This is a genomic window from Micromonospora sp. NPDC047730 (genome assembly GCF_043204765.1).
Classification (GTDB): Bacteria; Actinomycetota; Actinomycetes; order Mycobacteriales; family Micromonosporaceae; genus Micromonospora.
In genome coordinates this window covers 1-183,511 of record NZ_JBIDCU010000014.1, presented here as the reverse complement: position 1 = coordinate 183,511, position 183,511 = coordinate 1, and the positions used below count along the sequence as shown (strand labels likewise).

159 protein-coding genes, 2 pseudogenes and 1 riboswitch are annotated in these 183,511 nt (G+C 73.8%); of the genes and pseudogenes, 80 read left to right on the top strand and 81 right to left on the bottom strand.

Going from position 1 to position 183,511, the window contains the following annotated elements:
- Nucleotides 1-1,244 (top strand): low temperature requirement protein A (locus tag ACGF5G_RS27220; RefSeq protein WP_393267747.1); only part of this gene is annotated, 1,244 nt, incomplete at its 5' end.
- 79 nt (nucleotides 1,245-1,323) lie between these two features.
- On the opposite strand, the gene ACGF5G_RS27215 is transcribed toward ACGF5G_RS27220, so the two are convergent.
- Together ACGF5G_RS27215 and ACGF5G_RS27210 are read right to left on the bottom strand one after the other, a co-directional pair.
- Complete coding sequence (locus ACGF5G_RS27215) at nucleotides 1,324-1,782, bottom strand: iron chaperone (protein WP_393267744.1); 459 nt, start codon at nucleotides 1,780-1,782, stop codon at nucleotides 1,324-1,326.
- A 124-nt stretch (nucleotides 1,783-1,906) separates the two neighbouring features.
- Complete coding sequence (locus ACGF5G_RS27210) at nucleotides 1,907-2,362, bottom strand: carboxymuconolactone decarboxylase family protein (protein ID WP_393267742.1); 456 nt, start codon at nucleotides 2,360-2,362, stop codon at nucleotides 1,907-1,909.
- A 163-nt stretch (nucleotides 2,363-2,525) separates the two neighbouring features.
- On the opposite strand from ACGF5G_RS27210, the gene ACGF5G_RS27205 reads away from it, so the two are divergent.
- Nucleotides 2,526-4,772 (top strand): ATP-binding protein, encoded by a 2,247-nt coding sequence (locus ACGF5G_RS27205; protein WP_393267739.1) that lies wholly within the window; start codon nucleotides 2,526-2,528, stop codon nucleotides 4,770-4,772.
- A 97-nt stretch (nucleotides 4,773-4,869) separates the two neighbouring features.
- Here the strand turns inward: ACGF5G_RS27205 and ACGF5G_RS27200 are convergent, their stop codons facing one another.
- Both ACGF5G_RS27200 and ACGF5G_RS27195 read right to left on the bottom strand, forming a co-directional pair.
- Nucleotides 4,870-5,529, bottom strand: a complete 660-nt coding sequence (locus tag ACGF5G_RS27200) for an HNH endonuclease family protein (protein ID WP_393267738.1) — start codon at nucleotides 5,527-5,529, stop codon at nucleotides 4,870-4,872.
- A 146-nt stretch (nucleotides 5,530-5,675) separates the two neighbouring features.
- Nucleotides 5,676-6,203, bottom strand: a complete 528-nt coding sequence (locus ACGF5G_RS27195) for a dihydrofolate reductase family protein (protein WP_393267735.1) — start codon at nucleotides 6,201-6,203, stop codon at nucleotides 5,676-5,678.
- 190 nt (nucleotides 6,204-6,393) lie between these two features.
- On the opposite strand from ACGF5G_RS27195, the gene ACGF5G_RS27190 reads away from it, so the two are divergent.
- The 6 genes from ACGF5G_RS27190 (at nucleotide 6,394) to ACGF5G_RS27165 (ending at nucleotide 11,544) form a co-directional block, all read left to right on the top strand.
- Nucleotides 6,394-7,074, top strand: a complete 681-nt coding sequence (locus tag ACGF5G_RS27190; RefSeq protein WP_393267732.1) for a M23 family metallopeptidase — start codon at nucleotides 6,394-6,396, stop codon at nucleotides 7,072-7,074.
- 62 nt (nucleotides 7,075-7,136) lie between these two features.
- Nucleotides 7,137-7,613 (top strand): macro domain-containing protein, encoded by a 477-nt coding sequence (locus tag ACGF5G_RS27185; protein WP_393267729.1) that lies wholly within the window; start codon nucleotides 7,137-7,139, stop codon nucleotides 7,611-7,613.
- Between the two features lie 216 nt (nucleotides 7,614-7,829).
- Nucleotides 7,830-8,303, top strand: coding sequence for a molybdenum cofactor biosysynthesis protein (locus ACGF5G_RS27180; protein WP_393267726.1), 474 nt, complete (start codon nucleotides 7,830-7,832; stop codon nucleotides 8,301-8,303).
- A 432-nt stretch (nucleotides 8,304-8,735) separates the two neighbouring features.
- Nucleotides 8,736-9,368: a hypothetical protein gene (locus tag ACGF5G_RS27175; RefSeq protein WP_393267723.1), complete on the top strand. Its 633-nt coding sequence runs from the start codon at nucleotides 8,736-8,738 to the stop codon at nucleotides 9,366-9,368.
- 65 nt (nucleotides 9,369-9,433) lie between these two features.
- Nucleotides 9,434-10,465, top strand: coding sequence for an MBL fold metallo-hydrolase (locus tag ACGF5G_RS27170; RefSeq protein ID WP_393267720.1), 1,032 nt, complete (start codon nucleotides 9,434-9,436; stop codon nucleotides 10,463-10,465).
- Between the two features lie 113 nt (nucleotides 10,466-10,578).
- Nucleotides 10,579-11,544 carry an ion transporter gene (locus ACGF5G_RS27165; RefSeq protein WP_393267717.1) on the top strand — a complete coding sequence of 322 codons (966 nt, stop codon included), beginning with the start codon at nucleotides 10,579-10,581 and terminating at the stop codon, nucleotides 11,542-11,544.
- A gap of 21 nt (nucleotides 11,545-11,565) precedes the next feature.
- Here ACGF5G_RS27165 and ACGF5G_RS27160 read toward each other — a convergent pair whose 3' ends face one another.
- Nucleotides 11,566-12,756 carry an endonuclease gene (locus ACGF5G_RS27160; protein ID WP_393267714.1) on the bottom strand — a complete coding sequence of 397 codons (1,191 nt, stop codon included), beginning with the start codon at nucleotides 12,754-12,756 and terminating at the stop codon, nucleotides 11,566-11,568.
- Nucleotides 12,757-12,884: 128 nt separating this feature from the next.
- On the opposite strand from ACGF5G_RS27160, the gene ACGF5G_RS27155 reads away from it, so the two are divergent.
- From ACGF5G_RS27155 to ACGF5G_RS27135, 5 genes are all read left to right on the top strand, one after another.
- Entirely contained in the window at nucleotides 12,885-13,226 is a 342-nt protein-coding gene (locus ACGF5G_RS27155; protein WP_393267712.1) for an MmcQ/YjbR family DNA-binding protein, read from the top strand.
- Between the two features lie 140 nt (nucleotides 13,227-13,366).
- Nucleotides 13,367-14,449, top strand: coding sequence for an NYN domain-containing protein (locus ACGF5G_RS27150; protein WP_393267710.1), 1,083 nt, complete (start codon nucleotides 13,367-13,369; stop codon nucleotides 14,447-14,449).
- 130 nt (nucleotides 14,450-14,579) lie between these two features.
- Complete coding sequence (locus ACGF5G_RS27145; protein WP_393267708.1) at nucleotides 14,580-15,932, top strand: extracellular solute-binding protein; 1,353 nt, start codon at nucleotides 14,580-14,582, stop codon at nucleotides 15,930-15,932.
- 8 nt (nucleotides 15,933-15,940) lie between these two features.
- On the top strand, nucleotides 15,941-16,891 hold the full coding sequence (locus tag ACGF5G_RS27140; RefSeq protein WP_393267705.1) for a carbohydrate ABC transporter permease: 951 nt from the start codon (nucleotides 15,941-15,943) through the stop codon (nucleotides 16,889-16,891).
- A 58-nt stretch (nucleotides 16,892-16,949) separates the two neighbouring features.
- Nucleotides 16,950-17,870 carry a carbohydrate ABC transporter permease gene (locus ACGF5G_RS27135; protein ID WP_393267702.1) on the top strand — a complete coding sequence of 307 codons (921 nt, stop codon included), beginning with the start codon at nucleotides 16,950-16,952 and terminating at the stop codon, nucleotides 17,868-17,870.
- A gap of 108 nt (nucleotides 17,871-17,978) precedes the next feature.
- On the opposite strand, the gene ACGF5G_RS27130 is transcribed toward ACGF5G_RS27135, so the two are convergent.
- Both ACGF5G_RS27130 and ACGF5G_RS27125 read right to left on the bottom strand, forming a co-directional pair.
- On the bottom strand, nucleotides 17,979-18,815 hold the full coding sequence (locus ACGF5G_RS27130) for a S1 family peptidase (RefSeq protein ID WP_393267700.1): 837 nt from the start codon (nucleotides 18,813-18,815) through the stop codon (nucleotides 17,979-17,981).
- Nucleotides 18,816-18,993: 178 nt separating this feature from the next.
- Nucleotides 18,994-19,890 carry a LysR substrate-binding domain-containing protein gene (locus ACGF5G_RS27125; protein WP_393267698.1) on the bottom strand — a complete coding sequence of 299 codons (897 nt, stop codon included), beginning with the start codon at nucleotides 19,888-19,890 and terminating at the stop codon, nucleotides 18,994-18,996.
- Between the two features lie 102 nt (nucleotides 19,891-19,992).
- On the opposite strand from ACGF5G_RS27125, the gene ACGF5G_RS27120 reads away from it, so the two are divergent.
- A complete protein-coding gene (locus ACGF5G_RS27120) occupies nucleotides 19,993-20,922 on the top strand; it encodes a DMT family transporter (protein ID WP_393267695.1) in 930 nt (309 codons plus the stop codon).
- Between the two features lie 101 nt (nucleotides 20,923-21,023).
- Here ACGF5G_RS27120 and ACGF5G_RS27115 read toward each other — a convergent pair whose 3' ends face one another.
- The 5 genes from ACGF5G_RS27115 to ACGF5G_RS27095 form a co-directional block, all read right to left on the bottom strand.
- On the bottom strand, nucleotides 21,024-21,539 hold the full coding sequence (locus ACGF5G_RS27115; RefSeq protein ID WP_393267692.1) for a 2'-5' RNA ligase family protein: 516 nt from the start codon (nucleotides 21,537-21,539) through the stop codon (nucleotides 21,024-21,026).
- Nucleotides 21,540-21,562: 23 nt separating this feature from the next.
- Entirely contained in the window at nucleotides 21,563-22,609 is a 1,047-nt protein-coding gene (locus ACGF5G_RS27110) for an NAD(P)-dependent alcohol dehydrogenase (RefSeq protein WP_393267690.1), read from the bottom strand.
- A gap of 297 nt (nucleotides 22,610-22,906) precedes the next feature.
- Complete coding sequence (locus tag ACGF5G_RS27105; protein ID WP_393267687.1) at nucleotides 22,907-23,665, bottom strand: Pr6Pr family membrane protein; 759 nt, start codon at nucleotides 23,663-23,665, stop codon at nucleotides 22,907-22,909.
- Between the two features lie 201 nt (nucleotides 23,666-23,866).
- Nucleotides 23,867-24,670, bottom strand: coding sequence for a hypothetical protein (locus tag ACGF5G_RS27100; RefSeq protein ID WP_393267685.1), 804 nt, complete (start codon nucleotides 24,668-24,670; stop codon nucleotides 23,867-23,869).
- 122 nt (nucleotides 24,671-24,792) lie between these two features.
- Nucleotides 24,793-25,296, bottom strand: a complete 504-nt coding sequence (locus tag ACGF5G_RS27095; protein ID WP_393267682.1) for a DinB family protein — start codon at nucleotides 25,294-25,296, stop codon at nucleotides 24,793-24,795.
- A 131-nt stretch (nucleotides 25,297-25,427) separates the two neighbouring features.
- On the opposite strand from ACGF5G_RS27095, the gene ACGF5G_RS27090 reads away from it, so the two are divergent.
- Nucleotides 25,428-26,348: a DUF72 domain-containing protein gene (locus ACGF5G_RS27090; RefSeq protein WP_393267681.1), complete on the top strand. Its 921-nt coding sequence runs from the start codon at nucleotides 25,428-25,430 to the stop codon at nucleotides 26,346-26,348.
- 109 nt (nucleotides 26,349-26,457) lie between these two features.
- Here ACGF5G_RS27090 and ACGF5G_RS27085 read toward each other — a convergent pair whose 3' ends face one another.
- Entirely contained in the window at nucleotides 26,458-26,823 is a 366-nt protein-coding gene (locus ACGF5G_RS27085; RefSeq protein ID WP_363704184.1) for a hypothetical protein, read from the bottom strand.
- A gap of 180 nt (nucleotides 26,824-27,003) precedes the next feature.
- Nucleotides 27,004-27,630, bottom strand: coding sequence for a hypothetical protein (locus ACGF5G_RS27080; protein WP_393267678.1), 627 nt, complete (start codon nucleotides 27,628-27,630; stop codon nucleotides 27,004-27,006).
- Between the two features lie 268 nt (nucleotides 27,631-27,898).
- Between ACGF5G_RS27080 and ACGF5G_RS27075 the strand changes: the two genes are divergently transcribed.
- Nucleotides 27,899-28,069, top strand: coding sequence for a hypothetical protein (locus ACGF5G_RS27075; RefSeq protein ID WP_350706584.1), 171 nt, complete (start codon nucleotides 27,899-27,901; stop codon nucleotides 28,067-28,069).
- 107 nt (nucleotides 28,070-28,176) lie between these two features.
- Here the strand turns inward: ACGF5G_RS27075 and ACGF5G_RS27070 are convergent, their stop codons facing one another.
- The 3 genes from ACGF5G_RS27070 to ACGF5G_RS27060 all read right to left on the bottom strand — a co-directional run bounded on the left by ACGF5G_RS27070 (nucleotide 28,177) and on the right by ACGF5G_RS27060 (nucleotide 31,820).
- A complete protein-coding gene (locus ACGF5G_RS27070; protein WP_393267674.1) occupies nucleotides 28,177-29,040 on the bottom strand; it encodes an alpha/beta fold hydrolase in 864 nt (287 codons plus the stop codon).
- Nucleotides 29,041-29,129: 89 nt separating this feature from the next.
- Nucleotides 29,130-30,341 (bottom strand): glycosyltransferase, encoded by a 1,212-nt coding sequence (locus ACGF5G_RS27065; RefSeq protein WP_393267671.1) that lies wholly within the window; start codon nucleotides 30,339-30,341, stop codon nucleotides 29,130-29,132.
- 222 nt (nucleotides 30,342-30,563) lie between these two features.
- Nucleotides 30,564-31,820, bottom strand: coding sequence for a globin domain-containing protein (locus tag ACGF5G_RS27060; protein WP_393267669.1), 1,257 nt, complete (start codon nucleotides 31,818-31,820; stop codon nucleotides 30,564-30,566).
- A gap of 125 nt (nucleotides 31,821-31,945) precedes the next feature.
- Between ACGF5G_RS27060 and ACGF5G_RS27055 the strand changes: the two genes are divergently transcribed.
- Nucleotides 31,946-32,389: an RrF2 family transcriptional regulator gene (locus ACGF5G_RS27055; protein WP_393267666.1), complete on the top strand. Its 444-nt coding sequence runs from the start codon at nucleotides 31,946-31,948 to the stop codon at nucleotides 32,387-32,389.
- A 67-nt stretch (nucleotides 32,390-32,456) separates the two neighbouring features.
- On the opposite strand, the gene ACGF5G_RS27050 is transcribed toward ACGF5G_RS27055, so the two are convergent.
- The gene (locus ACGF5G_RS27050) at nucleotides 32,457-33,716 is read right to left on the bottom strand and encodes a hypothetical protein (RefSeq protein WP_393267663.1); all 1,260 of its coding nucleotides are present in this window, start codon (nucleotides 33,714-33,716) and stop codon (nucleotides 32,457-32,459) included.
- A 322-nt stretch (nucleotides 33,717-34,038) separates the two neighbouring features.
- Between ACGF5G_RS27050 and ACGF5G_RS27045 the strand changes: the two genes are divergently transcribed.
- The 3 genes from ACGF5G_RS27045 (at nucleotide 34,039) to ACGF5G_RS27035 (ending at nucleotide 40,985) form a co-directional block, all read left to right on the top strand.
- Nucleotides 34,039-36,189: a hypothetical protein gene (locus ACGF5G_RS27045; RefSeq protein ID WP_393267660.1), complete on the top strand. Its 2,151-nt coding sequence runs from the start codon at nucleotides 34,039-34,041 to the stop codon at nucleotides 36,187-36,189.
- A 210-nt stretch (nucleotides 36,190-36,399) separates the two neighbouring features.
- Nucleotides 36,400-38,457 (top strand): type IIA DNA topoisomerase subunit B, encoded by a 2,058-nt coding sequence (locus ACGF5G_RS27040; protein WP_393267658.1) that lies wholly within the window; start codon nucleotides 36,400-36,402, stop codon nucleotides 38,455-38,457.
- 38 nt (nucleotides 38,458-38,495) lie between these two features.
- A complete protein-coding gene (locus ACGF5G_RS27035; protein ID WP_393267656.1) occupies nucleotides 38,496-40,985 on the top strand; it encodes a DNA topoisomerase (ATP-hydrolyzing) subunit A in 2,490 nt (829 codons plus the stop codon).
- Between the two features lie 149 nt (nucleotides 40,986-41,134).
- On the opposite strand, the gene ACGF5G_RS27030 is transcribed toward ACGF5G_RS27035, so the two are convergent.
- From ACGF5G_RS27030 to ACGF5G_RS27015, 4 genes are all read right to left on the bottom strand, one after another.
- A complete protein-coding gene (locus tag ACGF5G_RS27030) occupies nucleotides 41,135-42,481 on the bottom strand; it encodes a uracil-xanthine permease family protein (RefSeq protein WP_393267653.1) in 1,347 nt (448 codons plus the stop codon).
- Between the two features lie 203 nt (nucleotides 42,482-42,684).
- Nucleotides 42,685-43,908, bottom strand: coding sequence for a glycosyltransferase family 2 protein (locus tag ACGF5G_RS27025; RefSeq protein WP_393267650.1), 1,224 nt, complete (start codon nucleotides 43,906-43,908; stop codon nucleotides 42,685-42,687).
- Nucleotides 43,850-45,439, bottom strand: a complete 1,590-nt coding sequence (locus ACGF5G_RS27020) for a glycosyltransferase family 39 protein (protein ID WP_393267647.1) — start codon at nucleotides 45,437-45,439, stop codon at nucleotides 43,850-43,852. The genes ACGF5G_RS27025 and ACGF5G_RS27020 overlap by 59 nt, the downstream gene beginning before the upstream one ends.
- A gap of 94 nt (nucleotides 45,440-45,533) precedes the next feature.
- A complete protein-coding gene (locus ACGF5G_RS27015; RefSeq protein ID WP_393267644.1) occupies nucleotides 45,534-46,169 on the bottom strand; it encodes an alpha-ketoglutarate-dependent dioxygenase AlkB in 636 nt (211 codons plus the stop codon).
- Nucleotides 46,170-46,335: 166 nt separating this feature from the next.
- Here ACGF5G_RS27015 and ACGF5G_RS27010 point away from each other — a divergent pair, with 166 nt between their 5' ends.
- The 3 genes from ACGF5G_RS27010 (at nucleotide 46,336) to ACGF5G_RS27000 (ending at nucleotide 49,557) form a co-directional block, all read left to right on the top strand.
- The gene (locus tag ACGF5G_RS27010; protein WP_393267641.1) at nucleotides 46,336-48,297 is read left to right on the top strand and encodes a hypothetical protein; all 1,962 of its coding nucleotides are present in this window, start codon (nucleotides 46,336-46,338) and stop codon (nucleotides 48,295-48,297) included.
- A 63-nt stretch (nucleotides 48,298-48,360) separates the two neighbouring features.
- Nucleotides 48,361-48,876 (top strand): HAD domain-containing protein, encoded by a 516-nt coding sequence (locus ACGF5G_RS27005; RefSeq protein ID WP_393267639.1) that lies wholly within the window; start codon nucleotides 48,361-48,363, stop codon nucleotides 48,874-48,876.
- A gap of 114 nt (nucleotides 48,877-48,990) precedes the next feature.
- Nucleotides 48,991-49,557 (top strand): NUDIX hydrolase, encoded by a 567-nt coding sequence (locus ACGF5G_RS27000; protein ID WP_393267636.1) that lies wholly within the window; start codon nucleotides 48,991-48,993, stop codon nucleotides 49,555-49,557.
- Here ACGF5G_RS27000 and ACGF5G_RS26995 read toward each other — a convergent pair whose 3' ends face one another.
- A complete protein-coding gene (locus tag ACGF5G_RS26995; RefSeq protein ID WP_393267633.1) occupies nucleotides 49,558-50,979 on the bottom strand; it encodes a helix-turn-helix domain-containing protein in 1,422 nt (473 codons plus the stop codon). It lies immediately after the preceding gene.
- A 263-nt stretch (nucleotides 50,980-51,242) separates the two neighbouring features.
- On the opposite strand from ACGF5G_RS26995, the gene ACGF5G_RS26990 reads away from it, so the two are divergent.
- Both ACGF5G_RS26990 and ACGF5G_RS26985 read left to right on the top strand, forming a co-directional pair.
- Complete coding sequence (locus tag ACGF5G_RS26990; protein WP_393267631.1) at nucleotides 51,243-51,440, top strand: hypothetical protein; 198 nt, start codon at nucleotides 51,243-51,245, stop codon at nucleotides 51,438-51,440.
- A 211-nt stretch (nucleotides 51,441-51,651) separates the two neighbouring features.
- On the top strand, nucleotides 51,652-51,825 hold the full coding sequence (locus tag ACGF5G_RS26985; RefSeq protein WP_393267629.1) for a hypothetical protein: 174 nt from the start codon (nucleotides 51,652-51,654) through the stop codon (nucleotides 51,823-51,825).
- A 31-nt stretch (nucleotides 51,826-51,856) separates the two neighbouring features.
- Here the strand turns inward: ACGF5G_RS26985 and ACGF5G_RS26980 are convergent, their stop codons facing one another.
- Nucleotides 51,857-52,909, bottom strand: a complete 1,053-nt coding sequence (locus tag ACGF5G_RS26980; protein ID WP_393267769.1) for a PseG/SpsG family protein — start codon at nucleotides 52,907-52,909, stop codon at nucleotides 51,857-51,859.
- A complete protein-coding gene (locus ACGF5G_RS26975) occupies nucleotides 52,906-53,628 on the bottom strand; it encodes a cytidylyltransferase domain-containing protein (protein WP_393267766.1) in 723 nt (240 codons plus the stop codon). The genes ACGF5G_RS26980 and ACGF5G_RS26975 overlap by 4 nt, the downstream gene beginning before the upstream one ends.
- A 111-nt stretch (nucleotides 53,629-53,739) precedes the next feature.
- Here ACGF5G_RS26975 and ACGF5G_RS26970 point away from each other — a divergent pair, with 111 nt between their 5' ends.
- On the top strand, nucleotides 53,740-55,026 hold the full coding sequence (locus ACGF5G_RS26970; RefSeq protein ID WP_393267626.1) for an RNA-guided endonuclease InsQ/TnpB family protein: 1,287 nt from the start codon (nucleotides 53,740-53,742) through the stop codon (nucleotides 55,024-55,026).
- Between the two features lie 13 nt (nucleotides 55,027-55,039).
- Here ACGF5G_RS26970 and ACGF5G_RS26965 read toward each other — a convergent pair whose 3' ends face one another.
- Genes ACGF5G_RS26965 through pseB form a run of 4 tightly spaced genes read right to left on the bottom strand, consistent with a single transcriptional unit; the run spans nucleotide 55,040 to nucleotide 59,917 of the window.
- Nucleotides 55,040-56,938 (bottom strand): class I SAM-dependent methyltransferase, encoded by a 1,899-nt coding sequence (locus tag ACGF5G_RS26965; RefSeq protein ID WP_393267623.1) that lies wholly within the window; start codon nucleotides 56,936-56,938, stop codon nucleotides 55,040-55,042.
- Entirely contained in the window at nucleotides 56,928-57,770 is an 843-nt protein-coding gene (locus ACGF5G_RS26960; protein WP_393267620.1) for a hypothetical protein, read from the bottom strand. The genes ACGF5G_RS26965 and ACGF5G_RS26960 overlap by 11 nt, the downstream gene beginning before the upstream one ends.
- Before the next feature lie 9 nt (nucleotides 57,771-57,779).
- Nucleotides 57,780-58,937: a DegT/DnrJ/EryC1/StrS family aminotransferase gene (locus ACGF5G_RS26955; protein ID WP_393267617.1), complete on the bottom strand. Its 1,158-nt coding sequence runs from the start codon at nucleotides 58,935-58,937 to the stop codon at nucleotides 57,780-57,782.
- Nucleotides 58,934-59,917 carry a UDP-N-acetylglucosamine 4,6-dehydratase (inverting) gene (gene pseB, locus ACGF5G_RS26950; protein ID WP_350706545.1) on the bottom strand — a complete coding sequence of 328 codons (984 nt, stop codon included), beginning with the start codon at nucleotides 59,915-59,917 and terminating at the stop codon, nucleotides 58,934-58,936. Before pseB ends, ACGF5G_RS26955 begins: the two co-directional genes overlap by 4 nt.
- 246 nt (nucleotides 59,918-60,163) lie before the next feature.
- Here pseB and ACGF5G_RS26945 point away from each other — a divergent pair, with 246 nt between their 5' ends.
- Genes ACGF5G_RS26945 through ACGF5G_RS26925 form a run of 5 tightly spaced genes read left to right on the top strand, consistent with a single transcriptional unit; the run spans nucleotide 60,164 to nucleotide 64,907 of the window.
- Nucleotides 60,164-60,406 carry an acyl carrier protein gene (locus ACGF5G_RS26945; RefSeq protein WP_393267614.1) on the top strand — a complete coding sequence of 81 codons (243 nt, stop codon included), beginning with the start codon at nucleotides 60,164-60,166 and terminating at the stop codon, nucleotides 60,404-60,406.
- Nucleotides 60,387-61,178, top strand: a complete 792-nt coding sequence (locus ACGF5G_RS26940) for an SDR family NAD(P)-dependent oxidoreductase (RefSeq protein WP_393267611.1) — start codon at nucleotides 60,387-60,389, stop codon at nucleotides 61,176-61,178. Before ACGF5G_RS26945 ends, ACGF5G_RS26940 begins: the two co-directional genes overlap by 20 nt.
- A 53-nt stretch (nucleotides 61,179-61,231) precedes the next feature.
- A complete protein-coding gene (locus ACGF5G_RS26935) occupies nucleotides 61,232-62,641 on the top strand; it encodes an AMP-binding protein (RefSeq protein WP_393267763.1) in 1,410 nt (469 codons plus the stop codon).
- Complete coding sequence (locus tag ACGF5G_RS26930) at nucleotides 62,635-63,687, top strand: acyl-protein synthetase (RefSeq protein WP_393267609.1); 1,053 nt, start codon at nucleotides 62,635-62,637, stop codon at nucleotides 63,685-63,687. The genes ACGF5G_RS26935 and ACGF5G_RS26930 overlap by 7 nt, the downstream gene beginning before the upstream one ends.
- Nucleotides 63,684-64,907 carry an acyl-CoA reductase gene (locus ACGF5G_RS26925; protein WP_393267606.1) on the top strand — a complete coding sequence of 408 codons (1,224 nt, stop codon included), beginning with the start codon at nucleotides 63,684-63,686 and terminating at the stop codon, nucleotides 64,905-64,907. Before ACGF5G_RS26930 ends, ACGF5G_RS26925 begins: the two co-directional genes overlap by 4 nt.
- Nucleotides 64,908-65,047: 140 nt before the next feature.
- On the opposite strand, the gene pseI is transcribed toward ACGF5G_RS26925, so the two are convergent.
- The 4 genes from pseI to ACGF5G_RS26905 form a co-directional block, all read right to left on the bottom strand.
- Entirely contained in the window at nucleotides 65,048-66,100 is a 1,053-nt protein-coding gene (gene pseI / locus ACGF5G_RS26920) for a pseudaminic acid synthase (protein ID WP_393267603.1), read from the bottom strand.
- A complete protein-coding gene (locus ACGF5G_RS26915; protein WP_393267761.1) occupies nucleotides 66,097-66,600 on the bottom strand; it encodes a GNAT family N-acetyltransferase in 504 nt (167 codons plus the stop codon). Before ACGF5G_RS26915 ends, pseI begins: the two co-directional genes overlap by 4 nt.
- Before the next feature lie 26 nt (nucleotides 66,601-66,626).
- Entirely contained in the window at nucleotides 66,627-67,766 is a 1,140-nt protein-coding gene (locus ACGF5G_RS26910; RefSeq protein WP_393267600.1) for a glycosyltransferase family 2 protein, read from the bottom strand.
- Between the two features lie 89 nt (nucleotides 67,767-67,855).
- Entirely contained in the window at nucleotides 67,856-69,181 is a 1,326-nt protein-coding gene (locus ACGF5G_RS26905) for a polysaccharide pyruvyl transferase family protein (RefSeq protein WP_393267597.1), read from the bottom strand.
- A gap of 261 nt (nucleotides 69,182-69,442) precedes the next feature.
- Between ACGF5G_RS26905 and ACGF5G_RS26900 the strand changes: the two genes are divergently transcribed.
- From ACGF5G_RS26900 to ACGF5G_RS26880, 5 genes are all read left to right on the top strand, one after another.
- Nucleotides 69,443-70,723 carry an acyltransferase family protein gene (locus tag ACGF5G_RS26900; protein ID WP_393267594.1) on the top strand — a complete coding sequence of 427 codons (1,281 nt, stop codon included), beginning with the start codon at nucleotides 69,443-69,445 and terminating at the stop codon, nucleotides 70,721-70,723.
- Nucleotides 70,724-70,912: 189 nt separating this feature from the next.
- Nucleotides 70,913-71,350, top strand: coding sequence for a hypothetical protein (locus tag ACGF5G_RS26895; RefSeq protein WP_393267591.1), 438 nt, complete (start codon nucleotides 70,913-70,915; stop codon nucleotides 71,348-71,350).
- A 216-nt stretch (nucleotides 71,351-71,566) separates the two neighbouring features.
- Entirely contained in the window at nucleotides 71,567-72,325 is a 759-nt protein-coding gene (locus ACGF5G_RS26890) for a hypothetical protein (RefSeq protein ID WP_393267589.1), read from the top strand.
- A 404-nt stretch (nucleotides 72,326-72,729) separates the two neighbouring features.
- A riboswitch (cyclic di-AMP (ydaO/yuaA leader) is annotated at nucleotides 72,730-72,871 on the top strand.
- Between the two features lie 220 nt (nucleotides 72,872-73,091).
- Nucleotides 73,092-73,937 (top strand): C39 family peptidase, encoded by an 846-nt coding sequence (locus ACGF5G_RS26885; RefSeq protein WP_393267586.1) that lies wholly within the window; start codon nucleotides 73,092-73,094, stop codon nucleotides 73,935-73,937.
- A gap of 108 nt (nucleotides 73,938-74,045) precedes the next feature.
- The gene (locus tag ACGF5G_RS26880) at nucleotides 74,046-74,789 is read left to right on the top strand and encodes an alpha/beta fold hydrolase (protein WP_393267583.1); all 744 of its coding nucleotides are present in this window, start codon (nucleotides 74,046-74,048) and stop codon (nucleotides 74,787-74,789) included.
- A gap of 19 nt (nucleotides 74,790-74,808) precedes the next feature.
- Here the strand turns inward: ACGF5G_RS26880 and ACGF5G_RS26875 are convergent, their stop codons facing one another.
- From ACGF5G_RS26875 to ACGF5G_RS26860, 4 genes are all read right to left on the bottom strand, one after another.
- The gene (locus ACGF5G_RS26875; protein ID WP_393267580.1) at nucleotides 74,809-76,533 is read right to left on the bottom strand and encodes a CDP-glycerol glycerophosphotransferase family protein; all 1,725 of its coding nucleotides are present in this window, start codon (nucleotides 76,531-76,533) and stop codon (nucleotides 74,809-74,811) included.
- 36 nt (nucleotides 76,534-76,569) lie between these two features.
- A complete protein-coding gene (locus ACGF5G_RS26870; RefSeq protein WP_393267578.1) occupies nucleotides 76,570-78,072 on the bottom strand; it encodes a D-ribitol-5-phosphate cytidylyltransferase in 1,503 nt (500 codons plus the stop codon).
- 139 nt (nucleotides 78,073-78,211) lie between these two features.
- A complete protein-coding gene (locus tag ACGF5G_RS26865) occupies nucleotides 78,212-79,030 on the bottom strand; it encodes an ABC transporter ATP-binding protein (protein ID WP_350706519.1) in 819 nt (272 codons plus the stop codon).
- Complete coding sequence (locus tag ACGF5G_RS26860; protein WP_393267575.1) at nucleotides 79,023-79,919, bottom strand: ABC transporter permease; 897 nt, start codon at nucleotides 79,917-79,919, stop codon at nucleotides 79,023-79,025. Before ACGF5G_RS26860 ends, ACGF5G_RS26865 begins: the two co-directional genes overlap by 8 nt.
- Before the next feature lie 205 nt (nucleotides 79,920-80,124).
- On the opposite strand from ACGF5G_RS26860, the gene ACGF5G_RS26855 reads away from it, so the two are divergent.
- A complete protein-coding gene (locus ACGF5G_RS26855) occupies nucleotides 80,125-80,733 on the top strand; it encodes a TetR/AcrR family transcriptional regulator (RefSeq protein ID WP_393267758.1) in 609 nt (202 codons plus the stop codon).
- Nucleotides 80,734-80,875: 142 nt separating this feature from the next.
- Here ACGF5G_RS26855 and lhgO read toward each other — a convergent pair whose 3' ends face one another.
- A complete protein-coding gene (lhgO, locus tag ACGF5G_RS26850) occupies nucleotides 80,876-82,072 on the bottom strand; it encodes an L-2-hydroxyglutarate oxidase (protein ID WP_393267573.1) in 1,197 nt (398 codons plus the stop codon).
- A 117-nt stretch (nucleotides 82,073-82,189) separates the two neighbouring features.
- On the opposite strand from lhgO, the gene ACGF5G_RS26845 reads away from it, so the two are divergent.
- Genes ACGF5G_RS26845 through ACGF5G_RS26830 form a run of 4 tightly spaced genes read left to right on the top strand, consistent with a single transcriptional unit; the run spans nucleotide 82,190 to nucleotide 85,953 of the window.
- Nucleotides 82,190-83,329 (top strand): DegT/DnrJ/EryC1/StrS family aminotransferase, encoded by a 1,140-nt coding sequence (locus ACGF5G_RS26845; protein ID WP_393267570.1) that lies wholly within the window; start codon nucleotides 82,190-82,192, stop codon nucleotides 83,327-83,329.
- 26 nt (nucleotides 83,330-83,355) lie between these two features.
- The gene (locus ACGF5G_RS26840; RefSeq protein ID WP_350677830.1) at nucleotides 83,356-84,288 is read left to right on the top strand and encodes an NAD-dependent epimerase/dehydratase family protein; all 933 of its coding nucleotides are present in this window, start codon (nucleotides 83,356-83,358) and stop codon (nucleotides 84,286-84,288) included.
- On the top strand, nucleotides 84,285-84,752 hold the full coding sequence (locus ACGF5G_RS26835) for an acyltransferase (RefSeq protein WP_393267568.1): 468 nt from the start codon (nucleotides 84,285-84,287) through the stop codon (nucleotides 84,750-84,752). Before ACGF5G_RS26840 ends, ACGF5G_RS26835 begins: the two co-directional genes overlap by 4 nt.
- Nucleotides 84,753-84,765: 13 nt before the next feature.
- Nucleotides 84,766-85,953, top strand: coding sequence for a glycosyltransferase family 4 protein (locus ACGF5G_RS26830; protein ID WP_393267565.1), 1,188 nt, complete (start codon nucleotides 84,766-84,768; stop codon nucleotides 85,951-85,953).
- Nucleotides 85,954-86,041: 88 nt separating this feature from the next.
- On the opposite strand, the gene ACGF5G_RS26825 is transcribed toward ACGF5G_RS26830, so the two are convergent.
- On the bottom strand, nucleotides 86,042-87,160 hold the full coding sequence (locus ACGF5G_RS26825) for a YbhN family protein (RefSeq protein ID WP_393267563.1): 1,119 nt from the start codon (nucleotides 87,158-87,160) through the stop codon (nucleotides 86,042-86,044).
- Between the two features lie 216 nt (nucleotides 87,161-87,376).
- Between ACGF5G_RS26825 and ACGF5G_RS26820 the strand changes: the two genes are divergently transcribed.
- Both ACGF5G_RS26820 and ACGF5G_RS26815 read left to right on the top strand, forming a co-directional pair.
- Complete coding sequence (locus ACGF5G_RS26820) at nucleotides 87,377-88,477, top strand: DegT/DnrJ/EryC1/StrS family aminotransferase (RefSeq protein ID WP_393267560.1); 1,101 nt, start codon at nucleotides 87,377-87,379, stop codon at nucleotides 88,475-88,477.
- On the top strand, nucleotides 88,474-89,439 hold the full coding sequence (locus ACGF5G_RS26815) for a Gfo/Idh/MocA family protein (RefSeq protein WP_393267557.1): 966 nt from the start codon (nucleotides 88,474-88,476) through the stop codon (nucleotides 89,437-89,439). The genes ACGF5G_RS26820 and ACGF5G_RS26815 overlap by 4 nt, the downstream gene beginning before the upstream one ends.
- A 70-nt stretch (nucleotides 89,440-89,509) precedes the next feature.
- Here ACGF5G_RS26815 and ACGF5G_RS26810 read toward each other — a convergent pair whose 3' ends face one another.
- A complete protein-coding gene (locus tag ACGF5G_RS26810; RefSeq protein ID WP_393267555.1) occupies nucleotides 89,510-91,588 on the bottom strand; it encodes a DUF6541 family protein in 2,079 nt (692 codons plus the stop codon).
- A 510-nt stretch (nucleotides 91,589-92,098) separates the two neighbouring features.
- On the opposite strand from ACGF5G_RS26810, the gene ACGF5G_RS26805 reads away from it, so the two are divergent.
- Nucleotides 92,099-93,856 carry a CDP-glycerol glycerophosphotransferase family protein gene (locus ACGF5G_RS26805; protein WP_393267552.1) on the top strand — a complete coding sequence of 586 codons (1,758 nt, stop codon included), beginning with the start codon at nucleotides 92,099-92,101 and terminating at the stop codon, nucleotides 93,854-93,856.
- 67 nt (nucleotides 93,857-93,923) lie between these two features.
- On the opposite strand, the gene ACGF5G_RS26800 is transcribed toward ACGF5G_RS26805, so the two are convergent.
- Together ACGF5G_RS26800 and ACGF5G_RS26795 are read right to left on the bottom strand one after the other, a co-directional pair.
- Nucleotides 93,924-94,469 carry an acyltransferase gene (locus ACGF5G_RS26800; protein WP_357451829.1) on the bottom strand — a complete coding sequence of 182 codons (546 nt, stop codon included), beginning with the start codon at nucleotides 94,467-94,469 and terminating at the stop codon, nucleotides 93,924-93,926.
- 164 nt (nucleotides 94,470-94,633) lie between these two features.
- The gene (locus tag ACGF5G_RS26795; RefSeq protein ID WP_393267549.1) at nucleotides 94,634-94,972 is read right to left on the bottom strand and encodes a DUF952 domain-containing protein; all 339 of its coding nucleotides are present in this window, start codon (nucleotides 94,970-94,972) and stop codon (nucleotides 94,634-94,636) included.
- 229 nt (nucleotides 94,973-95,201) lie between these two features.
- Between ACGF5G_RS26795 and ACGF5G_RS26790 the strand changes: the two genes are divergently transcribed.
- Nucleotides 95,202-95,858: a response regulator transcription factor gene (locus ACGF5G_RS26790; RefSeq protein ID WP_393267546.1), complete on the top strand. Its 657-nt coding sequence runs from the start codon at nucleotides 95,202-95,204 to the stop codon at nucleotides 95,856-95,858.
- Between the two features lie 9 nt (nucleotides 95,859-95,867).
- Nucleotides 95,868-97,262, top strand: a pseudogene (locus ACGF5G_RS26785) (ATP-binding protein); the annotation flags it as partial.
- A gap of 208 nt (nucleotides 97,263-97,470) precedes the next feature.
- Here the strand turns inward: ACGF5G_RS26785 and ACGF5G_RS26780 are convergent.
- The 4 genes from ACGF5G_RS26780 to ACGF5G_RS26765 form a co-directional block, all read right to left on the bottom strand.
- Nucleotides 97,471-98,472: a TAXI family TRAP transporter solute-binding subunit gene (locus tag ACGF5G_RS26780; protein ID WP_393267543.1), complete on the bottom strand. Its 1,002-nt coding sequence runs from the start codon at nucleotides 98,470-98,472 to the stop codon at nucleotides 97,471-97,473.
- Nucleotides 98,473-98,663: 191 nt separating this feature from the next.
- The gene (locus tag ACGF5G_RS26775) at nucleotides 98,664-99,338 is read right to left on the bottom strand and encodes a hypothetical protein (protein ID WP_357451847.1); all 675 of its coding nucleotides are present in this window, start codon (nucleotides 99,336-99,338) and stop codon (nucleotides 98,664-98,666) included.
- 101 nt (nucleotides 99,339-99,439) lie between these two features.
- Nucleotides 99,440-100,237, bottom strand: a complete 798-nt coding sequence (yaaA, locus tag ACGF5G_RS26770; RefSeq protein ID WP_393267540.1) for a peroxide stress protein YaaA — start codon at nucleotides 100,235-100,237, stop codon at nucleotides 99,440-99,442.
- Nucleotides 100,238-100,298: 61 nt separating this feature from the next.
- Nucleotides 100,299-101,918, bottom strand: a complete 1,620-nt coding sequence (locus tag ACGF5G_RS26765) for a hypothetical protein (RefSeq protein ID WP_393267537.1) — start codon at nucleotides 101,916-101,918, stop codon at nucleotides 100,299-100,301.
- A 136-nt stretch (nucleotides 101,919-102,054) separates the two neighbouring features.
- Between ACGF5G_RS26765 and ACGF5G_RS26760 the strand changes: the two genes are divergently transcribed.
- A complete protein-coding gene (locus ACGF5G_RS26760) occupies nucleotides 102,055-103,095 on the top strand; it encodes an App1 family protein (protein WP_393267535.1) in 1,041 nt (346 codons plus the stop codon).
- Between the two features lie 33 nt (nucleotides 103,096-103,128).
- Here ACGF5G_RS26760 and glgB read toward each other — a convergent pair whose 3' ends face one another.
- The 3 genes from glgB to glgA are packed head-to-tail and all read right to left on the bottom strand — an operon-like array spanning nucleotide 103,129 to nucleotide 108,548.
- On the bottom strand, nucleotides 103,129-105,231 hold the full coding sequence (glgB, locus tag ACGF5G_RS26755) for a 1,4-alpha-glucan branching protein GlgB (RefSeq protein WP_393267532.1): 2,103 nt from the start codon (nucleotides 105,229-105,231) through the stop codon (nucleotides 103,129-103,131).
- Nucleotides 105,219-107,300 (bottom strand): maltotransferase domain-containing protein, encoded by a 2,082-nt coding sequence (locus ACGF5G_RS26750; RefSeq protein WP_393267529.1) that lies wholly within the window; start codon nucleotides 107,298-107,300, stop codon nucleotides 105,219-105,221. Before ACGF5G_RS26750 ends, glgB begins: the two co-directional genes overlap by 13 nt.
- Before the next feature lie 39 nt (nucleotides 107,301-107,339).
- Entirely contained in the window at nucleotides 107,340-108,548 is a 1,209-nt protein-coding gene (gene glgA, locus ACGF5G_RS26745) for a glycogen synthase (protein ID WP_393267525.1), read from the bottom strand.
- A 71-nt stretch (nucleotides 108,549-108,619) separates the two neighbouring features.
- Between glgA and glgC the strand changes: the two genes are divergently transcribed.
- The 3 genes from glgC (at nucleotide 108,620) to ACGF5G_RS26730 (ending at nucleotide 112,114) form a co-directional block, all read left to right on the top strand.
- Entirely contained in the window at nucleotides 108,620-109,852 is a 1,233-nt protein-coding gene (gene glgC, locus ACGF5G_RS26740; RefSeq protein ID WP_350706479.1) for a glucose-1-phosphate adenylyltransferase, read from the top strand.
- Nucleotides 109,849-111,495, top strand: coding sequence for a phosphoglucomutase (alpha-D-glucose-1,6-bisphosphate-dependent) (gene pgm / locus ACGF5G_RS26735; RefSeq protein WP_393267522.1), 1,647 nt, complete (start codon nucleotides 109,849-109,851; stop codon nucleotides 111,493-111,495). The genes glgC and pgm overlap by 4 nt, the downstream gene beginning before the upstream one ends.
- A gap of 79 nt (nucleotides 111,496-111,574) precedes the next feature.
- On the top strand, nucleotides 111,575-112,114 hold the full coding sequence (locus ACGF5G_RS26730) for a DapH/DapD/GlmU-related protein (RefSeq protein ID WP_357694754.1): 540 nt from the start codon (nucleotides 111,575-111,577) through the stop codon (nucleotides 112,112-112,114).
- Between the two features lie 17 nt (nucleotides 112,115-112,131).
- Here ACGF5G_RS26730 and ACGF5G_RS26725 read toward each other — a convergent pair whose 3' ends face one another.
- Complete coding sequence (locus tag ACGF5G_RS26725; protein ID WP_393267519.1) at nucleotides 112,132-113,061, bottom strand: NAD(+)/NADH kinase; 930 nt, start codon at nucleotides 113,059-113,061, stop codon at nucleotides 112,132-112,134.
- 182 nt (nucleotides 113,062-113,243) lie between these two features.
- Between ACGF5G_RS26725 and ACGF5G_RS26720 the strand changes: the two genes are divergently transcribed.
- Genes ACGF5G_RS26720 through ACGF5G_RS26705 form a run of 4 tightly spaced genes read left to right on the top strand, consistent with a single transcriptional unit; the run spans nucleotide 113,244 to nucleotide 118,155 of the window.
- Nucleotides 113,244-114,188, top strand: coding sequence for an NAD-dependent epimerase/dehydratase family protein (locus ACGF5G_RS26720; RefSeq protein WP_393267516.1), 945 nt, complete (start codon nucleotides 113,244-113,246; stop codon nucleotides 114,186-114,188).
- A gap of 8 nt (nucleotides 114,189-114,196) precedes the next feature.
- On the top strand, nucleotides 114,197-115,621 hold the full coding sequence (locus ACGF5G_RS26715; protein WP_393267513.1) for a lipopolysaccharide biosynthesis protein: 1,425 nt from the start codon (nucleotides 114,197-114,199) through the stop codon (nucleotides 115,619-115,621).
- Nucleotides 115,608-116,960 carry a glycosyltransferase gene (locus ACGF5G_RS26710; protein ID WP_393267510.1) on the top strand — a complete coding sequence of 451 codons (1,353 nt, stop codon included), beginning with the start codon at nucleotides 115,608-115,610 and terminating at the stop codon, nucleotides 116,958-116,960. The genes ACGF5G_RS26715 and ACGF5G_RS26710 overlap by 14 nt, the downstream gene beginning before the upstream one ends.
- Nucleotides 116,953-118,155 (top strand): glycosyltransferase, encoded by a 1,203-nt coding sequence (locus ACGF5G_RS26705; RefSeq protein WP_393267507.1) that lies wholly within the window; start codon nucleotides 116,953-116,955, stop codon nucleotides 118,153-118,155. The genes ACGF5G_RS26710 and ACGF5G_RS26705 overlap by 8 nt, the downstream gene beginning before the upstream one ends.
- A gap of 102 nt (nucleotides 118,156-118,257) precedes the next feature.
- Here ACGF5G_RS26705 and ACGF5G_RS26700 read toward each other — a convergent pair whose 3' ends face one another.
- Both ACGF5G_RS26700 and ACGF5G_RS26695 read right to left on the bottom strand, forming a co-directional pair.
- The gene (locus ACGF5G_RS26700; protein ID WP_393267504.1) at nucleotides 118,258-119,568 is read right to left on the bottom strand and encodes an O-antigen ligase family protein; all 1,311 of its coding nucleotides are present in this window, start codon (nucleotides 119,566-119,568) and stop codon (nucleotides 118,258-118,260) included.
- A 40-nt stretch (nucleotides 119,569-119,608) separates the two neighbouring features.
- Nucleotides 119,609-120,952 (bottom strand): glycosyltransferase family 4 protein, encoded by a 1,344-nt coding sequence (locus tag ACGF5G_RS26695; RefSeq protein ID WP_393267501.1) that lies wholly within the window; start codon nucleotides 120,950-120,952, stop codon nucleotides 119,609-119,611.
- A gap of 330 nt (nucleotides 120,953-121,282) precedes the next feature.
- Here ACGF5G_RS26695 and ACGF5G_RS26690 point away from each other — a divergent pair, with 330 nt between their 5' ends.
- The 4 genes from ACGF5G_RS26690 to wecB are packed head-to-tail and all read left to right on the top strand — an operon-like array spanning nucleotide 121,283 to nucleotide 125,800.
- Nucleotides 121,283-122,323, top strand: a complete 1,041-nt coding sequence (locus tag ACGF5G_RS26690; protein ID WP_393267499.1) for a polysaccharide biosynthesis protein — start codon at nucleotides 121,283-121,285, stop codon at nucleotides 122,321-122,323.
- Nucleotides 122,317-123,444 (top strand): capsular biosynthesis protein, encoded by a 1,128-nt coding sequence (locus ACGF5G_RS26685; protein ID WP_393267496.1) that lies wholly within the window; start codon nucleotides 122,317-122,319, stop codon nucleotides 123,442-123,444. Before ACGF5G_RS26690 ends, ACGF5G_RS26685 begins: the two co-directional genes overlap by 7 nt.
- Nucleotides 123,441-124,679 carry a glycosyltransferase family 4 protein gene (locus tag ACGF5G_RS26680; protein WP_393267493.1) on the top strand — a complete coding sequence of 413 codons (1,239 nt, stop codon included), beginning with the start codon at nucleotides 123,441-123,443 and terminating at the stop codon, nucleotides 124,677-124,679. The genes ACGF5G_RS26685 and ACGF5G_RS26680 overlap by 4 nt, the downstream gene beginning before the upstream one ends.
- Nucleotides 124,676-125,800, top strand: a complete 1,125-nt coding sequence (gene wecB, locus ACGF5G_RS26675; protein ID WP_393267490.1) for a non-hydrolyzing UDP-N-acetylglucosamine 2-epimerase — start codon at nucleotides 124,676-124,678, stop codon at nucleotides 125,798-125,800. Before ACGF5G_RS26680 ends, wecB begins: the two co-directional genes overlap by 4 nt.
- Nucleotides 125,801-125,942: 142 nt before the next feature.
- Here wecB and ACGF5G_RS26670 read toward each other — a convergent pair whose 3' ends face one another.
- From ACGF5G_RS26670 to ACGF5G_RS26655, 4 genes are all read right to left on the bottom strand, one after another.
- Nucleotides 125,943-127,814 carry a polysaccharide biosynthesis protein gene (locus tag ACGF5G_RS26670; protein WP_393267487.1) on the bottom strand — a complete coding sequence of 624 codons (1,872 nt, stop codon included), beginning with the start codon at nucleotides 127,812-127,814 and terminating at the stop codon, nucleotides 125,943-125,945.
- Between the two features lie 147 nt (nucleotides 127,815-127,961).
- Nucleotides 127,962-128,606, bottom strand: coding sequence for an acetyltransferase (locus ACGF5G_RS26665; RefSeq protein WP_393267484.1), 645 nt, complete (start codon nucleotides 128,604-128,606; stop codon nucleotides 127,962-127,964).
- Complete coding sequence (locus ACGF5G_RS26660) at nucleotides 128,603-129,751, bottom strand: DegT/DnrJ/EryC1/StrS family aminotransferase (RefSeq protein WP_393267481.1); 1,149 nt, start codon at nucleotides 129,749-129,751, stop codon at nucleotides 128,603-128,605. Before ACGF5G_RS26660 ends, ACGF5G_RS26665 begins: the two co-directional genes overlap by 4 nt.
- Entirely contained in the window at nucleotides 129,748-130,455 is a 708-nt protein-coding gene (locus ACGF5G_RS26655) for a sugar transferase (protein ID WP_393267478.1), read from the bottom strand. The genes ACGF5G_RS26660 and ACGF5G_RS26655 overlap by 4 nt, the downstream gene beginning before the upstream one ends.
- Nucleotides 130,456-130,672: 217 nt before the next feature.
- On the opposite strand from ACGF5G_RS26655, the gene ACGF5G_RS26650 reads away from it, so the two are divergent.
- The gene (locus tag ACGF5G_RS26650; RefSeq protein WP_393267475.1) at nucleotides 130,673-131,632 is read left to right on the top strand and encodes a DUF389 domain-containing protein; all 960 of its coding nucleotides are present in this window, start codon (nucleotides 130,673-130,675) and stop codon (nucleotides 131,630-131,632) included.
- A 7-nt stretch (nucleotides 131,633-131,639) separates the two neighbouring features.
- Here the strand turns inward: ACGF5G_RS26650 and ACGF5G_RS26645 are convergent, their stop codons facing one another.
- Together ACGF5G_RS26645 and ACGF5G_RS26640 are read right to left on the bottom strand one after the other, a co-directional pair.
- Nucleotides 131,640-132,074: a hypothetical protein gene (locus tag ACGF5G_RS26645; RefSeq protein ID WP_393267472.1), complete on the bottom strand. Its 435-nt coding sequence runs from the start codon at nucleotides 132,072-132,074 to the stop codon at nucleotides 131,640-131,642.
- A gap of 291 nt (nucleotides 132,075-132,365) precedes the next feature.
- On the bottom strand, nucleotides 132,366-134,819 hold the full coding sequence (locus ACGF5G_RS26640; protein ID WP_393267468.1) for a Tex family protein: 2,454 nt from the start codon (nucleotides 134,817-134,819) through the stop codon (nucleotides 132,366-132,368).
- Nucleotides 134,820-135,059: 240 nt separating this feature from the next.
- Here ACGF5G_RS26640 and ACGF5G_RS26635 point away from each other — a divergent pair, with 240 nt between their 5' ends.
- Complete coding sequence (locus tag ACGF5G_RS26635) at nucleotides 135,060-136,571, top strand: deoxyguanosinetriphosphate triphosphohydrolase family protein (protein WP_393267465.1); 1,512 nt, start codon at nucleotides 135,060-135,062, stop codon at nucleotides 136,569-136,571.
- A 6-nt stretch (nucleotides 136,572-136,577) separates the two neighbouring features.
- Here the strand turns inward: ACGF5G_RS26635 and ACGF5G_RS26630 are convergent, their stop codons facing one another.
- The 6 genes from ACGF5G_RS26630 to ACGF5G_RS26605 form a co-directional block, all read right to left on the bottom strand.
- Nucleotides 136,578-137,723: an MBL fold metallo-hydrolase gene (locus ACGF5G_RS26630; RefSeq protein ID WP_393267463.1), complete on the bottom strand. Its 1,146-nt coding sequence runs from the start codon at nucleotides 137,721-137,723 to the stop codon at nucleotides 136,578-136,580.
- A gap of 105 nt (nucleotides 137,724-137,828) precedes the next feature.
- Nucleotides 137,829-138,842, bottom strand: a complete 1,014-nt coding sequence (locus tag ACGF5G_RS26625; protein ID WP_393267460.1) for a serine hydrolase — start codon at nucleotides 138,840-138,842, stop codon at nucleotides 137,829-137,831.
- A 134-nt stretch (nucleotides 138,843-138,976) separates the two neighbouring features.
- The gene (locus ACGF5G_RS26620; protein WP_393267457.1) at nucleotides 138,977-140,158 is read right to left on the bottom strand and encodes a zinc-dependent alcohol dehydrogenase; all 1,182 of its coding nucleotides are present in this window, start codon (nucleotides 140,156-140,158) and stop codon (nucleotides 138,977-138,979) included.
- A 758-nt stretch (nucleotides 140,159-140,916) separates the two neighbouring features.
- The gene (locus ACGF5G_RS26615; protein ID WP_350706426.1) at nucleotides 140,917-141,681 is read right to left on the bottom strand and encodes a succinate dehydrogenase/fumarate reductase iron-sulfur subunit; all 765 of its coding nucleotides are present in this window, start codon (nucleotides 141,679-141,681) and stop codon (nucleotides 140,917-140,919) included.
- Nucleotides 141,678-143,615, bottom strand: coding sequence for a fumarate reductase/succinate dehydrogenase flavoprotein subunit (locus tag ACGF5G_RS26610; protein WP_357697572.1), 1,938 nt, complete (start codon nucleotides 143,613-143,615; stop codon nucleotides 141,678-141,680). Before ACGF5G_RS26610 ends, ACGF5G_RS26615 begins: the two co-directional genes overlap by 4 nt.
- A gap of 1 nt (nucleotide 143,616) precedes the next feature.
- Complete coding sequence (locus ACGF5G_RS26605; protein WP_393267453.1) at nucleotides 143,617-144,348, bottom strand: succinate dehydrogenase cytochrome b subunit; 732 nt, start codon at nucleotides 144,346-144,348, stop codon at nucleotides 143,617-143,619.
- 35 nt (nucleotides 144,349-144,383) lie between these two features.
- On the opposite strand from ACGF5G_RS26605, the gene ACGF5G_RS26600 reads away from it, so the two are divergent.
- Nucleotides 144,384-145,313, top strand: coding sequence for a LysR family transcriptional regulator (locus ACGF5G_RS26600; RefSeq protein WP_393267451.1), 930 nt, complete (start codon nucleotides 144,384-144,386; stop codon nucleotides 145,311-145,313).
- Between the two features lie 87 nt (nucleotides 145,314-145,400).
- The gene (locus ACGF5G_RS26595) at nucleotides 145,401-146,723 is read left to right on the top strand and encodes an FAD-dependent oxidoreductase (protein WP_393267448.1); all 1,323 of its coding nucleotides are present in this window, start codon (nucleotides 145,401-145,403) and stop codon (nucleotides 146,721-146,723) included.
- Nucleotides 146,724-146,837: 114 nt separating this feature from the next.
- Here ACGF5G_RS26595 and hrpA read toward each other — a convergent pair whose 3' ends face one another.
- The gene (gene hrpA / locus ACGF5G_RS26590) at nucleotides 146,838-150,872 is read right to left on the bottom strand and encodes an ATP-dependent RNA helicase HrpA (RefSeq protein ID WP_393267445.1); all 4,035 of its coding nucleotides are present in this window, start codon (nucleotides 150,870-150,872) and stop codon (nucleotides 146,838-146,840) included.
- Between the two features lie 133 nt (nucleotides 150,873-151,005).
- Here hrpA and ACGF5G_RS26585 point away from each other — a divergent pair, with 133 nt between their 5' ends.
- Nucleotides 151,006-151,446 (top strand): cytidine deaminase, encoded by a 441-nt coding sequence (locus ACGF5G_RS26585; protein WP_393267443.1) that lies wholly within the window; start codon nucleotides 151,006-151,008, stop codon nucleotides 151,444-151,446.
- A 4-nt stretch (nucleotides 151,447-151,450) separates the two neighbouring features.
- Here ACGF5G_RS26585 and ACGF5G_RS26580 read toward each other — a convergent pair whose 3' ends face one another.
- On the bottom strand, nucleotides 151,451-151,810 hold the full coding sequence (locus ACGF5G_RS26580; RefSeq protein ID WP_393267442.1) for a YciI family protein: 360 nt from the start codon (nucleotides 151,808-151,810) through the stop codon (nucleotides 151,451-151,453).
- A 125-nt stretch (nucleotides 151,811-151,935) separates the two neighbouring features.
- On the opposite strand from ACGF5G_RS26580, the gene ACGF5G_RS26575 reads away from it, so the two are divergent.
- The 4 genes from ACGF5G_RS26575 (at nucleotide 151,936) to ACGF5G_RS26560 (ending at nucleotide 156,105) form a co-directional block, all read left to right on the top strand.
- Nucleotides 151,936-152,982, top strand: a complete 1,047-nt coding sequence (locus tag ACGF5G_RS26575; protein ID WP_393267439.1) for a FecCD family ABC transporter permease — start codon at nucleotides 151,936-151,938, stop codon at nucleotides 152,980-152,982.
- 138 nt (nucleotides 152,983-153,120) lie between these two features.
- Nucleotides 153,121-154,224, top strand: coding sequence for a FecCD family ABC transporter permease (locus ACGF5G_RS26570; protein WP_393267437.1), 1,104 nt, complete (start codon nucleotides 153,121-153,123; stop codon nucleotides 154,222-154,224).
- A gap of 25 nt (nucleotides 154,225-154,249) precedes the next feature.
- The gene (locus tag ACGF5G_RS26565) at nucleotides 154,250-155,161 is read left to right on the top strand and encodes an ABC transporter ATP-binding protein (protein WP_393267435.1); all 912 of its coding nucleotides are present in this window, start codon (nucleotides 154,250-154,252) and stop codon (nucleotides 155,159-155,161) included.
- Nucleotides 155,161-156,105, top strand: a complete 945-nt coding sequence (locus tag ACGF5G_RS26560) for an ABC transporter substrate-binding protein (RefSeq protein WP_393267433.1) — start codon at nucleotides 155,161-155,163, stop codon at nucleotides 156,103-156,105. Before ACGF5G_RS26565 ends, ACGF5G_RS26560 begins: the two co-directional genes overlap by 1 nt.
- A gap of 80 nt (nucleotides 156,106-156,185) precedes the next feature.
- Here ACGF5G_RS26560 and ACGF5G_RS26555 read toward each other — a convergent pair whose 3' ends face one another.
- The 4 genes from ACGF5G_RS26555 to trmB form a co-directional block, all read right to left on the bottom strand.
- Nucleotides 156,186-156,632 carry a DoxX family protein gene (locus ACGF5G_RS26555; RefSeq protein WP_393267431.1) on the bottom strand — a complete coding sequence of 149 codons (447 nt, stop codon included), beginning with the start codon at nucleotides 156,630-156,632 and terminating at the stop codon, nucleotides 156,186-156,188.
- A gap of 398 nt (nucleotides 156,633-157,030) precedes the next feature.
- Complete coding sequence (locus ACGF5G_RS26550; RefSeq protein WP_393267430.1) at nucleotides 157,031-157,675, bottom strand: hypothetical protein; 645 nt, start codon at nucleotides 157,673-157,675, stop codon at nucleotides 157,031-157,033.
- Nucleotides 157,676-157,793: 118 nt separating this feature from the next.
- Nucleotides 157,794-160,298, bottom strand: coding sequence for a DEAD/DEAH box helicase (locus ACGF5G_RS26545; RefSeq protein WP_393267427.1), 2,505 nt, complete (start codon nucleotides 160,296-160,298; stop codon nucleotides 157,794-157,796).
- Nucleotides 160,299-160,411: 113 nt separating this feature from the next.
- On the bottom strand, nucleotides 160,412-161,041 hold the full coding sequence (gene trmB, locus ACGF5G_RS26540) for a tRNA (guanosine(46)-N7)-methyltransferase TrmB (RefSeq protein ID WP_393267755.1): 630 nt from the start codon (nucleotides 161,039-161,041) through the stop codon (nucleotides 160,412-160,414).
- A 225-nt stretch (nucleotides 161,042-161,266) separates the two neighbouring features.
- Here trmB and ACGF5G_RS26535 point away from each other — a divergent pair, with 225 nt between their 5' ends.
- Entirely contained in the window at nucleotides 161,267-161,887 is a 621-nt protein-coding gene (locus ACGF5G_RS26535) for a hypothetical protein (RefSeq protein ID WP_393267752.1), read from the top strand.
- An 8-nt stretch (nucleotides 161,888-161,895) separates the two neighbouring features.
- Complete coding sequence (locus ACGF5G_RS26530; protein ID WP_357697604.1) at nucleotides 161,896-162,573, top strand: class F sortase; 678 nt, start codon at nucleotides 161,896-161,898, stop codon at nucleotides 162,571-162,573.
- Nucleotides 162,574-162,589: 16 nt separating this feature from the next.
- On the opposite strand, the gene ACGF5G_RS26525 is transcribed toward ACGF5G_RS26530, so the two are convergent.
- The 3 genes from ACGF5G_RS26525 to ACGF5G_RS26515 form a co-directional block, all read right to left on the bottom strand.
- Nucleotides 162,590-162,904, bottom strand: coding sequence for an antibiotic biosynthesis monooxygenase (locus tag ACGF5G_RS26525; RefSeq protein WP_357452010.1), 315 nt, complete (start codon nucleotides 162,902-162,904; stop codon nucleotides 162,590-162,592).
- A 28-nt stretch (nucleotides 162,905-162,932) separates the two neighbouring features.
- Entirely contained in the window at nucleotides 162,933-163,730 is a 798-nt protein-coding gene (locus ACGF5G_RS26520) for an exodeoxyribonuclease III (RefSeq protein ID WP_363704723.1), read from the bottom strand.
- A gap of 67 nt (nucleotides 163,731-163,797) precedes the next feature.
- Nucleotides 163,798-164,718: a PAC2 family protein gene (locus ACGF5G_RS26515; RefSeq protein WP_357452016.1), complete on the bottom strand. Its 921-nt coding sequence runs from the start codon at nucleotides 164,716-164,718 to the stop codon at nucleotides 163,798-163,800.
- Nucleotides 164,719-165,139: 421 nt separating this feature from the next.
- On the opposite strand from ACGF5G_RS26515, the gene ACGF5G_RS26510 reads away from it, so the two are divergent.
- From ACGF5G_RS26510 to ACGF5G_RS26500, 3 genes are all read left to right on the top strand, one after another.
- Nucleotides 165,140-165,985: a peptidase M23 gene (locus ACGF5G_RS26510; RefSeq protein WP_393267424.1), complete on the top strand. Its 846-nt coding sequence runs from the start codon at nucleotides 165,140-165,142 to the stop codon at nucleotides 165,983-165,985.
- Between the two features lie 103 nt (nucleotides 165,986-166,088).
- Nucleotides 166,089-166,232, top strand: a complete 144-nt coding sequence (locus ACGF5G_RS26505) for a hypothetical protein (RefSeq protein ID WP_176737248.1) — start codon at nucleotides 166,089-166,091, stop codon at nucleotides 166,230-166,232.
- A gap of 35 nt (nucleotides 166,233-166,267) precedes the next feature.
- Nucleotides 166,268-167,035, top strand: a complete 768-nt coding sequence (locus ACGF5G_RS26500; RefSeq protein ID WP_393267421.1) for an EcsC family protein — start codon at nucleotides 166,268-166,270, stop codon at nucleotides 167,033-167,035.
- Nucleotides 167,036-167,128: 93 nt separating this feature from the next.
- On the opposite strand, the gene ACGF5G_RS26495 is transcribed toward ACGF5G_RS26500, so the two are convergent.
- Both ACGF5G_RS26495 and ACGF5G_RS26490 read right to left on the bottom strand, forming a co-directional pair.
- Nucleotides 167,129-167,980 (bottom strand): GDSL-type esterase/lipase family protein, encoded by an 852-nt coding sequence (locus ACGF5G_RS26495; protein ID WP_393267420.1) that lies wholly within the window; start codon nucleotides 167,978-167,980, stop codon nucleotides 167,129-167,131.
- A 156-nt stretch (nucleotides 167,981-168,136) separates the two neighbouring features.
- Nucleotides 168,137-168,748: an antibiotic biosynthesis monooxygenase gene (locus ACGF5G_RS26490; RefSeq protein ID WP_393267418.1), complete on the bottom strand. Its 612-nt coding sequence runs from the start codon at nucleotides 168,746-168,748 to the stop codon at nucleotides 168,137-168,139.
- Between the two features lie 158 nt (nucleotides 168,749-168,906).
- Between ACGF5G_RS26490 and ACGF5G_RS26485 the strand changes: the two genes are divergently transcribed.
- From ACGF5G_RS26485 to ACGF5G_RS26465, 5 genes are read left to right on the top strand one after another with little or no spacing between them, the layout of a single operon-like run.
- Nucleotides 168,907-169,170, top strand: a complete 264-nt coding sequence (locus tag ACGF5G_RS26485) for a DUF6343 family protein (RefSeq protein ID WP_350682876.1) — start codon at nucleotides 168,907-168,909, stop codon at nucleotides 169,168-169,170.
- A 12-nt stretch (nucleotides 169,171-169,182) separates the two neighbouring features.
- Complete coding sequence (locus tag ACGF5G_RS26480) at nucleotides 169,183-170,595, top strand: NADP-dependent succinic semialdehyde dehydrogenase (protein ID WP_393267416.1); 1,413 nt, start codon at nucleotides 169,183-169,185, stop codon at nucleotides 170,593-170,595.
- 56 nt (nucleotides 170,596-170,651) lie between these two features.
- A complete protein-coding gene (locus tag ACGF5G_RS26475) occupies nucleotides 170,652-171,617 on the top strand; it encodes a TIGR03885 family FMN-dependent LLM class oxidoreductase (protein ID WP_393267413.1) in 966 nt (321 codons plus the stop codon).
- Between the two features lie 27 nt (nucleotides 171,618-171,644).
- The gene (locus ACGF5G_RS26470) at nucleotides 171,645-173,219 is read left to right on the top strand and encodes a Na+/H+ antiporter (protein WP_393267409.1); all 1,575 of its coding nucleotides are present in this window, start codon (nucleotides 171,645-171,647) and stop codon (nucleotides 173,217-173,219) included.
- Nucleotides 173,216-173,473, top strand: coding sequence for a UBP-type zinc finger domain-containing protein (locus ACGF5G_RS26465; protein WP_393267407.1), 258 nt, complete (start codon nucleotides 173,216-173,218; stop codon nucleotides 173,471-173,473). Before ACGF5G_RS26470 ends, ACGF5G_RS26465 begins: the two co-directional genes overlap by 4 nt.
- A gap of 12 nt (nucleotides 173,474-173,485) precedes the next feature.
- Here ACGF5G_RS26465 and ACGF5G_RS26460 read toward each other — a convergent pair whose 3' ends face one another.
- Together ACGF5G_RS26460 and ACGF5G_RS26455 are read right to left on the bottom strand one after the other, a co-directional pair.
- Complete coding sequence (locus ACGF5G_RS26460; protein ID WP_393267405.1) at nucleotides 173,486-174,019, bottom strand: GNAT family N-acetyltransferase; 534 nt, start codon at nucleotides 174,017-174,019, stop codon at nucleotides 173,486-173,488.
- Nucleotides 174,020-174,236: 217 nt separating this feature from the next.
- Complete coding sequence (locus tag ACGF5G_RS26455; RefSeq protein ID WP_393267403.1) at nucleotides 174,237-175,196, bottom strand: hypothetical protein; 960 nt, start codon at nucleotides 175,194-175,196, stop codon at nucleotides 174,237-174,239.
- A 174-nt stretch (nucleotides 175,197-175,370) separates the two neighbouring features.
- Here ACGF5G_RS26455 and ACGF5G_RS26450 point away from each other — a divergent pair, with 174 nt between their 5' ends.
- Nucleotides 175,371-176,096: a PP2C family serine/threonine-protein phosphatase gene (locus ACGF5G_RS26450; RefSeq protein ID WP_350706369.1), complete on the top strand. Its 726-nt coding sequence runs from the start codon at nucleotides 175,371-175,373 to the stop codon at nucleotides 176,094-176,096.
- 6 nt (nucleotides 176,097-176,102) lie between these two features.
- On the opposite strand, the gene ACGF5G_RS26445 is transcribed toward ACGF5G_RS26450, so the two are convergent.
- Together ACGF5G_RS26445 and ACGF5G_RS26440 are read right to left on the bottom strand one after the other, a co-directional pair.
- On the bottom strand, nucleotides 176,103-178,724 hold the full coding sequence (locus ACGF5G_RS26445; RefSeq protein WP_393267749.1) for an ATP-dependent RNA helicase: 2,622 nt from the start codon (nucleotides 178,722-178,724) through the stop codon (nucleotides 176,103-176,105).
- Between the two features lie 165 nt (nucleotides 178,725-178,889).
- Complete coding sequence (locus ACGF5G_RS26440; RefSeq protein WP_393267400.1) at nucleotides 178,890-179,717, bottom strand: SigB/SigF/SigG family RNA polymerase sigma factor; 828 nt, start codon at nucleotides 179,715-179,717, stop codon at nucleotides 178,890-178,892.
- A gap of 373 nt (nucleotides 179,718-180,090) precedes the next feature.
- On the opposite strand from ACGF5G_RS26440, the gene ACGF5G_RS26435 reads away from it, so the two are divergent.
- A complete protein-coding gene (locus ACGF5G_RS26435; protein ID WP_393267397.1) occupies nucleotides 180,091-180,834 on the top strand; it encodes a hypothetical protein in 744 nt (247 codons plus the stop codon).
- Nucleotides 180,835-180,838: 4 nt separating this feature from the next.
- Here the strand turns inward: ACGF5G_RS26435 and ACGF5G_RS26430 are convergent, their stop codons facing one another.
- Complete coding sequence (locus ACGF5G_RS26430; protein WP_393267395.1) at nucleotides 180,839-182,380, bottom strand: phospholipase D family protein; 1,542 nt, start codon at nucleotides 182,378-182,380, stop codon at nucleotides 180,839-180,841.
- A 188-nt stretch (nucleotides 182,381-182,568) separates the two neighbouring features.
- Between ACGF5G_RS26430 and ACGF5G_RS26425 the strand changes: the two genes are divergently transcribed.
- Complete coding sequence (locus tag ACGF5G_RS26425) at nucleotides 182,569-182,697, top strand: hypothetical protein (protein WP_350706359.1); 129 nt, start codon at nucleotides 182,569-182,571, stop codon at nucleotides 182,695-182,697.
- Between the two features lie 93 nt (nucleotides 182,698-182,790).
- Here the strand turns inward: ACGF5G_RS26425 and ACGF5G_RS26420 are convergent.
- Nucleotides 182,791-183,420 (bottom strand): annotated as a pseudogene (locus ACGF5G_RS26420) (pirin family protein); the annotation flags it as partial.
- Between the last annotated feature and the right edge of the window lie 91 nt (nucleotides 183,421-183,511).

Sequence of the window (183,511 nt, the reverse complement as noted above, 5' to 3'; positions counted from 1 at the left end):
CGGCCTTGAACTGCGGGCTGAACCGACGACGCTGCTCGGGCATGGACTCATCCTCTCAACTCGGAGGACATGTCCAGGATCCTTGGTACACCTCAAAGAGCCTTCTGATCCTGGCCCTGCTCTGGTTCGCCTGGACCACCTTCGTCGCGCTGGGCAACGTCGTACGCGTCGACCAGGGTGTGATGCCCCTGGTCGGGTTCGCGACCATGATCGTTGTCTTCGTGCTGGCGGTGACGATCCCGGACGCCTTCTCGGACGCGCCGCACGGGCTGCCGGGAGACCTGGTCTTCGCCACCTGCTATTTCCTGCTACGGGCGCTGCAGGTGCTGGCTCTCTGGCACGCCGTGCGTGGCGACCGGCAGTTGCGCCGCCGGTGGTCGGGGCTCGTCGCGCCGGCGCTGGTCAGCACGGCGCTGCTGCTCGTCGCCGCACTCGTGCCGCAGCGGCTCTTCACCGGCACCGCCGAGTTCGGCGCCCGGGCCGGCCTGTGGCTGCTGGCCATCGCCGTCGAGTACACCGTCAGCGCGGTCGTCCGGACCGAGGGCCTGACCGTCGTCTCGGCCGGGCACTGGGCGGAACGTCATGCCCAGATCGTCCTGATCGCGCTCGGCGAGTCGGTCATCTCCCTCGGGACAGCTTCCAACCTCGCGGTGGGATGGCCGCCCACCTGGCCCATCATTCTCGCCTCCGCGCTCGGCATCGTCCTGATCTCGGCGCTCTGGTGGGTCTACTTCGACGTCCGCGCCATCGCCGCCGAACACATGCTGCACGGCGCCCGGGGCCGCACGCGGGCCGCGCTCGCGCGGGACGCCTACACCTACCTGCACCTGCCGATGATCGCCGGGATCATCCTGTTCGCCCTCGGGCTCAAGCGGGTCCTCACCAACATCGCCGAGCCCACGGTGCCCAGTTTCGAGGATGTGCTCAGCGGAGCCGAGGTCTACGTCCTGTACGGCGGAGTCATTCTCTACCTCCTGGCGGTGCAGGGCTTCGAGCGCCGTGCCGTCCGCCGGTCCGACTGGTTCCAGGTGACCAGGATCTTGCTCCTGGCGGCGCTGATTCCGGTAGCGGACCGGCTGTCCGCCATCGCCGCACTGACCCTCCTGGTGCTGGTCGCCACCGCCCTGATCGTCGCGCAGAGCATCCGCACCAGACAGCTCCGTCGGCGCGTACGCACATCCAGGCTTGCCGAACAGCGGGAACTGGAGGCCGAGGAGACGACGTGGCGTCGCCGACACCGATGAACGCGCACGCTGTGACCGGAACAGGCGGCGTGTGGGTCGGGTGCCGGCGACGGCCTCGGCGCGTCGGAGCGCCCGCTCCTCAGCTCACCGCCTGCTTCACGAGCGCGCCGATCCTGGCCTCGACGTCGGCGGTCAGCTCGGTCAGCGCGAAGTAGGTCGGCCACATGGCGCCCTCGTCGAGGTTCGCCTCGTCACTGAAGCCGAGCACCGCGTACCGCGTCTTGAACTTCGCCGCGCTCTGGAAGAAGCAGACCACCTTGCCGTCGCGGGCGTACGCGGGCATCCCGTACCACAGCTTGGGTGTGAGGACCGGCGCGTTGGCCTTGATCAGGGTGTGCAGGCGCTCGGCGATCACGCGGTCGGACTCCGACATCTCGGCGATCTTCGCGAGCACCTCGCGCTCCGTGTCGGCCTTGGCGCCCCGCCGAGCGCCCCTCTTCAGCTCCTTGGCGCGCTCCTTCATCGCGCCGCGCTCCTCGTCGGTGAAACCGTCGTACTTCTCGCCGTTCGCGGTGGTGGTCTTCGTCGTGCTCGACATGACAACGTCCTCTCGGTGACGGGTGGGCTTCGGGCGGTACTGGTCGGTGGCGCCTTCTCCGGGGCCGACTTCCACCGGTTGGTTCAGCGTTGACCGGTCTCTTCGGCCGTGATCAGCAACAACGTCACCACGTGCCGGCCTGCTGGCGGGTCGGCGCGTTGAGCCGGTTGAAGGCGTTGGTGATCGCGATGTTGAGCAGCAGCGCGGCCAACTCCTTCTGGTCGAAGTGCGTGGCGGCCACGTCCCACACCTGGTCCGGCACCGGGTCCGGCTGGTCGGCGAGCCGGGTCACGGCCTCGGTCAGGGCCAGCGCGGCGCGCTCCTCGTCGCTGAACCAGGGCGTCTCCCGCCACGCGGCGACGGCGTGCACCTGGTCTGCGCTCGCGCCGTGCTGGCGGGCCTGGTGGACGCCCCCGGCCACACACGGGCCGCAGCCGTTGATCTGGCTGGCCCGCAGGTGGCTCAGCGCCAGCAGCTTGTCGTCGACCCCGGCGCCCGCGATGGCTCTGTTGACCGCCATCAGGGCCTCCATCGCCTCGGGGATCAGAACCGCCGGGTTTGGCATGCGCTCGGTCGACATCGCCTCTCCTTCGTCGTGGGTGTCTCTGACAGGAGTCATCCGACCACCGGCGCGCCGGGGCCTGCGCGGTCCGTGGGACACCGTGGGACACGGAGAACGTGGTCCAGCAGCGCAAACGCATCGCCGATCCGGGTCCGTGGTGCGGGACGGTACGGTGTTGCGCGTGTCCAGCCCCCAGGAGCGACTGGTGGCTCAGCTCGCCCGGCTCAAGGAGCTGAGCGGGCTCAGCCTGCGCGCCCTCGCCCGCCAGGCTGGTCTGAGCAGCTCGTCGCTGTCGCGGTACCTGACCGGTCAGCTCGTGCCGCCGTGGGAGGCCGTCGTGGCGCTGTGCCGGGCGGTGGGCCGCGACCCCCGGCCGCTGCGCGCCGTGTGGGCCGAGGCGGCCAGGGCCGGTGCGGCGCCCGCCCCGCGCCGCAACGATCTGCCGGCCGACCTGTTCGACTTCACCGGCCGGGAAGCGGAGTCCGCGCTGGTCGAAGAGCTGCTGCACACCACCGGCGCGGTCGCGATCGACGGCATGGCGGGCGTGGGCAAGACCAGCCTGGCCGTGCATGTGGCCCATCGGCTCGCCCCTACGTATCCGGACGGCGGGCTCTACCTCGACCTGCACGGCTTCACCCCTGGCCAGGAGCCGCTGGAGCCGCAGGCCGCGCTGGGCCGGCTGCTGGGCGCGTTGGACGTGACGCACCCCCCGGCCGGCGCCACCGAACGCGCGGCGCTCTGGCGGTCGGAGCTGTCCCGCCGGCGGGCTCTCGTCGTGCTCGACAACGCGGTCGACGCGGAGCAGGTGCGCCCGCTGCTGCCCGGCGCGGGGAAGTCCGCGGTCCTGGTCACCAGTCGCCACCGGCTGGTCAGCCTGGACGGGGTGCCGCCGGTGTCCCTGGAGCCGCTGACCAACGACGACGCGGCGCATCTGTTCGGCCGGGCGGCCGGGCTCGCGCTCGCCGAGGAGGAAGCGGTCAGCCAGGTGCTGCGGCAGTGCGGCGGGCTCCCCCTGGCGCTACGGATGGCGGGCGCGCGGCTTCGCCACCGCCCGGGCTGGACGGTGGCGGTGCTGGCCGAGCGGCTGCGCGACACCGCCAACCGCTTCGACTCCGTGTTCGGCATGTCGCTCCGGCAGCTCGACGCGGTCCAGCGCCGAGTGTTCCGGCTGCTGGGCGTCCTGCCGGGCGCCGACTTCGACGCGGCGGTGGTGGGTGCGCTCACCGACCTGCCGCCCGACCGGATCGGCGCGGCGCTGGAGGAGCTGGTCGACGCCCACCTGGTCCAGGAGCCCTCGCCCGGGCGGTACCGGATGCACGACCTGATCCGGCAGTACGCGGCGGACATCGCCGCCGAGGAGGAGCCACAGGCCGACGCCGCCCTGCGCCGGGTCCTCAGGCACTGTCTGGCGCAGGCGGTCGCCCACGATCAGATCCTGCCCTCGCCGTACCGCAAGGAACCCTCGCCGGGAGATCCGGCGAAGGCCATGGCCTGGTTCGACCTCGAGTACGTCAACCTGGTGGCCTGCTTCGACGCCGCCGTGCGGCTCGGCGTGGACGAGGTGGTGGCCGAACTGCCGCAGGCCATGCGGGTGTGGTTCTTCCGGCACCGCGGAACCGACGACCAGGCGCGCCTGCTCGAAGCGGCCGCAGCCGCCGCGGCACGTCTCGGCCGTGACCAGCAGCGGGCTTCGCTGCTCGCGGACCTCGGCTACGCCTGTGCCGCCGCCGGCCGCCTCACCGAGGCGCTCTCCGCCTATGAACAGGCGGAGCAGGCAAGGCCGGACGACGACATCGCGGCTGCCCTGGCGCTGCGAATCGGCCTCGTGCGTCGGGATCTCGGTGAACTCGAAGCGGCGCAGGCGCACTTCCGGCGGGCACGCGAGCTGTTCGAGAGGATCGGGCGCCGTGCCGGGCAATCCCAGGCGCTGGCCTTCGACGGATGGGTGACACTTCACCTCGGGCGGCACCGTGAAGCCGTCGAACTCGCCCGGGCATCCGTCGCCCTGACGGACGGGCCCGCGCAGATCACCGGGCTGGTCACCCTCGGTGTCGCACTGGCACCCGACGATCCGGCGGAGTCGCTGCGAACGCTGCACGACGCGTTACGGCTGTCCGAGCAGAACAATCTTCAACACAACCAGGCGTGGTGCCACAACTATCTTGGGGTCGCGCTGCGGGTCATGGGTTCACTTGAGAGGGCGCTCGAACACCACCGGCGGGCCCTCGAGCTGCTGGAGCCGCTGGCCGAGGTTCAGCTGGAGATCGACTTCCTGCACACCTACGCCGAGACGTGCCGCGCGGCGGGCCGCCATGACGAGGCGCTGGCGCTGCTCGACCGGACCATCGAGTTCGCGCGTGCGCTGGGCCGGCCGTACGACGAGAAGCGCGCCCGGGCGGCGCGGGAGATCGTGCGCGCCGCACGCTGAGCCATCGCCACCGTCCGTACGCCAACGGCCGGCGACCCGCGGTGGCGCCCGGCCGGCCGGCCCGGAGGACGGCGGACCGGCCGGGTGGGTCGCGCTGTCAGTAGGCGTAGGTGCCGGAGATGGTGACGTTGGGGCAGTTGTTGGCCCAGTCGGTCAGGGCGCTCTTCTCGGCGCTGTCGACGGTGAGCCGCCAGCGGATCTTCACCGCGACCCACTCGTTGATGTAGCGGCAGCGGGCGGAGGCGTAGGGCGGCATCCAGGTGGCGGGGTCCTGGTCCCCCTTGGCCTGGTTGACGTTGTCGGTGACGGCGACCAGGGCCCGGCTGTCGCCCAGGTCGTTGGCGAAGGCCTGGCGGCGGCTGGACGTCCAGTTGCGGGCTCCGGAGTCCCAGGCTTCGGCGAGGGCGACCATGTGGTCGATGTCGAGGTCGCTGGTGAGGGTCCAGTAGGCGTCGTCGTAGTAGGAGTACCAGCGGCCACCGGACAGGGTGCAGGTGCCGCTGATGCTCGGCCTGGTGGTGGCTTCGGCGATGAGGACCTCGTTGCGGGTGTGGCAACCGTCCCCGTCGGCGTCGATCCAGTGGCGGAACAGGTCGCGGCTGTAGCCGGTGCGTACCTCGGTGGCGACGGGGAGATCGGCGACGGCGGTGGTGAGCGAGGCCGAGTAGCTGGCGGCCCAGGCGGGCTGGGCGACGCCGAGGGTGGCGGCCAGGATCGCGGCGAGGCTGACGGCCGTTGCGCGCAGGGTGCGGGTCATGGTGCTCCGTCCGGGTGAGAGCAGGTGGGTGCTGTACCCATATAGACAGAGTTGAAAGTGATCGTCCAGATCGATATCCGTGAACATCCGGTGACCGTTGCCCGATTCAGGGAAACGACGAGTGGCTGTAGGGGCCACACCACCGCTCAGTAGACGACGCTGTACCAGTGCGCGGTCTCGCCGGGAATCGGCGCCAACCGCACCTCGGTGCCGCCCGGGTGGTCGAACATGCGTACCCCGTCGCCGAGCAGCACCGGGGCGAAGAACATCAGGACCTCGTCGAGCAGCCCGGCCTCGATGCACTGCTGGGCGACGTTCGCGCCGAGGATGTTCACGTACTTGTCGCCGGCGGCCTCCCTGGCCTGCGCGACGGCGCTGTGCAGGTCACCGACGAACGTGACGCCCGGGTGTGGTGCGGCCGGCGGCCGGTGGGTGAGCACGAACACCGGCCCGTGGTACTGGCCGCCGAACGCGCCCTCGCTGTCGGTGCCGCGGTTCGGGTCGTCGCCGCCGAAGGTGCGGTTGCCGGCCAGGATCGCGCCGACGTCGGCCAGCAGGCGCTCCGCCGTCGGGTTCCCGCCGGCAAGGTAAGCAGTCAGCCAGGACATGTCGCCGCCCGGGCCGGCGATGTAGCCGTCGAGCGACGCCGTCGCCGAGTACAGCAGCTTGGCCATGAGGGCTCCTTTCGCAGTGGTCACTGAATAGACGGCCGGCGGCCGGAAAAGTAGTCGCCACGCCGAGGGCGGGTAGACGGCGCGGACACCGTCCTCGTCCTCCGTCGGGTCAAGGCCCTCACCTACCGGACCCGCTGACCCGGCCGGGCTCCGCGCCCGCGTCTTGCCGGCGTCTGCCATGCTCTGGACGGTGACCACCGGCCACCCGACCAGTCCCCGCAGCCGCAGCCGCAAGGGCAGCCGCCGCCGCGTCCGGAGCCGTACCGCCCGCCGGGCCATCCTGCTCGGCGCGGTCGCTGCCGTCGCCGCCATCGTCGTCGTCCTCGCCGTGGTCGTCGTGCCGTTGCTGCGGCCGCCCGGTCCGCGCCCGCTCTTCCAACTCCCCGTCGCCTGCGGCGAGACCTGGCAGCTCGGCACCTATCCCGGCCACGACGACTACGACGTCGACCTGTTCCCCACCGACGGCGAGGCGTGGGGGCGACCGGTGCTCGCGTCCTACGCCGGCACGGTCACCGTGGCCGGGATCAACGGGTCGCTGGGCGGCCGCACCCCCGACAACCCGAACGGTCCGCGCGGTCGCGGCGGCGGTTACTGGGTGAAGATCGACCACGGCGGCAGGTGGGAGACGCAGTACCTGCACCTGCTCGAACCGCCCCTGGTGCGGGAGGGTCAGCGGGTCGCCCAGGGTGAGCAGATCGGGCGGCTCGGCAGCACCGGCAACTCGGGCGCGCCGCACCTGCACTACGAGCAGCGCCGGGGCTGGGAGAAGGTCGAGAGCCACTTCGACAGCGAGCCGTCCGGCATCACCCACGACGACACCGAATACACGGTCAGGCGTACGAGCAACAACTGCGCCCCCGGGCAACGGTAGCCGCTGTGCCGGTGCGGTAATTTGCTGCCGGAGCGTCGTACGCGGCTGGCATGCTGGCCGGCGTGACACCGTTGAGGATCATCAAGGGTGATGCGACCAGCCCCCAGGCCAAGGGCCCGAAGGTGATCGCGCACATCTGCAACGACCTCGGCGGCTGGGGCAGGGGCTTCGTGGTGGCGATCTCCCGTCGCTGGCCCCAGCCCGAACGCGACTACCGCGACTGGCACCGGCACCGTGCGAGCAACGACTTCGCCCTCGGCGCGACCCGCCTGGTGCGGGTCACGCCGGACGTGTGGGTGGCGAACATGGTCGGCCAGCGCGGCATCAGGACCGGCAGCGGCGGCCCGCCCATTCGCTACGACGCCGTCGAACGCTGCCTGACGTCGCTCGCCGACCAGGCGCAGGCGTTGGGGGCGTCGGTGCACATGCCCCGGATCGGTTGCGGGCTCGCCGGCGGTACCTGGAACCGGATGGAACCCGTCATCGAGCGCACCCTCTGTGCGCGAGACATCGCCGTGACGGTGTACGACCACGGGTGACGGCGTCGCCGGGAACTGGTCGTGCCGGAGCGCCGCGCCCGCCCACGTCACACCGGGCGGCCGACAGCCTGGCGCCGGTGCTCGACTGGTCCGTCCAGGCCCTCCGTGCCCGGCTGCCGGCGCGGCCCTCGGCGAACGGTCGAGCCGCTTCCCCGGGGAGTCCTGACCCGGCCAACGGGGGGTTCGCGCTCGGTGACCGCTTCGTAGACTCCGGTCATGCCGCGGATCGTGCAGTTGCTGGCCTCGCCGGTGCACCGCTACGTGGGCCGCCCCGCGGACGGCCCGGCGCCGGCGCCGCCCGGCGAGCTGGTCGAGGAGGTCCGGATCCGGGCGGGCCTGGGCATCGTCGGCGACCGGTACTTCGGCAGGCCTGCGCACCGGGAGGCGAGCGTCACCGTGATCGCGCTGGAGTCGTTGCCGCCCGGTGTCGACCTGGTGCAGGTCCGGCGGAACGTCCTCACCGCCGGCATCGCCGTGGACGAACTGGTCGGGTCGGTGTTGACCCTGGACTCGGGGGAGGGCCCGGTCAGGCTGCGGGTCAACCGGCCGGCACACCCCTGCGCCTGGATGGACGTCACCGTCGGGCCCGGCGCGTGGAAGGCGCTGCGCGGCCGGGGCGGCGTCCGCTGCACGCCCCTGAACGACGGTGTCCTGCGCGTCGGCCCGGTCGACGTCACGGTCGAGGGGTAGCCGGGCCGGGCCTCGGTCCGACCTGTCCCGGCGGGGCGACAGCCACGCCGCCGGCACCACCCGTTCCGACCACTGTCGACCTGCCCCACCGGGTGGGGCACCAGTCACCACGAGGCCCAGCGCACCGGTCGTCGACTGCCTGGGACCGGCGGCTTCGACTCTGCACAAGGCCGGGCGGGTGGGCGGACGTAGGGCCGACTCGGCGAGCTGGTCCGGTCTCATGGACGGGGCAGCTCGACAGCGCGCCGCGGGCACACCCCGCACCCGGCTGGGCGGCGTCGGCCGCCAGCGGGGCGGGTGTCACCCGGAGGCGGGTGGCGCGGTCCGGCCTCTGTCTCGCCGGTCGGCCCGGGGAGCGGAGAAGTCCCGGGGAGCGGAGACGTCCCGGCGGCGGTGAGCGCGGATCGCGAGGATGCCTCTACGATTCGGCGTATGGCGCTGCTGCACCGGGCGGAACTGCACCCGTCGAAACTGGAACTCCTGGCGGCGTGGCTGCCCGGCCGGCCGTGGTACCAGGGGCCCGACGACGCCGACGTCGTCCGCGTGGCGGCCTACCGGTTCGACGACCCGGCTGGCGAGGTCGGCATCGAGACGATGCTCGTCCGGGCCGGCGACGGGCCGATCCACCAGGTCCCGCTCACGTACCGGGGCGCTCCGCTGGACGGCGGCGACGAGTGGCTGGTCGGCACCACGGAGCACTCGGTGCTCGGCCGCCGCTGGGTCTACGACGCCTGCGGCGACCCCGTCTACGCCGCGGCGCTCGCGGGCGCCGTGCTCGCCGGCACTGGTCAGGCGGAGGAGTTCATCGAGATCGACGGCCGGCTGGAGCGCCGCGAGCCCAGCATGACCATCACCGGCGGTGGCACCTCCGGTGCCGACGCCCCGGCCGTGGGCGCGCTGCGGCAGGTGGTGCCGGACGACCCGACGCTCATCGTCACGGACGCCGTCGACCTGGTCGTCGTGCGTCGCCTCGACGGCGGAAGCCGGCCGGAGGGCGCCACGCTGACCGGCGCCTGGGCGGGCCAGCCGACTCCGCTGCCGTTGGCGTACGCCCGGCCGCGCTGACGCCCACCGGCGCACCCGCCGGACCCGGACCCGGACCGGCCCGGACGGGAACTATGGTCGGGGCCATGACCTCGGACGACGGCAGCCCCGACGACTGGACCACGCCCGGCACGTTCGAGGTCGCCCCCGGGGTCTGGCGCGTGCCGCTGCCGCTGCCCGATGACGGCCTGCGGGCGGTGAACGTGTACGTCCTGCGCCACGACGACGGTCTGGTGCTGGTCGACTCGGGGTGGGCGGTCGCCGGGGCGCGGGCCGCCCTCGACGCGGCGCTGGAGGAGCTGGACTCGACGGTCAAGGACGTCCGCCGCTTCCTCGTGACGCACATGCACCGGGACCACTACACGCAGGCCGTGCACCTGCGCCGCGAGTTCGGCATGCGCGTGAGCCTCGGTGCCGGCGAGCGCCCCAGCCTCGAGGTCACCATGTCGCCGGAGCGGGACCCGCTCGCCGAGCAGCTCGACCGCCTGCGGCAGCTCGGCGCGGGCGAGCTGGCCGACACCCTGGCGAGGATCACCCGGGGGCGCGTCCCCGAAGAGGACTGGGAGCTGCCGGACGACTGGTTCCGCGGCGGCGACGAGGTCCGGCACGGCGACCGCACCCTGCACGTCGTCGAGACCCCGGGGCACACCCGCGGCCACGTCGTCTTCCACGACACCGGGGCGCGGCTGCTGTTCGCCGGCGACCACGTGCTGCCCACCATCACGCCGTCGATCGGGTTCGAGCCCGTGCTCTCCGCGAACCCCCTCGGCGACTTCCTCGGCTCGCTCGCGCTGGTGCGGCAGCGGCCCGACGCGCGGCTGCTCCCGGCGCACGGGCCGGTGACCCCGAGCGTGCACGCACGCGTCGACGAGCTGGTCGCGCACCACGGCGCGCGGCTCGACGAGACGGAGGTCGCCGTCGCCCGTGGCGCGCAGTCGGCGTACGAGGTCGCGTCGCGGCTGCGCTGGACCAGGCGGGAACGCGAGCTGGGCGACCTGGACGTGTTCAACCGGATGCTCGCCGTCACCGAGACCGCGGCGCACCTCGAGCTGCTGGTTGCGCAGGGGCGCCTGACCCGGGCCGACGCCGACGGGTTGCGCTGCTACGCGAGCGCCTGAACGCGGCGCGAAAATCGCGTCCCGGGCTCGCCTTAGGCTGTCCGCATGCCTACCCCGCTCCTGCCCGACGACCCGTCCGCGGCCGCCCGGAGCGGCACGGGGGTGTGGGGGCGGTGAGCCGCCCGTCGGTGCCCACCCAGCGGGGTGGCGGGTCGGCGGCTGCGCCCGGGGGCCGGCCGGGCGTGGCGGAACGGTGCGCCCGGATCGCCCGGTCGCGGCCGTTCGAGGTGCTCATCGTCGTGGTCATCATGGCGAACGGGGTGGTGCTCGGCGTCGAGACGTACCCGGACCTCGGCGCCGCGGGGCGGGCCCTGCGCTGGTGCGAGTGGCTGTTCCGGCTGGTCTTCGTCGGCGAGATCGCCATCCGGGTGCTGGCGTACGGCCGCCGGCCGCAGGACTTCTTCCGGCACGGCTGGAACGTCTTCGACTTCCTGGTGACGGCGGCGATCTTCATCCCCGGCCTGCACGGCGACTCGGCGCTGCTGCGCTTCGTACGGGTCGCCCGGGTGCTGCGGCTGGTGCGGTTCTCGCCGGGGCTGCGCACGATCGTGGCGGCTCTGTGGCGCAGCATCCCCGGCGTCGCCGGCTTCCTCGCGCTGGCCGCCGTGACCCTCTACGTCTACGGCATGGCCGGCTGGCTGATCTTCGGGGAGCGCTATCCGGAGCAGTACGGCGACATCGGTCGTTCCCTGCTGACCCTGTTCGTGTTGTTGTCGCTGGAGACCCTGCCGGACCTCATCGCGCAGGGCATGGCGGTGTCGCCGTGGACGCTGCTCTACTACGTCAGCTACGTGATGATCACGGTGAACCTGCTGCTGAACATCCTGATCGCCGTCATCGTGAACTCGATGGAGGAGGCCCGTCGGCTGGAGATGACCGAGCGGTTGTCGCCCGACTACGACGAGGACGGCGACGGCGTGCCGGACGAGGTGGACCGGATCGCACTGACCCAGCGGCTGGACGACCTGCGGGCGGTCATCGTCGAGCTGGAACGGGAGCTGCGCATCGACCGGGAGGACGGCCACGGCCCGGCACGCCACCACCACGGCGAACGCGCGGGCGGCCGGCCCCCCGGTTAGGGGACCGGCCGCGGTGTCGGGTCAGCCCCAGATGGCCGTCGCCCACTCCGGATGGTCGACGAACGGGTTCCGGTTGCCCTGCCAGCGCTCGTAGATCCGCTGGTTGCGGCGCTTCTCGAAGGCGTCCGGCGGGTCGAGCTGGTTCCACTGCAGCAGCACCGACATCCGGCCGTGGTACGGGGCGGTGCCGTTGTTGACCGACTGGTTCATCTCCAGGTTGGGCCAGCCGTCGGTGCCCTCGTACCGGATCGCCATGTACATGATCATGCGGGCCACGTCGCCCTTCACCGCGTTGCGCGGCTCCCACGAGTCGGCGTCCGTGTAGCAGCCGGGCGCCTCGGCGACGGGGCTGCCGCCGGTGTCGAAGTCCTTGTTGCCCCGCGTGGAGTTGACCGAGACGTCGGTCGGCCGCAGGTGGTGGACGTCGGTGCCCGGGCCGGTCGCGGTGCCGAAGTCGCCGTGCGACTTGGCCCAGACGTGCTCGCGGTTCCAGTCGTCGGGGTCGCCGCCGTTGCTGGTCTTGCTCTGCGACCGGCCGGTGTAGAGCAGGATCACGTTGTTGGCGTTCGCCGGGTCCTGGTCGGTGTCCCGCAGCGCCTCCCACACCTGGTCGTAGGAGAGCTTGGTGTGCACCTTGATGATCGAGTGCAGCGAGCTGCGCAGCGCCGGGCCGGTCTTGCCGATCGCGCTGGCGTAGTAGGTGGAGTCGTACCCGCCGCCGGGCGAGGTCGGGGACGGGCCCGGAGTCGGCGACTGGGTCGGCGAAGGCGTGCCGCCACCGTCGCCGAGGGTCATCGCCGTCGGGTCCTTCAGGCCGCCGTGGCTGAAGTAGGCGGTCAGCGTGCCGGTGGCGGTGACGCGCTGGCCCCGCAGGCCGGGGTTGGTGAGCAGCCCGAAGGTGCTCCGGTACGCGGCGGTGACCTGGACGTAGAGCATCCTGCTCGGGCTGGTCTCGGCCGCCGTGTCGGCGATCGCGATCGCGGTGTCGGACGTGAAGCCCGACCGCAGCACGGTCGTGTTGCTGGTCGGTTGGCCGATCACGTAGCCGGTCACGGTCGCCGTCCGACCGTCCTGTGCGGCGAGCGCCTGGGCCACGGTCAGGGTGGTGGCGGCCGAGGCCACCGCCGTCGTCACCACCACGGGCGCCACCAGCACGGCGGCCAGCGCGAACGCCGTCGCGAGCCTTCTGGGCCGCGAGCGGATACTGCTCATCGTATTCATGGACAGCGATGCTAGCGGTGTGGGCGTGAACGCAGGGAGAGCGGGAGCGCAACATTTCGGGCGCGAGCCGTCGGCGGCGCCGGGTCTCCCTCGGCCCGGCCGGCCACTACCGTCGGGGCATGGTCACCGTCGCCGACGTCCGCCCACTGGCACTGACGCTGCCACGGACCACCGAGCACCTCATCCGGGACCGCGTGAAGTTCCGCGTCGGTTCCCTCGTCTACGTCGCGTTCTCCCGGGACGAGACGACGATGGGGTTCGCGTACCCGAAGGAGGAACGCGCCGGGCTCGTCGCCGGCGACCCGGACCTGTTCTTCCTGCCCGACGCGGCCGACCTGCGCTTCAACTGGGTGTGCTGTCGCCTTGACCGGCTCGACCGCGACCACATGACGGAGCTGGTGACGGAGGCCTGGCGGATGGTCGTGCCCAAGTTCCTCGCGCGCCAGCGACTGGGCGGCTGAGGAGGCGCCCCGACGACCAGCAGCCCGACGGAGAGCACACCGGCGGCGCCGCCGGGGCGGCCCGGCCGGCAGGAGAATCGCGGCGGCGCGGTCCGCCACGTCGCCGGCCGTCGGACCGTCGGCGGCGTAGGGTGGTCCGCGTGGATCAAGAGGACCGCATCGCCCTGTTCCTCGACTACGAGAACCTCGCGCTGGGGGCGCGCGACCACCTCGGCGGCGCGGCCTTCGACCTGCGCCCCATCGCCGACGCCCTCGCCGAGCGCGGCCGGGTGGTGGTGCGCCGGGCGTACGCCGACTGGTCGTACTTCGACGAGGACCGCCGGATGCTCACCCGGTCCCACGTCGAACTCATCGAGATACCCCAGCGCATGGGCGCCTCCCGCAAGAACGCCGCCGACATCAAGATGGCCGTCGACGCGGTGGAGTTGGCCTTCGAGCGCGGCTACATCTCGACGTTCGTGGTCTGCACCGGCGACAGCGACTTCACGCCCCTCGTGCACAAGCTCCGCGAACTGAACAAGCGCGTCATCGGGGTCGGCGTGGAGAAGTCGACCTCGGCGCTGCTGCCGCCCGCGTGCGACGAGTTCCTCTACTACGACCGTCTGGAGGGCGTCGACGTCCCCCCGGCGCGGGGCCGGCGCGCCCGCCCGGCGCGGCTGCCCGGCCCGGAGGCGCAGCAGGCCGAGCCGGAGCGGGAGCCCGAGCCGCAGCCGGTGGGCGAGGAGGCCGCCCGCGACGTCGACACGCTCGCCGTGCTGGTGGCGCAGACCGTGGCCGGTTTGCAGGGCAGCTCCAGCGGCGAGGTGACCGCCTCGACGCTGAAGCGGACCCTGCTCAGGAAGGACCCGACGTTCAGCGAGTCCGACTACGGGTTCCGCACCTTCGGCGAGCTGCTGCGACACCTCGCCCAGCACAACGTCGTCGAGCTGGGGGAGGGCCCCGCCAAGGGCGACCCCGAGGTGTCCCTGCCCGAGCACGGCGACCGGGAGGTGGCGTTCGGGCTGCTCCGCTCGGTGGTGTCCGACCTGGCCGGCGACGAGGGGGCGGTGGCGCTGTCCGGCCTGAAGAACCAGCTTCGCCGGGCGCGGCCCGACTTCAGCGAGAAGAAGCTCGGCTACCGCAGCTTCCTCCAGTTCTGCAAGGCGGCAGCCACCAGCGGCATCGTCGACCTGCGGTGGAGCCAGGAGGCCGACGACTACCTGCTCACCCCGCAGTCCTCCTGACCGCACCGGCGGCTGGCGCCGGCCCTCCCGCGGACGCCAAATTCCCCCGGTGATGTTTGACGATCCCGAGGATCGGAGAAGGTGCGCTGGCGCGGGCACTGCCGCCCGCCGGCTCTCGGGAGGAACTGTCATGACACGGATGGTGCGGGCGGCTGCGCTCCTCGGGGTGTTCGCCCTGGCGCTCAGCGGCTGCGGAGGCGTCGGCGGTGGCGACGGGGGCGGTGGCGGTGGCACGGCCACCAAGGGTGCCCTGAGCACGATGGGCTTCGGCCTGTCCGACGAGATCGCCAAGACGCGCGTGGACGCGTTCACGCGCGACCACCCGGACGTCGACCTGAAGATCACCGAGGGGGCCTTCGACGAGCAGCAGTTCCTCTCCGCGGTCGCCTCCGGCAACCCGCCGGACCTGGTCTACATGGATCGCAAGCTGATCGGCACCTACGCCGAGCGCGGCTCCATCCAGTCGCTGACGGACTGCGTCGAGAAGCAGGACATCGACATGGGGCAGTACCGGCCCGCCGCCAGGGAACAGGTCACCCTCGACGGCACCGTCTACGGCATCCCTGAGTTCTCCATGGTCCGGGTGGTCTACCTCAACGAGGCGCTGCTGCGGCAGGCGGGCCTGACCGCCGACGACGTCGATCTCGCGAACTGGGCGGGGCTGTCGGCGCTCAACGCCAAGCTGGCCACCGTCTCCGGGGGCCGGCTCTCCCGCATCGGCCTCGACCCGAAGATCCCCGAGTTCCTGCCCATGTGGGCCAAGGCCAACGGGGCCGACCTGCTCTCCGCCGACGGGACGAAGGCGAACCTCGACGACCCCAGGGTGGTCGAGGCGCTCACCACCGGCGTCAGGCTGATCCAGGACCAGGGTGGCTGGGGGAAGTTCAAGTCCTTCCGGGACACCTTCGACTTCTTCGGCGCGCAGAACCCCCTGGCCAAGAACCAGATCGTCGCGTGGCCGATGGAGGAGTGGTTCCTCAACCAGGCCGCCAAGAACAGCCCGAAGGCCGAGCTGGTGGTCAAGCCCTTCGTCGATCGGCAGGGCAAGCCCGTCACCCTGTCCTCCGGGCAGGCCTGGGTGATCCCCAAGGGAGCCAGGAACCCGGACGCGGCGTGCGCCTTCGCCAAGACGGTGACCGCCACCGACACCTGGGTCGCCGCGGCCAAGGCCCGCGCCGACGCGCGCAAGGCCGCGGGCCAGCCGTTCACCGGCGTCTACACGGGCAACGTCGCCGCCGACAAGCGGATCTTCGACGAGCTGTACCAGCCCACCGGCAACAAGCGGTTCGACGACGCGGTGGCCACCATCCGCTCGGTGCAGGACAGCGCGTTCGCCATGCCCGCCTCGCCCGCCGGCGCCGAGTTCGACAAGGCCTGGACGGACGCCGTCAACCGGGTGCTCTCCGGCCAGGCGCAGCCGGCGCAGGCGCTGGCCCGCGCCCAGCAGGAGGCGACCGCCGCGCTGGACAAGGCGTCGAAGTAGGCCCGGGGATGGCCACCACCACCGTCCCCGCCCCCGCCGGCCGGCGGGGGCGTACGCCGCTGGCCCGGCGGGAGGCGCGTTGGGCGTACGTCTTCCTGGCGCCCTGGATCGTCGGGTTCCTGGTCTTCAACGCCGGGCCGATGATCGCCAGCGCCTGGCTCAGCCTCACCGAGTACGACGTGATCAACGCGCCCCGGTACACCGGCCTGGACAACTACCGGGAGCTGATGGCCGACCCGATGGTGGCTCGCAGCCTGGGCAACACCGTCTACTACACGGCCCTGCACGTGCCGCTGGTGATGGCCATCTCGCTGGGGCTGGCGCTGCTGCTCAAGCGGGTGGGACGGTTGCAGGGCTTCTTCCGTACGGTCTTCTACCTGCCGGTGATGACCCCGGCGGTGGCGGTCGGCATCCTGTTCCTGCTCCTGCTCAACACCCAGGACGGCCTGATCAACCGCGGCCTCGCCCTGGTCGGGATCGAGGGTCCGAGCTGGACCACCGACCCCGACTGGGTGATGCCCGGCATCGTCCTGATGAGCCTGTGGAGCCTCGGCTCCACCGTGATCATCTACCTGGCCGCCCTGCAGAACGTGCCGCGCGACCTGTACGAGGCGGCGAGCATCGACGGCGCCGGCGGCTGGGCCCGGTTCCGGCACGTGACGCTGCCGATGATCTCCGGTGCGCTCTTCTTCACCCTGGTCGTCAACACCATCGCGTCCCTGCAGATGTTCACCGAGGTCTACACCATGTACTTCGGCAACCGGCAGACGCAGGGCTCGTTCAACAGCGACGCCGCGTCGTTCTACGTCATCCACCTGTTCCAGGAGGCGTTCCAGTTCCTGCACATGGGCTTCGCCTCCGCGATGGCCTGGCTGCTCTTCGTGATCATCCTGATCATCACGCTGGTGCAGGTGAAGCTGAGCAACCGCTTCGTGTACTACGAGGGAGACCGGCCGTGACGGGGCACCGGGGGCGGCGCGGCGTGGCCCGCGCGCGCCGGACCGAGGGAGGCCGGTCGTGACGGCCGCGATCGAGCGGACGGCCGCCGCCCCCGTGGCCGCCGCCGTGCCGTCGGCCGTCGAGCGCCGGCCGGCGGCCGAGGACGCCGGGCGGCCGGTCTGGCAGCGGGTGCTGCTCGTGCTCGCGCTCGTCGGCGCCGCCGTGCTGTTCACGGCGCCGTTCGTCTGGCTGATCAGCGCCTCGCTGCGGCCCCGTGAGTACGTCTTCTCCACCGGGTTCCTGCCCACCCCGTTCGCGCCGGGAAACTACGCCGACGCGTGGCAGGCCGTGCCGCTGGTCACCTGGCTGCTCAACAGCCTGGTGGTCGGCGTCGCGGCGGCGGTCGCGGCGACGCTGTCCAGCGCGTGGGTGGCGTTCGGGTTCGCGTACTTCCGGTTCCCCGGGCGGGACATCCTGTTCGGGCTGGTGCTCGCGACGATGATGCTGCCGTTCGCGGTCACCATGATCCCGACGTACCTGATCTGGTCGGAGCTGCGGCTGACCGGCACCCAGGTGCCGCTGTGGGCGGGCAACCTGTTCGGCTCGGCGTTCTACATCTTCCTGCTGCGGCAGTTCCTGCTCTCGCTGCCCCGCGATTACTTCGAGGCGGCCCGGGTCGACGGGGCGAGCTACCCGCAGTTGTTCTGGAAGCTGGCCTTTCCGCTGATCCGTCCCGCCCTGCTGGTGGCCTTCGTCTTCGAGTTCAAGGCGAGCTGGACGGACCTGATGAAGCCGCTGATCTACCTGCGCGACGCGGAGCTGTACACCCTGCCGCGCGGGCTGAAGGTGGTGCTGGACCGCTTCGGCTACGGCGGCGAGCAGCAGTGGGAGATCGTCCTCGCGGGCAGCGTCGTCGCGACCGTGCCGATGCTGGTGCTGTTCTTCCTCGCCCAGCGCCACTTCGTCGAGGGCATCGCCACCACCGGCCGCAAGGGCTGACACCCGGCCCGGCCCGACCCGCCGTTCGGGCCGGGCCGGTCCGGGGCCCGCGGAAGTCGACCCGCGCCTCTGCGGCCGAACGGCCGGCGGCGCGCAAGGCCCGGTCGGTCAGGGAATCGTCAGGCCGTACGCGGCCAGGATCTCGGTGATCGGCTGGTAGTAGGTGGTGCCGCCGGTGGCGCAGTTGCCGCTGCCTCCGGAGAGGATGCCGAGGATGGTGCCGGTCGCGGCCACGTAGAGGGGCCCGCCGCTGTCGCCGGGCTCGGCGCAGATGTTGGTCCGGATCAAGCCGGTCACGGTGCCCTGGGCGTAGTTGACGGTCGCGTTGAGCCCGGTGACGCTGCCGCAGCGTACGCCCGTGGTGGCGCCGCTGCGGCAGACCGCCTGGCCGATGTAGGCGTTGCCGGCGCCGTAGACGGTGAGCAGCCCGGGGTGGGTGTAGACCGCGCTGGGGTGGGCGATCCCGCCGGTGTAGCGCACCAGACCGTAGTCGTTGCCGGGGAAGCTGGTGCCGGCCCGGGTGCCGAGGACGGTGGTCTGCGCGCTGTCGGCGTACCAGGTCGAGGCGGCGACGGTGCAGTGGCCGGCGGTGACGAGGTAGGCGGTGGTGCCGCTGCGGACGTTGGCGCCCAGCGAGCACCGTCCGCCGCCGCCGTAGACGGCCTGCCCGCCGGCGATGAGGACGCGCAGGTGGCCCGGCTCCCGGCGCAGCAGCGCCCCGGCGCGGGCGGCGGTCGCCCGGAGCGCCGCCAGATCCCGGGTCGAGACGGTGTCGTCGACGGTCAGCGTCATCCGTCCGGTGGCCGGGTCGAGTCCCCAGGCGGTGCCGGGGGTGCGGACCGCCGCGAGCGTGGCCGCGGCGCGGGCGGCGTCGGCGTGGGCGGGCGCCGGCAGGCTGAGCAGCAGCGCGGCGAGCAGGAGCAGGGCGAGCGGGAGACGACGCATCCGAACCTCCGATAGATCCGTCTCTGTCGATTCCCTACAGGATCCACCCGCGGGTCTGCCGCGGACAAGCCACGGGTCGCGGCGGCCTGCGGACCCGCCGGAGTCCCCGTCGGGGGCTGCTGCCGGAGAAGATCGACGCCGGCGGACGCGGCGCGTGGCGGCGGCGGCCGCGGAGGTGTCAGTGGCGCGCGGCGGCGGCGTGCCGGAGCGCGTCGAGCAGGCCGCGCAGGGCGGGCTGGTCCAGCGCGGTCTCCCGGACGGCCGCGTGGATCGCCCGGACCGGCCGCGGGTGGCGCAGGGGGCGGACCACCACGTCGGGGCGCGGGCTGTCCAGCGCGGTGCGCGGGACCACCCCGACCCCGAGCCCGGCGGCCACGAACGCCTGCGTGGTCGGGTAGTCCTCGCTCTCGACGGCAACGGCCGGGCTGAAGCCGGCCGCGCCGCAGGCGTCCAGCACGGCCTCCCGGCACGGGCCGGCGGGCTCGCTGCCCACCCAGGGTTCGTCGGCGAGGTCGGTCAGGTCCAGCACCCGCGTGCCGGCGAGCCGGTGCTCTCGTGGCAGGACGACCAGGTAGGGGTCGTCGAGCAGATGGACGAGCCGTACGCCGTCGCGGGCCTGCCCCCGGCGGCGGACCACGATGGCCAGGTCGGCCTCGCCCCGCTCCACCTCGGGCAGCGGATCGTCGGGGTCGACCAGCCGGAGGTCGACGCGGACGTCGGGGTGCTCGCGGCGGAAGCGGGCCAACGCCGGCGGCACCAGGGCGGCTCCGGCGGTGGCGAAGTAGCGGACCGCCAGCCGCCCCGTGCGTCCGGCCCGCAACTCGGCGAGGGCGGTCTCCGCCTCGGCGAGGTGCCGGCCGATGACGGCGGCGTGCTCGGTGAGCAGCCGCCCGGCGGCCGTCGGGCGCACGCCCCGACCGGACCGCTCCAGCAGCGTCGTGCCGGCCTGCTTCTCCAGCGCGGCGATCTGCTGGCTGACGGCGGACGGCGTGTAGCCCAGGTGCGCCGCGGCGGCCGTCACCGATCCGCTGGTCACCACGGCGCGCAGGACCTGCATCCGCCGTACGTCGAGCATGTAGCAGACCTTAACAGTTCGGCAGAAACCTTCACTTGTGCTGTTGGGTTGCCCCGGGCACGGTGGACCGGGACGGCGGAGCGGGCGAGACAGGGGGCGGCGATGGGCGGCGGACCGTGGGCGTTGCTGCGGCTGGGCGTACTGGCCCTGCTGTGGGGCTCGACCTTCTTGTGGATCAAGGTGGCCCTGGAGGGGTTGTCCCCGGCCCAGGTCACCGTCGCCCGGTGCGCCCTCGGCGCCGCCGCGCTGCTGGTCGCCTGCCGTTGGGCGGGGCACCGCCTGCCGCACGACCGGGCGACGTGGGGCCGCCTGGTGGTCGCGGCCTTCTTCTGCAACGCCCTGCCGTTCGCCCTGTTCAGCGTGGGGGAGCGGACCGTCGACTCCGGAGTGGCCGGCGTGCTGAACGCCACGACGCCCCTCTGGTCGGTGCTGCTCGGGGTCGCCCTCGGCACGGAGCGGGCGCCGCGTCCGGTCCGACTGACCGGGCTGCTGCTCGGCTTCGCCGGCGTACTGACGATCTTCGCGCCCTGGGGCCGGGCGGGGCTCGTCAGCGTGGACTCGCTCGCCATCCTCGGCGCCGCCGCGAGTTACGCGGTCGGCTTCGCCTGGATGGGCCGCGAGCTGGCCGGCCGGGGCACCCCCACCATCGCGCTGTCCGCCGCCCAGCTCGTGGCGGCCACCGGGTGGAGCGTCCTCGCCCTGCCCGCCGGCGGCCTGGTCGTGCCCCGGCCCACCCCGGCGACCGCCGTCGCCGTCGTCGTCCTCGGCGTGCTCTGCACGGCGATCACATTCCAACTCACCTTCCGGGTCGTCGCGGAGGAGGGCGCGACGAACGCCGCCGCCGTCGGATACCTGCTGCCGGTGGTGTCAGTGGCGCTGGGGGCCGTGTTCCTGGGCGAGGGCCTGACGCCGCGTACGGTCGTCGGAATGGTCGTCGTGCTCGCCGGCGTGGCGCTGACCCGGCGCGGCGCGGCGGCCAGGGACGCCCCGCCCGCCGAGAACCCGCCGCACCCCGTCGCCGCCCGGTCATGACGGCGCACCCGGCGGGCTGCGGCGCTCCGGCGAGGGTCTGGGGCGGGGTGGCGCACCGGCGGGCTCGACGCGGCGCGCCGGCGGTCAGCCGGTCCGAGCTGCTACGGCAGCGGGACCGAGATGCCCCGGGCGTGGTCGGTGAGGGCCGCGCCGACCACGGTCGCCTCCAGCGGCAGCACCTCCAGGCAGCGGCGCACGGCGGCGGCCATCAGCGCGTTCGGCACCCGCATCGACAGCGTGCAGTGCGGCACCCAGCGCCCCGGCTGGTAGTGCTCGACCAGCCCGATGCCGGCCTCGGCCAGCCGGCCGTGCACCTCGGCGTGGTGCGCGAGCAGCTCGGCGGTGGGGGTCGGGCCCAGCCAGAGCACCCGCCCGACGAACTGACCGGCGTGCTGGAAGCTCAGCCGCAGCGGCGCGGCCACCACCGTGCCGCGCAGCGCCGCCGCGACCCGTTCCGGGTCGAAGCGGGGCGCGACGGCGAGCGAGACGTGCGGTCGGTGGCGCTGCTCCAGCAGCGACCGCATGCTCTGCACGCCCTCGGCCTCCAGCGCGTCCCAGAGCACCCGGATTCGCCGGGTGGCGTCGGTGTCCAGGTAGAGCTCCAGCGCCGCGACCACATGATCACTTTAGGACGTGGTGGTCACGGCACGACGACGGCCCGGCCCTCCAGCGTGCCGTCGGCCATCTTCCGGTACGCGAGGACCGCCTCGTCGAGCCGGAAGGTGCTGGCCTTCGGCTTCACCAGGCCCCGGGCGCCCAGTTCCAGCACCTCGATGAGCTCCGGCCGGCTGCCCCAGTACGTGGTCTGGATGCTCACCTCGTACGGCACGCCGAAGTAGCTCACCGGCAGGGTGCCTCCGCCGATGCCGACGATGGTGAGGTCGCCGACGGTGCGGGCGGCGGCGGCACCGAGCGCGAGGGTGGGGTTGGCCCCGACGAAGTCCAGCACCACGTCGGCGCCCCGGCCACCGGTGGCCCGGCGGATCTCCTGGGCGGTGCCCTCGCCGGAGAGCATGGTGAGGTCCGCGCCGCACTCCTCGCCGAGCTTCAGCGCCTCCTCGCGGGTGTCCACCGCGATCACCCGGGCCGCGGTGGTGGCCTTGAGGATCTGCACGCCGACGTGGCCGAGCCCACCGACGCCGATCACCACGGCGGTGCTGGTCGGCCCGAGCTTCTGCCAGGAGCGGCGGATCGCGTGGTACGGCGTGAGGCCCGCGTCGGTCAGCGGCGCCGCCAGCACCGGATCGAGCCCCTCGGGCAGCGGCACCACGTGCCGGGCGTGCGGCACCAGCATGTACTCGGCCATGCCGCCGTCCAGGCCGAGCCCGCCGCCACCGCCGGGCACCGGCGCCTCGGCGATGTTCTCGCAGTACGGGTCGATGCCCACCCGGCAGCGCGCACAGGTGCCGCAGCCCCACGGGCCGTAGACGGCCACCGGCTGGCCCACCGTCAGCCCGGTGACCCCGTCGCCGAGGGCGTGCACCCAGCCGGCGTTCTCGTGGCCGAGGGTGAACGGCGGGTTCCACGGCACGGCGCCGGCCTCGAAGTCGTGCATGAGGTGGAGGTCGGAGTGGCACGCGCCGGCGGCCCCGATCTTCACGACCACCTGCCCGGGGCCCGGGGTCGGCTCGTCGACCTCGACCAACTCGGGTTCCGACTTCCAGTTCGGCAACCGCAGCGCGCGCATGAATGTCTCCTGTCCTCCGGTTTCCGGCTCCGCCCGCCGCCTGCCCGCTCAGCGCCCGGTCAAACGATCCGCCTTCCGGTGGCCGCAGCGCTGCGCCCCGTCGAGCGGCGCGGTGCTGGGCGCCTCCCGCGTCTCACCCCGTCCGGGTGAGTCGGGCTCACCCCAGCCGGTGTCCTGCTCCGAACCGTCGGCTGCCCACACCGACAGGTGCGGCCCGATGTCGAGCCCGCACCGCTGGCCTTGGGTACTGGTCGCGGACCGCGTACAGCTCTGCGACGGTCGCCGGGAGCGCGGTCGTCACGGCACGGCCGGCGCGTCGGGCCGGCCGCCCGGGGCGGCGCCCGACACCGGGGCGGAATCGACGGCCGCCGACCGCTGCGCCGGGGCGGCCGGACCGGACGAGGGCGCGGCGGGGGCGGCCGGTGGTCCGGCACGGCGGGCCAGGCCCCGGTCGACGCCCACGAAGAGCAGGCCGAGCAGCCAGAACGCGACGGCGAAGAAGACCGCGCTGACGCCCACCCCGTCGTAGCCCAGCTCCCCGGCGTCGAGGAACGGGTACGGGTACCGCTCGACCACCAGCCCACGGACCAGCGCGAAACCGAGGTAGCCCAGCGGGAACGCCAGCCACCACGCCGCATACCGCGGGTGGAGCCGGCCCCGCCGGTCGAACAGCGCCCAGTCCGCCACCGCGAGCAGCGGCACGACGGTGTGCAGGAACTGGTTGCCCAGCGCCTCGCCGAACGCGCGGTCGGGCTGCGGCATCGCGAACGGGCTGGCGGGGTTGGCGAGCACCAGGTGGTAGACCACGCCGGTGATGGTGATGTAGAGGGTGACCGCGCCCTTGAGCGGCGACGGCGGCTCGGGACGGTCCCGCCAGGCCAGCCAGGCGGCGTATCCGGCGAGGAGACCGACGGCGACGTTGCTCTGGATGGTGAAGTACGGCAGCAGGCCGGTGACGGTGGCGGGACCCAGCGCGGTGAGCACGATCCCGGCCAGCACGCTGATCACGATCACCACGCGGAAGAGCATCGCCACGCGTCGACGCCGCAGACTCATCGGGGCAAGCTATCAGCCGGGCCGATCTGGGTCACCGGGCGAGCGCCGGCCGGTGCGCGTCGGCGTCCCACCGGCTGGCCGAGCCACCCGCGCGGCGCGTTCGTCACGTGCGCGGCGGCCCCTTCCCGGCGACGCCCCGGAGCGGTGCGTGACCCCGGACAGCGGTGGTCCGCCGTGCCCCGCGGCGCGATGGCGTGGGGGTCAGCGCCCGTCGCCGCTGCCCGGTGTGGAGCGACCGTGGTCGGGCGAGATCTGGACGTTGCCGGGTGAGACCCGGATGTCGCCGGGCGAGACCTGGACGTCGCCGGGCGCCGGGGGCCGGCCGGCCGGGACGGAGGGTGATGTCGTGGGTCGCCCGGACGGCTGGGGGGTCGGGGTGCCGCCGGGCCGGTCGACCGGTGTGCCCGATGACCCGGCGCCCGCCGACTCGCCGGGCAGCAGGCGGTCGCAGTAGCCGGCCACCTTGCCGCGGCCGCCGGCCGCGCGGACGAGGTCGTCGAAGGCCGGCTTGTCCAGGGCGCGGCCCGGGCCGTCGCCGTCCGTCCGGTAGGCCCGGCACAGCGCTGCCACGGACGCGCTCGGGTCGGGCCGGCCCTCCGTCGTGGTGGGCGGCGCGGACGGCCGGCCGGGACCCGCGGTGGGGGAGACGGCCGGAGGCGGCGCGGGTGTGGCGGCGCTGGGGGCGGGGCCACGCAGCGGTCCGGGCAGGGTGCCCCCGGCCGCGGCGAAGGCCACCCCGCCGGTGACGGCGAGAGCGACACCGGCCAGCGCGGCGCGAACGCCGAAGCCGGCGAGGGCGCGGCCCCGACGACTCCGCTCGTGACTGCCGACGGGGGTGCCGGCCCGCGCCAGCCGGTACGCCCGTACCGCGGCGTCCTCCCCGGCGAGCTCAGCCGCGCGGGGTGCGGCACGGACCGCCGTCAGGAGCGACGCGACAGGTTGCGGAGCGTCCCGCGGGTCGACGACCGGACCGCCGAGCAGTCGCTCGACGGTCTCCTGGTCCATCCGGTGTGCTTTCATCTCGTGTCCCTCAGCGCCGCCAGATGCCGGGACGTCACACGGAATGGAGTGTGACGTCCGACAACCACCGGGCCGGGAAGCGGGGCGGGGCGGGCCGCGCGGGGGCGTCAGCCCATGGTCTTGGCGCCGTCGATGGCCTCGCGGAGGATGTCGGCGTGCCCCGCGTGCTGGGCGGTCTCGGCGATCAGGTGCAGCAGGACGCGGCGGACCGTCCAGCTCGCGCCGGGCTCGAACCAGGGGGCCTGCGGCAGCGGGTGGGCGGCGTCGAGGTCGTGCGTGGCGACCAGCTCGTCCGTCGCGGCGGCCACCCGGTCGTAGTCGGCGAGCAGCCCGGCGAGGGTCTCGCCGTCGAGCATGCGGAACTGGGCGGCCCAGTCGAGGGGCTCACTGTTCATCGCCTCGGCGCCGCCGACGGCGAACCGCATCCACCGGTGCTCGACCTGCGTCACGTGCTTGATCAGGCCGCCCGGGCACAGCTCGCTGACCGTGCTGCGGGTCGCGGCCTGCTCGTCGGTGAGCCCCGCGACGGTCTGCCGGAGGAAGCCGCGGTGCAGGCGCAGCGTCTCCACCAGGTCGGCCCGCTCACCGGTCAGCTGCTCTGTCGTGGTCATCCCGCCACCCCTCTTCACGGACGTCCGAACGGGCTCAGGATAGGGCCGGCCACCGACAGAAACCGCGTCCTGGCGTGCCGGCTTTCCGCCACCGGTTGCCGATTCGTCCGATCCGCGATCCACTGAACCACATGGGTGTCATCAAGGTGGGCACGTCGTCCTGGGCGGACCAGATGCTGCTGCGCTCGGGGTGGTACCCGCGTGCGGCGAACACCCCGGCCGGCCGGCTCGGCTTCTACGCCGGGCGGTTTCCCCTGGTCGAGGTCGACACCTCCTACTACGCCGTGCCCGTGCCCGAGACGACGCAGGGGTGGGTCGACGCCACGCCGGAGGGGTTCACCTTCGACGTCAAGGCCTTCAGCCTCTTCACGGGCCACCCGACCCCGGTGGCGGCGCTGCCCCGCGACCTGCGCCCGGCCGGCGGCCCGAGCCGGATCCGGCGCCGGGACCTGCCGGCGACCGCGTACGACGAGCTGTGGGACCGGTTCCGGGCGGCGCTCGACCCGATCGCGGCGGCCGACCGGCTCGGCGCGGTCCTGCTCCAGTTCCCGCCGTGGCTGGCCCGTGGCGCCGCCGCCGAGCGGCGCATCGCCGAGCTGGCCGAGCGCTGCCGGCCGTGGCGGGTCGCCGTCGAGCTGCGTCACGGGTCCTGGTTCGACGGCACGGCGGCGCTGGACACGCTCGGTTTCCTGCGGGAGCGCGACCTGTCGTTCGTCTGCGTGGACATGCCGCAGGGGCACCCCTCGTCGGTGCCGCCCATTCTGTTCGCCACGGCGGAGCTGGCGGTCGTCCGCTTCCACGGGCACAGCAGCGCCTGGGGGACGGGGGACAAGCAGGAGAAGTTCCGCTACGCGTACGGCGACGAGGAACTGCGTCGCTGGTCGGAGCTGCTGACCGAGCTGGCCGGGCAGGCCGGCGAGCTGCACGTGCTGTTCAACAACTGCTGCGGCGACCAGGCCCAGCGCGACGCGGACCGGCTGGCCGAACTGCTGGGCGTCGAACCGGTGGGGCGGGGCCGCCCGGCGCGGGCGGGGGCGGCGTCGCCCTCCTGACGGCGGGCGGGCGGCCCGTTCGGCAGGCCCAGCCGGACCAATTCCGTCGACCGGGCCGAGCCCCGAGGCCGGGGACGGCCGGGACGTACCGCGCCGCCGCCCACCTCGCTCAGGAGCGCCGGCCCCGGGTCCGTAGCGCGTCCTCCGTCCGCTCCTCGACGTCGGCGGCGTCGGGGAAGGTCCGCCGGGACGGCGCCGGGTCCGGGGGCGCGCCGGGTCCGGCCGGCAGCGTACGGGTCGGCTCGGTCGGCCCGAATCCGTGCCGGCCCCCCTTCCCGGCCGGCCCCGCCGGCTCGCCGGCGCGGCGGTCCCCGCGCCGGCCCTCCGGCACGGCGGTCTCCTCACTGCCCTCGTCCATCGGGTCGTGCTCGCCGGTGCCCCAGGGCGGTTCCGCGTCGAAGCCGTCCCTGGTCACCCACGGGGTGATCGACTCCGGTGTGCGCCTGCCCCCGCTGCGTCCGTCTCCTGCCGCCATGGTCACCTCGCTGGTCGGGTCCGCCGCTACCGGCCTCGATTGCCCGTCCCGGGGCCGGTCATGCCTGCGCGGGCGCCCCGGCGCGGTCGTGCCGGGCGGACCCGCCCCGCCCGACTCCGGACGCGGAGCGGCGCCCCGCCGCCGAGGAGTCGGCGGGACGCCGGTGGGCACGTCGCCCGGTCAGCGACCGGACATCGCCATCCGCCTCTTCTTGGCCGCCGCGCCCATCGCCATCACCGCGCCCATCCCCTTCGGCAGCCCGCCCGCGCGGCCGAGCATCCCCCGGAACACCTCGCCGGGCTTCTGCTGCTCGCCCATGTACGCGGTCACCACGATGAGCGCCCCCGTCAGCGCGGGCACCGCCCACTGGAGCATCCGCATCTTCCGCTGGCAGGACGCCACGTTCGACGGGGTCTGCGAATTGGGTTCGGTGACCCCCTCGACCGACGGGCCGCCGGCCTTCTCCAGCTTCATGCCGAGCATCCGGCTGTAGCCGGTCACCGCCAGCGCGCCGACCGTCAGCGCGGTCTTCAGCGTGCTGACCCGGGCGACACCCGACTGCGCCGCCACCCGGGGGCTCTCCGTCACCAGTTCGCCGACGGCGCCCGCGAGGTGGGCCCCGATGGCGGCGGCGTTCACCGGCGTCCACCGGGCCCAGCCGGCCGAGGCCATCGGCAACCGCTGGGTCGAGTCGTTCATCTGTGCCGCCGCGCCGTTGACGCCGAACGCTCCCATCAGGGAGCCCCCGAACCAGGCCGCCAGGCCCAGATCGTGCATCGAGCGCAGTGCGGTGTGCCGTTCGGACATCTGATCCCCTTCCACCGTGTTGGGCGCTGCGGCATACCCGCCGCCCGGTCGGCTATGCCCGTCCGTCACCTGCCGATAGGGCGCGGTCACGCGGATTCCGGGGAAGACCGGGGACCGGTGGCGTGGCCGCGCCGCGCCGCGGCGCGGACCCGTCCGGGCGGCGGCGGGTACGGGCGGTCGCACCGGCGACGGGGCGCGGCCGGGAGGAGTCGGCGGGGCCGGTGCGGGTAGATCGCGGGACGGACGATCCGAGCGAGAGGGGAAGAGGATGTCGCAGCCCGACGAGAGCCGGGAGAAGACCGCCTCCACCGACGCGGTGCTGATGCACCCGGGCAACGATCCGCGCAAGACGACGTCCCAGGTGCCGCCGCCGCCCGAGCGCGGCGAGACCCGTGTCGAGCGGGACGGCGAGATGGTGCCCGTCGAGACCGACGAGTGACCGGGCTCCGGGCGGCGGGCACACGGCACGCCGCCCGGGGAGGCGTGCGGGCGTGACGTCGGCGGGACCGACCCGACCGTGGCGCGCAACGGTCGGCCGAGGACGCCTCAGCGGGCCGGCAGGTCCGTGGCGAAGCGGGCCACCCGGGCCGCCAGCGGCGCGGCGGCGCGTACCCAGGTGAAGTGGTCCATCCGGGCGCCGGCCTGCGCCGCGGTGTAGCGCTCGCGCACGACGGGCGCCGCGGCCAGCTTCGCGCAGAGGTGGTCGAGCGTCTCGTGCGGCGTGTACTGGTCGTCGTCGACGCTGACCGCGAGCACGGGGCTGCGCAGCTCCCGGACGGCCGCCTCGGCGTCCACCCCACCCAGGCGCGGGAAGCGGCCGGTCCGCGCGGTGTGCGCCCAGTCCCGGATCACCCCGCGCGCCTGCCGGCCGCCGAAGCCCCAGCCGGGCCAGACGCCGAGCAGCCGGGCCGTCGCCGCGATCCCCTGGGTGTACGGCAGGACGCCGTACCCGCGCAGTCCCGGGTAGCTGCGCCACCAGGGCATGCCGACGGCGACCAGAGCCAGCCCGTCGACGTCGTGGGCGCCGTGCACGGCGAGGTGCAGCAGCGCGGTCTGCCCGCCGAGGGAGTGCCCGAGCAGCACCGTCTTCCGCCCGTCCCGCCGGGCCTTGAGCGCCGCCAGCACGGCGCCCACGTCGGCGGCGAGTTCCGCGTAGCCGTAGCGACAGGCGCGGCTCGGCGCCGGCGTGCTCTCCCCGGTGCCCCGCAGGTCGGCCACCGCCACGGCGAGGCCGGCGGCGCGCAGCTCGGCGGCGAACGGCCGGTAGTAGCGGGCGCGCACCCCCATCGCCGGTGAGACCAGCACCAGCGGCGCGTCGGCGACGCCGTCCGGCTCGGGGTAGACCTGCAGCCCGATCCGGGCCCCGTCGACCTCGACGAACTCCTGCCGGTATTCCCCCGTCGCGTTCATCGCCCCAGGCTACGGCTCGAGGCTACCGACGGGTAACCGAGGGTGGTGGGGATCGCCCGCGTCGCCGGCGCCCGCCGTGCCGTCGGCTGTCAGGCCAGGGCCGGGGCGGTCCGGCCGACCGTGCTGACCGAGGCGTAGACCGCGCTCAACTGCTCGGCGCAGCGCTTCCACGAGTACCGGCTGCGGACCCGGTCCAGCGCCGCCGTGGCGTACGCGAAGCGGCGGACCTTGTCGGCGAGCAGCCGGCGGATCGCGGTGCCCAACGCCCGGGGGTCCCGGGGCGGCACGAGGTCGCCGGTGAGGCCGTGGACGACCGTGTCGGCGATGCCGCCGACATTCGACCCGACGACGGGCACGCCGCAGGCCATGCCCTCGAGCGGGGCCAGCCCGACCGGCTCGTACCAGGGGGCGGCCACCAGGAGGTCCGCCGAGCGGTACCAGGCGGCCAACTCCGTGCGGGGTACCGCGCCGACCAGCTTCACCCGGTCGGCCACCCCGCAGGACTCGGCGAGCGCCCGGAGCCGGCGGGCGAAGCCGTCCGCGGGGAGCGACCGCGCCGGCGGGCCGCCGACCACCACGCACTCCGCGTCGGGGACGGCCGGCAGGGCCCGGATGACGTCCTGGAAGCCCTTGCGTTCCACCAACCGGCCGACGGTGACGATCCGCCGGCGGGTCGGGTCGCGCGGGGCGACGGGCCCGTCGGGACGGAAGAGCTCCTGGTCGACCCCGCAGGGGACCAGCACCATCCGGGACCGGGGCACGCCGAGGCGGACCAGCTCGCCGATCTCGTCCTGGCACTGCACGACGACCCGGTCGGCGGCCCGGCCCAGGGCCCGCTCGTAGCCGATCCGGCCTGGTGGACTGGTGTCCCGGGCGCCCTGCTGCCGCCGCGCGACGGTGCCGAGCGAGTGGTACGTCAGCACCACCGGGACCCCGGTGCGCCGGCCGGCGTGCAGGGTGGCCAGGCCGCTCATCCAGTGATGGGCGTGCGCCACGTCCGGCGTCCAGTCGCCGTCGCGCCACTGACCGGCCAGCCAGCGCCCGAACTCACCCAGGTGCGGCATCAGCTCACTGCCGGGCAACCGCAGCGCCGGCCCGGCCGGCACGTGGCACACCTGGTAGCCGTCCGGAGTGGACACGCTGTCGGGTTGGGCGGCGGACTCCCGGCGGGTGTAGACGCGGACGTCGTGCCCCTCGCGCACCAACGCGGCGGCCTGCTCCGCCACCCGCGTGTGCCGCCCGCCGGCCTCCCCGAGGGCGGCGAGCGGGCTGGCGTGCTCCGAGATCATCGCGATGCGCATGTCTTCCTCCATCGGCCGGCCCGGTCGTCCGGGAGCGGGTCGCGCCGCGGACGGTGTCGCCCCGCGAGCCCGTCGCACCCGCATGCGGAGTCCCCTACCCCCGGCCCTGTCGCCTAACCGCCGGCCCGCCGAGTTCTCGGCGGGCCGCCCGGCCGGCGGCGCGGACCCGGCCGGTGGTGGGGTGAGCAGCCTCACCACTGGTGGCCGGTCGGTCGCGGAGGGTCAGTTCCGGTCGTCGCGGAGCATGCCCGGGCCGAACACCTCGTAGGCGATCCGCTCCGCCGGCACCCCCCGCCGCAGCAGGCCACCCCGGACGGTGTTCATGAACGGCAGCGGCCCGCAGAGGTGCACGTGGGCGTCGGGGGAGAGCGGGATCAACGCGGGGTCGACCCGGCCGCCGGCCACCTCGGCGGCCAGCCCGGCCAGCTCGGCGTCGGTGACGTCCTCGTACCACAGAGCGGTGCGCAGGTTGGGCAGCGCGGCGTGCAGGCGTGGCAGTTCGCCGCGGAACGCGTGCGCCGCGCCGGCCCGGTCGGCGTGCACCAGCACCACCGGGCGGTGCGGCTCGGTGGCCGCCAGGTGCTCCAGGGCGGACATCGCCGGGGTCAGCCCGATGCCGGCGCTGACCAGCAGCAGCGGGCCCTCCCCGGCCACCGCGCTGACCTCGCCGAAGGGCGGGCTGAGCCGGAGGGTGTCGCCCTCGGCCACGTGCTCGTGCAGGAAGGTGGAGACCATGCCGTCGGGGCCGGCGTCGGTGCCGCGTACCCGCTTGACGGTGATCCGCCAGTGGTCGGCCCCCGGCCGGCCGGAGAGGCTGTACTGGCGGATCTGCTGCCCGCGGCCCTCGTCCAGGTCGACGGCGACCGAGGCGTACTGGCCCGGGACGAAGGTGGGCACCGGGCCGCCGTCGGCCGGGACCAGGGTGAACGAGACGACGTCCACCGCCTCGGTGACCCGACCGGTGACCCGCCAGTTCCGCCAGACCGACGCGCCCTCGGCGAGCCCCGCCCCGACGTAGAGGCGGGCCTCCCGGGCGATCAGCTCGCAGGCCAGCAGCCAGTACACCTCGTCCCAGGCCGCCGCGACCTCCGGGGTGACCGCGTCGCCGAGCACCTCGCCGACGGCGGCGAGCAGGTGCCGGCCGACGATTGTGTACTGGCCGGGGGTGATGCCGAGCGAGGCGTGCTTGTGCGCGATCCGGTCCAGGATCGGGCCCCACGGCGCGTTGCTGCCGCCGGTCAGGTGTTCCGCGTACGCGACCACGGAAGCCGCGAGCGCGGCCTTCTGCGCCCCGGTCGCCTGGTTGCCGCGGTTGAAGATGTCGAGCAGCTCCGGGTGGGCGTCGAACATCCGCTGGTAGAACCGGCCGGTGATCGCCTCGCCGTGCGCCTGTACGGCGGGCAGGGTCGCCGTCACCACTGCTGTTGAGGACTCCGAGAGCACGACTTGTCTCCTTATGCGCTGAACCGCTCGGGCCATGCCAGCAAAACAGGCATTCGAGATACCTCTTTAGGGCCGAAGGTCCCGGGTCGGGGGTCGGGTGGATCACAGATCGCGTCCGTCGGCCCGTGGTGGGGCGCGTCGGCGCTGGCTAGGGTCGGGACGTGAAGCTCAACCGGTCCACCGACATGGCGCTGCGGATCGCCATGCTCACCGCTGCGAACCCACGGCGGATGACCGTGGACGAGCTGGCCGACCAACTGGCGCTGCCCCGCAACCACGTGGCGAAGGTGGTGCAGCGGTTGCAGCGGCTCGGCGTGCTGGTCACGATCCGGGGCCGCTCCGGCGGGGTCGCCTTCGCCGAGGGCGGCCACGAGACCACGGTCGGGCGGGTGGTCCGGGCGTTCGAGGGCGACGACGAGGTGGTGTCCTGCGACGAGCCGGCCTGCTCGCTGCGCGCGGCCTGCCGGCTCCGGGACGAGCTGCGTCGGGCCCGTGACGCCTTCCTCGCCGTGCTGGACGGGGTGACCCTCGGCGGCCTCGTCGACGGGCCGACCGGTCCGGTGCTGCTCGCCCTCGGCCTGCCCCGCGCCCGCCCCGGGGCGTGACTGATCCGGGCGTGGACGCGGCGGAACCCCGCGCCGGGCGGCACGGGGTTCCGGGACGCGGTCGCGGTCAGGACACGGTGACGGAGCCGTCGGCGGCGCGGACGCAGGCCACGGAGCGGGCGCCGGTGGCGGCCGCGCCGGTCAGGCACTGCCCGAGCACCTGGTGGCCGGCGGCGTTCGGGTGCCAGGACTCCTGGCAGGTCTGGAAGTAGCTCACGCAGGTGTTCGCGATCCGCTGGATGGCGATCTTGTCCTTGCCGGCGAGGCTGGTGACGAAGACGCCGTTCGGCGGGCTGTCCTGGAGCCGGATCGGGGTGGCCAGCGCCCCGGTCGGGCTGGCCCCGGACTCGCAGAGCCGGGCGCCGTCGAAGGCCCGCTGCACGTTGAGGTGGACCAGGTCCGCGCCGGGGAACTCGGCGGCCAGGGCGTCGCGGGTGGACCGCACCAGGGTGCCCAGGCCCTGCGAGAAGCGGTGCCCCGGCAGCAGGCTGGCCCGGTGGATCGGGCAGCCGGCCGCGTACCGCTCGGCACCCAGCGCGCGGAACTTGTCCCGGGTGTCGTCCCGGCTGTCCTCGCTGTGGAAACTCGGCTCCAGGTCGAACGGCAGCGGGTTGGTGTAGTCCTGGAAGACGATCCGGTGCTGGCCGTCGGCGTCGATCTCGCGCAGCGTGGTGAGCAGCTGGCGTACGGCCGAGGTGGTCTCCGCGGTCGCGGCGCTCCACTGGGCGGCGGTGGCCAGGTCGGCGTCCGTGCAGGGCTCCTGCTCGACCGGCCCGCCCAGGTAGGCCCAGAACTCCCACCAGCCGGTCCAGGCGTCGGCGATGAACCGGTTGGCGCACTTCTCGGCGACGTCGCCGAAGGTGAACGAGCTGTTGTTCGAGCCGAGGCCGAGCAGCACCAGGTCGATGTCGTGGGTCTGGCCGACCGCGCGGAGCTGGTCGAGCTGGGCGGCCACCTGCCGGCCGCCGGCTCGGGCCGACGAGGCGGTGGCGATGTCGTGCGGCTGCCCGCCGGAACACGCGAGGTTGAACCGGTCCTGGATGCCCGGCAGGCTCGCCCGGTGCAGCGAGGCGTTCGCCGAACGGTGGCAGAAGAACGCGTTGCTGTTGGGCGCGGTCCAACCCGGGAAGCCCTGGGCGACCCCGGTGACGTCGACGACGGGGGTGTACGCGCCGGCGCCCTCGCCGCTGATGAAGCTGTCGCCGAGGGCGACCGCGGCGGTGGGTGGCGCCGCCGCGGCCGGGGCGGGCAGCCCGACGGCGGTCGACAGTGCGGCGGCGGCGACGGCGAGCGCCGCCGCGAGAGTCGTACGACGGAACCTGGACATGACGTCCTCCATCTGTACATCGAAATGTGAAAGATCCTCTCGGTCGCGATCCCATCACCTCTGCACGACGGACGTCAATGGCTCGGCGCGGAATGTTGCGGGACGCGCCCGCCCCAGTGCACCGGTCCGTTTCCACCTGGCGGCGGCCCCCCGGCGTCGACCACACCGCATCGCGGCGGCCCCCCGGCGTCGACCACACCGCATCGCGGCGGCCACCGGGTGCCATGACGGAACGTCGATCATCCGGCGGTACGGCGGCTGTCCTGAGGGCCTATGTCCCGCTTGTACTCACAGGATGTGACGGCTATGGACACCGGTCGAAGTGCGTCTCTACAGTTCCGGCGTCCGGCTTTCTACTTCCACGGGGGTTGCGGTGGCCGTCGGCCGCTCGATGCACGCTGTCCAGGTCCAGAAACGATCCGTACGCCGCCTGATGGCCGGCGGGCTCGCGGCGGCGCTCGGCGCCACCGTGCTGGCCCTGCCCGTGTCGGCCGCGCCGCCGGCCGCCGCCGGTACGGGCACCACCGAGGCCGCGCGGGCCGCCGCGGCGGCCGAGCGGACCGGCCAGCGGGTGGAGGTCCTCTCCGCCCGCACCGAGTTGACCCAGGTCTTCGCCAAGCCCTCCGGCGGCTTCGTCGCCGAGACCGCCGCCGTCCCGCAGCGGGTGCGTCAGAGCGACGGGTCCTGGGCCGACGTCGACCTCACCCTGCGCCGCGACGCGGGCGGGTTCCGTCCGGCGGTCTCCCCGGCCGACGTGCGGTTCTCGGCCGGCGGTCGCGGCCCGGCCACCACGCTGACCAGCGGTGGGAAGTCCCTGACCCTCGCCTGGCCGGGGGAGTTGCCCGCGCCGGTGGTCAGCGGGGACGCCGCCACCTATCCCGAGGTGCTGCCCGGGGTGGACCTGGTGCTCCGGGCCACCCACACCGGCTTCACCCATGTGCTCACGGTGAAGACCCCGCAGGCGGCCGCGAACCCGGCCCTGCGGGAGATCCGCTTCGACCTCGGCGGCGACGTGCGGGTCCGGCGCGACGCCGACGGCTCGCTGCGGGCGCTCGCCGGGGCGGCCGAGGTGGCACGCAGCGCGCCGGCCGAGATGTGGGACTCGACCGCGACCTCCGCCACCGGCCGGTCGGCCGCGGGGAAGTCCTCCGCCGCAGGCCCCGGCGCGGGGGCCCGGACGGCCCCGGTCGCCACCGCGATCGACGCCGCCGGCGACCTGGTGCTGCGCCCCACGCCGGGCCTGCTCGACCCGGCGCGGGCCAGCTTCCCGGTCTACATCGACCCGGCCTGGTCCTCGGGCGCGTCCCGCTGGGCGTACGCCACCAGCGACAACTTCACCAACAGCGACACCACCCGGGCCATCGTCGGGTTCCTCCCCGACAGCAACCGCACCTACCGCTCGTACTTCGAGTTTCCGACCAGCACCCTGGTCGGCAAGCACATCCAGTCGGCATACGTGCGGATGAAGCTGGACCACTCCTGGAGCTGCTTCGCCACGCCGACCTACATGTACCAGTCGGCGCCCATCGCGACCACCCCGCGCACCGCTTGGGCGCCAACGCTGACCACGCTCAGGGCCAGCGCCAGCGCCAGCGCGTGCGCCAGCGTCACCAGTCCGCAGCCTGACGCCATCATGAACTTCGCCGGGAGCAACGTCACGGCGGCCATCCGGACCCAGGCCGCCACCGGCGCTACCTCGATCACGTTCGGCTTCTGCGCGTGCAGCGACTCGGCCGGCACCGGCGAGGGCGACCAGAACCGGTACAAGAAGTTCTACCCGGAGGAGGCCCGCCTGGTGGTCGACTACGACTCGCTGCCCGGCCAGCCGACCGGCCTCCAGGTCGGCGGGCAGGCCTGCGTCACCGGCGACCGGGTCGCCCTCGCGACCCCGCCGACCCTGTCGGCCGTCTTCCCCGACGGGGACGCCGGCCAGATCCTGCAGACCGCGTACGAGCTGCTGGAGATCCCGGCCTCGGGCAGCTACGACAGCAGCACGCCGCGGCTGACCCCGCCGGCCGGCTCGGCGGTGACCGCCGGCGCCCGCTCCACCACGGCGCCCGTGACCGGCGTCCTCGGCGGCAAGGCGTACGCGTGGCGTGCCCGCAGCACCGACCCCGCGCCGTACGGTCTGCTCAGCCCCTGGTCGGCGTGGTGCGAGTTCACCGTCGACGACCAGCCCCCGACGGTGACCGTCGACCCGGTCACCAACCCCGCCCCGCCCGGCCAGTTCTACACCTACAAGCTCCGCTCGCCCGACCCCGACGTGGTGATGTTCCGCTACGGCTGGACCAGCCCGCCCACCGAGGAGGCGGAGGCCGGCACCACTCTCGGCTACCCGGGGAAGACCGTCTCCGTGACGCTGACCACCCCGGCGTACGGCACGAACACTCTGTACGTGGCGGCCGTGGACAGTGCCGGGAACGTCGGGTACGGCTCCCTTGTTGTGCAGGTGGACCCGCCCGCGGCCGGCTGACCCGCGAACCGGTCACGGCGCCGCCGGGCGCCGGATCCGGACAGACCACGCGACGACGCCGCCGAGGCCCGCACCACACGACGTGGTGCGGGCCTCGCTGCGGGGCGCCGTCGTCCTGTCGCATCTCCCGGTTAGGCTCGCTGCGGCGCGCCGGCCGACCGCCGATGTCGGACGCGGCACCACACCGCCGAGACCTGGGAGTACGACCAGTTGACCGCAGAGCCTGAGACCCTGTACGGGGCCGACGACCTCACGCACCTCGAGGGGCTGGACGCCGTCCGCAAGCGGCCCGGCATGTACATCGGCTCCACCGACAGCCGTGGCGTGGGTCACCTCGTCAACGAGATCCTCGACAACTCCACCGACGAGGGCGTCGCCGGCCACGCCTCGAAGGTCGAGGTGACGCTGCACGCCGACGGCTCTGTCCAGGTCGACGACGACGGGCGGGGCATCCCCACCGACGTGCACGCCAAGTCCGGCATCTCCGGCGTCGAGCTGGTGCTGACCCGGCTGCACGCCGGCGGCAAGTTCGGCGGCTCCGGCTACAAGACCTCCGGCGGCCTGCACGGCGTGGGCGCCTCGGCGGTCAACGCCCTGTCCCGCCGGTTCGACGTCACGGTCCGCCGGGGCGGCAAGATCCACGCGATGTCGTTCCGGCACGGCGTGCCGGGGATCTTCGACGGCGACGGCCCCGAGGCGGCCTTCACCCCGGGCCCCGGGCTCCAGATCGTCGGCGCGATGAAGCGCGGCCAGCGCAGCGGCACCTCGATCCGCTGGTGGCACGACGCGCGCTACTTCGAGACCGGCGCCGCGTTGGATGCGGACGCCGTCCGGATGAAGCTGCGCAACACGGCCTTCCTGGTCCCCGGCGTGAGCTACACGCTGCGCGACCACACCGGCGAGGAGCCGACCGAGGAGCGCTTCCACTACCCCAACGGCCTGACCGACATGGTGGAGTTCCTCGCCCCGGCCGGCGACCGGCCGGTCTCCGGCACGCTGCTGGTCACCGGCGAGGGCACCTACCGGGAGAACGCCGCCGACGCCAACGGGGTCATGCAGTCCAACGTGCAGCGGCGGGCCGAGGTCGAGGTGGCCTTCCGCTGGGGCACCGGCTACGAGCGCACCGTCGAGTGCTTCACCAACACCATCCGCAACGCCCACGGCGGCACCCACCGCAAGGGCTTCGAGCGGGCCCTGGCGCGCACCCTCGCCGACGCCGTCCGCAACACCCGTGGCCTGCTGAAGGCCAAGGAGGACCCGCCCACCCTGGACGACGTCCTGGAGGGCATGACGGCGGTCGTCCACGTCCGGATCCCGGAGCCGCAGTTCACCTCGCAGACCAAGGACGAGCTCTCCACCGCCGGCATCACCAAGGTGATGCAGTCGCTGGTCGAGCAGCACCTGAAGTCCTGGCTGGAGGACCGGAGGACCAAGGCCGAGGCGCGTACGGTCCTGCAGAAGATCGTCGATGCGGCCCGGGTGCGGCTGACCCAGAAGCAGCAGAAGGACGCCGCCCGGCGCAAGACCGCCCTGGAGGGCGCGTCGATGCCGGCCAAGCTGGTCGACTGCCGCGCGGCGGGCATCGAGCGCAGCGAGCTGTTCATCGTGGAGGGCGACAGCGCCCTCGGGACAGGTCGACTTGCTCGATCTGCCGAATACCAGGCGCTTCTTCCGATCCGAGGCAAGATCCTCAACGTGCAGAAGGCCAACCTCCAGCAGGTGCTCGACAACGCCGAGTGCGCCGCCATCGTGCAGGTGCTCGGCGCCGGCTCGGGCCGCACCTTCGACCTGTCGGCCCTGCGGTACGGCCGGGTGCTGATCATGGCGGACGCCGACGTGGACGGCGCGCACATCCGCACCCTGCTGATCACGCTCTTCGCCCGCTACATGCGGCCGCTGATCGAGGCCGGCCGGCTCTACGCGGCCATGCCGCCCCTGCACAAGATCACCACCAAGGGGCGCAACCCGCAGACGATCTACACCTACACCCAGGCCGAGATGGAGGCGACCGTCCGCAAGCTGGAGAAGGCCGGCAAGCAGATCGTCACCCCGATCCAGCGCTTCAAGGGTCTCGGCGAGATGGACGCCGACGAGCTGTGGGAGACCACGATGAACCCGGCCACCCGGGCGGTCCGCCGGATCACCCTCGACGACGTCGACGCCGCCGAGCGGATCCTCGAGCTGCTGATGGGGGAGAAGGTCGAGCCGCGCCGCAACTGGCTGATCGACTCCGCCGACCGGGTCGACCGCGAGGCGATCGACGCATGACCAGGCCCGCCACCACCCGTCCGGAAGAGAGCTGACCGATGGCACGCCGCAAGGACGACCGCGCCAAGGTGGACCTGTCCGCCTTCGACCAGGCCGGCGCGCGGGTCTTCGACAACCCGCTGGTCACCGAGGTCTCCGACTCCTACCTGGAGTACGCCTTCTCGGTGATCCACTCGCGGGCCCTCCCCGACGCCCGCGACGGCCTCAAGCCGGTGCACCGGCGCATCCTCTGGTCGATGTACGAGCAGGGGCACCGCCCCGACCGGGGGCACGTGAAGTCCGCCCGGATCGTCGGCGACGTGATGGGTAAGTACCACCCGCACGGCGACACCGCGATCTACGACGCGATGGTCCGGCTCGCCCAGGACTTCTCGCTCAACGCCCCGCTCATCGACGGGCACGGCAACTTCGGCAGCCCGGACGACGGGCCGGCGGCGGCGCGCTACACCGAGGCCCGGATGTCGCGGGAGGCCATGCTGCTCGTCGGCGAGCTGGGCGAGGACACGGTCGACGTGGAGCCCAACTACGACGGCTCCCTGACCCAGCCCACCGTGCTGCCGGCGGCTTTCCCCAACCTGCTGGTCAACGGCGCGTCGGGGATCGCGGTCGGCATGGCGACGAACATGATCCCGCACAACCTCGGCGAGGTGGTCTCCGCCGCCCGCTGGCTGATCAACCACCCAGACGCCACGCTGGACAAGCTCATGGAGTTCGTCCCCGGGCCCGACCTGCCCACCGGTGGCCTGCTGCTCGGGCTCGACGAGGTGCGCCGTGCCTACGAGACCGGGCGCGGCGTGGTCCGCATGCGGGGCCGGGTGGAGATCGGCCCGCTGGAGGGCAGCCGGGGCCGGCAGGCGATCACGGTCGTCGAGCTGCCGTACGGCGTCGGCGCGGAGAAGGTCATCGCCGCGATCACCAACGAGGTCAACAAGACCAAGCGGCTCACCGGCATCGCCGACGTCAAGGACCTCACCGACCGGGAGAGCGGCACCCGGCTGGTCATCGAGTGCAAGGTCGGGGTCAACCCGCAGGCCCTGCTTGCCGACCTCTACCGGCTCACCCCGCTGGAGCAGTCGTTCGGCGTCAACAACCTGGTGCTGGTCGACGGGCAGCCGCAGACCCTCGGGTTGAAGGCGCTGCTGGAGGTCTTCCTGGCCCACCGGTACGAGGTGGTGACCCGGCGCAGCTCCTACCGCCGCCGCAAGCGCGAGGAGCGGCTGCACCTGGTCGACGGTCTGCTGATCGCCCTGCTCGACATCGACAAGGTGGTCAAGCTGATCCGGGCCAGCGAGGACGCCCAGGCCGCCAAGGACGGCCTGATGCAGAAGTTCAGGCTCTCCGAGATCCAGGCCACCTACATCCTGGACACTCCGCTTCGCCGCCTGACCAAGTACGACCGGATCGAGCTGGAGGCCGAGCAGGAGAAGCTCCGCACGGAGATCGCCCAGCTCTCCACGATCCTCGACGACCCGAAGGTGCTGAAGAAGGTCGTCTCGGACGAGCTGGCGGCGGTGGTGAAGCAGTTCGGTGCCCCGCGCCGCACCACGCTGGTCGACGGCGACCTCAAGGAGGTGCTGGCGGCCTCCGTGCCGGCCGGCCCGCTGGAGGTCGCCGACGACCCGTGCCAGGTGATCCTGTCCGCGACCGGGCTGGTCGCCCGGACCGCGGCGGAGTCGGAGGAGGCGTCCGAGGGGCGCCGGCGGCACGGCCGCGTCAAGCACGACGCCGTACGCGCCATCGTCCACTCCACCGCGCGGGGTCGGGTGTTGCTGGTGACCAGCGCCGGCCGCGCGTTCAAGGTCGACGTGCTGCCGCTGCCGGTGCTGCCCGAGCAGGCCGGGACGGTGTCGCTGCGCGGCGGGATGGCGGCCGCCGAGCTGGTGCCGCTGGAGCCGGGGGAGACGGTGGTCGGGCTGGCACCGCTGGGGCCGACGGCCGAGGGCTCACCGGGGCTGGCGCTGGGCACCCGGCAGGGCGTGGTCAAGGTCTGCGCGCCGGAGTGGCCCGTCCGCTCCGACGAGTTCGAGGTGATCGGCCTGCGCGAGGGCGACGAGGTGGTCGGGGCGACCTGGCTCACCGACGGGGCGGAGACGCTCACCTTCGTCACCTCGGAGGCGTCGCTGCTGCGCTTCCCCGCCGGGCTGGTCCGTCCGCAGGGCGTCAAGGGCGGCGGCATGGCGGGCATCAACCTGCCGGCCGGCGCCCGGGTGGTCTTCTTCGGCGCGGTCCGCACCGACGACCCGGGTAACGGCGAGCCGATGGTGGTCACCTCCACGGGAGCCACGGTGAAGGTGACGCCGTTCCAGGCGTACCCGGCGAAGGGGCGGGCGACCGGCGGGGTGCGCGCCCATCGCTTCCTCAAGGGTGAGACCGACGTGGTGGTCGCCTGGGTCGGGTCGCGTCCGGTGGGCGCGACCGCCACCGGTGAGCCGGTGGAGCTGCCGGCGGCCGACCCGCGCCGCGACGGCTCCGGCTTCGCCGTCATGCTCGGCCCCACCGTCGTCGGCCACCAGGTAGAACGCGACTGACCCCCCGGCCGGGCGAGGGACGGCTGCTGACGCAGCCGCCCCTCGCCCGTCCCCCCACCCGCCTACTCCCCGCGTTGATCATGAAGTTGTTGCGCGACACGCCGGTGTCGAGGACAACAACTTCATGATCAACGGGCTCCGGCCCGGGGTCAGAGTTCGGGTTCGGGGGTTTGGCGGGGGGTGGGGGTGGTGCCGCGGAGGCGGGCCACCAGGCGCATGCCGTGGTGGACGACCAGGGCGGCGGCGGTGCCCAGGGCGATGCCGTTGAAGGGGAGGTCGCCGGCGGTGAGGGTGTAGTTGGCGGCGCCGACGATCACGGCGACCGCCGCCGTCATCAGGTTCACCGGGTCGTGGAAGTCCACCCGGTTCTCGATCCAGATCCGGGCGCCGAGGATCGCGATGAGGCCGTAGAGGGCGGTGGTGGCGCCGCCGAGCACGCCGGCCGGCACGGTGAGGATCAGCGCGCCGAACTTCGGGCTGAGCCCCAGCAACACCGCCGCCACGCCGGCCACCCAGTACGCGGCGGTGGAGTAGACCCGGGTCGCGGCCATCACGCCGATGTTCTCCGCGTACGTGGTGGTGCCGGAGCCGCCGGCGGAGCCGGCGAGCACGGTGGCCAGCCCGTCGCCCAGGAACGCCCGGCCCATGTCCCGGTCCAGGTTGCGGCCGGTCATCGCGGCGACCGCCTTGACGTGGCCGGCGTTCTCGGCGATCAGCACCAGGATCACCGGGATCACCAGCACCACCGCGCGCAGGCTGAAGCTCGGCGCGTGGAACTCCGGCAGGCCGACCCACGCGGCGTCCCGCAGCCCGTCGACCGCCTTCGGGTCAAGGTCGCCGAGCGCCGCGGCGAGCAGCCAGCCGACCAGCACACCCAGCAGGATGGACAGTCGGGCCAGGAAGCCCCGGAAGGCGACCGTGGCGAGCAGGATCGCGGCCAGGGTCACCACCGCGATCAGCGGCTGCGCCTTCACCCCGGTGCCGCTGCCGCCGCCGTCCCACGCGACCGGGGCGAGGTTCAGGCCGATCAGCGCGACGATCGCCCCGGTGACGACCGGCGGCATCAGCGCGTCGATCCAGCGCGACCCGGCGAGCTGCACGACCAGCCCGACGCCGGCCAGCGCGACGCCGGCCACGACGATGCCGCCCAGCGCCGGGCCGATGTCCCCGCCGGCCTTCGCGGCCAGCACCGGCGCGATGAAGGCGAACGACGAGCCGAGGTACGAGGGCAGCCGGTTGCCGGTGATCAGCAGGAACAGCAGCGTGCCGAGCCCGGAGAAGAAGAGGGTGGTGGCCGGCGGAAAACCGGTGATCAGCGGCACCGTGAAGGTGGCGCCGAACATGGCCACGACGTGCTGCACGCCGACGCCGAGCGTGCGTGGCCAGGACAGCCGTTCGTCGGGGTGGACCACGTCGCCGGGGCGGACGGACCGGCCGTCGCCGTGGACCGCCCAGGCGGACCAGCGGGAGCGCGGCTCGGTGGAGGACTTGGTCATGGGTCGCCCTTCGCGTCGTCAAGAGGTGACGGGGGCGCTGACGAAACCCAGGAGTCGTTTCTAGCAGAGCGCCGCCCCGCCCCGCCCGCCACCCCGGCCACCAGGCACGGTCGGTCCCGCACCTGATGCCCTGTCATGCGGCCGATGGCGTTTTTGTCCGGGCAGGAGGTGCAAGATCGGCGGACGGGGGACCGGGACGGGAGTCAGCTGCCGGTGAGGATCCGGTCGTGGTCGGGGCCGGACTGGCGGACGATCGCCGGTGCCGGATGCGTGGGGCGGAGCGTGAGCAGGCTGCCCACCAGGCCGGAGAAGAGCACGACCACGCCGAGCGCGATCGCGGTGGCCGAGGGGAGCACCACCCGCAGCGTGTCGTGCGGGTTCAGGTCGCCGAACCCGTCCAGCCCCCAGTAGGCGACCGCCCCCACGGTGCCGGCGACGCCGGCGACGAGCAGCAGCAGGCCGACGGTGACGCTGGTCTCCAGCCGCAGCAGACGGATCCAGCGGTCGGACGCGCGCTGCGGGACGAGCCTCTCCTGCCGGCCGTAGATCTCGGCGAGGCCACCGAAGAGCACGAGCTGCACCCCGACGAGCACCATCAGGCAGGCGTACACGAGCGTGCTGACGTCGAGGCGGACCGGGCCGAGGGTCAGCGGGCCCGGGGTGAGCGCCCCCACGCCGGCCAGCCCGAGCGCGGTCAGCGCGGCGCCCGGCCGGACGAGGGTCTTGCGCGGCGCGAACACCAGCAGGAACCGCAGGTGCCGCCAGCCGTCCCGCCAGGTCCGCAGGTGCGGCGGGCGGGACCGGCCGTCCGGCGACAGCGTGGTCGGCACCTCGACGATGTCGTACCCGGCCAGCGCGGCGCGCACCACCAGCTCGGAGGCGAACTCCATGCCCGGCATGCACAGCCCGAGCGCGCGGATCCGCTCGGCGTTGAAGCCGCGCATGCCGCAGTGGAAGTCCCGGACCTCGCGCAGCCCGAACAGCCGCCGGCCGAGCCAGCTCAGGACCGGGTTGCCCAGGTAGCGGTGCAGGGGCGGCATGGCGCCCGGTGCGATGCCGCCCCTGAACCGGTTGCCCATCACCACGTCGTGACCGGCGCGCAGCGCCTCGACGAACGGGCCGAGGTCGGCCAGCGCGTACGAGTCGTCGGCGTCGGCCATGATGACGTACCGGCCGCGCGCCTGGTCGATGCCGTTGAGCAGGGCGCCGCCGTAGCCGCGGATGGGGGCGTGCGCCACCCGGGCCCCGGCCCGCTCGGCGATCTCCTGGGACCCGTCGGTGGAGCCGTTGTCGGAGACCAGCACCTCCCCGACGACCCCACACTCCCGCAGCGAGCGCAGCGCCTTGCGGACGCAGACCTCCAGCGTCTCAGCCTCGTTGAGGCACGGCAGCAGCACCGTGACCTCGATCTCCGGTTCGTTCGTCATGCTCCCCGTTGCTTTCTGCCGTGGTGGGCGCGAGCCGGTCCGGCTCGCCGTCAGCCGAGATGAGCCCGACCGGATCGCCGTCGGCCGGCGGGCGTCCGACCGGATCGCCGTCGGCCGGCGCGGACCGATCCGTCGGGCGGGGTGTCGAGCGCAGCCGCTGCCAGCCGAGAGCGGCGGCGATCGGGAGGAACGCCAGGGCCGGCAGGCCGTAGCGGTGGTCGAACATCGACGTGGCCACCGAGAAGACCATGATCCCGAGGCCGATGCCGACGTACAGCAGGGCGATCAGGCTCAGCCGCAGCCGGCCCCGGCGCGGCCACACCGCCCCGACCAGCGCGATCAGCACCATGACGGCCAGGACCGGCGGCGGGGTGACGCCGTAACGGCCGTAGCCGTGCAGGAAGCGGCTGGCCGCGTTCGGCTCGACGTCCCGCGACGGCGCCGGTCTCCACTCGTAGCCGGGGCTGGCGGTGCGCGGCACGCAGTCGTGGTCGGCCGCCCAGTCGGTCGGCGCGAGCTGCGGTCGCCACCAGTTGGCCAGGCACGACTCGGTCGGCGCGAGGGGGGTCGGCCAGAAGTAGCGCGCGGTGTCCGACGCCACGGCGGCCAGGTAGTCGCCGGGCTGCTGGCGGAGCACCTCCCGGGCGAACTCGTCGAGGTCCTCGGGGCGTTCGGCGTTACGGATGGGGCTGTCCCGGTTCCAGATGAACCAGTCGGGCCGGGCGGGGCGCTGGTCCAGCGGCTGCGTCGGGCAGAGCTTGCGCAGCCCCGGCCGCAGTTCCAGCCGGTCGCAGTCGGCGATCTGCGCGGTCCGTCCGTAGAGGAACTTCCCGCCCTCCAGCCCCAGCGCGCCCTTGACGGTGCCGATGCCGGCGAAGGCGGCACCGAAGAACACGACGATGCCGAGCAGGTACGCGGCGGGGGCCCGCCAGCCGCGCCACGGCACGAGGAGGAACAGCAGCAGGGCGCCGAGGGCGACCACGCCGGTGGGTCGGGTCGCCATGCCCAGTGCGACGGCGACGCCCGCGCCCAGGGCGGCGAGCGTCCCGGGGCGTTCCCGGCGGACCAGCAGCAGCGCCGCGACGGCCAGCGCGGTGGTGAACAGCGTCTCGGTGAGCAGGTACTGCTCCAGCGTGAGCTGGGTGGCGTCGAGCAGGATCGGCGTCGCGGCGAGCGTGGCCGGCCAGGGGCCGACGCCCAGGCGGCGCAGCAGCAGGTAGGCCGCGATGCCCAGGGCGAGCCCGGCGAGGTGCTGGACGGCCACCACGGAGGCGACGCTGCCGGTCCACTCGAAGGCCCTGAGCAGCCACGGGTACGTCCACCGGGCCGGCATGTCCGGCCACTGTGCGGAGAGCCGGAGGTACGTGCCGGAGTCGCCCTGGAACCACAGCGCGGGCGGGTACGCCGCCATCGTCGTGATCCGCAGCGCGAGGCCGGCGGCGAGCACGACGACGAGCCCGACGTGGCGACGCAGCAGTGCGGGGAGGGAACGAGCGCCGACCCGCCGTGCGGCCGGGCGTCCAACGAGCACGAAAAGCTCCAGGAGACAGCGGAGAGTGATTGAATGGTCAAGCTAGCACGGTGACCGGTGACGGGGGGTCCACCGACCCGGACCCGAGGGCGGCTCAGGCGACGCCGGCGGGTCGAAACTGGACGCTGACCCGGGGCCCGACGGGGCGGGCGGTCTTCGGCACCGCGTGCTCCCAGGTGCGCTGGCAGGAGCCGCCCATCACCACGAGGTCGCCGTGCCCGAGCGGAAAGCGCAGGCTGTCGCCGCCGCCCCTGGGCCGCAGCAGCAGCGTGCGCGGCGAGCCGAACGAGACGATGGCGACCATCGTGTCGGTGTGCGCGGAGCGGCCCTGGGTGTCGCCGTGCCAGGCGACGCTGTCCCGGCCGGAGCGGTAGAGGCACATGCCGGCGGTGACGAAGGGCTCGCCGAGCTCGGGGGCGTAGTGCCGGGTGAGCGCGGCACGCGCCCGCGTGAGCAGCGGGTGTGGCAGCGGCCGGTGGCCGGAATACCAGCACAGCAGCCGCGGCACGTCGACCTCGGCGTCGTACATCGTGCGGCGCTCGGCCCGCCACGGCACGTCCCGCAGCAGCGTGTCGAAGACCTGGTCGGAGCCGGCGACCCAGCCGGGGAGGTGGTCGACCCACGCGCCCCGGGTGAGCGGGTGCCGGCGCAGCCGGCCGGCCAGCGGACCCAGCGACGGCCCCGCGTCGGTCAGGTCCAGCATCGACGGCTGGTAGGCGGCCCCGGTCATCCGCCCAGCGTACCGGCCCGGTTGGCACAGGTGTACGACGCGGGGGATCTCGTCGCCCGCCCGTCACCTGGCGCACACGTCGGCGTCGCCCGGCGTCGGCGGGCCGCCCCTACCGTGAGGCGGCTCCGTCCGGGCCCGGGCGGGCCGCGCGCCGAGGAGACGACCAGTGCAGAGCAGTTCCACCCGCGTGCCGGTGGCGCCGCGCCCGGCGGCCCCGCCGCAGGCGATCCCGGTCCGCCCGGCCCGCCGAGCCGCAGCCGTCGTCGGTTGGCTCGCCGCCGCCTGGGTCGTCCCGGTGCTGGCGTACGCGCTGGGCGTGGCCGCCGTGCTCCCGCCGCTCGTGCTCGTGCTGACGGCCGCGCTGCTGCGGGTCGGGCGCACCCTGCTGGACCGGCTGGTGCTGGCGACGGCGCTGCTGCTCGGGGCGCTCTGCGCCGCCGCCCTGCTCTTCTCGGTCTGGCCGTGGGGCCTGCACCCGGTCCCGGTGGCGGGCACGGCGCTGACCGCGCTGCTCGGCCTCGCCCTGGTCACCGGGGTCCGGCCGCGCCTGCCCCGCCCGGCGTCGGCCGACGCGGCGCCGGTCGTTGCGGCGGCGCTGGCGACCCTGGCCCTGGCCTGGCCCTACCTGCGCGCCGACGGCCTGGCCGGCCGGCTCGCGTACGCGATGACGGGCGAGGACAACAGCCGGCACCTGGCCGCCGTGGAGGGCATCCGGGCGGTCGGCGGCTACCTGTTCAGCGACCCGGACGGCGCGGCCCGAATCGCGCCCGAGGCGATGGTCTGGTACCCACAGGGCTTCCACGTGACGGCCGCGCTGCTGGACGGCTTCCTGCGTTCCTCGACCGAGCCCGGCTCGGCGACGAGCACCCTGGGCCACTACCTCGGCTGGTCGCTGGCCGCGTACGCCCTGCTGGTGCTCGCGGTGCTCTGGGCCGCCGCGCGGATCGCCGGCCGCCTGCTCGACCCGCTGCGCGCCGCCGCCCTGGCCGGCGCGGTCACCGCGCTCGCCCTGGGCTCGGAGCTGGCCCGCTTCGTGGTGTACGGCTACCCGGGGGAGAGCCTCGGCCTGGCGCTGACCGCGATCCTGGTCGCGCTGGTGTGCCGTCCGGTGGCCCGCACCGGCACCCAGCTCTGCCTGCTCGGGGCGCTCTGCGTCGGGGTCGGGTTCGCGTACCTGATGTTCCTGCCGGTGGTCGGGGCGCTGGTGCTGGCCTGGCTGGTCCGGCACCGGCGAGCGGTGCGCCGGCGGCCCTGGCTGGCCGGCGCGGTGGCCCTGGCCACGGCCGTGCTCACGCCGCTGCCGAGCGCGGCGGGCCTGCTCTTCACCGACCAGGTCGACAACGCCGCCACCGGCGGCGGCGTCTTCCCGCGCTACGACGCCTACCTGGCGCTGACCGGCGTGGTCGCCGCGGGGCTGCTCGCCGGCGGCCTGCGGCTGCCGGTGTGGCGCAGGTACGCGGGCGCCCTGGCCGCGGCGCTGGCCTTCGCGGCCGGCTTCTACCTCTGGTTCACGCTGCAGGGCACCGACCCGCGCTACTACTACGGCAAGACCCTGCACCTGCTGCTGGTGGTCCTCTTCGTCGGGGTGGGCGCGGTGTTCCTGCTGCGGCCGGCCCCGTGGCGCGCGCGGCGGCACCCCGGCCGGTCCGGCCCGGTCGCCCGGTCGCTCATCGCGTTGTCGCTGGTGGCGGCGACGGCCGGGGCGGCCGGCCTGGCGCGCGGCGGCGGGATCTTCGCCCAGCCGTTCGGCGCCCGCAGCACCACCTGGGCGGCGGCCTGGTGGTCCGGCCTGCTGGACCGGCCGAGGCAGGCCGACGTGACCGTACGCGCGCTGGCCCACGCGCCGGTCCGCCCCGGGGAGGTCACGGTCGTGGTCAGCGAGCACCGGCGGGAGGGCTACCTGGAGACGCTCTTCCTCGCCACCCTCCAGGGCACCCACGGCGCCTCCGCGCCCGCGTTCTACAACCTGCCCCTGTCGGAGCCGGCCCGCTCGGCGGCCCTGGTCGAGCAGGAACGGCGGCCGATCCGCTTCCTCGCCACCGGGCCGGAGGCCGCGGCGGTCGTCGAGCGGCTCCTGGCCGAGCGCCCGGAGCTGCGCTCCCGGGTCACCCTCGAACTGCTGCCCTGACGGCGCCGCTTTTTCGCACCGCTTGAGGCTGACCGGCACGCCCGACTCCGTATCCTGAGGACCGTGGCGCGCGACCTCCCGTTGCTTCTGCTCGACGTCGACGGTGTCCTGAATCCGTTCGCGGGAGACCAGTGCCCGGTCAGCTACCAGGAGTTCCAGTTCTTTCCGGGGGAGGCTCCGGTACGGCTGTGCCCAGCTCACGCGGATTGGCTCCGAGAGCTGGGCGAACGGTTCGAGATGGTGTGGGCCACCGGGTGGGGGGCGGAAGCGAATCGGCTCCTCGCGCCGGTACTGCGTCTTCCGCAACTGCCGGTCATCAGCCTTCCGTCGGGCCCGTTCGAACCGCGCGAGAAGGTGCCCGCCGTGGCCGCGTACGTCGGCTCACGTCCGGTGGCCTGGATTGATGACGCGCTGACGACGGAGGCGCGGGCATGGGCCGAAGCCCGTGCGGCACCCACCCTCCTTGTCGACATCGACCCTGCCGAGGGGCTGAGCCTGGCTGTGGTCCGCCGGCTGCTCGCCTGGTCGCAGGGCTTGCCGAGTCAGACAGATTCCCCGAGGCGACGACAGCAGGGCTGACAGCAACTGGCCCGGAAGAGGAGACCCACGTCGGACAGGTGCGGTCAATGCCCCGAGGCCGGGACCCGGACGGACGACGGCCAGACAACCTGCACAGAACCGGATACTGGTCGGGTGGCGGAGGAGCAGGTTACCGAGTTGACCAGGTGGACGATTCATGGCGAGCGGGTTGTGGACGGCAGCCGGCGGGCGCGGTTGAGCATCGCTGAGGTGGAACTGCCGGACGGTGTCAGGTTCGAGCAGTACGTGATCCGGGCGCCCCGGTCGGCGATGGTCGCCGTGCTCGACGAGCAGGAGCGTCTGTTGCTGATGCGGCGGCATCGGTTCGTGTTCGACCGGTGGGTGTGGGAGCTGCCCGGTGGCTACGTCGATGACGAGGAGCAGCCGGCGGAGTGCGCGGTCCGGGAGGTCGAGGAGGAGACCGGTTGGCGTCCGGCTGCCGTGGAACCGTTGCTGTCGTTCCAGCCGTGGGTGGCGACCGCGGACGCGGAGAACCTGCTGTTCCTTGCCCGAGGCGCGGAGCACATCGGCGCTCCCGTGGATGTCAACGAGGCCGAGCGGGTGGCGTGGATTCCGTTGGAGGAGGCGCGGGATCTGGTGTCGCGGGGTGAGATCGTGGGCGCCGGCACGGTGATCGCGGTGTTGGAGCTGGTCGCGCGAAAGGCCCGGCGCGAGCTGTAGTCAGCGGCGTTGGCCGAGGGCCGCGTCGATGCGGGTGATGAAGTGTCGTACGGCTGGCCGGCGGCGGTGCGCCGTGAGCTGGGCTTGCAGGTCGCGTAGGTAGCGGATGGCCCGGGCTGACCGTAGTTGCGAGGTCAGGGTGAGGGCTTCGGCTCCGATGGCGCCGGCGCGTTCGGGCTCGCCGTGGCGGGCGTGGATGGTGGCGAGAAGGGCGAGGTTGAAGGCTTTGCCGCGTACGTAGCGTTCGTCCATTTGCAGGGATCGGGCGGCGAAGCGTTCGGCCTGGTGGTGCTGACCGAGGGCGTGGAAGCAGTGGCCGAACTTGGCGGACAGGTACGCCTCGTCGAAGTAGCCGAGCCATTGTGGGTCGCTGCTGCGGTCGGCTCGGTCGAGGGCTTGTTCTGTCTGGTGCAGTGCGGTGGCGCAGGCGCGTTCGTCGCGGGCTGCGGCGTGGGCGTGGGCTTCCATGACCAGTGCCTCGGCGGTCAGCACGGTGAGGCCGGCGCGGTGTGCCGTCTGTCGGGCGGCCCGGGCGAGGTCGACGCCGGTGCTGGTGTGGCCGAGGTAGGTGGCTTGGTGACTCATCGCGGCGAGGATCTCGGCACCCAGGCCGGCGTCGTCGGCTGCGCGGGCAAGGTCGAGGGCGTGGGTGAGGTAGCGCTGGGCGATGCCGTGTTCGGCCATGTCGTACGCCTGCCAGCCGGCGAGCTGGGTCAGCTCGGCGACGGCGGCGAGCAGCCTGCGGCCGGTCGCCGGGTCGTAACGGCCCTCGGTCACCAGGGGCGTGACCTCGTGGGTGAGGTAGCGGGCAACGGTGTCGCGGGCGTGGCCGCCGCCGTACTGGTTGTCGAGTCGCCGGTAGGTGGTGGCCATCTCCCGGATGGTGTCGATGTCGGGTTGACCGACCGTTCGGCGGCCTTCCTGTGCGACGGGTTGTGGGGTGGGGGCGGTGAACCAGCGCAGGGCCGGCAGGGTGTAGCCGGCGGAGCTGAACACTGCCTGACGGAGCATGTCTCGACGGTTCACGTCGCCTTCCCATAGCTGTACGGCGGCGCGGACGTCCTCGCGCCAGGACCGGTTGACCGGCACGTCACTCTGCCGGCTGTCGGGGCGGGCGGCCATGTCCCGGTGCCATGCACGTCGGCGGGGCGCGAGGCCGAGCGTCATCCGGGCCTCGTCGGGCATGCCGCAACCGTCGGCGATTCGCTCCAGCACGTCGATGGAGGTCACCTTCCGCCCGGCGATGATCCGGCTGACGTAGCCCTGTTCGAGGCCGACGGCGGCGCCGATGCGGGTCTGGCTCGCCCCGGTGTGCCGGGCGAGCAGCCGGAACAGGGTGCCGATGTCGCGGGCTTGCAATGCGGCGCGCATGTCCTGGTGCGACCAGAGATCGTCGGGAATCCGAAGGTGATCGCGCAGCACAGCGCCCCCAGCGTCGTCACGTGACTACCCATGGTGCTCAGCCCGGAGCCTAGGGCCGCTGTCCGTGCAGGTCGAGCCCGCTCATGTCACCGTGACATGGCCGGCTGACATGGCTGCCGAGCCACGGCCGGCGGGATCGTCGCGGACATGTTCCTCGACGCCGAAAGCCCGCCGATCGAGCCACGCCACGACTGCTGTGGCGCTCGTCCCGTCCGTCGCGGGAAGACCATCACCCGCCACCACAGACGCATGGCGGGGTGACGATGGGCGCCACTCACGGCTCGAAGGCCCTCATCGAGTACGCCCAGGCCCAGGTCGACGCCGCCGACGTGATCCTCACCCATCACGACGAGGTAGGGCTGGGCCTGTGCCGGTGCGGCCGGCTCCACCCCTGTCCAGAGCGACAGCAGTGGATTCAGAAGCGGGCGCACTACGTACCCCTGCTCGGTGGTCCACGATGACCACCCACGGCCCGGTGTTGCCGATCTGGAGCTGCGGTGGGTGCGGCGCGCCCTGGCCCTGCCGGACCCGCCGTCACGAGCTACAGGCGGAGTTCGCGGACGCACCGATGTCACTGGCGCTGTACATGGGTGCGCAGTTCGTCCGCGCCGCCGAGGATCTGACCTGGGCTCCGGCCGGCACCCTGCACCGACGCTTCCTCGGCTGGGTCCGGTGAGCATCCTGCGGCCCGGCGACGAGAAGTTCCACTACAGCGATGGCTCGCACAGGTGGATCCCGCCGGACCCGGACTACGACCAGGAGGTCTGGGACGAGCAGGTCCGCCAGCACAAGCTGGGCCACCTGAGGAATGAGCAGCCCAGGGTGCGCATCCAACGCCTCGTCTGACCCCAGCAGTGCCGGCGGCTCCCCTCCGGGATCAGGCCGGCGTGGCGGCGAGGGAAGCCAGCACCGCGTCGGCCACCCGGCCCCGGCCCAGGCCGTCCACGGTGGACCAGGCGCGGGCGGAGAGTGCGGCGCGGCGCTCCGGGGAGGCGAGCAGCCCGGTGAGGGTCCGGGCGGCGGCGGCCCGCGCCGCCCGCCCCGGCACCCCGGCGGCGGCCAGCTCGGGCAGCTCGCCGAGGCCGGCGACGAGACCGTGCGCGACCACCCGCTGGTACGACTCCCGCTGGTTGTCCACCACGCAGACCAGCGCGGACGGCGCGCCGAGGCAGCACAGCTCCCACGTCGACGTGCCGGCCGCGCTCACCACCAGGTCCGCCGCGCCGATCAGCGCGGGCAACTCGTCGGTGGGCGGCACCGGGCGCAGCGACTGCCCCCGCCCCGGCGGCACCGCCGCCAGTTCCGCCTCCACCTCGGGCCGGCCGACCACGACGGTGAGGTCCATCGGGTGCCCGGTGGCGAGCAGCACCCGGGTCAGCACCGGGGCCGCGCCGACCGCGTCGGTGCCGCCGAAGAACGCCAGCACCCGGGGCCGCCCCACCGCCGTCGCGGGCCGGGGCGCCGGCGGCCGGGCGGCCACGACCGAGTCCCGCAGCAGGGCGTACGCGGTGCCGGCGAGCAGCCGCCCGGCCGGCGCGACGGTCGCCGCGCCGAAGTTCTGGTCCAGGTAGAGGTCGGCGTCCTGCCCCCGGGTGTCGCCGTCGACGACGGCCAGGGTCAGCACGCCCGCCGCGCGCAACGCGCCCGCGCCGGCCGGGTCCAGTTCGTAGGAGTCGAGCACCATGACGTCCAGCGCGTGCCGGCGCGCGGTCGCCACCAACTCCTGCGGGGTCTCCGGGCCGGGGTGCAGCGGGATGCCGCGGGCGGCCAGTTGGGCGCCCGCCCAGCCGACCCGTTCGACGGTGCCGAACACCTCGACCGAGGCCCCCCGGGCGAGGAACTCCTCGCCGAGGGCGAGGCAGCGGACCAGGTGCCCGACGCCGCGCCGCGGCCCGGCGTCGCAGCGCAGTCCGACGCGTACGGTGCTCAGGACTCCTCCAGCCGCTTCTGTCGTACGCCGGCGTTGACGGCGCGCAGCGCCGGTTGCCCGTCGAGCCAGTCGGCGAGCTTGGCCAGCGGCACGCTGACGTCCCCGAAATGGTCGGTCACCGCCCGCACCAGGGTCCAGTCGGCCTCGGTGTCGAGCGTGAGCCGCAGGTCCGAGCGGTCCGGGGTGAGCGTCACCCCGAGCACCCGGAACAGCTCCGGGCGAGAGTACGCGTACGAGGTCACGTGCACCCGGTGGTGGTCGGTGGCGAGTCGGTCCAGCGTCCGCAGCGTGTCCGCCCGGACGATCTCGACGTCCAGGCCCCGGGGGAGGGTGCGGGCGATGGACGTGCTGGCGTAGTCGAGCCCGGGCACCGCGCGCCAGACCGCCGCGACCAGCGTGATGATCTCGGGGTCGAGCAGCGGGCAGTCGGCGGTGAAGCGCATCACCGCGTCGCCGGGGTGGGCGTCCAGCGCGCCGACGAAGCGGGTGAGCACGTCGTCTACGGGGCCCCGGTGCCACGCCACGCCCAGCCGGTCGCACTCGGCCACCACCGCGTCGTCGGCGGGCTCGGTGCTGGTGGCGACCACCAGGTCGGCGAGGACGGCGCTCTCCCGCGCGGCCCGCACCACCCGACCGAGGACGCTGCGCCCGGCGAGCGGCCGGAGCACCTTGCCGGGCAGCCGGGACGAGCCCATCCGGGCCTGCACGACGCCCACGATCCGCGGGCCGGCCCCGGTCTCGCCCGCCGTCGACGGGGAGGCGGTGCCGGTGGGGCCGGGCGCCGCCGGGATGCCGGCGGCCGGTGCGTCGCTCACCGGATCACCGCCAGGATGCCCCGTCCTTCAGGGCGGGGAGGAACGGCCGACGCGTTGTCAACCATGTCCGTCCTTTCTGGTATGACTGGTCGTGTGCGGACGGCGTACAGGTGTCGGGCGTACCCGACCCTGGAGCAGGCGGCGGTGCTGAACCGCACGTTCGGGTGTGTACGTGTCGTCTGGAACCGCACCCTCGCGGCCCGCCATGCTCGTTACCACGCTGAGGGCAGATCCACCTCGTACGCGGAGACGGATCGGGCGTTGACGGAGATGAAGAAGCAGCCCGATCTGGCGTTTCTGGGTGAGGTGTCGTCGGTGCCGTTGCAGCAGACCGTGCGCCACCAGCACACCGCCATGACCGCCTTCTTCCAGAAACGAGCCCGGTACCCGCGCTACAAGTCCCGGCACGGCCGTCAGTCCGCCTCCTACACTCGGTCGGCGTTCCGCATGCGTGGCGGGAACCTGACGCTGGGAAAGACGCCCGGTGCGCTGCGGTTCGTGTGGTCGTGGCCGGACGTGGACGTGGCGGGGCTGGATCCGACGATGGTGACGGTGTCGCGTGACCCGGACGGCCGCTGGTTCGTGACCTTCGCCGTCGACGTCGAGACACCCACCGCACCCGAACCGACGGGCGAGGTGGTGGGTGTGGACCTCGGCCTGAGCGACTTCGCGGTGTTGTCCACCGGCGAGCGCATCCCGCACCCGAAACACATGGAGCGGCGTGAACGCCGACTCAAGCGGTATCAGCGGATGATGGCCCGCCGACAGAAGGGCTCCGCCAACCGCGCCAAAGCCAAGCAACGGGTGGCCCGGGCGCATTCGCGGGTACGCGACGCCCGTCGGGACTTCCTCCATCAGCAGTCGACCGCCCTGGTGCGCCGGTTCGCCGCCATCGCGGTGGAGGATCTGGCGGTGGCGAACATGGTCCGCAACCGCTGCCTGGCCAGATCCATCTCGCGTACCGGTTGGGCTGAGTTCCGCACTTTGCTCGCCTACAAGGCGCACCGCGACGGCCGTACCCTCGCTGTCGTGGATCGCTGGTTTCCGTCGTCGAAGACGTGTTCGGTGTGCGGGCACCTGCTCGCCCAGCTTTCCCTCGGCACACGGCATTGGTCGTGTCCGGGTTGCGGCACCCGGCATGACCGGGACGTCAACGCCGCCCAGAACATCGCTGTCGCGGCCGGGCTGGTCGAGACGCAAAACGCCTGCGGAGCGGACGTCAGACACGAGGGGCAACCTTCCGTGCGGTCTGCGGTGAACCAGGAACCCCAACCCGTGAGGGTGGGAATCCCTCGCCTTTAGGCGGGGGAGGATGTCAATGCGTCTCCTCCGGCTTCGGGGCGAGGGCCTGTCGGGCCCGGCGCATGGCCGCCCGGGCGCCCCGCTTCGCGATCCGCGCCGGGGCGATGGCCAGCCGGCCCACGCGGTAGCTGAGCGAGCCGCTGAGCAGGTGGATCGTCGCGTCGGCGCGGCGCAGCGCCCGCTCCCGCGAGGTGAGCAGTTCCTCGGTCCACTTGAGCAGCGCGGCCAGCCGGGTCAGCTCCTCGCGCTGGCGCAGCCACGCCTCCCGCAACTGCTGGTAGCTGCGACTGCCGATCGGTGGGTCGGTCGGCTCGACGGCCCGCAGCTCGGTGGCGAGGGCGACGCGCCCGTCGGCGTCCAGCCCGTGCAGGGCGGCGGCGATGGCCGCCTCGGCCTCCACGGCCGCGGCGACGGTCGGCCGGTCCAGGTCGTGGCCGGCGACGCCGCCGAGCACCACGGTCAGGCCCGCCACGTCCAGCGTGGACGTCCACGGGTGGGCGTACCCGCCGGTGAGCAGCTCGGCGGCGAAGCGCCACAGGCTCCGGGCGAGCACCACGTCCACGGCGAGCGGTTCGGCGGCCCGCCAGCTCGGGTCGAGCACCGCGTAGGCGTCCCCGGCCACGACGACGTTGTCCACGCTGGCCAGCCCGAACGGGCCGGCGAGCCGGCCGTCGGCGTCGACCTGCCCGGCGAGCCAGCGCGCGTACCCGCGCAGGAGCCGGCGCAGCGCGTCCGTGTCCCGCCGCAGGCAGCCGTCCAGCAGCAGGGTGCGCAGCAGGCGCCCGTCCGGCACCGGCCCGGTGAGCGCCCCCGGGTCCCGGTACGCGGCCAGCCGGCTGGCGAACGGCGCCGCCGCCGGCCCGCCCCGGGTCTCCGCCCTGGCGGCCCGCCACCGCCAGCCGTCCGGGCCGTCGACCACCTCGACCACGCCGGCCCCGGGCGGCCCGGTCTGCACCAGCGCCACGGGCAGGTCGGCGCGCCCCCGGGCGGCCGGGTCCGCGGTCGCCGGGCCTGCGGCGGCCGGGTCCGCGCCGGCGTGGACCGCGCCGGCCGGGTCCGTGGTCGCCGGGCCTGCGGCGGCCGGGGCGTCGGACTTGTGGGCGAGCACCAGCCAGGCCGGCGCCAGCTCGCCCGCCCGGCCGGCGTGCAGTGCGTCGACCGCGAGCCGGGCCGGGTCCTGGAGCACCGTGCCCCGGGCGACGACGCGGGAACACGCGCCGTGCAGCGCCGCGTCGAGGAACCCGGACGTGGTCCGCCGAGCCAGGGCGCCCGTGTCGACCAGCGCGGTCGGCGCCGTCGGGTGCGGGTACGCGGCGAAGCAGGCGTCCGCGCGCAGGCCCCGGGCGCCCAGCCGCCCGCGCAACTGCTCCAGGTTGGCCGGGCGGTCCGCGTCGAGCACCCCGCCGATCAGCCAGGCGGAGTCGTCCCGCCCGGCGTACCAGGGAGAGGTGGCGACGAGCCGGTGCAGGCCGAGCGGGTTGTCCAGGCGTAGCAGCAGCACGCCGCCGGGGCGCAGCGCCGCCGTCAGCCGGTCGAGCACGCCGGCCCAGCCGAGCCGCGTCCCCTCCACCGACTCGACCGCGTCCAGGCCGGCGCCGGCGATCACCACGTCGAACCGCTCGCCCGCCGGCAGCCCGGCCGGGCCGGCCACCACGACCTGCGCGGCGCGCTCGGCGAGGGCGACCCCGTCGGGGTGGCTGCGCAGCAGGCAGGTCACCTCGGCGTGGGCCAGCCGGTCGAGCAGCGCGGGGTCGTGCGGCCCGGCCAGCAGCACCCGCGCGCCGGCGGGCACCACGTGGGCGGCCAGCGCCGCCAGCGGCCCGCCCTCGGCCAGGCGCTCCGCCGGCAGGTCGGACCAGGCCAGCATCTCTCCGCCCGGCAGCGCGATCCGCGGCGCCGTCTCAGTCGTCACTCTTCTCCTCCTGGAGGTTCGCCCACCCGAGCAGCTCGCGCAGCTCGGCCGGCGTGCAGCGGTGGTCGGTGCCCAGCTCGGCGCGGGCGATCGAGACGGCAGTGGACAGGTCCACCTGTTCGCCGTGCAGCTCCGGCCACTGGCGGCGGATCCGGGCGGTGCCGCCGAAGGTGGGGTCCTCGTCCGCGAGCACCATCGGGTCGCCGTACACGGCCGGCTCGCAGCCGGCGGCGATGCCGTAGAAGATGGCGCTGGTCAGCCGGTTCGACGCCACCCGCCGGTGCCGGCGCAGCTCGGTGAGCTGCTTGTCGAGGAAGAGCGGGTCGGTGTCCTTCCACCAGTGGCCGCGGTAGCCGTGGCAGATCACCCGGAAGCCGGCGTTCTCGTAGAGCCGGCGCACGCGGCGCATGCCGTACTCGTGCCAGTAGAGGCAGACGGTGACCGGGCCGGGCTCGGTGTCCCGGATGCGGGCGATCAGCTCCCGGTGGTCGCCCCGCACGTGCTGACCCTCCCAGCCGTGGAACGGGTACCAGATGGTGCCCTCCCGCTCCGACTCCGGCGGGTCCTCCGGTCGCATGGCCAGCAGGTACGCGAAGGGCGCCCCGATGACGGTCACGTTGCGCCGCCCCACCGACCAGGCCCGCCGTCGGGTCTGCTCCGACCACAGCAGGCTCGGGGTCCGCTCGGCGTACGGGTGGCCGGGGGCGAGGCCGTCGCCGATGTTCCAGCCGTGCTGGACGTACCCGTTGATCCGGGGCGGATGGCCGTCGCCCAGCCCGGCGTAGCGGGCCAGCACGTGGGCGTGGCCGTAGAAGTGGTTCGCGTGGTGCATCGGGTCCCCTCAGGCGGCGGAACGCGCCGTGGCGGCGCGCAGCGCCGTGCCGAGGGCGTCGATGACGCGGTCCTGGTCGGCCTCGGTGAGGTCCGGGAACAGCGGCAGGGACAGCTGCTGCTCGTAGAACGACTCGGCCACCGGGCAGGACCCGCGCCGGTAGCCCAGGTCGGCGAAGACCGGGTGCCAGTGCACGGGGATGTAGTTGACCTGCACCCCGATGCCGGCGGAGCGCATCCGGTCGTACACCTCGCGGCGGCGTCCGTCGAGCACCCGGATCGGGTAGAGGTGCCACGCCGGGGCGGCCCAGGACCGCCGGCCCGGGGTCAGCACGCCGGGCAGGTCGGCCAGCGCCTCGTCGTAGCGGGCGACCAGGCGGGCCCGGCGGGCCAGGAAGTCGCCGAGCCGGCGCAACTGGCTGCGGCCCAGCGCGCAGAGCACGTCGGGCAGCCGGTAGTTCAGCCCGAACTCGTGCACCTCCTGGTGCCAGCCGCCCTCGTCCGGCCAGCGCTGCTCGTCACGCTCCCGGACCAGGCCGATGTTGCGGAACCGGCGCGCCCGCTTCAGCAGGTGCTGGTCGGTGGCGGCGACCGCGCCGCCCTCGGCGGTGGTGAGGTTCTTCGTCGGGAAGAACGAGAACGTGGTCAGGTCCGCCAGCGAGCCGACCGGCCGCCCCCGGTAGGTGGCGCCGATCGAGTGCGCGGCGTCGGCGAGCAGCAGCGCGTCCGTGCCGGCCGTCGCGGCGCGCAGCGCGTCGTAGTCGGCCGGGTGGCCGGCGTAGTCGACCGCGGACACCACCCGGGTCCGGCTGGTCGTCGCCGCGGCGACCGCCGCCGGGTCGAGGGTGAACGTCTCGTCCTCGACGTCGGCGAAGACGATCTTCGCGCCGAGGGCGACCGCGCTGCTGGCGGTCGCCACGAACGTCATGGGCGGCACGACCACCTCGTCGCCGGGACCGACCCCGGCCGCCGCGTACGCCACGTGCAGCGCCGCCGTGCCGTTGGAGACCGCCGCGCAGCCGGCGCCGCCGGTCCACGCCGCCAGGTCGGCCTCGAACCCGTCGACCTGTGGGCCGGTGGTGAGCCAGTCGCTGCGCAGGGCGGCGACCACGGCGGCGACGTCGTCCCCGGTCACCGACTGCCGGCCGTACGGGAGCAGCCCCGTCATGCGGCGATGCCGAGCATGTCGCGCAGGTGCTCCACGCTGAGCCACTCGTCGTTGCTGTCCGACTGGTACGCGAACCCGTCCGGCACCGGCTCGCAGCCGACTGGCGGCTGGTAGCCCCAGGTGGCGATGGTCGGCTGCACGATGTAGCGGTCCTTCGCGCGCAGGGTCCGGCGGCTGTCGTCCGGCGCGATCATCTCCTCGTGCAGCTTCTCGCCGGGGCGGATGCCGACCTCGTGCGTGGTGGCCTCCGGGGCGACCGCCTCGACCAGGTCGAGGATGCGCATGCTGGGAATCCGCGGGACGAACAGCTCGCCGCCCTGCATCTGGTCGAACGAGTCCATGACGAACTGGACCGCCTGGTCGAGGGTGATCCAGAATCGGGTCATCCGCTTGTCGGTCACCGGCAGGCTCTTGCCCTCGGCGGCCAGCCGGCGGAACAGCGGGACGACCGAGCCCCGGCTGCCGACCACGTTGCCGTAGCGGACGACCGCGAACCGGGTCGGGTGCTGCGCGGCGTAGTGGTTGGCCGAGACGAACAGCTTGTCGCCGACCAGCTTCGTCGCGCCGTACAGGTTGATCGGGCTGGACGCCTTGTCGGTGGAGAGCGCGATGACCTTCTTCACGCCGGCCTCGATCGCCGCGTCCACGACGTGCTGGGAGCCGGTGATGTTGGTGGCGATGAACTCCGACGGGTTGTACTCGGCGGTGTCCACCTGCTTGAGCGCGGCGGCGTGCACCACGTGGTCCACCCCGTGCATCGCGCGGGTCAGCCGGTGCCGGTCCCGGACGTCACCGATGAACCAGCGCAGCCGTGGGTCGTCGCCGAGCTGCTGGCGCAGCTCGTACTGCTTGAGTTCGTCGCGGGAGAACACCACCACCCGGGCCGGGTCGGCCTCGGTGAGGACGTGCCGGAGGAACGTCTTCCCGAAGGAACCGGTACCGCCGGTGATCAGAATGGAAGACCCATTCAACTCGCTCAATTGGTGCTCCCGTGGTCGTGGTTGTTTCCGCGGCGACCTTGCCCGGTCGACCGGATCGAGACGCTAGACCCGGCGGGTTAACACCTCGACGCCCTTCGGTGAACGGTCGCCGCGCCTGAAGTGAATGCGGAACACCTTGCAGGCAAACACTTTTCGCCAGTTCAGGGCCAGGTTGAGGGGCCTTCGGCCTCGGCTACACTCGGCCCGCACGTCGAGGCGTGCGGACCAGTTACGGAGGAAATCGCGGTGGAACTTCAGCGACTGAGGGTCGTCTTCCGCGCGGCGTTGGAGCTTTCCGACAACGCCGTCGTGGACAGTCTCGAATATCGCGGAATCGAGAAATGGGATTCGCTCGCGCACATGTCGTTGGTGGCCGCCATCGAGGACGAGTTCGGCGTCATGCTGGACACCGACGAAGTGATCGACCTCAGTTCCTTCGACCGCGCGCGGCTGATCCTGGAGAAGCACGGTGTCGTCCTCACCGACTGACACCGGCACGGCCGCCGCGTCCGGGCCGGGCGTCGGCCGGGACGCGCCCGCCCGTCGGGTCCTGGTCACCGGGTCGACCCGGGGCATCGGCCGCGCCGTCGCCCGGCGGCTCGCCGCGCAGGGCTGCGCGGTCGTGGTGCACGGCCGGCTGCCCGGCTCCGCCGACGAGGTGGCCGCCGAACTGCCCGGCGGACCGCACCTCGCGGTGCACGGCGACGTGGCGGAGCCCGACCAGGTCCGGGCGGCGATGCGTACCGTCTTCGCGCGGTGGCGGGGGCTGGACGCGCTGGTCGTCAACGCCGGGGTGCACGAGGCGGGGCTGCTGGGTTCGGTGCCGGACGAGACGGTGACCCGGCTGTTCGCGGTCAATGCGGCCGGTGCCGCGCACACGCTGCAACAGGGATCGCGCCTGCTGCGCCGGGGCGACCGGCCGGCGGTGGTGCTCACCGCCTCGCTGGTCGGTTCGGCCGGAGCGGCCGGCCAGGCCGTCTACGCGGCCAGCAAGGCCGCCGTCGAGGGGCTCACCCGGGCCGCCGCGAAGGAGCTCGGTCCGGCCGGGATCCGGGTGAACGCGGTCGCGCCGGGCTTCATCCGCACCGACCTGCTGGCCGACCTCGACGAGCCGGGCCGGCGGGCCCGCGTGGACGCCACGCCGCTGCGCCGGCTCGGCGAGCCGGAGGAGGTGGCCGAGGTGGTCGCGTTCCTGCTCTCCCCGGCCGCCGCCTTCGTCACCGGCCAGGTGCTCGGCGTGGACGGCGGGCTGACCCTGTGACCGGTCTGCCGCACCCCGACGCGGCCGCTCTGCCGCACCCCGACGCGGCCGGTCTGCCGCACCCCGACGCGGCCGGTCTGCCGCACCCCGACGCCCGGCTGGTGGACGCGGCGACCGGCCGGCAGGTCGGGGGCGCCGAACTCGCCGCCCGGGTCGCCGACCTCGCCGCGCTGCTCGACCGGGAACCACCGGGCGTGGTGTTCGCCGCCGCCCCCGCCGAGATCGACGCGGTGCTGCGGATCCTCGCGGCCTGGCAGGCCGGTCGCGCGGTCGCGCTGCTCGACCCGCAGGTCACGCCGGGCGCGTTGCGCGAGCTGGTCGACCGGTTCCGTCCCGCCGTACTGCTCACCGGCCCCGAGCCGGTCGACGGCTACGAGCCGGGCCCGGTCGGCCTCGGCCCGGCCTGGCGGCGCACCGGGCCCGCCGGACCCGCGCCCCACCCCGACCTGGCGCTGCTGCTGACCACCTCCGGCTCGACCGGCAACCCGAAGCTCGTGCGGCTCTCCGGCGCGGCGGTGCGGGCCAACGCGGCGGCCATCGCCACCGCGCTCGGCATCGACGGCGACGAGGTGGCCCCCACCACCCTGCCGCTGCACTACACGTACGGGCTGTCGGTGCTCACCAGCCACCTGCACGCCGGCGCCACCGTGCTGCTGGAGCGCTCCGGCCTCACCTCCCGCGAGTTCTGGACCGCCGTCGACCGGCACCGGGTCACCTCCCTGGCCGCCGTGCCTTACCAGTACGAGATGCTGCGCCGGCTGCGCTTCGCGCCCGCCCGGCACGAACGGCTGCGGACGCTCACCCAGGCCGGCGGCCGGCTGCACCCGGAGCTGGTGGCGGACTTCCACGGCCGGATGGCCGAGGTGGCCGGCCGCCTCTTCGTCATGTACGGGCAGACCGAGGCGACCGCCCGGATGACGGTGCTGCCGCCCGACCGGCTGCCGGAGAAGCTCGGCTCGGTGGGACTGCCGGTGCCCGGCGGGGCGCTGTCGGTGCGCGCCGACGACGGCACGGAGACGACCGCGCCCGACCGGACCGGCGAGATCGTCTACCGGGGGCCCAACGTGATGATGGGCTACGCCGAGACGGCGGCCGACCTGGCCCGCCCCGACGAACTGGGCGGCGTGCTCGCCACCGGCGACCTGGGCCGGCTCGACGCCGACGGGTTCCTGCACGTCACCGGCCGGATCAAGCGGATCGCCAAGGTGTTCGGGGTCCGGGTCAACCTCGACGACGTGGAACGGTCCCTCGGCCACCACGGGCCGGTCGCCGCCATCGCGGGCGCGGACCGGCTGGTGGTGGTGGCCGAGGGCGCCGACGCCGACCGGCTCGCCCGGATCCGCGCCGAGGTGGCGGAGGCGCTGGGCACCCACTCGTCCGGCGTCCAGGTGCGTGGCGTGGACGCCCTCCCGCTGACCCCGACGGGCAAGCCCGACTACCGCGCGCTGGAGGCACAGTGCTGACCGACGTGTTCACGCTCACCCAGCCCGAGAAGGAACACCGGCTCCGCGCCGAACTGCTCGGGCTGCTGGCCCACCACCGGCGCCACTGCCCGCCGTACGCGCGGATCCTGGACGCCCTGGGCGGCGCGGACGGCGACGTCGCGACGCTGGCCGACCTGCCCTGGCTGCCGGTGCGGCTGTTCAAGACCCGCAAGCTGGCCAGCGTGCCGGACGACGAGGTGATCCGGGTGCTCACCTCCAGCGGCACCACCGGCGAGGTCAGCCGGATCCACCTGGACCGGGAGGCGGCGGCCACCCAGTCCCGGATGCTGGCCCGCACGCTGGGCGCCGTGCTCGGCCCGCGCCGGCTGCCGATGGTGGTGGTGGACCGGGCCGGCGTGGTCGGCGACCGGCGCTCCTACTCGGCGCGCGGCGCCGGGGCGCTCGGCATGGTCAACTTCGGCCGCGACCACCTGTGGCTGCTCGACGCCGACGACCGGCCGGACGTCGCGGCGCTCAAGGACTTCCTGGCCCGGCACGGCGATGCGCCGTTCCTGGTCTTCGGCTTCACCTTCATGGTCTGGCGCTACCTCTACGAGGTGGCCCGCGACCACGGACTCGACCTGTCGAACGGGATCCTGGTGCACTCCGGCGGCTGGAAGAAGCTCGCCGACCAGGCGGTGGACAACGCCGAGTTCCGCCGCCGGCTCGGCGCGGACACCGGCCTGGAGCGGATCCACAACTTCTACGGGATGGTCGAGCAGATCGGCACGGTCTTCCTGGAGGGGCCCGACGGCGGCTCCCTCTACTGCCCGGACTTCGCCGACGTCATCGTCCGCGACCCGGTCACCTGGCGGGAGGCGCCGATCGGCACGCCCGGCGTGATCGAGGTGCTCAGCACCCTGCCCACCTCCTACCCGGGCAACGTGCTGCTCACCGAGGACCTCGGGGTGGTGCACGGCGTCGACGACGGGCACTGGCCGGGCAAGCGGTTCAGCGTGCTGGGCCGGCTGCCGCGCGCCGAGGCCCGGGGTTGCAGCGACACCTACGTCGGAGGTCAGGCATGACGGTACGGATGAGGTTCCCCGCCGGGCCGGAGGTGCCGGTGGACGACCTGCTGCCCCCGGCCGCCGACCCGCCGCTGACCGTCGGCGACGAGCGGATCGTGGACTTCCTGACCTCGGTCTCCCGGCGGCTGCTGGCCCCGGCGCTGGCCCGCCGCCATCCGGAGCTGGGCTCGCTCGGGTTCTTCCTGCGCCGCCGGGAGTTGCTGCGCGGCGTGGAGCGGCTGCACGCCGGGCTCGACGACGGGGTGCTCGCCTTCCCCCGGGGCGTGGTGTTCCACATCCCGCCCGCCAACGTGGACACCATCTTCGTCTACTCCTGGGCGCTGTCCGCGCTGGCCGGCAACACCAACGTCGTCCGGGTGTCGCCCCGCTCGGCGGCGGCGGCCGACGCGATCCTGGACGTGCTCAACGACAGCCTGGACGCCGCCGACCCGGTCGTGGGCGGTACCCAGCGCATGGTCACGTACGGCCACGACGACGCGGTGACCGGCCGGCTCAGCGCCGGCTGCGACGTCCGGGTCATCTGGGGCGGCGACCGGGCGGTGACCGCCGTGCGTCGGCACCCGCTGGCCCCCGCGGCGCGGGACCTCACCTTCCCCGACCGCTCGTCGTTCGCGGTGCTCTCGGTGGCCGGCTGGGAGGCCGCCCCGCTCGCCGCCCGGCGGGACGCCGTGGCGCGGTTCGCCAACGACGCCTACTGGTTCGACCAGGCGGCCTGCGCGTCGCCCCGGGCGGTGTTCCTGGTCGGCGACGCCCGGCGCGCCGACGCCGTCCGGGCCGAGTTCGTGGCCCTGCTCGGCGTGGCCGTGCGGGAGCGGGGTTGGGACGTGGACGCGGCGATGGCCGTCGAGAAGCGGGTCGGCGCGTACGGGTTGGCCGCCGACGGGGGAGTGGCCCGGATGGTGTTCCACGACAACCTCGTCACCACGCTGGAGCTGGACGGGCCGGCGGCGGCGCCCCGGGAGTGGCTCGGCGCGGGGACGTTCGGCTTCGTCACCCTGGGAGAACTGGCGGAGCTGGCGCCGTTCGTGCGCCGGCGGGACCAGACGCTGACCCACTTCGGGTTCACCCGGTCCGAACTGGTCGACTTCGCCCGGCGGCTCGGCGGCCGGGGCATCGACCGGATCGTGCCGTTCGGCGCGGCGCTGACCTTCGCGCCGGTCTGGGACGGCCACGACCTGCTCCGCGAGTTCGTCCGGCTGGTCACGGTCGCCGACTGACTCCACCCCGGCGGTCGCACGAGGAGGCCGGCGCCCGTCCCGGGCGGTCGCACGAGAAGGGGGGCGCCCGTCCCGGGCGGTCGCACGAGAAAGGGGGCCCGGGCCGCGCGGCCCGGCCCCCCTTCTCGGTGCGGGTGGCCTCAGACGAGGTCCCAGCTCAGCGGCGTCCCCTTCGGCACGTCCCGGGTGAAGGCGCGGCCGAGCACCCGGTCGAGGTCGGCCGGGGGGAGCCCGCCGGCCGGCCGGATCGAGCGCACGACCGCCGCGGTGACCGGGTCGCCGGCCCGGACGTCCTCGACCACCCAGAGGGACCGGCGGAACCGCAGCCCCTCCCGCTCGGTCGGGGTGGGCCCGATCGCGGTGCCGCCCAGCGCCGCCCACGCCCGCTCCGACTCGACGGTGAGGGCGGTCAGCTCCGCCGGCTCCAGCGAGAAGTCCGAGTCGACGCCCCCGTCGGCGCGGCGCAGCGTCACGTGCTTCTCGATCAGGCAGGCGCCGAACGCCACCGAGGCGACCGGGACGCCGATGCCCGGCGTGTGGTCGGACAGGCCCACCGGCAGGCCGAACGTGTCGGCCAGCACGGGCAGCCGGCGCAGGTTGCTGTCCTGCGGGGGCGCCGGGTAGGACGCCGTGCAGGCGAGCAGCACGATGCCGCCGGCGCCGCCCTCCCGGGCGGCGCGGACGGCCGCGTCGATCTCGCCGACGGTGGCCATCCCGGTGGAGATGACCAGCGGCTTGCCGGTGGCCGCGACGAGCCGGATCAGCGGCAGGTCCACCAGCTCCGACGACGCGATCTTGTACGCGGGCGCGTCCAGCTCCTCCAGCAGCTCCACCGCCGTCGCGTCGAACGGCGAGGAGAACACCGTCAGACCGTGCCGGCGGGCCCGCTCGAAGATCGGCGCGTGCCACTCGTACGGGGTGTGGGCGCGCTCGAAGAGCTGCCAGAGGCGCTCGCCGCCCCACAGGTCGTGCCCGTCGGAGAGACGGAACGCGGGGGCGTCCACGTCGATGGTGATGGTGTCCGGCCGGTACGTCTGGAGCTTGAGCGCGTGCGCCCCGCTGGCCGCCACCGCGTCGACGATGGCGAGTGCCCGGTCCAGGCTGCCGTTGTGGTTGCCGGACATCTCCGCGACCACGAGGGGCCGCTCGCCGGGGCCGACCGTGTACGGGCCGATCTTGACTGTCGCCGTCATCTTCCTCTGCTCTTCTCCGTCCACACCACCTGGTGCGGCGTGCCGTCGATGTCCCGCTCGTAGCGCCGGACCTCGCGAAATCCGAAGCGCCGGTGCAGGGCCAGCACCGGCTTGTTGGCGGCGAGCGTCTCGCCGCCCAGCGTCTCCGCCCCGAGGGTGTCGAAGGCGTACGCGATGGCGGCCCGCTCCAGCGACAGCCACGCGGGCAGCAGCTGCCCCCGGGCGTCCAGGCCGTCGACGTCGAGGTAGAAGCCCCAGGTCAGGGCCCGGTCCGGGGCGGTGACCCCGGAGAACGTGACGATGCCGGACGGCACCTCGTCGTGCAGGTGCACCAGCACCCGCCGGTCCGGGTCGACCCGGACCCTCGCCCACCAGGCGGTGTGCTCGACCAGGCCGATCTCGTGGCTGGTCAGGCTCACCGCGCGCACCTGCGGGTGGTTGCGCCAGAGCAGCATCCGGTGCAGGTCGCCGCCGTCTGCCGGCCGCAGCGGCCCGGCCACCGGAGGCTCGGTCGTCGGAAGCCCGGTCATCGGCGGCTCGCCATCGCGGTGGTCTGGTCCGCCGCCGTCCCGGCCTCCGGGGCCTGCCCGGCCTCCGCCTGGCCGGCCTCCGGCGAGGGGAGGGCCGGCGGGACGGGCCGGGCGCCCCGCACCCGGCCCGCCGCCCGGTGGGCCCGGCGCAGCGCCGCGTACGCGAGGTAGCTGTTCCGCCCGACCAGGCGATGCTTGAGCCCCGCGACTCCGGCGGGGCGGGAGTAGCCCACGTCGGGCAGGTAGCGGCGGTAGTGCTCGGCGACCCGGCGGAAGAACGCGCGGCGCAGCCGCGGGTGCAGCCGGCCGTCGTTGCCCGCCACCACCAGGTAGTGGCTGATCATCAGGGTGAACAGCTCGGCCCGCAGCCGCTCGTCCGGGGCGTGCCGGTCCAGCCAGTCGAAGAGCCGCTCGTACTGGTCGAAGGCGTCGAAGTGCCGGCGGCTGCGGGTGGAGGTGATCGCGCCGAGCCGGCCCTGCCGGTAGAGGTAGCAGACCCGGTTTAGCACGGAGATCCGCTCCGCGCCGATCAGCAGCGGGTGGCTGAACGGGATGTCCTCGTACCAGCCGGGGAAGAAGCGCAGCTCCAGCTCGGCCATGAATCCGCGGCGGACCACCTTGTTCCAGGCGGTGTGCTGCACCTTCAGCAGTTGCGGCCGGTCGGCGAGGCGGACCACGCCCGGCACCCCGCGCAGCAGGTGGCTGCTCGCGTCGACCTCCCGCCGGCCGCCCTCGTGCACCCGCAGGTGGTCCAGCATCAGCACGTCGGGCCGGTCCCTGCGCAACCGGTCCAGCACCGCCGGGATCGTGCCCGGCGGCAGCCAGTCGTCGCTGTCGACGAACCAGACGTACGCGCCGGTGGCCTCGTCGAGACCGGCGTTGCGGGCCAGGCCGAGGCCGACGTTGTCGGTCAGGTGGACGGTGCGGATGCCGACCCGCCCGGCCGCGTACGACCGCAGCATCTCCCCGCAGCGGTCCGGGGAGGCGTCGTCCACCGCGATCAGCTCCACCGCGCCCGCCTCGCCGGCCGGGATGTCGGCGCGGATCGACTCGAGGCACTGGTACAGGTACGGCTCGACGCCGTACACGGGCACGACGATGCTCAGCAGCGGTGCTTGCGTCGGCTCAATGACCACGCCGACACCATCGACCGCGCGGATGGACGGCCCCGGAACCTCACGTTGCCGGCGAAGGTGGAGTCCCTGAACAGCCGCCCAGCGCCGGGTTAACGGTTCAGGATGCGCTTCACCGGGCCGCCCACCACCCGCTTGACCCGGGTGCGCAGGCGCTGCTCCCGCAGCGTCTCCGCGTCCTGGTGCAGCGCCGCGTTGCGGTCCCGCAGCCACTGGATCCGCTCCAGCAGCACGTCCGGCGCGGTCGCGGTGGCCGGCCGCACGGCGGGCGGGTAGGTGGTGGCCTGCACCCGCGCGTCGAACCGGGCGGCGCTGTCGCCGTCGGCGAAGGCGTTGCCCAGGTCGTGCTTGGCGAGGAAGGCGAGCATGGTCTCGTAGCGTGCCTTGTGGCCGTCGTTGAGCGCCGTGTAGTCCGCCTCGTCGTAGAGCTGGGCGGCGTCGACGTCGGCCGGCACCTCCTTCATCACCCGGTGCGGGATGTCGAAGTACCGGGCCAGCTCCAGGGTGCGCGAGTCGTGCGCGAAGAGGTAGCCGGGCGTGCCGGCGACCAGCGCGGTGATGGTGCCGTGGATCCGGGTGCCGAAGGCGAACTCGAACCCGGAGAGGTAGTCCATCCAGGTCCAGGGGTCGACGAACATGCGCACCTTGTCCTCGGTGAACAGCGGGTGCGAGGTGTGGATCGGGATCGCGCTGGACTTGCCCCGGTCGTCGGGGGCGTCGCCGTAGAGCAGGGTGCCGAGCGTTTTGAGGTCCTGCGGCAGGTAACGCAGGTTCGGGTACCGCTCGTGGTGCCGGGCGATGATCTTCGCCATCGACTTCACGTACGGCGAGACGGTCAGCGCGAGCCGGTCGTCGGGCGCCAGCGTCGCCTTCCGCTTCTCCACCCGCAGGCTGTCGCCGTGCAGGAACATCGACGGGCACCCGATCACGTCGACGGCGGAGAAGCCCAGCGTGCGCAGGTAGCCCTCGGTGATCTCACCCCGTACGCCGATGCTGTGCGACCGGTCGAGCACGGCCCGGACGAAGCGGGTGACGGCGTCGTCGATCGGGCGCAGGTACTCCCGGTCGCCCTTGACGTCGGTCTGCACGCCCACCCCGAGCACCACCACCGGGATCTTCAGCCGTTCGACGAGCTTCGTCATGAGTTCGATGCGGTGGGCATAGCTGCGCCGGAAGGCGTTGGCGAGCGGGACGACGTAGACGTCGTACCGCTCGTTGATCATGTCGGCGTCGCGCGGGTTGACCTTGAACTCGGTCGGGGTGATCTCGGTGGTGCTGGTCTGCAGCAGCTTGTGCGCGGCGTGGCTGAAGACGAGGTTGCCGTTGTTCTCGCCGATCCAGTTCCCCTCGAAGGCCTCCTCGGGGGAGTAGACGTCGAACGGGCCCTTCTTCGCCCGCATCAGGATCCGCTGGTGCATCCGTCCCCGCCTCTCGTCACCTTCGGGTCACGGAATATTAGGCCACCGGCCGACCCCGGCACAGACGCGCGTCACTCCGCCACGCGGAGGGACGGAACCGTCACGCGGTGGACGGGGACGCAGGGGGACATCCGGGGCGGCGGGTAGGGTGCCCGGCGGCGGCGCCTACCGGAGGCCGCCGCGGGCCGTCCTGCGCCGCCCGCCGACGGCCGAGGAGGAGACGTACGTGCTGGTGACCCTGCGGACCGCCGGGCCGCCGGCATGACGGGGGCCGCGACCGTCGCGCCGGAGGCCCGGCCCGCGCCCCCGGCCGGTCGGCTGCCCTCGCTGACCGGGCTGCGCTGGGTGGCGGCCCTGCTCGTCTTCGGCTTCCACGCCGGCACGATGGGGATCATCGCCGAGCCGGACCACCGGGCAGTGGTGAACTGGGTCTTCACCCTGGGCCTGTCCGGCGTGCAGTTCTTCTTCATCCTCAGCGGTTTCGTGCTGGTGTGGTCGGCCCGGCCGACCGACTCCCGCCGGGCGTTCTGGCGTCGCCGGATCGCCAAGATCTGGCCCAGCCACGTGGCGCTGTGGGCGCTCGCCCTGCTGGTCGCGGCCTGGTTCGCCGACCCGGTGGACCGCGGCGTCGCGGTGGAGAACCTCTTCCTGCTCCAGGCGTGGGACCCTCGGCCGGGCGCGTTCTACAGCATCAACACGGTCAGTTGGTCGCTGTCCTGCGAGTTCTTCTTCTACCTCTGCCTGCCGCTGGCGCTGCCGCTGCTCCGCCGGGCCCGGCCGTGGGCACTGTGGACCGTGGTCGTCGCGGTGCCGCTGCTGATCCTGGCGCTCTGGCCGGCCCAGGCCCTGGTGCCCGAGGAGAGCCGTTGGTGGTTCACCCAGATCTTCCCGCCCGTCCGGTCCCTGGAGTTCTGGATGGGCGTGGCCGCCGCCGAGCTGATGCGGCGCGGCCGGTGGCGGGGGCCGGGCCTGCCGGTGGCGAGCCTGGTCTTTGTGGCCACCTGGGTGGTCGCCGCGCAGTGGGTGCGCGCCGAGCTGTGGGCGGCCCTGCTCGCGGTGGCGTACATCCTGGTCATCACCGCGGCGGCGGACGCGGACGTGCGCGGGCGGCGGTCGCCGTGGCGGTCCCGGCCGATGGTCTGGCTCGGCGAGGTCTCCTTCGCCTTCTACCTGGTGCACGTGCTGGTGATGGTGACCGTGCTCCGGCTCACCGGCGACTGGGGCGTCGGGTACCGCGGCTGGTGGGGGCTGGCCGCGGTGCTCGGCTTCCTGCTGGCCAACCTGGCCCTCGCCGGAGCGTTGCACCGCTTCGTCGAGACGCCGATGATGCGGCTGCTCGGCCCGCGCCGCCCGGCCCGGGCGACGCCGCCGGTCGAAGGTGTGGCCGCCCCGCGGCAGCGACCAGGGGAGCGAGCGCCGGCCGTGCCGGGGGAGCGGGGACGCGTCGTGCCGCGCCCCCGGCACGCCGAGCCGGAGGCGGACCGCCGACCGGCGTACGTCGAGTCCCGTGCGACGGCCGGCCGGCCGCGCCCCCGGGCGTAGGACGATCGCGTCCACTGACACAGGTCGACCCACTGGGGCGGCCGGACCACCCGTCCACCCTGGCCCGTGCGGTCCTCCGGTGGACGGCCGGGCGCGCAGTGCACCGGTCCGGAGGGCCGCCGAGACCGCCGCAGACGGGACACGCCGGGCGGCGATGCGGACCGGCGGCATCGGCGGTAGCGTGGTCGCGTGCTTCCCGTCGCGCTCACCTGTCCCCTGTGGTGGGTGGCGCGGTGGGCCGCGCGGCTGCTGACCGGCCTCGCCGTCGCGGTCGCGTTCGCCGTCGGCGCCGGGGCCCTTTCCGCCGCCGCCTCGGCCCAGGCCGGAGTTTCCGCGACCGACACCTGGGCGCCCCCGGCTGACGCCTGGGCGCCCCCGGCCCCGGCGTTCCCCGTCACGCTGGCACCCGCCGACCCGCCCGTGGCGGTCGCCGACCACCGCGTCCTCTCCGACGGTGCCGCCGTCGACCGGGCCGCTGCCGTCGACCGGGCCGCCGCTGGCCCCGGCCACCCCGCCGCTCCGGCCGACCCGGGTGAGGCCGCCGGGGCCGTCACCCCCGGCCCGGCCCCCGCGCCGGGCGGGCACACCCCCGGCGCGGCCGGCCCCCGGGGCCCGCCGCACGTTTGATCCGCACCATCCCGCGGGGCACGCGCGCCCCGCGACCACGCCCGCCGCACGGCGTAGGAAGGGCTCCTTCCGCTATCGCAGGCGTTGACAGGTGCCCGTCCTCCGCTCTCCACCACCCGCGCCCGTCCCGGCGGCGGGGCGTGGCACCGCCACGCCCCGCCACCCGGGCGCCGCGTGCGACCCGCTGACGCACTCGCTCCCCGTGAGGTGCCGACCATGGAGACCGTCGTCTACCAGTTCCTGATCGAGGTGCCGCGGGCCGCCGCCATCTGGTCCGCCCTGCTCCTGCTGGCCCTGACCGTGCTCGCCGTGCTGGTCGCCCGCCCCGAGCGGCTTTGTCCGGCCGACGAGCCGGTCGCCCCGCCCGCGGTCGACCCCGTGGCGGAGGCGGCCGACCTGCGCCGCTACGCCGAGGAGGTGGCCGTCGCGGCGGGCCGGGCCGCCCGCACCGCCCGGCGGTGGCGGGCCGACTGGCTCGCCGCCCAGGAGGAGGCCGACCGGGCCTGGCGGGCGTACGACGAGGCGGAGACCGCCGCCCGCCGCTTCACCGGGGCCGCCGCCCTGCCCGCCCCGCGCACCCCGCGCACGCCCGCCGAGTACGCCGCCCGCGAGCGCTGGCTGCACCACGCGGCGGTGGCGGCCCACTGGCGCGGCGACCTCTCCACCCGCCAACTCCGCGAGGTGTTCGGCCGCCGGGTCGGCTGGGATCCCCGCCGGCACCCGGTCGAGCAGGAGATCGCGCTGGCCCGGGCGGTACGCGACGCGAAGCGGGCCGCCCACCGGGCCGCCGCCGAGCGGGAACGGGCGGCGTGGCGGGACGCCGACCTGGCCGCCGAGGCGGCGCGGGCCCTGGCCGGGGAGGCGTACGCCGCAGCGGTCCGGCTCCGGCCGGGCCGGCTCCCGGCGGCCCGGCCGGTCTCCGCCGGGCGTCGGCCCGCGCTCGCCGCGCGCTGGCGGCCCGCGCGGGTGGGCTGACACCGCCGGGGGTCGGCCCGCGCTCGCCGCGCGCTGGCGGCCCGCGCGGGTGGGCTGACACCGCCGGGGGTCGGCCCGCGCTCGCCGCGCGCTGGCGGACCGCGCGGGTGGGCTGACACCGCCGGGCAATTTCGTGACGCCGGTCATAGCGGCGCCGAACCGGTCATCCGGCGCGGCCCGGCCGATTCCCGCCGACGATTCCGCGCCGATGTCCGCCGCTCGTCCGGTTGTCGACGCAAGGTGCGTCAGGAAACGGTCGTCCCATTGAGTCGCGTCAGTGCCGAGCTGACCGCAAAAAAAGTCCGGAGATCAAGGTTTAGGCAGGTGGGAGCGGGTTGGCAGGGCGCGGGCCGGCCAGTAGTGTCGGCCCGTCCGGTGCGGTAACCGATCGCAAGAGGCGACGCCGCGCCGACCCGCCTAATCGTGAACAGGCGAGCCGGGGACCCAGTGCAACATCGGGGTGAATCCGCGGGCCACGGCCCGCGGTAGGGCGTTCTTCCCGCCCGAATCCGTCAGCTAACCCGGTCGGCGGCGTCGGAAGGAGTTCCATCCCCGTGCAGCACCCACCCGCCCCCCGGTCGTTCCGGCGCCTCCACGGCGCCGCGGTGCCCGCGCTCGCCCGTCCGCACGCCGCGAGCTGACCCACCGGTCACCGCCCGTCGCCCGGCATCCCGGGCGCATCCCCTGAGTGGTCCACCACCGCCGGACGCCGTCCGCGCGGTCGGTCCCCCCTGCGCGGACCGGCGGCCGCTCACCCCCCGAGCCCGTGGAGGAAACCGTGAAGCACCACCTCAAGCGTCAGCTCCGTCGCCTCACGTCCGAGCGTCCGTACCAGGTGGCCGCCGCGTCGGCCGCGGCGCTCGTGCTCGCGTCGGGCACCGGCGCGTTGCTGGCCGGCACCGACGAGGCACCCGCCGCCGCACAGGCCCCGGTGGCCGTGAGCGAGCTGCGGGACGGCAGCGTCGCCTCGCGCGGCGACGCCCGCGTCGCGACCGCCCCGTCGACCGGCGCCCCGGCCGCGTCCAGCGCCGCTCCGTCGGCCAGCGCCACCAGCGCCGCCCCGAACCCGGACCTGACCCGCAAGCCGGAGCCGCCGAAGCCGCCGAAGGCGAAGTCCCTGGACTACGACTACCAGGCCCAGACCACCTTCTACAACTGCGGTCCGGCCGCCGTCCGGCACGCCCTCAGCGCCGCCGGCATCGCGCGCAGCCAGGACGCCCTCGGCGCCCAGCTGGGCACCGACGAGATGGGCACCGACTCGGCCGAGGACACCACCCGGGTGCTGAACGCGACGGTGAAGGGTGACCCGTACCGGACCCGGATGATCCCGGGCGGTGCCGCGACCCCGGCGCAGATGGACCAGCTCCAGGCCGACGTGGTCGCCGCCATCACGGACGGGCGGGGTGTCGTGGTGAACGTCGCCGGCAGCGCCACCGACACCGACGGCGGCTGGCACTCGTTCCCCGGCGGCCACTACATCGCCGTCGTGGGCTACCAGGACGAGGGCCGGCAGGTGAAGATCGCCGACTCGGCGAACCCGGCGACCGCGTCGTACTGGATGTCCACCATCGCCCTGGCGAACTGGGCCGCCACCCGCGGCTACTCCGCCTGAGAAAGACACCCGTCGGGCGTCGGCTCCCCACCCCGGGAGCCGGCGCCCGATGTCGTCTCCGGGTCACGGCCCTCGCCGGGGCGTACGGCGGGTGGCACACTGCGGCCTATGGCCGACGAATCGGGTGACCGGGACGGCCGGCGCGTCCTGCTGCTGCTGCACGGCATGGGCGCGACCGGGGACGTGTGGCTGCCCTGGGCGCCGCTGCTGGAGCGCCGGTGGGCGGGGCGGTGGCTGGCGCCGGACCTCGCCGGCCACGGCTGGTCGCCGCCGCTGTCGGCGTACTCGTTCGCCGGGCTGGCCGACCGGGTCGCCGCGGGGCTCGCGGCGGGGGACCGGCTCGTCGTGCTGGGGCACTCCCTCGGCGGCGTGGTCGGGCTGGCGCTGGCCGCCCGCCGCGCCGGGCTGCCGGTCGACGCCGTGGTCGGGCTCGGCATCAAGGCCGTCTGGTCCCCGGCCGAGCTGGCGAAGGCCGGGGAGCTGGCCGCCCGACCGGTGACCTGGTTCGCCAGCCGGGACGAGGCGGCCCGCCGGTACCTGCGGGTGGCCGGCCTGACCGGGCTCTTCGCGCCGGACCACCCGGTGGTCGAGGCCGGGCTGCGGCAGGTCGACGGCCGCTGGCGGCTGGCGATGGACCCCGCCGCGTTCGGGGTGGGGGAGCCGGACCTGCGGGCCCTGCTGGCGGCGACGGACGTGCCGGTGCTGCTGGCCCGCGGCGAGCACGACCCCATGGTCACCGACGCCCAGCTCAAGGAGCTGGGCGTGCCGGTCGCCACCCTGCCCGGCCTGGGCCACAACGCCCACGTCGAGGCCCCCGAGGCCGTCCTGGAGCTGGTCGACCCGTACCGCTGACCCGCGAGGTGCCGGCCGGTCAGGTGGTGGGGGAGAGGGTCGCCTCGTCCGGCTCGACCGGCAGGCCGGTCCCGCCGACGGCGCGCGGCGTCGGCGGGTTCCAGTCCGCGTCGAGCAGCCGCCGCGCGGCGCCCAGGAACGCCTCGGCGTACGACTCGGCCGGGAAGTCGCCCAGGTAGCGGCTCCGGGTGGCCCAGCGGGCGGCGGCGAGCGGGTCGGTGTCGAGCAGCGCGGCCAGCACCTCGTCCACGTTGGACATGTCGCGACGCAGCACGTAGCCCGAGCCGGCCAGCGGGAACCGCTCGGCGAACCGGTCGCCCTCGTCGCCCATGTCGGTGACCGCGTACGGCTTGCCGGAGTAGAGGTAGTCGGAGATCACCCCGGACACGTCGGAGACCAGCGCGTCCGAGCGGTTCACGCACTCTGTCAGGGTCAGCTCGCGGGCGGCGGCGCCGAAGGCGTGCTGCCGGCCACTCCGGGCCCGGTCCGCGGCCAGCAGCTCCGTGAGCCGGCCGAGCTGCCGCGCCGAGGCCGGGTTCTGCGAGGTGTACGGGTGGGCCCGCAGGATCACCGTCGCGCCCCGCGCCAGCAGCCCGCGCAGCAGCGCCTCGGCCACCGGCAGGGAGCAGTAGTTGGCGTCCGCGTGGTGGCCCGTCCAGGTCGGCGTGTAGAGCACCGTGGGGTTCGGCAGGCCGCGCACCGGCTCCGGGCGGACCTCGATCGACTCGACCTGCGGCCGGCCGACCACCACGAACTTCTCCGCCGGGATGTCCACGCCCGCGCGGGCGTACCGGTCGACGGCGGCCTGACCGGCGACGAAGATCCGGTCGAAGATGGCGGAGACCGGGTTGGCGCTGGGCGCCTTGTCGCTGTCGCCGTGGTGCAGCTGGACGTGGGTGAGCTGGGTGAAGCGGATGCAGTGGCTGTTCTTCGCGCCGTGGTTGACGTAGAACGCCACCCGCAGGCTCGGCACCAGCGCCTCGTCCATCGCCTTGGTGGTGGGGCAGTAGACCACCGGCGCGGTGGTGGCCGCGGCGACGGTGGGCAGGAACTCCGGCTCCCGCACCATGACCAGGAACGGCCGGCCGATCCGCTCCAGGTACGGCAGCCACATGGTGACCTGGTATTCCGAGCCGGGCGGGGCGGAGAAGTGGAGCAGGAACTCGGGCTGGTGGCGGCGCAGCGCGCGGGAGACCGCCGACCCGCCGGCCCCCGGCCGGAACCGCCGCCGGGCCAGGTCCAGCCCGACGGCCCCGGCGCCGGCGGCGACCAGCGCGACGGCGCCCAGCGCCACCCCGGCCGGCAGGGTCGCCGCGGCGGCCGCCGCCACCAGGGCGAGCAGCCCCAGCAGGGCGTCGCCGAGGCGCGCGGCGACCAGGGGCGTCCAGGTGCGCACCGGCAGGTTCGCGGCGCGCACCTCCAGGCCGCCGGCGTCCCGCAGCGGCCCGACGAGCAGCACCAGCCCCAGCAGGACCAGCGCCGTCGCGGCCAGCGCGGGGTCGAAACCGGCGTCGAGGCGCCGGGCGTACCCGACCAGGACCGCCGCCGCGACCAGCGCGGTCTCGGCGACGCTGTCGGCGCCCGGGCGGACCCGCCGTTCCCAGGCGGCCGCCGCGAGGGCGGCCACCGCCAGCCCCAGCCCCCAGCCGGTCGCGCCGGTCAGCGCGACGACGAGGAACGCCAGCACCGCCAGGCCGGTGGCCAGGGCGCGGGCGATCAGCTTCCGGACCAGGTCACCACGCATGTCGGCTCCGTTCCCCGCCGTGGCCCGAGACCCGCGTCAGCCGGCGCTGGCCGGGCTGGCGGCCCGCTCGGCCTGCCCCGGCACCGGCTGGGCCGGCACCTCGCCCGGCGCGCGGCGCACGTCGATGACCTGGCCGGTCAGCTCCGAGATCAGCACGTCCAGCGAGGCCTGGGCGACGGTCTCGGCGGCGAGCAGGGTGTGCTCCGGCTCCTCGCCGAACGCCTTCGTGCGCATGGGGGTCGCGGTGCGCTCGGGGTTGATGCAGTTGACCCGTACGCCGAACTCGGCCCACTCGTCGGAGAGCGCCTGGGTGAGGTTGACCAGGGCCGCCTTGGTGGAGGAGTAGAGGGCGTACTGGGCGCGACCCCGGGTGTAGGAGCTGGACGTGTAGAGCAGCAGCTGGCCCTTGGTCTGCTGGAGGTACGGCAGCGACTGGCGGGCGGCGATGACCGGCCCGACGAAGTTGACCTGGAGCACCCGGTCCATGGTCTCCTCGTCCATCTCGACGAGGGCGCCCTTCTCCAGGATGCCGGCGGTGACCACCACGTGGTCGATCCGGCCGGTGGCCTCGAAGGCGGTCTTCAGCGCCGCCTCGACGTCCGCGGCGCGCTCCACGTGGGTGCCGGTGCTGGAACGGCTGAACGGGAAGACCTGCGCGCCGTAGCGGCGGGCCAGCTCGGCCAGGTCGTGGCCGATGCCGTAGCTGCCGCCGAAGATGACGATGGTCCGGCCGGTCAGCTCCTCGGTGTAGCTGCGGTGGTCGGTGACCCGGGGGGCCTGCGCGGCGGCGAGCTGGAACAGCTTGTCCGCGAGGTGCACGTCGACCGGGTGGGTGACCTTGATGTTCTCGTCGGAGCCGTCGATGACCTTGATCGGCGTGCCCGGCAGGTAGCGCAGCACGACGCCGCAGTCGTCGGTGGCGGCGAAGTGGGGGTCGCCCTCGGCGATCCGGTACGCCTCGCGGATCGTGCCCGAGCGGAACGCCTGCGGGGTCTGGCCGCGGCGCAGCGACGAGCGCACCGGGATGTCGGTGATGCAGTCGTCCTCGTCGACCTGGATGATCGTGTCGGCCGACGGGATGGCCACGTCGACCGCGGAGTACGTCCAGAGCGCGTTCACGCACTCCCGGACGATCCGGCCGCTGACCAGGGGCCGCACCGCGTCGTGGAAGAGGATGTTGCAGTCGCCCTCGCCGACCGCGTCCAGCGCGATCCGGGTGGTGGCGTTACGGGTGTCGCCGCCCTCGATGACCTTGGTGACCTTGCGGAAGCCGGCCTTGTCGACGATCTGCTGGGCCTCGGCGACGTGGCCGGTGGCCATCAGCACGATGATCTCGTCGATCTCGGGGGCGGCCTCGAAGACCGCCAGGGTGTGCTCGATGATCGGCTTGCCGGCGATCTTCAGCAGCTGCTTCGGGATGCCGAGACCCAGCCGGGTCCCGGTGCCGCCGGCCAGCACCACCGCCACCGTCCGCGAGGGCCGCCACGGCGCCGGGGTCTCCGGTGTGGCGTCCGGGCCAGTGGTGTGGTCCTGCGTCATTGCCGAATCCTCACTCTCAGGGGTGCGTGAACAGACGGTTCCGCCCGCGCGGCGACCGGATGAACCTTAACGCGCCGACCGCGCCGCCCCAACGGGACGACGCGGTCCGCCGGCATCTCCGTCGATGCCGTCCGGCGCGCTACTTGCCGTTGGCGAACGCCTCGTACGCCCGCAGGACCTCGTCGGTCGGGCCGTCCATGCGCAGGACGCCCGATTCCAGCCAGATCGTCCGCTCGCAGGTGTCCCTGATCGAGGAGAGCTGGTGGCTGACGAGGAACACCGTGCCCGCGCTCTCCCGCAGCTCCCGCACCCGCTGCTCGCTGCGCTTGCGGAAGCCCTTGTCGCCGGTGGCGAGCGCCTCGTCGATGAGCAGCACGTCGTGCTTCTTGGCCGCGGCGATGGAGAAGCGCAGCCGGGCCGCCATGCCGGAGGAGTAGGTGCGCATCGGCAGCGAGGCGAAGTCGCCCCGTTGGTTGATCCCGGAGAACTCGATGATCTCCGGGGTCTGCCGCTGCACCTCCGCCGGCGGCATCCCCATGGCCAGGCAGCCCAGCACCACGTTGCGCTCGCCGGAGAGGTCGTTGAGCAGGGCCGCGTTCACGCCGAGCAGCGAGGGCTGTCCCTGGGTGTAGACCGCGCCGCGGTTGACCGGCAGCAGGCCGGCGATCGCCCGCAGCATGGTCGACTTGCCCGAGCCGTTGCTGCCGATCAGCCCGATCGCCTCGCCCCGGTACGCGGTGAAGCTGACCCCCTTGACCGCGTGCACCTCCCGGATGTTCGGCGCCGAGGTGCGGCTGACCATCCGCTTGAGCGCGCCGACCGGGCCGCCGCCCCCGCCGCCGCCCTTGTGTACCCGGTAGATCACGTGCGCGTCGTCGACCACCACGGTCGGCACCCGGTCCTGGACCCGGGGCAGCGTCACCGTCACGTCGTTGGACGACTCGAACTGCTCAACCACGGCCGTACTCCTGTTCGCCCCGCCAGAAGTAGATGAAACCCCCGACGCCCATCACGATCGCCCAGCCCACCGCGGCCAGCCAGAGCTGGAGCACGGAGGAGCTGAGCAGCGGCGCCTGCTCCAGCAGCGCGACGCGGGCCAGCTCGATGTAGACCAGCGCCGGGTTGAACTCGACCAGCCGGGAGGCCCAGCCGGGCAGCTGCTCCTCGAAGAGCGCCACGCTGTAGAGCACGCCGGAGCCGTACATCCAGGTGCGCAGGACGAAGGGCATGACCTGCTTGAGGTCCGCCAGCTTCGCGCCCATCCGGGCCACGGTCATGGTGAGCCCGGCGTTGAAGACCGCCTGGAGGATGATCGCCGGGACCAGCAGCAGCCAGGCGAAGGTGATCGGCTCGCCGGTCACCAGCACGATGGCGATGAGCACCACCATCGAGCCGAGGAGCTGCTGGAACTGGGTGACCGTGACGGCCAGCGGCAGGCAGGCCCGGGGGAAGTGCAGCGCCCGGATCAGGCCCAGGTTGCCGGTGATCGACTGGGTGCCGCTCTGCACGGCGGTCTGGGTGAAGTTGAAGATGAACAGACCGGTGCAGAGGTAGGCGATGAAGTTCGGGATGCTGTCCTGCTTCAGCACCACGCCGAAGATCAGGTAGTAGACCGCCGCGTTGGTCAGCGGGGTGAGCACCTGCCACAGCTGCCCGAGCCGGGCGTTGCTGAACGACGCGACGAGCTTCGCGTTGGCGTACGCGGCGATGAAGTGCCGGTAGCGCCAGAGCCGCCGGGCGTACTCGGCCAGGGGCGGCCGCTCACCGGCGACCCGGAGCCCGTGGCGGGCGGCCAGCTGCGCCTGCGTTAGGCCGGAGTCGGGGTCGGCCAGCGCGGTGTTGGCCATGGGATGGGCGCTCCGATCTTTCGTGACGACGGATGAGGCGCGACGATGGAACCAAGCGGGGAGCGCCGCCTCGCCGCTGCGTGGACAGTAGTCCGAAACACGTCGGGACGCAACCGTACCGTCGTTGCGCTACATTGTTCCTCGTGACAGCCGAGACGAGCTCCAGGTGACGACCGGGAAGAGGCGGGCGCCGGCCGGCGCGGCGGTGCTGCGGGACGACATCACCACGGCGATCCGCCGCGCGCTGATGCAGGAGCTCGCCGCGGTCGGCTACGGCCGGCTCTCCATCGAGGCGGTGGCCCGGCGGGCCGGGGTGAGCAAGACCGCGATCTACCGGCGCTGGAGCTCGAAGCTCGAACTGGTGCTGGAGATCGTCGCCGCGGCGGCCACCGGCAAGCTGCCGGCGCTGGACACCGGCACCCTGCGCGGCGACCTCCAACTGCTCTTCCAGGTCGTGGCGCACGCGCTGCGGCACCCGCTGGCCTCGCAGATCATCCCCGACCTGCTCGCCGAGGCGGCCCGCAACCCGACCATCGACCAGACCCTCCAGCAGCTGCTGCGAACGCGGCAGCAGGAGATCGGCGGCCGGCTGATCGGCCGCGCCGTGCAGCGCGGCGAGCTGCCGCCCGACACCGACCCCGAGGCGGCCGTCGACCTGATCGTCGGCCCGCTCTACTGGCGGCTGGCGATCGCGCGGACCCCGCTCACCGACGCGTACCTGGACACGCTGGTCGAGGCGGTGGCCACCGGGCTCGGCGCCGGCACCGCCGTGCCCCGGCCCCGCGCGGCGGCCACCGACGCCACGCCCGCCTGACCGGCCGCCCCGGCGCGTGTCCTGGGCCGGCGCCGCCGGGCGGGCCCCGGGAACTCGCCGTCCCGAACCCGTGCGGCCCCGGAACCCACCGCCCGACCGGTGTGTGCCCGGGGCCGGCGCAGCCCGCCCCGGGCCCGTCGGGTCAGCGCGGCGCGTCGACCGGCAGCCGGGAGACGATGTGCCGGGCGATCTCCAACGAGCTGGTCGCGGCGGGGGAGGGCGCGTTGAGCACGTGCACCTGCCGGTCCGCCTCGACGATGAGGAAGTCGTCCACCAGCCCGCCGTCGGGCAGGATCGCCTGGGCGCGGACGCCGGCGCCGGCCCGGACGATGTCCGCCGGGGTCAGCTCCGGCACCAACCGGGCCAGGCTCGCCGCGAACCGCTTCTTCGACAGCGACCGGGCCACCTCGGTCAGCCCGTAGCGGTAGTGCCGGCGGCCCAGCGCCCACAGGCCCCGGTAGGTCAGCTCGTCCCAGATGTCGCGCGGGCTGATCCGGCCCCAGGAGTAGCCCTCCCGGGCGGTCGCCAGCACGGCGTTCGGGCCGGCGTGCACGCTGCCGTCGATCATCTTGGTCAGGTGCACCCCGAGGAACGGGAACTGCGGGTCCGGCACCGGGTAGATCAGCCCCCGCACCAGGCCCTGCCGCTGCGGCACCAACTCGTAGTACTCGCCGCGGAACGGCACGATCCGCACCGGCGTGGGCACCCCGGCCAGCCGGGAGATGCGGTCGGCGTGCAGACCGGCGCAGTTGACCAGGACGTCCGCGACGACCTCGCCCCTGGTGGTGCTGACCACCACGCCCTCGGGCCGGGTGGCCACGCCGGTGACCTCGGTCTCGGTGCGCAGCTCCGCCCCGCCCGCCGCGAGCAGCTCGGCGAGCTTGCGGCAGACCGCCCCGAAGTCGACGATGCCGGTCGAGGCGACGTGCAGCGCGGCGACGGCCGCGACGTGCGGCTCGTACTCGGCCGCCTCGGCGGCCTCGATCAGCCGCGCCGGCAGGCCGTTGGCCGTGGCCCGCTCGTGCAGGGCGTGCAGCCGGGGCAGCTCCTCCGGGTCGGTGGCGACGATCAGCTTCCCGCAGATGTCGTACGCGAGCCCGTGCCGCTCGCAGAACTCGACCATCGACGCGCTGCCGGCCTTGCACATGGTGGCCTTCAGGCTGCCCGGCTTGTAGTAGACGCCGGCGTGGATGACGCCCGAGTTGTGCCCCGTCTGGTGGGCCGCCCAGCCGGCCTCCTTCTCCAGCACGGTGACCTGGTCCCCGGGCCGGTCGGTCATCAGCCGGTGTGCCACGGCGAGCCCGACGATGCCGCCACCCACCACCACGAACCTGGTCATCTCATCTCCCCTGCCGACGCCGCGACCGATGGTAACCAAGCCGTCCCGCGTGCCCGACTCGCGGACGACCCGCCCGGTTGGCCTAGACTGCTCCGGGTCCATCACTCTGGGGGTCACATGTCTGAGGTCATCGCGCTCGGCCAGCCCACGGTCGGCGAGGCGGAGCTCGCGGCCATCGCCGAGGTCTTCGCCTCCGGCTGGCTCGCCGGCTCCGGGCCCACCTGCCGCCGCTTCGAGGAGCGCTTCGCCGCCACCGCCGGCACCCGGCACGCCCTCGCCACCAGCAACTGCGGCTCGGCGCTGCACCTGGCGCTGCTCACTCTCGGTGTCAAGCCGGGCGACGAGGTGATCGTCGGCGACTACACCTTCCCGGCCACCGGGCACTCGGTGATGTGGGCCGGCGCCACGCCGGTCTTCGCCGACGTGCGGCCGGACACCTGGACGGTCGACCCGGCCGCCGTCGAGGCCGCGATCACCCCGCGCACCGTCGGCATCATCGCCGTCGACGCGTTCGGGCAGCCCGCCGACTACGACGAGCTGCGCGCCATCGCCGACAAGCACGGCCTGTTCCTGGTCGAGGACGCCGCCTGCTCCGCCGGCGCCACCTACAAGGGCCGGCCGGCCGGCAGCCTGGCCGACGTCGCCACCTTCAGCTTCCACGGCCGCAAGGGCATCACCGCCGGCGAGGGCGGGGCGTACGTCACCGACCGCGATGACCTCGCCGCCCACGCCCGCAAGTTGCACACGTACGGGGTGGAGGGGGCGCTCACCCGCGCCGAGCTGTCGCACCTGCCGATCCCGACCTTCACCGAGCTGGGCTACAACTACCGGCTCTCGGACATCTCCGCGGCGATCATGCTCGCCCAGCTCGACCGGCTGCCGGACCTGCTGGCCGCGAAGCGCCGCACCGCGGCCCGCTACGGCGAGCTGCTCAAGGACCACGAGCTGATCACCACCCCGTACGAGGCGCCCGACCGCGAGCACCCCTGGCAGTCGTACGTCGTCACGCTGGCGCCCTCCGTCGACCGGGGCGCGGTGGCGCTGGCGCTGCGGCAGCGCGGCGTGCAGTGCACCTTCGGCACGTACGCCTCACACGTCCAGCCGCTCTACGGCCAGACCACGCCCTGCCCGGTCTCGGCGGACCTGTTCGCCCGGCACCTGGCCATCCCGATGCACGCCAACCTCACCGACGCCCAGGTCGAGACCGTCGCGGCCACGCTGGTGGACGTCGTCAACACCGCGGCCACCAGCCGCTGACTCCCCAAGGAAGGACACGCTCCGCCATGTCGAAGCAGACCGTCTTCATCACCGGAGGCGCGGGTTTCATCGGCCTGCACGTGGTGCCGATGCTGTTGGAGAAGGGCTACAAGGTCCGCATCTTCGACAACATGTTCCGCGGTGACCGGGACCGCGTCGCGGAGCTGGTGGCCACCGGCGACGTCGAGCTGATCGACCAGGACGTCCGCTACGGCGGCGCCGTGCACGCGGCCATGAAGGGCTGCGACTACGTGATCCACCTGGCCGCGGTCTCGATCAACAAGAGCCAGGCCGACCCGTACGAGTCGATCGACATCAACATGGTCGGCAACCACAACGTGTTCGCCGCCGCCGCCGACCACGGTGTCAAGCGGCTGGTCTTCGCGTCGTCGGCGTCGGTCTACGGCGACCCGAAGAAGCTGCCGATGCACGAGGACGACCGGCTCGACCCGCTCACCCCGTACTGCATCTCGAAGCGGGCCGGCGAGGACCTGCTCGGCTTCTACCAGCGCAGCAAGGGCCTGAACTGGATCGCCCTGCGGTTCTTCAACGTCTACGGCCCGGGTCAGAAGCCGACCGCCTACTACACCTCGGTGATCAACCACTTCGTGAAGCGGCTCAAGAACGGCGAGCCGCCGGTCATCGACGGCAAGGGCGAGCAGTCGATGGACTTCATCCACGTCCACGACATCGCCCGCTCGGTGGTCGCGGCGATGGAGGCCGAGCAGGGCAACGTGCCGGTCAACATCGGCACCGGCATCGACACCTCGATCGCGACCCTCGCCGAGATCCTGATCAAGGCTGTCGGCGTCGACGTGCAGCCGCAGTTCAACCCGCGCGAGGTGCTGGTCAGCCGGCGCGCCGCCGACATCACCCGGGCCCGCGAGGTGCTCGGCTGGGAGCCCACCATCGCCGTCGAGGACGGGATGACCGACCTCATCAAGACCGAGGTCGCGTGACCCAGTCGCCGTCCGCCGGGGGTCCGTCGTCGCACGGGCTCCCGGCGAACCCGTACAACCCGCACGCGTGGGTGATCGGCGAGCCGGTGATCGGCGCGGGCACGTGGATCGGCGCGTTCACCGTCATCGACGGCTCCGGTGGGCTGACCATCGGAGCCGGCTGCGACATCAGCTGCGGCGCGCAGATCTACACCCATTCCACCGCCCGGCGTTGCGTGTCGGGGCGTGCCCATGCTTCCGTGGACCGGGCGCCGGTGGCGATCGGCGACCGGGTGTTCATCGGGGCGAACGCGACCGTGATGATGGGTGTCACCATCGGTGACGGTGCGGTCGTCGGCGCGGGGGCCGTGGTCACCAGAGACGTGCCACCGGGGGCGGTCGTGACGGGGGTCCCCGCCCGGGTGGTCTCCACAGTCGAGTTGGACGGCGGCGATGTCCGGTTCGTCCCTGTAGCGGAGAGCTAGGAGCACCCCTCCCGTGCGTATCGCAGTGGTCAACAACTTCTTCCCGCCGCGCGCGGGCGGAAGCTCGCACCTGTCCGAGTCGCTCGCCAAGGGCTACGCCGCCGAGGGGCACGACGTGCTGGTGCTCACGGCCGCCTACCAGGACGCCCCGGCGGTCGAGGAACGCGACGGGCTGCGGATCGTCCGGCTGCCGGCGTGGATGCTGCCGCAGACCCGGCTGGCGGTGAGCTTCGACATCTCGTTCACCACCCGGCCCAGCCTGCTGCGCCGGGTCCGCAAGCTGCTCGACGAGTTCCGGCCGGACGTCATCCACCAGCACGGCCAGTTCTTCGACCTGACCTGGGCGACCGCGCTCTACGCGCGCAAGCGCGGGGTGCCGGCGCTGCTGTCCATCCACACCCGGCTGGAGAACCCGCAGGCCCGCTACGCGAAGGTGTTCCGCGGGCTGGACGCGACCATGGTCAAGCCGTTCATGTGGCGGTCCAAGCCGCGGCTCGTGGTGATGGACGTGCTCATGCAGGAGTACATCGAGGCCCGCTACGGGGGCGCGCACTCCGGCCTGGTGCCGATCCCGGTCGGGGTGGACCCGGACTGGGTGGTCGGCGGCAACGCCCAGCGGGTCCGCGAGCGGCACGACCTGGGCACCTCGCCGGTGATCCTGTCGGTGGGGCACGTGATCCCGCTGCGCGACCGCATCGCGCTGGTCGAGGCGCTGCCCGAGGTGCTGGCCAAGGTGCCGGACGCGAAACTGCTCATCTGCGGCCAGGTCTACTACGGGGTGTTCGCGGAGCGGGCCCGGGCGCTCGGCGTCGAGCACGCCGTCATCGCGGCCGGCAAGGTGGCCAAGAGCGAGATCCCCGACTACCTGGCCGCCGCGACGGTGGAGTCGCACGAGCAGGGGCTCGGCCTCGGCACGGCGACCCTGGAGGCGATGGCGGCGGGCGTGCCCGTGGTGGCGCCCGCACGGGCGGACAACTTCCCCGGCATCTCGCTGCGCGACGGCGAGAACGTCCTGCTCTGCCGGCCCGGCGACGTGTCGGGCCTGGCCGAGCGGCTGATCGCCGCGCTGACCGACCCGGCCCTGGCCAAGCAGATCGGCGTCAACGGCCAGTCGCTCATCCGGGAGCGCTTCAGCCTCGACCGGGTGCTGCACCGGCACCTGGAGGTGCTCGGCGAGATGGCGGCGGCCCGCCGCCGCTGACCGTACGACGAGAAGGTGCCCCCGACCACGAGCGTGGTCGGGGGCACCGGCGCTTCGCGGGACGGTGTCCGCCGGGTACGGGCCGGCGTCAGCGGGTGGTGACCGGCGCGGCGGCCTGGTCGGCGGCGGAGCGGGGCGTCGGAACCTGCTCGACGGCGACCGCCTCGTCGGCCTCGTCGGGCGTCCCCCGACGGAGCTGCCGCACCCCGGACAGGGCGGCGATGCCGGCGGCGAGGAGGTCGGCCACCGTGAAGATCAGCCGGGAGGCGAGGGCGATGCCCGTCGCCGCCCCGATGCCCCCGGCGTCGGCGAGGAAGGGCGCCATGGTGGCGACCAGCACGGCCTCCCGGACGCCGAGCCCGGAGGGGGAGAGGAAGGCGAACATCCCGACGGTCATCGCGATGGCGAACGAGCCGATGCTGCGCAGCAGGCCGCCGACGCCGGGAGCGGCCTGGGCGTTGGCCAGCAGCCACAGGTGCACGCCGAACAGCGTGTAGCCCAGGGCGCTCCAGCCGACCACCCGCAGCACACCGGGCAGCGTCAGCCGGTGCTGTAGCGGCGGTCGGCGCAGCACCTTGAGGACGATCTGGATCAGCCGGGTGAGCACCGCCGGGATCGCGCAGATCAGGGCGATCGGGAACAGCACGGCGACGATGTAGAGCGCCACCCGGACCGGCTCGGCGTACTCGGCCCCGGTCTCGGCGGTCGCGTCCAGCAGCGAGGGCAGGCTCAGCAGGCCGACGCCGAGCGCGGCGACCACGCCGAGCCCCAGCGCGACCAGCGTGGCCAGGAAGGCCCGCGCGCGCGGCAGCCCGGCCCGCCGGCCCAACTCCATCTGCAGGACGTACGCCCACACGCTGCCCGGGATGTACTTGCCGAGCTGCCCGACCATGCAGATCCGCAGGGCGGCGGGAACGGACACCCGGTGCTCCAGGTCCTCCGCCGCGGCCCGCCACGCCATCGAGTTGGCGAACATCCCGGCGAGTACCGCCAGCACGGCGAGCACCACCGAGGGCCACGCCAGGTCGAGCCAGGTCTGCCGGACGTCCGGCCACTGGCTGACGACGCTCCAGGTCATGCCCGCCGCGATCGCCGCGATCACCACGACCCGTACGCCCAACGAGAGCCAGCGGGACGGACCCTTCGCCGCGCCGGCCCCCTCGGCCGGTGCGGTCACCGTTTCGACCTGCGTCGCGGTCTCTGCCACGGCCGTCCTGCCTCCGCGTCGCCCTGACCCGTTGGGGTCGCCTGCACAATTCGCCGAGACTAGCGCAGCGCGGGGCGTACCACGAACCCAGCCCGGTCGGCGAGTCGGGCCCCTCGCCGGGCGTGCGCGGATTCTCGCCGGGGCGGTCCAGATGTGCCGGGGTCCTCCCGCGCTGCTACGGTCTGCACGCTGCCCCACACCCCAAGGAGAGCTCCTGTGATCCCGATTTCCGTCGTCAAGCTGGACGAGGCGGCCGAACGGTTGGCGGTCGAGGTGATCCGTTCGGGCGTCATCGCGCAGGGACCGATGGTGGCCCGTCTGGAGCGCGAGTTCGCCGACCTGGTCGGCGTCGAGCACGCGGTGGCCGTCAACAACGGCACCACCGCGCTCGTGGCCGCGCTCCAGGTGCTCGACCTCCAGCCTGGCGACGAGGTCGTCACCAGCCCCTTCACCTTCGTCGCGACCCTCAACGCGATCCTCGAGGCGGGCGCCACCGCCCGGTTCGCCGACATCCGCGAGGACGACTTCTGCGTCGACCCGGAGGCCCTCGCCGCCGCCGTCGGCCCGCGCACCAAGGTGCTCATGCCGGTCCACCTGTACGGCCAGCCCGCCGACATGGACGCGATCGCCCCGCTGGCGCGGCAGCACGGCCTCGGGCTCGTCGAGGACACCGCCCAGTCGCTCGGTGCCACGATCTCCGGGCGCGGCGCCGGCAGCTTCGGGCTCGGCACCTTCTCGCTGTACGCCACCAAGAACCTCACCACGGGTGAGGGCGGCATGATCACCACCGACGACGCCGGCCTCGCCGACCGGCTGCGGGTGCTGCGCAACCAGGGCATGCGGCAGCGCTACCAGTACGAGGTGGCCGGGCACAACTACCGCCTCACCGACCTGCAGGCCGCGCTGGGCATCCCGCAGATCGCCGCGTACGGCGAGAACGTCAAGCGCCGCAAGGACAACGCCGCCCGGCTCTCCGCCGGCCTGGCCGACGTCCCCGGGCTGCGCCTGCCGACCGAGCTGCCCGGCCGCTCGCACGTCTGGCACCAGTACACGGTGCTGGTCACCGACGAGGCCCCGGTGAGCCGCGACGAGGTGATCACCCGGCTGACCGAGCGCGGCGTGGGCTGCGGCATCTACTACCCGAAGACCGTCTACGACTACGACTGCTACCGGGACCACCCCCGCGTGGTCGCCGACCCGGCGCCGGTGGCCGACCGGGTCGTGCGCCAGTGCGTCTCGCTGCCGGTGCACCACCACCTCTCCGACAGCGACGTCGACCAGGTGGTCGAGGCCGTCCGCGCGGCGGTGGGCGCATGACCGCCAAGGTGCGTTTCGCCCTGGTCGGCACCGGGATGATGGGCTCGCTGCACGCCCGGGTGATCGCCCAGTCCGACCGGGCGGAGCTGGCCCGGGTGATCGAGCCCCGGCGCTCCGTCGGCCAGCAGATCGCCGAGCGGTACGGGGCCGGCTGGGCCCCGAACGCCGACGACCTCTCCGACGTCGACGCCGTGGTGATCGCCGCGCCGACCGAGTTCCACCACGGCCTCGCCGACCAGGTGCTCGCCGCCGACAAGCCGCTGCTGATCGAGAAGCCGGTCTGCGGCAGCCTCGCCGAGACCGAGGAGATCGTGGCCACCGCCGGCAAGCGCGGCGTGCCGCTGCTGTGCGGCCTGCTGGAGCGGTTCAACCCGGCGGTGCTGACGGCCCTCGCCCTGGTCGACCGCCCGGTGCACCTGACCGCCACCCGGCACTCGCCGTACGCGCCGCGGATCCGCACCGGGGTCGCCTGGGACCTGCTCATCCACGACGTCGACCTGGCGATCCAGGCGTTCGGCGGCGAGGAGCCGGTGGGGGTCCGGGGCACCTTCGGCCACTTCCACCCGGACTCGCTCGCCGAGGCGGAAGACGTGGCGGAGACGGTGCTGAACTTCGGCAGCGGCGCCCTGGCCAACGTCTCGGCCAGCCGGATCGGGCAGCGCAAGGTCCGGACGCTGGTGATCAGCGAGGTCGACCGGCTGATCGAGGCGGACCTGATCCGCAAGGACGTGACCATCTACCGGCACGTCTCGTCGGACGCGGCCACGCCGGACGGGCGCGGGTACCGGCAGCAGAGCATCATAGAGGTCCCGGAGCTGCTCACCAACCGGGAGCCGCTCGCCGCCCAGCTCGACCACTTCCTGGACATCGTCGCCGGCACGGCCGACGCCGACGTGGAGCGGCAGCGCATCCTGCCCGCGCACCGGGTGGTCGGCCGGCTCTTCGCCGACAACGGGCGCTGACGGACCGACACGCGAAGGGGCGGGGCGACCACGGTCGCCCCGCCCCTTCGTCGTCTCCCGGCCGTCGCGCTCAGCCCCCGGTGGCGCAGCTCCGGCCGGCCTCGGTGACCCGGTAGATGTTGATCCGGCCGATCGTGTGGGCCAGCTCCAGCCGGTCGCTGGTCTCCAGCCGCTCGCGCTCGTAGTGCTTGTCCCAGGCGCCGGGCATGTTCCGCTTTCCGACCACCACGTACGAGATGTTGAACTGGCGCACCTCGCACCCGGCGGGCCGGGCGTCGGCGTTGTTCACCAGCCAGTTCCACGCGTCCCACCGCCGCTCGTAGTTCTCCGCCGGCAGGCCGGGCAGCGGCGGGATGCCGAACAGCAGCGGCACCTCGTAGTCGGCGTAGGCCCAGGTGATGAACTCGTGGTGTCGGTCGTAGGCGACGGTGGCGCCGGGCGGGTTGTTCTCCGCCAGCCACTCGAACGTCTTCTCGTAGGAGGCGCCGACCGGCGCCCGGCCCTTGAGTGCGCCGCGCAGCGGCTGCCAGCTCGCCGGCACCGCGGCGAGGCCGAGCAGCACCGCCACCAGTACCCCCGCGGCGACCGCCGTCGGCGCCTCCGACCCGCGCAGCGCCCCGGCCTTCGCGGCGACGCGGGTCAGCAGCCACTGCACGGCCAGCCCCAGCACCACCGCGCCGGCGACCGCCAGCAGCCCGTACACCGGGAAGATCATCGAGCGGACCCGCTCCCGGACGCCGTACCACAGGCTGGAGAGCGTCATCGCGGCCGTCGAGTCGGACGCGGTGGTCCACACCCCGATCGCCGTCCAGACCACGCCGGCGGCGAACCACGGCCGGGCCCACCGCAGCCGCGGCAGCACCAGGCAGAGCGGGGAGAGCAGCAGGCACGGGATGACCAGCCAGAGGCCGACCTGGATCGTCGGCTCGCTGAGCTGGAAGTCCTGACCGCCGACGCCCGGGTAGGCGAACAGGACGTACCGCTGCGGGTCGGTGACCCAGTACTCGAACGATTCGCCGTACCTGCCGAGCAGGGCGGGCGGGTTCGACAGCCGCTCGCCGTTGGCGCCGGCCAGCACCCCGAGCAGGGGCAGCAGCGGCACCAGCCCGGCCACCACCATCGCGCCGGCCGCCGCGGCGACCCGGCGCAGCACCCACCGGCCGCGTACGGCCAGCAACATGCCGATCGCCAGGACGGCGATGAACAGCACGTCGTACGTGTGCGTCATGACGATCCCGGCGCCGCACAGGCCGGCGAGCAGGCCCAGCCGGACCGGGTGGGCGCCGCGCGCGGCGAGCGCGATCAGCAGCGCGATCGCCCCGGCCATGCAGGGGGCGGTCTGCTCGGTGATCCGACCCGTGATCACCGACATCCACATCGGGCCGAGCACGGCCGGCGCGGCGGCGGCGCTGGCGGCCACCACCGGCCTGCCGCCGAGGGCCCGGACGCAGGCGTAGACGGCCGCCACCAGCGCGAGCGGCCCGACGAGGATCGACCAGGCGCTCAGCACCGTGCTGATCCGCCCGCCGGAGATCTCCGCCGCCTGGGCCCAGGCCACGTTGGCCGCGAGCGGGTAGAAGGAGCAGGACAGCGCCGGATCGGTGGAACCGCTGGTGCAGGCCGAGGAGATCAGCACGCTGTCGGTTTCCATGATCCGCCGGGTGAGGAAGCCGTGGTTCATGGCGTCCCACCCGGGCGGGGCGACGAGCCGACCCAGCATCAGCCAGCCGAAGGCGACGCTGACCACGGCGGGCACGGCGATCCCGAGGACGTCGGCGCGGCCGGGGCGTACCGCCGGCAGCCGCAGCCGGGTGATCCGCCCCCGCCACCCGGCGTCGGTCGGCCGCCCGGCGGCGTCGCCGTCGACGGTGGCGGTGCGGTCGGCGGCGTCGGGGTCGACCAGGCCGCGGGTCACCAGCCGGGACGCGAGCACCGCGAGGCCGGCGAGCAGCACCTCGGCGGCGAGCACCGCCAGCGGACCGTCCGGCAGCCCGAGTTTCGGCAGCCATGTCATGGCGAGGGTGACCAGGCCCAGGGTCAACGCCGGGGCGGCGGCCCAGGTGGCCCACCGGTAGCGGCCCGGGGGCAGCGCGAATCCGAGCAGCGCGCCGGGCACGATGGCGACGGCGAGCGCGATGAGGCTGGTCAAACCGTGGATCCTTTCCAACGGAACTCGCGGTTGCCCCGCGGCGGCTGGTGCGCGGAGCCGAGGTGCGGCCGCCCGTGCGGCCACCCGGTCGGCGAGCGGCCGGACCAGTATAGGAACGGGAGCCGGCCGCGCTGACCCGGCGAACCGGCCATCGGCGACGCGTCGTCACCGGCGTCGTTTTTGCGGTGGATCATCCCCCCGGAGTGGCGACTGTGGCCCGGAGGGACCAAATCGTCCCGGTGTGGCGGTACCCGAGCGATACCGGCGCGTTCCTTCGCGTTAAGGTCACACCGGCGTGGTGGCGGGGTGGCCGCGGGCGCCGGTGCCGTCGCTGGTCAGCGACGATGGACGGACAGGCGGGTCGCCGCGACCGCTGTCCCGTCCCGTCGCGTTCCGTCGGGGCGCGCCGGTGGCGTCCGGGCGCCGACGGTCGCCGAAGCGGGGAACGCTGCCGTCACGGCGCCAGTGACGGTCGGTGAGCCAGTCGTCGATCTCGTAGGGAGCTAGTCCTTGTTCGGCAAGTTGATGGGACCGGCGGGAGTCGCCGCCCGCGGCGCGCTGCTGCTGCTGGCCTACCTGGTGATGCTCGCCGCCGGCGCGCTCGGTTGGATCGGCGTCTTCGCCGTCGCCGGGCTGGCCGCGCTCGCCGGCGAGTACGCGCTCGCCCGCTGGTCGCCCGCCACACACACACTGCTCGAGAAGGTCGGCCTGCGGGGCGACTACCGGCAGCTCGCCCGCGACCTCGCGGTCGTCCTGCTGGTGGTCGCCGAGGTCCGGCCGAGCGCGTGGGAACTCAGCCTGGTCCTGGTGCTGCCGTCGACCGTCTGGCTGATCTCGGTCTTCGCCGGCGCGCTCGCCACGATGATCGACCGGCGCAACCCCCTGTCGGCGTTGGTGCGCAACATCGACCTCGGCCCGATGCGGGCCGCGCCCCGCCCGCCGGACTGGGCGGCCTGGCTCGCCGGCGACCGGCTGGCCCTGGTCAACGTGGTGCTGGCGCCGGCCGCCGTGTTCGCGGCGGTGCTCGACAACGCCGCCCCGGTGATCGGCGCGGGAGTGGTGGCCGTGTTCGCCGCCGCGCTGGTGGGCGGGATCGTCGCGCTGACCTGGCTGCGCGGGCGCGGGATGGGCCAGAGCCCGCTGCTGCCCGCCGTCCAGCGCTGGCTGGACAGCTACCGGCCGGAGGTGGCCCTCTACTTCGCGGGGCCGGCGAAGGACGTCTACCAGGCCAACATGTGGCTCGCCCCGACCGAGGCGCTCGACCAGCGCGGCGTGGTGCTGCTGCGCAACAAGGAGGCGTTCCTCGAACTGGCCGACACCCGGCTGCCGGTGATCTGCGTGCCGGCCGGCGTGGACTTCATGAACCTCGAACTGGGCAGCGTGCGCGCCGCGCTCTACGCCGCGAACGTCGGCGCGAACATCCACATGCTCCGCGAGCCCGGCATGAAGCACGTCTTCGTCGGGCACGGCGACAGCGACAAGCAGGCCAGCGTCAACCCGTACAGCAAGGTGTACGACGAGGTGTGGGTCGCCGGCCTCGCCGGGCGCGAGCGGTACGCCCGGGCCGGGGTGGGCGTGCTCGACTCCGACATCGTCGAGATCGGACGGCCGCAGCTCGCCGGGGTGCACACGTTCGGCGCGGAGTCCGTCGACCGGCCGTTCACGGTGCTCTACGCCCCGACCTGGGAGGGGTGGCTGGACGACGACCCGTACCACACCTCGCTGGTGCTGATGGGGGAGCGGATCGTCAAGGGGCTGCTGGCCACCGCGCCGGCGGTCCGGCTCATCTACAAGCCGCACCCGCTGACCGGCTCCCGCGCCAAGGAGGCGAAGACGGTGCACGAGCGGATCGTGGAGCGGATCCGCGCGGCGGGCGGCAACCCGGACGCGACCTCCCTGGACGGCACGCGGCACCTCGTGGTCACCGGCCGGACGCCGGCGCTGTTCGACTGCTTCAACCAGACCGACCTGCTGATCAGCGACGTGTCCAGTGTGGTCTCGGACTTCGTCCAGAGCCAGCGGCCGTACGTGGTGGCGAACCCAGGCGGCCTGCCGGAGGACGAGTTCCGCCGGGAATACCCAACGTCGCGGGCGGCGTACCTGCTCTCCCGGGACTGCGGCGAGCTGGAGAAGATCGTGTCCGTCACCCGGGCCGGCGACGACCCGATGACCGACGCCCGGCGGGAGCTGAAGACCTACCTGCTCGGCCCGGCCGAGGCGAACCCCATGGAGCGGTTCCGGGAGGAGATCGCGCGGCTCTGCCGCTGAGCACCGGCGCGTACGACGACGGCGGTGGACGGGAGCGCCCGTCCACCGCCGTTTGCTCGTCGGAGGGTCAGCCCTGCCGCTGCGGCGGGGTGTCCACGTCCCGGGAAACGACCTCGCCCCGCTCGTCGACCCAGCCCTTCGGCCGCGCCGGGTTGCCCGCCACGAGCTGGTACGGCGCCACGTCCCTGGTCACCACGGAACCCGCCGCGATCATCGCGTACTCGCCGACCTCGATGCCGCAGACGAGGGTCGCGTTCGCGCCGATCGAGGCGCCCCGGCGGACCACCGTCGGGGTGATCTTCCAGTCCGGGTTCTGCGCGCGGGGCCGGAAGTCGTTGGTGAAGACGGCGCACGGCCCGACGAACACCTCGTCCTCCAGGGTCACCCCCTGGTAGACGGAGACGTTGTTCTGGATCTTGACCAGGTCGCCGACCGTCACACCGGCGTCGACGTACACGTTGCGGCCGATGACGCAGCCGGCGCCCACCTGGGCGGAGGACCGGATGTGGGCCAGGTGCCAGACCTTGGTGCCGTCGCCGACCCGGGCACCCTCCTCGACGTCGGCCGTCGGGTGGACGAAGACCGAGGGGGACGGGGAACTGCTGTCAGTCATCCTTCAACTCGCATGGGTCGCAGGGCGCGCCGGGCGCCGTCGGTGACCCGCGTTCGGCGTACGCCGGGAGGGGCGGCCGCCCGCGCGGGTCCGGGCTGCCGCGCCGGCCCCGGGCACGGAGAGTGAGGCCGGGGCGCGCGGACTCGGCGTAGCATATCGACCCCTCAGCCCAGCAACGCCGCCACGGCTTCGGCGACCGGCATGTCCGCCGGCAGGGCGTCGGCGGCCACCACCGCCGGCACCGGCAGCGGCCCGTAGAGGTGGGGGAAGAGGGCACCGCCGCGCGACGGTTCCCAACGCAGCGCGTCGCCCAGCCGGGCCGGGTCCACGGTGAGCAGGGTCAGCCCGGTGGCGCCGGTGAAGTGCCGGCGGGCCGTCTCGACCACCTGGTCGGGCCCGGAGAGGTGCATGAACCCGGACTGCGCGTCCGTGGCGGTGCCGACGAAGTGCCCCGCGGCCAGGGCGTCGTTCCACTCGACGGTGGTCAGCAGCTTGTAGATCACCCCGGCAGCCTACGCAGAACCGGCCCGGTTCTCCGCGGTCCCGCCCGCGCCGCCGCCGCTCTCGGTGGGGGTGTCCGGGTTCCGACCCGGGCCCGCCGCCCGCTCCCGGCGGGGCCGGAGAGGGGCCGGGCCGCCGTCCGCACGGCGGTCGACGCGGGGCCTACCCTCCCGCTCCCGGCCGGCTTCTGTCACCATTCGGGGTCGACACGCCGACGAATGGGGGCCCCGGGTGCGCATCCTGCTGGTCGAGGACGACCGTCGGGTGGCCGCCGCGCTCTCCTCCGCCCTCACCCGCCGGGGGTACGAGGTGGAGCACGCGGCGACCGTCGCCGCCGCCCTCTCCGCCGCCCCCTGCGACCTGGTGCTGCTCGACCTGACCCTGCCGGACGGGGACGGCACCGACCTGTGCCGCGAGCTGCGCCGGCGCAGCAGCCAGCTCGGCATCATCGCGGTGACCGCCCGGGGCGAGGAGCGGGACCGGGTGCTCGGCCTGCGGCTGGGCGCGGACGACTACGTGGTCAAGCCCTTCTCCATGACCGAGCTCCAGGCCCGCATCGAGGCGGTGCTGCGCCGTGCGGCGCACACGGTGCCCGAGCGCAACCTGATCGAGGCCGGGCCCGTCCGCATCGACGTGGCCGCGCGGACGGTCGCCGTGGCCGGCCGGCCGGTGGCGCTGACCCGCAAGGAGTTCGACGTCCTGCTCTCCCTGGCCCGGCAGCCCGGGGTCGCGGTTGCCCGGGACCGGATCCTGCTCGACGCCTGGGGCACCACCTGGGGCGACGGGCACACCGTCGAGGTGCACGTCGGGTCGCTGCGCGGCAAGCTGGGCGACCCCGGCCTGGTGGAGACCGTACGCGGGGTCGGCTACCGGCTGCGCGGCGAGTGAGGTGACGCCGTGCGACGTCGACTGGTGATCAGCTACCTGCTGCTGATGGTGCTGGTGCTGATCGCGCTGGAGACCCCGCTGGCGATAACCCTGGCGACCCGGGAGACCGACCGGGTACGCGCCGACCGGCTCGCCGACGCCACCCGGTTCGCCTCGCTGGCCGGTCCGGCGCTGCGCGGCGGGACCCCCGGCCCGCTCGACAACGAGCTGCGCAGCTACGACGACCTGTACGGGATCGGCGCGGCGGTGGTCGATCGGGACCGCCGGACGGTGGCGGCCTCCGACAGTTGGCGGCCGGCCGCGGGGACCCGCGAGGCGCTGGACACCGCGCTCTCGGGCCAGCAGGCCAGTGGGCCGGAGTCGGTCTGGCCGTGGGTCGACCGGCCGATCGTGGTGGCGGTGCCCATCAACGACGGCGGTGAGGTGCTCGGGGCGGTGGTCACCGCCACCCCGACCGACTCGGTCCGGCGCGCGGTCACCGTCTGGTGGCTGGTGCTGGCCGGGACGGGGCTGCTCGCCGTCCTGGCCTGCGTGCTCACCGCGTTCGGGCTGGCCGGCTGGGTGCTGCGCCCGGTCACCGAGCTGGACGCGGTCACCCACGAGATCGCCGAGGGAGACCGCGGCGCCCGCGTGCAGCACCGGCTCGGCCCGCCGGAGCTGCGCCGGCTGGCGACCAGCTTCAACCACATGGCCGACGTCGTCTCCGACGTGATGGACCGGCAGCGCGCCTTCGTGGCGCACGCCAGCCACCAGCTGCGCAACCCGCTGACCGCGCTGCGCCTGCGGGTGGAGGAGCTGGGGCTGGGCCTGACCGACCCGGACGGCCAGGCCGAGCACCGGCTGGCCCTGGAGGAGACCGACCGGCTGGCCCTGGTGCTGGACGCGCTGCTGACCCTGGCCCGCGCCGAGCGGCGGGAGAACCAGCGGGTCACCGTCGACGCGGCGGCCGTGGCCGCGTCCCGGGTCGCCGCGTGGGAGCCGCTCGCCCGGCACCGGTCGGTCACCCTCCGGCTCGCGGCGGAGGACTCCCCGGCGTACGCGCGGACCGTGCCGACCGCCATCGACCAGGCCCTGGACGCGCTGATCGACAACGCCGTGAAGTTCAGCGGTGCCGGCGGGGCGGTGACGGTGACCGTGCGGCACCACGAGGGCGGGACGGCGCTGGAGGTCCGGGACACCGGCCCGGGCATGACGGAGAGCCAGCTCGGCCAGGCGACCGAGCGGTTCTGGCGGGCGCCGGAGGTGCAGAACGTCGACGGCGCCGGGCTGGGCCTCACCATCGTCGCCGTGCTGGTCGACGCCTCGGACGGGCGGCTCACCATGCGCCGGGGCGAGCCGCGCGGCCTGGTCGCCGGCCTCTGGTTCCCGGCCTCGACCCCGGCGGATCCGGCAGACCCGAGGGACCCGACGGATCCGGCCGAGCCGGTCCCCGCCGGCGCTCCCGCACCGCCCGTCGACGCGCCCGCCGCACCGGTCCCCGCCGCACCGGGGCACGCCGCACCGGGGCACGCCGCGACCGGGGTGACGCCCCGCCCGGGTGACGTCGCCGCCGTCCGACCGAGGTCCTCCTGATCGCCCGTGACCGCCGCCGGCCGGCGGTCGGCCGCCAGGGTCAGGGCTTGGCGGCGCGGTACCAGCCGGCGGCGCCGGGGTGCAGCGGCAGCGGGGAGGTGGCGATGGCCGAGCGCGGGCTCATCCGGCCGGCGGCCGGATGCGCCGCGGCCAGCTCCTGCCGGCGTTCCATCAGCAACCGGGTCACCTCCCGGACCAGCGCTTCCGGCAGGTCGGCCCGGACGATCAAGAAGTTCGGGTTGGCCACGGTGGTGACCGGGTCCGTGCCGTACACCGAGCGGGGGACGTCCCGGGAGACGTAGACCTGGGGGTTGCTGCCGCGCAGCAGCTCGGTCCACTCGCCGAGGTCGACGATCCGGGTCGCGCTGTCGTCGGCGAGCCGCTTCACCGCGCTGACCGGCAGCCCGCCGGAGAAGAAGAATGCGTCGATCGTGCCGGCCCGCAGCGCCGCCACCGAGTCGTCGAGGCCGAGCCGCTCCCGGTGCACCCGGTCGCCGCCCAGGCGCGCCACCTCCAGCAGCCGGGAGGCGGTGATCTCGGTGCCGGAGCCGGGAGCGCCCACGGAGACCCGCCGCCCACGCAGGTCGGCCAGCGTGCGGACCGGCCCGCCGGCGGTGGTGACCAGGTGCAGCAGGTCGTCGTAGACCCGGGCGACCGCGACGACCGACGGGTGCGTCGCCGGCGCGGCCGGCAGCACGTCGGCCTGGGTGAATCCCAGCTCGGCCTCGCCCGAGCCGACCAGCCGGACGTTCTCCGCCGAGGCGGCGGTGACCACCACGCTGGCCTCGACGTTCGGCATCTCCCGGTTGAGGATGTCGGCCAGCGACCGGCCGAAGGCGTGGTAGACCGCCGTCGGGCTGCCGGTCGCGATCCGGATCCGCACCGGCGGCTCGGGGGAGTCCTGGCAGCCGGCGAGGCCGGGCAGCGTCACCACCAGCAGCAGCGACAGCAGCGCCGCCGGGCGGCCGGCGCGCGGGCGGCCAGGTCGGAACCAGGACGACGGGCGCGCGGCGCGGGCGCGGCAGGACCGGGTTCGACTCACGGGCTGCACTCTGCGCCGCGCGGGCCGTCACCGCAACCCGGGGCCCACCGGTCGGACTACGGCCCCGGCGCCGGGTCGACGGTGGGGATCAGTTCGCTGCGGTTCGCGACCGGGGTCGGAACGGTGGCCCCGGGCGGCCCGCCGGTGCCCCGCCAGACGCGGACCGCGCGGTGGTCGCGGTCATCCGGCCGTCATGCCGGCTCGGCCGCCCGGGCGGGTTCCAGCGCGGCGCTGTGCAGGATCCGCTCGCGGTCCGGGCCGTCGGCGACGCAGACCAGGAAGCACCCGGTGCCGGGGCGCAGCAGCGCCGGCACGTCCAGCAGAGCGGCCCCGCGCACCAGGACGGCGGCCAGTTCCCGGTCGGTGAGCCGGACGCCGAGGATGTGCCGGCGCACGTGCCGCCCCCCGGCGAGCAGGGCGGCCCGCCAGGCCGCCGCGGCCAGCCGGGGCCGCCACACCCGCCGCGCCGTCGACGCGCCGGGGACCGGGCCGCCCAGCAGCTCGCGCCGGCCCTGCCGCCAGCCGGCCTCCAGCGTCCGCGCGTACGCCGGCCGGTCCGCCGGGGGCACCGAGAGCCGGTGCAGCTCGTACCGGCGGCGCAGCCCGCCGACGGTCACCTCGTGCTCGATCGGGACGTCCAACCGGCCGAGCAGTTGCCGGAACCGCAGGGCGGCCTCCTCCCGGTTGAACTCGACGGTCGCCGGGCGGTGGTGCGGCACCGGGCGGCGGGCGCCGGCGACGGCCGGCGGGGGCATGCAGCGCAGCAGGCAGGCGGCCTCGAACGCGTCGGCCAGGGTCAGCCAGTCCAGCGGCGGCGGGGTCGACGGGAGGCGCGGCCGGTCGAGCAGGATCGGTTCGGGAGCCAACTCAGGCACTCCTTGTCGGCGTCGGGGTCCCCCTACGGTGGCCCGAAGACGCCGACGGGGAAACCGATCCGCCCCAGCCTTGAGGAAATCTTGCGGCAGCCCTACAGCTCGGTGACGACCAGGTCGACCTGGCGTGGCCGGTGGGACGGCCCGGGCTGCTCCAGCACCGTGTACTTCAGGTCGCGCAGCGCGGCCACCAGCCCGTCGGCCGAGCGCGGCCGGGCGCCCGCGGTCAGCAGGTCCCGCACCAGCCGACCCTTGGTCGCCTTGTTGAAGTGGCTCACCACCGACCGGACGGGCACTCCGTCGACCTCCCGCTCGTGCAGCACCCGCACCGTCACGGTGCGGGCGGCCACCTCGCCGCGGGGCGCCCAGGTGGCCGCGTACGCGCCGGAGCGCAGGTCGAGCACCGGCCCGGCGTTGGCCGCGGCGTCCATCGCCGGCGCGAGGGCCCGCCGCCAGTACGCCGACAGCGCGCCCACTCCCGGCAGCCGCGCCCCGACCGGGCAGCGGTAGGGCGGGATCCGGTCGGTGAGGCGTACCGCGCCCCAGAGGCCCGAGCTGATCAGCACCGACCGGCGGGCCGCCCGCTGCGCGGCCGGCGGGAGCGAGGCGAGGTCGAGCGCCTCGTAGAGCACGCCGGTGTAGAGCCGCTCGGCGGGGGCGGTGGCCGCCACCCGCAGCCGGGCGTTGCGCCGCAGCTCGCCGCGCTGGCCCTCGCTGAGCCCCAGCGCCGCCCGGGCCGCCTCCTCGTCGCCGCCGTCGCTGAGCGCCACCAGCGCGGCCAGCACCTCCTCCCGGGCGCCGGTCAGCTCCGGCAGGGAGAGCCGGGTGAGGTCCAGCCGCCGGCCGGTGCCGGCGTCGGCCTTCCCCTCGGAGGGCGGCAGCAGGATGAGCATCGGGGACTCCTCGCCTCGGCGCGGCGCCCGCGCGCCGGCCCGGCCAGCGTACGGCCCGTCCCTACCGCCACGGCCGCACCGGCGTCTCCGGGTGGTACACGCGATACCCGCCCACCTCGGCGAGCAGCGCCGCGTCGGCCCGGTCGCCGAGCAGCCGGCGCAGCCGCCGCTCCGCCGCCGAGTCGGCCGCCAGCACGTACCCGGGCCGGTCGGCCCGCCCCACCTGCCGCCAGTACGCGGAATAGCGGTTCTGCCCGGGGGTGAGTTCGCCGTCGAGCACCGCGCACACCACCGACTCGTCGGTGTTGAAGATCAGCCGGTTGCAGGTCCAGTAGTCCCCGTACACCTCGTGCGGGCCGCCCGCGCGGAGCCGGTCGGCCAACTCGCGGGCCTGCCGCTCCTCGACCCGGGACGCCTCGGTGCCGGTGGCGGCGAACTGCACGGTGACCACCAGCACGGTCGCGGTCAGCGCGGCGAGCACGGCGGTGGCGAGTGCCCCGGCCAGCCGGCCGAGCGCCCCGACCGTGCCCCGCCAGCAGGCGACCGCCGCCAGCCAGAGCGGCCACAGCACCGCCGGCAGGGAGAGCTGGAGGACCGACAGGTACCGGGCGTTGTCCAGCGGGCTGGTGGCGGCCAGCGGGCTACGCACGTACGACAGCAGGGTCAGCGCCGCGCCCACGACCAGCGCGAGGTGCACCACCGGGCCGACCCGGCGGCCGGGTGGGGTGCCCGCGGCCCGGCGGTACGCGACCACGGCGAGCGCGGCGGCGACCACCAGCAGCAGCGGGTAGAGCAGACCGAACCACCCCTGCCAGCGGGAGCAGCCGTCCACCGGGCAGAGGCCGCCGGCGAGCGGCACCCCCTCCAGCAGCCCGCCGTCGAGCCGCCGGCTCCACGGCGGCGTCGGCCCGGCCCGGGTGCTGACCTCGCGCAACACCGACAGCGAGTCCTCGCCGGGCGGGGCGACCAGGTTGTCCCGGACCATCGGCGCGATCCCGACGGCGAACCCGGCCAGCAGCAGCACCCCGGCCCAGCCGAGCAGCTCCCGGCGGGCCACCCAGAGCAGCGCCAGCGCGACCGCCCCCAGGTAGGGCAGGATCAGCCAGTCCGACCAGGCGGCCACCCCGGCGAGCAGGCCGAAGAGCCCGACGGCCAGCCGGCGGTGCCGCACGGTGCCCCGGGCGAGTCCCACCACGACCAGCAGCATCAGCAGCACGGCGACCTTGACCTCCGGCCGGCCGCCGACCACCGTCAACTGGTCCCGGACCACCCGCTCCCCGCCGAGGGCGAGCAGCCCGACGACGAAGGTGGCGAACCAGGGCGAGCAGATCCGCCGGGTCAGCCGGTAAATCAGCCAGAGGAAGACGGCGTAGAGCACCAGCAGCGGCAGGCGCAGCAGCGGCCAGCTCGGCCCGGCGACCGCGATCAGCGGCGCCGCCAGATAGGACTCCAACACGCCCATGTAGCGCTGGCCGTAGAGGAAGACGGGCAGCTCGCGGCCCTGCGCGATGTGCATCGCGGCCAGCCCGAAGGTGGCCTCGTCGCTGTTGGAGACGGGCACCGTGTGCAGGGTCAGCACCAGCCGGTAGCCGACCCCGGCGAGCCCCAACAGCAGCGCGACGAGCGCCGGCCGGTCGAGCTGCGGGCGCCACCGCCCACGCTTGCGTACTGGTTGCGACACGACCAACGCCCCCGTCGTCGTCCCGACCGGAGTGTTACACGCCGCCGGGGCCGGGCGGGGCGGATCGGAGCAGCCGGCGGCCGGCGAAGATCGCCTCGCGTGGCCGAGGTCGCCGGGTTGTGGCAGGGTTGCTGACGTGCCACCCACTCCCGCTGGCCAGTTGGCCGTACCGAACCTGCACCGGGCCGCGCGGATCGAGGACGCCGTGCACGCGTTGGTCGAGCGTCGGCTGCGGCGCACCGGCTGGCGGACCAACATCATCGCGTACGCCGGTTACGGCGCGCCCGGTTGGGTGCGGGTGATGTGCCGGGTGCTGCTGGGGCGGCCGGACACCCGCCAGCGGGGCCGGCTGGAGAAGGTCCGCGGCTGGCGCAGCTTCACCACGCTGCCGGCCAAGCACGTGACGGTGACCGTCGAGGCCGGCGGGGTGTGCCACGAGGCGCAGGCCGACCGCAGCGGCTTCGTCGACACCGTGGTCGAGGCGGACCTGTCGCCGGGGTGGGGCGCGGTGCGGATCAGCCTGCCGGACGCCGAGCCGGTCGAGGCGCCGGTGCGCATCCTCGACCCGGCGGTGCGTTTCGGCATCGTCTCCGACATCGACGACACGGTGATGGTGACCGCGCTGCCCCGCCCGCTGCTCGCGGCCTGGAACACCTTCGTCCTCGACGAGCACGCCCGGACGGCGGTGCCCGGCATGGCGGTGCTCTACGAGCGGCTGGCCACCGCGCACCCCGGCGCCCCGGTCTTCTACCTGTCGACCGGCGCCTGGAACGTCGCGCCGACGCTGACCCGGTTCCTGTCCCGGCACCTCTACCCGGCCGGGCCGCTGCTGCTGACCGACTGGGGGCCGACCGCGGACCGCTGGTTCCGCAGCGGCCGGGAGCACAAGCGGGCCACCCTGGCCCGGCTGGCCAAGGAGTTCCCCGACGTGAAGTGGCTGCTGGTCGGCGACGACGGGCAGCACGACCCGGAGATCTACCGCGAGTTCGCGGCCGCCCACCCGCAGAACGTGGCGGGGGTGGCGATCCGCCGGCTCTCGCCCACCCAGGCGGTGCTGGCCGGTAGCCTGCCCGCCCCGGCCGGCAGCTCCTCCGCGGGGCCGGTGGGGCAGAAGTGGCTCTCCGCGCCCGACGGCGCCGGCCTGTGGAAGCTGCTGCGCGACGCCGGCCTGGTCTGATTCCCTGACGGCGACCCGGGCCGGGCCGGGCGCTCAGTCGTGGCGGAGCCAGAGCACGCCGAGCGGCGGCACCTGGAGCGCGGCGGACGCCGGCAGGCCGTGCCACGGCACGTCCTCGGCGTGCACCTCGCCCAGGTTGCCCACCCCCGACCCGCCGTAGTGGAGGGAGTCGGTGTTGAGCACCTCCGCCCAGGTGCCGCCGGCGGGCAGCCCGACGCGGTAGTCCGTCAGCGGCCGGGCGGAGAAGTTCGCCACGCAGACCAGGGTCGCGCCGTCGGGGGCGATCCGCACGAACGAGACGGTGTTGTTGGCGACGTCGTCGCCCGCGATCCAGCGGAAGCCGGCCGGCTCCGTGTCCTGCGCCCACAGCGCGGGGGTGTCCCGGTAGACCGCGTTCAGGTCGCCGACGAGGCGCTGCACGCCGGCGCGGGCCGGGTCGTGCAGCAGGTGCCAGTCGAGCCCCCGCTCCTCGCTCCACTCCCGGTCGTCGGCCAGCTCGCAGCCCATGAAGAGCAGCTGCTTGCCCGGGTGCGCCCACATGTACGCCAGCAGGGCGCGGACGGTGGCCAGCCGCTGCCAGGTGTCGCCGGGCATCTTGCCCGCGAGGGAACCCTTGCCGTGCACCACCTCGTCGTGGCTGATCGGCAGCACGTAGTTCTCGCTCCAGGCGTACGCCAGGGAGAACGTGAGCTGGTGGTGGTGGTGCTGCCGGTAGATCGGGTCCTTCGAGGTGTAGAGCAGGGTGTCGTGCATCCAGCCCATGTTCCACTTGAAACCGAAGCCGAGCCCGCCGGCGTCGGTGGAGCGGGTGACCCCCGGCCAGGCGGTGGACTCCTCGGCGATCATCACCACCCCGGCGTGGTGCTTGTAGACCGTCGCGTTCACCTCCTGCATGAACGCGATCGCCTCCAGGTTCTCCCGCCCGCCGTACCGGTTCGGGACCCACTGCCCCTCGGGGCGGGAGTAGTCCAGGTAGAGCATCGAGGCCACGGCATCCACCCGCAGCCCGTCGACGTGGAACTGCTCGCACCAGTAGAGCGCGTTGGCGACCAGGAAGTTGCGCACCTCGCGGCGGCCGAAGTCGAAGACGTACGTGCCCCAGTCCGGGTGCTCGCCCCGGCGCGGGTCGGGGTGCTCGTAGAGGGGGGTGCCGTCGAAGCGGGCGAGGGCCCACTCGTCCTTGGGAAAGTGCGCCGGCACCCAGTCCAGGAGCACGCCGACGCCGGCGGCGTGCAGGCGGTCCACCAGGTAACGGAAGTCGTCCGGGTCGCCGAACCGGGACGTCGGCGCGAAGTAGCCGGTGACCTGGTAGCCCCAGGAGCCGCCGAACGGGTGCTCCATCACGGGCAGGAACTCCACATGCGTGAAGCCCAGCCCGGTGACGTACGCGGTCAGCTCCTCGGCCAGCTCCCGGTAGCCCAGCCCGGGCCGCCAGGAGCCCAGGTGCACCTCGTAGACGCTCATCGGCTCCTGGTGCGGCTGCCGTCGGGCCCGCCGCTCCAGCCAGGCGGCGTCGCCCCACTCGTACGTGGACCGGTGCACCACCGACGCGGTGGCCGGCGGCACCTCGGCGTACGCCGCCAGGGGGTCGGCCTTGTCCCGCCAGTGCCCGTCGGCGCCGAGGATCCGGTACTTGTAGCGGGCGCCGGCCGAGGCACCCGGGACGAAGACCTCCCACACCCCGCTGGCGCCGAGCGAGCGCATCGGCCAGCCGTCGTCCGGGGCCCAGCCGGTGAAGTCGCCGACGACCCGGACGCCGCGCGCGTTCGGCGCCCAGACGGCGAACGCGACGCCCCCGTCGAGGACCCGGGCGCCGAGGGCCTCCCAGAGCCGCTCGTGCCGGCCCTCGCCGATCAGGTGCAGGTCCAGCTCGCCGACGGTGGGCGGGTGGCGGTACGGGTCGTCGTGCACCCGGCCGTCGACCTCGATCCGGTAGTCGAGCACCTCGCCCGGCACCGTGGTCTCGAACACGCCGACGTCGTGCACCCGACGCATCGGGTGCCGCCGGCCGTCGACGAGGACGGCGACGTCGGCGGCGCCCCGGCGCAGCGTGCGGACGACCGTCCGCCCGCCGGCCGGGTGGGCGCCGAGGACGGCGTGCGGGTCGTGCGTCGCGCCGGCGATCAACTCGTCCATCGGGGGTCGTCCTCCTGCGCGAAAGCGGTGGGGGCGGTGCCGCCCGAGAGGTCGTCGGGAACGTTCTCGACGGTCAGGCCCTGCGCCGCCGGCCCGGCCGGGGGAGCGGGCCGCCGCACGGTCAGCACGTGCGCGGGTTGCAGGTACGGGTCGAGACGCACCGCGTTGTGCTGCCCCCAGTCGTAACTGGCGCCGGTCAGCTCGTCGTGCACCGTGAACCGGTCGTGCCAGTCGAAGCCGAGCGCCGGCATGTCCAGCGTGGTGTTGCCCCACTGCACGCCCTGCGCGTCGAACGAGCAGACCACGACGACCGTGTTGCCGGTGTCCGGGTCGTGTTTGGACCAGCAGAGCAGCGCCCTGTTGTCGATCTCGTGGAAGACGAGGTTGCGGAGCTGGTGCAGGGCCGGGTTCTCCCGGCGTACCCGGTTGAGGGTGGCGATGAACGGCGCCAGGGAGCGGCCCTGCGCCTGCGCGCCCGCCCAGTCCCTCGGGCGCAGCTCGTACTTCTCGTTGTCGAGGTACTCCTCGGCGCCGGGGCGGGCCACGTGCTCGAACAGCTCGTAGCCGGCGTACATGCCCCAGGAGGGGGAGAGCAGCGCGGCCAGCACGGCCCGGATCTTGAACATGGGCGGGCCGCCGTGCTGCAACGAGGAGTGCAGGATGTCCGGCGTGTTCGGCCAGAAGTTGGGTCGCATGTGGTCGGCCGCCGCGACCAGCTCCTCGCAGTACGCCCGCATCTCGGCCGCCGAGGTGCGCCACGTGAAGTACGTGTACGACTGGGTGAAGCCGATCTTGCCCAGGCCGTGCATGATCGCCGGTCGGGTGAACGCCTCGGCGAGGAAGAGCACGTCCGGCTCGACCTTCTTCACCTCGCCGATCAGCCAGTGCCAGAAGTCGAACGGCTTCGTGTGCGGGTTGTCCACCCGGAAGATCCGGATGCCCTCGCCCACCCAGTGCAGCACCACCCGCAGGATCTCCGCCCGGATGCCCTCCGGGTCGTTGTCGAAGTTCAGCGGGTAGATGTCCTGGTACTTCTTCGGCGGGTTCTCCGCGTACGCGATGCTGCCGTCGGCCCGGGTGGTGAACCATTCCGGGTGCTCCGTCACCCACGGGTGGTCCGGCGCGCACTGCAACGCCAGGTCCATCGCCACCTCCAGGCCCTGCTCGGCGGCGGCGGCGACGAAGTCCCGGAAGTCCTCCGGCGTACCCAGGTCGGGGTGGATGGCGTCGTGGCCACCCTCGGCGGCGCCGATCGCCCACGGCGAGCCGACGTCGTCCGGCCCCGCGGTGAGCGAGTTGTTGCGGCCCTTGCGGTTGACCCGGCCGATCGGGTGGATCGGCGGCAGGTAGAGCACGTCGAAGCCCATCGCGGCGACGCCCGGCAGGCGCTCGGTGGCGGTGGCGAACGTGCCGGAGCGGGCCGGCGCGTCGACGGTGGCCGGGACGGCCCCCTCCGAGCGGGGGAAGAACTCGTACCAGGCCGAGAAGAGCGCGCGGGGGCGGTCCACCCAGAGCCGGTGCTCCGCGCCGGTGGTGACCAGCTCCCGGACCGGGTGTGCCCAGAGCAGGCCGGCCAGCTCCAGCGCCGGGGCGACCCGCCGGGGCAACGGCAGCCGGTCGTCGCGCAGCGCCGCCACCGCAGCCGACACCCGGTCGACGTCGCCCGCCGGCACCAGCGCGGCGGCGGCCGTCAGCACCCGGGCGCCCTCGGCGAGGTCGTTGGCCAGTTCCGCCGGCCCCTGGCCGGCGGCGAGCTTCTTGGTGACCGCGTTCTGCCAGGTCAGGTAGGGATCCTGGAACGCCTCGACGGTGAACACCCACTCGCCGACCGCGTCCGGGCGGATGACCGCGTGCCAGCGGTCCTGGCCGGGCTCGCCGGGGCGCATCCGGGTGAAGGGCCGGGCCCGTCCGTCGGGGCCCAGCCACACCACGTTGCAGCCGAGCGCGTCGTGCCCCTCGCGGTAGGCGCGGGCCGACACCGGCACGGGCTCGCCCACCACCGCCTTGGCCGGGTAGCGACCGCAGGAGACGACGGGGGAGACGTCTTCGATCGGAAACCGTCCAGTCACCCCGCCAACCTACTGCGCGAGATCGATTCCCGCGCGGCGTCAGCCGGCGGCGCCCACCGACCGGTACACCTCCAGCGTCCGCCGCGCCACGGCGTCCCAGGAGAACTGCTCGACGGCCCGGCGCCGGCCGGCGAGCCCGAACTCCGTGGCGCGCCCCGGGTCGGCCAGCGCCTCGTTGACCCTGGCCGCGAGGTCGGCGACGAACCGGTCCGGGTCCAGCGGCCGGCCGGAGCCGTCGGCGGCCTGCTCGATCGGCACCAGCAGCCCGGTCCCGCCGTCGACGACCACCTCCGGGATGCCGCCGGTCGCGGTGGCCACCACCGCCGTCTCGCAGGCCATCGCCTCCAGGTTCACGATGCCCATCGGCTCGTAGACCGACGGGCAGACGAAGACCGTGGCGTGCGTGAGCACCTGGATCACCTCGTGCTTGGGCAGCATCTCGGCCACCCAGACGACGCCTGAGCGGCCCGCCCGCAGCTCGGCCACCAGGCCCTCCACCTCGGCGGCGATCTCCGGGGTGTCCGGCGCTCCGGCCAGCAGCACCAGCTGGGCGTCGGCGGGCAGGTCGCGCGCCGCGCGCAGCAGGTAGGGCAGCCCCTTCTGCCGGGTGATCCGCCCGACGTACACCACGCTCGGGCGGGCCGGGTCGATGCCGAGCCGGTCCACCACGTCGGTGCCGTGGTCCGGGGAGTACTCGTCGGTGTCGATGCCGTTGTAGACCACCCGGACCCGGTCCGGGTCCACCGCCGGGTAAGCGGTCAGCACGTCGCGCCGCATCCCCTCGCTGACCGCGATGACCGCGTCGGCGGCTTCGAAGGCCGTGCGCTCGCACCAGGACGAGAGCGCGTAGCCGCCGCCGAGCTGCTCGGCCTTCCACGGCCGCAGCGGCTCCAGGCTGTGCGCGGTCACCACGTGCGGCACGCCGTGCAGCAGCTTCGCGGTGTGCCCGGCCAGGTTGGCGTACCAGGTGTGGCTGTGCACCACGTCGGTGCCGGCGCACGCCGCCGCCATCTCCAGATCCACGCCCATCGTCCGCAGCGCGGCGTTCGCGCCGCCCAGGCCCGCCGGTTCGGCGTACGCGGTGACGCCCGGCTCGGTGCGCGGCGCGCCGAAGCAGTGCACCCGCACGTCGGCGAGCCGGCGCAGCTCACGGGCCAGGTACTCCACGTGCACCCCGGCGCCGCCATACACCTCGGGCGGGTACTCCCGGGTCAACAGGTCGACGCGAAGCTGTGCGGAGTCCGTCATTCCCGGCACCCTAGTGCAGAAGTGTGCCCGTACGAGTGGTGAAGTCCCCGGCGGATGGTTAGCGTCGGAACATGGCTGCCAAGGTGCTCGCGATCGTCCTGGCCGGCGGAGAGGGCAAGCGCCTGATGCCGCTCACCACGGACCGGGCCAAGCCGGCCGTCCCGTTCGGCGGGATGTACCGCATGGTCGACTTCGTCCTCTCCAACCTGGCGAACGCCGGCTATCTGAAGATCGTCGTGCTGACCCAGTACAAGTCGCACTCGCTGGACCGGCACATCACCAAGACGTGGCGGATGTCGACGCTGCTCGGCAACTACGTCACCCCCGTGCCGGCGCAGCAGCGGCGCGGCCCGTGGTGGTTCGCCGGCTCCGCCGACGCGATCTACCAGAGCTTCAACCTGATCAACGACGAGCAGCCGGACCACGTGATCGTCTTCGGCGCCGACCACATCTACCGGATGGACCCGCGGCAGATGGTGGAGGACCACATCGCCTCCGGCGCCGGGGTCACCGTGGCCGGCATCCGGCAGCCGCTGTCGACGGCCGACCAGTTCGGCGTGATCGAGGTCGGCGAGGACGGCCGGCGGATCCGGGCGTTCCGCGAGAAGCCCACCGACGCGGTCGGCCTGCCCGACGCCCCCGACCAGATCTACGCCTCGATGGGCAACTACGTGTTCAGCACGAAGGCGCTGTGCGAGGCGGTCGAGCGCGACGCGGAGGACAAGACCAGCAAGCACGACATGGGCGGCAGCATCATCCCGATGCTGGTCGAGCGGGGCGAGGCCAACGTCTACGACTTCCGCGACAACGAGGTGCCGGGCAGCACCGACCGGGACCGCGGCTACTGGCGCGACGTGGGGACGCTCGACTCCTTCTACGACGCCCACATGGATCTGATCAACGTGCACCCGGTGTTCAACCTCTACAACTTCGAGTGGCCGATCTACACCGAGCAGCCGCCGTACCCGCCGGCGAAGTTCGTGCACCAGTGGGGCGAGCGGGTCGGCCGGGCGGTCGGCTCGATGGTCTCGCCCGGCGCGGTGATCTCCGGCTCGCTCGTGGAGAACTCGGTCGTGTCGCCGAAGGTGAAGGTGCACTCCTGGGCGCACGTGGACGGCGCGGTGCTGATGGAGGGGGTGGACATCGGCCGGCACGCGGTGGTCCGCCGGGCCATCCTCGACAAGAACGTGGTCGTGCCCGAGGGAGCCGAGATCGGCGTCGACCTGGAGAAGGACCGGCAGCGCTACACCGTCTCGGACAACGGCATCGTGGTGATCGGCAAGGGACAGAAGGTGGAACCGTGAGCAGTCATCCCCGGGCCGGCAAGCCCGCCCAGCCCGCCGACCTGGTCGACGTGCCGCGGCTGGTCACCGCCTACTACGCCGAGCACCCCGACCCGCAGGACCCGGCGCAGCAGGTCTCCTTCGGCACGTCCGGGCACCGCGGGTCGAGCCTGCGCAACGCGTTCAACTCCGACCACATCCTCGCGGTCACCCAGGCGCTCTGCGACTACCGGCGGGAGCGGGGCCTGGACGGCCCGCTGTTCGTCGGCCGCGACACCCACGCCCTCTCCGCCCCGGCCGCGGTGGACGCGCTGGAGGTGCTCGCCGCCAACGAGGTCACCGTGCTGCTGGACAGCCGGGACGGCTACACGCCCACCCCGGCGGTGTCGCACGCCATCCTCACCCACAACCGGGGGCGCACCAGCGGGCTGGCCGACGGCATCGTGATCACCCCGTCGCACAACCCGCCCGACGACGGCGGCTTCAAGTACAACCCCACCCACGGCGGGCCGGCGGACACCGACGTCACGAAGTGGATCCAGGACCGGGCCAACGCCATCCTGGCCGACGGGCTGAAGGAGGTCCGCCGGATCCCCTACGCGCGGGCCCGCGCCGCCGACACCACCGGGTCGTACGACTTCCTCGCCGGCTACGTCGACGACCTGCCGGCGGCGATCGACGTCGACGCGATCCGCGACGCCGGGGTGCGCATCGGCGCGGACCCGCTCGGCGGGGCGAGCGTCGCCTACTGGGGCGAGATCGCCGAGCGGCACCGGCTGGACCTGACCGTGGTCAACCCGACCGTCGACCCCACCTGGCGGTTCATGACCCTCGACGGCGACGGCAAGATCCGGATGGACTGCTCGTCGCCGAACGCGATGGCCTCGCTGATCGCGGCCCGCGCCGACTACCAGGTCTCCACCGGCAACGACGCCGACGCCGACCGGCACGGCATCGTCACCCCCGACGGCGGCCTGATGAACCCCAACCACTACCTCGCGGTGGCGATCGCCCACCTGTTCCGCACCCGGACGAACTGGGGCCCGGCCGCCGCGGTCGGCAAGACCCTGGTCTCCTCCTCGATGATCGACCGGGTCGCCGCCGACCTGGGCCGCCCGCTGCTGGAGGTGCCGGTCGGCTTCAAGTGGTTCGTCCCCGGGCTGCTCGACGGCGCGGTCGGCTTCGGCGGCGAGGAGAGCGCCGGCGCGTCATTCCTGCGCCGCGACGGGGGCACCTGGACCACCGACAAGGACGGCATCCTGCTCTGCCTCCTCGCCGCCGAGATCATCGCCACCACCGGCCGCACGCCGAGCCAGCACTGGGCGGAGCTGGCCGAGCGCTTCGGCGCGCCCGCGTACGCCCGGATCGACGCGCCGGCGACCCGGGAGCAGAAGGCCGTGCTCGGCAAGCTCTCGCCGGAGCAGGTGACCGCCACCGAGCTGGCCGGCGAGCCGATCACCGCGACCCTCACCGCCGCACCGGGCAACGGCGCGCCGATCGGCGGGCTCAAGGTCACCACCGACTCCGGCTGGTTCGCCGCCCGGCCGTCGGGCACCGAGGACGTCTACAAGATCTACGCCGAGTCGTTCCAGGGGCCGAAGCACCTGGAACGCATCCAGCAGGAGGCGAAGGACCTGGTCTCCGAGGTCCTCGCGAAGGCCTGACCGGGCGGCTCACATCACCCAACTCCGCGCGGGTCGTTAGCTCTGGTGTTCACACCGGGCTCCGAGCCGAGGGAGAGCAGTGTCCATACCTCTTCGCACCGCTGCCCGGATGATCCGGCGCCGGTGGGTCGCCGCCCGAGATCCGCAGGCCTATGCCCGGATGATCGGCGTCAACCTCAAGGGCCGGGTGACGTTCTACGGCATGAGCCTGGGCATGTTCGGCTCCGAACCCTGGCTGATAACGCTCGGCGACAACGTCCACATCACGGCCGGCGTGCAGTTCGTCACCCATGACGGCGGGACGCTCATCCTTCGTAAGGAACATCCCGACCTGGAGTGGACCGCCCCGATCACCGTTGGCGACGACGTCTACATCGGGATGCGGTCGCTCATCCTCCCGGGGGTCGGTATCGGCGACCGGTGTGTGATTGGCGCGGGCTCCGTCGTCACCACCGACATACCCGACAACACCGTGGCGGTGGGCGTCCCAGCCCGGCCGATCCGTACCACCGACGAGTACCTCGATCGGCTCAAGGCGAAGTCCCTGCGGGTCGGTCATCTGCCGGCGCAGGCGAAGGCCGAGGCGATCAAGAAGATCTACGGCATCGTGACCGGCTGACGGATCTGACGGCGCGGTCAGCGAGGCGGGGGAAGCTCCCGGCGGTTGAGCTGCTCGCGCATCCCTTCGGGGAGCAGCTCGCGCAGCTGGTCGGGCAGCAGCGGCAGGTCCAGCAGACTGAGCTTGAGCTGATTGCGCTCCTGGTACCGGCGCGGGTCCAGGCGGACCACCAGCCCCGCCTCCCGGCGGTAGCTGACGTCGATCGCACCCTCAGTGGCCGCCTCCCGGATCACCAGGCCGTCCATCTCCACCGCCACGGGAGCGGAGTCGGGCGTCAGCTCCAGCCGGATCCGTTCCTCCGGGGACAGCACCAGCGAACGGGAGATGCCGGCCATCGGCGCCGACGGGGTGACCACCACGGCCTGGGTGGCCGGGGACACCAGCGGGCCGCCAGCGGCGTAGCTGTATGCGGTCGATCCGGTCGGAGTGCTGACCACGAGCGCGTCGCAGCGGTAGTAGCCGTACTGCTGGCCGTCCACGGCGAGGGAGGCCGTGACGAAGCCGGAGCCGGGTTGGCGGACGAGCGCGACGTCGTTGAACGCCACGACGTCGTCCCCGCAGACATCGCAGACCAGGCAGCTGTGTGCCTCCACCGTGAAGTCGCGGTTGGCCAGCCGGTCGAGCGCCTCCGGCAGCTCGTGCGGCTCGACCTCGACCAAGAACCCGAGCCGGCCCAGGTGCACCCCGAGCACCGGTTTCGGATCGCGAACCAGCGACCGGAGCGCGCCGAGCATGGTGCCGTCCCCGCCGACGCTGATCAGCGCGCTCACGCGCGCAGCCAGTTCGGCGGCGGGAACCGCCTGCACCGTCGGCGGCACCCGGTGCTGGTCCTCGAGACGCACGGCGACGTCGGTGCGGTGCCGAGCCGCCCAGTCGGCGATGATCTCGACGATATCGGAGGCGTCCCGCGTGGGGTGGAGCACCAGCCCGAGCAGGGTGCGGTCCATGCGTACAGCTCATCACACCGGTGCGCCGATCGGTGGGTGTACCGGGAGGTGACCGCGTCTTTCAGGAGCTGCCCGGTTGCCCAGCGTCCCCGCCGTGACCTGCGCAGACCCTGTTCGTTGTCTCCAGGAGACGGACCCGGCGCTCCGGGTCGACACGACGCGGGTAGGCGAGGAGAACATCGTTGAAGGTAGTCGTGACGGGGGGCGCTGGCTTCATCGGCGCCAATCTGCTCCATACGCTGGTCGACAACCCGCTGATGGACGAGTTGGTGGCCGTCGACGACCTCTCGACCGGGTCGCTGGACAACCTCACCGACCTGCCGGTCCGGTTGCTGCGTGGCACCGTTCTGGACGCGAAGGTGCTGGACGCAGCGCTGGCCGGCGCGGACTGCGTCGTGCACCTGGGCGCGTTGGGGTCAGTGCCGCGGTCGATCGACAATCCGCTGGCCAGTCACCATGCCAACGCGACCGGCACCCTGATGGTGTTGGAGGCGGTGCGGCGGCACGATGTTCCGCACGTCATCGTCGCCTCGTCGTCGTCCGTCTACGGCGCCAACCCCGTTCTGCCCCGGCAGGAAGCGCTCCGGCCGATGCCGGTGAGCCCGTACGCCGTGTCGAAGCTGGCGACAGAGGCCTACGCCCTCGCCCACGCCTCCTGCTACGACCAAGCGGTACTGGCGTTCCGCTTCTTCAATGTCTTCGGCCCCCGGCAGGCCGCGTACCATGCGTATGCCGCAGTGGTGCCGAGATTCGTGTCGGCGGCGCTGGTCGGCGAACCGGTGCGGATTCACGGCGATGGCCGGCAGACCCGCGACTTCACCTATGTCGGCAGCGTCACCTCGGTTATCGCGGATGCGATTGTCCGGCGGGTCTCGGCGCCCGACGTGGTGAACCTGGCCTTCGGGGAGCGGGTCTCACTACTCGACCTGGTTGCGGAACTGGAGTCCGTGCTGGGGCGCCCGCTCGACCGGGTGCACGAGCCACCGCGTTCGGGAGACGTGCGTGACTCCCAGGCCGACTCGACCCGCCTGCGTGAGCTCTTCCCTTCCCCCCGTCGGTACACCATGCGGGAAGGACTCCAGGCGACGGTCGACTGGATGTCCGACCGCGTTCTGGTCCGTCACTGAACTTGGCCATGCTCCCCACACCCCCCAGGACCCTCGACCGCGACGTCCCGACCGGCGAGCCACCGAACCCGTCCTCTGCGGACCGGGACGGCGCGGCCCGGAGTCGCCGTCTCGCCTCCGGAATCGCCACCGCCGTTCTCGGCCGGGCCATCGGGGTCGTCGTCCCGTTGCTGCTGATCCCCGTCACCCTCTCCTACCTGGGATCGGAGCGTTACGGCCTGTGGTCCGCCGTGCTGGCGCTGGCTGGCATGGCCGCCTTCGCGGACTTGGGCCTCGGCAACGGCCTGATGACGAAGCTGACCCTGTGCCACGGCACCGGCGACAGCGAAGGTGCGCGCCGCTACCTCTCCAGCGCGTACCTCCTCATCCTGGCGGTGGCGGCTGCGCTGTGTGCGTTGCTCTGGCTGACGGCTCCGGCCCTGCCGTGGTCGTCCCTGCTCGGGCTGCCGGGGAACATGAGTCCTGGAGAGGTTCGCGGCATGGTCCTGGTGGGCCTGACCGCCATCCTGCTGAACATCCCCTTGTCGCTGATAACCCGCGTCCAGTACGCCTTTCAGCAGGTGTCGGCGAGCAACATGTGGCAGGCGGCGGGCAGCGTGCTGGCCCTGCCGCTTGTGTTGCTCGCGGTGTGGTCCGGGCAGCCGCCCGTCGTGGTGGTCGGGGCGGCAGTCATCGGTCCGCTCCTGACGAACCTCGCCAACTCCGTGTGGGTGTACGGATACCGGATGCCGGAGATCCGCCCCCGGTTCAGCCTCGTGGACCGGCGTCTCGCCCGGGGCCTGCTCGGACTCAGTGGGATGTTCTTCGTGCTGACTGTCGTGATGTCGGCGGCCAACAACGCGGACACCCTGATCATCGCGCGGACACTGGGGCTGGAGCAGGTCACGGCGTACGCCGTGCCCGCCAAGGTTCTGGCGCAGGCCGGAATGCTGGTCGGGCTGGTGAACGTGCCGCTGTGGCCGGCCAACGGCGAAGCCCTCGCCCGGCGCGACCTGGCCTGGGTCTACCGGACCGTACGTCGGATGACGTTGATCTCCACGGCCGTCACGCTGGTGCCCTCGGTCGGTCTGGTGATCGTCGGCGGCCCGTTCTTCTCCGCCTGGCTCTCCGTTCCTCTGGGCGGGGACCGGTGGCTCCTCGGTGGTCTGGCGCTGTGGTGGGTGCTGCTTGCCGGCATTTCGCCCCGATTCATGGTGCAGAACGCGATGGGCCTGGTCCGACCGCAACTGCTCGGCTGGGTGGCGTATCTGGTCGTCTCCCTGGTCGGGAAGTGGTGGGCCGCGACCCGGTGGGGGATCACGGCGCTGCCGTACGTTGCCGTGGCCACCTATCTGGTCACGGTGCTGCCCGCCGCCATCTACGGCTACCGAAAGGCACTGAGAATGTCCAGCTCGCCGATGGCAGACCTGGAGGTGGCGCGTGCGGCTCGATGACGACTACCCACGAGTGCTGGTGGTGGGAGCAAAACCGTTCAGTCGATCGACGAACGAGGGGATCACCCTGTCGAACCTCTTCCAGGGATGGCCCGTCGACCGGCTCGCTCAGGTGCACACCGTCGAGGGAGTCCGCTCCGCGGACGTATGCGCGTCGTTCTACCACTTCGGGCTGCGGAACTTCCCCGTCGACCACGCGTTGCGCAGGGTGCTCGGCGCGGTCGGCGGGCCGACCGGCGCCGTCGCGGCGTCAGGCGGGACGGCAGCCGCGCGTCGAGGCAGCACCTCTCGGCTCATGACTCAGCTGCGGGCCGCGGCGGACCTGACCCCGAGCCGGTTCCCCGACGACCTGGCACCGTGGCTGCGCCGGCATCGGCCCGACCTGGTCTACTCGCTGTTGGGCAGCGTCCGTGTGAACAGGCTGGCCGTGCGGATCGCCCGTGATCTCGGGGTTCCCCTCGTACCACACTTCATGGACGACTGGCCGAGCACCAACTACGGCTCCGGTGAGTTGTTCGGGCTGGCCCGGGCGTCGCTGCTGCGCACGCTGCGCGCCGCGATGCGGATGGCGCCCCGCGGCATGTGCATCAGCCAGCCGATGGCAGATGAATACCAACGCCAGTACGGCATTCCCTTTGGCGCCTTCGCCAACTGCGTCGACGACACCGCTTTCGCGGACGGCCCGCCGGACGACACCGGGCGGCCGTCGTCCTGGCCGGTGGAGTTGGTCTACGTCGGCGGACTGCATCTGGGCCGCTGGCAGACGCTGGCGCGGATCGCCGAGGTGCTGGACCGGTCGGCCCAAGAGGAGCCGCCCGTGCTCCGGCTTACCGTGTACGCGCCGGAGCACGACCTGTCGCAGTTCAGGGAGGCGTTCGGCGGACGTCGGTCGGTGCGCCTCGACCGATGGCTGCACAGCGACGAGGTGCCCAAGGTCCTGCACACGGCGGACGTGCTCGTGCACGTCGAGTCTTTCGCGCCCGCCCACCGGCGGTACACGCGGCTTTCGCTGTCCACGAAGATCCCGCAGTACCTGGCTGCGGGGCGGCCGATCCTCGGCTTCGGGCCCGCCGAGGTCGCCTCCATGCGGCACATCGCCGACGCGCAGGCCGGTGTCGTGGTGGGGAAGGACGACCCGGAGCCGTTGTCGCGGGCCCTGCGCCAACTCAGGGACGCCGGCCTGCGCCACACCTGGGGACGTAACGGCCTGGATCACGCCCGCCGGCACCACCGCCGGGAGACGCTGAGCAGACGGTTCGCCGAGTTCCTGGGCGAGGCCAGCGGTACGGGCGCGGGCGCCGGCAAGGATCCGACCGACCGGGAGGGCCACGATGGGTGAGTCCACGGTTCGCCGGCGGGACTGGGTGGCGTACGTCGGCCCGTTCCAGTTTCCCTGGGGACAGCCCGGATCCCGGCGTGTCTTCGGTATCGCCGGCTCCCTCGCCAGCGCGGGATACCACGTGGTGGTCGCGAGCGGTGAGGAGAGCCCTCGAGTGGTCACCATGCTGGAGGGCGTTGACGGGCCTGGCTCCGTCTCGTACCTCGGGCTCGGGGAGACGACCTCGGCTGGCGGCTCGCTCCTGGCCCGGACCGTGCACTTCGCCGTGCGGCTCGGCCGGCGTACCGTGGACTGGCTGGACACCCAGCCGACGCCTCCCTCGCACGTGGTCGTCTATGGCGGCGCGGCGCAGTACATGCTTCACCTGCGCCGCTGGTGCCGGCGGCACGCGGTCCCGCTGCTGGCCGACGTGGTCGAGTGGTACGACCCCCGGCACCTGCGGGGCGGTTTCCTCGGCCCGCTGCACCTCAGTTCAGAGACGGCCATGCGGTACTTCTACCCGCGCTGCGCCGGGATCATCGCGATCAGCTCCTATCTCGAGGACTACTACCGGCAGCTCGGCACGAATGTCGTCCGGGTGCCGCCGACGCTCGACGTGCGCACCCTGCGGGTCGGCCCGGCGGCCCCTCGGAAGCGGGTCGACCTGTCCCTGGTCTACTCCGGTACGCCAGGCCGAAAGGACCTGCTGGGCACGATGGTCCGCGCGGTCGACCGGCTCGAGCGAAGGGGCGCGGCGATCGAACTGCGGGTCTACGGCCCTACCGTGACGCAGGTCCGGGACCTGGCGGGCCTCGGCCGCCTCCCGCAGGGAGTCGACGTACGGGGTCGGCTGGCCCAGCAGGAGGTACCGCTGGCCCTACGGGACGCCGATTTCAGCGTGATTCTGCGTCGACCCGAGCGGTTCGCGCAGGCTGGGTTCCCCACCAAGTTCTGTGAGAGCCTCGCCAACGGCACACCGGTGATCGCCAACCTGACCAGTGATCTTGGCACCTATCTGCGTCACGGCGTCGAGGGCCTGGTGTGCGACGGCTGGTCGGAAGCGGAACTGGCCACTGCGCTACACGCCGCGCTGGAGCTGACCCGGACGCAGCGGGAGGCCATGCGAGAAGCCGCCCGGGTGCAGGCGCTGGATTCGTTCGACTACCGCGCCTACGCTCCTCGGCTCGCCACTCTCCTGGAGTCGGCCCGCCCCTGACGGCGGAAGTGGTCACCAAACCGCGCGGGCAGCCGATGTCGCGGGTCGTCCGCCCGGCTCCGAGCCGGCCAGGTCTCCGTCAGTGGCGCGTCGGAGAACGATTCACGCTTGGCGGGCGGTGCCTGCCGCGAACTGTCCCCGAGCCGTCGGAGACCGATGCCGCCCGAGTTTCCGCCCGGTTCTATTTGTCGCGATCGCCACGGAGGAGAGCAGCGCGAGCACCAGCCACGAGCCCTGCGCGTACTCCCAGTGGCCGCTCATCCAGATCGGCAGCAGGCTCATCGCGAAGAGGCCGGCCGCTATCCTGCCGACGTGTCCGGCTTGTCGGGCGGCTGCGGCGAGGGCTGCGGCGACGGCTGAGCCGTAGAGGAGAACACCGACCAGACCGAGGTCGGTGCCTACGGCGAGAAGCAGATTGTGCGGGCCGATCTGAAACGGGTTGACCATGCGGAAGACTCCGGGGCCGAGCCCCGTGAAGGGTTGCTCCATCCACGCCGATACGCCGAGCGGCCACACCTCGAGTCTGCCGGACAGGTCACCGGTCTCGCGGCCGAAGAGGGTGTCGAGCCGTTGCGCGATTGCGCTGAATCTGCTGGCGGCCGTGAACGGAACCAGGAGGATCAGCACGGGAACGCAAACGCGTGCCACCGCCCACGCCAGCGGCGAGCTGATCGCTGTCAGGGCGAGGAACGACGCGCCCAGGATGAGCCCGAGCGTGGCGCCTTTGGATCCCGTCAGCAGAACGCCGTACACGAATACCAGGAGGGCTCCGACAAGCGTTGCTCGTATGACGTGCGACCGCAGACCGACCCGAAGAAGGACGACTGCGAGCACTGCCCCCGTCACGAACGTGTACGAGGTGTAGTTGATGTTGATGCCGTCCACGCCGTAGCGGATGTTGTAGTCGAGGAGCGCATCGCGGTGGTCGGCGTTGCTGCGGGCGCCGAGGATCAACGTGACAGATGTGGCGGCGCAACCGGCCAGGTGGGCGAAGGCCACGGTAAGAAGGTGGGTCCTGTTGGTAACGACGTGTCGGACTGCGATGAAGACCAGGCACGCGGAGGCGTACAGGTAGGCGAGCCACCAGGTGATCGAGGGGTCGACCGTGCCGAGCATCGTGCTGGCAAGGGCCCACACGGCGGTGAGACCTGCCAGGACATCGGCGAGGTGGAGGCGCGGCAGACGGCAACTGACCAGGATTGCGATCACTGCGGCTGCGCCACCGTAGGTGGCGGCCAGCTTCGGCGACCAGGCGGCAACGAAGGCCACCGCACAGATCAACACCAGTCCCGGGAGTTCTCTGGCGGGAAACAGCCCGTTCGGTCGTCGCCCGGTGCCGGCGCCGTTTTCGCGTCGCTGAGAAGCGTGATGCGGAAAGGGGGAAGGGAAGGTTCGTCGTTGGTCCTCCGTCACAAGGGCAGTGGGACCGAACGTCGGAGGAATCGTCATCAGACTACTTCCCCTTCGAGGTGGACACCGTCGACGCGCCGCGACGCGAGGTCTCGCGGGTGCGGCGCTGGTCCGACGAGCCGTGACCGTTGGCGGTGGTGTCGCGCAGGGATCGGTAGAAGACGTCGCGCCGTCGCCTGAGAGCCTCCTCGGAGAAGTCGCGGGCGCGAGTGAGGTTGCGGGCAGATGCCTGGGCTCGCCGTGCTGGTTCGTTGAGCAGACGCCCTATCGCATCCGCCAAGGCGACGTGGTCGTCCGGAACAACGATGTCCTGACTCGCGAGCAGCTCGGGGATGCCTCCCACCGAGGATCCGACGGCGGGTAGACCCCGAGCCATCGCCTCGACCAATGCCTTGGGAAGCCCCTCGGTGCGCGACGGCATCGCGAACAGGTCGGCTTGGTCGAGGTATCGCCGGACCTGCGCTCCCGCGGGAACGGATCCGACGAACTCGATCCGGTGACGCACGCCGAGCTGAGTGGCCAGTTGCTCCAACCGGGCCTGTTGCCGGCCTGTTCCCAGATGGACGCACCGCACCGGCAAGCCGGCCGCGACGAGTCGAGCAAGAGCCATTATCAGGGTGTCGATGCCCTTGTAGAGCATCTCCAACGAGCCGACCGAGACGACGACGTACTCATCGCGTTGCACGAGCTGAGGAGGCTCGGTCACGAAGGCGTCCGGTGGCAACTCCACGCTCGAGTACGCCGCGGTCACGGCGTTCTTCCCGGCCGGATACCGTCGTTGCAGGTACCGCTCCGTTACGTAGGAGACTCCGACCGCGGTGCGGCACTGGTGCCGCAACAACGTCGTGTGACGCCACCTCAACCACGGCCGGAGGGGATGGCTGACGACGCCCGGTGCGTAGACCGTGTACGGGTCCGCCATGACCTCGACGGCATAGGGCAGACCCGAGCGCTCCCGCGCCGCAGCCAGGAGCGAGCCCAGTACCGTGGGCGCACGCAGTATGAGGACCGCATGCGGGTCGTCGGCGTCGCGCAGTGCGCGAACGACTGCCGCTCGACGGCGGACGTACTGCCAGGGCCCGAGGTAGTGAGGTATCGGCCGCACGAGCACGCGGTGCCCGTCCACTCGATGTGAGTCCGGCGGCATGGAGGGCACCTCCGCCACGCGCGCGAGCACCACCACCTCGGCGAATGCGGAAAGGTAGCGGGTGAAGAAGCCGTACCCCGGCCCTTCTCGCGTCCAGATCGCGCCATCCGGCGTCCGGGCGAACCGTGCTTCGACGGCGATCAGAGCTTTCATGTCGAGTCGTCCACCCGGCTCGTACGGCTCGTCCAAGGGCGGGAAGCCCGCCTTTGTCGGTGCTGGCTCGGGACTGCTGTCGAGCATGGTGCTCCTATGTCTGGCGAGGCTGTCGGGGTGCGGCGACGTGCACCGATGGGGCGCCAACAGAGACCACAAATGCGTGGGAAAGACGCTGTCTGAGTCCTACCAGGTTCTGTAGTGCCGATTGGGACTTTCACGAATTTCGTACTGTCACTGTCTCGCATGGCCGGGGAGCGAGGGCTGCGGCAACCTTCTTGGGCTTGACGGTGCTTCTTTGAGTGTTTTGGGCGTTTCTGCGGCTGCCTGGACTCGTTGCCCGTGGTGTGGCCGGCGGGCCGGCTGACCTGCCGCACCGGCAACAAGATCTGCTACGAGCCAGACGGGGAGCAACCAGTGACGTATTCGACCACCGGCCGCCGGGTCCTCATCACCGGCGGCACGGGTTCCTTCGGCAAGACGATGGTGCGCAGGCTCCTCGACCGCGGCGTCGGTGAGGTCCGGGTGCTCAGCCGCGACGAGGCCAAACAGGACGACATGCGCCGGCTGCTCGGCGACGACCGGGTCCGCTACCACGTCGGGGACGTGCGCGACTACGACTCGGTCCTGCGGGCCAGTCGGGGCATCGACTACATCTTCCACGCGGCGGCCCTGAAGCAGGTCCCGTCGTGCGAGTTCTTCCCGCTGGAGGCGGTGCGTACCAACGTCCTGGGCAGCGCCAACGTCATCGAGGCGGCGGAGCGCAACGGGGTCGGCTCGGTGGTCGTGCTGAGCACCGACAAGGCCGTCTACCCGGTCAATGCGATGGGCATGAGCAAGGCCCTGATGGAGAAGGTGGCGCAGGCGCACGCCCGGAACAACCCGAACAGCGCCACCACGGTCTCGTGCGTCCGGTACGGCAACGTCATGTACTCGCGCGGCTCGGTCATCCCGCTCTTCATCGAGCAGATCAAGGCGGGCCGGGCACCCACGGTGACGGACCCGGGAATGACCCGGTTCCTGATGTCGCTGGCCGACTCGGTGGAGCTCGTCGAGCACGCCTTCCAGCACGCCCGGCCCGGCGACATCTTCATCCGCAAGGCCGCCGCCTGCACCATCGGCGACCTCGCCGAGGCGGTCTGCGAGCTGTTCGACGTGCCCGCCAAGCTCGACGTGATCGGCGTACGGCACGGCGAGAAGCAGGACGAGACGCTGGCGAGCCGGGAGGAACTCGCCCAGGCCGACGACTTCGGCGACTTCCTCCGGGTGCCGCTGGACGCGCGCGACCTGAACTACGCGCTCTACGTGGACGAGGGCGAGCTGGGTGCGGGGCCGACGGAGGACTTCAACTCGGCGAACGCGCCGCGGATGGGCGTACCGGAGATCATCGAGCTGCTGAAGACGCTGCCGGCGGTCCGCGCGGAGCTGGCCCTGCGGGACCCGGTGCTGGCATGCTGAGGCTCGCGGTCACCGGAGCCGGCGGCTTCCTGGGCTGGCACGTACGGGTGCTGCTGCGCGTCCTCGGCTGGCCGGAGCCGGTCGTCGTCACCCGGGCAGAACTGGCCGACCCGCAGCGGGTCGCGGCGAAGGTCGGCGGGGTCGACCGGGTGCTGCACCTGGCCGGGGTCAACCGGGGCGAACCGGCGGACGTGTCCGCCGGCAACGTGCAGCTCGCGGCCCAGCTCGCGCAGGGTCTCAAGCACTGCCCGACGCCGCCCGGGACGGTGGTCTTCGCCAACTCGGTGCAGGCCGGCAACGGCACGCCCTACGGCGACGCGAAAGCCGCCGCCGCCGGCATCCTGGCCGACACGGGCCTGCCGGTCGACGACGTCCTGCTGCCGAACCTGTACGGGGAGCACGGGCGGCCGTTCTACAACTCCGCGGTCGCGACCTTCTGTCGGCTGCTCGCCGAGGGCGGCCGGCCGGAGGTGCACGCCGACCGGGAGCTGAGCCTGGTGCACGTCACCGACGCGGCGGCCCGACTCGTCGGCGTTCCGGCCGGGGGATCGTGGGATCCGGCCATGCCGGCGCTGCGGATCGGCGTGCGGGCCCTCGCCGACCGGCTCGCCGACGTCGCCGCCACCTACCGGACGGGGGAGATCCCGGCTCTGCTGGACCGGCACGACGTCCGGCTGTTCAACACGTACCGGTCGCACTGCTTCCCCGCGCACTATCCGCTGGCGCTGCCGCGTCGGGCCGACACCAGGGGCGAGCTGGTCGAGACGGTCAAGGCGCACGGTGGAGGCGGCCAGACCTTCTGCTCCACGACCCGTCCCGGCATCACCCGGGGCGAGCACTTCCACCTGGCCAAGATGGAGCGGTTCGTCGTGCTGCACGGCACGGCCGAGATTAGCCTGCGCAGGGTCGGCGACACCGAGGTGGTGCGGTTTCCCGTCTCCGGCGACGAGCCGGTGCTGGTGGACATGCCCACCATGTGGGTGCACAAGCTGGTCAACACCGGATCGGACGAGCTGGTCACCATGTTCTGGACGAACGAGGTGTTCGACCCGGGCCGGCCGGACACCTGGCCCGAGCCGGTGGAGGGTCCCCGGTCGGAGCAGCCGGTGGTCGACGCGTGAGGATCGGCCTGGTCAGCCAGTGGTATCCGCCGGAAGGGGTGTTCATCCCCGGCAACCTGGCGCGCCAGCTGGCGGAGCGGGGCCACGAGGTGCGGGTGCTCACCACCTTTCCGAGCTACCCGCACGGCCGCATCTACCCGGGCTGGCGGCAACGCTGGCGGCACACCGAGGCTGACGGCCCGGTCACCGTCCGGCGGGTCCCCGCCTACCCCAGCCACGACACGTCCGCCGCCCGGCGCGCGCTGAGCCACCTCTCCTTCGGGGCCAGCAGCGCGCTGGGCGGCGTCCGTTGGTTGGCCGGCGCCGACGTCACCTACGTCTACCACCCGCCGCCCACCTCGTTCGCCGCGGCGGCGATCGCCCGCGTGGCCCGGCGTACGCCGATCGTGCTCCACGTGCAGGACCTGTGGCCGGAGTCCGTGCTCGGGTCGGGCATGGCGCCGACCGGCCGGGCCGGCCGGACATTGCAGCGGGGGATCGCCGCGCTGATGCGCGCGACGTACCGCATGGCCAGCGCCGTCGTGGTGATCTCGCCGGCGATGGCCGATCTGGTGGTGGCCCGTGGCGCGGACCCGGCCCGGGTCCGGGTGGTGTGGAACTGGACCGACGACGCGCTGTTCCGGCCGGTGCCGGCCACCGACGCGGCCCGCGCGGCGCTCGGCCACCGTGGACGCTGCACGGTGATGTTCGCCGGCAACATCGGCCTGTTGCAGGGCATCGAGACCGCGATCCGGGCGGCGGCCGCTGCCCGCGACCGGATCGACCTGGTGCTGGTCGGCTCCGGCGCGGACGAGGACGCCGCCCGACGGCTCGCCGCAGACCTCGGTGCCGACAACGTCCGCTTCGTCGGCCGGCGCCCGGCCGAGCAGATGGCCGAGCTGTACGCCGCCGCGGACTGGCAGCTCGTCTGCCTGCGCGACCTGCCCGCGTTGCGCGGCAGCATCCCCTCGAAGCTGCAGGCCGCCCTGGCCTGCGGCGCCCCGGTGATCGCCTCCGTGGGCGGCGACGCCGCGGCCCTGGTCCGCTCGACCGGCGTCGGTCTGGTCTCCCCGCCGGGGGACTGGCAGGCGCTCGCGGCGCGGTTCTCCGTCGCGGCGGCCGAGTCCCCGGCGGCGCGGGCGGAGCTGGGTCTGCGGGCCCGGCGCGTCTATCAGGAGCGCATGTCGCTGCGGGTAGGCGTGGACCAGTTCGAGGACATCATGAGCAAGCTGGCAGCAGAGAGAGGACGGGCATGACCCGGATCATGACGGTGGTCGGCACCCGACCCGAGATCATCCGGTTGTCCCGGGTGATCGCCCGGCTCGACGACACGGTGGAGCACCTGCTGGTGCACACGGGGCAGAACTGGGACAGCACGCTCTCCGACGTCTTCTTCAAGGAGCTGCGGCTGCGCGAGCCGGACCGGTTCCTGCGGGTGGACACCTCGTCGCTCGGTCGCGTGCTGGGCGGCGTGCTGGTCGGTATGGAGGCGGTCGTCGCCGAGACGCGGCCGGACGCGCTGCTCGTGCTCGGCGACACCAACAGCTGCATCGCCGCACTGATGGCCCGGCGGATGCGGGTGCCGGTCTACCACATGGAGGCCGGCAACCGCTGCTTCGACCTGAACGTCCCGGAGGAGACGAACCGGCGGCTGGTCGACCACGTCGCCGACTTCAACCTGGTCTACACCGAGCACGCCCGGCGCAACCTGCTGGCCGAGGGGCTGCACCCGCGCCGGATCCTGCACACCGGCTCGCCCATGCGGGAGGTGCTGGAGCACTACCGGTCGGACATCGGCGCGTCGGCCGTCCTGCGGCAGCTCGACCTCGCGCCCGGCCGGTACTTCGTGGTCAGCGCGCACCGCGAGGAGAACGTCGACCAGCCGGCCCGCCTCCAGCGTCTGCTCGACTGCCTCCGGGCGGTCCGTGACCGGTGGGGGTATCCGGTGCTGGTCTCCACGCACCCGCGCACCCGCAAGCGGTTGGAGGCGTTGGCGCCGGACGCGACCGCCCTGGAGGGGATCGCGTTCCACGAGCCGTTCGGCCTCTTCGACTACGTGCACCTCCAGACCAGGGCCTACTGCACGCTCTCCGACAGCGGCACGATCAGCGAGGAGGCCGCGATCCTCGGCTTCCCTGCCGTGACGCTGCGCGAGTCGATCGAGCGTCCCGAGGCGTTGGACGCCGGCGGGATCATCATGACCGGGCTCGACCCGCAGGGCGTGGTCGAGGCGGTCGAGGTGACCGTGGACCAGGTCGCCGCCCAGGGGGTGCCGTGCCCGGTCGACTACCGGGTCCCGGACACCTCCCGTCGGGTGGTCGACTTCATCCTCTCCACCGTTCGGCGGCACCACGACTGGGCGGGCATCCGCCGCTGAGGTACGACAGGGCCGGCGACCGGAGCTCCGGTCGCCGGCCTTCTCGTGCCCCGTGCCGACAGGACCCGCCGCGCCTGGCGCGTAGACCCGGGGCGTGTGGACGCCGCCGACCCGGCGGGCCGGCGGCGTCCACGGGGAGACTTCAGCGGGACAACGGAACCTGCACCGGGGCGGCGTGGACAGGTCCGGTCGGGTGGGAACAGAGCTGGGCGAGCTGGGCGACGACCTTCTCGGGGTCGTCGTACGGGTCGAGGCCGCTGACCTCCATCGGGTCCAGCGCGGGCACCGCCACGTGCGAGACCAGCGGGTGCAGGGGCCGGGTGTCGACCTCCCCGGCACCGAAGAGGTCCTCGTGCAGCTTCTCGCCGGGCCGCAGCCCCGTGTAGACGATCGGCACGCTGCTGTCCGCCTGCTCGGCCATCTGCTGCGCCAGGTCGGCGATGCGGACCGGCTCGCCCATGTCCAGTACCAGCGCCTCCCCGTCCCGGCCGATCTCGGCGGCCTGCAACACCAGGTGCACCGCCTCCTGCACCGTCATCAGGTAGCGGGTCACCTCGGGGTGCGTGACGGTGAGCGGTCGGCCCAGCTCGATCTGCCGTTGGAACGCCGTCACCACCGAACCGCGGCTGCTCAACACGTTGCCGAAGCGGACGCTGAGGAAGGTGCCGGGGAAGCGGGAGGCGGCGTGCGCGGTCAGCCGTTCGGTGATCCGCTTCGAGTAGCCGAGGACGCTGATCGGGTCGGCCGCCTTGTCGGTGGAGATGTTGACGAACCGGGCGACGTCGCGGCAGGCGTCGAGCACGGAGAGCGTGCCCCAGACGTTCGTCTTCACCGCCTCGCCGGGGTGCCGCTGGAGCAGCGTGAGGTGCTTCAGCGCGGCGGCGTGGAAGATGACCTCCGGCCGGCGCTCGCGGATGATCCGTCGGATCCCCTCGTCGTCCCGAAGGTCGGCGAGGATCAGCTCGGGGCCGTCCAGCAGGGCCCGGCCGGCCAGTGACATCTGGAGGGCGTGCAGGGCCGACTCGTCGCGGTCGAGCATCATCAGCTCGCCCGGGTCCGCCTTCATCACCTGCCGGCACAGCTCCGAGCCGATGGAGCCGCCGGCGCCGGTGACCAGGATCCGTCGGCCGGTGAGCCCGCTGGTGCTCATCGCCATGTCGGCCACCACCTGCCGGCGTCCGAGCAGGTCGCCGATCTGCACGTCGCGGACGTCGGTGACGGTGATCCGGTGGTCGACGAGGTCCCGGACGGGGGGCAGCACCTTGAACGCCGCCCCGGTACGCAGCGTGGCCTCCCGGATCTGCCGGATCAGCGCGGCGTCGGCGTTCGCGACGGAGAAGATCACGGTCGTCGCACCGGTACGCCGGACGGCCTCCGCGACGTCCCGCCGGCCGCCGAGCACGCGTACTCCGCCGATGCGCAGGTCCCGCTTGTCGGGGTCGTCGTCGAGGGCGCCCACGGGCCGGTAACGCCCGCGCGGGTCGCTGAGCATGGCCCGCAGCAGCCCCTGCCCGGCGTCGCCGAGCCCGAACAGCAGCACCGGGTTCGAGGACCGGACGTCCGGTCGCATGGCGAGGTCCCGGCGATGCCGGTAGGTGAACCGGGCGGCGAGCATGAACAGCAGCGCCAGGGCGCCCCCGACCAGCGGGGCGCTCGCCGGCACCGGCCGCACGCCGGCCGGGAGCAGCCCGACCAGCAGGATCGCGGCGGTGGTGGCCGCGGTGCCGGCGACCCCCTGCACCTCCTGGAGGCTGCCCAGCGGGTGGCGTCCGGAGTAGATCCGGCGCACCGCCGCGACGGCCACGTGCACGACGGCGGCGAGGGCGCCGCAGGCGACGGCGCGCGCGAGCTGCTCGGGCGTCAGGTCGAACTCGTAACGGAACCAGACCGCGGCGACGAACCCGCAAACCCAGGCGGTGCTGTCGGTGGCGAGAAATCCGATGGTCCGGCGGCGCGCCCTGGACCGGTGTGACCCCTGCTCGCTGAGTCGGGTCGTCTCTGTCTCCGGCGGCATATGTGCTCCCTGTCCGTCTCCGACCGCTTCCGCCGCAGGGCGGAAAGAGCTTTGGGCTCATTTACTTGATACATGCCCGAAAGCGATGTTTGAGAGTTTTCAGGCTTAGTGACCGAATTTTGCCCGAGGGGTCGAGACCGTGTCGGTTCAACGGGCGGGTACGCCCTTGACGACCACGCCGTCCGGCACGTCCCGGACGACGCAGGCGCCAGCTCCGACGGTGCTGTGCCGGCCTACCCGCAGGCCCTGCAAAACGGCTGCGGTCGTGCCGACGAGCACCCCCTCCGCCAGGTGGCAGTCGCCGGAGACGGCGGCGAGTGGGTTGACCGACACGAAGTCGGCGAGGGTGCAGTCGTGGCCGACGGTGGCGTTCTGGTTGAGGTGCACGTGCCGGCCGACGGTGACGTTCGTGGTGACGCGGGCCCCGGCGAAGGCGACGAAACCGGGACCGTGCACGGTGTCCGGCCCGATCGTCGCCGCCGGGTGCACGAGGCTCGCCGCCGGCACGCCGTACGCGTCGACGCGCCCCGCCACGGCCCGCCGGACGCGCGGGTCGCCGATGCCGATGACGTGGTGCGTTTCCGGGGGTGCGTCGCGCAGCCAGGCGACTCCGCCGAGGTAGGGGACGTCGAGCCGCTGCACCCGCTTCAGGTTCTCCTCGGACGGGCGGTCGTCGACGAACCCGAGGAGGTGCCAGCGCCGCCGGCCGGCTGCGGCGTCCGTGGCCCGGGCGATCGTCAGGACCTCCCGGCCGTGGCCACCGCAGCCGACGACCACCAGGGGAGTCGTCACGCCGTCGACGCCCCCGCCCGCACCGTCAGGAACTCGTCCACGGCGGCGAGGACGCGGCCGATCTGCGCCTCGTCCAGGACACTGCCGCTCGGCAGGGCCAGCCCGTCGGCGAACAACCGCTCCGCCGCGCCGGTGACGAGACGCTCGGCGTCGGCGTACGCCGGTTGCAGGTGCATCGGTTTCCAGACCGGTCGGGTCTCGATGTCCCGCAGGGCCAGGTGGGCCGCCAGGTCGGCGGCCCGCCACCCGGACCGCTTCGGATCGACCACGATCGTCGTCAGCCAGCAGTTGGAGCCCGCGTCCTCCACGCCGACCAGGCGTACGCCGGGGACCGGGGCGAAGAGCTTGGCGTACCGGTCGCGGAGCTGCCGGCGCCGGGCGATCATCCCGTCCAGCCGGACGAGTTGGGCGCGGCCGAGCGCGGCGAGCAGGTTGCTCAGCCGGTAGTTGTAGCCCGTCTCGCGGTGCTCGTAGTGCGGCGTCGGTTCGCGGGCCTGGGTGGCGAGGTGACGGGCCCGGGCCAGCAGGGCCGTGTCGTCGGAGACGAGCATGCCGCCGCCCGACGTGGTCATGATCTTGTTGCCGTTGAAGGAGAGGATGCCCGCCCGGCCGAAGGAGCCGGCGGGCCGGCCGCGATGGGTGGCGCCGAGGGCCTCGGCGGCGTCCTCGACGATCGGGGCGCCCGCCGCGTCGCAGACCGGCAGCAGCGCGGTGTAGTCGACGCAACTGCCGAAGAGGTCCACCGGAACGACCGCCCCGACACGCTGGCCCCGGAAGGTCAGGTTTCGGATCAGCTCGGCGACGAGGGTGACGTCGACGTTGCCGGTGTGCGGGTCGCAGTCGACGAAGACCGGTCGTGCGCCGGCGTACCGGACCGCGTTCGCGGTCGCCACGAACGTCAGCGTCGGCACGATGACGGCATCCCCGGGCCCGACTCCCACCCCGAGCAGCGCCAGGTGCAGCGCGGCCGTGCCGGAACTCACGGCCACGGCCCCGCGGGTGCCCACCCGCGCGGCGACCTCGCACTCGAACGCGTCGAGGTCCGGCCCGACGGGCGCGACCCAGCCGGACCGCAGGGCCGCGACGACGTACGACTCCTCCAGCGGCCCGACGTCGGGCGGGGACAGGTGGATGGTCCGGCTCATCGGCCACCTCCGGCGGGAACGGTCAGGTTGGCCTCCCGGACCGGCACGGCGGGAACGGGCGAGGGCGTGCCGAGGAACTCGGGCGCGGTGGCCGAGCCCGCCGCGGAGATCCCCTCGCGGCGCAGCACGGTGCGGACGGTCGCGGCGAGGATCGACAGGTCCAGCCGCAGGCTGCGATGGTCGACGTACCAGACGTCAAGGTCCAGCTTCTCCTCCCAGCCCAGGCTGTTGCGTCCCCGTATCTGGGCCAGTCCGGTGACGCCCGGCCTGACCTCGTGCCGGCGGGCCTGGGTGGGGGAGTAGCGCGGCAGGTACTGGGTGAGCAGGGGACGGGGGCCGACCAGGCTCATGTCGCCGCGCAGCACGTTCCACAGCGTCGGCAGCTCGTCCAGGCTGGTGGAGCGCAGGAACCGTCCCAGCGGCGTCAGCCGGTCCCCGTCGCGCACCCGTCCCCGCCGCGGATCGGGCGGGAGCATGGTGCGGAACTTGACCAGCTCGAACACCCGGCCGTGCCGGCCGGCGCGCGGCTGCCGGAACAGCACCGGCCGGCCGAGCCCCGCGGCCACCAGCGCCGCCACCACGAGGACGAGCGGCGCGGTCAGCACCAGCAGCACCACGGCTGCCGCCAGGTCGATGGCCCGCTTGAGGCCCTCCGGTCGGGCCCGCTCCGCCAGATCCCCCGGCGCGTTCACGGAACCATGCACGGTGTCGACCTCCCAGCCAATCGAGTCATCATGGAACAGACAGGTTGTATCAGGCATGAAAGCGTCAAGAGGGCGGAATCGCGACACCAGGTCCTGATCCCGACAGGTCAACCGCCCAACCGTCCGTCAGGACTCGGCCGGCTACCAAGACGTGACCTTCCATCCGGCCCGACCGGCAGTAGAGTGCTCGACCGTCGACAGGGCGAGGGGGAGGGCCGTGCTGCACCTGAGGGTGATCGCTCCACCGGACCAGTCCGCCGCGGTGGCCGAGCTGCTGGCCGCCGACCCCGGGGTGACCCATCTCGCCGTGCTCGCCGGCGCCGCCCGCCAGCCCGAGGGCGACCTCATCCTCTGCGACGTGGTCCGGGAGAGCGCCGACGGCGTGCTGCGCGACCTGCGGCAGCTCGGCGTGGAGGCACGCGGGGCCATCGCGGCCGACGACGTGGAGCTGGCCATCTCCGCGGCGGCGGACCGGGCGGCCCGGACGGCGCCCGGCAGCGGCGCGGACGCGGTGGTCTGGGACGAGATCGCCGCCAAGACCGGCGAGCAGACGGAACTGTCCGCCACCTACCTCGTGCTGATCACCGTCGCCACCATGCTCGCCGGCATCGGCGTCCTGCTCGACCAGCCGATCCTCATCGTCGGCGCGATGGTCGTCGGCCCCGAGTTCGGCCCCCTGGCCGCGCTCTGCGTGGCGCTGCTGCGTCGCAGGCCACCGGCCATCGCCCGGTCGGTGCAGGCGCTGGTGGTCGGTTTCCTCGTCGCCATGGTGGTCACCGTGCTCAGCACCTGGGCGCTGACCGCCGCCGGGCTGGTCGACCGCGGGATGCTGTTGGCCGATCGCCCGCTCACGGACTTCATCTGGCGGCCGGACGCGCTCTCCTGGGTGGTCGGCCTGCTCGCCGGTGTGGCCGGCATGCTCTCGCTGACCTCGAAGAAGTCCGGCAGCCTGGTCGGGGTGCTGATCTCGGTGACCACGGTGCCGGCCGCCGCGAACGTGGCTGTCGCCGCCGCGTACGGCGTCTGGCCCGAGGCGGCCGGCTCGGGCCTCCAGTTGGTGATCAACCTCTGCGCGATCGTGCTCGCCGGCCTGGTCACGCTGGTGGTGCAGCAGTCATGGTGGTGGTACCTGGCCCGGCGCGGCCCCGGGCACGGGCCAGACCGGGCCCGTCGCTGACCCCCCGTCAGGGCCCCTCGTCACCGCCGTCCAGCCGGCGGGTGAGCAGCGTTCGCAGCGGGATGGACTCGCCGTCCCGGCCACCCGCGCCGACGATCAGCGGCGGCGGGCTGGGCTGCGGCTCGGCCCCGAGCAGTCGGGCGCGCAGGCTGCCCGACACGGTCAGCAGGTGGAAGCGCCCGTCCACGTCGACCGCCCGGGTCCGGGCCCGGTCGACGTACCAGCCGCGCAGCCGCGTCCGGTAGCGGCCGCGACCGTCGTAGGCCCGGGCCGTGAGCCGTTCCGTGGGCAGCCCGCGCCGGATCGCCTCGGCGACGAACCAGGCCACGAGCTCCGCCGCCTCCGCCTGCTCGGCCGCCCGGCGCCGCTCGTCGGCCGCCGCGTGCGCCCGCACCGCCCGTCGCTGCCGCTCCCGCCACTCCAGGCCGTCACCCTCGTCCACGACCGCGACGGTACGCCGCGCCGCCCGCCCCCGGTACCTGTGGCTCCCGCGCCGCCCGCTCCGCTATCCGTGGCGCCCGCTCCGCTATCCGTGGCGCCCGCCGCCGATTCGTGGTGCGGGGCGGCCCGACGCCGTTCTGGTGCCGGCCCGTCGCCCGGGTTCTTGCCGGCTCTGTCCCCGGCGCCGGCCGCCGGCCGTCCGCTGATCTCGGGCAGCGGTCGCCACCGGCTGCACCCGCCGGCCGCGGGCCCGCCGGGCGGTGCGCGTTCGCGCCCGCCCGGCGGGGTGTCCTCAGGCCAGGCCGGCCCGGCGCAGCGCGTCGGCCATGGCGCTGTTGGCCGCTGCCGGCGCGGCGCCGCCCCGGCCGCCCTGCCGCTGCGGCGATCCGCCGCGCCCGCCCTGCCCGCCGCCGTCCCGGCCGCCCTGCCCGCCGCGGTCCCGGCCGCCCTGCCCGCCGCCGTGACCGCCGCCCCGGCTGCCCCGGTCGCCGCGCGGCCCGCCCTGCCCGCCGCGCTCGCGGCGGCCACCCTCCGGACCGCCGCGCCCGGCGCCGGCCTCCGCGTCGTCCTCGAGCCGCAGGGTGAGCGAGATCCGCTTGCGGGGCACGTCGACGTCGAGCACCTTGACCCGGACCACGTCGCCGGACTTGACCACCTCGCGCGGGTCCTTCACGAACGTCCGGGACATGGCCGAGACGTGCACGAGGCCGTCCTGGTGGACCCCGACGTCCACGAACGCGCCGAACGCGGCCACGTTGGTGACCACGCCCTCCAGCACCATCCCCGGCGTCAGGTCGCTGATCTTCTCCACGCCCTCCACGAAGGTGGCGGTGCGGAACTCCGGCCGGGGGTCGCGGCCCGGCTTCTCCAGCTCGGCGAGGATGTCCGTGACGGTGGGCAGGCCGAAGGTGTCGTCGACGAAGTCGGTGGCCCGCAGCCCGCGCAGGATCGTGCTCCTGCCGATCAGGGAGCGCACGTCCTGCCCGGTGCTGGCCAGGATCCGGCGCACCACCGGGTACGCCTCCGGGTGCACGCTGGACGAGTCCAGCGGGTCGTCGCCGCCCGGGATGCGCAGGAAGCCCGCGCACTGTTCGAACGCCTTCGGCCCGAGCCGGGGGACCTTCTTCAGCTCGGCCCGGGTGCGGAACGGCCCGTTGGCGTCGCGGTGCAGCACGATGTTCTCCGCCAGCCCGGCGCCGATGCCCGACACCCGGGTCAGCAGCGGCGCGGAGGCGGTGTTGACGTCGACCCCGACCGCGTTGACGCAGTCCTCGACCACCGCGTCCAGCGACCGGGAGAGCTTCACCTCCGACAGGTCGTGCTGGTACTGGCCGACGCCGATCGACCGCGGGTCGATCTTGACCAGCTCGGCGAGCGGGTCCTGCAGGCGGCGCGCGATGGAGACCGCGCCGCGCAGCGAGACGTCCAGCCCGGGCAGCTCCTGGGCGGCGTACGCGGACGCGGAGTAGACCGACGCCCCTGCCTCGGAGACCACCACCTTGGTCAGGTTGAGCTGCGGGTGCCGCTTGATCAGCTCCCCGGCCAGCTTGTCCGTCTCCCGGCTCGCGGTGCCGTTGCCGATGGCGACCAGCTCGACGCCGTGCGCGCCGGCGAGCCGGGCCAGGGTCTCGATCGAGGCGTCCCACTGGCGGCGCGGCTCGTGCGGGTAGATCGTGTCGGTGGCGACCACCTTGCCGGTGGCGTCCACCACGGCGACCTTCACGCCGGTGCGCAGGCCCGGGTCCAGCCCCATCGTGGGCCGGGTGCCGGCGGGCGCCGCGAGCAGCAGGTCGCGCAGGTTGGTGGCGAAGACGCGCACCGCCTCCTCCTCGGCCGCCTGCCACAGCCGCATCCGCAGGTCGGCGCCGAGGTGGATGAGGATCCGGGTGCGCCAGGCCCAGCGCACCGTGTCGGCCAGCCACCGGTCGGCCGGCCGGCCCTTGTCGGTGACGCCGAACCGGCCGGCGATCGCCGCCTCGTAGCGGCTCGGCCCGGTGGGCGCCGCGTCGGCCTCGCCGCCCTCCTCGGGCTCCATGGTCAGGTCGAGCACGCCCTCCTTCTCGCCCCGGAACATGGCGAGGATCCGGTGCGAGGGCAGCTTCGGGTACGGCTCGGCGAAGTCGAAGTAGTCGGCGAACTTCGCGCCGGCCGACTCCTGCCCGTCGCGTACCCGCGAGACGAGCCGGCCCCGCGACCACATCTGCTCGCGCAGCGTGCCGATCAGGTCGGCGTCCTCGGCGAACCGCTCGATGAGGATGGCCCGGGCGCCCTCCAGGGCGGCGGCGGGGTCCGCGACCCCCCTGTCGGCGTCGACGTAGCCGGCAGCGGCCTCGCGGGGGTCCCGGGACGGGTCGGCCAGCAGCGACTCGGCGAGCGGCTCCAGCCCCGCCTCGCGGGCGATCTGCGCCCGGGTCCGCCGCTTGGGCTTGTAGGGCAGGTAGATGTCCTCCAGGCGGGACTTCGAGTCGGCCGCCATGATCTGCGCTTCCAGGGCCTCGTCGAGCTTGCCCTGGCCGCGGATCGACTCCAGCACCGCCGCGCGCCGCTCGTCCAGCTCGCGCAGGTAGCGCAGCCGCTCCTCGAGGGTGCGCAGCTGGGTGTCGTCGAGCAGGCCGGTGGCCTCCTTGCGGTAGCGGGCGATGAACGGCACGGTGGCGCCGCCGTCGAGCAGCTCCACGGCCGCCCGTACCTGACGCTCGGCGACGCCGAGCTCCTCGGCGATCCGCTGATGAACAGAGAGGGTCACGATCTCGATCCGCCTTCGGTGTGGGTTCCGCTGAGCATTCTGCCGGCCCCCACCGACTGCCGTCGCCGCCCCCGCCCCGGCGCGTCGGGTGTAAGGAAGGGCACCTTGTTATCGCCTGGGGTAGAGGAAGGGGCCCTTCCTTACACCCGCCTCGCCCGCGACGCCGTGGCCGGTGCGCCGCCGGCTACCGAACCGGCGGGCGTGCGCCGTTCCGGCCCACGCTGCGCTAGCGTGGCGATCATGGAACCTCCCGCGGACCCGCGGGCCCGGCGGCTCTTCGGCGGCAGCGCCCGGGCCCTCGGCGACCTCGCCGCTAGCCCGTTCCGGGCCGACCGGGACCGGATCGTGGCCTCGCCGTTCTTCGCCCGGCTGAACGGTGTGACCCAGGTGGTCAGCCCCGGCGGCTCCGGCCTGCTGGTGCACAACCGGCTGACCCACAGCCTCAAGGTCGCCCAGGTGGCACGCGCGATCGCCGAGCGGCTCACGGCCGACGGCGAGCACCGCGACCTGCTGGAGAAGCTCGGCGGCTGCGACCCGGACGTGGTGGAGGCCGCCGCCCTCGCGCACGACCTCGGCCACCCGCCGTTCGGGCACCTGGGGGAGCGGGTGCTGGACCGGCTGGCCCGGCAGCGGCTCGGGCTCACCGACGGCTTCGAGGGCAACGCCCAGTCGTACCGGATCGTCACCAGCACCGAGATCCGCGGCGCGGCGACCACCGGCCTGGACCTCACGGCGGCGGTGCGGGCGGCCATGCTGAAGTACCCGTGGACGCGCCTGGACCACCCGGACCCGCACCCCCGGCTGCTGGACCCGCCGCCGCGCGGCGCCACCCCGCCGCCCGACGACCCCGGCAGCGGCTCCTCGAAGTTCGGCGCGTACCGGACGGAGGTCGACGACCTGCGGCAGGCACGGGAGCCGTTCGTCGGCCGGATTCCGGACTGGCAGCAGACCGTCGAGGCGTCGGTGATGGACACGGCGGACGACATCGCGTACGCGATCCACGACGTGGAGGACTTCTACCGCGTCGGGGTGCTCCAGCAGGGCGCGGTCTCCGCCGAGCTGATGGCCTGGCAGCGCGAGAGCGGGCACTTCCGGGCCATCACCGACGCGGCCCTGACCGCCGCGGCCCGCCGGCCCGGCTCGGCGATCGAGCGGCTGCGCCGGCAACTGCACCGCAAGGACGCCTGGATCGCCGACGACGAGGCGTTCGCCGCCGCCGTCGAGCACGTCCGCGAGGAGCTGGTGGAGGGGCTGCTGGCGATGCCCTTCGACGGCTCCATCGAGGCGGAGCAGTACGTGGCCCGCTTCTCCGCCCGCTGGACCACCCGCTTCGTCGACGCGATCACGGTGGTCGAGCAGCCCTCGGTCCGCTCCGGCCACGTGCTGCTCGCCCCGGCGCAGTGGCACGAGGTGCAGGTGCTCAAGTTCGTCCACCACCGGTTCGTGCTGGCCCGGCCCGACCTGGCCCTGCACCAGCGCGGGCAGGCCCGGCTGCTGGGCACCCTGGTGGAGGCACTGCTGGACTGGCTGCTCGACCCCGAGGAGGAGTCCCGGCTGCCGCGCCGCCTGCACGACCTGGTGGAGCTGGCCGAGGCGGAGCTGCACCCGCGTACGCCGGACCGGCTCGGCAAGGCCCGCGGCCGGGCGATCGTCGACTTCGTCGCCCAGCTCACCGACAGCCAGGCGGTCGCCATGCTGGACTCCCTGTCGGGCCGCTCCGGCGCGCTCTGGACCGACGCGTTCGTCCTCTGAGGACGCTCAGGCGACGGCCTGCCACCAGCCGTCGACGGCCGGCGGTTCGTCCACCACCACCCGCTCGCCGGGGCGGGGCACGGCGAGCCGCACGTCGCGGGCCTTCGCCTCGGCCCAGATCCGGTCCACCGGCTCCGACCAGTCGTGCAGGGCGAGGTTGAACGTCGCCCAGTGCACGGGGAGGAGCAGCCCGCCGCGCAGGTCGAGGTGGGCGGCGACGGCCTCCTCGGGGAACATGTGGATGCTCGGCCAGGCCCGGTCGTACGCGCCGATCTGCATCAGCGTGACGTCGAACGGCCCGTGCTCCGCGCCGATCGCCGCGTAGCCGTCGAAGTAGCCGGAGTCGCCGGTGTAGAAGACCTTCCGGTGCGCGCCGGCCACCACCCAGGAGCCCCACAGCGTGCCGTCGCGGCGCAGGCCCCGGCCGGAGAAGTGTTGGGCGGCGGTGGCGGTGATCTCCAGCCCGGCCACCCGGTGGCTCTCGGACCAGTCCAGCTCGACGATCCGCGCCGCCGGGACGCCCCAGCGGTCCAGGTGCGCGCCCACCCCGAGCGGCACCAGGAACGGCGCCGACTGGAGGTCGGTCAGCGCCCGCACGGTCGCCATGTCGAGGTGGTCGTAGTGGTCGTGCGAGATCAGGATCGCGTCGACCGGGGGCAGCTCGTCGAGGCGGACCGGCATCTCGTGCAGGCGGCGGGGGCCGACCCGGGCCGATGGCGAGCACCGCTCGCTCCACACCGGGTCGAGCAGCACCTTGCGGCCCTCGATCTCGATCAGCGCGGAGGCGTGGCCGTACCAGACGACGTTCAGCTCGCGCGTGACGTCGGTGGCCGGGGCGGCGCCCGGGCGCAGCAGCGGCACGGGAGCGCTCGGGCGGCGCTTCTGCTTGCCGAAGATCAACTCACGGATCAGGCCCCGATCGGGCGCGCCGGCCATCGAGCGGGTGCCGCCGGGGTTGTGGAAGGTGCCGTCGCGGAACTGCGGCGAGCGCGCCGCCCGCTCCGCCCGCGCGCCGGTGAGCCGGCCGCCGAGCGCCGCCGGCACGTCCCGGGCCACCCACGCCAGCCCGGCCAGCGCGGCCAGCCCGGCCGCCCCGCGCAGCTGGCGCCCCAACGCCTGGTCGAGTCCCGCGCGTTCCGCTGGTGCGCCCATCGCCGTCCCTCCGCCGTGTCCCGTCGTACACGGTAGCCGGGTCTCCGGCGGGTCTGCGGGCGGTCAGGGTGGCCCCCGCCGGGGCCACCCGCGCCGCGCGGCGGCTCAGCCGCCGTTGCTGGGCCGCTGCACGGCCGGACGGTGGGTCGCGCCCGCGCCGGTGAGGCGGTCGACCGCGGCGAGGAAACGCCGGCCCATGCGGGCCCGGGCCTCGACGGCGGGATGGGTGGCGCCGTAGTCGTCGGCGCCGGCCTGCCCGTCGGCGAAGAGGGCGTACGTCAGCAGGGGCGCACCGGCCGCGTCGAAGATCACCCCGGCCTCGTGCCGGGCGTCGGCGAACCAGCCGGCCTTGGTGGCGATCCGGGCCCGCTCGGCCGAGGACATGACGCGCCGGACCCCGTCGGTGTACGCGACGGGGGCGCGCAGCAGCCGCAGCACGAAGGCCGTGGCGGCCGGCGAGAGCAGGGTGCCGCCGACCAGGGCGCGCAGCAGGTCGTGGGTCTCCCGGGGGGTGCTGGTGCCGAGGAAGAACCGGTTCGGGTTGGCCACCGGCTGCACCTGCGTGTTCGGGAAGCCCTTGTCCCGCAGGATCTGGTTGAGTTCGGCGGCGGGGCAGACCAGGCCGCACAGCCGCACCGCCGTGTCGTCGGAGACGGTCAACAGGTTGGCCAGCGCGTGGCCGAGCGTCACCGAGCTGGGGTAGGCGCCGTCCAGGCTGAACATGCCGTCCCCGCCGGGCACCACGATCGCGGCGGTGACCTCGACCCGCTGGTCGAGCGTCAGCAGCCCCCGGTCGACCTTGTCCAGCACCGCCGTCGCCACCGCGATCTTGTTGACGCTGTACGCCTCGATCCGCCGGTCCGGCTCGTCGGCCACCGCCACCGCCGGCTCGCCGGCCGGATCGGCGACGCTGACGTACGCCTGCCAGTTGCCGCCGGCGCGGTCGGTCTCCCGCGCGTAACTCGCGGCGACCCGACGGGCGGCCTGCCGGGGTGTGGCCGGAGCCGGTTCGGTGACCTCGGGGGCGGCGGACGCCGGCGCGGCGGCGCCGAGCACCGTCCCGGCGGTGGCCACCGTGCCGAGTCCCAGCGCGGTCCTGCGGTTCACCCGGATGGTCAATCGTCTCTCCCGTCGTGGTGGTCGGCCGTGCTCTCCGGCCCACCACCCTAGGCGAAACGATCGACGCCGGTGATCCCACGACGCGCTCGCCCGGCCGATGCCGCTGGTCGCGCCGGTGACGACCACCGTCCGGCTCACGGCGCGAGCACGACCTTGACGCAGCCGTCCCGCTTCTTCTGGAACATCTCGTACGCCTGCGGCGCCCGCGCCAGCGGCACCCGGTGGGTGCGCAGGTCCGCCACGCCCAGCGGGTCGTCGTCGGAGAGGAGCGGGATGATCTCGTCGGTCCACCGACGCACGTGGCACTGGCCCATCCGCACCTGGATGCCCCGGTCGAACATCTCCATCAGCGGCATCGGGTCCACCTCGCCGCCGTACACCCCGGAGATGGAGACGGTGCCACCGCGCCGGACCGCCTTGAGCGTCGCCTTGAGCACGACGAGCCGGTCGACGCCGACCTTGTCGGTCATGGCCTGGGCGAGTTTGTCGGGCAACAGCCCGGCGGCGGTCTGGGCGAGCTTGCCGAGGGGAGCACCGTGCGCCTCCATGCCGACGGCGTCGATCACCGCGTCGGGGCCGCGCCCGTCCACCAGGTCGATCAGCGCACCGGGCACGTCGTCCAGCTCGCGCACGTCGAGCACCTCGATGCCGTGCCGGCGCGCCATCGCCAGCCGCTCCGGAACCAGGTCCAGCCCGATCACCCGGTCGGCGCCGAGGTGCCGGCCGACGCGCGCGCAGAACTGGCCGACCGGGCCGAGCCCGAAGACGGCGAGGGTGCCGCCGCGCGGGGTGTCCGCGTACTTCACCGCCTGCCACGCCGTCGGCAGGATGTCGGACAGGTAGAGCCACCGCTCGTCGGGCCCGGTCTCCGGCACCTTGATCGGGCCGAACTGGGCGTGCGGCACCCGCAGGTACTCCGCCTGCCCGCCGGGCACCGAGCCGTAGAGCGAGGTGTAGCCGAACAGCGCGCCGCCCTTGCCCTCGGACGTCACCTGGGTGGTCTCGCACTGGGCGTAGAGCTGCCGCTGGCACATCCAGCAGGTGCCGCAGGAGATGTTGAACGGCACCACCACCCGGTCGCCCGGCTTGAGCCGGGTCACCCCCGGGCCGACCTCCTCGACGATGCCCATCGGCTCGTGGCCGAGGACGTCGCCGGGCTTGAGGTACGGCCCGAGCACCTCGTAGAGGTGCAGGTCGGAGCCGCAGATGGCGGTCGAGGTGATCCGGACGATCGCATCGGTCGGCTCCTCGATCCGTGGATCCGGCACCTTCTCGACCCGTACGTCCCGCTTGCCCTGCCAGGTCAGTGCCTTCATGTCCCGACGTCCCCTCTCGCGTCCTCCGGTGGACTGCTACCCGCCCACGCCGGCTTGAACCGGGGCTTGAGCCGGCGGGGGCCGTGGCTGGCGGTCGGACATGGACGCTGTCGAGCTGCCCCGCCGGGCGGGGCAGCGTGGCTGGCGGTGTTGGGCAGTGCGGTCGCTGTCGAACTGCGCCGGGGATGAGGCGGCCGGGCCGGATGCGACCGGGCGCCGGCGACGGAGCGCGCCGGTGTCGGGGCGTGACGACGGGCGGCCTGGCGGGGTGTTGCCGGCGTGGCGGCGGGGGCACCGGCGCTGTTGCTGCGGGCGTGGCGGTGGGTGTCGGTAGTGGGGCTGCGGGCGTGACGTCGGCGGGGCTCGGCAGTGGTGTTGTGGCCGGGACGGCGGCCGGGACGGCGGCGGTCCTATGGACGGGGCAGCTCGACAGTGCCGGCGAGGTTGCCCATCCGGCCGAACCGGCTCGATGGAACCGGCCCGGCGCTGAAGGCGGTCGACGGGCGTCCCGCCGTCGGCGAGGGGCGTTGGCGGCTCGGGGGCGATCGCCGGGCCGGGCCGGCGGGCCGACGGGACCGGCCGCGAGGCGGGCTGACGGACCGACCACGAGGGAACGGCTGCGCGGGGACGGGCTGCGCGGGGACGGGCCGCGAGGGGACGGGCCGCGAGGGGGTGTCGGGCAGGCGAGCGCCGGAGAGGGACGGGCCGCCGCACCCGCAGGGGTGCGACGGCCCGCCGTCGGCGTGCTGCCGGAAGGGTCAGGCTCCGGGGGTGTTGTCGCCCCGCTTCGAGGTGGCCATCAGGTAGTCGCGGTTGAGTCGGCCGATCGTGTTCAGCGGGATGCCCTTCGGGCAGACCACGGTGCACTCACCGGCGTTGGTGCAGCCGCCGAAGCCGGCCTCGTCGTGCGCGTCGACCATGCCGATCACCCGGGTGTAGCGCTCCGGCTGGCCCTGCGGCAGCAGCGAGAGCTGGGTGATCTTGGCGGCGGTGAAGAGCATGCCGGAGCCGTTGGGGCAGGCGGCCACGCAGGCGCCGCAACCGATGCACTCGGCCGCCTCGAAGGCGGCGTCGGCGTTGGCCTTGGCGACCGGGGTGGAGTGTGCCTCGGGGGCGCTGCCGGTCGGCGCGGTGATGTAGCCGCCGGCCGCGATGATCTTGTCGAACGCGCCCCGGTTGACCACCAGGTCCTTGATGACCGGGAACGCCCGGGCCCGCCACGGCTCGATGTCGATCGTGTCGCCGTCGGAGAACTGCCGCATGTGCAGCTGGCAGGCGGTGGTGCCGCGCTGCGGCCCGTGCGCGTTGCCGTTGATCATCAGGCCGCACATGCCGCAGATGCCCTCGCGGCAGTCGTGGTCGAACGCCACCGGCTCCTCGCCGGCGAGGATCAGCCGCTCGTTGAGTACGTCGAGCATCTCCAGGAACGACATGTCCGGGGAGACGTCGTCGACCTTGTAGGTCACCATCCGACCCTTGTCCTCGGGGCCGGACTGGCGCCAGATGCGCAGGGTCAGGTTCACTTGTAGCTCCGCTGCGTGGGGTGGACGTATTCGAACTTCAGGTCTTCCTTGTGCAGCACCGAGGGCTCGCCGGTGGCGGTGAACTCCCAGGCCGCGACGTACGCGAACCGCTCGTCGTCGCGTTCCGCCTCGCCGTCGGGCGTCTGGTGCTCGGCCCGGAAGTGGCCGCCGCAGGACTCCTCGCGGTGCAGGGCGTCGATGCACATCAGCTCGGCCAGCTCGAAGAAGTCGGCCACCCGGCCGGCCTTCTCCAGCGACTGGTTGAGCCCCTCGCCGTTGCCCGGCACCCGGACCCGCTGCCAGAACTGGTCGCGCAGGGCGCGGATCTCGTCGATCGCCTTGCGCAGCCCGGTCGCGCTGCGCTCCATGCCGCAGTGCTCCCACATGATCTGGCCCAGCTCGCGGTGGAACGAGTCGACGGTCCGGTCGCCGTCGACCGCCAGCAGCCGCTGGATGCGGTCCTCGACGTCGGCACGCGCCTGCACGGCCGCCGGGTGGCTGGCGTCGACCTTGTCGAACGGCCCGGCCGCCAGGTAGTTGGCGATGGTGTTCGGCAGCACGAAGTAGCCGTCGGCCAGGCCCTGCATCAGCGCCGAGGCGCCGAGCCGGTTCGCGCCGTGGTCGGAGAAGTTCGCCTCGCCGACCACGAACAGGCCCGGGATGGTCGACTGGAGGTCGTAGTCGACCCAGAGGCCGCCCATCGTGTAGTGCACGGCGGGGTAGATCCGCATCGGGACCTCGTACGGGTCCTCGCCGGTGATCCGCTCGTACATCTCGAAGAGGTTGCCGTACTTGGCCTCGATGGCCTTGCGGCCGAGCCGGTTGATCGCGTCGGCGAAGTCCAGGTAGACGCCGAGCCCCGTCTGGCCGACGCCGCGTCCCTCGTCGCACACGTTCTTGGCGGCGCGGGAGGCGATGTCCCGGGGGACCAGGTTGCCGAAGGAGGGGTAGATCCGCTCCAGGTAGTAGTCCCGCTCGTCCTCGGGGATGTCCTTCGGGCTGCGGGTGTCGCCCTTGGCCTTGGGCACCCAGACCCGGCCGTCGTTGCGCAGCGACTCGCTCATCAGGGTCAGCTTCGACTGGTGGTCGCCGGAGACCGGGATGCAGGTCGGGTGGATCTGCGTGTAGCAGGGGTTGGCGAAGTACGCGCCCTTGCGGTGTGCCCGCCAGGTGGCGGTGACGTTGCAGCCCTTGGCGTTGGTGGAGAGGTAGAAGACGTTGCCGTAGCCGCCGGAGGCGAGCACGACCGCGTCCGCGAACTCCGTGGTGATCTCGCCGGTGACCATGTCCCGGACGACGATGCCCCGGGCCTTGCCGTCGACGACGATCAGCTCCAGCATCTCGTGCCGGGCGTTCATCTCGACGTTGCCGAGGCCGATCTGCCGCTCCAGCGCCTGGTACGCGCCGAGCAGCAGCTGCTGACCCGTCTGGCCCCGGGCGTAGAAGGTGCGCTGCACCTGCGCGCCGCCGAAGGAGCGGGTGTCCAGCAGGCCGCCGTACTCGCGGGCGAACGGGACGCCCTGGGCGACGCACTGGTCGATGATGTTGACCGAGACCTCGGCCAGCCGGTGCACGTTCGACTCCCGGGACCGGAAGTCGCCGCCCTTGACGGTGTCGTAGAAGAGCCGGTGCACGGAGTCGCCGTCGTTGCGGTAGTTCTTGGCGGCGTTGATGCCGCCCTGCGCGGCGATGGAGTGCGCCCGGCGTGGGCTGTCCTGGTAGCAGTAGGACTTGACCCGGTAGCCCTGCTCGGCGAGCGTGGCGGCGGCCGAGCCGCCGGCCAGGCCGGTGCCGACCACGATCACGGTCATCTTCCGGCGGTTGGCCGGGTTGACCAGCTTGGCCTCGAAGCGGCGGCGGTCCCAGCGGGTCTCGATCGGGCCCTCGGGAGCCTTGGTGTCGGCGATCGGGTCGCCCTCGGTGTAGAGATCCATGTCAGGACACCAATCCGGTGAGTACGGCGAACGGGACCACCAGGAAGCCGGCGCAGAGCGCGACGGCGAAGACCAGCGCGGCGGTGCGCGCCCGGCGCTCGCCCTTCGGGGTCTGCTGCCCCAGGCTGCGGAACGCGCTGAACGCCCCGTGCCGCAGGTGGAAGCCCAGCGCGACGATCGCCAGGGTGTAGAAGAGCGTGACGTACCAGCGCTCCGGCGCGAAGTCGGCGACGACGTTGGCGTACGGCTTCGTCGGGTCGCCGACCGGGTTCAGGTGGCCGGTGGTCAGGTCGAGCAGGTGGTAGATCACGAAGAGCAGGATGATCACCCCGCCCCAGCGCATGGTGCGGGCCGCGTAGCTGCCCTGGACCTTCGGGCGGTGCGCGTACCGGACGGGGCGGGCGGCGCGGGAGCGCCGGGCCAGGGCGGTGGCGGCGGCGATGTGCGCCACGACGGCGACGGTCAGCGCGCCGCGCTGGATCCACAGGAACCAGACGCCCGGCAGCATCGGCTTGCCGATGTCGCGCAGCCAATGCGCGTAGTGGTCGAACGAGGTCTCCCCCGTGAACACCTTCAGGTTGCCGAGCATGTGCAGGATGAGGAACAGCACCAGGATGATGCCCGTCACCGCCATGACGGCCTTGAGGCCGACGTTGGAGCGGATGGGCGACCGAGTTCTCGTGACTACCACCCGATCGACGCTAGGAGCACATGGATCAGTCGTCCAATGCATCGACCTCGCAGTCTTGATAGCTATAGGCTATGTAGATGCAGCTCCATCAGCTGAAGTACTTCGTCGCGGTCGCCGAAGTCCGACATTTCACCCAAGCTGCCGATCTGGTGGGCATCACGCAACCCTCCTTGAGTAAGCAAATTCACGCCCTGGAGGACGCCCTCGGCGCCCCCCTCTTCGAACGGGTAAGGGGCAACATCGCGCTGACCGCGGCGGGGGAGGTGCTGCTTCCGCTGGCCAAGCGGATCCTCGCCGACGTGGACACGGCGACCCGCGAGGTGCAGGAGCTGGTCGGCCTGCGGCGCGGCCGGGTCCGGCTCGGCGCCACCCCCAGCCTGGCCACCTCGCTCGCCCCGCCGGTGCTGCGCCGGTTCCGCGACGCCCACCCCACCGTCGACCTGCGGGTGGAGGAGAGCGGCTCGCAGGACCTGGTCCGCGACCTGCTCCGCGGCGACCTCGACCTGGCGCTGATCATCATGCCGGCGCAGGGCACCGATCCCGGGCTGCGCGCGGACCCGATCCTGCGGGAGAGCCTGGTGGTCGCCTCGGTGGAGGAGCTGCCGGTCGCCCCCGACGCCGGCCAGCTGCGCATCGGCGACCTGCGCGACCAGCCGATGGTGATGTTCCGGGAGGGCTACGACCTGCGCGACGCCACCATCCAGGCCTGCCGGGAGGCCGGCTTCGAGCCCACCATCGCGGTCGACGGCGGCGAGATGGACGCCGTGCTGAGCTTCGTCGAGGCCGGGCTGGGCATCGCGCTGGTGCCCGGGATCGTGGTGGCCCGCCGGACCGGCGTCCGGGTCACCCGGCTGGCCCCGCCGGGCGTCCGGCGGACCATCGCGGTCGCCCGGCGCCGCGACGTGGTGCCCACCCACGCCGGCCGGGAGCTGCGCCGGATACTGCTGGAGTACGTCCGCGACGCCACCGCCGACGGCGACCTGCCGCCCGGCGTCGAGCCGCTCTGACCCGCCGGGACAACCCGTCGGCAAGACGACCTCGGGTGCGCAAGGCGGAAGGCGAATCCCGGCCGGCGGTCGACCTACGCTGCCCGCATGGCAACCGGCAGCGCCGTGGTGATCGGCGCCAGCATGGGCGGCCTGCTGGTCGCCCGCGCACTCACCGAGGCGTACGACCGGGTCACCCTCGTCGACCGCGATGTGCTGCCCGAGCGGGCGGCCAGCCGCCGGGGCGTGCCGCAGGGGCGGCAGTTGCACGTCCTGCTGGCCCGGGGCCGGCAGGCGTTCGAGGAACTGCTGCCCGGCATCACCGCCGAGCTGACCGCGAACGGCGTGCCCACGGTCGACCTGCACGAGCAGGTCCACTGGTACAACGACGGCCACCGGATGCGGCGCGCGCCGTCGCCGCTGCTCGGCTTCGGGGTCAGCCGGCCGCTGCTGGAACAGGTGGTCCGGCGGCGGGTCGCCGCCCTGCCCGGGGTCCGGATCGTGTCGGGCTGCGAGGCGGAGGGGCTCACCACCACCGCCGACCGGCGCCGGGTCACCGGCGTGCGGCTGCGCCCCCGCGACGGGGAGCCGCACACCGTCGAGGCCGACCTGGTGGTGGACGCCGGCGGCCGGGGCAGCCGCAGCCCCGTGTGGCTGGCCGAGCTGGGCTACCGGCCGGCGCCCGAGGACCGGGTCCGGATCGGGGTCACCTACGTCACCCGCACCTACCGGCGTGAGCCGCACCACCTGGAGGGGCTGCTCGGCGCGCTCACCAACGCCGTGCCCGGCCAGCCGTGGGGCGGCATCGTCGCTGTGCAGGAACAGGACCGGTTCGCGGTGGCGCTCAGCGGCATGCTCGGCGAGGAGCCGCCGGCCGACGACGAGGGGATGGCCGCCTTCGCCGACCGCCTCGCCGCCCCGCAGATCGCCGAGCTGCTACGTACGGCGCGGCCGGCGAGCCCGCCGGTGACGATGCGGTACCCGGCCAGCGTGCGGCGCCGCTACGAGCGGCTGCGCCGCTTCCCGGCCGGCTACCTCGTGGTGGCCGACGCGTTGTGCAGCTTCAACCCGGTCTACGGGCAGGGGATGACCGTGGCCGCGCTGGAGGCGCTGTTGCTGCGCCGGCTGGTCCGGCGGCGGCCGGACCGGCTCGCCCGGGGCTTCTTCCGGGGCGCGGGTCGCCTGATCGACGGGCCGTGGTCCATCGCGGTCGGCACCGACCTGCGCTTCCCCGAGGTGCCCGGTCGGCGTTCGCCGCGGGTGCGCCTGGTCAACGCGTACGTCGGCCGGCTGCACGCCGCGGCGGCCCGGGACGCGGCGCTGGGCGCGGCGTTCCTGCGGGTGCTCAACCTCGTCGACCCGCCGGCGCGGCTGCTCTCCCCGCCGGTGCTGCTGCGGGTGCTGCGCGGTGCGTCCGCGTCGGCGCGCTGACCCGCCCGGCTCAGCCGCGCCCGGCGGGCCGCCCACGTCGGCGCGCTGCCCCCGCCGGGCTCACCCGGCGGCCGTCGCGGAGACGAACACCGGCGTCGCCCGATCGCACGGGGACTACCTGCCCTCGGCGTCGTCCATCGCGCGGTAGATCCGCTGCTCCGACACCGGGTACGGGGTGCCCAGGGCCTGGGCGAAGACGTTCACCCGCAGCTCCTCGATCATCCAGCGGATCTGCCGGACCGCCGCCGACTGCCGTCGGCTCGGCGGCAGCGCGGCGAGCATGTCCCGGTATTCCTTCTGCACCACCGCGATCCGGTCCTGCTGCTGCTTGTCGCGCTGCGGGTTGCCGGGCAGCCGGTCCAGCCGCCGCTCGACCGCCGTGAGGTAGCGCAGCAGGTCGGGCAGGCGCGCGTACCCGGTCTCGGTGACGAAGCCGGCGTGCACCAGGCCGGTGAGCTGGGCCCGGATGTCGGCCAGCGCCGCCACCACGGCCAGGTTCTGGGTCTTGCCGAGCCGCTGCTCCACCGCGTGCGCGGCGGCGAGCACCCGGCGCACCCGGTCCATCACCTCGACCACGGTGTCCACCAGGTCGGCGCGGACCTTCTCGCGCAGGGCGGCGAAGCCCTCGGCGTCCCAGGCCGGCCCGCCGGCGTCGCCGATCAGCTTGTCGATCGCCGCCCCGGCGGCATCGTCGATGAGCTGCTGCACACCCCCGTGCGGGTTGCGGCTCAGGGCCAGCTTCGCCTCGTTGCTCAGCCGCCCCTGGAGGAACCTCGCCGGCGACGGCACGGTCAGCCGGAGCAGCCGCCGGGTGCCCGCCCAGTGCGCGGCCTCCTGCTCGGCCGGCGAGTCGAACACCTTCACCCCGACCGTGGCGCCCTCGTCCACCAGCGCCGGGTACGCCGTCACCGCGTACCCGGCCCGGACCTGCTCGATGGTGCGCGGCAGCGTGCCGATGCCCCAGTCGGTCAGCCCGGTGCGGGCCACGTCCGGCGCGGCGGCGGCCACCACCTGGCGTACCTCCGCCTTGAGCTGGCGTTGCAGGGCCGGCAGGTCCTTGCCCTCGGCGACCGGCTTGTTCTCCTCGTCGAGCACCCGGAAGCTCACCCGCAGGTGCGCGGGGAGCCGGTCGAGGTCCCAGGCGTCGCGGGGCACGGTGACGCCGGTCATCCGGCGCAACTGCCGGGTCAGCGCGTCCAGCAGCGGCTCCTCGCCGGCCGGCATCGCGGCGAGCGCCGCGCGGGCGTAGTCCGGCACCGGGACGAAGTTGCGGCGCACCGCCTTGGGCAGCGAGCGGATCAGCGCGACCACCAGTTCCTCGCGCAGCCCGGGGACCTGCCAGTCGAAGCTCTCCGCCGGCACCTGGTTGAGCAGCGGCAGCGGGATGTCGACGGTCACGCCGTCGGTCGCGGTGCCCGGCTCGAACCGGTAGGTCAGCGGCAGGGTCACCCCGTCGGCCGACCACTCGTCGGGGTAGTCGGCCTCGTCCACCCCGCCGCGGCCGGCGTTGACCAGCAGCTCCCGGGTGAAGGTGAGCAGGTCCGGCTGCTCGCGGCGGGTCTTCTTCCACCAGGCGTCGAAGTGCCGCCCGGAGACCACGTCCGCCGGGACGCGGGCGTCGTAGAAGTCGAAGACGGTCTGGTCGTCGACGAGGATGTCGCGGCGGCGGGCCCGGTTCTCCAGCTCCTCGATCTCCGCCAGCAGCCGCTGGTTGTCCCGCCAGAAGTGGTGGTGGGTCTGCCAGTCGCCCTCCACCAGGGCGTGCCGGATGAACAGCTCGCGGGACAGCGCCGGGTCGATCCGGCCGAAGTTGACCTTGCGCGAGGTGACCAGCGGGACGCCGTAGAGCGTCACCTTCTCGTACGCCATCACGGCCGCCTGCTTCTTCTCCCAGTGCGGCTCGCTGTAGCTGCGCTTGACCAGGTGCTGGGCGAGGGGCTCGACCCACTCCGGCTCGACCCGGCCGTTCACCCGGCCCCAGAGCCGGGAGGTCTCCACCAGCTCGGCGGCCATCACCCACCGCGGCGGCTTCCTGAACAGCGCCGAGCCGGGGAAGAGCGCGAACTTGGCGCCCCGCGCGCCCAGGTACTCGTGCTTCTGGGCGTCCTTGAGCCCGATGTGCGACAGCAGGCCGGCCAGCAGCGACTGGTGCACCCTGGGGGTGTCGATCTCCTCCGGCAGGTCCGCGCCGCCCCGGCGCCGGCCGCCGCCGTCGGCGTCCCGCGCCGGTCGCCCTTCCTCGGGGGTACGCAGCACCTGGCGCAACTGGCTGACGATGTCCTGCCACTCGCGTACCCGCAGGTAGTTGAGGAACTCCGCCTTGCACATCCGGCGGAACGCGCTGGAGGACAGCTCGCGCTGCTGCTCGCGCAGGTGCCGCCACAGGTTGAGCAGCGTCACGAAGTCCGACTCGCGGTCGGTGAACCGGGCGTGCGCCTGGTCGGCCTGGGCCTGCCGGTCCGCGGGCCGTTCGCGGGGATCCTGGATCGACAGCGCGGCGGCGATCACCATCACCTCGGTGGCGCAGCCGTTGCGCTCACCCTCGACGACCATCCGGGCCAGCCGCGGGTCGACGGGGAGCTGGGCGAGCCGCCGGCCGAGCGGGGTGAGCCGCTTCGCCGGGTCGGTCTCGGCCGGGTCCAGCGCGCCCAGCTCGTGCAGCAGGTTGACGCCGTCGGCGATGTTGCGCCGGTCCGGCGGGTCGATGAACGGGAACGCGGCGATGTCGCCGAGCCCGATCGAGGTCATCTGGAGGATGACCGAGGCGAGGTTGGTGCGCAGGATCTCGGGGTCGGTGAACTCGGGGCGGGACAGGAAGTCCTGCTCGTCGTAGAGGCGGATGCAGATGCCGTCCGAGGTGCGCCCGCAGCGCCCCTTGCGCTGGTTGGCGGAGGCCTGCGAGACCGGCTCGATCGGCAGCCGCTGCACCTTGAGCCGGCTGCTGTAGCGGGAGATGCGGGCCGTGCCCGGGTCCACCACGTACTTGATGCCGGGCACGGTGAGCGAGGTCTCCGCGACGTTGGTCGCGAGCACCACCCGGCGCCCGGCGTGCGGGGCGAAGACCCGGTGCTGCTCGGCGGTGGAGAGCCGGGCGTAGAGCGGCAGGATCTCCGTGCCGCGCAGCGCCGGCTTCTTCTCCACCAGCTTGCCCAGCGCGTCGGCGGTGTCCCGGATCTCCCGCTCGCCGCTGAGGAAGACCAGGACGTCGCCGGGCCCCTCGGCGGCCAGCTCCTCGACGGCGTCGCCGATGGCCTGGATCTGGTCCCGGACGTTCTCCTCGTCGTCCCCGTCGTCCTCGCCCTCGGCGAGGGCGACCAGCGGCCGGTAGCGCACCTCGACCGGGTACGTGCGCCCGGACACCTCGACCACCGGCGCCGGGACGCCGTCCGGCGCGTCGTCGGTGGGCGGCCCGGCGAAGTGCCGGGCGAACCGCTCGGTCTCGATGGTCGCCGAGGTGATGATCACCTTGAGGTCGGGGCGGCGGGGGAGGAGCTGCCGGAGGTAGCCGAGGATGAAGTCGATGTTGAGGCTGCGCTCGTGTGCCTCGTCGATGATCAGGGTGTCGTACTGGCGCAGCATCCGGTCGGTCTGCAACTCGGCGAGCAGGATGCCGTCGGTCATCAACTTGACCAGGCTCCGGTCGCTCACCTGGTCGGTGAAGCGCACCTTGTAGCCGACCACGTCGCCCAGCTCGGTGCCGAGCTCCTCGGCGATCCGGTCCGCCACCGTACGCGCGGCCAGCCGGCGCGGCTGGGTGTGCCCGATCAGCCCGTTGATCCCGCGCCCCAGCTCCAGGCAGATCTTGGGCAACTGGGTGGTCTTGCCGGAGCCGGTCTCGCCGGCCACGATCACCACCTGGTGGTCGCGGATCGCGGCGGCGATGTCGTCCTTGCGCTCGCTGACCGGCAGCTGGGCCGGGTAGGTGACCACCGGCACGGCGGCGCGCCGGCTCTCCAGCCGCGCCTCGGCCCGCGCGACGTCGGCGGCGATCTCGGCGAGCGCCTCGTCGCGCCGCTGCGGGTCCCTGAGCCTGCGCACCCCGTCCAGCCGCCGTTGCAGGCGACGCTGGTCGCGGAACATCAGGGGGCGGAGGCGGCGGTGCAGCTCGCGAGCGGGATCGGTCGCGGCGGGTGCGGCTGGATTCTGCATGTCGTCGCCAAGGATAGGCAGCCGGCGGCCGGATCGCTCCCGGGTTACCGGTCCGCCCGCGTGCGTCCGCCCGCGCGGGCGCCGGCGGGTCTAGAGTTGACCGCCGACCGACGTCGAACCACGGGGATGCGCGATGACGATGCGGGACACCGACCGGGCCCTGGTGCAGGCCGCCACGGCGGTCGCCAAGCTGCGCTGCCGCAGCGAGAACCACACGGTCGCCGCCGCCGCGCGGACCACCGACGGTCGGGTCTTCACCGGGGTGAACGTCTACCACTTCACCGGCGGCCCCTGCGCGGAGGTGGTCGCGGTCGGCGCCGCCGCCACCCAGGGCGTCACCGAGCTGGAGACGATCGTCGCGGTGGGCGACCGGGGGCGCGGGGTGATCGCGCCCTGCGGGCGCTGCCGGCAGGTGCTGCGCGACTACTTCCCCACCATCCGGGTCATCGTCGGGCCGATGGACGCGCTGCGCGTGGTGCCGGTCGCCGAGCTGCTGCCCGAGACCTACGTCTGGGCCGACCACCAGCTCGACGGCCCCTCGCTGCCGGCGGCCCGCACCGGCGGCGAGGGCTGACGGCTCAGTCGCCCGCCGCCGCCTCCAGCATGGACCGGGGGACCGGCACGCTCTCGAACCGTACGTTGCCCTCCGGCACCATCCAGCTCATCACCTGCACGGCCAGCCGCCCGGCCCGCACGGCCGGGTCGTTGTGGTACAGCTCGCGGGCCTCCTCGGGGCTGATCGAGAGCACGACGAATCCGCGCAGCCGGTCGTCGTCGGCCGCCACGAAGGGCCCCGCCGCCAGGACGAGACCCTGGTCCACCAGCCCCGCCTGGTGGGCCAGGTGGGCGTCCTGCAACCGGTCGGCCGCATCCAGCGGCAACTCCGGGGCGTCCGGCGGGCGCACCAGGAGCACCACCGTGTGCTGGTCGAATCGCATCCCCCCAGCGTAGGGCCGGGACGCGCCGCCGGGCGGCGGCGCGGCGGATCGACCACCGCTGGTTAGGCGGCCCTAACCGGGTGAGCTAAGGTAAGGCGAACCTAAGCGCAGCTTGCGGGAGACTCGTGACCACCCTCGCCACCCCACCGGCCCCGGCCGGCACCCGGCCCCGCGCGCATGGCGGCCGCCGGGCGGCGGTCGCCGTCGCCGCCGCGCTGGTGCTGCTGTTGGCCGTGCTGGCGAGCTTCGCGCTCGGCAGCCGGTCGCTCGCCGTCGACGAGGTGTGGCGCGCCCTGGTCGCCCCGGACGGCGGCGAGGCCACCACCATCGTCCGGGAGCTGCGGATGCCGCGCACCGCCCTCGGCCTCGCCGTCGGGCTGGCGCTCGCCGTCGCCGGGGTGCTCTTCCAGGCGCTGACCCGCAACCCGCTCGCGGAGCCGCGCATCCTCGGGATCAGCGCCGGCGCGTCGTTCGGCGTGGTGCTCGCCATCTCCGTCTTCGGCGTCGGCAGCCTCGCCGGCTACGTCTGGTTCGGCATCGGCGGCGCGCTCCTCGCCGGCCTGCTGGTCTTCGCCGTCGCCACCCGCGCCCGCGAGGGCGCCAGCCCGGTCACCCTCGCGCTGGTCGGCGCGGCCCTCGACGCCAGTCTCGCCTCCGTGGTGTACGCGCTGCTCAGCATCGACGCCCGCACGTTCGAGGACTACCGGTTCTGGGTGGTCGGCGGGCTCACCGGGCGGGATCTCTCGGTGGCCGCCCAGGTGCTGCCGTTCGTGCTCGCCGGGCTGGTGCTGGCCGCCCTCGTCGCCCGCGGCCTGGACGCCCTCGCCCTCGGCGACGACGTGGCCCGGGGCCTCGGGCACCGGATCGGGCTGGTCCGCCTCGGCGGCGGCGTCGCCGCCGTGCTCCTCACCGGGGCGGCCGTCGCCGCCGCCGGCCCGATCGCCTTCGTCGGGCTCGCCGTGCCGCACCTGGCCCGCGCCCTGGTCGGCGCCGACCACCGCTGGACCCTGTTGGTCTCCGCGCTGCTCGGGCCCGCGCTGCTGCTCGGCGCCGACGTCGTCGGCCGGCTGGTCGCCCCGCCCGGGGAGGTGCCGGCGGGCATCGTCACCGCCCTCGTCGGCGCCCCGCTGCTGGCCTGGCTGGTCCGGCGCGCGAAGGTGGTGACGGCGTGATCGGCCTCGCCCTGGTCGGCGCTCTGCCGCCCGCCCTGCTCGTTCCCCGCGCGAAGGTGGTGACGGCGTGATCGGCCTCGCCCTGGTCGGCGCTCTGCCGCCCGCCTTGCTCGTTCCCCGCGCGAAGGTGGTGACGGCGTGACCGCCCCCGCCCGCCCCGCCGCCCGGAAGCCGGCCGACCGGTCGACGGGCCGCCCCCGTGCCGGAGTCGTCGCGCTGCCCGGGCGCTCCCTGGTGCGCGTCGGTCCGGTCAGCGTGCAGATCCGCCGCCGCTCGGTGCTGGTCGCCGCCACGCTGGTCGTGCTGCTGCTGGGCGCCGGGGTGCTCAGCCTCTCCCTCGGCACCCCGTACGTCGCCCCGGTCGACGTGCTGCGCGCCCTCTCCGGCGCCGGCACCCCGTACGACCTGGTCGTCTTCGACCTGCGGCTGCCCCGGCTGGCGCTGGCCGCGGTGGCCGGCGCGGCCTTCGGGGTCGCCGGCACGCTGATCCAGAGCGTGGCCCGCAACCCGCTCGCCAGCCCGGACGTCGTCGGCATCACCCAGGGCGCCGGCCTCGCTGCCACGGTGGCCCTGACCGGCGGGGCCGCCGCGGTGATCGTGGCGCCGGCGGCGCTGGCCGGCGGCCTGGCCGCCGCCGCGCTGCTGTTCGCCCTCGGCGCCCGGCACGGGCTGGCCGCCCAGCGGTTCGTGCTCGCCGGCGTGGCGGTCGCCTTCGCGCTGCGGGCCCTGACCGAGGTGGTCATGCTCACCGCCGACCCGATCGACGGGCTGCGCGCGCAGATCTGGCTGATCGGCACGCTCGCCGGCAAGGGCTGGACCGAGGCCCTCTGGATCGCCGCCACCCTCGTCGCGCTCCTGCCCGTGCTCGCCTGGGCCGGCTGGGCGCTGAACAGCACCGCGCTGGACGACGACACCGCCCGGGGGATCGGCCTGCGCCCGGTGGCCCGCCGGGTCGGCCTCGCCGGCACCGGGGTGCTGGCCGCCGCGATGGTCACCGCCCAGGTGGGCGCGGTCGACTTCGTCGCCCTGGTCGCCCCGCAACTGGCCCGGCGGCTGGTCCGCGCGGAGCGACCCCCGCTGGTCTGCGCCGCCCTGCTCGGGGCGCTGCTGCTGGTGCTGGCCGACCTGGCCGGCCGGCGGCTCTTCGCCCCCACCCAGCTGCCCGCAGGGGTGCTGACCGCCGCCATCGGCGGCCCGTACCTGATCTTCCTGCTGGTCCGCGGCCGCCGGCGTTCCTCGTGATGTCCCACCCTGGCAAGGAGGCATGATGCTCTCCACCCGCGACCTGGTCGCCGGCTACGACGAGCGGACGGTGCTGGACGGGCTCGACCTGGAGCTGCCCGCCGACGCGTTCACCGTGATCGTCGGGCCCAACGCCTGCGGCAAGTCCACCCTGCTGCGCACCATGGCCCGCCTGCTCACACCCCGGCGGGGCGCGGTGCTGCTCGACGGCGCCGCCATCCGGGACCTGCCGACCCGCGAGGTCGCCCGCCGGCTCGGCGTGCTGCCGCAGAGCCCGCTGGTGCCGGAGGGGGTCACCGTCGCCGACCTGGTCGGCCGGGGCCGGCAGCCGTACCAACGGTGGTGGCGGCAGTGGTCGGAGGAGGACAGCGCCGCCGTCGACCGGGCCATGGCGCTCGCCGACGTGGCCGGGTTGGCCGGCCGGGCCGTGGACACCCTCTCCGGCGGTCAACGGCAGCGCGTCTGGATCGCCATGACCCTCGCCCAGGACACCGAGGCGCTGCTGCTCGACGAGCCGACCACCTTCCTCGACCTCGCCCACCAGGTGGAGGTGCTGGACCTGCTGCACCGGCTGCGCGCCGAGCGGGGCCGGACGGTGGTGGCCGTGCTGCACGACCTCAACCAGGCCGCCCGGTACGCCGACCACCTGGTCGCGATGCGGTCCGGCGCCGTGGTGGCCGCCGGGCCGCCCCGGGAGATCCTCACCGCCGACCTGGTCCGGGACGTCTTCGGGCTCGACTGCGTGGTCGTGCCCTGCCCGGTGACCGGGGCGCCCCTCGTGGTGCCCGCGCTCACCACTCCCTCGCTGACCCGGCCGTCCGACGTGGCCGACCTGGTCGGCTCATCTCCGGCGGGACCGCCGCCCCCGGCGGCCCGCCCCCCGGCCGAGGACGCGCTCACCCCGCGCACCGGCTCGTACCCCTCGAAAGGAATCTGATGCGTCGTCTCGCCGCCGCTCTCACCGTGGCGCTGGCCCTCGGCGTCGGCCTCACCGCCTGCGGTGAGAGCGACCCGGTCGCCGGCACCACCACCGGGGAGACCCGGGAGATCACCCACGCCATGGGCACCACCAAGGTGCCGGCCGACCCGAAGCGGGTCGTGGTGCTCGACACCGACAAGATCGATACCGCGCTGTCCCTCGGCGTCACGCCGGTCGGCGCCGCCACCGCGGGCGAGGCGAAGAGCTGGCCGACCTACTTCGGCGAGGAGAAGCTCGCCGGCATCAAGGAGGTCGGGGTGCTCACCGAGCCCGACCTGGAGGCGATCAACGCCCTCAAGCCGGACCTGATCCTGGGCAGCAAGTTCCGCCAGGAGAAGTTCTACGACGAGCTGAAGGCCATCGCGCCGACCGTGTTCACCGAGAAGGTCGGCGTCACCTGGAAGGAGAACTTCCTCCTCGACGGCAAGGCGCTCGGCAAGGAGCAGCAGGCCAAGGACCTGCTCACCGCGTACGAGACCCGGGCCAAGGAGTTCGGCGCCAAGCTGGGCGACGCCGCCGACCGCAAGGTGTCCATCGTCCGCTTCATGCCGACCGAGATCCGGGTGTACGGGCCGGACTCGTTCTCCGGCATCGTGATCGGCGACACCGGCCTGGGCCGCCCCGAGCGGCAGCTGCTGACCGGCAAGGAGGACCGGCGGATGGACCGGGTGAGCCCGGAGCGCATCGGCGAGGTCGACGGTGACGTCATCTTCGTGACCGCGTACGGCGAGAAGGCCGCCGCCGAGCAGGCCAAGGTCACCGGCGGGACGCTGTGGAAGGCGCTGCCGGCGGTCAAGGCGGGCAAGGCGCACGTCGTCTCCGACGAGATCTGGATGACCGGCATCGGCGTCGGCGCCGCCAACAAGATCGTCGACGACCTGGAGAGGTACCTCACCGCCTGACCCATGTCCGCCCGGCCCGTCGGGCAACCGCCAGTGGTGGCCGCACCGTCCCCGGTGCGGCCACCACTGTGTTGTGCGGGTCAGGCCCGGCCGGCGGGGGCCGGTTCGGCGGCCCGGCGGCGGCCGGTCAGCAGGTGGTCGACGCTGAGCCGGCCGGCCCCGACCGCCGCCAGCAGCAGGCTCGCCGCGCCGAGGGCGAGGACCAGCTCGTAGCCGCCCTTGTCCACGAACAGGCCGTTGCCGGCGTGCACGAAGACGAACGCGCCGAGCATGTCCAGCGCGAGCAGGACGCCGGCGATCGGGACGACCGCGCCGAGGATCAGCGCCGCGCCGCCGAGCAGCTCGACGCCCGTGGCGAACCACGCGGACAGGGTCGGCAGGGGTACGCCGGCCTGGTCGAAGAAGGCGGCGGTCCCGTCGACGCCGTTGGTGACCAGCTTCTGCCAGCCGTGGGCGAAGAAGACGATGCCGACGCCGATCCGGGCGAGCAGCATCGCGACGTCACGGACGGTGGTGGGCAGGGTCATGGTTCTGCTCCTCATGCTGGGTGGACTGCCGAACGGCCGGTCGGGTCGACGCGCGCCGTGTCGTGGGCGGCCGGCCGCGACGCGACCGGCCGACGGAACACCTCGCCGGCCCGGATCTCGGTCCGCCGGGCCTGTCGGGTGCCGCCTGGGGACCACCGTACCGGCAGATTGTTGAAGGCTCAATGATTGACAGGGAAAGTGATTGTCGCCGCGCCCGCCGATCGCCGTCCGAGCTGCGCGGTCGTGCCCGGAGAAAGTGGCCTCGGGGTCGCCGCCCGGGCGCGGTGGGCCGCCGGAACGGCGAACGCGCCACCCTCCGGGCGGTGTCGCCGGCTCCGGAAGGTGGCGCGTGTCGTGGCCCGGGGGCCCGTCGGAAGGGTGGGTGGGCGGTGGACGGGTCAGGCGGCCGTGGTCCAGATCGCCTGGAAGGCCGCCGCCTCGCCGGCCAGCCAGCGCTCGATCTGCTCGGGCCGGGCGTCGGCGGGCATGTGGTGGGCCTCGCCCCGGCGGACGTCCACCAGGACGGGCTCGGCGTGCGGGAGCACCGCGTCCATGTGCCGGGCCATCAGGTGCAGGGTGGCGAGCACCGCCTCCGGGCTGGGCGGGGCCTCGTCGAAGTGCAGGCGGACGGCCTCGGTGCGGCCGTCGGCGTGGCGTACGCCGAACTGGGGGTTGATCTTGACGGGCAGGTCGCCGAGCATGGCGAGCGCGTCGCGGGTCTGGGCGAGGTCGACGGCCCTCGGCTCGCCGAGGGAGTGCAGCCAGGCCTTCGCGCCGGGGACGAGGGCCTCGTAGAGCGGCCGCCAGCGGGGCTTGACCACGTCGACCACCTGTTCGAGGTGGGTGCCGCCGGTGTGGAAGGCGATGTCGGCCTTGAGCGCCTTGACGAACTGGCCGTGCGGGTTGAACCCGGAGCGGCTGGCCCGCTGCTTGCGCAGGCCTCCGACGAAGGTGGCCTTGGTCGGGCCGGTGCGGTCGACGTAGCGGGTGAAGCCGAGCAGGGTGGCGTAGGGGGTGAGTGGGGCGGAGGCGGGCGTGTTCACGGACGTCCTCCCAGGTCAGGACTTCGATTAGTACATACATTCTAATCGACGGGTGTGACATCGCCCAGGGAGCAAAAGGGGCCGCCCGGGCATCCCGGACGGCCCCTTCGAAACAAATCTAGAGCTGGCCCACCGAGGTGATCCGGACCACCGCGGCGCCCGCCTCGTCGGAGGCGGCGAGGTCGACCTCGGCGCTGATGCCCCAGTCGTGGTCGCCCTCCGGGTCGTCCAGGATCTGCCGGACCGTCCACTTCTCCCGGCCCTGCTCGATCATGAGCAGCGCCGGCCCGCGCGCGTCCGGCCCCACCCCGACCGAGTCGTACGCCTCGAAGTACGGCTCCAGCGCGTCGGCCCAGGCGTCCGCGTCCCAGCCCGACGCGCCGTCCAGCTCGCCGAGGTCGTACCAGCGGCGCAGCGCGGCCAGCTCGACCCGGCGGAACAGGGCGTTGCGCACCAGCACCCGGAAGGCGCGGGCGTTGCGGGTGACCGCCGGGACGCGGTCGTCCAGCGCCTCGGCCGCCTCGGCGGCGTCGGTGGGGTTGCGCAGCCGCTCCCACTCGTCGATCAGGCTGGAGTCGACCTGGCGGACCAGCTCGCCGAGCCACTCGATGAGGTCGACCAGCTCGTCGGTCTTCGCGTCCTCGGGCACGGTCTGCCGCAGCGTCTTGTACGCGTCCGCGAGGTAGCGCAGCACGAGGCCCTCGGAGCGGGACAGCCCGTAGAACTGGACGTACTCCGTGAAGGTCATCGCCCGCTCGTACATGTCCCGCACCACGGACTTGGGGGAGAGCTGGTGGTCGGCCACCCACGGGTGGCCCTGCCGGTACATCTCGTACGCCGACTCCAGCAGCTCCGCGAGGGGCTTGGGCCAGGTCACCTCGTCGAGCAGTTCGAGCCGGGCCTCGTACTCGATCCCCTCGGCCTTCATCGCGGCGACCGCCTCGCCGCGGGCCTTGAACTGCTGCGCGGAGAGCACCTGGCGCGGGTCGTCGAGGATCGACTCGATCACCGAGAGGACGTCGAGGGCGTACGCGGGGGAGTCGACGTCGAGCAGCTCGATCGCCGCGAGGGCCAGCGGTGACAGCGGCTGGTTGAGGGCGAAGTCGAGCTGGAGGTCGACAGTGAGACGGACCCGCCGGCCGGTCTCGTCCGGCTCGTCGAGCTGCTCGACCACCCCGCCGGCGCGCAGCGCCCGGTAGATCGCGATGGCACGCCGGATGTGCCGGCGCTGGGCAGCCCGGTCCTCGTGGTTGTCGGTGAGCAGGTGCCGCATCGCCGCGAACGCGTCGCCGGGGCGGCCGATCACGTTGAGCAGCATCGAGTGGCTGACCTGGAAGCTGGACGTGAGCGGCTCGGGCTCGGCCTCGACCAGGCGCTCGAAGGTGGGCTTGCCCCAGCCGATCGACCCCTCCGGCGGCTTCTTGCGCACCACCTTGCGCCGCTTCTTCGGGTCGTCGCCGGCCTTGGCCAGGGCCTTCTCGTTGTCGATGACGTGCTCCGGGGCCTGCACCACCACCCGGCCGATGGTGTCGAAGCCGGCCCGACCGGCCCGCCCGGCGATCTGGTGGAACTCGCGGGCCTTGAGCAGCCGGGTGCGCACGCCGTCGTACTTGGACAGGCCGGTGAACAGCACGGTGCGGATCGGCACGTTGATCCCGACGCCGAGGGTGTCCGTGCCGCAGATGACCTTGAGCAGGCCGGCCTGGGCGAGGGTCTCCACCAGTCGGCGGTACTTGGGCAGCATGCCGGCGTGGTGCACGCCGATGCCGTGCCGGACCAGCCGGGACAGGGTCTTGCCGAAGCCGGAGGTGAACCGGAAGTTCCCGATCGCCTGGGCGATCATGTCCTTCTCGGCCCGGGTGCAGACGTTCACGCTCATCAGGGCCTGGGCGCGTTCCAGGGCGGCGGCCTGGGTGAAGTGCACGACGTAGACCGGCGCCTGCTTCGTCTCCAGCAACTCCTCCAGGGTCTCGTGCAGCGGCGTCATCGCGTACGAGAAGAGGAGCGGGACCGGCCGCTCGGCCGAGCGGACGACGGCGGTGGGCCGGCCGGTGCGTCGGGTCAGGTCGTCGACGAAGCGGGTGGTGTCGCCGAGCGTGGCCGACATGAGGACGAACTGGGCCTGCGGCAGCTCGATCAGCGGCACCTGCCACGCCCAGCCGCGGTCCGGCTCGGCGTAGAAGTGGAACTCGTCCATGATCACCTGGCCGACGTCGGCCCGGTCGCCCTCGCGCAGCGCCAGGTTGGCCAGGATCTCGGCGGTGCAGCAGATGATCGGGGCGTCGGCGTTGACGCTGGCGTCGCCGGTCAGCATGCCGACGTTGTCGGCGCCGAAGACCTCGCAGAGGGCGAAGAACTTCTCCGACACCAGGGCCTTGATCGGGGCGGTGTAGAAGGTGGTCCGGTCGTCGGCCAGGGCCGCGAAGTGCGCCGCGATCGCCACCAGGCTCTTGCCGGAGCCGGTCGGCGTATTCATGATCACGTTGGCGCCGGAGACGATCTCGATGACCGCCTCCTCCTGGTGGGGGTAGAGGTCGAGGCCGCGCTCCTTCGCCCAGCCGGCGAACGCGTCGTAGAGGGTGTCGGGGTCGGCGCTGGTCGGCAGCGCGGCGGTGAGCGTCATAGCGGGTCCCATGGTGCCTGGATCATGCCCCCGCGCGCCAACCGGCCCCGGCGGCGGTGGTGTTAGGAAGGGCCCCTTCTACAACAAAATCCGCTAGTAGGGGGCCCTTCCTTTCACCTTCGACGGTAGATCAGGTCGAAGACCGGCCGGCCGGCCGTCAGGGCCCGGCGCTCGAACTTGGTGACCGGGCGGTGTGGCGGGCGGGGGGCGAAGCCGTCGTGCGCGTTGACCAGCCCCGGGTCGGCGTCCAGGGTCTCCCGCATCGCCTCGGCGTACTCGGCCCAGTCGGTGGCGCAGTGCAGGGTGCCGCCGGGCGTCAGCCGGGAGCGCAGCAGCGCGACGTGGGCCGGCTGGATGATCCGCCGCTTGTGGTGCCGCGACTTGGGCCACGGGTCCGGGAAGAAGACGTGCACCGCGTCCAGCGACGCCGCCGGCAGGCCCGCCACCAGGTCCAGCGCGTCGCCCTGCGCCACCCGCACGTTGCGCAGGCCGTGCCGGTCCACCAGGTCCAGCAGGTTGGCGATTCCGGGCGTGTGCACCTCGACCGCCAGATAGTCTCGATCCGGGTCGGCGGCGGCCATCGCGGCGGTGGTGTCGCCCATCCCGGACCCGATCTCCACCACCACCGGGGCCCGACGGCCGAACAGGCCGGCCAGGTCCACCGGCGTGCCGGGCTCGTCCGGGACGAGCAGGCCGTGGACCGGCCAGAGCCGGTCCAACGCCTCCGTCTGGCGGCTGCTCATCCGGCCGCGGCGCGGATGGAAGGTGCGGATCGTCCGGGCGGCGGGCGGCGCGGGCGCGGCGGCGGGAGAGTCGATGGAGGTCACAACGACCCGAGCGTACGCGACGACCGCGCCGGATCGGATGTGATGTTCGCCCGGGGATGAGAGGATCCATCCCGTACGGCAGACCGGGCTCCTGGTGTTGCCCGGCACTGCCTCAACGCGCCGGGAGGTGGCGTCGTGTCGGTGCACCGCGGTGGTCTGGCGCTGGCGATCGCGACCGCGCTCACCGGCCCGCTGCTCGCGGCCCTGCCGGCCGGGGCCGCCCCGCCGGCCACCGCCCTCCCCGCTGCCACCAACTTCCCCGTTGCCGCGAAAGTTCCCGCCGCCGGATTGCGGGCGGAGCCCGCGCCGGGGGGCCCGCCGCAGCCGAAGCCGCCGGAGCCCGCCGTCTTCGTCGAGGTCAGCCCGAGCACCGTGCAGCCGGGCTTCCTCGTCGGCATCCGGGCCAGTTGCCGGGACAACTCGATCCCCGCGATCGTGGTCTCGGACGCCTTCGGCCGGGTGCAGGTGCAGCCGCAGTTCGGGCTGCTGACCGCCGCGCCGATGGTGCGCGAGCGCACCCGGCCCGGCAACTACCGGGTCAAGCTGGAGTGCCCCGACGGGGAGACCGCCTCGACCATGCTCCAGGTGGTCAAGGCGGTGAAGCCCAGTCGCGGCCCGGCGACGGGCTTCGGCGGAGGCGGCGGCGGGTTCACCGGCGGGCTGCTGCTTCCCGGTGGCCTCGCGCTGACCGTGGCCGGCATCGTCCTCGCGGTGGTCGCGGCGCGCCGCCCGCGCTCCGTCCGTGGCGCCGCCCGGCGCTGAGCCCGCCCATGGCCACCTCGCCCGCCCCCCAGCCGCCCGCCGCAGCGGCCCGCCGGCGTCCGCCGCCCGGACGCCGCCCCTGGTCGGTGCCGCTGGCCGTGGTGCTGGTGCTGGTCGGGGTCTTCGCCACCGGGGCGGGGCTGGGGCGGACGGCCGGGCCGTTCGACTGGGCCGCCGGCGCGGGGGAGTCACGTCCGGCCCGCGGCGAGAGCGGCGCCCTGTCGGCCAGCCGGCCCGTACGCCTGTCGATCCCCTCGATCGAGGTGGCCGCGCCGGTGGCGCCCGTGGGCGAGGCCCGGGACGGCTCGATCGCCGTCCCGCCGCTGGACCGGGCCGACGAGACCGGCTGGTACGACCGGGGCCCGACCCCGGGCGAGCCGGGCCCGGCGGTCATCGTGGGGCACGTGGACACCAAGAGCGGCCCGTCGGTCTTCTACGACCTGCACAGGCTGCGCCCGGGTGACACGGTCGAGGTGACCCGGGCGGACCGCTCGGTCGTGGTGTTCCGGGTCGACTCGGTGGAGCACTTCCCGAAGGAGCGGCTGCCGGCGGAGCGGGTCTACGGCGACGAGGGCCCGCCGGGTCTGCGCCTGATCACCTGCGGCGGCGACTGGCTCGGCGGCCGGACGGGCTACGCCGACAACATCATCGCCTTCGCCACCCTGCTCTCCTCCCGCCCCGCCTGAGCCTTCCGCGACGGGTTCAGGGGCGGGGCGGGACCTGCTGGACGACCTCGAACTCCAGGAGGCTGGCGCCCGAGGCGACCGGGGGGCGCCGCTCGCCCGTGCCGGCGTGGGCGGCGCGGGAGGGGCCGGCGGCCCACGCCTGGTAGGCCTCCTCGCTCTCCCAGCGCGTGTAGACGAAGTAGCGGTTCTCCCCGGCGACCGGGCGGAGCAGCTCGAAGCCGAGGAACCCGGGGGAGTTCTCCACGGCGCCGGCCCGGGCGGCGAACCGCTTCTCCAGCTCCTCGCCCGCGCCGGGAGGGACGTCGATCGCGTTGATCTTCACGACTGCCATGGCTCCACCCTAGTCACGCCGTCGGGGCTCAGAACGACTCGACCGCCGGAACCAGGTCGGCGTCCACCACGATCGGGGCGTGGTCGGACGGGCCCTTGCCCTTGCGGGCCTCCCGGTCCACGTACGCCGAGCGGACCGCCCGCGTGAACGGCGCCGAGGCGTACACGAGGTCGATCCGCATGCCCTTGTTCTGGTGGAACATCCCCGCCCGGTAGTCCCAGTAGGTGAACGGGTGGGGGCCCTTCATCGGGGTGGGCACCACGTCGGAGAGCCCGAGGTCGCGCAGCGCCGCGAGGGCCGCCCGCTCGGCCGGGGTGACGTGCGTGGAGTGGGTGAACACCGCCGGGTCCCAGACGTCGGCGTCGGTCGGGGCGACGTTGAAGTCACCGCAGACGGCCAGCGGCACCCCGCTCGCCAACTCCGTCTCCAGGGCGTCCCGCAGCGCCGCGAACCAGGACAACTTGTACGCGTAGTGCGGGTCGTCCGGCGTGCGGCCGTTCGGCACGTACACCGACCAGACCCGCACCCCGTCGCAGGTCGCGGAGATGGCCCGGGCCTCCGGCTCGGGGAACCCCGGCTCGCCCGGGAACCCCACCACCACGTCGGCCAGGCCGACCCGGGACAGGATCGCCACCCCGTTCCACCGGCCGTCGCTGTGGCTGGCCACGTGGTAGCCCAGCTCGCCGACCTCGGCCACCGGGAAGGCCCCGTCCGGGCACTTCGTCTCCTGCAGGCAGACGACGTCCGGCCCGGTGCCGGCCAGCCACTCCAGCAGCCGGGGCAGGCGGGCCTTCACCGAGTTCACGTTCCAGGTCGCCAGGCGCATGGGTCCAGCCTGCCCCATCCGCGCCCGCGCCGCCGCGTCAGCTCCCGGGTGTCGCGCCGGCGGCCCGTCAGGTGTTCGGGGTGTCGCCCGGGCGGGTCTGCTCGGCCAGGAACCGCTCCAGCTCGGCGCCCAGCTCGTCGGCGGTCGGCAGCGGCCCCGTCTCCTTGGCGAGCAGGCTCCGCTCGCCCCGGCCGCGCGCGAACGCGTCGTACTGCTCCTCGAGGGCCTGCACGAGCTGGGCGGCCTCGTCGGTCTGCGCGACCTGCCGGTCGATCTCCAGCCGGACCACCTCGGCGGCCGAGCGCAGCCCGTCGCGGGGCAGCAGCAACCCGGTGCTGCGGGACACGGAGGCGAGCAGCACCTCGGCGGCGGCCGGGTACTCGGTCTGCGCCACGTAGTGCGGCACGTGGGCGGCGAATCCCAGGGCGTCGCGGCCCAGCTCGCCGAGGCGGAACTCCAGCAGGTGCCCGACGCTGCCCGGCACCTGCACCCGCTGCAACCACGGCTCGTAGCCGGCGATCAGCTCGCGCCGGGTGGCGTGCGCGGTCACCCCGGCGGGCCGGGTGTGCGGCACGGCCATCGGGATCGCGTTGAGCCCCACGGTGAGCCGGACGTCCAGCCGCGCGGTGAGCGCGCCGACGGCGGCCACGAAGCGCTCCCACTGCAGGTCCGGTTCCGGGCCGGTGAGCAGCAGGAAGGGCGTCTCGTCGTCGTCGCGCAGCACGTGCAGCTCCAACGCCGGGGCGTCGTACGACTCCCAGTGGTCCTCGACGAAGGTCATCACCGGCCGGCGCGAGCGGTAGTCGAAGAGCTGGTCGACGTCGAACCGGGCGATCGGGCGGGCGTCCAGCGAGGTGAGCAGCTGCTCCCTGGCCAGTCGGGTGGCGCTGCCGGCGTCGACGAACCCGGTGAGGGCCTGGATCAGGACGGGCTGACCGAGGTCGGGCAGCTCGTCGATGAGTTCGTAGAGCTCGTGTGGGTCGAGCACCGGTGCGGACCTCCCTGGTCGTGCGTACGGGTCGCCGTGCGGGGACGGCACCCGTTCGGGGAACGTACCCGCCATCCTCGTGCATTCCTGCCGGCGGCTCCTCGGGGGCCGTCGCGTGATCAGCAATCAGGGCGTATCCCCGCAACTCCACCGTCGGGCGCCCAGCGATGACCGTGAGGTGGACCGGCCTGTCGGCCGAAAGGGTGAACTGGGGGATCATGTACTCGGCGTCGACGCTTCGTCCCCCTTCCGTGCGGCCAGGGGGCGCGCGGGCGCCGCCGCGAGGTGTGCCCGCTACGCGAGGTGCGTCCCCGGCCCGCCCCGGAACGGTCGGGCCGTCCTGCGGGTGGGGGTGCTTTCGTGAAAAATGCCACGAGATCACCCGGGGTGATTGGAGTTTGCGTCTGCCTAGCCTCGGCTGATGCGTGACGACCGCACCCTCGACCATCAGATCACCCCCGGTGACCCGATCGACCGTTCGGACGATACCCCCTCGCACGATCGGCCGGCTGGCCTCCGTTCCGTCGGGACGTACGCCCGGATGCTGCTGCCCGCGCCGGCCCGGGCCCGGGTCGCCCTCGCCGCCGGCGTGCTGTGCTGCCTCGGCCTGACCGCCGTCGCCCAGGGCGCCCGGGACGACTCCGCCCCCAACCCGGCCCCCGTCGCCGCCCCCTCCGCGCTCGCCGAGCGCGCCGAGGCGGACGCTGCCTCCCGCGGCCTGGAACGCGCCCCCGCCGCCACCCCCGCCAGCCCCACCCCCGCCGCCGACCCGGACACCGCCACCCCCGCCCCGAAGAAGACCAAGCGCAAGCCCGTCGACCCCGCCCCCGTGGCCGGTCTCGACAACGCCCAGATGGAGAACGCCGAGGTGATCGTGCGGACGGGGCGGAAGATGGACATGCCCCGGCGCGCGTTCGTCATCGCGGTCGCCACCGCGATGCAGGAGAGCAACCTCTACAACGTCGCCAGCGGGGTGCTCCCCGAGTCCCAGAACTACCCCCACCAGGGCATCGGTTGGGACCACGACTCGGTCGGGCTGTTCCAGCAGCGTTCCAGCAGCGGGTGGGGCGAGGTGGGGCAGCTGATGGATCCGGAGTTCGCCACCCGGCAGTTCCTCGCCGCGCTGGCGCAGGTGCCCGGCTGGCAGCAGATGCGGCTGACCGACGCCGCCCAGGCGGTGCAGATCTCGGCCTACCCGGAGCACTACGCCAAGCACGAGTGGCGGGCCACGGAGGTCGTCGAGGCGATCCTGGAGGCCGGCCAGTAGTCTTCCGCCGACCACAGTGGACGGTTGCGGTTCGGGTGTCCGGGGTACGGATGTTGTCGTTCCGAGGTACACATGGAAGAGGCACCACCGACAGGAGGACGACATGTCTCTGATGCAGCGGATCAGCACCTTCCTGCGCTCGCCGAAGGGCCAGCAACTGGTCGACCGTGGCCGGCGTGAGCTGGCCAAGCCCGGCACCCAGCAGAAGCTGAAGGGCCTCGCGGCCAAGCTCCAGAACCGCCGCTGACCCCCCGACGACCTCTCCGACCCCCGGGAGAACCCGTGACCGATTCCGCGCCCGCCGACGGCCAGCCCGCCCAGCCCGCCGCGGGAGCGCCCCAGCCGCCTGCGGTGGTGCCGGCGCCTCCGCAGGAGGTCCCGGAGGCGCCGCCGCTCAAGCTCTGGGATCGGATGCGGGAGGATCCGCAGTACGCCCCGGAGCACCTCGCCCTGGAGGCCGTGCGCCGGCTGGGGCCGGAGGCGGCGCAGTGGGCCGCGCGGGCCCGGGCCGAGCAGCCCGGGGCCTCCGTCGAGGCCCTGGCGGAGCAGGCCGTACGCAAGTTCGTCAACCACGCCCGGCTCTCCGGTGCCGTCTCCGGGGCGGCCGGGCTGCCCGGTGCCGTGATCGACGTGGGCGTGCTGGCCTGGACCCAGGCCCGGATGGTGCTGCACGTCGCCGCCGCGTACGGCGTCGACCCGCGGCACCCCGATCGGGCCACCGACCTGCTCGTGCTGCAGAAGGTGCACAAGGTGGCCGAGAGCGCCCGGCTCGCGCTCGGGGTGGCCGCCGGGCGGGAGCGCGCCGGCGCCCTGTTCGGCAGCGGCGGGCAGAACCCGCTCGGCAGGGTGATGCTGCGCCTGGGCGTACGCCTGGCCCAGATGGCCGGGGTGCGCGCGGCGAAGCGGCTCTTCGCCAAGGTGGTGCCCGGGGCGGCGATCATCCTCGGCACCTGGGCCAACTCGTCGGCCACCAAGGACCTGGCCGTGCGTTCCCGCGCCCTCTACCGCCACTACGGCACCTTCGCCGTCCCCGAACCCCGCCGACCCTGAGCCCTCGGGTCGGCTCTCCGTCCGTGCCGGCGACGACCGGTCCGTGCCGGCTTCCCGACCGGTCCGCCCCGGCGACGACCCGGTCCGGGCCGGTCAGGAGGCGAGGCCCGAGGCGCGCCAGGCCACGTCGGCCAGGCGGTCCTGGCCGGCGGCGTTGGGGTGGAACCAGTCCAGCGGGTTGACGAGGTCCAGGTCGAACCGCACCCGGTGCACCGCCCCGCCGTCGTAGCGGCAGCGTGAGCCGTACGCCTTGCAGGCGGCGGCGAGCTGGGCGTTGTAGTCGTCGATCCGCTCCCGGACGGCCGCACGGCGGGCCCGGTCCAGCGGGTCCGTCGAGGCCGGGTCGGCCAGCAGCGCCGGGCATACGCCCCGCTTCCAGGCCCGGACCGCCCGGGCGTCGGTGTGCCCGACCTCCCAGAGCCGGTACAGGTCCGGGATGCTCACCACCAGCACCCGCGCCTTCGGCCGGCCCTGCCGCAGCACCCGCAGGCCCCGGTCCACCTCCGCGCGGAACCGCGTCACGGGCGTCATCGCCTCGATGCCGCCCCGGCACACGTCGTTGGCCCCGATCAGCACGGTCACGTGGTCGACGCGGTCGCGTACCGCCTGCTGGGCCTGTCCCTCCAGCGACGCCGCGCGCGCTCCCGGGCGGGCGTGGTTGTAGGCCCGGCCGCGGATGGCGGGGGTGCGGTCGAGCAGCCGGCGGTAGAGGCTGTCCACGCGCAGCCCGTCCCCGGTGGACCACGAGTTGCGCTGGCACGAGGTGAGCACCAGGCAGGAGCCGAAGCCGGTGCTGATCGAGTCGCCGAGCGCCGCGATGCCGCCGGACGCGCCCGGCGACGGTGTCTCGCGCGGCGGGCGGGAGCCGGAGTCCCCGCCGCCCTCGCAGGCGAGGGCGACCAGTGCCAGCAGACAGGCGATGGCGGCGACCCAGCGTCGAGGCATCTCTTCCCCAGTCCCGCAGCGGAGAGCAACAGCGCGGTAACTGTACGCGCGGGTCGGGGTGCGGTCACCCGCTGCTGTCGGCTATGCGGCACAGCCCTGTTCCGCCGCGCCTCGACCTGCTATTGGCAGCCCGCGTGCGAGGCGGGCGACGGGGTGTCAGCGGGCCGGGCGCCACGGCGGGCGCTGCCCGTGCAGCCACCAGTGCAGGGACGCCGTGATCCGGGGCAGCACCAGGTAGGTCATCAGCGGGGTCAGCGTGAGGGTCATCAGCAGCACCCGGGCGGCCAGCGGCACGTCGGGGAGGAGCCGGCTGGTCAGCAGCGTCGCGGTGAGGCTGAGCGGGAAGAAGGCCAACCAGATCGTCACGGCCTGCTTCCAGCGCGGCGGGGACGGCGGCGGCCCGGTGGGATCGGCGCTGACCGGCACCGTCTCGACGGCGTGCTCCCGCGGCGGGTCGAACCAGCCCTCGATCCCGGTGCGCCGCTCCACCCGGGTGTGCTCCACGATGCCCTGCGCCGAGGACAGCCACCAGTGCCGCTGCGGCGACTCCTCCCACCGGCGCAGCGTCTCGTGGTCGGCGAAGCGGTAGATGATGTGCCACTCGCCGGAGCCGGGCGCGCTGCGTACCCAGCCCGAGCCGAGGAACCCCGGGAACGCCTCGGCCAGCGCCGTGCCGGCCCGCATCCAGGCCACCATCTCGCTGGTCCGGGCGGGATCGGTGCGCCGCGCGACGGCGACGGTCACCGGCAGGGCGTGGGTCATGGTCATGCCGACCATCCTCCCCGGCCACGGCGGGATCCGGCGGCTCATGGCACACGGGTGTAACGCACCTTACCGGCGGCGTGACGCGGCCCACGTGGCCCGCAGCCCGGGCCCGGGAGGCCGCGGAGCGGGTTAAGCCGGCCGATCGGGGGTAGGTCCGTGCAATGACGAGATCGCAGCCCCGGCGCGCCCGTGGCACGGTCGGCCACGCCTACAGCGCGCTCAACATGCGGCTCCTGCTCGCCGGGTTCGGGCTGGTCACCATGGCCGTGTTCGCGGTGCTGGCGTTCCGCGCCGACCTGGTGTGGCTGGGGGTCCTCTGCGTGGTCTTCGCGGTGGTCGCCGTGGTCGACCTGATCATCATCCAGCGCCGCCGTGCCGCCCGCCGCCGGGAGGAGCCGGGCGCCCGCCACTCACTCTTCGAGTGACAGGAGTACGAGATGCCCATCGCGACCACCAACCCCGCCACGGGGCAGGTGCTCAAGAGCTACGACCCGATGACGGCCGAGCAGATCGACGCCGCCATCGAGCGCGCCGACCTGGCGTACCGCCAGCTGCGGGGCACCACGATCGTGCAGCGCGAGCGGTGGCTGACCGCGGCGGCCGACCTGCTGGAGGCCGAACGCGACGAGACCGCCCGGCTCATGACCACCGAGATGGGCAAGACGTACGCGTCGGCCAAGGCCGAGGTCACCAAGTGCGCCACCGCCTGCCGCTTCTACGCGGCGAAGGCCGCCGAGTTCCTCGCCGACGAGCCCGCCGACGCGACGGCGGTCAAGGCCACCCGGGCGTTCGTCCGCTACCAGCCGATCGGGCCGGTGCTCGCGGTGATGCCCTGGAACTTCCCGCTCTGGCAGGTGATGCGCTTCGCCGCGCCGGCGCTGATGGCCGGCAACACCGGCCTGCTCAAGCACGCCTCCAACGTGCCGCAGACCGCGCTGCTGCTGGAGGACCTCTTCCGCCGTGCCGGCTTCCCGGAGGGGGCGTTCACCACGCTGCTGGTCGGCTCGGCCGAGGTCGACCGGGTGCTCAGCGACCCCCGCGTACGCGCGGCGACGCTGACCGGCAGCGAGCGCGCCGGCCGCTCGATCGCCCAGATCGCCGGCCGGGAGCTGAAGAAGACGGTGCTGGAACTGGGCGGGAGCGACCCGTTCGTGGTGATGCCCTCGGCGGACCTCGACCGGGCCGCCGAGGTCGCGACCACCGCCCGCTGCCAGAACAACGGCCAGTCCTGCATCGCCGCCAAGCGGTTCATCGTGCACGCCGACGTGTTCGACGCCTTCGCCGGGAAGTTCGCCGCGCACATGTCGGCCCTGCGGGTCGGGGACCCGATGGACCCCGACACCGACGTCGGCCCGCTGGCCAGCGAGGGCGGGCGCGACGAGATCCACGCCCAGGTGCGGGACGCGGTCGACAGGGGCGCCACGGTGCTCTGCGGCGGCGAGCCGCCCGCCGGCCCCGGCTGGTTCTACCCGCCGACCGTGGTGACCGACCTGAGGCCGGAGATGCGGATGTGGTCCGAGGAGGTCTTCGGCCCCGTCGCCGGCCTCTACCGCGTGTCGTCGTACGACGAGGCGATCGAGGTGGCCAACGGCACCGCCTTCGGGCTCGGGTCGAACGCCTGGACCCGGGACCCCGACGAGCAGGAGCGCTTCGCCACCGACCTGGACGCCGGCAACGTGTTCGTCAACGGGATGACCACGTCGTACCCGGAACTGCCCTTCGGCGGGGTGAAGAACTCCGGCTACGGCCGGGAACTCTCCGCGCTGGGCATGCGCGAGTTCTGCAACACCAAGACCGTCTGGGTGGGCGAGGGGGCCGCCACGGCCGGCGCGGGCGCGCACGCCGAGTAGCAGCGCGAGCGGGGGACAGCTTTAGCCGGACACCGTCATGGGTACGGAGTGACGCCATGACGGTGTTCGGCTTCCACGCGTCCCACGAGCAGATCCATCCCCGCGCCCTGCTGGACACGGTGGTCCACGCCGAGCGGGCCGGCTTCGACGCCGCCATGTCCTCGGACCACTTCTCGCCCTGGAGCGAGCGGCAGGGCCAGTCCGGCTTCGCCTGGTCCTGGCTCGGCGCGGCCCTCCAGGCCACCAACCTGCCCTTCGGCGTGGTCAACGCGCCCGGCCAGCGCTACCACCCGGCGATCATCGCGCAGGCGATCGGCACCCTCGCGGCGATGTACCCGGGCCGGTTCTGGGCGGCGTTGGGCACCGGCGAGGCGAGCAACGAGCACATCACCGGCGACGGCTGGCCGCGTAAGGACGTCCGCAACGCGCGGCTGCGGGAGTGCGTGGACGTGATCCGCGCACTGCTGGCCGGCGAGGAGGTCAGCCACGACGGCCTGGTCCGGGTCGACCGGGCGAAGCTGTGGACCAGGCCGGAGCAGCCGCCGGCGCTGATCGGCGCGGCGGTCAGCGTGGCCACCGCCCGCTGGTGCGCCGAGTGGGCGGACGGGCTGATCACCGTGAACGCGCCGACCGCGCACCTGCGGCAGATGATCGAGGCGTACCGGGGTGCCGGCGGGCGCGGGCCGCTGCACCTGCAGGTGCACCTGAGCTGGGCGCGGGAGCAGGCCGAGGCCGAGCGGCTCGCGTACGACCAGTGGCGCAGCAACGTCTTCGCGCCGCCGGTCTGCTGGGACCTGGACACGGCGGAGCACTTCGACGTGGTCTCGGAGCAGGTGCCGATGGAGCGGGTCCGCGAGGTCGTCAACGTCTCCGCCGACCCGGGCCGGCACGTCGGCTGGCTGGAGGAGTACCTGGACCTCGGTTTCGACCAGATCGCCCTGCACCACGTCGGGCAGGAGCAGCGGGCCTTCATCGACACGTTCGGGGCGGAGGTGCTGCCGAAGCTGCGCGGCGTCGGGTGAGCGGAGCCGGCCCCTAGGCTCGTACCCATGGAAGCCCTGTTCGACGTCGTCGTCTTCCTCGCGATCGCGACGCTGGGCGCGGCGCTGGCCCGGAAGCTCGGGCTGCTCGCGCCGATCCTGCTCGTGGTGCTCGGCCTCGCCCTCGCCTTCGTGCCGGGCTTCCCGCAGGTGCGGCTCGACCCCGAACTGGTGCTCGTGGGCATCCTGCCGCCCCTGCTCTACGTCGCCGCGCTCGAGACCTCGGTGCCGGCGTTCCGGCTCAACCTGCGGCCGATCCTGCTGCTCGCCGTCGGGCTGGTGCTGTTCACCGCGTTCGCGGTCGGCCTCGTCGTGCATCTGATGCTGCCGGCGGTGCCGTTCGCGATCTGCCTGGCCCTCGGCGCGGTGGTGGCACCGCCCGACGCGGTCGCGGCCACCGCGGTGGCCCGGCGCATCGGGCTGCCCCGACGGGTCGTGACGATCCTCGAGGGGGAGAGCCTGCTCAACGACGCGACGGCGCTGGTGCTGCTGCGGGTCGCCACCCTGGCCAGCGTCGGTGCCGCCGTCGGCGTCACGGAGGTGGCCGTGGAGGTCGTCACGGCCACCGGCGGCGGCATCGTGGTCGGCGTGCTCGGCGCGGTCGTCTTCGGCTTCCTGCACCGGCACATCACCGACCCGCTGCTGGACAACGCGCTGTCGCTGATCATCCCGTTCGCGGTCGCCTTCGCCGCCGAGGAGATCCACGCCTCCGCGGTGGTCGCGGTGGTGGTCACGGGACTGGCGCTCGGGCACCGGCTGCCCCGGCTGATGTCGGCCGCGTCCCGACTCCAGGTCGGGGCGTTCTGGCGGTTGGCCCGGTTCCTGCTGGAGGGCCTGGTCTTCCTGCTGGTCGGCCTCCAACTGCCGGAGGTGCTGCGGGAACTCGACGAGCCGGCCGGATTCCTGGCCGCGATCACCGCGGCGGTGCTGCTCACCGTCTTCCTGACCCGGTTCGTCTGGCTCTTCCCGGCCACCTACCTGGCCCGGCTGGTGCCCAGGATCCGTCGCCGGGAGTCCCCGCCGTCGCCGCGCTACCCGATCGTGCTCGGCTGGGCCGGCATGCGCGGCGTGGTCACCCTGGCCGCCGCCCTCGCCCTGCCGCTCACCCTCGCCGACGATCGGTCCTACCCGCGCGCGCTGTTCATCTGGCTGGCCTTCGCGGTGATCGTGGTGACCCTGGTCGGCCAGGGCGCCACCCTGCCGTTGGTGGCTCGCCGGATGCAGCTGCCGCCCGACGACCCGGTGCAGGACGCGCTCTCGGCCGCGGGCGTGCAGCAGCAGGCCAGCCACGCGGCCCGGGAGCGCCTCGACGCGCTCGCCGACACCGCCCCCGCGCCCGTGGTGGAGCGGCTGCGCCGGGCGCTGGACGAGCGCACCAACCTGGCCTGGGAGCGCCTCGGCGGCACCGCGCGGGAGACGCCATCCCAGGCGTACGGTCGGCTGCGGCAGGAGATGATCGACGCAGAGCGGGAGGTGTTCCGGGACGCCCGGGACTCCGGCCGCATCCCCGAGGAGGTGCTGGTGCGCGCCTACCGGGAGCTGGACCTGGAAGAGTCGTTGCTGCGGCGGGAGGTCGTGGAGTGAGTTGTCAGCACCTGACCGGGGCGGGCGCCGCCGTGCCGGAGACCACCGACGTCTGCCCGGAGTGCGTGGCCATCGGCAACGAGCACTGGGTGCACCTGCGTTCCTGCCTCACCTGCGGGCACGTCGGCTGCTGCGACTCCTCGCCGTACCAGCACGCCTCGGCGCACTTCGCCGCCACGGAGCACCCGGTCATGCGGTCGATCCAGCCGGGGGAGACCTGGCGCTGGTGCTTCGTGGACGAGGAGATCGGCTGAGCCCGCCCGGAGTCAGGGCAGGCGGCGGGCGAGGACCTGGCCGGGCCACGGGTCGCGGCCCGGGCGCTCGACCGTGAACGGTTCGGTGGAAGTGAAGCCCTGCTGCTCGTACCAGCGGACCAGCGCGCCGTCCCCGCCCGCGTAGCAGTCGACCCGGAGCAGGCTGAGCCCGCGCCCCCGGGCCAACTCCGCGGCATGGGCGAGAAGCCGGCCACCGATACCCGAACCGCTGTGCGCCCTGTCGGTGACCAGCAGGTTGACGTACAACTCGGGCTCGGTGGCCGGCGGCACGTAGTCCGTCGCCGCGCCCACCACCAGCGCCCCGACCGGCCGGTCGCCGAGCGTCGCCAGCCACAGCCCGCCGCCCGCCGCCCAGGCGTCGGCCTGCGCGATCCGCCGCGGATCGGTCGACGCCGGCTCGGTGCCCCACTGGCCGCTGCGCCCCCGCGCCACCAGCCAGGCGGTCGCGTCGTCGAGCAGCCGCAGCACGGCTGGCGCGTCGGCGGGGCCGCCGGGACGCAGGGTGAGGCTCCGCCGCTCGGTCATGGTGGGCATCGTGCTACAGCGGTGAGCGTCGATTGCTGCCGCGGTCGTGCGTCGAGTGGCAGCCCGGTTGCGCGGTTCCGCGACCATCGCCCCTCCGTAGCCGCCCGGCGAACGCTGTCGAGCTGCCCCGTCCATGGGACCAACCGTGCCCACCCCTGCCCCATCTGTGCGGGCAGCTCGACAGTCCCGTATCACCTGCCCGGCCCCCGCGCTCGGCTCAGGGCCGCCGGGCGTCGGGGGCGTCGGCCCCGGCCGGGGCTCCGGGGCCGCCGGCCAGCGCGGCGAGCCGCTCGGTGGCCAGGCAGGAGATCAGGCAGCGTTCCTTGCGGTCGCCGGCAAGCTGGGCGGTCCAGTCCGTGAAGCCGCCGTCGCCGAGCTCGACCTCGTGCCCGCCGTCGCCCGCGGTGAGCCGCAGCGCGGCGTCCACGTAGTAGCCCCGGCCGCGCCGGCGCTCCGGCTCGTCCACCAGCGGCACGGTGGACGGGCCGAGCGCCGGCCGGACGGTGTCCGCGATCCGCTCGCCGACGACGGGGCTGTCGAGGACCGTCAGGCGTAGCCGCGCCGACGCCTGCGGCAGCAGGCTGGCGAGCACTGCCCGCCAGTACGCCAGGTGCAGCGTGAGCAGCCGCGCCTGGGTGCTGCCCGACCCGCTGTCACGGGCGCTCGAGACCAGCGCGAAGAGCCGGAAATGCGCCGAGAGTCCCGGCCCGAAGTCCTGCGCCCGCAGCACCCGGTGGCAGGCGGCCAGGTGCACCGTGCCGTCGGCGGGCTGTTCCCGGCGGCGCACCGCGGCCTCGATCGCGAGGGCGTTGGTGGGATCGCTCAGCACCTCGGTGAGCCGCAGGGTGGTGACGATCCGGTGCTGGCTCACCGGCGCGACCGCGGCGCAGGTCCCGAGCGGCGCGACGGGGGAGAGGTCGACGCCCGCGACGTCGGCGGGCAGCAGGTCCCACAGGCGGGCCTCGACCCCGGCCAGCACCCGCGGGTCGACCGCCGCCGGCCGGGTGAACCGGTCCGTCCGCCAGCGGCGGACCAGGTCCGCCGGGCGTACCGCCGCGGCCCGGTCCCGGGCCACCGCCAGCAGCAGCGTGCGCAGGTCCGCCGGGGCCAGGCGGGCCAGCGCGGCGCGGACGCCGTCCGGCAGCCGCCCCCACACCCGCCGCTCCGCGTCGTCCATGCCGGCCACCATCCCGTACGCCCCGGGCCCGGTCCACCGATATCGGCGCCGGCGTTCGGGACGCGGTGGCCTTCCGTCGTGCGGCGGCGCGCGACAGTGAGATTCGCCGCGCGACGCGCCGAGGTGCTGATCTCCTAGAGACAACTGCGCCCTCGGCCTGGCAGGCTGCCACCCATGACCCTGAAGCTGCGTTCCGTGGGAACGAGCGACCGTGGGCTGATCCGCAGTGGGAACCAGGACGCCCTGCACGCCGGCCCCTGGCTCGTCGCCGTCGCCGACGGCATGGGCGGGATGGCGGCCGGCGACCTGGCCAGCGCGATCGCCATCGAGGCGGTCGCTCCGCTGGACGTGGAGACCCCGGAGGACGCGCTGGTGGCCGCGTTGCAGAGCGGCATCGAGCTGGCCACCGCGCGGATCCGCCAGGCGGTCGCCGAGGACCCGGAGCGGCAGGGCATGGGCACCACGCTGACCGCCCTGCTCTTCGCCCGGACGGGCAGCTGCCTGGCCCTCGCCCACGTCGGCGACTCCCGTGCCTACCTGTTCCGGGAAGGGGTGCTCAAGCAGATCACCCGGGACGACACGTTCGTGCAGATGCTCGTCGACCAGGGGGTGATCACCCCCGACCAGGCCAGCAGCCACCCCCGCCGGGCCGTGGTCACCCAGGCCTTGCAGGGCGACGAGGTCTCCCCGGCGTACGCGACGATGGTGCCCTGGCCCGGCGACCGCTGGTTGCTGTGCAGCGACGGCCTGTCCAACGTGGTCCGCCCGGACACGCTCGCCGAGGTGCTCGCCGAGCACCCGGACCGCGCGGAGTGCGCCCGCAGGCTGATCGACCTGGCGCTGCGCGCCGGCGGGCCGGACAACGTCACGGTGGTCATCGCCGACGTGGTGGAGGAGTAGCCCGGCTCAGCGGCGGCGCGGGGTGGCGTGCCGGGTGGGCGCGGCCGTGGTCGGGTCCTCCGGCCACGGGTGGCGCGGGTAGCGGCCGCGCAGCTCCGCCCGCACCTGCGGATAGCCGGTGCGCCAGAACGACGCCAGGTCGGCGGTGACCGCCACCGGCCGCCCCGCCGGCGAGAGCAGGTGCAGCAGCACCGGCACCCGGCCGTCGGCGATCCGCGGCGCGTCCCGCCAGCCGAACGTCTCCTGGAGTTTCACCGCGAGGACCGGCGCCGCCGGGTCGGCGTAGTCGAGCCGGATCCGGGAACCGCTCGGCACGGTGATCCGCTCCGGCGCCACCTCGTCGAGCCGGGCCGCCAGCGCCCACGGCAGCAACCGGCGCAGCGCGCCGGCCACGTCGACCCGGGCCAGGTCGGCCCGGCGGCGGGCGGCGGCCAGCTCCGGGCCGAGCCAGGCCGGCGCGTCGGCGAGCAGCGCCTCGTCGCCCACGTCGGGCCAGTCGCCGCCGAGCGCGTGCCGGCAGAACGCCAGCCGCCCGCGCAGCGCCCGCGCCGCCGGGGTCCAGGTCAACAGCCCGAGACCGGTACGGCGCAGGCCCGTCAGCAGGGCCGCCGCCACCTCCTCCGCCCCGGGCCGGACCGGCCGCTCGGCCAGCTCGATGGCGCCCAGCCGCACCACCTCACGCGCCACCACGTCCTCGCCGGACCAGCCGACCTCCCGCTCGGCGCGCAGCAGCGGCCCGCCCGCCTCCCGGGCGGTCGCCTCGTCGAGCGGGGTCGCCAGCCGCACCCGGGCGGCCGGCGCGCCGGGGGAGCGGTCCGCCACCGCCACCGCCAGCCACCCGGCGCCCGCCAGCCCCGACCCGGGCGCCAGCTCCGCCGCGGTTCCGCCGCTCATCAGGTACGCCGAGCCGCCCGGCCGCCGCGCCCGGGACAGCCGCTCGGGGTGGGCCAGCCCGACCAGTAGCCCGGCGGCGAGGTCGTCGGTCAGGTGGTCCCGGCCGGGGTTTCCCGTCGGGCCGAGGTCGTCGGCCGGCCGCGCCCGGCCGGTGTCTCCGGCCGTCGCGGGGCGGTGGGTCGGGCGGCCCCGGCCGGTGCCGGCCGCCGGCGCCGGTCCCGAGGGGGCCGGGGGCAGGGCGGCGCGCAGGCGGCGTACCTCCGCCCGCCAGCGGGCCGTGGCGCCCGGGTCCGCGCCCGCGCGCAGCCGGCGCCACGCGGCGGTCAGGTCGTCGCCCGGCCCGGCGACGGTGTCCTCCGCGAGCAGCGCCACGACCTCGGCCGCCCGGTCCGCGCCCACCCGGGCGGCCCCGTCCAGCAGCGCCCGGGCCAGCCGGGGATGTGCCCCGACGGCGGCGATCGCCCGGCCCCGGTCGGTGATCCGGCCCTGCGCGTCGACCGCGCCGAGGGTGGTGAGGGCGTCCCGGGCCACCGTCATCCCCGCGGCCGGCGGCGGGTCCGGCAGGGCCAGCCCGGCGCCGTCGGGCGACCCCCAGGCGGCGAGTTCCAGGGCGAATCCGGTCAGGTCGGCGGTGGCGATCTCCGGCTCCGGTTGCGCGGCCAGCCGCTCGTGGGTGGCCGCCGACCAGCAGCGGTAGACGTGCCCGGGCGCCTCCCGGCCGGCCCGGCCGGCCCGCTGGGTCGCCGCCGCCCGGGACACCGGCACGGTGACCAGCGCGCCCAGCCCCCGGGCCAGGTCCGTCCGGGCCACCCGGGACAGCCCGGCGTCCACCACCACCCGGACCCCCGGCACCGTCAGGCTGCTCTCCGCCACCGAGGTCGCCAGCACCACCCGTCGCCGGTCGGCCGGCCGCAGCGCCGCGTCCTGGTCGGCGGCGCGCTGCCGGCCGTGCAGCGGGAGCACGGCGACCGTGTCGCGCAGGTCGGCCAGCCGGGCCGCGACGGCGGCGATCTCGCCGGCCCCGGGCAGGAAGACCAGCACGTCCCCGTCGTGTTCGCGCAGCGCCCGGCGCACCGTCGCCGCGACGTGGTCGAGCAGGCCCCGGTCGACCGGGCCGGCACCGGGCGCGGCCACCGGCCGGGGTGGCGGCGCCCAGATCCGCGTCACCGGGTGCAGGGCCGAGGAGGCCCGGACGACCGGCGCGGCGCCGCCCGCGCCGCCGAGCAGCGCGGCGAACCGGTCCGCCTCGGGGGTCGCCGACATCGCCAGCAGCCACAGGTCGGGGCGGAGCGCGGCCCGGGCCTCCACCGTGAAGGCGAGCGCCAGGTCGGCGTCGAGGTGCCGCTCGTGGCACTCGTCGAGGAGCACCGCGCCCACCCCGGCCAGCTCGGGGTCACGGTGCAGGCGGCGGACCAGCAGGCCGGTGGTGACCACCTCGACCCGGGTGCGCGAGCCGGACCGCCGCTCGCCGCGCACGGCGTACCCGACCCGTTCGCCGACGGGCTCACCGAGCAGGGCGGCCATCCGGCGTGCCGCCGCCCGGGCGGCCACCCGGCGCGGCTGGGCGACCAGCACCCGGCCCGTCACCTCGTCGGCCACGGCCAGCGGGGCGAGGGTGGTCTTGCCGGTGCCCGGCGGGGCCACCAGCACCCCGGCGCCGGCCGCGCGCAGCGCCGCGACCAGTTCCGGCAGCACCGGCCGCACGGGCAGGTCGAGGGGCACGTCCGAGAGCACGGCCCAGTCTCGCACCGCCCGCCGCGGCTCAGCCGGGGCGGGCGGTGGATCCCGGCGACGAAGGCCCACCAGGCCAGCACCGGCCCACGCCGGTCGTCGGTCGGTGCCGCGGGTTCGGACGCGGCGAGGGCCGGACCCACCGGCCCGGCCCTCGCCCACCATTTCCTAGTACGTGCCGTCGAGCTGTCCCCGCAGCTTGGTCAGCGCGCGGGCCAGCAGCCGGGAGACGTGCATCTGCGAGACGCCGATCTGCTCGGCGATCTGCGACTGCGTCAGGTTGCCGTAGAACCGCAGCGTGAGGATCTTCTGCTCCCGCTCGTCGAGGGTGGCCAGCGCCGGGCCGAGGGCGACCCGCAGCTCGGCCAGCTCGAACTCGCCGTCCTCGCCGCCGAGCATGTCGCCCAGCTCCGTCGCGCGGTCACCGTCGCCGGTGGGCGTGGAGAGCGAGACCGCGTTGTAGGCCCGCGCGCCCTCCAGGCCCTCCAGGACCTCTTCCTCGGTGAGCTTGAGGTGGGCGGCGATGTCGGCGACCGTCGGCGAGCGGCCGAGGGTCTGCAACAGCGAGCTGTTGGCGTCGGAGATGGCCAGCCGCAGCTCCTGGAGGCGGCGCGGCACCCGGATGTCCCAGGTGCGGTCGCGGAAGTGCCGCTTGAGCTCGCCGATGATGGTCGGGATGGCGTAGCCCGCGAAGTCGACGCCCCGCGACGGGTCGAACTTGTCGATCGCCTTGATCAGGCCGACGGCGGCGGTCTGGGCCAGGTCGTCGGTGGGCTCGCCGCGACCGCTGTAGCGGTGGGCGAGGTGGTTGGCGAGCGGCAGCCAGGCCTCGATCGCCTTGTCGCGCAGGGCGGCGCGGGACGGGTGGTTGGCCGGCAACGCGGCCATCGCGTTGAGCAGGTCGGCGGCGCTGTCGGTGAGCGCCCGCGGGTCGAGCTTCTCGGTGGTGCTCGGGGCCGCTGTGGTCGCCTGCTCGCTGATCGTTGGCGCGGTCATGGGTGGTCCTCCCTGCACCTCGTCCGCGGATAGAAAGACGTGACGCTTTGGTTCAGCTTCAGATGTCCGTTCGGAAGCCACCTTAGCCCGATCGGTCCGACGAAATCTAGCCGAAAGTACGATGTGCTTAAGTGATTTTCCTTCACTAAGGACGCAAAAGGGGCAAAGTCGCATCGGATTGTGAGTCGGCTTACGCGACGCGTACGGCCAGCCCGGCACCGGCCGAACATCGACGCATCGGCATCTGGTGGGCCACGCCGGTCGGCCGGGTGGCCCTGCGGGCGCGGATGACCGGCCGCCAATGTCGGCTTTCTGTCGTTGTCCTATGTACGGGACCGGCCGTAGCGTGCGGTTACATCCTTCCGGAGGTGCCGTGCTCGACCCCGTCGCTCCCCAGCTCGTCGTGAACAGCCGCACGCTGTTCTTCAGCTGGCTGCCGGCGGACCCGCAGGCGGTCGCGGCGCTGGTGCCCCCGGGGCTGACCCCGTGCCCGGACCGGCAGGTCTTCATCAACCAGTACGTCGTCGACGACGAGAGCCAGACCTCCGGCTTCGGTGCCCACTCGCTGACCTACCTCGGGGTGTGCCTGGCCGGCGTCGACGCCCCCGGCGGGGCCAGTCTCGGCGGCTGGTGGACGCACTACGTGACCTCCAGCGAACGGGTCCGCGACTACGCCACCGCGCGCGGCGCGCCCGCCGTCGTCGGCCGCACGAGCATCGCGCGCCGGGGCGAACACCTGGTCGCCGAGACGGCGATCGCCGGCACCCCGCTGATCCGCGCGCGCTGCCAGGTCGGTGAGACGGGCCAGACGATCAACAGCGGCCACCACCGGTACTTCACCGCCCGGGACGGGCAGCTGCTCAGCGCCGTGTACCCGTTCGTCGCCGAACCGGTCGACCCGTTCGTGATCGACTCGGTGGAGTTCCTGGACCCGGGGCACCCGCTCTACGCGCTACGCCCGGAGAACCCCCTCACGATCGGCTTCGGCTTCTACTCCCCGCGCGCCTCGTTCGCCTACCCCGGCGGCCTGACCGTCTACACCCCGGAGACCGACGGCACGTCCCGGGCCGCCGGGCCCGTACGCGCCCGGGCCGCCGTGGTCTCCGTGCCGGCGTAGCCCCTCACCAGGTGCCGGCCCGGCGCGCCCGCAGCGGCCGACCGTCGGGGTCGTAGACCAACCGGTACGCCGGCAGCGCCCACGCGCGGGTGTACCAGGGCAGCCGCTCCGGCCGGTGCGGCAGCAACCGGCCCGGCGGCCGGGGCCCGACCCGCCCGGAGTCGTGCCACCGCCGCAGCGCGTCGGCGGCGGCGGTGATCGCCGCCACGGCGTCGGCGGGGTCGATCAGGTCGGCGTCCTCGCCGCCCTCGGGGTCCCGGTCCAGGTGCTCGCGCCACAGGCGCAGCCGCAGCTCCCGGGCGAAGACCCGGGCCCCGTCGCCCAGGCCGCCCGGGTCCGTCGGCGCCCGCCCGTCCCGGGTGTCGTCCAGCACGGCGCAGGAGAGTTCGCTGTCGTGGGTCCAGGACCGGCGGTTGAAGTTGTCGCTGCCGACGCTGGCCCAGACGTCGTCGACCACGCACACCTTGGCGTGCACGTACACCGGCGTGCCGGCGTGGTTCTCCAGGTCGAAGACGTGCACCCGGTCCGGGGCCGCCCGCTCGCACAGCGACAGCGCCTGCTCGCGGCCGACGGAGTTGGGCGGCAGCGCCAGCCGGCCGTCCACGTCCGGATAGCGGGGGACCACCGCGACCAGGTGCAGGTCGGGGCTGTCCCGCAGCGCGCGGGCGAACAGGTCGGCCACCTCCGTGGACCACAGGTACTGGTCCTCCAGGTAGATCAGCCGGCGGGCCCGGCGGACCGCCTTGGTGTAGCCGCGGGCCACCGTACGCTCGCCGTCCGGGGCGAAGGAGTAGCGCGGGCGGACCACCGGGTAGGTGCGCAGCACCTGGACGTGGTGCGGGCCGCAGGGCGGCGGGTCGGCCGGCTGGTCCGGCAGCGGGTCGGGGCGCAGGTCCGAGCCGCGCAGCCGGTCCCGCAGGTAGGCCAGGGGGTTCTCCGAGTCCAGCGGCATCGGGTCGGTCCACCGTTCGCGGAAGGCGGTGTCCAGCGCACCCACCACCGGTCCCCGCACCGCGAGCTGCACGTCGTGCCAGGGCGGGCGCTGCCCGTATCGGGCGGACATCTGCACGACCTGCCGGTCGCCCCGGTGGCCGGCGTCGTCCCGCCGGCTGTGGCACAGGTCGATGCCGCCGGCGAAGGCGACGTCCCGCTCCGGCGCCCGCGGGTGACGCAGCACCACCAGCTTCTGGTGGTGCGAGCCGCCCCGGCGGACCCGCTGGTCGAGCAGCACCTCGCCGCCGGCGGCGGAGACCGTCTCGCTGAGGTTGCGGTTCTCCGCCTCGCTGTAGGCCAGCGCGTCGAGGTGGGAGCGCCAGATCAGGCCCTTGACCACCACGCCGCGCTGGGCGGCCTGGGCGAAGAGCTGGGCCACGGTCGGCCCGTCGGGGCGCAGCAGCTGGTCGGGGTCGCCCCGCCAGTCGGTGAAGAAGAGATGGTCGCCCGCCTCCAGCGCCGACACCTCGTCGACCAGCCGGTCGAAGTACGCGGCACCGTGAATTAACGGCTCCGCAAGGTTTCCGCCGGCCCAGACGGGTAACTCTGACACCGGGTTGGCGCGTTCCCGTGCGCTGAGGAACCAGTTGCGCGGTCCCACCGTTCCAGCCCCCAGAGGTCGACAACGTCCTCACGGTAGGACCCCTGTCGCGGGTCCGCATCCCGGCCGGCGCCCCCGGCGACCGGTCGGCCGACCCCCGACGCAACCGACACGACACGAGCAACCGAGGAGGCAACACCATGCCCGGCGAGACGACGAACTCCGTGCCCGAATACCGCGAGCAGGCGGTGGAGAGCGAACGGGGTGCGCTGGTGGCGGTGTTGCTCATGGTGATCCTGGGCGTCGCCGGCATCTTCGCCGTCTCCTGACCCCACGCGCCGCCGTCCGGTGACGGCGCCGCTCCCGACGCGCCGGTGGCGCCTCCGGTCGTCCGCCGGAGGCGCCACCGCCCGCGCCCGTGCTCAGGGCCGGGGCGCCTGGCCGTCGGTGTGTGGCAGCCGCTCGGCCGGGACGACGCCGAGCCGGCCGGCCTGGAAGTCCTCGACCGCCTTGAGCAGTTCGTCGCGGGTGTTCATGACGAACGGGCCGTAGTGCGCCACCGGCTCCCGGATCGGCTCGCCGCCCATGATGTAGAGGTCCAGCGCCGGGGTGTGGCTGTCCTGGCGGGCGTCCGCCGCGAAGGTCAGCGCGTCGCCCGGGCCGTGCACGGCGAGCTGACCCGTGTGCACCGGCCGCCCGTCGGTGCCGACGGTGCCGCGGCCACCCAGCACGTAGACCAGGGCGTTGAAGTCCGGCCGCCACGGCAGGTCGACGCGCGCGCCCGGCTGCACGGTCACGTGGGTGATGGTGATCGGGGTGTGGGTGGAACCCGGCCCCCGGTGCCCGGCGACCTCGCCGGCGATGACCCGGATCAGCGCGCCGCCGTCCGGCGTGGTGAGCAGCGCCGCCTCCTTGCCGCGGATGTCCTGATAGCGGGGCGGGCTCATCTTGGCGACCCGGGGCAGGTTGACCCAGAGCTGCGTGCCGTGGAACAGCCCGCCGCTCGTCACGAGGTGCTCCGGCGGCGCCTCGATGTGCAGCAGGCCGCTGCCCACGAAACTACCTTCAGACGCACATCTGAAGCCGGACATACCGGGGCGGGCCGGAACGCAAACGCCCCGCGCCCGGAGTCCGGGGCGGGGC

Coding starts and splice junctions, on each gene's coding strand:
- ACGF5G_RS26600 (WP_393267451.1), top strand. CDS start 144,384: ATGCAGCTCCATCAGCTGAAGTACTTCGTCGCGGTCGCCGAAGTCCGA.
- pseI (WP_393267603.1), bottom strand. CDS start 66,100: ATGACGGCGACAGTCAAGATCGGCCCGTACACGGTCGGCCCCGGCGAG.
- ACGF5G_RS26845 (WP_393267570.1), top strand. CDS start 82,190: ATGTCTGAGGTCATCGCGCTCGGCCAGCCCACGGTCGGCGAGGCGGAG.
- ACGF5G_RS27075 (WP_350706584.1), top strand. CDS start 27,899: ATGTCGCAGCCCGACGAGAGCCGGGAGAAGACCGCCTCCACCGACGCG.
- ACGF5G_RS27030 (WP_393267653.1), bottom strand. CDS start 42,481: ATGACCAAGTCCTCCACCGAGCCGCGCTCCCGCTGGTCCGCCTGGGCG.
- ACGF5G_RS26905 (WP_393267597.1), bottom strand. CDS start 69,181: ATGCACCAGCGGATCCTGATGCGGGCGAAGAAGGGCCCGTTCGACGTC.
- ACGF5G_RS27025 (WP_393267650.1), bottom strand. CDS start 43,908: ATGACGAACGAACCGGAGATCGAGGTCACGGTGCTGCTGCCGTGCCTC.
- ACGF5G_RS26505 (WP_176737248.1), top strand. CDS start 166,089: ATGTCTCTGATGCAGCGGATCAGCACCTTCCTGCGCTCGCCGAAGGGC.
- ACGF5G_RS27070 (WP_393267674.1), bottom strand. CDS start 29,040: ATGAACGCGACGGGGGAATACCGGCAGGAGTTCGTCGAGGTCGACGGG.
- ACGF5G_RS26900 (WP_393267594.1), top strand. CDS start 69,443: ATGACGGGGGCCGCGACCGTCGCGCCGGAGGCCCGGCCCGCGCCCCCG.
- ACGF5G_RS26725 (WP_393267519.1), bottom strand. CDS start 113,061: ATGGACCGCACCCTGCTCGGGCTGGTGCTCCACCCCACGCGGGACGCC.
- ACGF5G_RS27145 (WP_393267708.1), top strand. CDS start 14,580: ATGACACGGATGGTGCGGGCGGCTGCGCTCCTCGGGGTGTTCGCCCTG.
- ACGF5G_RS26460 (WP_393267405.1), bottom strand. CDS start 174,019: ATGACCGAGCGGCGGAGCCTCACCCTGCGTCCCGGCGGCCCCGCCGAC.
- ACGF5G_RS27095 (WP_393267682.1), bottom strand. CDS start 25,296: ATGACCACGACAGAGCAGCTGACCGGTGAGCGGGCCGACCTGGTGGAG.
- ACGF5G_RS27210 (WP_393267742.1), bottom strand. CDS start 2,362: ATGTCGACCGAGCGCATGCCAAACCCGGCGGTTCTGATCCCCGAGGCG.
- ACGF5G_RS27060 (WP_393267669.1), bottom strand. CDS start 31,820: ATGGCCCGAGCGGTTCAGCGCATAAGGAGACAAGTCGTGCTCTCGGAG.
- ACGF5G_RS26485 (WP_350682876.1), top strand. CDS start 168,907: ATGACGAGATCGCAGCCCCGGCGCGCCCGTGGCACGGTCGGCCACGCC.
- ACGF5G_RS26585 (WP_393267443.1), top strand. CDS start 151,006: ATGACGATGCGGGACACCGACCGGGCCCTGGTGCAGGCCGCCACGGCG.
- ACGF5G_RS27140 (WP_393267705.1), top strand. CDS start 15,941: ATGGCCACCACCACCGTCCCCGCCCCCGCCGGCCGGCGGGGGCGTACG.
- ACGF5G_RS27110 (WP_393267690.1), bottom strand. CDS start 22,609: ATGCGCGCGCTGCGGTTGCCGAACTGGAAGTCGGAACCCGAGTTGGTC.
- ACGF5G_RS27090 (WP_393267681.1), top strand. CDS start 25,428: ATGGGTGTCATCAAGGTGGGCACGTCGTCCTGGGCGGACCAGATGCTG.
- ACGF5G_RS26960 (WP_393267620.1), bottom strand. CDS start 57,770: ATGCACCACGCGAACCACTTCTACGGCCACGCCCACGTGCTGGCCCGC.
- ACGF5G_RS26425 (WP_350706359.1), top strand. CDS start 182,569: ATGCCCGGCGAGACGACGAACTCCGTGCCCGAATACCGCGAGCAGGCG.
- ACGF5G_RS27105 (WP_393267687.1), bottom strand. CDS start 23,665: ATGAGTCTGCGGCGTCGACGCGTGGCGATGCTCTTCCGCGTGGTGATC.
- ACGF5G_RS26610 (WP_357697572.1), bottom strand. CDS start 143,615: ATGGATCTCTACACCGAGGGCGACCCGATCGCCGACACCAAGGCTCCC.
- ACGF5G_RS26595 (WP_393267448.1), top strand. CDS start 145,401: ATGGCAACCGGCAGCGCCGTGGTGATCGGCGCCAGCATGGGCGGCCTG.
- ACGF5G_RS26520 (WP_363704723.1), bottom strand. CDS start 163,730: ATGCGCCTGGCGACCTGGAACGTGAACTCGGTGAAGGCCCGCCTGCCC.
- ACGF5G_RS27200 (WP_393267738.1), bottom strand. CDS start 5,529: ATGACCCGCACCCTGCGCGCAACGGCCGTCAGCCTCGCCGCGATCCTG.
- ACGF5G_RS26580 (WP_393267442.1), bottom strand. CDS start 151,810: ATGCGATTCGACCAGCACACGGTGGTGCTCCTGGTGCGCCCGCCGGAC.
- ACGF5G_RS26635 (WP_393267465.1), top strand. CDS start 135,060: ATGGAACCTCCCGCGGACCCGCGGGCCCGGCGGCTCTTCGGCGGCAGC.
- ACGF5G_RS27160 (WP_393267714.1), bottom strand. CDS start 12,756: ATGAGCAGTATCCGCTCGCGGCCCAGAAGGCTCGCGACGGCGTTCGCG.
- ACGF5G_RS26490 (WP_393267418.1), bottom strand. CDS start 168,748: ATGACCATGACCCACGCCCTGCCGGTGACCGTCGCCGTCGCGCGGCGC.
- ACGF5G_RS26555 (WP_393267431.1), bottom strand. CDS start 156,632: ATGACCCTGCCCACCACCGTCCGTGACGTCGCGATGCTGCTCGCCCGG.
- ACGF5G_RS26495 (WP_393267420.1), bottom strand. CDS start 167,980: ATGCCTCGACGCTGGGTCGCCGCCATCGCCTGTCTGCTGGCACTGGTC.
- ACGF5G_RS26455 (WP_393267403.1), bottom strand. CDS start 175,196: ATGGACGACGCGGAGCGGCGGGTGTGGGGGCGGCTGCCGGACGGCGTC.
- ACGF5G_RS27035 (WP_393267656.1), top strand. CDS start 38,496: ATGGCACGCCGCAAGGACGACCGCGCCAAGGTGGACCTGTCCGCCTTC.
- ACGF5G_RS26560 (WP_393267433.1), top strand. CDS start 155,161: ATGCGTCGTCTCGCCGCCGCTCTCACCGTGGCGCTGGCCCTCGGCGTC.
- ACGF5G_RS26605 (WP_393267453.1), bottom strand. CDS start 144,348: ATGCATTGGACGACTGATCCATGTGCTCCTAGCGTCGATCGGGTGGTA.
- yaaA (WP_393267540.1), bottom strand. CDS start 100,237: ATGCTCATCCTGCTGCCGCCCTCCGAGGGGAAGGCCGACGCCGGCACC.
- ACGF5G_RS26870 (WP_393267578.1), bottom strand. CDS start 78,072: ATGACGCAGGACCACACCACTGGCCCGGACGCCACACCGGAGACCCCG.
- ACGF5G_RS27120 (WP_393267695.1), top strand. CDS start 19,993: ATGGGCGGCGGACCGTGGGCGTTGCTGCGGCTGGGCGTACTGGCCCTG.
- ACGF5G_RS26670 (WP_393267487.1), bottom strand. CDS start 127,814: ATGCCGCCGGAGACAGAGACGACCCGACTCAGCGAGCAGGGGTCACAC.
- ACGF5G_RS27195 (WP_393267735.1), bottom strand. CDS start 6,203: ATGGCCAAGCTGCTGTACTCGGCGACGGCGTCGCTCGACGGCTACATC.
- glgC (WP_350706479.1), top strand. CDS start 108,620: ATGGCTGCCAAGGTGCTCGCGATCGTCCTGGCCGGCGGAGAGGGCAAG.
- ACGF5G_RS26660 (WP_393267481.1), bottom strand. CDS start 129,751: ATGAGCCGGACCATCCACCTGTCCCCGCCCGACGTCGGGCCGCTGGAG.
- ACGF5G_RS26475 (WP_393267413.1), top strand. CDS start 170,652: ATGACGGTGTTCGGCTTCCACGCGTCCCACGAGCAGATCCATCCCCGC.
- ACGF5G_RS26630 (WP_393267463.1), bottom strand. CDS start 137,723: ATGGGCGCACCAGCGGAACGCGCGGGACTCGACCAGGCGTTGGGGCGC.
- wecB (WP_393267490.1), top strand. CDS start 124,676: ATGACCCGGATCATGACGGTGGTCGGCACCCGACCCGAGATCATCCGG.
- trmB (WP_393267755.1), bottom strand. CDS start 161,041: ATGAGCAGCCGCCAGACGGAGGCGTTGGACCGGCTCTGGCCGGTCCAC.
- ACGF5G_RS26840 (WP_350677830.1), top strand. CDS start 83,356: ATGTCGAAGCAGACCGTCTTCATCACCGGAGGCGCGGGTTTCATCGGC.
- ACGF5G_RS27050 (WP_393267663.1), bottom strand. CDS start 33,716: ATGTCCAGGTTCCGTCGTACGACTCTCGCGGCGGCGCTCGCCGTCGCC.
- ACGF5G_RS26880 (WP_393267583.1), top strand. CDS start 74,046: ATGGCCGACGAATCGGGTGACCGGGACGGCCGGCGCGTCCTGCTGCTG.
- ACGF5G_RS26510 (WP_393267424.1), top strand. CDS start 165,140: ATGCGTGACGACCGCACCCTCGACCATCAGATCACCCCCGGTGACCCG.
- ACGF5G_RS27065 (WP_393267671.1), bottom strand. CDS start 30,341: ATGCGCATCGCGATGATCTCGGAGCACGCCAGCCCGCTCGCCGCCCTC.
- ACGF5G_RS27080 (WP_393267678.1), bottom strand. CDS start 27,630: ATGTCCGAACGGCACACCGCACTGCGCTCGATGCACGATCTGGGCCTG.
- ACGF5G_RS26955 (WP_393267617.1), bottom strand. CDS start 58,937: ATGACGGGGCTGCTCCCGTACGGCCGGCAGTCGGTGACCGGGGACGAC.
- ACGF5G_RS26800 (WP_357451829.1), bottom strand. CDS start 94,469: ATGACTGACAGCAGTTCCCCGTCCCCCTCGGTCTTCGTCCACCCGACG.
- ACGF5G_RS26450 (WP_350706369.1), top strand. CDS start 175,371: ATGACCCTGAAGCTGCGTTCCGTGGGAACGAGCGACCGTGGGCTGATC.
- ACGF5G_RS26695 (WP_393267501.1), bottom strand. CDS start 120,952: ATGCTCGACAGCAGTCCCGAGCCAGCACCGACAAAGGCGGGCTTCCCG.
- hrpA (WP_393267445.1), bottom strand. CDS start 150,872: ATGCAGAATCCAGCCGCACCCGCCGCGACCGATCCCGCTCGCGAGCTG.
- ACGF5G_RS26545 (WP_393267427.1), bottom strand. CDS start 160,298: ATGACGCTCACCGCCGCGCTGCCGACCAGCGCCGACCCCGACACCCTC.
- ACGF5G_RS26970 (WP_393267626.1), top strand. CDS start 53,740: ATGCCCCGTCCTTCAGGGCGGGGAGGAACGGCCGACGCGTTGTCAACC.
- ACGF5G_RS26705 (WP_393267507.1), top strand. CDS start 116,953: ATGGGTGAGTCCACGGTTCGCCGGCGGGACTGGGTGGCGTACGTCGGC.
- ACGF5G_RS26815 (WP_393267557.1), top strand. CDS start 88,474: ATGACCGCCAAGGTGCGTTTCGCCCTGGTCGGCACCGGGATGATGGGC.
- ACGF5G_RS26480 (WP_393267416.1), top strand. CDS start 169,183: ATGCCCATCGCGACCACCAACCCCGCCACGGGGCAGGTGCTCAAGAGC.
- ACGF5G_RS26620 (WP_393267457.1), bottom strand. CDS start 140,158: ATGAAGGCACTGACCTGGCAGGGCAAGCGGGACGTACGGGTCGAGAAG.
- ACGF5G_RS27125 (WP_393267698.1), bottom strand. CDS start 19,890: ATGCTCGACGTACGGCGGATGCAGGTCCTGCGCGCCGTGGTGACCAGC.
- ACGF5G_RS26990 (WP_393267631.1), top strand. CDS start 51,243: ATGGGCGCCACTCACGGCTCGAAGGCCCTCATCGAGTACGCCCAGGCC.
- ACGF5G_RS27100 (WP_393267685.1), bottom strand. CDS start 24,670: ATGGACCAGGAGACCGTCGAGCGACTGCTCGGCGGTCCGGTCGTCGAC.
- ACGF5G_RS26875 (WP_393267580.1), bottom strand. CDS start 76,533: ATGCGTGGTGACCTGGTCCGGAAGCTGATCGCCCGCGCCCTGGCCACC.
- ACGF5G_RS27155 (WP_393267712.1), top strand. CDS start 12,885: ATGGTCACCGTCGCCGACGTCCGCCCACTGGCACTGACGCTGCCACGG.
- ACGF5G_RS27215 (WP_393267744.1), bottom strand. CDS start 1,782: ATGTCGAGCACGACGAAGACCACCACCGCGAACGGCGAGAAGTACGAC.
- glgB (WP_393267532.1), bottom strand. CDS start 105,231: ATGGACGAGTTGATCGCCGGCGCGACGCACGACCCGCACGCCGTCCTC.
- ACGF5G_RS26890 (WP_393267589.1), top strand. CDS start 71,567: ATGGAGACCGTCGTCTACCAGTTCCTGATCGAGGTGCCGCGGGCCGCC.
- ACGF5G_RS26860 (WP_393267575.1), bottom strand. CDS start 79,919: ATGGCCAACACCGCGCTGGCCGACCCCGACTCCGGCCTAACGCAGGCG.
- ACGF5G_RS27175 (WP_393267723.1), top strand. CDS start 8,736: ATGGCGCTGCTGCACCGGGCGGAACTGCACCCGTCGAAACTGGAACTC.
- ACGF5G_RS26525 (WP_357452010.1), bottom strand. CDS start 162,904: ATGGCAGTCGTGAAGATCAACGCGATCGACGTCCCTCCCGGCGCGGGC.
- ACGF5G_RS26470 (WP_393267409.1), top strand. CDS start 171,645: ATGGAAGCCCTGTTCGACGTCGTCGTCTTCCTCGCGATCGCGACGCTG.
- ACGF5G_RS27180 (WP_393267726.1), top strand. CDS start 7,830: ATGCCGCGGATCGTGCAGTTGCTGGCCTCGCCGGTGCACCGCTACGTG.
- ACGF5G_RS26925 (WP_393267606.1), top strand. CDS start 63,684: ATGACGGTACGGATGAGGTTCCCCGCCGGGCCGGAGGTGCCGGTGGAC.
- ACGF5G_RS26715 (WP_393267513.1), top strand. CDS start 114,197: ATGCTCCCCACACCCCCCAGGACCCTCGACCGCGACGTCCCGACCGGC.
- ACGF5G_RS27170 (WP_393267720.1), top strand. CDS start 9,434: ATGACCTCGGACGACGGCAGCCCCGACGACTGGACCACGCCCGGCACG.
- ACGF5G_RS26530 (WP_357697604.1), top strand. CDS start 161,896: ATGGCCACCTCGCCCGCCCCCCAGCCGCCCGCCGCAGCGGCCCGCCGG.
- ACGF5G_RS27015 (WP_393267644.1), bottom strand. CDS start 46,169: ATGACCGGGGCCGCCTACCAGCCGTCGATGCTGGACCTGACCGACGCG.
- ACGF5G_RS27130 (WP_393267700.1), bottom strand. CDS start 18,815: ATGCGTCGTCTCCCGCTCGCCCTGCTCCTGCTCGCCGCGCTGCTGCTC.
- ACGF5G_RS26685 (WP_393267496.1), top strand. CDS start 122,317: ATGCTGAGGCTCGCGGTCACCGGAGCCGGCGGCTTCCTGGGCTGGCAC.
- glgA (WP_393267525.1), bottom strand. CDS start 108,548: ATGACGGACTCCGCACAGCTTCGCGTCGACCTGTTGACCCGGGAGTAC.
- ACGF5G_RS26440 (WP_393267400.1), bottom strand. CDS start 179,717: ATGACCGCGCCAACGATCAGCGAGCAGGCGACCACAGCGGCCCCGAGC.
- ACGF5G_RS27085 (WP_363704184.1), bottom strand. CDS start 26,823: ATGGCGGCAGGAGACGGACGCAGCGGGGGCAGGCGCACACCGGAGTCG.
- lhgO (WP_393267573.1), bottom strand. CDS start 82,072: ATGACCAGGTTCGTGGTGGTGGGTGGCGGCATCGTCGGGCTCGCCGTG.
- ACGF5G_RS26565 (WP_393267435.1), top strand. CDS start 154,250: ATGCTCTCCACCCGCGACCTGGTCGCCGGCTACGACGAGCGGACGGTG.